The following is a 222,870-nucleotide window of genomic DNA, read 5'->3' as shown; positions in this document are numbered from 1 at the left end:
GCGGTTGAGGGGCCCGGCCCGGGAACCGCGGGCACGGCCGGCGCGGGCTCGGCCGGAGCGGGCACGGCCGGGGTGGTGGGCTGCGGAGTCCCGGGCGCCGGGGGCGCCACAGGCTGCGGAGCGATCGTCCGGGTGGGTGACGGCGTCGGGGTCCGGCTCGGCACCGGCTCGTCGGGTTCCTCGGAGCCGGTCGGCTGGGGTGAGGGGCTCGAAGGCGAAGGCGTGGGCGACTTCGACGGACCCAGCAGTCCGTCAACCAGGCCGTCGAGATCAATGGACAGCGTGCCCGTCGCGGCTGGAACGGCGGCGTTGACGCCCGCGGCCGCATGTGAGGCGGGCGCGCCCGCGGATAGAGCCAGCACAACTGCCAGCGCTGCAGCTGCCGTGCCGCGCCGAAGCCCCCCATGGTGACCGGCCGGCGTTCTTTGGACGTTGGACCTGTGAGTAAGCATGGTCACCGACCTTAGCCGCCAAAGGACGCGGGGGAAAATTTGCCGTTCCCCCGTTTTCCGGGTAACCGCTGCCCGGAACGACGCCCGCTCCGGCGGGCAGTTTCCGGCCGGATTCGGGCGCCCTCGCCGCTCAGGACAGCAGCTGCCGGACCTGCTTTGGGGTATCGGCAACGATCGCTGCGAGTCCGTTGCCGGACAGCCAGCCGCCCACGACGGCCAGCGTGCCGTCCGCCGCGCAGATGCTGCGCACTTCCGCGACGCGGCCCTTGTGGCCGAGTGAGGCGAACGGCAGGGCGCCGCCCCAGCGCACGACGTCCCAGTCCACCACGTCCCCGGCGGTGACCGGTACGGACAGCAGGGTGGAGGCATCCCTCAGGGCAGCCTCCAACAGCTCGTCGTCGGTGCGGGGCTCTGGCCGCGCCTCGGCGCCGTGCCGGGCATCACCGCGTCCATAGGAGAGCCGGACAACGTGGGTGCCGGGGCCGGTCTGGTCTGCGAGCCACCCCCATTTGGCGGTGGCGTGGGTGAGGGCCTTGGCCTGGATTCCCGGGCTCTGCGGCGCGACCAGGACCCCGGTGCCGCGAGGCCTGGCGTCGAGCGGGGGCAGGTCCACCACGAGCGTGACCAGGCTGACGTCGGGTCCGGCCTCGGGGCGGAGCCGGGCAAGGTCCGGCAGGGCGCCGGAGAGCAGCCCGACGGCGGCCGGTCCCTCCACGGCGACGACCAGCAGCCCGGCGTCGTGGGCCGAGTCCCCGGAGGAGACCCGCCAGCCGCCGGCAGTCCGCTCCACGGAGTCTGCCCGTGTGCCGCCGAGCAGCGTCACGCCCTGGCCGCGCAGCTCGGTGATCAGCGCGGAGATGAGGGTATGCATCCCGCCGCGCAGTCCCGCAACGGCGGACCCGGCCTTCTGCAGCCCCGGCGCCGGCGCCGCCGCGGCGGCTCCGGCGGGTCCGTCTGCGCTGCGCTGGCCTCCCCCGCGCCCGGCTCCCCCGCGTTGGGCGGCGACGGCGCCGGCGAGGGACCCGTGGTCCCTGATCCCGGCGCGCAGGCCGGGCGCCACCATGTCGATGTCGAGGACGTCCGGGTCCGCGGAGTGGACCCCGCCGACGACAGGTGCCACCAGCCGTTCGAGGACGCGCCGCCCCATCCGGGCGCGGACCAGTGCCGCGACGCTGGTGGCCTCGGCTGTGGTGCCCAGCGAGGCGGGCAGCAGTTTGTCCAGCGAGGCCCGGAGCGAACCGGCGAGGCCGAGCGAACGGCGGACTTCCGGATCCCAGGGATTGGCCGGGATGCCGAGGACGCCGGTGCGGGGCAGTTCGCGCGGGCCGTCGGGCAGCTGGACCCAGGCGCCGCCGGGATTCGGCGCGACGATGTCGCCGGCAATGCCCAGCTCTGCGGCGAGGTCCGCCACTGCCGAGGAACGGGTGGCGAAGGATTCTGCACCGCTGTCCAGCGTCAGGCCCGCCACTGTATGGCTCCCGACGCAGCCGCCCCACGCGCCGGAGGCCTCCAGCACCGTGGTGCGGACACCGGCCCGGGCAAGCGTCCGGGCGGCAAGCAGGCCGGAGACTCCGCCGCCCACCACCACTGCGGTCCGCCCTGTCCCCGCAGGCGTGCCGGCTGCCTCCATGCCCTTACTCCGGGGAGATGGAGTGGATAAGTTCGACGACGCGCGTCAACACGGCGGGATCGGTGTCCGGCGGTACCCCGTGGCCGAGGTTCAGCACGTGGCCGGGGGCCGAGGCGCCGGCGGCAATGACTTCACGGACGTGGGCTTCGAGCACCTCCCACGGTGCGGACAGCAGGGCCGGGTCGATGTTTCCCTGCAACGGCACCGTGCCACCCAGCCGGCGGTTGGCTTCGTCGAGCGGCAGCCGGTAGTCCACGCCGACGACGTCGACGCCGACGTCGCGCATGGCGACGAGCAGTTCCGAGGTGCCGGTGCCGAAGTGGATCAGCGGCGCCCCGAGGTGCCGGACATGGTCCAGGGCGCGGGCGGAAGCGGGAGCGACGAAGCGCTGGTAGTCGGCCAGGCCAAGGGAGCCTGCCCACGAGTCGAAGAGCTGGCCGGCGGAGGCACCGGCTTCCAGCTGGGCGCGAAGGAACATGCCGGAGGCGTCCGCGGCCCAGTTGGCCAGGGCCGTCCAGGTTTCGGGATCAGCGTGCATCATGGTGCGCGGGCCGAGGTGGTCGCGGGACGGCTTGCCCTCGACCATGTAGGCGGCCAGGGTGAACGGCGCGCCGGCGAAGCCGATCAGCGGGGTGTTGCCGAGTTCGGCCACGGTGAGCCTGACGGCTTCGCGGATCGGTTCCAGGGCTTCCCAGGTCAGCTCGGGCAAGGCGGCGACGTCCGCGGCGGTGCGGACCGGTGTGTCCAGCACGGGACCGACGCCGGGGACGATGTCCACGCCGACGCCGGCCAGCTTGAGCGGGATGACGATGTCGGAGAAGAAGATGGCGGCGTCGACGTCGTGGCGGCGGACCGGCTGCAGGGTGATTTCCGAAGCCAGCTCGGGGCGCAGGCAGGAATCCAGCATGGCGACGCCCTCGCGCACCTTGAGGTATTCGGGCAGCGAACGGCCGGCCTGGCGCATGAACCAGACCGGGCGGCGGGAGGGCTTGCCGCCGCGGTAGGCCGTGATCAGAGCGGAATCCGCGGTGCGGCCGTCCATCAGCGGGTGCCCGGCGTCAAGGCCGGAGATTTCGGGAGTTGCCGCAGTGCTAGGAGTCATGACTTCGATTGTGCCCAAAATCAGCCCCAAAAGATAACGACAGCCTGTCACCGGCCCGGGCACACAAACGGGCCACCCCTGCGCGGTGGCGGGAATCACACCCCGGCGTGTGCGGTTCCACGCCGGACAGTTGTTCTACGCGGGTACGAAAAAGCTATGATTGTCCTGCTGTGGTTCTTTTTTCTCTGGTGGCGACCCACGCCGACATCGACCTCGAGACCGTTGCTCAACTGAGCACCGGCGCTTCAGAGCTCGCCTCATCCGCCCTCGCCGGGTCGCCGGCCGTGGCGGGTGCCATTGTCCTTGCCACCTGCAACCGCTTCGAGATCTACGGCGAAGCGCCCCGCCCGGATGACGTCGACGACGCCCGGGCGGCCCTCATCGCCCAGCTCAGCGGCTCCACCGGACTGAACGAACAGCTCGTCGCGCAGTCTTTCAGCACGCGAACCGGCTCGGACGTCACCCGGCACCTCTTCTCGGTCAGCTCCGGCCTTGACTCCGCCGTCGTCGGTGAACGCGAGATCGCGGGCCAGGTGCGCCGGGCCCTGATTACCGCCCAGCACGAAGGCACGGCCAGCTCCGGCCTGGTCCGGCTGTTCCAGGCCGCATCGAAGACCGCCAAGGACGTCGGAGCCCAGACCGCCCTGGGCGCCCGCGGCCTCTCCGTCGTTTCGGTGGCCCTGGACCTCGCCACCGAGCTCTCCGAGGACCCTGACTGGTCCACCAAGAAGGTCGTCGTCTTCGGCACCGGCGCCTACGCCGGCGCCACCATGTCGCTGCTGCGTGAACGCGGCTGCACGGACGTTTCCGTCTACTCCTCGTCCGGCCGGGCGGCAGGCTTCGTCGCCACCCGCGGCGGGACCGCGCTCGACGGCGAAACCCTTCCGGCCGCCGTCGCCGCGGCCGACGTCATGATCGGCTGCAGCGGAGCGGACACCCGCGTCGAGGCCGCGGAACTGGCCACAGTGCGGGCGGCGTCGCCCCAGCCGCTGATCGCCATCGACCTCGCCCTCACGCACGACTTTGATCCCGCCGTCGGCGGTCTCGACGGCGTCGAACTCCTCACGCTGGAATCGGTCCGCCTGGCCGCCCCGCAGGAACAGTCCGAATCGCTGGCCCAGGCCAGCAGCATCGTGGCGGGTGCGGCCAGCGCCTTCGAGCAGGAGCGCGAAGCCCGCTCGGTGGACTCGGCGATCGTCGCCCTGCGCCGGCACACCATGAACGTGCTCGACACGGAAATGGAAAAGGTCCGGGCCCGCCACGGCTGCACCGCCGCGGCCGAAGAAGTTGAATTCGCGCTCCGCCGGATGGTTAAGCAGCTGCTGCACGTCCCCACGGTCCGGGCCCGTGAGCTCGCCGCCAACGGCCAGCAGGAAGACTATGTCGCCGCCCTTGAGGCGCTGTACGGGATCACGGTCGAGCCGGCCGCCCCGAAGACCGCCGGCGCCGAGTGCCCCGTCGTCCACGATGCGGTTGTCCCCGACGCGGTCATCCACGATGCCGGGGATGACGCCCACCGGCACTCGGCCTAGGCTGCGCGCCGCTCCCCCTTCGGCAATACTTTGGCCCTGCGGCCGCATGGCACGGCACGCGCGTTCAGGAAGCGACGTCGAGCTTCTCCCCCGATGTCCGTCGCAGCGTTCCCTGGATCGCGTCCAGGGAGAGGGCCAGTTCTTCGGCGAGGGAAGCCACGATCATAAAAGACGGAGTCGCGATCCGGCCCGTTTCGATTTTCCTCAGCGTCTCAGGGGAGATACCCGCACCCAGAGCTACCTGGACCAGGGTCCGTTCCCCCCGCGCATTACGGAGCATCTCTCCGAGCAGCCTCCCGGCACGGACGTCTTCTGGGCTCAGGGGGACTCTAACCATCTTCCAAGCATAGTACCGTTATAATAATACCGGTCCCATTTTTTGGAGGAACATTGTTTTGGAGGAACCTTGATAGAACTGCTCACACCCCGGGAAGTTGACGAGGCGCGGTTCTCCGGCCAATTCGTGGCGAAGACCCTGTCGGACTTGCGGGCGAGAATCGAGCCCGGAACCAATCTCCTGGAGATTAACGATTGGGCGGCCTCGATGATCCGGGCCGCAGGTGCCCGCTCGTGCTACGTCGACTACGCCCCGTCATTCGGGCGCGGCCCCTTCGGAAAAGTCATCTGCACGTCAGTCAACGATGCCGTACTCCACGGACTCCCCCATGATTACGTCCTGAGGGACGGGGATCTCCTGACGCTTGATTTCGCGGCCAGTGTCGACGGCTGGGTCACTGATTCCGCCATCAGCTTCGTTGTCGGGGACTCCTCCGCGCCCGTTGACCGGCACATGATCGAGACCACCGAGAACGCATTGCTGGCCGGTATCCAGGCAGCGCAGTCCGGGGCGCGTATCGGCGATGTCTCCCACGCCATTGGCTCGGTCCTCGAATCGGCCCGCTTCCGGGTCAACACCGAATTTGGCGGACACGGCGTTGGCAGCACCATGCATCAGGACCCGCATATTCCGAACACCGGCAAACCCGGACGCGGCTACGTACTCCGCCCGGGCCTGCTGTTGGCAATAGAACCCTGGGTCATGGACGGCACCAGCAAGCTCGTCACAGCTGCCGACGGGTGGACTTTGTGCAGTTCCAATGGCCGCCGGACTGCGCACTCCGAGCACACGATCGCCGTCACGGAATCCGGACCCGTCATCCTCACTCAGCTGGCCTAAGAACTTTGACACCGGGCCGCCGAGGCGAAGGCCTGCGTGGCCCTAATGTGTGGGGATGTCCCCGCCCTATTTCAGTCCCAGTCCGTGTTCTGAAAGCGCCTCCTCAAGCATTCGCAGAGCCTTGGGCCCGACGCCATGCATCTTGGCCAATTCGGACCGCGGGACGCCGGCGAGCCCCCTGAGAGACAGATAGCCGGCGCCGCTCAAAGCTCGCGTAGCTGGCGCTCCGATCTTGGGGAGGGCGTCCAGCGGTGTGGTCATGCATCGACCATAGGTCGACTTCGCAACGAGAACCAGGGACAGAAGGAAGATGTGATGCCGGTTCCCGCGTCAGCCGGGCCGGATGTGTCGGGCCCGGTGTGTCACCGTGGCGCCGGGTCAGTGGCCGGGTCCGGTGACGATCTTGTTTCGTTCGGATTCGTGTGCGCCGCCCTTCTTTGCCAGCGTGGAGCACGCCTCTTCGATGTCCCGGGCGAGCGTGTCGACGTGCTCCCGGCTCATCGTTTCCTTGACCAGGGCCCGCATGATCGTCACGTCCTGGGCGTTCGGCGGCAGGGTATAGGCCGGCACCATCCAGCCGCGCTCGGCCGAGAGCTGCCAGGCAATGTCGAACTCGTCGTACCCGGGGTCGCCGGCGAGCCGGAACGCGACCAGGGGAAGTTGCTCCTCGTCCGGGCCGATGATCTCGAACCGGCCCATGGCCTCCAGCTTCTCGGCGAGGACGCGGGCGTTGGTCTGCATGTTCCGCATGATGTAGGTGTAACCGGCGCGGCCATAGCGCACGAAATTGTAGTACTGGGCGAGAACCATCGACGAGCCGGTGGAGAAGTTCAGGGTGAACGTCGAGTCGGTCTTGCCGAGATAGTTCTCCTCGAAGACGAGCTCCTTGGCCAGATCGGCCTTCTCCCGGAAGATCAGCCAGCCGATGCCGGGATAGACCAGGCCGAACTTGTGCCCGGAGACATTAATCGAGTGCACCTGCTCGAGCCGGAAGTCCCACTCGGAGTCCGGGTAGAGGAACGGCCAGACGAACCCGCCGCTGGCCCCGTCCACGTGCAGCGGCACATCAAGGCCCCGCTCACGCTTGATCTGCAGCAGCAGGTCGTTGATGCCGGCGATGTCGTCCTTGTGCCCGGTGAACGTCGTCCCCAGCACGGCTGCGACGCCGATGGTGTTCTCATCGACGTGGGCCCGCACGTCGTCCGGGCCGATCGTGTACTTCCCCGGCTGCAGCGGCACGATCCGCGGTTCGACGTCGAAGTAGCGGCAGAACTTCTCCCACACGACATGCACGTCGCCGCCGAACACCAGGTTCGGGTTCGACGTCGGGGCGCCGGCGGCCTCACGACGCTTGCGCCAGTTCCATTTCAGGGACAGGCCGCCGAGCATGATCGCCTCGGATGATCCCTGGGTTCGGGCGCCGGTCGTCTCGCCTGGCGCGTGGAAGAGGTCGGCGAGCATCCGGATGCAGCGCTGCTCAATCTCTGCCGTGCGGGGATATTCGGCGTGGTCGATGAAGTTGCGGTGCAGGTTCGCGGCGATGATCTGCTGGGCCTGCGGCTCCATCCAGGTCGTGACGAAGGTCGCCAGGTTCCGGGCCGGATCACCCTCCAGCGCCAGGTCCTCCGACACCAGCCGCAAAGCGTCCTCGGCTGGAATGCCGGTCTCCGGGAACTCCCGGCTCGGAACTTCCTGGGTCACGAATCGGTTGCCGAACAGTGCCACGTCGGCATCGGCCGGCTGGAAATTTGCTGACATCACTTCTCCTCCAAGGACTATTGAAACGGGTTACGGCTGAGTTCCCCGGTCCGCGGGAACCGAGGCGTCGGTGGATTCCGGACTGAGCATCAGAATCGCGCCGGCGAGGAAGCACAGAGCTCCCACGAGGGTGCCGAGGTTGGACAGTTCGGCGTTCCAGACACTGCCGCTCGACGGTATGACAAAGGCCGCGGCCGCCGAGATGCCGAACGCAACTGAGCCGGCCACGTTGATGACGCCGATCTTCCATGCCCGGGGCCTGGGCCGGCCGGCAATGGTGCCGCGGCCGGCATACCGCAACGCCACACCGCTGGACAGGAGGAAGGCGACTGAGCCGAAGGCGTCGGGTCGCCACACCCGCTGCTCGGTCTGCGCCGCACTGAGATTGCCCAGCAGTGCGTTCGCTGTGCTCCAGTTGAACCACAGCGTGCCGGCAAGTTGAATCGCACCGGCGAGCCAGACGAGATCCCTCGGAGCCCATACCCACAACGGACGGCGTCCCCCGGCACCGACGGCCGGAAGCGCATCAACGGCTTCGCGGTACTGCAGGAACGCCGCACAGGTGAAGAACAGCGAACCGACGAAGAAGGTGACTCCGCACCAGAACAATCCCACGGCCTCGGCGTAGAACGGCACCGCCCCCACGGCGAACAGACTCGAACCAACGATGAACAACCAGGCGATCCACCGGTCCCGTACCGTCGTTCGGCCCGCGCTCACGTTGCCCTCCGGGGAGCCCGCTGTTGGACGCTGCCGACGGCGGCGGGCGCCACCTCCGCCGTCGGACCCGGGGCCGGGAGCACATTGGTGATCACGAAGGCCACCGCCACAGCCACCACTACCTGGGGTGTGACGGCCACACCATCCACCCCCAGTAGCAGCGTGGCCAGCAGGGTCGACGTCAACGGCAGCCGCAGCATGGCTGCGCACATGGCTCCGATGCCCATGCCGATGGCTGCCGCGAGATTCATTCCGGGCAACGCACTCGCAGCAATACCGAGCGCGGCACCGATGAACATCGACGGGAACACCGGCCCACCACGGAATGCGCTCAGCGAGAGCCCGTAGGCCAGGGTCTTGCAAGCGATCAGCAGGATCAGGACAGGAAGCGAGTAGTTCGTGGCGTGTTCGACCAGCTCCGGAAGTGCGTCCTGCCCCGAGAACAACACCTGCGTAAAGCTGTTCCCGGAGATCAACTGGTACGCCATCGCGGTAAGACCGATCAGCAAACCGAGCGCGGACGTCACCAACGCCCGGTTCAGATGCACAATAGGACGAAGCGACAGACCGACCCAGCGGATCAACCATCCCAGCAGTGCACCGACCGCGCCCATGACCACCGCCCAGCCCAACGTCGCCAAGGTCGGCGCCTCGGCAGGTGGCACCACAGGCAGTGCCAGCGAGAAGCTGCCCAACCCGGTCCAGCCGTCCAAGCCGACGAACACCAGCGCCCCGACTCCCGAAGCGAGCAGGCCGGGCAGCGCCATCAGGCTCAGAGTCATTCCCCCGATCCCGGCGGCCTCCATGATCAGGAATGCCCCGAGCACAGGAGACCCGAGCAGGGTGCTGATCGCTGCGAAACTGCCTGCCGACGCCATGATCGTCAGGGCCATCGGCGGGGCGTCCTTGTTCACCAGGTGCACCGCCAACGCCCCGAGGCCGCCACCGATTGCGATCAGCGGCGCCTCGGGTCCGAGCACCGCACCCAGGCTGAGCGTGGCCAGCGCCGCGAGAAAGATGCCCACGAGCTCCCGGCCGGCGGGCGGACCGCCGCCCGTCTTGAATCCGAAGGCGGGCGAGTGGCCCCCGGTTCCCGGCAAATACCGGATGGTCAACGCCGTCAACAGCCCGCACAGCACCAACCAGGGAACCGGCCACCACGCGGGAGCAGGACCCCCGAGGACTTGATTCGGCAGCCCGTCGAAGATGTAGCGCTGGACTGCAGCGACCAAAGCGAGAAAGCCGTACGCAACAGCCGAGATGGGGACGCCCAGGGCCGCTGCCAGCAGGAGCGCGGCGATGTATGGCCTGGAACGAATTACGACAGCCGGATCGAAGCTGGGCGGCGACGCGGCGGGCCCGCTCATTACCGGCAACCCGGCGCGGCTGTGACGATTCGGGCCACCCCGAATGTCCTGCTTTCAGAGCGGGTCGACATCAGCCAGCGTCCGCCCGAAAGACGGCTCCCAGCAAACGGAAGCGCCGCGGGAACGGGACCGGCGCGACCATGGTTGCAGTTGGGCATCCCTCCTCCTTCCGCTGGCCGTCCGCCGGACTGCGGGAGCTTTTAGTGAGGACTCACAGGCGACGGAGGCTGGTCAATCACATGTTCGCCAAGCTAGCGGTTCCAGTGGGGGCAGTCATCACCCACTGCGGGTGAAAGACCATCTTGAGGCACTCAAGCGGCCCGGCATCGGGGCCGTCAACTGAGCTCCGCCGCTAACACCGCGCACTGGGTCAGTAGACCGGTTTCCCGGGCTCAACGTCCCGCACCCAGGCCAGGATTCCGCCGTCGAGGTGGCTGACGCGCTCGTAGCCGGCAGTCCGGGCGGCGGCGAGGACGGCCGCGGACCGGGTCCCGCCCTTGCAGAGGAACACGATGTCCCGGTCCTGCGGAAGCTCGTGCCACGCCTCCCCGGCCAGGATCCGGCCATGCGGGATCAGCACCGCCCCGTCGATCCGGACGATCTCGAATTCCCCGGTCTCGCGCACGTCGACGAGTTGGAAATCTTTGAGCCCGGCCGTGCGGGAGGCCAGCATCGTGGCCAGCTGCGCCGCCGTCACGGTATGTTCGGTGCCCGCCTCCGCGGCGGGGGCGATGCCGCAGAACGCCTCATAGTCGGTGAGTTCCGTGATCCGTTCCGCCTCGGGATCGCGGGAGACCTTGATTTCGCGCCAGGTCCCGCCGAGTGCGTCGAAGAGCGCCACCCTGCCCAGCAGTGAGCGCCCGACGCCGGTGATCAGCTTGACGGCCTCCGTCACCATGAGCGAGCCCACGGCAGCGCACAACATCCCGAACACGCCGCCTTCCCCGCAGGACGGCACGGAACCTGCGGGCGGCGCCTCGGGGTACAGATCGCGGTAGGTGGGGCCGTGCTGTTCCCAGAAGACGCTGACCTGCCCGTCGAAGCGGAAGATCGAACCCCAGATGTAGGGCTTGCCGAGGATCGCTGCGGCGTCGTTCACGAGATACCGGGTGGCGAAGTTGTCGGCGCCGTCGAGGATGAGGTCGTAGCCGGCGAACAGTTCCAGCGCGTTTGAGGCGTCCAGACGGACATTGTGGAGGCGGACCTCCACCAGCGGGTTCAGCGCGGCGATGGCGTCCCGGGCGGACTCGATCTTGGGCCGGCCCACATCGGCGACGCCGTGGATCACCTGGCGCTGGAGGTTACTCAGGTCCACCGTGTCGTCGTCGACGATGCCCAGGGTGCCCACGCCGGCGGCGGCCAGGTAGAGCAGCGCGGGAGAGCCGAGGCCGCCGGCGCCAATCACGAGGACCTTGGCGTTCTTCAGGCGGCGCTGCCCGATCGCCCCGATCTCCGGGATGATGAGGTGGCGGGAGTAGCGTTCGACTTCTTCCGTGCTCAAGCCGTCAGCCGGCTCCACCAGTGGTCCGGGCGCCGTTTCCGGGGTTGCGGGGGCAGCATTGGGGGTGAACTTGGAAGCCATACTTCAATCTATGCCCGAAGTTGCCGCCAGGTCATATTACTGACACGTAAAGTGGAAGTAACAGCAAGCGAAAGAAGGCCGACAGTGGTTCATCAGGCACCGGTTGAGCGGGGTCACGCAGGCAAGTCGCCGGAGGCACCGGCACGAGGCGGACAGCGGTCGGCACGGCTGCCCCGCGATGAACGCCGGGCACAGCTGCTCGCGGCGGCCCAGGAAGTGTTCGTCGCCAACGGGTATCACGGCGCCGCGATGGATGAGATCGCCGAGACCGCCCACGTCAGCAAGCCCGTGCTGTACCAGCACTTCCCGTCCAAACGCGAGCTGTATATCGCGCTGCTGGACAGCCAGCTGAGCAAGCTGACCGAGCTGCTGCTGGGGGCCCTCAACTCCACCACCGACAACGATGAGCGCGTCCAGGCCGTCATGCGCGCCTACTTCCGCTTCATCGCCAGCGACGACCAGGCCCACCGCCTGGTTTTCGAGTCCGACCTCGTCAACGACCCCGACGTCAGCGCCCGGCTGGAAACATTCAACAAGACCTTCGCCGACGCCGTCGCCCGGGTCATCGCCGAGGACACGAAGCTGCCCGAACTGGAGTCCCAGCTGCTGGGACGCGGACTCGCCGGACTGGCGCATGTCAGCGCCCGGTACTGGCTGGAAACCGACGGCAATCTTGACCTCGATGTGGCCAGCGACCTGATCTACCGTTTAGCTTGGCGCGGAATCTCACGCTTCCCCAAGGAAACCTAGACTACAAATAGAGATGACGCTTTGATTTTTGTTGGACTTTGATTGGCTGGGAGGCCTTGCTGTGGAAGTAAAGATCGGCATTCAGAACATCGGCCGCGAGATTGTCCTGGAATCGGCCCAGGATGCCGACGCCGTGGCTAAATTGGTCGGCGAGGCCATCGCCAAGGGCTCGGAGCTGCGGCTGACGGACGAAAAGGGCCGCCAGATCATCATTCCCTCGAATGTCCTGGGCTATGTTGAAATCGGCGCCGAGGAAGTGCGCCGCGTCGGTTTCGGCGCGTTCTAGTCACCACCGGCCGCTGCTGAACCCAGTCCCCAGATCCGCAAGGAGTCCAAACATGCTTTCCCTGATTGTGGTTGCCCTGGTGACCGTGGCCGCGGGCTTTGTGGTCTGGGCCAATGACAAGCGGCACGCCAAGTACGGCATAGCGGTCCCGGCAGGCGTATCGCTCACCGCCGGGATGTTGAGCTGGATCATCTTCATCGCCGCCGGACTGGGCTACCAGCCCGGGCTGACCTGGATTCCGTGGATACTACCCATGGTCCTGGGCGCCGCCGCCGCCGTGGCGGCTGCGCTCTACCTCGGCAAGACCCGCACCGGCCGCGACACCGCCCGGCTCACCGCCATCCTGCGCTACTAGCCGTTCGCGGCAGCAGCCCTGCAACCGTGACCACCGCCCGGGCCCGGGTGCGTGGTCACGGTTCGTTAACGCCCCGGCCGCCGCTGTTTCCGCCGGCCCGGGACCGGCCCCGGACCTACTGCGGCGGAGGTTCCGCGACAGCGCCGAGCCGGGCGGCGGCCGCGCCGGCGGCCGTTGCGGCGGCGACGTCCCGCCGCGTGACGTTGTCCCCGGCGTCGTGGGAGCTGTATCGCAGGAAGACCCTGCGGTAGCGCCAGTCCAGGTCGGGGTGGTGGTTCTGTTCTTCGGCCAGGCGTCCGACGGCGGCGATCAGTTCCAGCGCCGCGGCCGCCGTCGGCGCTTTGTAGACGGTGACGAGACCGCCGAGCCGGTGCCTCCAGTCCGGCAGCCCCGCCAGGGCCGCGTCGACCTGGCCCTCGTTGAGGACGTCCTCTGTGGCTGCCATGGCAGGCTCCTTTGCTGCGCCGGAGGGCCTACAGGAATTCGGCCCGTCCCTCCATGGCCGAGGACGCCAACGCGTGCTCCCGGCGCGGGATCCTGCCGGCCCTTTTTGCCAGCCTACCGGCGATTACCGCGTGCTTGAAGGCCTCCCCCATCAACACCGGATTCTGTGCCCGGGTCACGGCCGTGGCCAGCAGCACGGCGTCGCAGCCAAGCTCCATGGCGAGGGCGGCGTCGGAGGCCGTGCCGATCCCGGCGTCGAGGACCACGGGCACGGAGGCCCGCGAGACGATGAGTTCGATATTGTGTGGATTCAGGATGCCCAGGCCGGTGCCGATCGGCGCGCCCAGCGGCATCACCGCGGCGGCGCCGAGGTTTTCGAGCCGCAGGGCAAGCACGGGGTCGTCGTTGGTGTAGGCGAAGACTTTGAACCCCCGGCCCACGAGCTGCTCGGTGGCCTCGACGAGTTCGACGGCGTCCGGCAGCAGGGTGTGCTCGTCCGCGATGACTTCCAGCTTCACCCAGTCCGTTTCGAGGGCTTCGCGGGCCAGTTCGGCGGTCAGCACGGCGTCCCTGGCGGTGAAGCAGCCGGCGGTGTTGGGCAGCACCCGGATGTTGTGGTCCAGCAGCAGCTGAAACAGCGAACCCGTCTCCGCAGGTGAGTAACGGCGCATGGCGACGGTGGTCAGCTCGGTGCCGGACGCCAGCAGCGCTGCGCCCAGACCGTCCAGGCTCGGCGCCCCGCCGGTGCCCATGATCAGCCGCGACCCCAGCCGCACGCCATCCACCTCAAAAAGATCCGCGCCAGCCGTTGACGCCTCCGGTGCCGCTGCCAGTGTGGTGTTTTCCACGCTGCTCATCCTCCCTGCACCGCCGTGACCAGCTCGACGTCGTCGCCGTCGGCGAGCGCGGTGCCGTGCCACTGGCTGCGGGGAACCACCTCGGCGTTGCGGGCGACGGCGACCCCGAGTTTCCCGCCGTCCACAGACTGGCCGTTCGGGGCCAGCGGCCGGCCGGTGACCGCGCTGACGAGGGCGCCCACCGAGGCGCCGTCGGGAACCGTGTGCCCGTTTCCGTTCAATGTGATGTTCATACCGATTCCTTGCTGTGCTCAGGGTTGGGATTGGTGGTCCGCGTGGTCATGTTCTGCTGTCGGGTGGAGGCCGGGCCGGCCGGCCCGGTACCGGCGGCGAACCTGTCCGGCCGGAAACGGGCCCAGCGGGGGTCCTCGACGCCGTCGAGCAGCTGCCGGCAGATCTCCGCGGCGGCCGGCGTGAGGAGGATTCCGTGCCGGAAGAAGCCGGTGGCGATAATCAGCCCCGCAATGTCCCCCTGGCCTCCCGGTTCCGCCACGCGGCCCAGCAGGGGCGCGTTGTCCGGGGTCCCGGGCCGGGCCCTGGCGGTGGCCTCGAGCAGTTCGAGTTCGGCGACGGCGGGGACCAGGTGCTGGGCGTCGCGCAGCAGCTGGTAGACGCCGCCGGCGGACACCGCGGAGCCGGGCGTGGCACCGTCCGGTGCGTGGCCGTTTTCGCCGAGGGCATCCTCCCGCTGCGTGGCACCGATCACCACTGTGCCGTCCTGCCGGGGAACGATGTAGACGGGCACCCCGCGGACCAGTCCCCGGACGGTGGACGTCAGGAGCGGCCGCAGCTTCTCCGGGACCCGGAGCCGGAGAATATCGCCGTGGACCGGCCGCAGCGGCAGCCGGAGTCCGGCGGGCAGGCACCGGAGCGCGGCGGCGCCGAGGCCGTTGGCGACGATGGTTTCCCTGGCCAGGACCGTGTCGCCGCCGACTAGGACGGCTCCGGCCACGCGCCCGTCCTGCCAGGACAGCCCGGCAGCGCGACGCCCGATCGTGTCGAAGTGGCTGTCCGCGGCCAGGAGTTCCGCGATCCGGGCGAGCAGCCGGCGGGGGTCCACCTGGTGGTCGGCGGAAATGTCGAAGGCGCAGGAGATGCCGGGGCTCAGCAGGGGTTCGCGCGTGCGCGCCTCCCGGACGGTCAGCGGCTCGACGGCAAGGCCGGACGCCTGCTGGACGGTGCGCAGGTCCGCGAGCGCCCGGCGGTCGGCGGCGTCGGCACCCACGGCGAGGGTCGGCGTCGTGAGGTACCCCGTGCTGCTGGCGGCACCGGCGGCGGCGCAGGTATCCGGCCCGTCACCCCTGTCCTCCAGCGCGGCGGCAAATGCCGGCCAGAGGCGTGAGGACTCGAGCATGAGCTCCAGGAGGGATTCTTCCTGGTAGTGCAGTTCACTGACGGGGGCGAGCATGCCGGCGGCGGCCCAGCTGGCGCCGCTGCCCGGGGCGTCGTCGATGAGGGCGACCGTTCGGCCGGAGCGCCTCGCCGCCCACGCGATTCCGTGGCCCACAACGCCGCCGCCGATCACGGCGACGTCGTAACATTTCCCGGCTTCGGTGTCATCGGCGGCGGACACGGGCGCTGCGGCGTCATTACCCACGGCCGTGCCGCGGACCGATGTGGTGCCCATGAAGGATTCCTTCCCTACGCCGGTACTAACCGGATCAGGTCAAGCGGTCGGCTCTGACGCCCTCTCAGCCTGCCGGCGCCGGACGCTGGTGGCGTCGACGGCGGCGGGCTCCCGCGGTATTGGCCCAGTTTAGAGGAACTAGGCTGGGGGCATGAGCCAGGATGCCGTCCACACCACCGCCCGCCTATACCTCTGCACCGACGCCCGGCAGGACCGCGGCGACTTTGCGGACTTCGTGGACGAGGCTTTTGCCGGCGGCGTCGATATCATCCAGCTGCGCGACAAGTCGCTGGAGGCGGCCGAGGAACTGGAACTGCTGGAGGTCCTGCACCAGGCAGCCCGTCGCCATAGCCGCCTCTGGGCTGTCAACGACCGGGCAGACCTCGCCTCGCTCTCCGGGGCTCCGGTATTCCATATCGGGCAGAAGGACATCCCCACCGGCGCCGCCAGGACGTTCTTGGGCAAGGACACCGTGATCGGGCTGTCCACCCACAGCCCGGAGCAGGTGGACGCGGCCCTTGCGTCCTCAGCCGGCCGCGACGGCCTGGACTACTTCTGCGTGGGGCCGGTGTGGGCCACTCCCACGAAGCCGGGCCGCGCCGCCGTCGGACTTGATCTGGTGCGCTACGCGGCGGAGGCCGTCCGCCGGGCCGAGCCCCCGGAGGGGAAGAGAGCGGAGGGGAAGACAACCGAGGGGAAGACTGTCGAGGGCCAGGTGGCAGATGGTGTGCCGTGGTTCGCGATCGGCGGCATCGACCTCGGAAATGTGGAACAGGTGGTGGCAGCCGGCGCCCGCAGGATCGTGGTGGTCCGGGCCATCACAGAAGCCGACGATCCCGCCGGCGCCGCCCGGGCCCTGCTGGCCGCACTCGACGCCGCCGGCAACTGAGCGCGGCGCTCAGCCGGCCAGACTCAACCGGCCAGACCGAGCGCCGTCATCCGGCGCGAGTGGTTGGCTGCCAGTTCCGCCATGAGCCCGCGGACAAGTTCCCTGGACCTGTCGTCCGTGGACCCGTCCTCATCCGCGCCGGCCAGGCCGCCGATGAACGCGTGCTCGAAGCTCACCCGCTGGGCCTGGGTCAGGGCTTCCCCGAGGAGGCGCCTGGCCCACAGTGCCAGCCGTGACGCCAGCCGCGGGTCATCGGCCAGGGCGGACTTGAGCCGTTCCCGCAGCACCGCCGTGGCCTCTTCATCGGCCTGGATCTGCTCCACCAGGTCCCGGGTCCCGGCGTCGACGTAGCGAGAAATGGCCCGGTAGAAATCGGCGGAGACGGTGTCGATCACGTACGCCTTCATGAGGGATTCGTACCAGTCCGCCGGGCGGGTTCGTTCGTGGAAGTGGTCCACGGATGGCTGGAACGGCAGCATGGCCGCCTCCGGGTCCAGGCCCATGGCATCGAGCTTGGCGCTCACGAGTTCGTAGTGCTGGAACTCGATCACGGCGATCCTGCCCAGCACCGCGCGGTCGTGCAGGGACGGTGAATACCGCGCGTCGGAGGAGAGCCGTTCGAAGGCGGAGAGCTCGCCGTAGGCCATCACACCGAGCAGATCCCTCAGAAAGCTGTGGTATCGGGCGGGATCAGCCGGGGATGTGCTCATGATCCAAGACTAATGGCGCAAATGAAGCTAATCTGATTTTCGTGTCCCATCACCGCCTGACCCCGAGCGTCCACCGGCAACAGAACCAACTGGCCGAGGCGCTCAGCGCGTTGCGGGCAACGCTTGAACTGCCCGGCCCATTCCCCGAGGACGCGCTCCGGGAGGCCAAGGAGGCAGTCGCCCGCCACGAGCTGCCGGACCTGGATTTCACGCACATCGAGTTCGTGACCATCGATCCGGCGTCGTCCACCGACCTGGACCAGGCCCTCTTCATCGACCGCTCCGGCGAGGGCTACTCCGTGTTCTACGCGATCGCCGACGTCCCCTCCTTTGTTGCCCCCGGCGGTGCCCTCGACGCCGAGACCCGCCGCCGGGGCCAGACCTTTTACACCCCGGATGGCCGGATTCCGCTGCACCCGGAGGTCATTAGCGAGGAGGCCGGAAGCCTGCTAGCCGGCCAGCTGTGCGCCGCGTTTGTGTGGGAATTCGAGCTGGACGCCGCCGCCGAAGTGTCCACGGTGCGGGTCCGCCGGGCCTCCGTCCGCAGCCGCGCCAAGCTCAGTTACCCGGGCGTGCAGGCCGAGCTCGACGCCGGCACCGCCGCGCCCGTACTGCAGCTGCTCAAGGAAGTCGGAATGAAGCGGGTGGAGCTGGAACGGCTCCGTGGAGGCGCCAGCCTCAACATGCCGGAACAGGAAATCGAGCAGCTGCCCGACGGCGGCTACCGGATTGTCGCTGCCCCGCCGCTGCCCGTGGAGGACTGGAACGCCCAGATTTCCCTGATGACGGGGATGGCGGCCGCTGGGATCATGCTGCAGGGCAAAGTCGGCATCCTGCGCACCATGCCGGCCCCGGATGCCGCATCGCTGGCGCACTTCCACCGCCAGACCCGCGCCCTGGGCAAGCCCTGGGACGGCGAAATGAGCTACGGCGAATACCTGCGCACCCTTGATCCGACGGACCCGCAGCAGCTGGCGATCGTGCACTCGGCCGGCATGCTGTTCCGCGGCGCCGGGTACACCCCGTTCGACGGAACGGTTCCCGACGCCGCCATCCAGGCCGCGATCGGGGCCGCTTACGCCCACTCCACTGCCCCGCTGCGCCGGCTGATCGACCGTTTTGTCCTGGTGATCTGCGAGGCACTCAGCAACGGCGCGGAGGTCCCGGCCTGGGCCCGCGAAGCCCTGCCGTCGCTGCCCGCGATCATGGCCGCCTCGGACCAGCTGGCCGCCCGGCTGGAGCGGCTCGCCCTCGACACCGTCGAGGCGGCACTGCTGGTCAACCACGTCGGCCAGGAGTTCGACGCCGTCGTGATCTCCGGTTCCAAACCCGCCGGGAACGGAAAGAGCAGCAACGGGAAAAGCAAGAACGGAAAGAACGGGAGCGGCAACGGAAAGAACGGCAACGGGGGCGGCAACGGAAACGGTCCCTCCGGGATCGTGCAGATCGCGGAGCCCGCGGTCACGGCCCGCTGCCCCGGCGAACTGGAACCCGGCACCCACGTCCGGGTGCGGATTGTTTCCGCCGACATTGCCGCCCGCGAGGTCCGGCTGGAGCTGGTGGGCTGAGCGATCGGTGTGGTGTCCCGCCGCCCATCTTTAATGACACAGCACGGTCCGTCAAGGATCCGGGCCGCGTACAGCTAGACTGGAAGGGTAGATATGGATGCCCGGTCGTTGATTTCCTTGATTTTCGAATTCAACAAGCCCGCCCCTACGCGATCTTGAGATTGACCCGCTGGTCCCCAGTGCCAGCATTTAGATAGCCCGCGATCGGCTTCCACTGGATTTGCTTGCGCGCCTGAGCGTGCTCCGGAACGGCCACCCGGCCGGCCCCGTTGAGCAAGCAGCGCAGCCCAAATGAATAAGGAAACTCCCCTGTGAGTGAATTGCACACGCACCAGCTTCTGACCGACGACTCCGGAACGGAAACGATCGAGCCGGAAGAGACCATCATCTCGGACGAAAAGCCGCACGAGATTGCCGAGAAGACCTTCGCTGACTACAACGTCCGCGCCGATATCGTGGAATCCCTTGCCGACGCCGGCATTACCCACCCCTTCCCGATCCAGGCCATGACCCTGCCGGTCGCCCTGAGCGGCCACGACATCATCGGCCAGGCCAAGACCGGAACCGGTAAGACCCTCGGCTTCGGCATCCCGGCGCTGCAGCGCGTCATCGGACCGGACGACGCCGGGTTCGACAAACTCCCCGCCCCCGGCGCCCCGCAGGCCCTCGTGATCGTCCCGACCCGCGAACTGGCTGTCCAGGTTGCCAGCGACCTGCAGAACGCCGCCCGCAAGCGCAACGCCCGGATCACCACGATCTACGGCGGCCGTGCCTACGAGCCGCAGGTCGAGGCGCTGCAGAAGGGCGTCGAGGTCGTCGTCGGTACTCCCGGCCGCCTCATCGACCTGTACAAGCAGAAGCACCTCGTCCTCAAGAACGTCAAGATGGTCATCCTTGACGAGGCCGACGAAATGCTGGACCTCGGCTTCCTTCCCGACGTCGAGACCCTCATCGCCGGCACGCCGCCCGTCCGCCAGACGCTGCTGTTCTCCGCCACGATGCCCGGCCCGGTCATCGCCATGGCGCGCCGCTACATGACGCAGCCGACCCACATCCGCGCCGCCGACCCGGACGACGAGGGCCTGACCAAGCGCGACATCCGCCAGCTGATCTACCGTGCCCACAGCATGGACAAGATCGAGGTAGTGGCCCGCATCCTGCAGGCCCGCGGCCGAGGCCGCACCATCATCTTCACCAAGACCAAGCGCACCGCCGCAAAGGTTGCCGAGGAACTCGTGGACCGCGGCTTCGCCGCAGCCGCCATCCACGGCGACCTCGGCCAGGGCGCCCGTGAGCAGGCCCTCCGCGCCTTCCGCAACAACAAGGTGGACGTCCTCGTCGCCACCGACGTCGCCGCCCGCGGCATCGACGTCGACGACGTCACGCATGTCATCAACTACCAGTGCGTCGAGGACGAGAAGATTTACCTGCACCGCGTGGGCCGCACCGGCCGCGCCGGCAACAAGGGCACCGCCGTGACCTTCGTCGACTGGGACGATATGCCCCGCTGGGGCCTGATCAACAAGGCCCTGGGACTCAGCGTCCCGGAGCCGGTGGAAACCTACTCCTCCTCGCCGCACCTCTTCGAGGAACTCGACATCCCCGAGGGCACCAAGGGCCGGCTGCCCCGCGACAAGCGGGTGCTGGCAGGCGTCGACGCCGAGGTTCTCGAGGACCTGGGCGAGACCGGCAAGAAGAACACCGGCGGACGCGACAGTACCCGCAGCGGCGGAAGCCGCAGTGGTGGTGCCGGCAGCAGCACGGGCGGGCGCGACGGAAGCCGCAGCGGCGGACGCTCCGGCGATGCCGACAGCACCCGTAGCGGCGGACGCTCCGGAAGCCGCGACGGACGCCGCAGCGGTGGCGCCGCTGGCGGACAGGACAGCACACGGTCAGGAGACCGCCGTCGTCGTCCCGCCGAGGCCGAAGCCAGCACCGGCCCCGCCGCCGACGCCCCGGCCAAGGCAACGGCCAGCGCGCCGACCGAGGTTGACCGCGCCACCCGCGCCCGCCGCCGCACCCGCACCCGCCGCCGCAACGGCGAAGTGGTCGCAGGCGAGGCACAGGCCGGGGCTCCGGCCAGCAGCACCGAGGCCTAAACCCCAACGTGGCTGACACCGTCTGGGCGCCGGACGGCAGCAACCTGGTGGTACACGCGGACAACGCGGAGTACCTCCCGACGCTGCCGGACGGCGCCTTCACACTGATTTACGTGGACCCGCCCTTCAACACCGGCCGGGTCCAGAAGCGCCAGGAAACAAAGATGGTGCTCAACGCCGGCGGCGAGGGCGACCGGGTCGGGTTCAAGGGCCGGTCCTACGACACCATCAAGGGCGCGCTGCACAAGTACGACGACGCGTTCAGCGACTACTGGACCTTCCTCGAGCCGCGGCTCGTCGAGGCCTGGCGGCTGCTCGCCGACGACGGCACCCTGTACCTGCACCTGGACTACCGGGAGGTGCACTACGCCAAGGTCATGCTCGACGCCATTTTCGGCCGCGAGTGCTTCCTGAACGAGATCATCTGGGCCTACGACTACGGTGCCCGCGCCAAATACCGCTGGCCCACCAAGCACGACAACATCCTCGTGTACGTCAAAAACCCCACGAAATACCACTTCGACAGCGCCGAGGTGGACCGGGAGCCGTACATGGCCCCCGGCCTCGTCACTCCGGCCAAGCGGGAACTCGGCAAGCTGCCCACGGACGTCTGGTGGCACACGATTGTCTCCCCCACCGGCAAGGAGAAGACCGGCTACCCGACGCAGAAGCCGGAAGGGCTGATCCGTCGTGTCGTGGCAGCATCCAGCCGGCCCGGCGACTGGTGCCTGGACTTCTTCGCGGGTTCCGGGACGCTGGGCGCCGTCGCGGCGAAGCTGGACCGCAGGTTCGTCTGCGTGGACCAGAACCAGCCCGCGATCGACGTCATGGAGAAGCGGCTCGCCCCGCACGCCGCGTTCACCGCTTTCCCAAATTAACCTGTTGCGCTGTCACTTGTGGTGGCTATTCGGGCCCGATAAGGACCAAAACCGATAGCTCAACAAGCGAGGCGGGCGGGTCAGCGGACCACGGGGGTTCCGGTTCCCAGTTCCTCGATCCGGGCAAACACCTCGGGCGAAGTCAGGTTCTCGCCCAGCAGGTTCGGTTTCCCGGCCCCGTGGTAGTCGGAGGAGCCCGTGACCAGCAGCCCGTGCCGGTCCGCGAGCTTGCGCAGGAACGCCCTGCCCTCCTCCGGATTGTCCCGGTGGTAGATTTCCAGCCCGGCCAGCCCGGCGTCGATCATCTCCCGGTATGTGCGCTCCCCCACGATCCGCCCGCGGGCGGACGCCACGGGATGAGCGAACACCGGCACGCCGCCGGCCGCGCGGACCAGTTCGACGGCGAACGCAGGGTCAGGCGCGTAGTGCTGCACAAAGTAGCGTGAACGCGAGGTCAGGATGGATTCGAACGCCTCCGTGCGGTCAGCGACCACACCAGCGGCGACGAGCGCGTCGGCGATGTGCGGCCGGCCAAGCGTCGCGCCGGGGGCCACGTGATGGATGACATCGTCCCAGCTCAGCGGGTAGTCCTCCGCGAGCAGGCTGACCATCCGTTCGGCCCGGGTGAACCGGGCGTCCTTGGCTTTGGTGATTTCCTCCAGCAGCCCGGGGTGCGTCGGGTCATGCAGGTAGCAGAGGAGGTGCACGCTGATGCCCTCCACCGTCCGGCAGGAGACCTCCATTCCCGGCACCAGCGCAACGCCGTGTTCCCGGGCGCCCGCGGCGGCCCCGGCCCAGCCGTCGGTGGAGTCGTGATCGGTCAGGGCGACGACGTCGAGTCCCGCCTCCGCCGCTGAAGCCATCACCGCGCCGGGCGCTTGGGTGCCGTCGGAAACATTCGAGTGGGCATGCAGGTCGATCCTCACCTCACCAGCCTAGTAGATCGGCATGGCAGACCCCTGGAGGGATACAGCGGATGAACGCCCCGGCCTGTTGGCCTAAGCCGCTCCGCTGGTGAGACTATGGGACGGTGAACGATGCAGATAACACCCAAGTCTCCGCTTCCCAGCCCCTCGACGAGCGCGTCAACAACCGCTCACAGCGGCCCAGCTCCGATGCCTTCAAGGCGTTTATGGCCAGCAACTGGGCCCCGTCCCGCGAGCAGCTGCCGGAACGCGTCGCCGTCGCCGGCCACGCAGCCACCCGCCGGCGCGCCATTTCAGAGCAGTTCAAAGGCGAACGCCTGGTCATTCCCGCCGGTCCGCTGAAGGTCCGCTCGAACGACTGCGACTACCGCTTCCGCCCGCACTCCGGCTTCGCGCACCTGACCGGCCTCGGCCTGGACCACGAACCCGACGCCGTGCTCATCCTGGAACCCGTGGAGGAAGGCAAGGGCGACGACGGCGGCCACCACCGCGCGACGCTGTACTTCCGCCCGCTGGCCGGGCGCGACACCGAACAGTTCTACGCGGACTCCCGCTCCGGCGAGTTCTGGATCGGCGCCCGTCCCACCCTGGCCGAATTCAAGGCCCGCCTCGGCCTGGACACGGCAGACATCAGCGAACTCGAACTCGGCATCACCAAGAACGTGGGTGCCCCCGAAATCGGCGGGATCTCCATCCGGCTGGTGCGGAAGGTGGACGAGAACATCGACGCCCTCGTGGACACCGCGCGCTACAACACGGCCAAGGACCCGGAGAACCTGGACCTGGGCATCCTTGACGCCCTCGACGAGAAGCTCACCGAGGCCCTCTCCGAACTGCGCCTGCTCAAGGACGAGTGGGAAGTCGAGCAGATGAAGATTGCCGTCGCCGCCACCGTCCAGGGGTTCACCGAGGTCGTCAAGTCCCTGCCGCGGGCACTCACCCACCAGCGCGGCGAACGCGTCGTCGAAGGTGCGTTCTTCGCCCGCGCCCGCGAGGAAGGCAACGAGCTCGGCTACGACACCATCGCCGCTTCCGGCAACAACGCGACGGTGCTGCACTGGACCCGGAACACCGGCAAGGTCAATGCCGGCGAGCTGTTGCTGCTCGACGCCGGAGTCGAGGCGGATTCGCTGTACACCGCGGACATCACCCGGACCCTGCCGGCCAACGGCACGTTCTCCGAGATCCAGCGCAAGGTCTACGAGGCAGTGCTCGACGCCGCCGACGCCGGGTTTGCCGCCGCACAGCCGGGCACGAGGTTCCGCGACATCCACACGGCCGCGACCACCGTACTGGCGGAGCGGCTGGCCGGCTGGGGGCTGCTGCCGGTCTCCGTCGAGGAAGCCATCAGCGCCGAAGGCCAGCAGCACCGCCGCTGGATGCCGCACGGCACCAGCCACCACCTTGGCCTCGACGTGCATGACTGCGCGCAGGCCAAGCGCGAACTGTACCTCGACGGTGTGCTCACCCCCGGCATGGTCTTCACGATCGAACCCGGTCTGTACTTCAAGGACGAGGACCTCGCCATCCCCGCGGAATACCGCGGAATCGGCGTCCGGATCGAGGACGATATCCTCATGACCGCCGACGGTCCGGTCAACCTCAGCGCCGCCCTGCCCCGCAAGGCCGACGACGTCGAGTCCTGGATGGCGGGCATCTACCAGGAAGTGGACGGCCAGACGGCGTAGTTCCGCTTGTCCCGGCGGCGCAGCCGCCGGTACGCAGAAGGCCTCCGCCCGGATCGTTCCGGGCGGAGGCCTTCAGCATTTCCGGGTAAAGGCTGCAGGCTACTGCTGCGGGCCGCCCTGTCCGGGCTCCTGCTTGGGCGCGTCGTTCACGCGGACCCCGTACTGCGGGCGACCGTCGGGCAGATCCGGGTAGGAGAACCCGGAGGGCTTGGCGACCTCTTCGGTCTCCGCCGCGGTCTCGGTAGATCCCACCGGTCGAAGGTGGGGCTCTGCCTGCTGGCCTCCGGCCGGCTGGTTGCCTGCCTGCGGTCCACCAGGCTGCTGCGTACCGGGCTGCTGAACGCCCTGTTCGGGAGCCCGCTGGCCGTAGGGGTCGTTCCAGCCGGCGGGACGCTGCGGACCCTGACCCTGCTGGCCGGGCTGGTCGGAACCCTGCCCGGGACCGGGCTGGTAGGGCTGGTGCTGGTAGTCCCGCTGGGAGTAGGCGGCCGTTCCTGCCGATGCCGAGGCGTCACGCTGGGTCATGGGCAGTTGGTGGAGCAACCGCCGTGCCTCGTTCGCGGCCTCAAAGGACACCACCACGTCGTAGTTGGTCGCCACCACCTGGCTCGTGGAGGTGAAGTCGCGCCTCCCCCGCTGCATGGCGTACGTGACGATGCCGAACAGCATAAAGAACGCCGCGCCCATAAGCACCGACGTCACAATGGAGAAATACCCGGGCGTGGTGGCGAAGAAGGACAGCATGATGCCGACGAACAAGCCGAACCACATGCCGCTCAGCGCGCCGGACAGGGCCACCCGCGGGTACGTCAGCCGGCCTGTCACCCGTTCCACCATCTTCAGGTCGTTGCCCACGATCGAGACCATCTGCACCGGGAACTGCTGGTCCGCGAGGTAGTCCACCGCCTTCTGGGCGTCCAGGTAGGAGTTGTAGGAACCGACGGTGTCGCCCTTGGGGACACTGCGGGCCTCGTCCGGGCCGTTGGGGGCGCCAGCCCTGGGAGCACCAAAAATGTTTGACATACGCCTATTCTTACCTATCCTGCTGGGCACCGGCTGTAAATTCAGCTAAAAGAGAGCGGACTCGGTAGCCTGTACAGGTGAGCACAAATGTTTCGCGGGTGTTTGTCGCGCGCCTGCTCGGCCTAGACGTCTTCGACCCACTGGGCGACCGCCTGGGCCGGCTGCGCGATGTTGTCGTGCTCTCCCGCGGCACCCGCGGCGCCCCGCACGTGGTGGGCATCGTCGTCGAGGTCCCCGGGAAGAAGCGCGTCTTCGTGCCGATGACCCGGATCACCTCGATCGACCAGACCCAGGTCATCTGCACCGGGCTGGTGAACCTGCGCCGTTTCGAACAGCGCGGCGCCGAGACCCTCGTGGTGGCCGAAATGTTCGACCGCCGCGTCACACTCGCCGACGGCAGCGGGGACGCCACGATCGAGGACATCGCGATGGACAGGCACCGCTCCGGCGACTGGTTTGTCAGCAAGCTCTTTGTCCGCCGCGGCCACTCCCTGTCCCCGCTGAGCAGGCTGCGCCGCAACGAGACGCTGATCATCGACTGGGCCGACGCGCAGCAGGGCGCCCACACGGAGCCCCAGGCCGCCACCCAGTTTGTCGCCACCCACGAGGATCTCAAGCCTGCGGACTTCGCCGAAGCCCTGCAGGAGATGAGCGACAAGCGCCGCTTCGAGGTTGCCAGTGAGCTGCAGGACGAACGGCTGGCGGACGTCCTGCAGGAGATGCGCGAAGGCGACCAGGTGGAGATCCTCTCCGCCCTCGACGTGAACCGTGCCGCGGACGTGCTTGAGGAGATGGACCCGGACGACGCCGCCGACCTCCTCGCCGAACTCCCGAGCGCCCAGGCCGAGGAGCTGCTCCAGCTGATGGAGCCCGAAGGTGCCGAGGACGTCCGGCGGCTGCTCGAATACGACGAGGACACCGCCGGCGGCCTGATGACCCCGGTTCCGGTCATCCTGCCCCCGGAAGCCACCGTCGCGGAGGCGTTGGCCCACGTGCGCCGCGAGGAGCTCTCCCCTGCCCTGGCTTCGTCGATCTTCATTGCCCGGCCCCCGCTGGAGACGCCGACGGGCCGGTTCCTCGGCGTCGTCCACATCCAGCAGCTGCTGCGCTTCCCGCCGCCCGAACCGCTGGGCAACCTGGTGGACAAGACCCTGGAGCCGGTGTCGGACCAGGCCCACATCAGCGAGGTGGCCCGCACGCTGGCCACCTACAACCTCAACTCGCTCCCCGTCGTCAACAGCGACGGTCGGCTTGTGGGGGCGGTGACTGTTGACGATGTGCTGGATCATCTGCTGCCCGATGACTGGCGCGCCCACGAGGACGACGCCCCGATAAGGAAGCTTGGAGGCCGCATTGGCTGATAACACCGCACCACGGAACCCGCACGTCCGGGCGGGCAGCAAATCGGCCAAGGGAAGCCTCGACACCCCGCTGAGCGGCCGTCAGCGGATCCTGCCGAAGTTTTCCCCGAATCCGGACGCGTTCGGCCAGACCACCGAAGGCTTCGCCCGCTTCATGGGCACCCCGCAGTTCCTGGTCTACATGACGGTGTTCGTCGTCATTTGGCTGGCCTGGAACACTTTTGCCCCGGAGGCCTGGCAGTTCGATTCCCGGGCCATCGGTTTCACCCTGCTGACCCTGATGCTCTCGCTGCAGGCCTCCTACGCCGCGCCCCTGTTGCTCCTGGCCCAGAACCGGCAGGACGACCGTGACCGCGTCTCCCTCGAGCAGGACCGCCAGCGCGCGGAACGCAACCTCTCTGATACCGAGTACCTCACGCGGGAACTCGCTTCGCTGCGCATCGCCCTGCGGGAAGTCGCCACCCGCGACTACGTCCGGGCCGAGCTGCGCAGCCTGCTCGAGGACATGCTGGAAGCGCAGGAGGAACTGCGCACCCACGATCCCTCGGCCGGAGCGCACGAGTCGCCGCGGGACAAGGTCAAGGAAAAGCTGAAGGAACGCCGCGACAAACAGCGCGGCCCCCGGACCCAGCAAATCCCCAGGGTCAAGGCCGACAGCAGGAACGACCCCAAAACCAGCAAGAGAGCCGGCACCCCGCCGGACACGCTGCGCGGCGCCGCGCCGGACACGGCCGGCGCCCCGGCGCACCCTGCATCTCCCGAGAGCTGAGCATTCACCGCATGAACCCCACCCAGGACAGCAACAGCACGGACAACAACACCCAGGGCCGCAGTTCGCAGGGCACGTCCCCGGAATCCGCCTTGGAGCAGGCCGTGCATGCCGCCCTTGCCACGGTGATCGACCCCGAGCTCCGCCGTCCCATCACCGAGCTGGGCATGGTGGACACCGTGGAGGTCTCCGACGGCGGCCAGGTGCGGATCACTGTGCTCCTGACCATCGCCGGCTGCCCGCTCCGCGGCACCATTACCGCTGATTGCGAGGCGGCGCTGGCCGCCGTACCGGGCGTCACCGGCGTCGACGTCGAGCTGAAGGTCATGACGCAGGAGCAACGTGACGCCCTCAAGGAGCAGCTCCGCGGCCCCGGCGGGCAGCGCGGGATCCCGTTCAACGAACCCGGCTCGCTGACCAGGGTGTACGCCGTCGCGAGCGGCAAGGGCGGGGTGGGCAAGTCCTCCGTGACCGTCAACCTGGCATGCGCTCTCGCCGCCCAGGGGCTCCGTGTGGGGATCGTGGACGCGGACGTCTACGGGTTCTCCGTTCCGGCGCTGATGGGCATCACGCAGGCCCCCACCCGGGTGGACGACATGATCCTGCCGCCGGTGGCCTACGGCGTCAAAGTCATCTCGATTGGCATGTTCGTCACCGGCAACCAGCCAATCGCCTGGCGGGGCCCCATGCTGCACCGCGCCCTGGAGCAGTTCCTCACCGACGTCTACTTCGGTGACCTCGACGCCCTCTTCCTGGACCTTCCGCCGGGCACGGGTGACATCGCGATCTCTGTGGCCCAGCTTCTGCCGAAGGCCCAGATCCTCGTGGTGACCACGCCGCAGGCCGCGGCCGCGGACGTGGCCGAGCGGGCGGGGGCCATCGCGACCCGGACCGGCCAGAGCGTCGCCGGCGTCGTGGAAAACATGTCGTACCTGGAAATGCCCGACGGCGGCCGGATGGAACTGTTCGGCAGCGGCGGCGGCGCTGTGCTGGCCGAGCGGCTGTCCGCGACGGTGGGCACCGACGTCCCGCTGCTGGGCCAGATCCCGCTCGACATCCTCCTCCGGGAGGGCGGGGACGCCGGGGTCCCCCTGGTGCTGGGCCGCCCCGAGACCCCGGCGGCCGTGGCGCTGCTGGACATCGCCGGGAAGCTCGCCGCGGTCCCGCGGGGGCTGAGGGGAATGTCCCTGGGCCTGCAGCCCCGCTAAGTCGCCTCGGAGTCGAAGGGCGCCGGTTCGCCGTCGGCGAGGCGCTCCATCACGCGGGCCGGACGGCGTTCCGCGGCCGCGGAGGCAGCAACCGCCGTGGCTGCCGCGGCCGGGGCGCCGGCGCTGACCGGCTTGGTGTCATCGTCCAGCAGCGCTTCCTTGATGATCCGGCGCGGGTCGTACTGCCGGGGATCGTATTTCTTCCAGTCGACGTCATCGATGTCAATGCCGACTTCTTCCTTGATCTGCTCCCGCGCCCCGGATGCCATCCGGCGGACTTCCTTGACGATGTTGGCCAGTTTCTGGGTGTATTCGGGCAGCCTGCTGGGGCCAATCACCAGAAGTCCGATGATCAGCAGAAGTAAGAACTCCGGTCCATTGATTCCAAGCACTGTAGGAAGATTACCCTCTCAATCGGAGCTGGGACGATTCGGCCGTGACACACGGCGCCGGCCCTCGGCGGAACCTCCGCTCACGGGGCCAGCAGCTCCATGATCCTGCCCAGGCCGCGCTCCAGCCGGATGGTGAAGTTGTCTTCTGCGCCGGACCCGGCCGCGTCTCCGGCGGCCGCCTTTGCCCCGGAGCCGGCCCGCACCAGGGCGGCCACGCCGTCGTCGGCCTGGTCCGAGGGCTCGTCGGACACGTAGGTGAAGGTGGCATCCGCTTTCTGGTAGATGGCAGCGAAGGGGGGACCATCATTGACCCACAGGATCCCGTTGCCGGGCCCCGCGGCTCCCCCGGCGTCCGCCGCTGCGCCCGTCGCAGCACCGCCCGGGACAACCGCGGAGGTGAAGCCGTCCGACGTCGCGGGATGGCCCGTGAGCACATTGACCGGAGGGGAGGTTCGCGGCCCGCTCGCCGGCGTGCCGGGCTGCCCGGGCAGTTCACGGTGCTGTTCGAGGATGGTGGCGAAATTCGTGCCGTCGGTGAGGCGAAGTTCCACGATGTCGACGCCGGCCAGCACCCCTCCCCGGGCCCAGACCAGATGGTAGCCGAGTTCGCGGAGCTCCGGGCAGGTCCAGCCCTCGGAGCGCAGGCTCGCGAGCTGCGCCGCGGTGAGAGTTCCGGCCGGAGTGAAATCAGGTTTGCCGGTGAGGCTCCAGCCGGCGGGCGTCCCGGCGCCCGCCTCGACGGCATCCGGCGTGGAGACGGCAAGGTCCCGCTGCAGGAAGGCTGAAGCCGGTGTGCCGGCCGCCCGCGGGGCGGTGTCCCCGCCCATCACGTAGGCCGATCCGCCGAGCAGGGCGGCGGCTGCTGCCGCGCCGCCGGCCACCAGCACGGCGGCCCGCAGTGCGGGATGGAAGCCGCGGGCACCGGGCGCGGACAGGCGGCGGGGATCCGGCTGTGCTGTGTTTGCCGTTGCCCCGGTACGGGCCAGTTCCTCGGTGCGGGCCAGCAGGCGGGCCGTCAGGTCATCGCTGGCCTGGGGGACCTCGGCGCCACGCAGCCGCTCCAGGTACTGGCGTTCCCGGCGCAGCTGTTGCCGGCACTCCTCACAGGACTCCAGGTGCCGGCGCCGCGGATCGCGGCAGCCCAACAGTCGCTCGAGCAGACGCATCGCCTGGTTCAGAGGAGACCGGCGATGCGCGGCATCTTCAGCCGCGGCTTCAGCGAGGTCTTGGCGGCCTGCTGCGGGCGCGGGTCGCGGTGCGCCAGCTTCTCCCGCAGCATGGTGCGGCCGCGGTGGATCCTGGAGCGGACGGTTCCGAGCTTGATGCCCAGGGCCACGGCCACCTCGTCGTAGGACAGCCCCTCAAGGTCGCACAGCACGACGGCGGCGCGGAAATCCGGGGGAAGCTCTTCCAGGGCAGCCTGCACATCGACGTCAAGGTTGTTGAATTCGAAGCTCTGTTCCGGGCCCGGCTCGCGTCCTGGCAGACGCGACTCGGCGTCGTCCGCCAGCGCGTCGAACCGGATCCGGCTCTTGCGCCGTGCCTGGTCCAGGAAAAGGTTGGTGGTGATCCGGTGCAGCCACCCGTCCAGGGTGCCCGGCTTGAAGTTCTCGAGTGAGCGGAAGACGCGGACGAACACCTCCTGGGTGAGGTCCTCGGCGTCGTACTTGTTGCCGGTGAGCCGGTACGCGAGGCGGTACACCTTCGCGGAGTGGTTGGTCACCACTTCCTCCCAGGTGGGCCGGACCCACTCGGTTTCCGCCGCGGGCTGGGACTCTTCAGTTGTAGGGACAGCTGCCAGTGCCGACATTGTCCGCTCCCCTCGTGGATGGTGCCTACGCCGTGGACGGTGCTTGCGGCTGCAAGCTCCTGCACCCTTGATTCGGCGCCGATCACCACGCGGATGAGCGGATCTCCATCATTTCAAAATAAGCTGGGAATTACCTGACGCCCGGGCACCTTCTGCCCACGGCAGAACCGGCATGCCGCACCGCCTCCTCCGCGCCGGCCAGCGGCCCCGCATCCGAATGCGCGCGGGGGGACCGCCATCACGTTCCGCAGCGGGGGCGCCTCCCGGCCGGGCACCACCTGACACAGTAGGCTGGTGGAAACACTCCCCTGCCGCCCAGAAAGCGAAGTTCCATGAGCGCCGATAAGTCCACGAGCTGGTCCTACGCAGAAGATCTGCCTGCTGAGGATGAGGTTCTGTTGCACGCGCGCGAACGGTCCTTCGAACTTGGCGTGACCCCGGTTGGCCCGGGCGTCGGAGCCGTCCTGACCGTGCTGGCCGCGGCGTCCAAGGCCCAGACGGCGGTCGAAATCGGCACCGGCGCGGGCGTCTCCGGCGTCTGCATCCTGCGCGGACTGGGTCCCCACGCCGTGCTGACCACCATCGACGTCGACGTCGAGCACCTGAAAGCCGCGCGCGAGGCGTTCCAGGAAGCGGGCAGCCCGGCCAACCGCACGCGGACCATTTCCGGCCGGGCCCGCGACGTCCTCCCCCGGCTGACGGACGGCGCCTATGATCTGGTCTTCATCGACGCCGACAAGCCGAACTACCCCGGCTATGTGGAACAGGCCATCCGCCTGCTCAAGTCCGGGGGCCTGCTGATCGTCAACGACGCGCTGGACAAGGACCGGGTCGCCAACCCGGCCGCCCGCGAGGCCACCACCGTGGTGCTCCGCCAGGTGGGCAAGTCGATCCGCGAAGACGACCGCCTCGCGTCGGCCATGCTGCCCACCGGCGACGGCCTGCTGGTCGCCGTCAAGAAGTAGCGGGCACCAACGAAACCTGACACGAAAAAGAGGGCGGGGTCCGCTGCCATCCGGCCGCGGACCCCGCCCTCTGTCAAACGTGCTGTGAGGCTACTCGGTAACGCCGACGAGGCATTCCTTCAAATTGGTAGCTTCGGCGGAGTTGAGTTCGACCACAAGCCGCCCGCCGCCTTCGAGCGGGACGCGCATAATCAAGCTGCGCCCTTCTTTGGTAACTTCCATCGGGCCGTCGCCGGTGCGTGGTTTCATAGCCGCCATAAGGAATATCCCCTCCATTAGTCCAGTGACATACCAGCCCGGCCGGGCTGCGTCCGCTTAGTCAATCAAGCTGCCCGGCGGGCCGTGATGGAAGCCATCAGGGCCATATACTCAGTTTGCTTCTTGTCCTTGCTTACCTTCTATTATCGCGTAACAACGCGGCTGTAGCTAATCGTTGGACTTTCCGACGCGCCGCGTGGGGCCGGGCCGGCGGCCGGAAAAGGTGCCGCGCGTCACGGCGGATAGTCCCCTCCGCCGGGCAACGCCGCCCAGGCCCACAGCCAGACGATCCAGACAATCTGCAACAGCACGAACATGATGACCACCGTGCCGCGGTATGCGCGGGACCGGGAGATGAATGCCGCGCTGAGGGCCAGCGGGAAAAGCGGGAGCAGCATCCGGAACGTGCTGGTCTGCGGGTGCAGGAAGAGCAGCAGGTAGCCCATGTAGCAGGCGCACCAGAGCCGCAGCTCCATGCCCAGCGCCCGCACCGGGCGGCACATCATCAACAGGGTGAACAGTGCCACAAAGAGGAACGGCGCCAGCACCCCCAGTACCGGGCCGAACAGCAGGATGCCGGTGTCGAACCAGGGCTTGAACGGCACCAGGTCGTGCCCGCGCCACACGGTCTCGGTCTTCGTGTAGGCCTGGATGTCGCCGGTGGCTGCCCAGGCGATGGCCGGCCACAGGAGGGCGCCGATTCCGCTGACCGCCGTCAGGCCCGCCAGCGACCAGAGCTGGCGGCCGCTGTGCGGCACGGGTCCGGGTTGCCCTTCTTCCCGCATGCCGGGGGCCTCCCCGCGTGCGGGTTCCCGGCCGGCGGAATAGGCCTGCCACAGCCGGTACAGGAACAGCAGCCCCACGGTCGCCGCGAACGGGACGCCGGTCGGCCGGGACAGGCACATCAGCACAACGACGGGCATCGCCCACAGGTAGCGGCGTTCCACCACCAGCAGCAGGGCGGCGGCCAGCAGGAGCAGGTTCAGGGACTCGGCGTACGGCACCTGGAGGACGGGCGAGACGGGAAAGGTGGCCACGAACACGGTTGCCCAGAGCGCCGTGCGGTGCGACGCCTTGAGCCGGAACAGGCGGTAGATGACCAGCGCCGCTCCCAGCCCGGCCAACATGGCGATGAGCGTCAGCGTGAATGCCGGGTGCATTCCGGTCAGCCCGGCGACCGCCCGGCCCAGGAAGGGAAAGAGCGCGTAGAACGCCCAGGCGTTCTCCTGCACGTTGCCGGCTCCGTCGGTCGGGAGGACGTCCGGGTAGCCGTTCTGGAGGGCCTCGCCGTACCAGCGGGCGTCCCAGATATTGACGAAGGACCAATAGTCCGGCTTGGCGGGAAACCAGGGGTTGACTCCCTGGTGCAGGGCGGCGGCCATAAAGATGCAGGCGCTGACGAGCCGGGCCGCCACATAGAGTCCGCCCACCTGAACCCACCAGGGCCAGCGCGCGACGCGGGTGCCGGCTGCCGCTGCCACGCTCCAGGCCGCGGCGGTAGGGCCTTGCAGCGCCGGGCTCCCTGCCCGGTCTCCCACAACGTCGCTCTGTTGCCGCGGTTCAGTCTCCGGAGCCTCCGCCCGGGGGTGTTCACCGCTCACGGAGCCTGCTCGGGTTCGTCCCGGAGGCGTCCCAGTTCGGCGGACAGATCCGCTACGTGCCGGTCCCTGGCGGCGAGCTGGTCCCGCAATTCGTCAAGGACCTGGTCCACCTGGTCCATCCGGTACCCCCGCAGGCCCACTGCAAACCGGAGACGGTCGACGTCGGACGGTTCCACCTCGGCCGGCAGCAGCACGGGCGGGAGGTTGGCGACCGGCTGGTCAAAGCCGTCATCAAGGGCACGCGGGCCCCGCTCGTCCGCCCCGCGTCGGCCGCGGAAGACTTTCGAGGCCCTGCCGGTACCGAGGAGAAACGCGGCGCCGACCAGCGCAATCGCAAGGAAGACCAGGAAGAAACTCACACCCCCATCGTGCCAGACGGCGACGGGTCCAGCGGGTGGGCCGTCAGCCCCGCGTGCCGCCCGGGTTTGCGGGCCCGGTCCCGTTGCCGGTGCTGGTGCCGTTGGGGTTCCGGTGCCGGGCCGCCCCTTCCACCACCAGCTCCACGGCGAGCGCCGGATCGTCCACCACCTGTAGCAGATCCAGGTCCTCCTCGGACACCATGCCTTCGGCAACCAGGGTGGTCTTGATCCATTCGACCATCGGGCTCCAGAACGCCGTTCCGAGCAGGACAATCGGGAAGGACGTCACCTTGCGGGTCTGTACGAGGACCATTGCTTCGAAGAGTTCGTCCAGGGTTCCGAGGCCGCCCGGGAGCACGATGAAGCCCTGGGCGTATTTGACGAACATGGTCTTGCGGGCGAAGAAGTACCGGAAGTTGATCCCCAGGTCCACCCACTGGTTCATCCCCTGCTCGAAGGGCAGTTCGATGCCGAGCCCCACGGACACCCCGTTGCCCTGCACGGCGCCCTTGTTGGCGGCCTCCATCGAGCCGGGGCCGCCGCCGGTGATGACGGCCAGCCCGGCTTCGGCCAGTTGCCGCCCGACTTCGACGGCGAGTTCGTAGTTTTGGCTGCCGGGCACGGTCCGCGCCGAGCCGAAGACGCTGACCGCCGGGCCAAGGTCGGCCAGGGCGCCAAATCCTTCAACGAACTCGCTCTGGATCCTCAGGACGCGCCACGGGTCTGTATGGACGAACTGGCCGGGCCCCTTCGTGTCCAGCAGGGTCCGGTCCGACATCGTCACCTTGGCAGCCTTGCGCCGCAGCTCCAGCGGCCCCTTGTGCCGGATCGCGGCAGGTGGCGGCGTGTCGCGGGGTTCGGAGGCGGTCCTGCTGCCAGCCGGCCCGTCGGTCTGGCCAGCTTTCCCCCCGGCCGGCTTCCCGGCGGGCTTCCCGGCGGACATTCCGGCTGGTGCTGTGGCTCCCTGGGGCTGCGGATCGGTACTCATGCCCACAGGTTAGCGCGGAAATTCGCCCGCGCCCGTCCGGCGCGGCACTGGTGCGCGGGCGGCGGCACCGGTTCCTCCGTCCGGCACCGCCCGCTGCCGGATCCCCCCTCAGGCAGTCTGACCTGCAGGTATCTCTTGAATCACGATCCGTAGGAAGTAGGAGTGATTGCGGTCATAAACCCGTAATGTTCGCTAGATTCTTCTTATGACTACTCAAGTGCCCGGCGACGCGCTCGTCTCCCTGAACGCCGTCAATAAGCATTACGGCCAGTTGCACGTCCTGAAGGACATCAACCTGAACGTCCGCAAGGGCGAAGTTGTTGTTGTCATCGGACCGTCGGGTTCCGGCAAGTCGACGCTTTGCCGGGCCATCAACCGTCTGGAGACCATCGACGACGGCGTCATCAAGATCGACGGCAAGGAACTGCCCGAAGAGGGCAAGGAACTCGCCAAGCTGCGGGCCGACGTCGGCATGGTCTTCCAGTCGTTCAACCTCTTCGCCCACAAGACGATCCTGGAGAACGTCACCCTCGGCCCCATCAAGGTCAAGGGCCTCTCGAAGACCGAAGCCGACAAGGACGCCATGGCGCTGCTGGAACGCGTCGGCGTCGGGCACCAGGCACCCAAACTGCCGGCGCAGCTCTCCGGTGGGCAGCAGCAGCGCGTGGCGATTGCCCGTGCCCTGGCCATGAAGCCGAAGGTCATGCTCTTCGATGAGCCCACCTCCGCCCTGGACCCGGAAATGATCAACGAAGTCCTCGACGTCATGATCCAGCTGGCCAAAGAAGGCATGACCATGATCGTGGTCACCCACGAGATGGGCTTCGCCCGCAAGGCCGCCGACCGCGTGATCTTTATGGACGCCGGCCAGATCGTCGAGGATGACACCCCCGAAGAGTTCTTCAACAACCCCAAGAGCAGCCGCGCCAAGGACTTCCTCTCCAAGCTGCTGACCCACTGATCCCTGACGAGTTCGCACCCTGGCCGCCGCAAGGCGGCCGTCCAATGAAAGGAATGTCATGAAGGCATTTTTCCGAAGGAAATCCCTTCTGGTTGCCGCGTCCGCGGCTCTGGCACTCAGCCTGAGCGCCTGCGGCGGCAGCAGCTCCACGTCCAACCCGCCTGTCGCCGAGAAGCCGAGCTTCGCGGCCGACACCACCATGGCCAAGCTTTCATCCGCCGGCAAGATCGTCATCGGCACCAAGTTCGACCAGCCGCTGTTCGGCCAGAAGGGCCTCGACGGCAAGCCCGTCGGTTTCGACGTGGAAATCGGCAAACTGATCGCCGCCAAGCTGGGCATCCCCGCTGACAAGATCGAGTGGGTGGAGACCGTCTCCGCCAACCGCGAGCAGTTCATCAAGCAGGGCAAGGTCGACATCATCGTCGCCACCTACACGATCAACGACAAGCGCAAGACCGAAGTCGACTTCGCCGGACCGTACTACGAGGCCGGCCAGGCGCTGATGGTGAACAAGGACAACACGACCATCACCAAGCCCGAAGACGTCAAGGGCAAGAACGTCTGCTCCGTGACCGGTTCCACCCCGGCTGCCACGATCGTCGAGAAGTACGGAGCAGTCCTCGTCCCGGCCGCCACCTACTCCGCCTGCCTCGAGCCGCTGCGCAACAAGCAGGTCGAAGCGATCACCACCGATAACGTCATCCTGGCCGGTTTCGTGTCCAAGGAACCGGACGCCTTCAAGCTGGCCTCGGATCAGACCTTCACCAAGGAGCCCTACGGCATCGGCCTGAAGAAGGACGACACCGCGTTCCGCATGTGGATCAACGATCAGCTGGAAGCCTCTGACAAGGACGGTTCCTACAAGAAGGCCTGGGAATCCACCGCCGGAACGGTCATCAAGACCACTCCCGCACTTCCCACGATTAACCGCTACTAGGCAGGTGTGGCGGTTGCCGGGGCACGCGCCCGACGCGGCCCCGGCAACCGCCTTTCCCGTCTCCTGCACCACTCCCGTCAAGGCAGCCTAAGGAACCTATGGACGTCATCATTGATAACCTTCCCGCGTATGTGGACGGTTTTCTCAGAACCCTCTTCCTGTCCGTGGTCTCGGGGATCTTCGCACTGATTTTCGGCACGCTGCTCGCGGCGGCCCGTGTCTCGCCCGTCGCGGCCCTGCGCGGCTTCAGCATGACGTACGTGGAGATCGTCAGGAACACCCCGCTGACCATCGCGTTCTTCTTCGCCGCCGTGGTCCTGCCCCGGCTTGGGGTGACGTTCCAGCAGTTCGAGGTCGCCGCCATCATCGCCCTGAGCGCCTACACCTCGGCTTTCATCGCCGAGGCCGTGCGCTCCGGCGTCAACAGCGTCCCGGTCGGCCAGGCCGAGGCCGCCCGCAGCATCGGCATGAAGTTCAGCCAGGTCCTCACCCTCATCATCCTTCCGCAGGCCCTGCGCACGGTGATCCCGCCCATGATCAACATCCTGATCGCCCTCGTCAAGAACTCCTCGGTGGCAGGTGCCTTCTACGTGATGGAGCTCTTCGGCTACGGCCGCCAGCTCGCCAACGCCAACGGCGACGCCGTGCTGTGGGTCCTCGTCGGCGTGGCCTTCTTCTACCTGCTGATAACCGTCCCGCTTGGCTACGTCGCCAACCTGGTTGAACGAAAGGTGGCGATCGCCCGATGAGCTCGGTCCTTTACGACGTCCCCGGCCCCAAGGCCCGCCGCATCTCACTGATCGGCTCCATCATCGGCGTCATCGTCATCGTTGGACTGCTTTGGTGGGCGATCTCCATCCTCGCCCAGCAGGGCATTTTCGAACCCGAACGCTGGGCCGTCTTCCAGATTCCCGACGTCTGGGTTTTGATCGGCAACGGCATCGGCGCAACCCTCACCGCCGCGGCGGTTGCCGCGGTCATCGCGTTCCCGCTGGGCCTGGTGCTGTGCCTCATGCGCATCTCCGACGTCGCCTGGATCCGCATCCCCACCCGGATCGTGCTGGAATTCCTGCGCGGCATGCCCGTGGTCCTCATGATGTTCTTCGTGCTGCTGGTGTTCGCGACCGGTTCCTTCGTCGCCGTCGTCGCCGGCCTGGTGCTGTACAACTCGGCGATCTTCGCTGAAATTATCCGCGCCGGCATCCAGTCCCTGCCAAAGGGCCAGCGTGAAGCCGGCCTCGCGATCGGCCTCACCAGCTTCGCCTCGCGGCGCAGCATTGAACTGCCCCAGGCAATCCGGCGCATGCTGCCGTCCCTCGTGGCGCAGCTCGTGGTGCTCCTGAAGGACACCTCGCTGGGCTACATCGTGTCCTACGAGGAACTGCTCCGCAAAGTACAGATCATGGCCGACTTCCTCGGCCCGGATTACCTGTTCCCGGTGTTCTTCGTGGCGGCGGCAATCTACATTGCCATCAACTTCTCCGTGTCCCGCCTCGCGATCTGGATCGAGAGGCGCGGCTCCAAGAAGGCGGCCGGCGGCATGGTGCACGTTCCCGTCGCCGGGATCCCCGCCAAATAGTCCGCACCAGCAGGGTCGGCGCAGGCTGCTCCTGACACAGAAAGGTCCGGAATCCCGAGAGGGGTTCCGGACCTTTTGTGTTGCTGTTGCCGTACCTGCGGTATCTGCTCCGGCCCTAGGCCGTAAGCCAGCTCCGCAGCGCCCGCAGGCATTCGCGGATCGCGTCGGCGTCGACGTGTTCATTGTCCTTGTGCGCCAGCAGGGGGTCTCCGGGCCCGAAGTTCACCGCCGGGATGCCCAGCTCGCTGAAACGTGCGACGTCGGTCCAGCCGTACTTCGGCTTCGGCTCGGCACCGACAGCGGCGACGAAGGACGCGGCCGCGGGGTGGTTGAGTCCGGGACGGGCGCCGGCGGCGCTGTCGGTGCGGACGACGTCGAACCCTTCCAGCAGTTCCCGAACGTGCTGCTCCGCCTCGTCAGGGGTCTTGTCCGGGGCGAACCGGTAATTAATCTCCACGACACACCGGTCCGGGATGACATTGCCGGCGGTCCCGCCGTTGACCTTCACGGCGTTGAGGCTTTCCCGGTAGTCCAGGCCGTCCACGGTGACGGTCCGGGGTTCGTATGCGGCAAGACGGGCCAGGATCGGGGCCGCGGCGTGGATCGCGTTGCTGCCCATCCAGGCCCGGGCGGAATGCGCGGCTTCGCCCACCGTCGTCGCTTCGAAGCGGATGGTGCCGTTGCACCCGCCCTCCACCGTCCCGTTCGTGGGTTCCAGCAGGATCGCGAAGTCGCCGCCCAGGAGGCCGCCGTGGTTGCGGACCAGCCGGCCAAGCCCGCTCTTGACGGCCTCGACTTCCTCGTGGTCGTAGAAGACGAACGTGACGTCCTTGTCCGGCTCCGCCCCGCCGTCGAACAAGGCCGCGGCCAGTGCCAGCTGCACCGCGACGCCGCCCTTCATGTCGGTGGCACCGCGGCCGTAGAGGATACCCTCGCCGGGCGCTCCTGACGGCCAGTACGACGGGACGGTCCCAAGGGACCCTTCCGTGGCCGGCAGGGGTACCGTGTCCAGGTGGCCGGCCAGGATGACGCGCTCGGCACGGCCCAGGTTGGAGCGGGCGATGATCGAATCGCCGTCGCGGACCAGCTCCAGCTGCGGGATCGAGCGGAGGGCATGCTCCACGGCGTCGGCCAGCTCCCCCTCCGCACCGGAAACACTGTTGATGTCGAGGAGCCTGGCGGTCAGCAGCGCCACGTCCTGGTGCAGGTCCAGGCGGGCGGCGTGGGGGCGGGAGTTCGGGTTCGCGTTCAAGTCCGGGGCAGTCACCGTCCCACTTTATCCGCTGTCCTCCCCCAGCCCCTGCCCATATGTCACAGGTTTCGGGGTGGGCGGACGCCGTCGATAGACTTGTGGCATGACTGAAACCGCTTCTTCCGCTGTGCCCGCAGACACCCGCTCCGCCTATGGCTACGGCGTCGCCACAATCGCCACCGGCAACGGTGCGGCCACCGTCCTGGACGTCTGGTACCCGGCACCGGCACTCGGAACAGCGGCGGAGAACCTCCGCGACGTGGCGAACGCGGACCAGTCGCTGCTCGAGATCGCCAGCACCGGGGCCGACGCCGACCGGGGCACCGAGCAGCAAGTCGTGTTCGTGCAGATCCACCTCGACGAGGCCCCGGCCGACACTGCCGACGCCTACCTGCGCCTCCACCTGCTCTCGCACCGCCTGGTGCAGCCCAACAGCATCAACCTGGACGGAATCTTCGGCAAACTCCCCAACGTCGTGTGGACCAACTTCGGGCCGGCCGCCGTCGAGGGCTTCGAACTGACCCGTGCCCGGCTGCGCAGGCGCGGCGCCGTCACCGTCTACGGCGTGGACAAGTTCCCCCGCATGGTGGACTACGTCATCCCCTCCGGCGTCCGGATCGCCGACGCCGACCGGGTCCGCCTCGGCGCGCACCTGGCCGAGGGCACCACAGTCATGCATGAAGGCTTCGTGAACTTCAACGCGGGCACCCTGGGCACGTCCATGGTGGAAGGACGCATCTCCGCGGGCGTCGTCACCGGTGACGGGTCCGACGTCGGCGGCGGAGCCTCGATCATGGGCACCCTGTCCGGCGGCGGCAAGGAAAAGATCTCCCTGGGCGAACGTGTGCTGCTGGGCGCCAACTCGGGTGTGGGCATCAGCATCGGCGACGACTCCGTCGTCGAGGCCGGCCTCTACGTCACCGCCGGAACCCGCGTCCGCGTCGTCGGGGCCAAGGACGCCGACGGCGAGGACACCAGCCAGATCGTCAAGGCCGTCGAGCTCTCCGGTGTCCCCAACCTGCTCTTCCGCCGCAACTCCTCCACCGGCCAGGTCGAGGTCCTCCCGCGCAAGGGGCAGACCGTCGAACTCAACGAGGCGCTGCACACCAACTAAGGTTGGTTGCGGACAGCCGGACCGTTAGAAGAATGCACCGGCCCGGAAGGGCCTGAGGGAGTCGTTTCGTGGCACGCAGACGCAGCTTGCGCCGTTGGATCGTGCTGCTGCTGACCCTGGCGATGGTCGTGGGCGGCATCTACACGGCGGTCGCCTTCGTGCAGCGGTCGGAGGTCCTCATCAGCGAACGCTGCACGGCTGCCGGCGGCGGCAGCGCCGAACTCGCGACGGACCAGGCAGCCAATGCCGGCCTCATTACCGCCGTCGCCGTCCGCCGCGGGCTCCCGGCCAGGGCAGCCAGCATCGCGCTGGCTACGGCCATGCAGGAATCCAAGATCCGGAACATCAGCCACGGCGACCAGGCCGGCCCGGACTCCCGCGGGCTCTTCCAGCAGCGCCCCTCGCAGGGCTGGGGCACCACGGAGCAGGTGATGGACCCCTACCACGCCAGCAACGCCTTCTACGATGCCCTCGTGAAGGTCCCCGGCTACCAGACGCTGGACATCACCGACGCCGCCCAGCGTGTCCAGCGCTCCGCGTACCCCGACGCCTACGCCCAGCACGAGGTCATGGCCCGCGCCTTCGCTTCCTCGCTGACCGGACAGACCGCCGCCGGCCTCGACTGCTCCCTGCGCGCCCCCGAGGAGGCCGGAGACCCGGCCGTAGTGCAGGAACGCCTGGCCGCGGCCTTCGGCGGCGATCCGGCGTCTCTGGATGGCAGCACCCTCGTGCTGAATGCCGAGGGCCCCCGGGCCTGGGCAGTGGCGCAGTGGGCGGTTGCCAACGCGAAAGCGCTGTCCATCATTGACGTCCACGCGGATGGCCGCGGCTGGACGCGGCAGGACCGCAACGGCTGGCAGCCCTCCGACGTGCCGGCGGGCCAGGTCCGGATCACTGTCGCCGACGCACCGGCGCAGTAAGCCGGCCGCAGTTAAGCCGGCTCAGACCAGCAGGTCCACCACGGGCTGCACGTAGCTGCGGAAAAGTTCGGGCTGGGACAGCAGGTCGGAGCTCATGATGATTTTGTCGGGCTCCAGATACCAGGCCCGCGGCTCAGCCAGTGGCAGCTCGATGATGGTCAAAGAGAAGTCGTTGGCGGCCCGGCCGACTTCGAGCAGCCGGTCATCCACCATGTCTTGGAGCAACTGCACGCCGCCGGCGGCCTCGCGTTCGGCTTCCAGTGCCAGGTACTCGCCGCGGCGCTCCCGGGCCCACGACAGGGCAGCCCCGAAATGCGCCTGCAGCACACGCCGGAGGGCCGGGGAATTGCTGAAGCTCCGGAAGCCGGGCGGCCCCAGTTCCGGAGACATCTCGGGATGCGCCTTCAGGAGCTGCTCCCACCAGGCTTCCCACTCGGTCTTGAGCGCGCTCTGCCCGCCGACCTCGGAAATGAGGTGGGCGTGGTCCGCAGGACGGATCTTCGGTGCCGCGTGGCAGAGTGCCGGATGCCCAGCGCTGTCCAGGCCGGCGGCGTCGCGAACGTAAAGTGCAATGAGCATCGGACCCGAAGTGTCCATGGTGATCCGCCAGCCCGGCCCGCCTGTGTGGTGCATCCAATTGCCTCCTTGGCAAGACGTACGTTCCCAGTCTATTCCTCAAGCAAACGCACGTTAATGACTGCCAGCGTAGCTGCCCAGTCCGGTGAGATGGGACTCCAGCACGTCGCCGCACATCTGCGCGGTCATCCATTCGGGCTGCAGAAGGGCGTGCATGGTGAGCCCGTCCAGGGTGGCCAGCAGCCGCTCCGCCTCGGTGACCAGCCGCTGCTGGTCCACAGTTCCGGTGTTGGCGACGGACGACACCTCCATCACAAGCCTCCCGACGATCGCAGCGACGGCACGGTGGCTCCGGTCGGCTTCCGCGGCCAGGAACGGCTTGGTCCTGGCCGCGTTTTTGAACGCCATCCAGACACACGCGTCGACCGCGCGTTCGTCATCGAGGGGAAGCAGCTCACCCAGCAGGGTTAACACACCCTGGTGGTGTTCCGGGGTCCCGGGCTGCGCCTCCGCGAGGCGGTCATCCGCAGCCGTCAGGCGGCCAACAATCCGGTCCACGACGACGCCGAAGGAGTGGGCCAGGAGTTCATCACTGCTGGCGAAGTAGTGCCGGACCGATCCGACGGCCAGTTCCGCCTCGTCCGCGACTTCGCGGAGCGAAGCCCTTTCGAGTCCGTCTGCTGCGACGATCCGGAAGACCGCTTCGACAACTTCCTGGCGCCGCAAAGCGGCGTCGACAAATTTGGGCATTAGTCTTTTTTAGCACGGATGTGTGCCCGACGGCGGCGGGCCACACCGTCCGGCAGGCTTCCCACCTGCACAAATACCGAAATTTCCCGTCCCCGGCGCTGGTTCCGGACACAACGACGCCGGCCGCGCACCCTCGAAAGGTGCGCGGCCGGCGTCGTGCTGCCGTGGTGGTGGCTGACTACACCGAAGGGTAGTTGCGCTCCGGCTCGCCGATGTAAAGCTGGCGCGGACGGCCGATTTTGGTGTTGGGGTCGCTGATCATTTCGCGCCACTGTGCGATCCAGCCCGGAAGGCGGCCGATCGCGAAGAGCACGGTGAACATCTTCTCCGGGAAGCCCATGGCCTTGTAGATCAGGCCGGTGTAGAAGTCCACGTTCGGGTAGAGCTTGCGCTGGATGAAGTAGTCATCATTCAGGGCCTTCTCTTCGAGGCGCAAGGCGATGTCGAGGAGTTCGTCGTTGCCGCCGAGCTTCGTGAGGATCTCGTGGGCGGTGGCCTTGACGATCTTGGCGCGCGGGTCATAGTTCTTGTAGACGCGGTGCCCGAAGCCCATAAGGCGGACGCCGTCTTCCTTGTTCTTGACCTTTTCCATGTAATCCTCGGGCCTGGTGCCGTCGGCCTGGATCTGGCGCAGCATCTTCAGCACGGCCTCGTTGGCGCCGCCGTGGGCGGGGCCGAAGAGGGCGTTGATGCCGGCGGACACGGAGGCGAAGAGGTTCGCGTTGGAGGAGCCGACCAGCCGGACCGTGGAGGTGGAGCAGTTCTGCTCGTGGTCGGCGTGCAGGATGAGAAGCAGGTCCAGCGCCTTGGCGACCACCGGGTCCACCTCGTACTGCTCGGCGGGCAGGCCGAAGCTCAGGCGCAGGAAGTTTTCCACGAGGTTGTGGGAGTTGTCCGGGTAGAGCATGGGCTGGCCGATGCTCTTCTTCAGGGCGTAGGCGGCGATGACCGGCATCTTGGCCAGCAGGCGGTAGGTGGAAACTTCCACCTGCTCGGCGTTGAAGGGGTCCAGCGAGTCCTGGTAGAACGTGGAGAGCGCGGACACGGCCGAGGACAGCACGGGCATCGGGTGGGCGTCGCGCGGGAAGCCGCTGAAGAAGCCCTTCAGCTCTTCGTGCAGCAGGGTGTGGTGGCGGATCCGCTGGTCGAACGCTTCCAGCTCCGTGGCGCTCGGCAGGTTGCCATAGATCAGCAGGTAGGAAACTTCGAGGAAGCTTGAGTGCTGGGCGAGCTGCTCGATCGGGTAGCCGCGGTACCGCAGGACACCGGCGTCGCCGTCGATGTAGGTGATGGCGGAGGTGGTTGCGGCGGTGTTCATGAAGCCGGGGTCAAAGGCCACGGCGCCGGTCTGCTTCAGCAGCTTGGAAACGTCGTAGCCTTCGTTTCCTTCTACAACCTGGATGCGCGGGAGTTCGAGCTCGCCGCCGGCATGGCGCAGGGTTGCGCTGGTGGTCTCAGTCATGGAGTCTCCTCTGAGGCGTCGGGGCCTCTGTAGAAAGCTGGTCCAACTTCTGGTGAAGCCGCCCACGGAACCTGTTTTAGACACGGATTCCAACGGCTGCGCTGCCTTCTTGTGGAAAGCCACCATTGATAGTCAGTTAAAAACTACCGGCAGTTTCCGGGTGGCACTAATCCAAGGCCCTCCGGAACCACCTAAAACGCTCCAGTTGTGGTACGCGTCACAGCATTGTTACGGCCCTGTGGCCAGACGGGCGGCCGCGGCGTCGATCCGCTCGTCACTGGCCGTCAGCGCGACGCGGACGAATCCGTTGCCGGCGTCGCCGTAGAACACGCCCGGGCCGACGACGATCCCGCGGTCCGCGAGCCGGCCGACCGTATCCCAGGTGGCTTCGCCCGCGGTGGCCCAGAGGTAGAGTCCGGCCCGCGATTCGTGGATGGCCAGTCCGAAGCGCTCCAGCGCAGGCACGATCCGTTCCCGGCGTCCGCGGTAGAGATCCTTCTGGGCCTGGACATGGGCGTCGTCGCCGAGGGCCACCCGCATGGCTTCCTGGACAGGGTACGGGACGATCATGCCCGCGTGTTTGCGGCTGTTGACGAGGTTCGCCATGATGGCGGGGTCCCCGGCGACAAAGGCGGCGCGGTAGCCGGCCAGGTTGGACTGCTTGCTCAGCGAGTACACCGCTAGGAGGCCCTCATGGGAGCCTTCCGCGACGCGCGGGTCCAGGATGCTGGGCACCGGCGTGCCGCCGCGCTGGACATCCCATTCGCCCCAGCCGAGTTCGGCGTAGCACTCGTCCGAGGCCACGACGGCGCCGAGTTCCCGGGCCTGCCGGACGATCCGGCGCAGCGATTCGGCGTCGCGGACGCTGCCCGTCGGGTTCGCCGGGGAATTGACCCAGACCAGGCGCACCCGCGCGCGGGTGGCGGCGTCGAGCTCATCCAGGTCGTCCGCGGCGATGTGCTCCGCACCGGCGAACGTGGCGCCGATGTCATACGTGGGGTACGCGACCGTGGGGCGGACCACGACGTCGCCCGGTTTGAGGCCGAGCAGGAACGGGAGCCAGGCCACGAGTTCCTTGGAGCCGACCGTGGGCATAATGTCCCGCGGGTTTAGGCCGGGAACGCCTCGGCGGCGCTCAAACCACGCGGCGATGGCCTCCCGCAGCCCGGCTGTGCCGTGAACCGTGGGGTAGCCGGGGGCGTTGGCTGCTGCGCGCAGGGCGTCCTGCACCACCTCGGGGGTGGCGTCCACCGGGGTTCCAATGGACAGATTGGCTGCTCCCCCGGGGTGTTCGGCGGCCCTGGCGAGGTACGGCGCCATGGCTTCCCACGGGTAGTCAGGCAGGCTGAGGCCGAAGCTGCGCAGCGCAGAGGTCACCGGCGACCCGCCCTAGCTCTCTTGGTTCTGCGGCGGGAGCGCCGCGATCATCGGGTGGTCGGTGTGGGTGTTGCCCACCTTCGCGGCCCCGCCCGGGGAACCCAGAACATCGAAGAATTCAACGTTGGCCTTGTAGTAGTCGGCCCATTCCTCGGGGGTGTCATCCTCGTAGTAGATCGCTTCGACGGGGCAGACCGGCTCGCAGGCACCGCAGTCCACGCACTCGTCGGGGTGGATGTACAGGGAACGCTCACCCTCGTAGATGCAATCGACGGGGCACTCTTCAATACATGCCTTGTCTTTGACATCTACACACGGCTGCGCGATTACGTACGTCACGTCCCTGGCCTCTCCACGTTGGTTCCGGCGACCGCCGGATCACTGCTCCCGGCCTGAGCGCCGGGCTGCTGACTTCTGAGCCTATTATCTCCCAGCCTGTTCCCGCGAACCTAGCCGGGCGTCACACGGGTCCGAACTCTTGAATCTACCGGACCTAGTATGAACAGGTGAGTTCTTTGATGCCGCCGCCCCAAGCGTTCCTGGCCGCCGCCGGCCTTGGCACCCGGGTGGTGGTCCGGTACCGGATCGAGGGCGGGACAACCGACGCGGTTGGCGAGCTGGTGGCACGCACCGACGGCGACTGCACCGTGCGGACCAGGCGGGCCGACGTCGTGATTTCCCTGCCGTTGGTGGTGGCCGCCAAGCAGGTCCCGCCAGCGCCGCCCCGGCGGGCCCCGCGGACCCCTCCCGCTGGACATGCCCTCCCCTGACCCTCCCGCTGGACATGTCCTCCCCTGACCCTCCCGCTGGACATGTCCTCCCCTGACCCTGGCCAGTGGACATAACCCTGCTATGTCCATCCCCCGTTGCCACCACTGGACATGCCCCGTGGCCCCGACCGCAATCAGGCACATCCACTCCCCTATGCACCCCCAGGCTGCCTCCGACTGGACATGCTCTCCCGTGGCCACCCCGCCACAGCCCTCCGACCGGACATGCTCTCCCCTGACCACCCCGCCACAGCCCTCCGACCGGACATGCTCTCCCCTGACCACCCCGCCACTGCCCTCCGACCGGACATGCTCTCCCCTGACCACCCCGCCACTGCCGTCCGACCGGACATGCTCTCCCCTAGCCACGGCCAATGGACACAACGCCACTATGTCCGCTCCGTGCTGTCAGCAGCGGACATGTTCAGTGGTCCTGGCCACGACTCAGGAGACATGCCCAGCGGGGGCGGCGAAGACTGGACATGCTCCTCGTGCGGGCCACGATCCGGTGGGGCATGTCCAAGGTTAGGCGGCTGCAGAGAGCCTGTTCAACGCGTCACGGACCATGGCGATGAACTCGTCTGGCCGGTTCAGGAGGAGCGAGTAGCTGACAACGAGGGTCGGAATGCCGAGCCGGGTGGTGACGTTCCACCGGCGCCGGTCCTCCTCGAAGCTTGTCCGGTCCATGTGGAAGCTTGCCCCGTCGGTCTCGATGCCGAGCCTGCCGTCGACCATGAGATCAAGATGGCCCATTCCCGGGATGTTGACCTGGGACTCCACATGGAACCCGGCCCTCCGCAGCCAATACCTGGCCACGCACTCGATGATGGACTGCGATTGGGGCACGATACTGCTCACCGTTCGGCGCTCCCGCGCGTCGTTGCGGCCCGTCAGCCGCTGCCGCAGCTCGGCGAGGGTCACGCCTTTGACGACGACAGCTGACTCGGCAATGACGAGGCCGTCGAGTTCCGGCAGACATCGAAGGCTTTGCACCACGCTGTCCAGCAGGGTCGGCGACGCAGCGGACCGGTGGCAGACAAATCCTGGGTAGTGCCGGCTGTGAGGGACTGCAACATGTGGCTGGCCGGGCGGCTCGAGGACCCAAAGTCCCCGGATTTGCGCTGCCGTGACACACGCGGGTTCCGCCGGCAGTGATCGAATGGCAATGAGCTGGGCATCGGCGTCGGGCAGTGCGTAGACGCCGCGCGCCACGCGGGAGACTGCGCCGCTTGCCAGGGCCGACTTGAGCTGGAAGTCCGAGACCCCAGCCGCAGCGAGGCGTTTTGCGCGGGCGACGCCGTCGTAGGTTGAAAGCACTTTGATGACATTAACCATGCGGAAATGGTGGCGCCGAAGCGTGGTGGTGGAACAGAGCCCGGCGCTGCTATGTGCAAAACCGCATGCCACTTGCAGGGGGGGACGGCCGGGGTCATGTCCTACGGCCAGGAAGGGGGGGGCTGGTCCACGGTCGGCACTGGGCATGTCCCGCGGCCGCCGCCAGAGATGGACATAGTGCCGCTATGTCCACCCGAGGCAGCGAAGAGTGGGCATGTCAACCGGGCGGGGAAGCTGGGCATGTCCCACGGAGGGTGCCGTCGATGGACATAGTGCCGCTATGTCCACGGGAAGCCGTGAGGAGTGGGCATGTCCCGTGGCGGGGATGAAGAACGGGCATGTCCCGTGGGAGGGCGAGGTGCAGCGGGACGACGGCGGTCCCTAGGCCTGGGGCTCCCTGTAGCGGCGGCACCAGGCCAGCATGACGAGGGTGACCACCGCGATGCCGTAGATCCAGAGATTCCCGGCCAGGTCGCCGATGATCAGGCGCTTGCCGTCCCCGAGGGTGGACCACCAGCCCGCCAGCGCGTAGCAGACGACGCCGCAGGCCGCCGTCGGAAGCGGGGAACGGAACGCGGCACCGAGCCACAGCTCGACGGCGCCTAGCAGCACCAGGGCGGCGGCGGCGCCCCACGGCACCTCGACGCCGGCGACGAGCAGGTCCTGGCCGTGCAGCACCGTGCCGGCCAGGGCAACAAAAAGAGCTGCCGGCACGGCGGCGGCAATACCGCCTGCCATGCCGGCAGCTCTCTTATTCACAAATGACCCGTTGTTTCAGCGCAGGACGCGGAGACTAGACCTTCGCGCGGGCGCGGTTGGCCTTGGCACGCTCGTTCGTGTCGAGGATGACCTTGCGGATACGGATGGAGTCCGGGGTAACTTCGACGCACTCGTCTTCGCGGGCGAATTCGAGGGACTCTTCGAGGGTCAGGTCGCGCGGGGGCGTCAGGTTCTCGAAGGTGTCGGAGGAAGCCGCACGCATGTTGGTGAGCTTCTTTTCCTTGGTGATGTTGACGTCCATGTCGTCGGCGCGGGAGTTCTCGCCGACGATCATGCCCTCGTACACCTCGGAGGTCGGCTTCACGAAGAAGGAACCGCGCTCCTGCAGGTTGATCATGGCGAACGGCGTCACAACACCGGCGCGGTCGGCGATCATCGAACCGTTGGTGCGGTATTCGATCGGGCCGGCCCACGGCTCGTAGCCTTCGGAGATCGAGGCTGCGATGCCGGCGCCGCGGGTGTCCGTGAGGAACTTGGTGCGGAAACCGATCAGGCCACGGGCCGGAACGATGAACTCCATGCGGCACCAGCCGGTGCCGTGGTTGGCCATGTTGGTCATGCGGCCCTTGCGTGCGGCCATGAGCTGCGTGACGGCGCCGAGGTACTCTTCCGGCACGTCGATGGTCATGTGCTCCATCGGCTCGTGGATCTTGCCGTCAACGGTCCGGGTGACCACCTGCGGCTTGCCGACGGTCAGCTCGAAGCCTTCGCGGCGCATCTGCTCGACGAGGATGGCCAGCGCGAGCTCGCCACGTCCCTGGACTTCCCAGGCGTCGGGGCGCGCGGTGGGGAGCACCTTGATGGAGACGTTACCGATCAGTTCCTTGTCCAGGCGGTCCTTGACCTGGCGGGCCGTGACCTTGGCGCCCTTGACCTTGCCGGCCAGCGGGGACGTGTTGATACCGATGGTCATCGAGATGGCCGGGTCGTCCACGGTGATCAGCGGCAGCGGCTGGGGGTTCTCGGCGTCGGTCAGGGTCTCACCGATGGTGATTTCCTCGATGCCGGCGACGGCGACGATCTCGCCGGGGCCGGCGGAATCGGTCGGGACGCGGTCCAGTGCCTTGGTGGCGAGGAGTTCGGTGATCTTGACGTTCTTCAGTTCACCGTTGGCGCGTGCCCAGGCAACGGTCTGACCCTTGCGCAGGGTGCCGTTGTAGATGCGCAGCAGGGCGAGGCGGCCGAGGAACGGGGAGGCGTCCAGGTTGGTGACGTGCGCCTGCAGGACACCGTTCGGGTTGTACGTCGGAGCCGGAATGTGCTCGATGATGGCCTGGAACAGCGGCTCCAGGTCCTCGTTCTCCGGAGCGGAGCCGTCTGCGGGCTGCTCGAGGGAGGCGCGGCCAACCTTGGCTGCGGCGTAGACGACGGGGACGTTGAGGATCTTGTCCAGGTCGAGGTCCGGAACTTCGTCGGCGAGGTCGGAGGCCAGGCCCAGGAGCAGGTCCATGGACTCGTGCACAACTTCTTCGATCCGCGCGTCGGGGCGGTCGGTCTTGTTGACCAACAGGATTACCGGCAGGTGGGCGGCGAGGGCCTTGCGGAGGACGAAGCGGGTCTGGGGCAGCGGGCCCTCAGAGGCGTCAACGAGGAGGACAACGCCGTCGACCATGGACAGGCCGCGCTCGACCTCGCCACCGAAGTCGGCGTGGCCGGGGGTGTCGATGACGTTGATGGTGATGGTCTCGCCCTTGGAGGACGGTCCGTTGTAGGCCACGGTGGTGTTCTTGGCCAGGATGGTGATGCCCTTTTCACGCTCGAGGTCACCGGAGTCCATGACGCGGTCTTCGAGGTGGTTGTGCTCGGCAAAGGAGTTGGTCTGCTTGAGCATGGCGTCGACCAGTGTGGTCTTGCCGTGGTCAACGTGGGCCACGATCGCGACGTTGCGCAGGTCACTGCGCGATGCAGTGGCTACCGCAGTGTTGGTGGTGGTTTCAGACATGCGTTATTGCTCGATTCAGTGGTGAAGTCAGCTGTTGTATCGCGACATTTCCAACCGGAACGCACGACGGATACGCCCCTTTGGCACAGGGCACCTTCATCCATTCTAAACGCTTGGGTATTTATTGGCCTAAAATCCGTTCCGCCCGGCAGAGCGCCGGAGTGGTCAGCGCCGGGGTTCACCGCACCAGGTGTGAGTAAAGTCACTGGATTTTCCGGCCGCGATGCCCCATCATTGCTGGGACAGCAACGCCAGCACGGAGACATTAATGCGCAACGCCTCGGCCCTGTCCCGCTTGGTCGCACCGATGATCGCCGTAGGCATCCTAGTTGGCGGCTGCGGGCAGCCCCCCTCCCCCCGCACCGGCGGAACCACCGGCAGCGCCGACGTCGGCGCCCCCGGTCTCTACGGCGCGACCGCTCCGGCGCCCGCCGGGGCTCCCGGCGAGCCGATGGCCGCCGGCTCGAACGGCAACACCAGACTTCCCCAGTCGACCGCCCCGGGCAGCATGCCGGCGGGCAGCGTCTACCGGAATCCCGCCAGCGGCCGCAATGAGGTGGTGGTGGAGGACGTCGCCCGGACGGCCGTGCTGATCGGCGACTCCCAGTCCGAGCCAGCATATTCCTGGCCCCGGGCAGCCCTGGCCAGCCTGGGCTACACGGTCCACTTCTGCGGCCGCGGCGGCACCGGCTTCGTCGCGTCCAACGGCAAGACCGGAAATTACATCGACGCCCTGCAGCGCGGCGACTGGCTGCTCCCCTACGGTTCGCCGCCCCTCGTGCTCATTGAAGGCGGCGGGAACGACGCCTCCCGCGGTGCAACCGACCAGCAGATTTCCGCCAATGCCGAGCGCCTGATTACCAGCGTCCGGCAGCGCTACCCCGGGGCGCAGCTGGCCATGGTCGGAACCCTCGCCCGCGGCACGTCCGACGGCGGCGGGCGGCGCACCGAGGTCGATGCACTGCTGGGCACTGTTGCGGCCCGGCACGCGATCCCCTTTGTGGGCGTCGGGGACTGGCTGACGCGCTACAACCTCACCCGGTCGATGGCCGACGGCGTGCACATGAACCCCGAGGGGCACGCAGCACTGGGCGTCCTGCTGGCCCGCCGGCTGGACGACTATGGTTTGCGTTACGGAAGTTCCGGGCAGGCTGAGTCCGCGGCAACCCGCTGACGCGGCCCGGGCTACCCCAACAAGAGCCCCGAAAGACAAGAGCCGGCGCCCGCCCCCGAGGGGCGGACACCGGCTCCTGTGTCAGTCAGCTCACGCTGTCCGGATCAGGCAACTTCCGGAGGCAGCATGAGGCGTGCACCAGGGATCGCGTTGAGCAGCGCCTTGGTGTAGTCCCGCTGCGGCGCCTCGAAGACGTCGTCGGTCGAACCTGTCTCGACCAGCTTGCCCTTCTCCATGACGCACACATGATCGGCGATCTGCCGCACCACCGCGAGGTCGTGGGTGATGAACAGGTAGGTCAGCCCCAGCCGGGACTGCAGTTCCGCGAGCAGGTTCAGCACCTGCGCCTGCACCAGGACGTCCAGGGCGGACACGGCCTCGTCACAGATGATCACCTCGGGATCCAGTGCCAGGGCACGGGCGATCGCGACGCGCTGGCGCTGCCCGCCCGAGAGCTCGTTCGGGTACCGCTGCATGGTGGACTGCGGCAGGGACACCTGATCCAGCAATTCGCGGACCTTCTTCTCCCGACTGGCCTTGTCCCCGATCTTGTGGACCCGCAAGGGTTCCTCGATGGTCCGGTAGATGTTGTACATCGGATCCAGGGAACCGTAGGGGTCCTGGAAGATCGGCTGGACCCGGCGGCGGAAGGCGAAGATCTCCTTGGGCTTCAGCCCGGAGGTGTCGACGCCGTCGAAGATGATCTTGCCGGACGTCGGCTCCAGGAGGTTCAGCACCATCTGCGCCACGGTGGACTTGCCGGAGCCCGACTCGCCCACGATCGCCGTCGTCGTTCCGCGCTTGACGTTGAAGGAGACATCGTCGACGGCGGTGAAGTCGGTCGACTTGCCGAACCCTGCGCGCATCTTGAAGACCTTGCTCAGGTTCTGGATCTGCAGCACGTCTTCAGTCTTGGCCGGTTCAACGGCAACGGACTCGCTGGGGGCCAGCAACTCGTCCGTCGAGACGCCGAGCTCCTTGGCCACCTGGATGCGGCGTGATGCCAGCGACGGCGCCGAGGCCACCAGCCGCTGGGTGTAGGGGTGCTGCGGGTTCTGCAGCAGCTCCAGGGACGGACCTGCCTCAACGACGTTGCCGCGGTACATGACCACGACTTTATCGGCCCGCTCGGCGGCGAGGCCGAGGTCGTGCGTGATGAGCAGGACGGACGTGCCCAGGTCCGAGGTCATCTTCTCGAGGTGGTCCAGGATCTGGCGCTGCACGGTGACGTCCAGGGCCGACGTCGGCTCATCGGCGATGAGCAGGCGGGGCTGGCAGGAGAGACCGATAGCGATCAGCGCGCGCTGGCGCATGCCGCCGGAGAACTCGTGCGGGTACTGCTTCGCCCGCCGGGCGGCGTCCGGCAGTCCTGCCTGAGCCAGGACTTTGGCGACGTCGTCCGGGCCGCTGGGGCGGCCGTTGGCCTTCAGCGTCTCCCTGACCTGGTCGCCGATCTTCCAGACCGGGTTGAGGTTGGACATCGGGTCCTGCGGGACCATGCCGATGATGTTGCCGCGCAGTTCGATCATGCGCTTCTCGGAAGCGTGCGATATGTCTTCACCGTCGAGCAGGATCTGCCCGCCGGCCACACGGCCGTTGCCGGGCAGCAGGCCGATCGCGGCCAGCGCCGTCGTCGACTTGCCGGATCCGGACTCGCCCACAATGGCCACCGTCTCGCCGGGCATGATGGTCAGGTGTGCGTTCCGCACGGCGTTGACCTCGCCGCTGCCGGTCTTGAAGGAAATCGCGAGATCGCGGATTTCCAGCAAGGGCCGGTCGGCCGGGGTTCCGGCTTCTTCAATCGTGACGTCGGAAGTTGTCATGTTTGCCTCCCTCATCGCTGACGGCTCTTGGGATCGAGGGCATCACGGAGGGCGTCGCCCAGCATGATGAAGCTCAACACGGTGATGGACAGGGCTGTTGCCGGGTAGAGCAGAACAGCCGGGTTGGTGCGGATGGACGCCTGTGCGGCGGAGATGTCATTGCCCCAGGACATCACGGAGCCGGGCATGCCGATTCCGAGGAACGAGAGCGTGGCTTCGGCGACGATGAAGACGCCGAGTTCCATGGTGGCGAGCACGATGATCGGTGCCAGTGCGTTCGGGAGCACGTGGCTGACCAGGGAGCCCAGCCGGGAGACGCCAAGTGACCGGGCGGCCGTCACGAAGTCGGCGTTGCGCACCTCGATGACGGCGCCGCGGGTGATGCGGGCCATCTGCGGCCAGCCGAGCACCACAAGCACCAGAACCACCGTCCCTACTCCGCGGTTTTCACGCATTAGCGGGAGCTGGGTGAGGACCAGGGCGCCGAGGACGATGGGCAGGGCGAAGAAGATGTCGCCGAGACGGGCGATCACCGTATCCACCCAGCCGCCGAAGAAGCCGGCCAGGGCGCCGAGGGTGACGCCGATGATCAGCACGGAGATCACGGAGAACACACCCACCATGAGGGAGGCCTGGGTGCCGTGGATGATGCGCGAGTAGATGTCGCAGCCCTGGAAGGTGAACCCGAGGGGGTGTCCTTCGGTGGGGGCCCCGTTGGAGTTCGCCAGGACACAGCCGTTGTCCGGGGCAACCTGGGTGAAGAGCCCGGGGAAGATCGCCACGATGATGATCAGCGCAATCATGACCGCGGAAATGATGAAGAGCGGACGACGGCGGAGCTTGCGCCACGCGTCTGCCCAGAGGCTCAGCGGGGCGTCGTCAACCTTGACGGCATCCGTTGCCAGCAGAGGGGTCTCCTCGACCGGGGCAACGAAGTGCTCGAATGTGCGATTAGTTTTCATAGCGGATCCTCGGGTCAAGCCAGGCGTACAGCAGATCGACCAACAGGTTGGCGAGAACGAAGACCAGCACCAGGACGCTCACAATGGCGACCACGGTGGGGCCTTCACTACGGAGAATGGCCTGGTAGAGCTTCTGGCCAACTCCGGGGACGTTGAAGATGGCTTCGGTCACGATTGCGCCGCCCATGAGGCCGCCCAGGCTTGCGCCGAGGTACGTGATCACGGGGATCAGCGAGTTGCGCAGGACGTGGGTGGTCACCACCTGGCGGCGGGCCAGGCCCTTGGCGGTGGCGGTGCGGACGTAGTCGGCGTTCATGTTCTCGATGACGGACGCACGCGTCAGGCGCAGCACGTAGGCGAACGAGACCATGCCGAGGACGACCGCGGGAAGGATCAGGCTCCCCCACGTGACATTCGAGCCGACCGTGGGTTTGGCCCACCCCAGTTGGACGCCGATCAGCAGCTGCAGCGCGAAGCCGAGCACGAACGTTGGAATGGCGATCACAACGAGCGAGAGCACGAGGACCGTGCTGTCAAAGAAGCCGCCCTTGCGCAGGCCGGCGACGAGGCCGAACGCGATGCCGAAGACGCCCTGGATGATGAGGGCCTCGATGGCGAGCATGGCCGTGACGGGGAAGACACGGGCCAGGGTGTCGGCGATCGGCTGGCCGGTGAAGTCGACGCCGAGGTTGAAGGTGAAGAGGTTCTTGAGGAACAGCCCGTACTGGACCCAGAACGGCTCGTCCAGGTTGTACTGCTGGCGCAGCTGCGCGATGACCGCCTCGCTCGGCGGGCGGTCGCCGAAGAGTGCACGGATGGGGTCGCCGGGAAGGGCGAAGACCATGAAGTAGACGAGCAGGGTGGTTCCGAGGAAGACCGGAATGACCTGCAACAGGCGCCGGAGGATGAACTGGATCACAGCAGTGCCTCTGGTGAGATTGTGGAACGAAGGGGAATCATGGGGGACAGCTTCCTGCCGGTTTCAAGCATATGGGGGTCCGGCAAGGCCGGACCCCCAAGCTTTAGTGATGTGGAAAAGAGTTCCGCAGAACTCAGGAACTACTTGGCCGTGATGGCCCAGTACTGCAGAACGCCGTTCCAGCCGGAGTCAACGTTGCTGACATTCTGGCTCCAGACAGCCTGGCGTGCGGAGTACCACAGCGGCAGGTTGGGGAGGTCCTTGAACAGGATCTCCTGTGCCTGGGTGAACTTCTTGTTGGCGTCGTCCGTGGACTTGGCGCCCAGGCCCTCGTTGAGGAGCTTGTCGAACTCAGGGTTCGTGTAGCCCTCGTAGTTGGCGCTGGCGCCGGTCTTCAGGAGCGGGCCGAGGAAGTTGTAGAGCGACGGGTAGTCGGCCTGCCAGCCGGCGCGGGTCAGGCCCGGCAGCTCCTTGGCGGTACGCAGCTTCAGGATTTCAGCGAACTTGGCGAACGGCTGGCCTTCGGCCTTGATTCCCAGGTTGTTCTTGAAGTTGTTGGCAACGGCGTCGATCCATTCCTTGTTGCCGCCGTCAGTGTTGTACGCGAGCTGCAGGGTCTTGTCTGCGGGCCACGGGCTGATGGCGTCAGCCTTGGTCCAGAGGTCCTTCGCCTTGGCGGCGTCGAACTTCAGGACCTCGGAACCGGCAACGTTTTCGTTGTAGCCGTCAACAGCCGGGGACGTGAAGTCCTTGGCCGGGATGCGGGTGCCGGAGAAGATGACCTTGGTGATCTCGTCGCGGTTGATCGCCATGGAGAGGGCCTGGCGGCGCAGCTGGCCCGCTTCGCCCTGGAACTCGGGCAGGTAGCCCGGGATGTTCAGGGTGGAGTTGCCGGCGTACGGCTTGTTCAGGTGGTTCTCCGGGAAGTCCGTGGTGTAGGTCTTCAGGGCGTTCGTGGGCAGAACGTCCGTGACGTCCAGGTTGTTGGCCTGGATGTCGGTGTAGGCCGGGGCCGGATCGGTGTAGAACTTGAAGGTCACGCCGCCGTTCTTGGCTTCGCGGGCACCCTTGTAGTCAGCGTTCTTGACCAGGGCGATCTGGCTGTCGTGCTGCCAGGCGCCTTCCTTCTCCATCTTGTACGGGCCGTTGCCGATCGGGTTCTCGCCGTACTTCTTCGGGTCCTTGAGGGCGTCGGCGGGCAGCGGCATGAAGGCCGAGTAGCCCAGGCGCAGCGGCCAGTCGGCCTCCGGCTGCGAAAGCTTGACCGTGATCGTGGAATCATCCTTCAGCGCCAGGCCGGAGAGGGTCTGGGCGGTGGGGGCGGGAACCTCGGTTTCCTTGCCGTCCGCTCCCATCTGCTTCGAGGTGGCGCTGACGGCGTCGTAGCCCTCGACGGACTCAAAGAAGCTGCTGTTGCCCTGCGCGTTGGTGCTCAGCGCGGCAAAGTTCCAGGCGTCAACGAAGCTCTTGGCGGTAACTGCCTCGCCGTTGGTGAACTTGGTGCCCGACTTGACCTTGATGGTGTAGTTCTGGCCGTCCGGGGATTCGATGGACTCGGCCAGCGCGTTTACCGACTTGCCACTGGGGTCGTAGCTGGTGAGGCCTTCGAAGAGGAGCTCGACTACGCGGCCGCCGTAGACTTCGCCGGTGTTGGCGGGCATCAGGGGGTTCTGCGGTTCGTTGCTGTACGCGGTGATGACCTTGTTGGGGTCGCCGGCTGCCTGGCTGGCACCGTTTGAGGTGCCGCCTCCGGCGCCGCATCCGGTCAGGGCGAGGGCGGCGATGGCCACCATGCCCAGTGCTTTGGAAGTGCGCGAAAAACGCATTCCGCCTCCTAAGAGTTGTGGGAGTTCGTGAGGGAAAACTTCTGCTTCCCCGCAGGCAGGCACAGGGGTATCCCCTGTGACGTGGCCTACATATACGAGTAGCCTAACCCCAGATTGTCCAGATGGTGGAACTCTGTTGCCAAACCGTGACCCGACAAAAGCATGACCGGTAGCGTCAAGCGCAATGTATTTCAAGTCACACGCTACCGGCTGGTAGTATTCGCCGCCCCGTGATCCGGGTTACGTTGAGTTAACTCGATTCGGCCCCCAGAAGCTGCGCCCGCAACTCGCGGCGTTCCCGCTGCTTTTCCGGATCCGGCAGCGGCACCGCAGCCAGGAGCCGCTGGGTGTAAGGCTCCTGCGGATTGCGCAGGATCTGGTCCCGGGTGCCCTGCTCGACGATGCGGCCGCGCTGCATCACGCAGATCCGGTCCGCCAACACATCGACGACAGCGAGGTCGTGGGTGACGAAAAGGCAGGCGAACCCGAGCTCCCTCTGCAGGTTCTGGAACAGGTCCAGCACCTTGGCCTGCACGGACACGTCCAGTGCCGACGTGGGCTCGTCGGCGACCATCAGCTTGGGCTTGAGCGAGAGCGCCCGGGCAATGCCCACCCGCTGCTTCTGCCCGCCGGACAGTTCGTGCGGGTAGCGGTTGCGGTAGTTGCGCGGGAGCTCGACCTGATCCAGCAGCGCCTCGATCCGCTGCTGCAGTTCGGCGCCTTTTGCCACTCCGGACAGGAACATCGGCTCACCGATGCTTTCGCCGATGGGAAGCCGCGGGTTCAGGGACGACGACGGGTCCTGGAACACCATGCCGACATGGCGGCGCATCTCCTGGAGCTGCCGGCCGTTCCGCTTCGCGGCCGAAATGTCCTGGCCGACGACCTTCATGGTGCCGGCCGCGACCGGTAGCAGCCCGACGGCGGCGCGGCCGATGGTGGTCTTGCCCGAACCGGACTCCCCCACCAGGCCGACAACCTGCCCCGGGTAGATCGCCAGGTTGGCGCCTTCCACGGCACGGAACGCGGGCACGCGGCCCTGCTTGGGGTACTCGATGGCCACGTCGGTCAGTTCCAGCACGGGCTGGCCCTGCGGTTTGGCGGCTTCCGCGGCGGCCAGGGCGGCGGCGTTTTCACGCTCGCGCCGGAGGAGCTGCTCCTCCGGGATGGAGGTGAGTTCGGCATGTGTGGCGGCGGCGAGGGCTGCCGTGACGTCCACTTCCGCGGCGGATTCCGCGCCGCCCTGTCCCAGGTGCGGGACGGCGGCCAGGAGGGCCTTGGTGTATTCGTGCTGCGGGTTATGGAAGATCTCTGCGGCCGTGCCGGTTTCCACGATCACGCCGCGCCGCATCACGGCGATGCGGTCAGCAAGGTCGGCCACGACGCCCATGTCGTGGGTGATCAGCACGATCGCGCTGTCCAGCTTGTTGCGCAGGTTGCGCATAAGGTCCAGGATTTCCGCCTGGACCGTCACGTCCAGGGCCGTGGTGGGCTCGTCGGCGATGAGCAGTTTGGGATCGCAGGACAGCGACTGCGCGATCATCGCACGCTGCCGCTGGCCGCCGGAAAGCTGGTGGGGATAGGAGCGGAACGCTTTCTCCGGGTCGGGCAGCTCCACAAGCTCGAGCATGCGCAGGGCCCGGAGCCGGGCTTCGTCGGGAGAGACCTCGCTGTGCAGCCGCACCGTCTCCACGATCTGGGCGCCCACGGTGTAGACCGGGTTCAGGGCCGTCATCGGCTCCTGGAAGATCACGGCCACTTCCTTGCCGCGGACAGCGCGGATATTGGCCTCGTTGGTTCCCAGCAGCTCCTGTCCGGCGAGCTTGACGCTTCCGCTCACGCGGCTGTTGCTCGGCAGCAGGCCCAGCAGGGCCATGGAGCTGGCACTCTTGCCGGAGCCGGACTCGCCCACGATCGCCAGGACCTCGCCGGCCCGCACCTCGTAGTTCAGGCCGATGGCGGCGGGCACCCATTTTTTGTCCACGCCGAAATCGACGCTTAGGCCGCGGACCTCCAGTACGGGCTCGTTCCTGCCCGGCGCGGGGGTGATGGCCGGATCGAGGGTGATGAAGTCAGTCATGATGGGGCTTTCCTTCCACCCGGGCCGCCGGTCCACCGGGGATTAGTGCTGCGGCTCGGAATACTGAATTATTGGGGGCATGAGCTCTGCGCCACATGCCGGTACCGTCGAAATCTTCAAAGCCCGAACGAACGCCTGGTTCGCCTGGCTGTCCTGGTCCGTTGCCGCCCTGGGCATCGTCGTCACGGCGGTCACCGCCGGCCCGGCGGCCCTGGCCGGAACGGCGCCGCTGCTGCTGATCGCGTTCCTCGGCTGGCAGCTGTTCTGGATGCCAGCCGTCGTGGTGCACGACGGCGGGGTGACCCTGGAGAACCCGTTCCGGTCCGTCCTGGTGCCATGGGCAGCGCTGGTGCACGTCGATACCCGCTTTGCCCTCACCCTGGTCACGGCCCATAAGAGCTACGCGGCCTGGGCTGCGCCCGCTCCCGGCATCTGGGGCGGGCGAAATGCCCAGCCCGAAGACCTCCGGGGCCTGCCGGCAACGACGTACGGTCCGGGCCAGTCCGTGCGGCCCGGAGACCTGAAGTCCACGGACTCCGGCCAGGCAGCCCGCCTCGTGCGGGCGCGCTGGCAGGAACTGGTGGAAAGCGGCGCGCTTGCCGCCGGTGATGCCGCCACCACAGCCGTGAAGGTGAAGTACCGCTGGGTGGCGGGCAGCGCCGTCGTACTGTTGCTGGCGGCCAGCTACTGGGCGATCGCCGCCCGTTAGCCCGCCCGCGCACGCACTGCGGGTGGCGGCCACCTAGTCGCCCTTGGTTCCGTCGAACGCGGTGACGGGGGTCGCCCCGAGCGGATGCCCGGTGTCCTTGGCCTTCTTCGCGTTGAATTTCTTCTGCCGCGGATCGAAGGCGTCCCGCAGGCCGTCGCCGATGAAGTTAATGCTGAGGCAGATCATTACGATGAACAGGCCCGGGAACCAGAACAGCCACGGGCGGGTGGCGAAGGCCTCCTGGTTCTGCGAAATGAGCAGCCCCAGTGACGTGTCCGGGGCCTTGACGCCGACGCCGAGGTAGCTCAGGGCCGTCTCGGTGAGGATCGCGGCGGACATCGTCAGCGTGACGTTGACGATCAGCACACCGATGGCGTTGGGCAGGATGTGCTTGAAGATGATCCGGGCATTGCTCGCCCCCGAGATCCGTGCGGCGTCCACGAACTCGCGTTCGCGCAGCGAGAGGAATTCCCCGCGCATCAGGCGGGCGAGTCCCACCCAGGTGATCAGGCCCAGGAAGATGCCCAGCGCGAGGATGCCGTTGTTGCTGGCGAAGGAGGCGAACCAGCTGCCGGAGTCCCGCCGGCCGGCCATCTGCGCCATCACGGCGGCGAGCAGGAGCGCCGGAATGATGATGATGACGTCGGTGAGGCGCATCAGCACCGCTTCGGTCCAGCCCCGGAAGTAGCCGGCCAGGGCGCCGACCACGACGCCGATAAAGCCGGCGATGAGTCCGATCACCACCATAACGGTGATCGACTGCTGGGCGCCGCGCATGGTCATGGCGAAGAGGTCGCGGCCGATCCGGTCCTGGCCGAAGGGGTGTTCGCCCCAGGCGAGCGGCCACAGCGAGGCGGTGGGCACGCCGTCGTTGACCAGGGGTGACACTTCCTCGTGGTTGTATTTCCACCAGCCGGGGATGCCCCAGTAGCCCACGGAGGTGAACGCCATAACAAAAATGATGGCGAAGGCGACCAGCCCGATGATGGCGCCGGAGTGGCCCAGGAACCGTTTCCGGACGATCTGCCCCTGGCTCAGGCCCTTGGCTTCGAGGATCGGCTCGATGCCGGCCGCCGGACGCCTCAGTGCTTCGTCTTCGGCCATGATCTCGTCCTGCTGACTTGGCTGGCTCATGCTTTTACCCTTACGCGTGGATCAAGTGCGGAGTACGCAAGGTCCGCAATGAGGTTGAAACCCATGGCCGTGATGGCCACACAGACGAAGACACCCATCACGGGGTTGGGGTCGACGTGGGTGATGCCGTCCAGGAACAGGAAGCCCATCCCCCGGACCGAGAAGACGGTTTCGGTGATGACGGCGCCGCCGATCAGCCCGCCGATGTCGAAGGCGACGATGGTGGCGATCGGGATCAGCGCGTTGCGGAAGGCATGGCGCATGACCACAGTCCGTTCCGACAGGCCCTTGGCCCGGGCGGTCCGGATGTAGTCCATGTTCATGATTTCAAGCATCGAGGCGCGGGTGAAGCGTGTGTAGCCGGCCAGCGAAATCAGGATGAGGGCCAGCGTCGGAAGGATCAGGTGCGTGAACGAATCCAGGCTCAGGGTCCAGAAGTCGCCTTCGATGTTCGGGGTGCTGGCGCCGATGGTGGCAATGGGGCGGCCACGGACCCGGCTGTTGTTGAAGTAGCCGGGCCACGCCTGCATGTAGCGGTCCAGCAGGATCATGAATCCGACCAGGAACGATGTGAGCGCCGCGGCCCGCATGGACTGTCCGCGGTCGTAGCCGCCCATCAGGTAACCGATGCCCAGTCCGGCCAGAATCGCCGCGACAGCGAGGAGCACGATCATCAGGAACGTTGCCTCGTTAAGCAGCGGCTGGATGAGGAAGTAGACAACCAGTCCGACGCCGACGGCGATCAGCGCCGATTGCAGCGCCTTGCGGTTCTTAAGCCCTGCGGAAAGCAGGGTTACGGCGAACGCAATGCCGACGCCGGCGATCGCAATGACCACCGGGCCCAGACCGGGCGTTTTGAACCACTCGGTGGCGGAGAAGTACATCAGCACAGCGGCGGCGAACAAGAAGGCGACGCCGCCGCTGAGGAGCCTGCGCTTCATCTCGCCACCGACCGTCACGGCTGTCAGCACACCAAGAACGGCGCCGATGGCGAGGGCTGCCGGTATCGGTATCTCGGGATTCCTGAGGAAGTTGTTGAACCCGATGGCGCCGAACTCCTTGAGGAGGACCGCGACCCAGAAGATGGGGAGGGAGAAGAACAAGAAGGCCATGAACGTCACGCCGTAGTCCAGCGTGCTGTACTGGCGCAGGGCAGTGATGATGCCGAGTGTGATGCCGATCAGGATCGCCAGCACGGTGGCTCCGGTGACCAGGGTCAGAGTCTGGACCAGCGCGAAGCCGAGGGCCTCCGTAACGGGCTGGCCGGCGATGTTCTTGCCCAGGTCGCAGGCGTCAGCGAACGGGATGAGGCATCCGGCCGCACCGCCGAGCCACTGGAAATAGCGGATGGGAGCGGGTGTGTCCAGCTGCAGCAGTTCGATGCGGGCGTCCATCAGCTGCTGTTTGTTGGCGGCGCTGATGGCGCGGAATTCCTCGAGGGGGTCGCCTGACGCCGCTGTCAGGAGATACACCAGAAAGGATGCGCCGAGAAGTATGAGGGCGGCAGTGATAAGCCGCCGGACTATGTAGGTCACCATTGGAATAGAACCTCAGTATTCGGGCCCAGGGGTTGCCCGGACCGGTCGCAGAGTTTGGCCGTTGTCCCGCGATGATGGGGCGGGGCCCGCCGTCGTCGTGGGGGTGTCGCTAGAAAGGCGTCGGGACCAAATTGCCCGGTCCCGACGCCTTTAGCTAGCAAGTGTTACTTGCGGTCGTCGGCTACTTCTGTGCCCACTCCCAGAAGTTCCACCAGACACCGGTCTGGTTCGGCATGTACTTCACGCCGGTGATGCGGTCGCTGTACGCGTCCACGCCGACTGCCTGGAACAGCGGCAGGCCGTAGGCGGAATCCCAGATCTTCTTGTCGATCTGCTTGATGAGCCCGTCCTGCTTGGCCTTGTCGGTGGTGACAATCAGTTCATCCATCAGCTTGTCGGCTTCCGGATCGGTGAACAGGTTGAAGTTCGAGTCGTTGCCCGTCTTGAAGATCTGCGGAACGCCGGAGACGCCAACACCCGAGTTGATCCAGCCGAAGATGGTCGCATCGTAGGAGCCGTCGCCGAGGGCCTTGCCCCAGTCAGACTTGCCGAGTCCGCCGTCGACGATCTTGAAGCCGGCCTTGGAGGCGGACTCGCTGATCAGCGCGAACATGTCGGCACGGTTGGGGTTGTCCTTGTTGTACATGATGCGGACTTCAGGCGTGGCACCGTTGAGGAGCTTCTTTGCACCTTCGATGTCCACGTCCTGGTAGGCCGAAGAACCGTTTTCCTTGACGGAATCGGCGTACAGGGCCTGGTCAGGCACGAACAGCTGCGAGTCCAGCGGTGCAGCCTTCGGGTCCAGCTTCTTGACGATCTTGTCAACGATGTCCTTGCGGGGGACGCTCTTCATGAACGCTTCGCGGACACTCTTCTCAGCAAACACGCCGCTGAAGTTGAGGTCGATGTGGTCGTAGGAAAGCTGGTTTCCGACCTCGACCGTGACGCCCTGGCTTTCGAGCGCCTTAAGCTGCTCCACCGTGTCGGCCGAGGCCTGCGGTGCGATGATGTCAGCTTCGCCGTTCTTGAGCGCCTGCACCTGAGCGGGAGCGGAACCGATGTAGCGGACCGTGATTTCGTCCAGCTTGGCTTCCGGACCCCAGTTGTAGTCCTTGTTCTTGATCATGGTCAGGGACTGGTCCTGGTTGACACCCTTGACGATGTAGGGGCCGTTGGAGAGGTAGAGGCTCGGGTCGGCCGGCAGGGTCTTGGAGTCGAAGCCGGTGTTCCACATCTCCGCCATTGCCTGGAGCTGCGCGTTGGCCGGCTTCGGCGCCTTGGCGTCGCCGCGCGGCATGCCCTTGACCAGGTCAACGAATGCCTTGGCATCCGCCAGTCCGGCCTTCTTGGCCAGGACGTGCGCCGGGATGTCGATGCCGGGGCCGCCGAGAGCGATTTCCCAATCGGAGAACGGCTTTGAGTACTTGACCGTCATGGACTTGCCGTCGTCACTGAGCTCCGGGAAGTCCGACAGGGCGATGCCCGTGGGGTCACCGGCGTAGGAGAAGTAGGACGTTCCGGTCTTCGCCTCTGCGTCGGCATCGTTGTAATATCCGGAGAACGCGGCCCACTGCAGCAGAAGATCGGCACTGGTAACGGGGGTTCCGTCCGACCACTTCACGCCGTCGTTGATGGTGTACTTCACGGTCAACGGGTTGTCCGAGGTCTTTTCCATCTTGCCGAACTTTTCGTTGCGAACAACGTTCAGCTTGTTGTCGATGTAGAAGAAGCCCGAGTGGGTGGCGTAGCTGATCTTCGAGTTGATGTCGGTGTTGCCGTCCGCCGTGTTGGGGTTGAACGTGTTGAACGCGTTCACCTCTACGACTGTTGCAGATCCGCCTGATTTGCTTGCTGCCGCAGCGGTGGTCGGGGTTGTCCCGCCACTGTTGCCCGCGCAGGCGCTGAGGGCGAGGGCAGCTGCTGCTGCCACACCCACTGCTTTGGAAATACGACCGAAGCGCATTCCGCCTCCTTGTTTCTGTGGTGTGGTTGAGACCGAGGCCGTAGGCACCGGGCAGACGTCCACACTCCCCCAGCGGCAGTGTGGCCCGTCTCACATGGGATGTAGCGTAAGCCCCAAAATCCACCCTGCGCGAGGAAAGTTGACCAGCTGTAATCTTCGTTACAGAGCTGCAACATTTGACGGCGGTCTGCGGGCCAGATTCCCCACAATCTATTGACGTGGAGGCGCACGCACGCTAATCTCCCCCGGACACAGGAAAGGCCCCGATTCAACAATCGGGGCCTTTCGAGTTAATCCTTAATTACTTGATGAATTCATCAAAACCGTCAGACGTTGAAGCGGAACTCCACGACGTCGCCGTCGGCCATCACGTATTCCTTGCCTTCAATGCGGACCTTGCCGCGGGACTTCGCCTCCGCCATGGACCCGGCTTCGATGAGGTCGTCGAAGGAGACGACCTCGGCCTTGATGAAACCGCGCTGGAAGTCGGAGTGGATCACGCCGGCCGCCTGCGGCGCGGTGTCGCCCTGGTGGATGGTCCAGGCCCGGGTTTCCTTGGGCCCTGCGGTGAGGTAGGTCTGCAGCCCCAAGGTGTGGAAGCCGACGCGGGCCAGCTGGTCCAGGCCTGATTCGTCCTGGCCGTTCATCTCCAGCATTTCGCGGGCCTCTTCCTCGTCGAGCTCAACGAGGTCGGACTCGAGCTTGGCGTCGAGGAAGATCGCGTCCGCCTGGGCAACCATGGCCCGCAGTTCGTCCTGCTTCTCCGGGCTGCCCAGGATTCCCTCGTCCGCGTTGAAGACGTAGATCACCGGCTTGGCGGTCAGGAGGCCGAGCTCCTTGAGGTGCTCCATCTCCAGCTTGTCGCTCTTGACCGAGGAAAAAATGGTGTCGCCGCGCTCCAGGACAGCCTGGGCGGCCTTGATAGCGGCCAGCTCGGCCGCTTCCCGCTTCTTGATCTTGACTTCTTTTTCGATCCGGGGAATGGCGTTTTCGATGGTCTGAAGGTCGGCCAGGATCAGCTCGGTGTTGATGATTTCCATGTCCGAGCGGGGATCCACCTTGCCGTCGACGTGAATGACGTCGGGGTCATCAAATACGCGGATAACCTGGACGATGGCCTGGGCCTCGCGGATGTTGGCCAGGAACTTGTTGCCGAGGCCTTCGCCCTCCGACGCGCCCTTCACAATCCCGGCGATGTCCACGAACGACACCGGAGCGGGCAGCAGGCGCTGGGAGCCGAAAACGGCGGCCAGCTTGGCAAGCCGCGGGTCCGGCAGGTTGACGACGCCGACATTGGGCTCGATCGTGGCGAACGGGTAGTTCGCTGCGAGCACCTGGTTCCGGGTCAGTGCGTTGAAAAGAGTTGATTTGCCGACGTTGGGCAGTCCGACGATGCCAATAGTAAGAGCCACGAGTACTAATTCTACCTGCTGTGGCCGGGGACCCCGCGTCGGCGTGGACTCCCCGGCCCGGGCGCCCGTCCGGCCGCACGACCTGCCCCCTGCGCGGACTGCCGTGCGGACTGCGTCGCCGTCCGCAGGGCGTCATCCGGAAACTGTCACAGGGGCATGCCAAAGTGAAGGCATGGACGCTTTGGGATTGATTCTTGCCTTGCTTATGCTGCTCGTCGGCGCAGTCGCCGGAGCAGCGGTGGTCTACGTGCTGCTCCGGCGCCGCACGCTCGCCGTGGAGCAGGACTTCGACGCCGTGTCGGCCCGGCTTTCGGACGTCAGCGCACAGTTCGCCGCAGCCGACGCCGAGAGGCGGCTCCTGGCTGCGCAAAACCGGGACCTCGGCGAGTCCCGCAACCAGGACGGCAGTGTCCTGCGGGCCCTGGCGCCGGTGGCGGAAAAGCTCACCGCGGTGCAGCAGCAGGTGTCACTGCTGGAACGCGACCGCCTGGAGCAGTACGGACAGCTGGCCCAGCAGCTGCAGGAGGCCCGGCTGTCCGACGAGCAGCTGCTGCGCTCAACGCACGCTCTGGAGTCCGCACTGCGGTCCAACAGCGCCCGCGGCCAGTGGGGCGAGGTCCAGTTGCGCCGCGTGGTCGAGGCTGCCGGGATGCTGCGCCATGTCGATTTCCATGAACAAGTCCACAGCGGCCAGCAGCACGGTGCCGCGGCGGAGACCAGCGTCCGTCCCGACCTCGTGGTGCAGCTTCCCGGCGCGAAGCAGCTGGTGGTCGACGCCAAGGTGCCGCTCACGGCCTATCTGGCGGCGCAGGAGCTGGGTGCCTCCGCCGGCGGGCAGCAGCACGCGCAGACCCTGTCAGGGCAGCAGGCCCATCTCTTGGCCCATGGCAAGGCCCTGAAGGCCCACGTCGACGCGCTGAGCAGCAAGAAGTACTGGGACATTCCCGGCAACTCCCCGGAGCTTGTGGTCTGCTTCCTGCCGGCCGAGTCTATTCTTGCGGCCGCACTGTCCGCGGACCCGGCCCTGCTGGACTACGCACTGTCCAGGAACGTCGTGCTGGCCTCACCCTCAACCCTGCTGGCCGTCCTGAAGTCCGTCGCCTTCACCTGGCGCCAGGACGTGCTGACGGACAGCGCCCGGGAGCTCTTCGAACTCGCCCACCAGCTCTACGAGCGGATGGGAACGCTTGGCGAGAACGTCACGAAGCTGGGCGCGTCGCTCAAGACGTCAGTGGACCGCTACAACTCCATGGTGGGCACGCTGGAGGCCCGGGTGCTGCCGACCGCACGGAAGCTCAATGCCCTGGATGCGGCGGGCCTGACGACGCCGGCGGCCGTTGAGGTGACGCCGCGTTCCGTGGCCGCCCCGGAACTCCAGCCCGGGAACGGGCCCGCCATTGGTTCCGGTAGCCGCCGGATGGACGACGCCGCGGACGACGAAGGGGACGTTTCAGGCGAGGAGGACCGGGAGTCGGCCGCCTAGGAAACGGCCTGGCTACGGATGCCTAGGAGGTCTCTGAAGCGCGCGACCCGCGGCCGCCGAGGGCACGGGTCACGTCGCCGGCCTGCTTCAGGGTGGCGCGAAGTTCCTTCGGCAACGAGAAGAGCAGATCCTCCTCCGCCGTGACCACTTCCTCGACCGAGCCGTAGCCGTAATCGGCAAGCAGGCGCAGGACGTCCTTGACCAGAACTTCCGGTACCGAAGCACCGGAGGTGACACCGACGGTGGCCACGCCCTCGAACCAGGTCTCGTCCACCTCGTTGGCGAAGTCCACGCGGTAGGAGGCCTTCGCACCGTACTCCAGCGCCACCTCCACGAGCCGGACCGAGTTCGAGGAGTTGGCCGATCCGACCACAATCACGAGCTCGGCCTGCGGGGAGATCTTCTTGATGGCCACCTGGCGGTTGGTGGTCGCGTAGCAGATGTCGTCGCTGGGCGGGTCCTGCAGGGTGGGGAACCGTTCCTTGAGGAGGCGGACGGTTTCCATTGTTTCGTCCACGCTGAGGGTGGTCTGGGACAGCCAGATGACCTTCTCCGGGTCCCGGACCGTGACCTTGTCGACCTCGTGCGGGCCGTTGATGATCTGGATGTGCTCCGGGGCCTCGCCCGCGGTTCCTTCAACTTCCTCGTGGCCGTCATGACCGATCAGCAGGATGTCGAAGTCGTCCTTGGCGAAGCGCACAGCCTCCTTGTGCACCTTGGTCACGAGGGGGCAGGTCGCGTCGATGGTCCGCAGCCCGCGGTCCTCGGCGGATTGGACCACGGCCGGTGAGACACCGTGCGCGGAGAAGATCACCAGCGCGCCCTCGGGGACCTCGTCGGTCTCGTCAACGAAGATGGCGCCTTTTTCTTCCAGTGAGCTGACCACATGCACGTTGTGGACGATCTGTTTGCGGACGTAGACCGGTGGACCGTAGTGTTCCAGCGCCTTTTCCACCGCGATGACCGCACGGTCGACGCCGGCGCAGTAGCCGCGCGGGGCTGCGAGGAGGACCCTTTTTGTGCCGGAGACCGGGGCTGCCGCCAGGACTTCTTCCGGCGTACGCCGTCGGCGCGGAACGGTTGGCATCGGAATGGAAACAGCGGTGGAAGTCATGCCCCAATGCTACCGGTGTTGAGCGGGCCGCCGTCGTGGCCGGGACTCAGGCGCGGCGGCGCCCGCCGACGACGCGCAGGACGAGTCCGGCCGCCAGCAGGACACCGCCCGCTATGGCGGCCGCCAGCACCCACTGCCCGAAACTTGAGCTGGCGGCCACGACGAACTCGCTCTTGAAGATCTCCGCGACTTCGTTGCCGCTCCTCGTGGCCGTCACCGCGCGCCCGGCGGCGTCGGCGGCCAGCGTCCAGACGCCGGCCAGCACGAGGGTCCCGAGCCCGATCCCGGCAAGGACTGCCCAGCGCCGCCGGGCCGCCACGAAAGCCAAGGCGAAGGCGATCAGCGCGCCGGCCGCCAAGGCGTAGCCCATCGGCGCGAAGGCGGCCACCCGGTCGAGGAGCTGCCGGTGTTCGGGCTGTCCGATGGTGATCAGCAACTGATCCGGGGCCTCCAGAGGGAGGGTCGTGGCATCCGCCACCTGCTTCGCCACCAGACCCACAAGTGGCGCAAGGTCCAGGGTCAGCACTGTGACGCCGTCGGCCGCGGCAGGGCCGGCAGCTGGGTCGGCGAAGTTCAGCCGGTGGCTTTTGCGGAGTGTTTCGGTCCAGGCGTCGGGGTAGCCGGGCATGCTGGTCAGGGACCGCGCGGCGCTTTCCAGAATGGGTGTGACCAGTCCGGTGAGTGCTTCGGGGATCCGGTCCGCGCCAAGGCTGCCGACGGAGGCCGAAGCCAGCCGCTCCTGGAATGCCGGGTCCTTGCCGAGCGGTGCGGTGAACGCCACAAAGCCGTCCTCCTGGACAATGTTCCGGTCCACCCACATGGCCGGAACAGCGACAGCCGCCAGGACAAGGCCGATGAGGACCGCTACGGCCGAGACAAAAGTGCGCACAAAGAATCCTAGGAGGTTGATGGGTAGTGCCATCCTACGGGGGCGGCCTGCGGAAGGATAAAGTCGGTCCCCGATGGTAGAGCTATGGATAGAGTTGAAACAGACACGTTCGAGTTGTCTGCCGGTGCCCTTCCGGACGCGCAGTCGCTGAGGGGCGTGCCTGCTGACAGCCCCGCTCCGGCAAAGGACAACCACCATATGCACAAGGCCATCTCCGCCCCGGGGTCCCGGCATGTCTGAGGACGTCGCGGCTGCCACTACGGTTCCGGCCACTGCCGCCGAGACCAGCCCGGACAACCCGTGGCCGCTGCAGCTGCTGTCCCAAAAACTCAAGATGCACATCGACCGGGCCCCGTCCGCCTGGGTCGAAGGCCAGGTCATCGAAATGAACCGCCGCGGCACCAACGCCTACCTGACGCTGCGGGACATTGACGCCGAGATCTCCCTCCCGGCGTCCGCCTGGACCAAGGTCCTGGATCGGCAGGAAATCCCGCTGGAACGGGGGTCCCGGGTAGTGGCTCTGATCAAGGCCGAATTCTGGCTTAAGACCGGCAGGCTGAACATGTCCGTGAAGGACATCCGGCCCGTGGGCCTCGGGGACCTGCTCGCCAGGATCGAACGGCTGCGCCATGCCCTGGCCGCGGAAGGGCTGTTCTCCGATGCCCGCAAGAAGCGCCTGCCTTTGCTCCCCCACCGGATCGGCCTGATCACCGGCCGCGATTCGGACGCCAAGAAGGACGTGCTCCGCAACGCGGCCCTGCGCTGGCCCGCCGTCGAATTCGAAATCCGCGAGGTGGCCGTGCAGGGCAATACGGCGGTCGCTCAGGTGATCGCGGCCTTGCGCGAGCTGGATGCGGATCCCCATGTGGACGTGATCGTCATCGCCCGTGGCGGCGGCGCCTTGGAAGATCTGCTGCCGTTCAGCAATGAGGAACTTATCCGGGCGGTGTCCGCGGCCGCCACCCCGGTGGTGAGCGCAATCGGCCATGAGGCGGACCGGCCGATCCTGGACGATGTCGCGGACCTGCGCGCCTCCACGCCGACCGACGCCGCCAAGCGGATCGTCCCGGACGTCGTGGAAGAGCTTGCGCGCGTGCGCCAGGCCCGGGACCAGCTGCGCCGTGGCGCTGTCCGGCTGGTGGACCGGGAAACCGACCGCCTGGCCTCCTTGCGCTCCCGTCCCGTACTGGCGTCCCCCGAGGTTATGGTCAGCATCCGGCACGACGACGTCGAACGGCTCAAGGGCCGCTCCCAGGCGGCGGTCACCACCGCCGTCGTCCGGGCCGCCGACCAACTGGTCCACCTCAAGGCCCAGGTCCGTGCCCTCTCGCCGCAGAAAACCCTGGACCGGGGCTACGCCGTGGTGCAGCTCGCCGGCGCCGGGTCGGATCCCGGGGTCCGCCGGGACGTCGTGCGGCACCCCGACCAGGCGCCGTCGGGCATGCCGTTGACCGTCCGCGTGGCCGGGGGCCGGTTCACCGCGGAGTCGACCGGCGGCCAGGAACCCGCCGAAGAGTGACTCCCCAGCCGGCCCGGCCCAACGGGCCAGCCGGCCACCACACCCGAACAATCCGTCCTGCGGGACACAGCAAGGAGCAACACGCCATGGCAGCAGACACAACCCCGCACACCGACATAGAGGGTCTGAGCTACGAGGAAGCCCGTGAGCAGCTCGTCGGTGTCGTCAGCCGGCTGGAAGCCGGCGGGGCGAGCCTCGAGGAGTCCCTGGCGCTCTGGGAACGCGGCGAGGCACTGGCCAAACGCTGCGAAGAGTGGCTCGAAGGTGCCCGCAGGCGCCTCGCCGCGGCACGCGAGAAGCCCGCACAGGACGGCTAGTTATAGGGTCTCAGCGAAGGCCGAACAGCTAGGAGCGCCGCACCAGCTCGGATTCCATGTCGACGTCGAGCTCCGGGGCCGGCCACTCAAGCGCCAGTCCTTCCAGCGCGTCCAGCAGCAATTGCTGGACGGCAATCCGGGCGTACCACTTCTTGTCGGCGGGGACTATGTGCCAGGGGGCGAGCTCGGAGCTCGTCTGTTCAAAAGCGGCCTGGTACGCGTCCATGTAATCTTCCCAAAAGGCCCGTTCCTTGAGGTCGTTGCCGCTGTATTTCCACCTTTTCGCGGGATCCTCCAGCCGCGCGAGCAGCCGTTCCCGCTGCTCGTCCCGGCTGATGTGCAGCATGACCTTGACGACTTTCGTTCCGGCGGCCGCCTGCCGGGCCTCGAATTCGTTGATGGCCCGGTACCGGCGCTCCAGTTCCTCGGCGTCGGCCCAACGATGCACGCGGTGGATCAGGACGTCCTCATAGTGGGAACGGTCGAAGACCCCCACCATTCCGGCCGCGGGCACTTCTTTTTCGATCCGCCAGAGGAAATCGTAAGACTGCTCTTCGGGCGTGGGCGCCTTGAAAGACTTCAGCTGCACGCCCTGCGGATTCATCTGGCCCATCACGTGATTGACGATGCCGCCCTTGCCCGCGGTGTCCATGGCCTGCAGGACCAGCAGCACCCGTTTCTTGCCACCGGTCCGGGACTCCGCAAAGAGTTGCTCCTGCAGTTGCGTGAGCTTGCCGTCGAGCTCGGCGAGCAGCTTCTCTCCGGCAGCCTTGTCACCGGTGTAGCCCGGAGTGGAGTCCGGGTCGACGTCGCGAAGGCTGAACTTCTTGCCTGCCCTCAGGATCTCGGAGGGGTGTTCGTCGAAATCCACGACATCTGCCATCAAAGCCTCTTTCCGGTTCGGGCAGCCCGTCGACCGGATGTTCCTCCAGCAGCGCTGCTGTCCCGAATCCTAGTTCCCCTTGTACCGGCTCAGGAAGTCCCCCATGCGGTTGATTGCCTCTTCAAGGTCCTTCACCAGCGGCAGGGTGACCATGCGGAAGTGGTCGGGACGGACCCAGTTGAAGGCCCGGCCGTGGGAGACCAGGATCTTCTGCTCGCGCAGGAGGTCCAGGACGAACTTCTCGTCGTCGCGGATGTGATAGACCTCGGGGTCGAGCTTCGGGAAGAGGTACATGGCGCCCCGTGCCTGCTGGGTGCTGACCCCGGGAAGGGCGTTGAGCATGTCATAGGCCTTGTTGCGCTGCTCCAGCAGGCGTCCGCCGGGCAGGATGAGGTCGTTGATGCTCTGGTACCCGCCGAGCGCCGTCTGGATGGCGTGCTGGGCAGGGACGTTGGCGCACAGGCGCATGTTCGCGAGCAGGTTGATGCCCTCGAGGTAGTCTGCGGCGTCCTTCTTCGGCCCGGAGATGGCCATCCAGCCGGCCCGGTAGCCGCACACCCGGTAGGCCTTGGACAGGCCGCTGAACGTCAGGCACAGGACATGGTCGCCGGTCAGGCTGGCCATGTTCACGTGGACGGCGTCCTCATAGAGGATCTTCTCGTAGATCTCGTCGGCGAAGAGGACGAGCCCGTGCTTTTCGGCCAGCGCGACGATCTTCTTGAGGGTGTCCTCGGGATAGACGGCGCCGGTGGGGTTGTTCGGGTTGATCACTACGATGCCTTTGGTGCGGGGCGTGATCTTCGCTTCCATGTCCGCCAGGTCCGGCTGCCACCCCGAGTCCTCATCGCAGAGGTAATGCACGGGCTTCCCGCCGGCGAGGGCCACGGAGGCGGTCCACAGCGGATAGTCGGGGGTGGGGATCAGGACCTCGTCGCCGTCGTTGAGCAGTGCCATCAGCGACATCGTGATGAGTTCGCTGACGCCGTTCCCGAGGTAGATGTCGTCGACGTGGATGTTCTGGATGCCGCGGGTCTGGTAGTACTGCGAGACGGCGGTGCGGGCGGAGAAAATTCCGCGGGAATCGCTGTAGCCCTGGGCATGCGGCAGGTGGCGGATCATATCCACCAGGATCGCGTCCGGCGCTTCAAACCCGAACGGGGCGGGGTTTCCGATGTTCAGTTTGAGGATGCGGTGACCCTCTGCCTCCATCTGCTGGGCGGCCTGAAGGATCGGTCCACGGATGTCGTAAAGGACATTATGAAGCTTGGTGGACTGCTTGAAATCTGCCATTCATCAAATATGCCATATGGAGGATGTACTTCCGCCGAGATCTGACTCACAGGGCCGTGCCGCCGTCACAGGCGGCAGAACGTGCGACGGCGGCCGCCGCGTTCCCCCGGAACTGGGGAAGCGTGGCGGCCGCCGTCGTGCGTCAGAAAGCCTGGAAGTGCCCTACTTGACCAGGCCCTTGTCCTTGAGCCAGGCCGCCGCGGCGTCCTTGGGGTTCTGCTTCTGGCTGCCGCTGACGGCGCGGTTGAGGTTGATGAGGTCCTCAGTGGTCAGGACCTTGGACACGGCGTTGAGGGTTTCCTTCGCCTTGTCCGTCATCTTGGCCGTGTTGTACAGCGGCAGGACCTGCTGGGCGATGAAGTTGTTCTTCGGGTCCTCCAGGACCACCAGGTCGTTGTCCGCGATGGACGGGGTGGTGGTGTAGATGTCGGCCACCTGGACCTGGTCGGAGAGGAGGGCCTTCAGCGTCACGGCGCCGCCGCCGTCGCTGAACGGTTCCAGCTTCTTGGGCACGCAGTTGTAGTTTTTCTCGAGGCCGGGAAGGCCGTAGGCGCGCTCGGCGAAGGTCGCCGGTGCGCCGATCACGATTTCGCTGCAGACCTTGGCGAGGTCCTCGATCGACTTCAGCTGATACTTCTCCGCGGTGGCCTTCGTGACGACCATCGCGTCCTTGTCCTCGGCCTTGGCGGCCTCCAGCACGGCCAGCCCCTGGGGCAGCTTGCCCGGCAGTGCTTTGTAGATGTCCTCGGCCGACACCTCCGTGGCGTCCTTGCTGACGTGCAGCAGCAGGTTTCCGCTGTAGTCGGGGATGATGTCCACCGATCCGTCCTGGACGGCCTTGAAGTAGACCTCGCGGGAACCGATGTTCGGCTTGGTGCTCGCGGTGACGCCGGCTCCGTTGAGCGCCCCAGCGTAGACCTCGGCGATGATCTGGCTCTCCGGGAAATCGGCGGAACCGATCACCAGCGCCGCACCGGAACCGGACGTGGCTCCGCCCGTTGCGGGCGCCGTGGAGAGCGGGTTGGATGAGCCTGCACAGGCTGACAGTGCCATGGCCAGGCCGACGCCGGCGGCCAGGCCTCCGAATGCGCGCCTGCCGAGTGCTCGTTGGCGGGTTTCCTTCATGACGTACCTCCTTGAACAACAGTCCCCGCAGGTACGGGGTCTGTGAGATCAACCGCAGCCTGCTGGCTCCGGTTTGGCTGGGAAGAGGCCCCCTGGGACAGGAACAGCCTCTGGATGAGGGCAAGGACAAGGTCGACGGCGATGGCCAGGCCGGCGATGAGCAGGGACCCGCCCAGCATCTGGGGGAAATCGGAGAGCACCAGCCCGTCGAAGAGGTACCGGCCCAGGCCGCCGAGGTTGATGTACGCCACCACCGAGACAGTGGCGATGGCCTGGAGCACGCCGGTGCGGAAGCCGCCGTACATGACTGGCAGCGCGTTGGGGAACTCGGCGCGGAAGAGCACCTGGAGTTCGGTCATGCCCATGGCACGCGCGGCGTCGACGACGTTTCGGTCCACGCTGGCGATGCCGGCGTACGTGCCGGCCAGCAGCGGCGGAACTGTCAGGATCACGAGGGCCCAGATCGGCGGCATGAGCCCGATGCCGGCCAGCAGGACGAACAGCGTGAGCAGGCCGAGGGTCGGTAGGGCGCGGAGGGCGCCGGCGACGGCCACTGCGCCGACCCGCCCGCGGCCGGTATGCCCGACGTAGAGCCCGATGGGGACGGCGATGGCCGTGGCGATCACCATCACCAGACTGGTGTAAAACAGGTGCTCGGCGAGGCGTGCCGGGATTCCGGCGCTGCCGGACCAGTTCACGGGATCGGCGAGCCACGCGAAAGTCTCAGTGACGACGTTGCTCATGCGTTTCCCCCTCCGGTCTTGGGCCGCGCGAACCGCAACGCACCGGCAGCTGTTTCTGCCGTGTCCTGGCCGGCAGCTGAATCGGTGGCGGCGCCGGTGGCGGCCGCGGCGCGGGTCCACGGGGTCAGCAGCCGTTCGAGCAGGACCAGGACTGCGTCCATCAGCAGCGCGAGGATGAGGATGGCGATGATGCCCACCACGACCTCGGTGACGAAGTCACGTTGCAGGCCCGAGGTGAAGAGCATGCCGAGGTTGCCGATGCCGAGCAGGGCCGCGACGCTGACCAGCGAGATGTTGCTGACAGAGACCACCCGCAGCCCGGCGAAAAGCACCGGCAGGGACAACGGCAGGTCGATCTGCAGGAAGCGGGCGAAGGGCTTGAACCCCATGGCCACGGCGGCCTGCCGGAGATCCTCGTCCACCGAGTCAAAAGCGTCCAGGGTGGCGCGCACCAGCAGGGCGACGGCGTAGATAGTCAGTGCCACCACGACGTTGGCCGGGTCCAGGATCCGGGTTCCGAGGACGGTCGGCAGGATGATGAAAAGTGCCAGGGACGGGATGGTGTAGAGCAGCGATGACCCTGTCAGGACCACGGACCGCAGCCCCCGGTTCTGCCGGGCGAGCTGGGCCAGCGGGACGGCGATGAGCACCCCGAAGATCATCGGCAGGATGGCCAGGACCAGGTGCTGTCCCGCGAGGCTGTAGACCTGCGCGCTGTTGGCCAGGAACCATTCCATCAGAGCGCGCCCTGGCGGAAATCGCGGTCCGACCCGATCACGGTGAGGACTTCCTCGGCGGTGATGACCCCTGCCACCCGGCCGTCCGCGTCCACTGCGACGCCGAGGCCGGAGGGCGAAGACAGTGCCGCGTCGAGGGCCCGGCGGAGGGTGTCGCCCTTCCGGAAGAGGGAACCGCCGGGAACCGTCGCGGCACCCTTGCCCGGACCGGACCAGCCGAGGGGACGCAGCGCCTCGTCGACCACCAGCTGCCATTCGCCGGAGGCGTTGCCGTCATGCCCAAGTTCTTCCGGGGTGATGGTCCGCGCCGGGTGCACGGTAACGCCGTCGGACGGGCTGAAGGCCAGGTGCCGGAAGCCGCGGTCCCGGCCCACGAAGGACGCCACGAAGTCGTTGGCGGGGGCGCGGAGGATTTCCTCCGGTGTGGAGTACTGGGCGAGTTTGCCGCCGAGTCCGAAGACCGCCACCTTGTCCCCCAGGATGGTGGCCTCGTCAATGTCGTGGGTGACGAAGACGATCGTCTTGGCCAGGTCCCGCTGGAGCCGGAGGAGTTCCTGCTGGAGTTCGTCGCGGACCACGGGGTCCACGGCGCTGAAGGGCTCATCCATGAGCAGCACGGGAGGGTCAGCGGCGAGCGCGCGCGCCACTCCGACACGCTGCTGCTGGCCGCCGGAAAGCTGTGATGGGTACCGCTTGCCCAGCCCGGACGCCAGCCCGACGACGTCGAGCAGCTCCTGCGCGCGCTTGCGCGCCTCGGTCTTGGAGACGCCGTTGAGCCGGGGCACGGTGGCGATGTTGTCCAGCACGGAACGGTGCGGCATCAGCCCGGACGACTGCATGACGTAGCCCATGGAGCGGCGCAGTTTCGCCGCCGGCACCGAGGTGACGTCCTCCCCTCCGACGGTGATGGTCCCCGACGTCGGCTCGACCATGCGGTTGATCATCCGCAAGGACGTGGTCTTGCCGCAGCCCGAGGGCCCGACGAAGACCGTGATGGCACCCTTGTCGATGGACATGGTCAGCCCATCCACCGCAGCCTGCCCGCTCTGGTACTGCTTGGTGACGCTCTGGAACTCGATCATGGCTTCAGCCATTTCCGGGCATACCTAACTGTTGGAGGCAACATCGGACAGTCCAGCAAACTGATCATAGACACGCCGAATTTTGGCTGTAAAGCACGTAGAACCCAGCCTAACCAGCGAGGCGGACAAAGTCAGGGACATCGTCAAGGGCGCTGGGGCCGACGTAGCAATTCGGTGCACCGCCGAAATCGGATGGGTGCCGCGCCGAAACAAAGCAACGCGGGGTCACATTGAGCCCATTCCAGCGGCCGGAATGGGCCGCAAGTGACCCCGCGTTGCTTCTTGGCGCCCTGCCCGGTCAGCGCGCCGGCCGGCCGCCCCCGGAAGCCCCGCCCCGGCCCTTGCCGCCACGCCTTGTCCGCTGCTGTTCCGCCGCCTCGTGGTTGTCCCTTTCCGCGGCGCGCTGGCTCTTGCCTCCGGCGGATATTTTCTGGTGCCACTCCCGTGCGTAGGCGCGGCGGGCGGCCGAATCGTGCCGCCGGGCCAGGGCCGCGATTTCGCGCTGGAGTTTCAGGTAGCTCGCCCAGCGGCGGTCCTCCAGGGTTCCGTCCGCGATCGCGGCCTGCACGGCGCAGCCTGGTTCGCGGCCGTGCGCGCAGTCGGAGAACCGGCACTGCCCGAAGAGTTCCTCTACGTCCCCGAACATGTCGGCCATACCGCCGTCGGCGTCGAACAGCCCGAAGCCGCGCACCCCCGGGGTGTCCATCAGCACGGCGCCGCCCGGCAGGGGCACCAGCTCGCGGGAGGTGGTGGTGTGTTTGCCCTTTCCGTCGCCGGCCCGCACCGCCCCGGTTTCCTGAACATCGACGCCGACGAGCGCGTTGATGAGCGTGGATTTGCCGGCCCCCGAGGGGCCCAGCAGCACGAGGGTGCCGCCGGGCGGGAGATGGCCCAGCAGTTCGTCGAGGCCGTCTCCCTGTTCCGCGGACGTGGTGACCACCGCGACGCCGGCGGCCTGGAGAATCACCTTTCCGACGACGTCGTCCGCAAGGTCCGCGAGGTCCGCTTTGGTGATGATGACGAGCGGCGTGGCACCCGAGTCCCAGGCCGCGACGAGGGTGCGTTCGAGCCGGTTGTGGGTGAGGGGCCGGTCCACGGGCACCACCACGCCCACGATGTCCATGTTGGCGCCGAGCACCTGCGACTCCGACGAGGATTCGAAGGCGCGTTTGCGGCTCAGCTCGGAGTGGCGCGGCAGAATCCCCGTGATGGCGGGCTCCCCCGCGGTATTGGTTCCCAGCCAGACCCAGTCCCCGGTGGCGGGCAGTTCCCCGGTGCTGGGATAGGGCAGGTGGAGGATCGTATGGTGCGCGGCAACCAGTACAAGGTTGCGGTCCACGCGGATGACCCGGCCCGCGCCGGTGCCGCCCGGCAGAGGGTGGTCAGCGAAGCGTTCGGCGACGGCCGCGGTGAAGCCGTAGCCTGCGGGTCCTTCGGGAAGGTTGTTGGTGCCGGTGTGGGTGGCGCCGGGACGTGCAAGAAAAGTTGTCAACGAAAACCCTTTGATGGGCCCCGGTGCACGTGCCGCGCTGCGGGTGGAACCTGGCAGCTGCTGCGGCTAGTGGGTGCTGATGGCCGGGGCAGGAATAATGACGTGGCTGATGTGGGCGCGCACAGCGCACCTGACTGTTGCAGTCATCGTCTCCACCTCCCCGCTATCCGTTTCCTGTGGTTGATCCCGCCGGGGTCCTCCCTGCGGCTTCTTCAGAGTAACCGGGCGCGGCCGGCCTGGCTAGGGAATCCGTCAGGAAAGTTTGCCGTCCAGCGGCCGCTCCCGGTAGAGCCGGAGCGCGAGGTCGACGAGCGAGACCTTGTTCAGCCCGTCGACGTCCTCCAGCGGGATCCAGGCCGCGTGCGTGGTGCTGCCATCGACCTCGTGCCGCAGTTCCCCGCCGGTGATGGTGGCCTCGTAGATGAGCCGGAGGGACTGGAAATCCCGTTCGCCGCCGTCGATCCGGATTTCCGCCGGCCAATGCCCGACGTCGATCCCCACCATGGTGCCGACCACGGCGTGGTACCCGGTTTCCTCATAGATTTCCCGGCGGCACCCGTCGACCGGGTGCTCGCCCAGATCCAGACCGCCGCCCGGCAGGGTCCAGCCTTCCTTGCCGCCCTGCTTCCAGTACGCCAGCAGGATCGCGCCGTCGCGGATGATGACCGCGTAGGCAGCGGGGCGGGTGTCAAAGTTCAGACTCATCCCTCAAGGGTAGTGGCCCGCCGTTGGCGTAGCCCTGAGGCCGGGTCAGCTCTGTTCGGCCACGAGCTGGAGCACACCAAAGACGGGATCCTGCTCAAGGATCCGAACGTCGGTGATCCCCGCGGCGGCCAGGGCGGAGCGGAACGATTCCTGCAGCCGCGGGACGTTCATGCCCAGTCCGCTGCCCAGGATCACCGGGCCTTCGATCCTGAGTTGCCGGACCGTCTGCTCCGCGAGCCCGGCCAGGTCGCGGCCGGCCTGGTCGACGAGTTCCTGGCTCGCGGTGTGGCCGGCGGCCGCAGCGTCGACCACGAGCCGGGCCTTGTCGGCCCAGTAACGGCGTCCGGTGTCCGGTGAATGGAAGAGCGCGATCAGCTTGTTGGGGTCGTCAACTCCGCAGGAGGCCAGCAGCGCCGTGGTCAGTTCGTCCGGTTCCTGCCCCTGGTTCATCCGTCGCAGGCTGTGCCGGACGGCTTCCCGGCCCAGCCAGTACCCGCTGCCCTCGTCTCCCAGGAGATAGCCCCAGCCGCCGGCGCGGGCTTCCTCGCCGAGTCCGTTCCGGCCCCACGCAGCCGATCCGGTGCCGCCGATGACGGCGACGCCGGTGCTGGCGCCTCCTGCAGCCAGCAGGAGCCGCGAATCGTGGACCACGGTGATCCGGGCGCCCGGCACGTGCGGCGCGATCAGCGCGGCGAGCGCCTCGGCGTCGGCGTCGGTATCGATGCCGCCGGCTCCTGCATAGACCTGGGCGACGGTTCCGCCGCCGATCCTGGCGAAGAGCTCCGCGAGGTGGAGTGCCGCCTCCGCGCGGGTGACGTTTTGGACGTTGGAGCTGCCTACCGATTCATCGGCCACCACGGCGCCGTCCTCGAAGCGGACGCCCCGGGTCTTGGTCCCGCCGATATCGAGGCCGATCACGGCGCCGGCCGCGGGAGCAGTGGAGGGAACGGTGTCCGCCGCCGGCGGGATGTCAGAATGGGTCACCGGAACAGCCTACTGAATCACGCACAGGAGTGAGCATGTCGCACGACATCTTCGGCACCCGCATCATTGCCGCCCCAATGGCCGGCGGGACCTCCACCCCCGCGTTCGTGAAGGCCGTGCATGACGCCGGCGGGCTGGGGTTCCTGGCCGCGGGCTACAAGAGCGTGGCAGCCATGGAGGCGGAGATCCGCAGTGCCCGTGCCGCGGGGGCACGGTTCGGCATGAACGTCTTCGTTCCCGATCCCGCGCAGCTGCCCCCGTCAGCGGCCGTGCGGGCGCAGCTGGAGGAATACCGCGCCAGGCTGCGGCCCGATGCGCTGCGGTACGGCGTGGACGTCCCGCCCTTGCGGCTTGACGACGACGACCACTGGCACGGCAAGATGGACGCCCTGCTGGCTGATCCGGTGGAACTGGTCAGTTTTGCCTTCGGGCTGCCCGGGACCGACGTTGTCAGGGCGCTGCAGCGGGCCGGCTCCCTGGTGCTCGCCACTGTGACCACTGTTGCCGAGGCGCTTGAGGCGGCCGGACAGGGCGTTGACGCGCTGGCGGTGCAGCACTCCGGCGCCGGCGGCCACAGCGCGGCCTTCCAGCCGGGCGCCAGCGGGCGCAATGACAGCCAGCCGGGTACGACGGCGGAGCTGGTCACCTTGGTGCGGTCCGCCGTCGGACTCCCGCTGGTGGCCGCCGGCGGCGTGATGGACCGGGCAGGACTGGAGGCAGTGCTGGCCGCCGGGGCACAGGCGGCCCAGCTGGGCACCGCGTTCCTCCGAACGGACGAGAGCGGCGCCCGGCAGTTGCACAAGGATGCCCTCGCCAGCCCGCGTTTCACTGAGACCCGGCTGACAAGGGCTTTCACCGGGCGGCGGGCCCGTGCGCTGGCCAACGAGTTTGTCCGGGACCACCCCGACGCCCCGGAGTCCTACCCCGCCGTGCACCACCTCACCGCTCCCCTGCGCGCGGCGGCGGCCGCGGCCGGAGACGCGGAACGGCTGAACCTCTGGGCCGGGACGGGCTGGCAGCAGGCCCGTGCCGGTTCCGTGGCGGAGGTCATGGCGGGTCTCCTGGGCTGACGGCACGCCGCACCCAACGCCGCCCCACCCAACGCCGCCCGTCGGGGTCGGAGGGGTCGCCGGGGCGCCTTTGAGTTCGTCGAGATCGCTGGACACGTGCGGGGTCGCCGGAAGCTTCCGACGACCCCGCACGTATCCGGCGAACTCGGCGAAGTTCGCGCTATGGGCCGGCTCAGGCACACCCACCACGGGCTCGTTCAGTCGCCGGAGCGTCCGCGGACGAAGCCGGTGAGCAGTGCCGGGCCCTCGCTGAGCACCAGCTCGCGGAACAGCCTCACCGGGTCCGGCTCGGCGTCCGCTCCCCCGCGCCGTTCCCGCCAGGCCAGGCCGATCTCGCGGAAGGCCAGTCCGGAATCCAGGGCGAGCTCCACCCAGCCCAGGTCGCCGGCCTGCGCCGCTGGGGTGCGGCCGGGGGCCAGCTCTCCCGGCGGGAGGATGCTCACGCCGAGTCCTGCCGAGACGAGTCCCCGGGCCGTGTGGGAGTCCTGGCTCTCGAAGGCGATGCGTGGCCGGAAGCCTGCCTCCCGGAACAGGGCGTCGGTCAGAGAGCGCATGCCGTAGCCGGGGCCCATCGCCACGAACGGGTCCTGCCGGATCTCCTCGAGGCGGGCGCGGCGGYGTCTGGCGAGGGGATGCCGGTGGTGGACCACCAGCCGCAGCGGTTCCCGGTACAAGGCTGCCGAGGAAATCAGCCGGCTCGGCGCGGCGATCGGTGCCGTCAGGGCCAGGTCCGCATCCCCGGCTGCGAGTTCGGCCAGGCAGCCATCCCGCGGGCCCTGGCTGAGCTCGAAGGCCGGCTGGGGATGGCGGCTGCGGAAAGCACTGATCAGCAGCGGCAGCATGGCCTCGCCAAACGTGTGCTGGAAGGACACCGCGATCCGGCCCCGCACCACTTCCGATTCGTGCCGGACCAGGTCCAGCCCGGCCTGGAACTCGCCCAGCGCGGCCTCAATGTGCGGCAGGAGCGCTTTGGCGGCGGGTGTCAGCCGCACACCGCGGCCGTCGCGGATCAGCAGTTCGGTCCCGATGATGCTGCTGGCCCGGGCGATGCTCCGGCTGACCGTCGACTGGGGCAGCCCCAGCACGTCGGCGGTCGCGGTGACGTGCTGGGTGCGCCCGAGCTCAGCCAGCAGGGGCAGCAGCGGCAGCAGCTGGACCAGGTGTTTGTGTTCCACATCCATGTTCTGCTCTCCAATCAGTTCCGTATTTGCTATGAATTCTATGTGAATCATGCATTGGAAGCATGTTCTCCGGAGGCCTAGTCTGAGGACATGCCACGACTCCTGCCGTTCCCCCGCACGGCTTCCACCGGCCCCGTCCGGGAGGGCACCGCAGCAGGGGGCGAACCGGCAGCGGCCGGCGTCGCAGAAACCGCCGCCGGGGTTCCCGACTGGCCTGGGCACGCCAAGGGGTCCGCGGCCTACCGGAAGATCCTCGCGGGACTGGCGTTCGCCGGCGTCGCCACGTTCGCCCAGCTCTATTCCACCCAGGCCGTCCTGCCCATGATGGCGGCGGACTTGCAGGTCACGGCCGCCGAGGCCGCACTGACCATCTCGCTGGCCACCGTGGGCCTGGCCGTGACGGTGCTGCCCTGGTCCTTCCTGGCCGACCGGATCGGCCGGGTCCGGGCCATGATGTGGGGCATCTCGGCCGCCACGGTGTTGGGCCTGCTGGTTCCGCTGGCCACCAGTTTCCCGATGCTGCTGGGCCTCCGGATGCTCGAAGGCATGGCGCTGGGCGGCATACCCGCGATCGCCATCGCCTACCTCAACGAGGAGGTCAACAGGGCCCACGCCGCACTGGCCGCCGGGACCTACGTCGCCGGCACCACCCTGGGCGGACTCGCCGGGCGGCTGCTGGCCGGCGTGGCCGGGGAACTGTGGGGATGGCGGGCCGCCGCCCTGGCCGTCTCGGTCCTCGCCGCCGCCGCGGCGGCCCTGTTCCTGGTCCTGGTGCCACAGGCGCGCGGCTTCACGGCAGCGGCAGCCAGCGGCTTCCGCGGAGCCCTCCGGACACTGGGGGGCCACGGCAGAAATCCGCGGCTGCTGGCCCTCTACGTCCAGGCATTCCTGTTGATGGGCGGCTTCGTGGCCGTCTACAACTATCTTGGTTTCCGGCTCTCCGGGGAACCCTTCAGCCTGCCGGCCACCATCATCAGCCTCATCTTCCTGGCCTACCTCTCCGGAACGGTCTCCTCCCGCTGGGCCGGCGGGCTGGCGGCGCGGTTCGGCCGGCGCACGGTGCTGATCGCGGGCACGGTGCTGATGGTGGCGGGCCTGGCCCTGACGCTCACCCAGGCTCTGGCGCTCATCATGGCGGGCCTGCTCCTGTTTACGGGCGGCTTCTTCGCGGCGCACAGCATCGGCGCAGGCTGGACCGGCGTGATCGCCTCGACCGGCCGTGCCCAGGCGGCGTCGCTCTACAACCTCGCCTACTACCTCGGATCCAGCGTCATCGGCTGGGCCGGCGGGCTGGTGTTCCAGTCGCTCGGCTGGACGGCCCTGGCCCTGACCGTCATCGGGCTGGCTTGCACGACGGCGGTGATCACCGCCGTCGTGCATCCCGCCCGGCCGGCGCCGGCGGCCGTGTCGCCAGCGGCACCGGCGGAGGGCGTCAGCGCGTAGCTTCGATGGCCCGCACGAGGTCGGCCACGACGTCGGCGGGGTCCTCCAGGCCCACCGACACGCGCAGCAGGCTGGCGTGCGGCTTGGCATCGGCGGCAACCGGCCGGTGGGTCAGCCCGGCCGGATGCTGGATCAGCGTGTCGATGCCGCCGAGCGAAACCGCATGGGTGATCATTCCGACCGCACCCGGAATCCGTTCGGCGTGCTCGGCGCTGTCCACCTCGAAGGCCATCAGCGAGCCCGGACCGGCCATTTGCGTCCCGATCAGGCCCTGCGGATCGCACTCGGGCAGCCCCGGATAGAAGACGCGCCGGACCAGACCGTGTCCGGCCAGGGCGACGGCGACCTTCTGGGCGCTGGCCTGCTGGGCGCGCACGCGGACCGGCAGCGTGGCCAGGCCGCGGTGGAGCAGGTAGGCGGGCCACGGGGTAAGGATGCCGCCGGTGACGGCGCGGATCTGGCGCAGCCTCGTGGTCCACTCGGGCGCCGCGGCCACTACGCCGCCCATGGCGTCACCGTGTCCGCCGAGGAACTTGGTGGCGCTGTGCAGCACCATGGCGGCACCGTGCCGGAACGGCTGCTGGAGGACCGGGCTCGCGAAGGTATTGTCGACCAGCAGCGGGACTCCGTCCGCGGCGGCGGCCACGCGGGCGATATCGACGAGCTCCAGGCTCGGGTTGGCCGGCGTTTCGAGGATCACCAGGCCGGTGTCGGGCCGGAGCGCGGCGTGGACGCCCTCCGGGGTGGTGAAGGTGACAGCGTTGCCGAGCACGCCGGAGGCAAGGAGGTAGTCGCTTCCGCCGTACAGCGGCCGCACCGCCACCACATGCTTCTTCCCGGTGGCGACGACGGCGAGCAGCACCGCGGTGAGTGCCGCCATCCCCGTGGCGAACGCGACGGCCTCCGGCGCGTCTTCGAGGACGGCGACGCCTTCCTCGAACCGTGCCACGGTGGGATTCCAGAGCCGCTGGTAGACGGTGCTCTGGCCATCCTGGTGCGTGCCGCCCGTGGCCATGTGCTCATAGGCGAGTCCGCCGTCGTGCACCGAGGGAAGCGGCGCGGTGGTGGAAAGATCGATCGGCACCGCGTGCACGCCCAGTTCAGTGAGGCCGTTCCGGCCGGCGTGGACCGCCAGCGAGTCTTGAGAAAGCACGTTGCTCCTTATGAATATTCGCCATTGAATTCCGCAAGTATCTGGCAATAATTCGGAGTTTTGTAGAGGCCGTGAATGGAAGTGTTGGAATGTGCCCTTTATGATGAACGGACAACACTTCAAGGAGGATCCGTGAGTAGCAGTGCGAAGAATCTTCGGCCGGGAGCGGGTGCCGGCGAGCCGCTGGACGCTATCGACGAGCGCCTGCTCGCGGCACTCGTCGCCGACGCCCGCATCTCCAACAAGCAACTGGCCGAGCTGGTCGGCATCGCGCCGTCCACCGCCCTAATGCGCACCCGCGCCCTCTCAGACCGCGGGATTATCCAGGGCTTCGAGGCGAAGCTGAGCCTGTCCGCGATCGGCCGCTCCGTGCAGGCCCTCATTGCCGTCAGGCTCCGCGCCCACGACCGCGAGCAGATCGACCGCTTCACGTCCCGGGTGCCCAAACTTCCGGCCGTGCTCTCCACCTTCCACACGTCCGGTTCGGTGGACTACCTGCTGCACATCGCGGTCGCCACCACCGAGGACCTCCGCGACTGGGTGCTGGATAATCTGGCCACCGATCCCGTGGTGGGCCACACGGAAACCACGCTCGTGTTCGACCACATCCAGGGCAACCAGGGCCCGCTGCCCGACTAGGACGTTCGGGCGGCCGGGCGCAGCGCCGCCCGCAGCGTGATGACCGCGAGGATCACGGCCGCGATCGCACAGACAACAACGAAGCCGGCTACCGCTGCCTGCAGGCCGACAACGCCGGCGGCGAGGCCCAGCCCGATGACGGGGAGAGCGCTGCCGAGGTACGTGATGACGTAGACGGTGCTGATGATCTGGGCGTGACGCGCGGCCTCCACTTTCCCGGCCACATCGTTGAAGACCGTCCGGAATGCCACTCCCTGCCCGAAGCCGGCGGTGATGCTCGCGAGGATCAGCAGCCAGGGGCTGCTCCAGGCGGCAGCCGCCGCGATCAGCAGCACCGACCCGGCCAGCATGCCGAGTCCGGTCGGCACCACAAACCGCCCCCGCACGGCGAGCAGCTGGCTGAGCGCGGAGGACCCGAGGGTCAGTCCCGCCAGCAGGCCGATCAGCGGCCGCGAATCGGCGTGGACGATCTGGGCGAAATAGCCCGGTGCCAGGGAGAGGCAGAAGCCGAACACGGTGAAGCTGAGGAACCCCACGGAGGACGCCAGCCAGAAGGCGCCGCGCGCCTCACTGGACACCGACGGCCGGCGGGGCGCCAGCACCCGCAGCGGCTGCGGACCCGTATGCGAGGTGATGGCCGGCCGGGCCTTGAGCAGGGACAGCGGAACCAGCAGCGCAGCGAGGACCATGGAATGCACGAAATACGGTGTGGAGGTGGGACCGGGCAGCAGCGAGAGCACTCCCCCGATGGCGGGCCCGGCCGCCACGCCGCCGGCGGACGCCAGCAGGGTGAATCTCGAGGCCCATTCGGGGCGGCTGGGCAGCAGCTCCCGCAGGGCCGCCGAACTGGCACCGGTTGCGAGCGCCACCGCAATACCCTGAAGGGCCCGGCCGGCGCACAGCGCGAGCAGGTTGTCGGCCGTGGCGAAGACGGAGCCGCCGGCGAGGCCGACGAGCACCGCGAGCACCAGGGCGGCACGGCGGCCGATGTGGTCGGACCAGTGGCCGGCCAGGATCAGGGTGGCCACGAGTGCCAGGACGTAGGCGGAGAAGGCCACGGTGACATCGAGTGCGGTGATCCCGAGCTTGGCCTGCAGCAGCGGGTACAGCGGGGTGGCGAGATTCGCCCCGACCAGCAGCGTGAAGATCACGACGCCGGCCATCACCAGCCGCGCCGTCGTGGAAGCGTCCCAGGCCCAGCGGTCTGCCGTGGCCGGGCGCATGCGAAGTTCGCTGAAGACCGTCATGTCCGTGCCCTTGCGTGAAAGCGGGCCGCGTGTTCCCTGTGATGGGGAACCGCCAGCCCGTGAAGATTTTGATACCTAAAGAATGCAACATTGCTGACCCTTCGGGCTAATTTACGTGCCAAGATTGATCAAAACAGTCAATCCAGCCCCGCCAGAATGAACCGGAGTGATGATTTGAACAGCCTGGACCCCACCGACCTGAAGATTCTGCTGGAATTGATCCGTGATCCGCGGATCCAGATCGGGGAACTCAGCGACACCCTGGGCATCGCCCGCAACACGGCGCAGTCCCGCGTGCGGCGCATGCAGCGCTCCGGTTTGCTGCACGACGGCGGCCGCGAAATCGATCTTGAGGCGGTGGGCTACGACGTCGTCGCCTTCGTCACGATCGAGGTCAACCACCGGGAACTCGACGGCGTGGTGGGCGCCCTGCGCCTGATCGCGCAGGTCCTGGAAGTCCACGAGATCTCCGGGCGCGGCGACGTTTGGTGCCGCGTGGTGGCCACCGACACGCACAACCTGCAGGCCGCCCTGCGCTCCATCCTCCGGATCAAGGGGGTCATCAGGACCGAAACAGTCCTTGCCCTGCACACGCACATCCAGTACCGCACCGAACCGCTGATCAGCCGGCTCGCCCAAGGCAGCTCCCCGGCACCCGCCCGGTCGAAGTGACGTGCCGGGCACACCCTACGCCGTGGCCCGCCGTGCCCGCGCGGCCACGTGCGCAGAAGCCGGGATAATGGCCCGGTGACTATCATCGATAACGCCGTCTACGTTGACGGCGTCCGCAGCGCCGAGCCCCAGAGCCTCGAGCAGACCTTTGAGACCCTGAACGAGCACGGCGGGATGGCGTGGATCGGCCTCTACCGGCCAACGGAAGTCGAAATGGCGGCCGTCGCGGCGGAGTTMGGGCTGCACAGGCTCGCCGTGGAGGATGCGATCTCGGCCCACCAGCGCCCCAAACTCGAGCGCTATGACGACAACCTCTTTACCGTGCTGCGGCCCGCGCGGTACCTGGACGAGACCGAAACCGTGGAATTCGGCGAACTCCACGTGTTCACCGGCAAGAACTTCGTGGTCACCGTCCGGCACGCCGAGACCGGCGGGGTGGCTCAGGTGCGGCGGAAGCTGGAGCGGCGCCCCGACCTCCTGTGCCACGGCCCGGAAGCTGTCCTCTACGCACTGATGGACCAGGTGGTGGATGACTACGTGCCCGTCGTGGCGGGGCTGGAGAACGACATCGACGAGATCGAGGACCAGCTGTTCAGCGGCGACTCCACCGTCTCCCGGCGGATCTACGAACTGGCCCGCGAAGTCATCCAGTTCCAGCGCGCCATCCACCCGCTCCCGGCCATGATGGAGGCCCTGCGGCGCGGCTTCGAAAAGTACCAGGTCAATTCCGAGCTCCAGCACAACCTCCGCGACGTCGAGGACCATGTGGAGCGGCTGGTCTCCCGCGCCGATTCTTTCCGGGACCTCCTGCAGAACGCCCTCACACTCGACGGCACGCTGACAGCCAACCGCCAGAACGAGGCCAGCGCGGAGCAGAACGAGCAGGTGAAGAAAATCTCGTCCTGGGCTGCGATCTTCTTCGCACCCTCCTTCGTCGCGGGCGTCTATGGCATGAACTTTGAGCGGATGCCCGAACTGCAGTGGAGCTTCGGCTACCCGATGGCGATCGGGCTGATGGCCGGCACAGCCGCCCTGATGTACGGCATTTTCAAGAGGAAGGGCTGGCTCTAGCTGCATTACCAACGGACGTTCCGGCGCCGGGGACTGTCAGCGGCGCCGCCGTGCCTGCTCGACCAGCCGCTTGAAGGCCAGGACAAAGGCCGCCTCGATCAGCACCATGAGCCCCAGCAGCGGCCACTGGCTTTGGCCGATGAAGACGGCTGCCCCGATCACCACCAGGACCGTCCCCAGGGTCAGGGCGTAGACGGCGAAGCCGATGGCCACCTTCGCGCTGCGCACTCCCGTGCGGAAGCCGAAGCCCAGGGGTTCGCCCCCGGGGTAGCCCTCCACGCGGTCCGGTGCCCCGGGCGTGAGCCTGTCGAACTCATCCCACGGGTCGCGGTCCTGGTCCTGTTCGGTCATGCTCCTATTATCCCGCGGGGACGCCGGTGTGAGATGTTCCGGCAAGAGCGCCGTCACATTCTCCGCACCCGGCGCGTCAGGTAAGTAGCGGCCCGGCACATCCGGGCGCCGCCGCTACCGCCCCGCACCGCCCAACAAGGAGGAGATCCCGATGAAATTCGGAAAAGTCATTCTGTACGTCGCCGACGTCGAAGCGTCCCTGGCCTTCTACCAGCAGGCCTTTGGCCTCAAGACCCGCTTCATCCCGGAGGCCGGCTACGGCGAAGTCCACGCCGGCGACACCACCATCTCGGTGGCGTCCTTCAGCGCCGGCCAGGGGCACTTACCCGAGGGATACCGCTGCACCCCGCCGCCGCCGTCGGACGTCAGTGTGGAGATCGCCCTGGTCAGCGACGCGGTCGACGACGACTTTGCCCGGGCCGTCGACGCCGGCGCCACGCCGCTTCAGCAGCCGGCGGCGCAGCCCTGGGGCCAGACGGTGTCCTACCTGCGCACCCCCGACGGGACCGTCATCGACTTAAGTTCACCGCCAGCCTGGGGCTGAACCCCTACGCGGCGCGGACGTCGATTTCGCCGGCGGCCGCGCCGTCGGCTCCGAACACGAGGTGGCGGTTGGCGATTTTTTCGCTGAAGAACCGGTCGTGGCTGACCACCACGACGGCCCCGGGGAAATGCACCAGGGCGCGCTCCATGACCTGGGTGCTGGACATGTCCAGGTGGTTGGTCGGCTCGTCGAGCAGCAGCACCGAGGCGCCGGACAGCAGGCACTGCGCCATGGCGACGCGCGCCTTTTGCCCGCCGGAGAGGTTCCCGATCTTCTGCTTGAGGTCCGCCTCGGAGAACTGGAACATCGCGAGGAACCGGTTGACTGACTTCTTCGTGGCGCTGAACGCCAGGCTGTCCGGCAGCGCGTTGACCGCGTGGGACACGGTGTCGGCGTCGTCGAGGTCCTCGAGCATCTGGTTGTAGGAGACGAACCCTGGCCCCTTGGCCCAGGCCACCTCGCCGGAGTCTGCCTGCTCTTCGCCGGTCAGCACCTTCAGGAGCGTGGATTTGCCGCTGCCGTTGGAACCGAGGACCACGATCCGGTTGCCGCGGCGGATCTCGAAGCTCAGATCCTCGAACAGCAGCTTTTCGCCGTAGGACTTGCCGAGTCCCTCCACGCGGCAGAGGACGTCCTTGACGTGCAGGCCGCCGTAGATCTCCGTGACGATCTGGTCCACGGGGCGGGGCGTGCGGGACTTCTTGATCTTGGCCAGCTGGTTCCCCAGCCCGCGGCTGGCCGCTTTGGCTGCCTCGCGGCGGTCGGCGATCCCTTCGGCTTCAAAGGCCAGCAGCTCGGATTCGTGCACAAACTGCTGCTCCAGGGTCTTGAGCCGGAACTGTTTCTGCACGACGTATTCACCGAAGTTGCCCGGGTATTCGTGCAGGTGGAAGTTCTCCACCTCGATGATCCGGGTGACGACGGCGTCGAGGAACTTCCGGTCGTGGGAGACGATAATCGCGGCGCCCTTGAAGTCCCGGAACCAGCTTTCGAGCCATTCGACGCCGGCAACGTCCAGGAAGTTGGTGGGCTCGTCCAGCAGGAGCACGTCGGGGCCTTCGAGGAGGATCTTGGCCAGGGCTGCCCGGTTGCGCCAGCCGCCGGACAGCTCGTCGATCGCACAGGTGCGGTGCGCCTCATCGAAGCCCAGGGTCGTCAGGACGGTGTCGATGCGCCGCGGGTAGTCCCAGCCGTCGAGTCGTTCCATGTCCTCGAACAGTTCTGCCTGACGGCTGATGTGCCGGTCGAGTTCCGCGTCCGAGGGACCGGCCGCGATGGCAGCGTCGATGGCGGCCAACTCGGTTTCGACTGCCTTGATGTCCGAAAACAGGGCGTCGAGCACCTCCAGAATCGTGGCTTCGCCGTCGAGTTCGGAGAACTGGGAGAAGTACCCCACCTTGGTGCCCGGTTCCAGCGTGACGGTGCCGGTGTCCGGTGTGACCTGGTCCAGGACCAGCTTGAGGATGGTGGTCTTGCCGGAGCCGTTCTTGCCGATCAGGCCCACCCGGTCACCGGGCTCCAGCCGGAAGAAGGCCTCCCGGAGAATCTGGGTGTTATCGAAGCGCACGCTGACGTCTTGCAGCCGGATCAGGCTCATGGGTATTTCTCTCTCGATTTAGGGTCGGGAAGGCAGTGGCGCGCGGCGGAGGCCGGCACTAACGGGATACGAGCCGCCACAGGGACGTGACTTCGGCCGCCCGGGCGGCGTACAGCGGATCGTTGCGATCGGAGGCTTTGGGGTGGGTTGGCTTGGTGTCGAACCGTTCCACCACTTTCAGTCCGGCCGCCTCAATGGCGCCCAGCAGATCGGTCCGGGACCGCAGGCCCAGGTGCTCGGCCAGGTCCGACAGGACGAGCCAGCCCTCGCCGCCGGGTTCGAGGTGGTCGGAGAGCTCGTTCAGGAACCGGAAAAGCATCCTGCTGCCGGGGTCATAGACGGCATTGTCCAGGGAGGAATGCGGCGTGGCAGGAATCCAGGGCGGGTTGCACACGATGAGCGGCGCACGGCCGGGCGGGAACATGTCGGTCAGGACGGCCTCCGCACGGTCCTGGACCCCCAGGTTCTGGAAGTTCTCGCTGGCGCAGGCAATCGCGCGGGGCTCGTTGTCCGTCGCCACCACGCGTTGGACGCCGCGGCGGGCGAGAACGGCGGCCAGCACCCCGGTGCCGGTCCCTACGTCGAACGCCAGCTCTTCAGACGGCAGCGGAGCTGCGGCCACCAGGTCCACATATTCGCTGCGGGTCGGGAAGAACGTGCCGTAGTGCGGATGGATGCGGCCCTGCAGGGCTTCGACCCAGACGCCGTTCCTGCGCCACTCGTGGGCACCGATTGCCCCGACAAGCTCATGGAGCGACACCACGGAGGGTTCGGCGATGTCCCCGTACGCCTCCGCGGCGGCCGCCCGGATGTCCGGAGCGCGCCGCAGGGGCACCACCGGGCCCGGGTCCAGCGGAATCAGCAGCAGGCCGAGGACGCGTGCGCGGTGCGAGCGGGACTGGCGGTGCCGGTAGAACTCATCGGCCGGGGAGTCCGCCACCTTTTTCTTCCCGGCACCCAGACGCCGGTCGAGGGCGTTGAGAATCTGCCGGGCGTTGTGGAAGTCACCCTGCCAGAGCATCGCGATGCCTTGGGACGCCATCCGGTTCGCATCATCGGCTGTCAGGGAGTCGGTGACCACTTCGATGCGCGAGGGCGCGGGCCGTCCGTTCGCCGACCGCCAGCGGGCCGTCCTGCTGTCGCCAGCCTCGGTCCACGTCACGACGACGGGCCCGTCGACGGCGGGTGCCTGCGGTGGCTTGCCGGTCGGCGTCGGGGTTTGACGGGGGCTGCCCGGCACGGCGGTGACGATAAGAGGTCCAATCCCAGAATCCGGGGGCGGAAGCTGAAGGTTGCGGGGGGGATTCGGCGATGCACTGGTGATCGGGTCGAGAGTTTCGCGGACAATCATCCGGCCCCGAAGCGCGCGTTAGGTTGGCGGGTGGTGACACCCGGCGTGCCTTCTCAGGATACAGGCGGGCGCCGGCAGCCATCCGCCCAGGCTGGGAGGTATGGTGCCGGGCCGACTGTCACTGCGCGATGCGGCTGCGCACGATCTCGCTGACGGCTTTGCCGTCAAAGCGTCCGGCGATCTTGGCGGTCACCGGTTTCATCACCGCGCCCAGCTGGCGCATGGTCAGTTCGGTGCCGTCGGCCGTGAGGTCACCGATGACGTCGTCGACGATGGCCTCCACCTCGGCCGCGGTCAGCGCCTTCGGCAGGTAGGCCTCAATGATTTCGGCTTCGGCAATCTCGGCCGCGGCCCGCTCGGACTCCCCCGCCTCGGTGTAGATGCGGGCGGTGTCGCGGCGCTTGGCGGCTTCTTTTTGCAGCAGCGACGTCACTTGGGCGTCGTCCAGCACGATCGGGGTTTTGCCGGACTTCTCGCGGGTTTCGATTTCGCCCAGGACGTTGCGCACGGTGGTGAGCGCGATCTTGTTGCGGTCCTTCATGTGGCTGACGACGTCAGCGTGCAGGCGTTCTTTCAGGGTGGTCATGATTCTCCTCGTCTCACTGGACAGGATATCGGGCCGCGCGGCCGGCGAGACCCGCCGGCGGCCGCACGCCCCGGGGCCGGCCACGAGGGCCCGGAGGCACCGGGCCCTCGCAATACCTTGCTACTTGAGCGTAAGGACCGGGTTGACCGGTGCCTTCAGCGAATCGAGCTGCACACCCGCGGTCCGCTTTTGGACTGGAAGGATGGATGCCGCCCAGTCGGAGCCGGTGCAGGTCACCGAGACCTTCGGGACGATTGTGCACTTCACACCCCAGGAGTTGACCACCTTGGTGACGTTGGGGTCCTTCCAGGAGATCGACCAGCTGGACGCCGCACGGACGCCGGTGGCTTCCATGCTGGCCACGTAGCCGCCGTTCCACGCACTGGTGGCATTCCAGGTCGCGCTGATTGCCGGGCCACCAGAGGGTGTCGTCGGCGTTGCGGAGGGAGATGCCGTGGGTGCCGGGCTCGCCGTCGGCGTCGCGGTGGATGACGGGCTCGCCGTCGGCGTCGCTGTGGGTGACCGGCTCGCCGTCGGCGTCGCGGTGGGTGACGGTGTTGGTGTCGGAACGGGCGCGGTGACGAGCGGGGCGCCGGTCAGGATCGGGGCAAGGGCGGCGAGTTTCGCGGATTCCGGGGTACGCCAGTCGGTCTTGACGAGCCCGCCGGTGATGCCGGAGTTGGGATTGAAGGACCAGTACGCATAGGACATCTTGTTGCTGGCCAGGTAGGAGACGATCGACGTCATCCACTGCTTGTCCGACTCGGTGGCCAGGGCCGACCCGAATTCCCCGAGCAGGATCGGAGCGATTCCCTGCTTCTGGAGGTAGCCCCAGTTCTTGTCCCAGACGGCCGGCAGGTTGGCCGGGTAGGCCGGGTCGCTGAACCACTTCTGCGGAAAGAGCGACGCCGGGTAGTCGTGCGGCGAGTACACAACCCGGTTCGGCGTACTGAGGACGACCGGCTTCGCGCCGACATCGGAGAGTCCGCCGCCCCACCAGGTCGAGGTCCCGTCACCCTGGGTTTCGATGCCTTCGACGATGATCAACAGGTTCGGGTTGGAAGCGAGGACGGCGTTGCCGCCGCGGGTTGCCGCTGCCTGCCAGTCCGTGGCGGCCGTGCCTCGGCCCCAGGTCGCCGCGCCGTAGGGCTCGTTGTGCAGGTCGGCGCCGATGACGGTCGGGTCGTTCTTGTACCGGCCAGCGAGCATCTTCCAGTCCGAAATCCACTTCGATTCCGGGACGGCGGAGGTGTACCACAGCGGTGACTGGTCGGCGCTCATCGGGCGGTGGCGGTCCAGGATGATCTGCAGTCCATTGGCCTTGGCGCGGGCAATGACCGTGTCCATGACGTCAAGCGGGCGTTTCCCTTCGAGGTTGTAGGCCCGGTTCGCCCAGTAGTTCACGCTGCCCTTGATGGCGGTCGCGGCCAGGCACTCGTTGGAGTACGGCAGGCGTACGGTGTTGAACCCCATCGACTTGATGGTGGCCAGGGCCTCGTCGATCGTGAGAGTCCCCCACAGTCCGTGCGGGACGCAGTCCGGCGTCTCAAGTCCGAACCAAGACGTGGCTTTGATGATGTACGCGTTGTTGTTCGAGTCCCTGATGGTGCCGCCGTCGGTGTGTAGCCAGCCGGTTGCGGCCGGTACGGTCTCCGCAACACGTTCGGCGGCGAACGGGGCCGGTCCGGCGCAGCCGCCGACGGCGAGCAATCCGGCGAGGACGGCGGATGCCACGGCAGCCAGCTTCGTGCCGCGTCGCCAGCGGGCGGGCGCTGCGTCGATGCGTGCAGGGTCGATGGGCGCAGTGTTGATGAGGGGGCTGGTCTTCAAATTTCCTCCGTATCCGGGACATGCCGCCCATGCCTCGTCATACGGAGGGGGCGCGGATCTCACCATGGCACAGGATCAGAAGGGCGGGAGGGAGGCCACCGCACTTCGCGTCGGAGTGGCCAGATTGTTACGGTGTGAGGTGGCGCCCGAAGCAGTTGGCGGAAGGTAACGCAAGCCGATGCTGGGAGACCCGTCAGGAATTGTGGAGCTAAGGAGATTCGAACTCCTGACCTCTTCGATGCGAACGAAGCGCTCTACCAACTGAGCTATAGCCCCGAAGCAACGCCGTTCCCGCAGGTACGGCGTTGCCGGTGTCCCTAGGCTACAAACTATCCGCGTTCTTTGCCAACCAGCCGCTGAATGTCTCACCGGCGTGGCGTTGCTCCGGGACCAGATTCAGCCCCGCGCGCAGGTAGCTGCCCATGGCACCGGGCAACGGGAACTGCACCAGGCGTCCGCGGGAGCCGTTGACGGCCTTCCACTGCCGGGCAAATTCGTCCATGCCCTGGATCTCGGGGCCGCCGATGGTGCGGACGCTGTGCCGCACGCCCGCCGACGGTTCCAGCGCGGCCCCAAGCAGGGCGGCGGCGACGTCGGAAGGGGCGATTGGCTGGAACCGGGCACCTTTGACCACGGGAATGATCAGCAGTTTCGAGCCGGCACCGAACATCGTCGCCAGCAGGGAATGGAACTGCGTCGCCCGGAGCACGACGGTCTCCATGCCGGACCGCTCGAAAACCTGTTCCTTGGCCGCCTTCGAGGCGTAGTAGCCGAAGCTGCTCCGGTCACAGTTGATGATCGATAGCATCACGGCCCTGCCCGCCCCTGCGTCCTGGGCCGCGGCGAGAAGGCGCGCTCCGCCGTCGGCGAAGCCTTTCAGGGCCTTCCCGGAGCGCCCTTCCAGGCAATCGATCACGACGTCGGCCCCGGCCAGCGCCGCCGCCAGGCCCACGCCAGTAGTGACGTCGGCAGAAAAGTATTCCGCGCCGGCCAGCCGGGCAGGGGAACCGGCGGGAGGTGGATTCCGGCAGATGGCCGCCACGTCGTGCCCGCCGGCGATAGCCCGCCGCACCACTTCGCTGCCCACCTGGCCGGTTCCGCCGGCAACGCAAATTCGAGTCATGCCCTGAGGCTACCGGGCCGCACGTGATACCGGCCTTATTGGACCTCGGCCGGATCCCGAGACCCCGGGGCGCAACAAAGCCCCGGGCAGCCATTGCTGGCTGCCCGGGGCTCGAAGTAGCGGTTCAGGCCCGGCGTCGCTGCAGGACATCGTCCAGGTTGCTCAGGGCGCTCTGCGCCTTGCCCAGGGGTTTCGATTCGGCTTCCGTACCGGGGCTGCCAGCCGGGGACTGCGGAAGGCCCTGCTTCAGCGACGGTTTTCCAACGGCCTTCGGGGCCTCCGGCAGATCTAGCGGCTCGGGGGCGGCCCGTTCGGCTTTCGGCGCCTCCACATATGTGGGCTTCGGGACTTCCACCGGCTCCCAGCTAGACCCTTCGCCGGCCGGCGACTCCGCCGTACGGCGAACCGACGTGTCACCCGAGGCCACGGCTTCCGCCAGAGCCGCCTGGCGGAGTTCCTGTGCGGTCAGCGGCTTCGGTGCAGGTTTGCGTTCTGCGGCGTCGGCCTGGGCGTCGAAGAGCGGGCTCTCAGCCCGTTCACTGGGCTCCCCTGCCCGTTCCCCGAGCGGCGCCCGCTCCGGGGCCGACCGGGACGGGCGTGCCGGCGCGGACATGGCCGACCGAAACGCGGCGTTCATCTTACGACGGCGGTCCCGGACCGCGAGCCAGCGGAGCATAAAGACGGAGGCCACGGCACCGAGCAGCGCCGCGACGGGAAGCCACAGCGGACCGAGCCCGAAAATTCGCAGGACAGCGGAGACCAGCCCGGTGAGCAGCGCGAGCAGGCCTGCCAGCGCGAGGGTCAACCGGCCGTAGCGGATCTTGAATGCCGGACCGGGGGCAGCAGGCTCGCGGCCGCCGTCGAACCCTGCGGTTCCCGGGCCGGACACGGTGTGCTGGGTACTGGTCATGGGATTCTCCTGCTGGGCCGCCATCTTCATGACGTGCCCGGCTTGCGGGGCTGTTTCTAGATCGATGACGTCCGCTCCGAACTCGCCCGCGGGCTGCAGCTGGTGGCGTCCGTTCCGGAGCATGTAGGGAGCAACCCACACAATCCAGAGCGCAACAGCAATGACAAGGATCACAGAGCTGCTAAGAGGGAAGTCCACATCAAAACCGTATGAGCAATGGGCGGTACTGGGCGGCATTGTCCCCGGTGTGTCGCAGGACAACTGCCAATTGAGTGGATTTAAGGCGTAAGGGCTGGTCAGGCGGGCTCTGGCCGCTCACGCGGGACGGCTCTGCAGCCAGCGTGCCAGCAGCCCCCCGGGGACTTCTTCGGAGGTCAGCGCGAAGCTGCGGTGGTCCGCCCATTCACCGTTGATATGCAGGTACCGCGGCCGGTAACCCTCGTCGCGAAAGCCGAGTTTCTCGACCACGCGCAGGCTGGGTCCGTTTTCGGGACGGATGTTGATCTCCATCCGGTGCAGCCCGAGCGTCCGGAAGCAGTAGTCCGTTGCCAATGCCACAGCGGTCGGGGCAATGCCCTGGCCCGCCCGGTCCTTGTCGACCCAATATCCGAGCGTGGCCATCATTGCCGAGCCCCACACGATGGAGGACACCGTCAGCTGGCCAACGATCACGGGTTCGCGGAAGCCCGGGGTCCACGCCGTGATCAGGAACGGCAGAGCCGTTGCCTGGGCGGCCTGGGCCTTGAGGGAACGAACCATCTGGCGGTAGTCGGGCAGACCACCCCCGGGAACGGGGTTGGACGCTTCCCAGGGGGCCAGCCACTCGCTGTTGCGGGAGCGGACCTCGGTCCATTCCTTGCGGTCCCGGTACCGGATGGGGCGCAACACGAGGTCGCCGCACTCAAGGGTCGCCGGCCAGGCGAAGCTGCCCCCCACGGGAGTTATTTGGTCAGGCTGGGCGCGAGGCTGGCGGCGAACTCGGGCAGCCATTCCCGCAGGCCGGGGCCGAGGTCGTCGCTGTCGCAGGCGAGCTGCACGCAGGCCTTGAGGTAGCTGAGCTTGTCGCCGGTGTCGTAGCGGCGGCCGCGGAAGACGACGCCGTACACGCCGTAGCCTTCGCCGTCGCCAGCCGCGAGCTCCTGGAGTGCGTCCGTCAGCTGGATTTCGCCGCCACGGCCGGGCTCGGTGCGTTCCAGAACCTCGAACACTGCCGGGTGGAGGACGTAGCGGCCGATCACCGCGAGGTTGGACGGGGCGTCGTCGACGTCGGGCTTCTCCACGAGCTGGTTGATGCGGACATACTCTTCACCCGCTATCGCCTGGATGTCGGCGCAGCCATAGGCGCTGATCTGGGACGGATCCACCTCGATCAGGGCAACAACCGAGCCGCCGGTCTTGGCCTGAACTTCGATCATGGTGCTGAGCAGTTCGTCGCGGGCGTCGATCAGGTCATCGCCCAGAAGGACGGCGAAGGGTTCGTAACCTACGTGCTGCTTGGCGCGGAGGACGGCGTGGCCCAGGCCCATCGGATCGCCCTGGCGCACGTAGTGGATGTCACCCAGGTTGCTGGCGGCCTGGATGGACGCGAGCTTGGCGGTGTCGCCTTTGTCCTCGAGGGTGGCTTCCAGCGCGGGGACACGGTCGAAGTGGTCCTCCAGCGCGCGCTTGTTGCGTCCGGTGATCATCAGGATGTCGTTCAGGCCGACGTTGACGGCTTCCTCGACGACGTACTGGATGGCCGGTTTGTCCACGACGGGCAGCATTTCCTTCGGCATGGCCTTCGTGGCCGGGAGGAACCTGGTGCCGAGGCCGGCTGCGGGAATGACGGCCTTGCGGACCGGAGCGTTGAGTGTAGTCACTCGACTAATCTAACGGAGGGACCAAACATTGCGTAATCATTCGAGCCGCCGGAGAACCTCCTCTCCCGGCTGCATCACGCGGAGGGACGGGGCGTCATGGCGTCAAAAGAAGAGATCCGGGCCGGCCACCGGGCCAGGCGCGCCGCGCTGACGAACGCCGGCCTGTCGAATGCCGGGACGGACATCGCCCGGCACGGCCTTGCATGGGCTTCCGGCCTGACCGGCGGCCGCCCGGGCACCTTTGCCGCCTATCTGGGCGTGGGTTCCGAGCCGCCGACGCTTCCCCTGCTGACGGCGTTGCATGAGGCAGGGCACAGGCTCCTGCTCCCGGTCTGCGAACCCGGCCTGGAGCTGAGCTGGGTGTACTGGACGCCGGCCTCCGAATCGGTCCGAAGCCGCTATGCGCCGATCCAGGAGCCCGCGGGAGAACGCCACGGCACAACGGTCATGCTGCACGCGCACGGCATCGTCCTGCCTGCCACCGCCGTCGATTTTTCCGGGAACCGGATCGGTCAAGGCGGCGGGTACTACGACAAGTTCCTGGCGGCGCTGACGGCCCTCCTGCCGTCCCGGGCCGGGGCGTCCGACGGCGGGTTGTTGCCGCCCCTGCCGACAGCCGCGGTCGTCTTCGACAGCGAGGTGCTTCCGGCCGGCAGCATCCCGGCAGAGTCCTTCGACCGGAAGGTGGCCGCCGCCCTGACCCCGGGCGGCCTGCTCCCGCTGCAGCCATAGCGCATGAGGGGCCGCGCGGCCGGGGTGATAGAATTAGCACTCAGGCCCTGCGACTGCTAAGTCACGGATTCCGCCGGAGACATCCCGGCAGCAATCCGGACCGGACAGCACGGGACCTGCTCGTTTGTCCCAGAGTGAGGATTTCCAGTGCCCACGTATGCATACGCCTGCAAGGACTGCAGCCACGCCTTCGAGATCGTGCAGTCGTTCACCGACAGCTCCCTCACGTCCTGCCCCGAGTGCCAGGGCACGCTCCGCAAGAAGTTCAACAGCGTGGGCGTCGTCTTCAAGGGCTCCGGTTTCTACCGGACCGACTCACGCGACACCAAGGGCAGCACGGTTTCCCCGGCTCCTGCCCCGGCTGCAACTCCGGCGCCCGCCGCGGCTTCCGCAAGCTAGGTACTGCCCGCACGGTTGCGGGTCCGCAGCGGATTGCCGCCTGACCGCGGAATGTCTTGGCCGTTTCTCCACATAGCCCAAACTGCGCCCGCCCGGCGTTCCCGCCGATGCGTAGGGTCGCACCATGGCCACCGTTGCGCGTTCCGTCCCGGCCGCCGGCAACTTCCCGGCGGAAATCCTTCGTGCCCTGCTTCGCGGTGCCTTGCGCCCCTCGCTTCCCGCGTTCGGCGCCCGTTCCGTTGGGCGCAGTTCCGGCGGCCGGAACTCGGGGAGTCCGCCGCGGGCACGGAAACCCGCCGGCCGGCCCTTCCGCCGTCTGGTCCGCTGGCTGGAGCGCAACCGGCGGCTGACTGTGGCACTGCTGCTGTGCATCGCGGCGGGCATCACCGTGCAGCAGCTCACGCCGGCCCCGGCCTTCACGGTCTCCGCCTTCGCCGCTGCCAGGGACCTGCCGTCCGGGGAGGTACTCGGCCCGGAAGACCTGACCCTGCTGAGCGTCCCGCGGGACCTCGTGCCGGCGGGCAGCTTTGGCGGCAACGATTCACCGCACGGCAAGCAGCTTGCCGTGGCGCTCCGGAAGGGCCAGCTGCTGTCCGATTCGCAACTTCTTGGGCCCGGCCTGCTGGCGGGAAGCCCTCCGGGAACGGCCGCCGTACCGCTCCGGATGGCCGATCCCGCATCAATCCAGCTGCTCTCCCCCGGACAACTCGTTAATGTGGTCATGACAACCGGCGGCACCTTTGACCAGACGGCTGCGTCCCAGGTGCTGGCTGCGGCAGTGCCGGTGCTGTGGACCTCCGGGCACGGCAACGAGGCGGGCCAGTGGCTGGCCGCCGGGGAAACGGAGGGCCTCATGGTCGTCGCTGCCGATGCCGATGAGGCACGCCGTCTCGCCGGCGCTTCCACGCAGGGGAAGCTGTTCTTTGTCCTGGTGGGGGCCGTACCGGGCTAGCCGGGCAGAGCGGCCGCAGCCCGTCCGCAACTCCGCCGGGGCCGCTGCCCGAGGTTCGTCCCGGGTCGGTCCCTTAGCCCCAGTGCGGAGGCTTTTGCTCCTGCAGCCAGGAGTCGTGGTCGTAACCGCCCGGCTCGTCGCCCCAGCGCCGCGGATCGTCTTCGGCGGCTCTGTTCGGCAGCACGCCGGCAGGGACGGTTGCCGGCGCGGCCGGCTGCGAAAGGTTGTCCCGGCCGCGGTCCCGGGTTTCCTCGCTGGTCTGGATCTCGCCGTCGTTCCGGGATTCGCCGCTGTTTCGGGTATCGCCGTCTGCAGTCATGCCGCCGGCCTCCTTACTGCCCTGATCTGTTCTGTAATATTGCGCGCCGTCCGGCCACCCGGACGGCGGCCGCTCCTCCGCGGCCTGCGCTTCGTTCACGGCCAGGTTCTCGACGTCGTCGTCAAAGAATCCCGGCGAGGCCTGCTTCCGGTGCGTTACGGCCGGTTTCTCCAGGCCAAGGTACCCGCCGATGCGGTCGGCGCAGGCCGAAGGATCGGTGAAGACCTCTATGGTCCATAGTGGCATGTAACGCCAGCCAAGTCGCTCCAGGAGCTGCGGGCGCAGCCTGCTGCGTTCGCGGACGGTCAGCCTGCGGTACTGCTCGGTGCCGTCGGACTCAATGGCCACGGGCCAGGGAATTTCGGCGTCGTCCTGTCCGAGGGTGCTCAGCGGGTCGGCTGCGGCCACCATGTTCAGGGCGCCGTCGTACTGGTGCCAGACCCGGGCGCCCCGGGCGCGGAGCCGGTCGCCGAGGTCAGCCACAAGGGGATCTGCCCCCAGGGCCTGTTCGCTGGCGGCGGCGCGCGACGCCGGGCTGCCAAGATCGGAGTTGCCGGCGATTTCCCGGTCCAGGAGTTCGTAGAAGTCCACTGCTCCGTGGCTCAGCCGGGTCACGTCCAGGTCCTCGGGACGGAAGCAGCTCAGCACGTGCAGGGACCGGCGCGCCCGTGTCATGGCGAGGGCGAACCTGGCCCGTCCGCCGTCCGCGGACAGCGGACCGAGGCTGTGCAATGCGCGCCCGTGCGGGGTGCGGCCATAGCCCGGTGAAAAGATCACGTGATCGCGGACCAGGCCCTGGGCGCGTTCCAGGTCCACCACCCGGAAGGATTCCTCCCCGGCCGTGAAGAAGCCGGCCAGCAGCGGATGGTTGGGCAGCTGAAGCCGGATGGACTCGCCGATCCGGGCAGCGTGCCGGAGGCTGCCGGTGACAACGGCCAGCGAAGTCCGAGGCCGCAGGCGGGCGTGTTCGAAAACAAGTTCCACCGCACGGTTCACCTCGGCCACGACGGATTCGACGCCGTCGTGGTCCGCGCTGGGCAGTCCGGTGCCGTCCGGCAGGTACTCGACGGTCAGGGCGCGGTCCAGGCCGGTGGCGGACTGGCCCTCCGGCAACCGGCGCAGCCCGCTGTCGTAGAAGCCCTTGCTCAGTTGCCGCACGAGGTCTTCGTCAACGGCACGGTAGACGTTCCGCAGGTTCCAGACGGGCAAGACGGCGGCCAGCGCCTTGTAGGCGCTCTCGACACCCTGGTGGGAGCTTTCGCCGGCGGCGAGCCGCTCCACACTGACGGTGAAGGTGCGCGGGCTGGCGATCCGGTCGTCACCAAAGGCAATGACCTGTTGGGCGCGGGCGAGGGCCGGCAGGACAGCCTGCAGCGACGTCGCCTCGGCATCAAGGATGACGACGGCGTCGAACCGCTGTGTCGCCGGCAGTACCGCGGTCAGGAGGTAGGGGCTGACCGACCACACGGGGACCAGCATGGGCAGCAGTTCCGGGGCCTGCCCGGTCAAGGCCGACAGTGTGACCCTGCCGTCCTTGAGCAGGCTGCGGAGCAGCTCCGCCTGGCGCGGGTGCTCAGCGATGGCGGCCCGCCAGCGTTCTGCAAGCTTCCAGCGCAGTCGGGCCGCGCCGCTGGCGATGTGGGCGTTGTCCGCGAGACGGTACTCGGCTTCCAGCTGGCGGAGGGCGTCGCCGTCGGACATAGCCAGGTAGTCATCCCCGCTGATCATGGCTTCCAGCGCGGACTGCCACCAGGCGAGCTCGAGCTCCGCGGCCACGGATCCGGCCGGAACTTCGCGTTCGGCAAGGTCGGCGAGAAGTTCGCCGAGGCCATGCTCGCGCATGTTCTCCACCAGGAGCGTCCGCTCCGGCAGGGTCTCCAGCGTCCCGGTGTCGGCCACCAGCCGCTCCAGGCGCTCTATGAGTTGCTCATAGGGCGTGTTGTGCAGCTCGCCGCCCGCCGCTGTGTGCCTCACGGCCTGGCCCATTTCGGCCAGTTCTGCTTCGAGTTCGCGGTACAGGCCGATGATCTCCGCCAGGCCGGAGGGGACCGCCGGATGGCGCTGCGTCGTGGCGTAGCCGGACCACGCGGCCCGCTGTTCCTGGACGAGGACGAGGGAGCTGTGCAGGTCGGCGATGTGGACGCCCGGGCGGACATACTCCTTAGCGACCCGCCGCAGGCGGGAGCGCTGCATGGATGGCATCTCGATGTTCCGTTCGCGGCGCCAGGAGGAGGCTGCGGTGGCGGAGATGAGGTCGTGGACCGGACGGTCGAAGATATCCGGGGTGAACTTGTCGAGGCTTTCGCGCACCGCAACGAGGAGCTCAACCTGGTCGCCCCATTCGGCGAACGTGCTGCCAAGTCGGATCTCGGCATGGTCGGCGACGCCGTTCATGAGTTCCCGCAGCTCAGGAAGCTTCCGCGCCACGGAGCGGGCCACCTGCTGGGCTTCCTGGGTTTCCTTGCGGGTCAGGAGGCGGGCGCCGTGCCAGGGGCTCGTCGTCGATGCCCGGCTGAAGCTTCCCAGCTCGGCCGCCCGGTGCAGCCGCCCGGCCAGTTCCTCCCGGTCCCGGATGCTGTCCAGCACGCTGCGCTTGAGCCGGACGGTGGTGGCCGGTGCGGGCTGGATCGAGGTCAGCGCGGCCAGCGACTGCATGGCCTCGTACGGTGAGCAGCCCCATCGCTGGCGGACGTTGTGCAGTGAAGCGACGTGGTCACGCAGGGCGTGGCGGTGCTCGATCAGGGTGGTGTGCAGATTGCGAAGCTGGGGCTCGAGGGACTTCTCGTTGCGCACGATCGCCCGGACGAGCTGGCCCTTGAGCTGCAGCGGCGTTGCGTTGCCGGCGAGCTGGAACAGGGCGGAATCCAGCCCCAGGGTGTCCAGCTCGGCGGAGATCTCGCCCAGGCTGGCACGCCGGTCCCCCACCACCAGGACGGTCTTGCCCTGGTCGACGAGGGCCCCGATGGTATTGATGGCCGTCTGGGTCTGGCCGGTGCCGGGCGGGCTGCTGACCACGAGCGAGTCCCCGGCGCGGACGGCGTCGACGACGTACTGCTGGTCCGTGTCGGCGTCGAGCAGGAGCAGTTCATCGGCCGGGTCGCGCTCGTCGGTGGTGGGGAAGCGCCCGGTCTTGAGCTCAGGAACTTCCACCGCTCCGCCGGCGGCAGCGCGGCCCAGCGCCGACACGAGGGGATGGTTCCCGTTGATCCACGGGTCGTCGAGGCTTCCGGACAGGTCGGCGAAGGTGGAGACCAGAAGGTTGTGTTCGACGTCGGCGCCGTGGATCGGCTGGATGAGGGTGCCAAGGCGGTCGAGGACAGGCTGCGGATCAAACCGGGCGGTGCTGTAGGCCATGCGGGTGACGGCGTTGACGTCGAAGACGATCCCGTGGATGGTTTTCAGGTGCCGGATCAGCGCAGGGTTGATCTTGGCCTGTTCGGTCAGCTGCAGTTCGTAGTCATCCTCGCCCGGCCGGACCGTCAGGGAGATGGCGGCCAGCATAACGGGGGCTGAAACGCGCTGGGGTTTGCCTCCGACGGCGGAGGTCCAGACGACAGTGCCCGCGGAGAAGTACCCCGCGTCGATGCCGCGGTCGTTGGCGAGTTCGAAAATCTTGGAGCGCAGGTTGCGGGAGGCCCGCGCGGCGACGACGTACTGCTGGTGGTCACGGATCAGGGTGGAGAGCCGGGTGCGCCGGCCGGCCATCAGCTGCGCCAGGCCGGAGGGATGGGCGTGGGTCAGGTCGATGGAGCCTTCAGGCGTCTTGGTGAAGCGCAGCATGGTGTCCGCTCCGGTGACGGGTTTGAGCCCCGACAGCCATTTCCTGAGCTCCTCGGAGCCCTCGGGGTGGCCTTGACCAACTGACACTGCTGCCTTCTTTTCTGTGCTCGCGTTTACTCTGCTCACGTTTTCCGTGCTCGCGCGGGACGTCCTGGACCATACCGGCATGCTTTCGAGGGTAGCCCGAATCCGGCGCTGGCGAGGCTCCGCAACACTGGTGGGACGCAAATTCGGGCCGAATTTGCCGGAACGCCATCCTCCGCCCGCAGCGGCCGCACGAATCCGTGCCGGGAGGCGCCCGGACGGGAAATGCCAGGACGTGAAGTGCCCAAACGTGAAATGGCCGGCCTCCCACGGAGACCGGCCATTTTCACTCACCCTTTACCGGGCTATTCCCATTCGATGGTTCCCGGCGGTTTGCTCGTCACATCGAGCACCACGCGGTTCACGCCGTCCACCTCGTTGGTAATGCGGTTCGAGATCCTGGCCAGCAGGTCATAGGGCAGCCGCGACCAGTCCGCCGTCATGGCGTCTTCGGAGGAGACCGGGCGCAGCACGATCGGGTGGCCATAAGTCCGGCCGTCGCCCTGGACACCGACGCTGCGGACATCGGCCAGCAGCACAACCGGCATCTGCCAGACCTCGTTGTCGAGTCCGGCGGCGGTCAGTTCCGCCCGCGCGATGGCGTCGGCCTTGCGCAACAGGTCCAGCCGCTCCTTGGTGACTTCGCCGACGATCCGGATGCCGAGTCCCGGGCCGGGGAACGGCTGGCGTCCCACGATTTCCTGCGGCAGGCCCAACTGGGCGCCGACGGCGCGGACCTCGTCCTTGAACAGGGCGCGCAGCGGCTCGACGAGTTCGAACTGCAGGTCTTCCGGCAGGCCGCCCACGTTGTGGTGGCTCTTGATGTTCGCGGCACCTTCGCCGCCGCCGGATTCGACGACGTCGGGGTACAGGGTGCCCTGGACGAGGAACTTGATCTTCTCGCCGTGCGCGGCAGCCTCGGCGATGATCGCCAGTTCGGCTTCCTCGAAGGCGCGGATGAATTCGCGGCCGATGATCTTGCGCTTGGTCTCCGGGTCGCTGACACCGGCGAGGGCGGCTTGGAAGCGCTCCTGCTCGTTGGCGACGTAGAGCTTGACGCCGGTCGCGGCCACGAAGTCGCGTTCGACCTGTTCGGCCTCGCCTTCGCGCAGCAGCCCGTGGTCCACGAACACACAGGTCAGCTGGTCGCCCACAGCGCGCTGAACCAGGGCGGCGGCGACGGCGGAGTCCACGCCGCCGGACAGGCCGCAGATGACCCGGGCGTCGCCGATCTGTTCGCGGATCCGGTCGACCTGCTCCTCGAGGATGTTGCCGGCGGTCCAGTTCGGCTCCAGCTTGGCGCCCTTGAACAGGAAGTTCTCGAGGACCTGCTGGCCATACGCCGAGTGCTTCACTTCGGGGTGCCACTGCACTCCGTAGAGGCTCTTCTCTTCGTTGGCGAAGGCGGCGACTTCGGCGCCCGCCGTCGTCGCGAGGACCTCAAAGCCTTCCGGGGCTTCGTGCACGGAGTCGCCGTGGCTCATCCAGGTGCTCTGGTGCTGGGGCATGCCCGCCAGGATGGAGCGGCCTTCTCCGATGGTGGTGGTCTCGGTGGCACCGTACTCGCGGAGCCCGGTCTGGGCCACCTTGCCGCCGAGGGCGTTGGCCATGGCTTGGAAGCCGTAGCAGATGCCGAAGACCGGGATTCCGGCCTCGAAGAGGTCCGCGCCGACGCTGGGCGCGCCTTCGGCGTAGACGCTGGCGGGGCCGCCGGAGAGGATGATGGCGGCGGGATTCTTGGCCAGGAGCTGCTCGGTGCTGTAGGTATGCGGAACCACTTCCGAATACACGTTGGCTTCCCGGACGCGGCGGGCGATCAGCTGCGCGTACTGGGCACCGTAGTCAACAACCAGCACGGGCTTGTGGGACGTCTGGGATGCAGTGGGAGTAGTCACCGTACAAGCCTACTTTGCGGCGCCGCCGGCCCGCACATTGAGAAGCCGGTCCGGGCCCGGAAACGGCCGCCGGGTAAGCGAACTCACACGGAAGCCCGACGGCGGGCGGCCGGCCGCACGTGACGCAGGGTCAGTAGCGCTGCGGGGCCTGCGGGTTGGCGGCCAGCTCGGCCTCCACCTCGGCGTGGAATTTCGTCTCCACGAAGAAGGACAGGAACGGCACTACGCCTCCGAGCGCCAGGATGATCATCTTCATGAACGGCCAGCGCATCAGCGACCACAGGCGGAAGTTGGACATGAGGTACACGACGTACATCCAGCCGTGCACGATCAGCACGGCCACGGAGAGGTTCACGCCGCCGATGACTCCGGGCGGTTCGGCGTCGGCGAATCCGAAGCCGAACGGCTCGCCCGTGACGGCGTTGGTGCCGCCCGCGAAAAGGTACTGCCCGAACGCGTACCGGGCGATCAGCTCGGCGCAGAGCAGGAGCAGCATGGAGCCGGTCATGTACGCGAGGACCTTGTAGAACTTCAGCGCAGAACGGATCTGGGCCTCGGTTCCGCCGAAGCGGCGCTTCTTGCCGCCCGTGGTTCCCGTTGCGTTGGACTGCTGCGGCTGTACGGCCGGCTGGGGCTCGATCATGGTTGCACTTTCGTTTCGGTGGTGCGCGTTTCGGTGGTGCGCGTTTCGGTGGTGCGCGGTTCGGTGGGGTCGGGGTCGGGGACGGGTTGCGCCGCGGCGTCCTGCTCCTCGTCGAGGGCGTCCTCGAGTCCGCGGCGGTAGTCGTCCTTCACCAGGCGCCACCAGATGAACAGCGCGAACCCGGCGAACACCACCCACTCGGCGGCGTAGAAGAGGTTGAGCCAGTTGATCTTTCCGGCAGGTGGCTGCGGCCCGATGTTCAGTGGCTTCACCTCTCCGCCGGACGAGGCGGCACCGGCTTCGCTGCCGGCGGAGACTTCGGAAGTCGCCGCGACAAAGCCGGGATAGCTGCTGATGTCCCAGATGTTGATGAGTTCAGCGACGGACACGGCGCTGGCCCGCCCGGGGCCGGCGTCGGTCCCCGGCAGCGGGGCTTCGGACGGCAGCAGGCGTCCGGTCAGTTCAATGACGCCCGACGGCGGCGCGGCGGCGTCCGCGGGGTCGGCAACCCAGCCGCGGGCGACCGGGATCCAGGTCTGGGGCGAGGCGCCGGCTCCGGTCAGCACGGGGGCGTCCTTCACGGCCAGGGCCGAGACGATCCAGTAGCCCGAGGCACCGCCGTTCAGCCGGCCCGGGACCAGGACCTGCTTCTGCGGGTCGTAGCTTCCGGTCGCGGTGACGACCTGGTCTGCGATTGAACCGGGGAAGAAGTCCCCGGGCTGGAGCGCCGTGGTGAGCGGTTTGGGGTCCTCCGTCGTGGTGGAGACGGTCACCTCCGGCTGGGTCGAGCGGCCGAACTGCCACTGGCTGAGCAGCACAAACACCCCTGATACGACGATCGCGAACACCAGTCCGGCGATCCAGCGGGGTTTGAGGGCAGTTTTCAGCACCCCTTAACCGTACTTCGTCGGCGTGTAGAACAACGAAACGGGGCGAAAGAGTGGGGCAGCCGTCAGCTTTTTAGTGGTCGAAGAAGACCAGGCTGGAGTTGATGAGTTCCGCGATCACTTCGGCGTCGTAGGCCCGGCGGAGGGACTCGCGGAATGATTCCTTCGACAATGACCGGGCGAGGGTGGCCAGCACCTCGAGGTGCTCGGAAAACGAGCTGGCAGGCGTCGCGATCAGGAGGACCACCGTTGCGGGCCCGTCGGCAGCGCCGAAATCGAGCGCCTTGCCGTATTTGGTGATGCCGACGGCGATGGACGTTCTGGAGACGAATTCGCTGCGGGCGTGGGGCAGGCCAATGCCGCCGGGCAGGCCCGTGGCCAGCTGGTGCTCACGGGCGTTGACGTGCTTGAGGAAGCCGGCGAGATCCGAAATGCGGCCGGCGGCATGCATCCGTTCCGCCAATTGGGAGGCGGCATCGAGCTTGTCGGTGGCGTCCATTTCGAGGATCACCATGTCGGGGGTGGTGAGCTCGGCGTCGTACCGGTCAAGTGGTTCCGCCAAGTGGTGTCCCTTCGAAGTGGCGTCAGTGCGCCGGCAGTCTCGGGGTCGAGGCTGCCGGCGGACGCTGCCGGTCAACGCAGCGGAACGATGTCCTCGACGCCCAGGCGTGCTGCGTCCGCAGATTCGTCGTCCGGCTGCTCCTGGCTGAGCCGTTCGGCGTCGACCCTGGCCAGGTAGTGCTTGATCTCGCCCTCGCGCTGGGCATCGCTCCAGCCGAGGACTTCTCCCATCAGTTTAGCGACTACCGGTGCGGCGGACACACCGCGGTCCCAGGCCTCGATCGAAATCCTGGTCCGGCGGGTCAGGACATCCTGCACGTGGCGGGCGCCCTCATGGGTGGCGGCGTACACGGCCTCGGCGGCAAGGTAATCGTCCGCACCCGGCAGGGGCTCGCCCAGTTCCGGGTTCTCCGTTATGAGGGCCAGCACTTCCGGGGCCATTGAACCGTAGCGGTTCAGCAGGTGCTCGATCCGCGCCACGTGGACGCCGGTCTCCTCGGCCATCCGGTTGCGTTTGTTCCACGCGGCCTTGAATCCGCCGGCACCGAGCAGCGGAATGGATTCCGTGCAGCTGGGCGGGACCCGTTCGTCCATGCTGCGGGTCGCCTCGTCGACGGCGTCCTTGGCCATGACCCGGTAGGTGGTCCATTTGCCGCCGGCCACCACGACGAGCCCGGGCACCGGGTGGGCCACGACATGTTCGCGGGAAAGCTTGGCCGTGGAGTCGTTTTCGCCGGCGAGCAGCGGCCGGAGCCCGGCGTAGACCCCCTCGACATCCTCGCGGGTCAGCGGCCGCTTCAGGACTTTGTTCACATGTTCGAGGATGTAGTCGATGTCCTTGCTGGACGCGGCCGGGTGGGCCTTGTCCAGGTGCCAGTCGGTGTCGGTGGTGCCGATGATCCAGTGCCGGCCCCAGGGGATGACGAAGAGGACGGACTTTTCGGTCCGCAGGATCAGCCCCACCGTGGACTGGATCCGGTCGCGCGGCACCACGAGGTGGATGCCCTTGGAGGCGCGCACCTTGAGCTGGCCGCGGTCGGTGACCATGGCCTGGGTTTCGTCGGTCCAGACGCCGGTGGCGTTGATGACCTGCTTGGCCCGGATATTGAAGCTGGAGCCGTCCTCGTGGTTGACCACTTTGGCGCCGACCACGCGCTCGCCTTCGCGCACGAAGTCCACAACCGACATTTGGTTGACCGCGTGGGCGCCGTAGTGCGCCGCGGTCCGGATCAGGTTGGCGACGTACTTGGCGTCGTCGACCTGGCCGTCGTAGTAGCGGATGGATCCGACGAAGGCGTCGTCTTTGAGGCTCGGCGCAGCGCGCAGGGTCCCCCGGCGGCTCAGGTGTTTATGGAAGGGGACGCCGCGGCTGTGCCCGCCGGTGATGGACATGGCGTCGTAAAGGGCGATGCCGGCGCCGATGTAGGGCCGTTCCAGGAACGGTTTGTGGAGAGGGTAGAGGAACGGGACCGGCCGGGCCAGGTGCGGTGCCAGCACCGAGAGGATCAGCCCACGCTCGTGCAGCGCCTCTTTGACGAGGGCGAAGTCGAGCATCTCCAGGTAGCGGAGGCCGCCGTGGATGAGCTTCGAGGAGCGGGAGGACGTGCCTGCGGCCCAGTCGTTGGCCTCGACGATGCCAACGCTCAGGCCGCGCGTGACGGCGTCCAGGGCGGCGCCGGTCCCGACGATTCCGCCGCCGACGATCAGGATGTCGAGTTCCTTGCCGGGGTCCGTGGTGCCCCTGAGTACCGCGAGGGACGCGTCGCGTTCCGCAGGCCCAAGGGCACCGCCGGCCTTGGGAGAACCGCCGGGAAAACTGTTCATTTCACGCCTCCATCCGGATCAAAGCTCGTAGTGCACCACACTACTTCCAACTTCCCCGGATGGGCAGGGGGCGTCAGTTTCCGGCGTAAGGCGACACGACGACGTCGACGCGCTGGAATTCCTTCAGGTCCGAGTACCCGGTGGTTGCCATGGAACGGCGCAGCGCACCGATCAGGTTGGCGGTTCCGTTGGTGTGGTGGCCGGGTCCGAAGAGGACCTCCTCGAGCGGTCCGACGGTGCCGACGTTGACCCTGTCACCGCGGGGAAGTTCAAGGTGGTGCGCCTCCTGGCCCCAGTGCCAGCCCTTGCCCGGGGCTTCTTCGGCGCGGGCGAGGGCGCTGCCCAGCATCACGGCGTCGGCGCCCATGGCGATGGCCTTGACGATGTCACCGGAGGAGCCCATGCCGCCGTCGGCGATCACGTGGACGTAGCGGCCGCCGGACTCATCCATGTAGTCGCGCCGGGCGGCGGCGACGTCGGAGATGGCGGAGGCCATGGGCGAGTGGATGCCCAGGGCGCGTCGGGTGGTGCTCGTGGCGCCGCCGCCGAAGCCGACCAGCACGCCGGCGGCACCGGTGCGCATGAGGTGCAGCGCCGGGGTGTATCCCGCGGCCCCGCCGACGATCACGGGGACGTCGAGTTCGTAGATGAACTGCTTGAGGTTGAGCGGCTCGTGGTCTTTCGAGACGTGCTCGGCCGAGACGGTGGTGCCGCGGATCACGAAGATGTCGACGCCGGCGGCCACGACGGTCTTGTAGTGTTCCTGGGTCCGCTGCGGGGTGAGGGAGCCCGCCACGGTGACGCCGGCGGCGCGGATCTCGGCGAGCCTGGAGGTGATCAGTTCCGGCTGGATCGGGGCCTGGTAGAGCTCCTGCATCCGGCGGGTGACGGCCGGGCTGTTGGTTTCGTCCTGGAGCGCAGCGATCTGGTCCAGCACGGTCTGCGGGTCCTCGTAGCGGGTCCAGAGGCCCTCCAAGTCCAGGACACCGAGCCCGCCGAGGCGGCCCAGGGCGATGACGGTCTCCGGCGACATGGCCGAATCCATGGGAGCAGCGATGACCGGCATGTCGAACTTGTAGGCATCGATCTGCCACGCGACGGACACATCCTTGGGATCACGCGTCCGTCGGTTGGGGACGATCGCAATGTCATCCAGGGAGTAGGCACGGCGCCCACGCTTGCCTCGGCCAATCTCAATCTCGTAAGTCACTGCTCTAGGTTATCCCAGCGAGCGCCCGTCACCGCCGGAGGCGGTCCGGCGTGACGGCGGTGCCGCTGCGGCCAGTAGTCTGGCGGGATGAGGAAACGGTGGGTCTTCGACGGCCACATTGCCGGGATCGGGACGGCGTCCGGTTTGCGGGCGGTGGTGGGTCTCTGGCAGCAGTCCCCCTTCGGGCCGTTCGCCGACGCCATGGTGGAACTGCCTTCCGGCCACCGGATCCTGCTCGCCCCGACCGCCGAGGTGGCCGACTTCATCGCCGCGGTCTACAACTTTGACGAGACCCGCGTGCTCGACGTCGCCGCGTCCCGCGCCGCGCACCAGCTCAGGGTTGACGCCGGTCCACTCCGGATCCGCGCCGCCATGGGCGCGCGGACCCGGCTGGGCAGTATCGCACGGCTGGTCCCCCCGCCGGTCGCTGTGCATCCTGATTGGCTGCGGGCCGTCAACCCGCTCGCGTCCCGGCTCAGCCCGGGCGTTCGCACCGCGGGTGCCGCTAAAGGCGGACGGCAGGAGTACTACGGCGTGACCGATCTTCACAGCATCGAGTCGGCGAGTGTCGGCTGGGACGGCGGAGACGCCGGGTCCCTGACTGCCATCCGGCCGGGAGTCACTTTTGGTTTCAGCAGCGTTCCCCCGGAACCCAGCCTGGCGCGGGTCCGGACCACCGTGGTGGAGGCGACCGCCGATGCGAAGAAGTTCCCCTCCCGGAGCTGAAGCCGTGGACGCCTCAAATGCCTTCGGCGTCGTCCACGGCGAGCTGGGACTCGAACATCCGGAAGTAGCGGCCGCGCAGGGCCACCAGCTCCTTGTGGGTGCCCTGTTCCACGATCCGTCCGTCCTCGAGCATGTAGACGATGTCCGCCTTCTCGATGGTGGCGAGGCGGTGGCTGATCGCGATGATGGTGCTGCTGCGTTCGGCGAAGAGCCGGGTGAAGATCCGGTGTTCCGCTAGGGCGTCGATGGCCGACGTCGGTTCGTCCATGACCATGAAGGAGGCGCTGCGGTAGAAGTTCCGTGCCATCGCCAGCCGCTGCCACTGCCCGCCGGACAGCCCGCTCCCCTTCCGTCCGCGCGGGTCCTCCATCCAGTTGCTGACGTGGTTGTCCAAGCCGTTGGGCAGTTTGTTGATGAACTCCAGGGCCTCCGCGTCGGCGGCGGAGCGGCGGATCCGCTCGTCGTCGCGCGGTGATTCGACGTCGCCGAAGAGAATGTTCTCCGCGGCGGTGGCGAACTCGTATTTCAGGAACTCCTGGCTGAGCACCGCCAGATGGCGGTGCCAGGACTTCACGTCGACGGCGGCGAGGTCGACGCCGTCGAGCATCACCTGCCCGGAGTCCGGGCGGTAGAGCCCGGCGAGGATCCGGATGAGGGTGGACTTGCCGGCGCCGTTCTCCCCCACGACCGCGACGTGCTGGCCCTCGCGGATGGTCAGCGAAATGCCCTTGATGACCTCAAGCTCGCTGCCCGTGTAGGTGAAGCGGATGTCCCGCAGCTCCACCGTCCTGGGCGCCTGCAGCAGGGGCGGGGCGTGGTCGGAGTGGACCGGCAGCGCCATGAACAGCTCGTAGTCCTTGAGGTTGGCGAGGTCCTCGTCGATCGAGCTGAGCGAGGAGACCAGGCTGTTGGCCGTGGACAAGGCCCGGCTGACGATCTGCTGGACGTAGAGGAACTGCCCCACAGGCTGCGCGTGGACGATAATCTGGCCGACCACCCAGATCAGCGACACAACCTCGGCCCCGTACTGCAGGGCATCCGCGGCGAGCTGCTTGGGGATGTATCGCTTCTGGAAGTCCAGCCGCCTCCGTTCATCCGCGTCCCGGAGCCGTGACCGCAGCCCCATCAGGTAGCCGACGATTCCGTAGAGGCGCATTTCGGCGATGTGCTGGGGCCGCAGGAGGTTGGTTTCGATCATCCGCCGCTGCCGGCGCGAGTCCACCTGCGTGTTCCAGTGCGCGATCTGTTCGCGGGAGAGCTTGAACTGCAGGTAGACGCTGGGCACGATCGCCACGAGGACGATCACGGCGATCCACCAGCTGACCAGCATCAGCGCGCCGATCGCGAGGATCACCGAGATCAGCTGGGTGAAAATGGCGGCGATCCGGTCCAGGACGCGGGCGTAGGAATCGGAGAAGCGCTTGGCCCGGTCGTACAGGTCCACCGTTTCCTTGTCGTCGTAGCGCCAGAAATCGAGGGCCAGGAACCGCTCGTACATCAGGTCGCCCACGATCGCGCCGACCTTGAAACTCATGAGTTGCTGGATGTACCGGTCGACGCTGCTGAAGGCGCCCCAGAACAGTCCCAGCGCCGCCGTGATGACGACGTAGACAATGGCCTGCTGCCCTGCCTCGGCATTGCCCGCATATGCGGCTGCGAGGGCCGTGGTGGTGAGCGCGGCGAAGTAGGTGGTGACGAGCGGCAGCAGCGCCGAGATCAGCGAGCCCACGACCTTCATCACGACGGCGGCGGGCGAGGCCCGGAAGCTGACGCGCAGCACCTGGGCCACCGCCCGGGCGTAGGGCCTCAGCGCCAGTTTCCGCTTCGGCTCACGCGCGGGTAGGAGTTCGGACATGCCTCCAGCCTAGTTGGGGCCGCCGACGCGGGGCAGGCAGGGTTTCGCTGCCGCCCCGACCGCCTAGTACTTCTCGCCGTATTGGTATTCCGGGAACTCGAAGCACGCGCTGAAGCTGCCGACCTGAAGGCTCTCCGGGCCGTCCCAGAAGGACACCAGCAACTGCGTGCCGTCTTCATGGAGGAGCTCCACCCGGCGATTACCGTCGTTGTCCGTGCCGTCCGTCGCGGACCAGCCCGACCGGCCGGAGAGGGAATCCCGGACTTCGTCCAGGAACTTCGTCCGGTCCAGGCCCGGCAGCAGCTCGACCTGCCCGGTCCCCACCCACTTCTTCTGCTCGCCCCGGCAGGGCATCAGGCTGGAGGTGTCGTTTTCGAACACGGAGACGACAACGTCGGTCGGCACCATCCCGATGATCTCGTGCTGCACGGCCAGGAGCTTGGACTTGGCGGTTTCCAACGTTATGGGTGTCATCGATTCGCTCTCTTGTGTTCCGGATCCTGCTCCGCAGGCTGACAGGACAAGGCACAGGCTGACGGCAAGGGCCCCGCACCAAAGACGGGCCCCGGCGGTCACCTCGCCCCTACCGCGCACGGATCTCATTTCGGACGTCTTCCAGGGCCGGTGCATTGAACGGATCCGTCGTGGCGATGAGGCTGTGGTTGTCAATGCTGTAGGCCTCCTGCCAGTTGCTGCCTCCCGGCGGGGCGTACACATGCTTCTCAAAGGCGGGCTCCTTCATGGGGTAGTTGTCTCCCACAACTCCGCTGCGCTCCGCAGTTAACAGGATGTCAGGGTACGTGTAGCTGGAGTACCGGGTGCTTGGGTCTGCTGTCCAGCCCGGCGGCATCGCGGCTCCGGACAGGGCGATGACCTTGTCGTAGCGGGCGCCGGCGACCTCGGATCCGGTGACGTTCCGCAATCCCCAGCTGTGGCCGACGGCAACTGCCTGCGCTCCGGCCGGTTTCTCCAGCTCGACGGCTGCCTGGAAATCCCGCAGCACGGGGGCCGACGCGGCCACGAAATCGTCGCTCTTGGCTTCGTCGAAGAAGGCTTCGGCAAAGCCGCCGTCGGGAAATTCGGATCCTTTGTAGACGAAAGCGACTGTGCCCTCCGTTGGGTCCGAACCAACCAGCCATTGGGCTACGGATTGCGGGCCGCCGCCATAGAACGACTGCTCGTTGGTCCGGGTTCCTGGCACATAGGTGACGACGGTCGTGGTGTCGGCGTCGTAGTCGCCGACCATTTCCACAATCGCGCTGTGCGCCGGGTCGTAGGCGGCGAGCTTGACCTTTCCGTCAACTACGCTCTGCAAGTAATCCTTCCCCGCTTGCCGCGCCTCCCACGCCTCGTGTTCCTTTACGTACATGGCCGGATACCCTGCCGCCATGATCAGCGGATTGAATTCGGGCTCCGGGTCGGATCTGCGGAGCCAGTCGATCCGGTGCTGGGCATTGATGGCGTTGGCGCGGACGCGGTCCTCGAACGGGATGCCATTGGTGTTTCCGGCCAGGACAGGATGCTCGGCAATAAACGCCGTGCGCTGCTCCGCGGCGAGCCCGTCCCACCAGGACCGGATCTGCGCAGGCGTCTTTCCGTCGAGGTCGGCAGGTTGCGGAGTGGCAGGCGCCGTCGAGTGTGCGCCCGCTGCCGTTCCGGCACCGCCGGACCGGCTGGCCTGTTCCTGCTCCGCGGCGTTGCGGACCAGCTCCTCGCCCGCTGCGGCCAGGAAAGCGGCGGCCTGGCGCAACGCTCTGCTGTGGCTGGACTGCCAGTCGTGCCGGAACCGTTCGGCGTCGGGGCCTGGCCACGGTGCCTGGGCAACGCCGGCCCCCAGCGTGCCCAGCTGTGCCAGCAGCGTCCGGCCGGACGCACCCATTTGGGCGCCGAGCCGCCGGAGCTGGGCAGGGTCCGCCCCCTGAAATCCACTAGCCACGTGCTGTCCCCCTGCAGTCTGCGCCGCCGTGCCGCTGTCCGCGCCACTTTTCCGCGGTCCGGGAGTCCCGGAACCAACGGCCAGCCTCGAGGCTACCTTGCACAGACGCCGACAGGCCATGGGGAGAGATCCCCATGGCCTGTGTGTCGCGTGTCAGCGCTGGGGCCACGCCCGCAGGGTTCCTGGCCGTGGAGCCGCTCCGGCGAGGGCCCCGAACCGAGCTTGCGAGGGTTGGGAGCCGGTGCGGACTTGCGAGGTTAGGGAGCGGCTGGGGCCCCCGGCGCCCGGGTTCCCTGACCGCAGCGAAGCAAGGTCAGGGAGGCCTCGGGGATTAGCGCGAACCGTAGTTCGGTGCCTCCACGGTCATCTGGATGTCATGCGGGTGGGATTCCTTCAGGCCGGCCGCCGTGATCCGAACGAACTTGCCGCGGGCCTTGAGCTCGGGCACGGTCGGGGCGCCGGTGTAGAACATGGTCTGGCGGAGGCCGCCCACCAGCTGGTAGGCCACCGAGGCCAGGGGTCCGCGGTAGGCCACCCGGCCCTCGATGCCTTCGGGGATGAGCTTGTCATCGCCGGAGACGTCGGCCTGGAAGTACCGGTCTTTGGAGTAGGAGGTGTTTTTGCCGCGGGTCTGCATGGCGCCGAGGGACCCCATGCCGCGGTAGAGCTTGAACTGCTTGCCGTTGACGAAGATCAGATCGCCCGGGGACTCGTCGCAGCCGGCGAGGAGGGAGCCAAGCATCACGGTGTCTGCGCCGGCAACCAGGGCCTTGCCGATGTCGCCCGAGTACTGCAGTCCGCCGTCGGCGATCAGCGGCACGCCGGCGGGAATGGCTGCCTTGGCGGACTCGTAGATGGCGGTGATCTGCGGGACACCGACGCCGGCGACCACGCGGGTGGTGCAGATGGAGCCCGGCCCCACACCGACCTTGATGCCGTCGGCACCGGCATCGATGAGCGCCTGGGCGCCTTCGCGGGTGGCGGCCTGGCCGCCGATGATGTCCACGTGCGCCGCCACGGGATCGGACTTCAGCCGGCGGATCATGTCGAGCACACCCTGGGAGTGGCCGTTGGCGGTGTCCACGAAGAGCGCGTCCACGCCGGCGTCGATCAGGGCCATGGCCCGCTCCCAGCCGTCGCCGAAGAATCCGATGGCAGCACCGACGCGCAGGCGGCCTTCTTCGTCCTTGGTGGCCAGCGGGTACTGCTCGGCTTTGGTGAAGTCCTTGGTGGTGATGAGGCCCTTGAGCCGGCCCTGCTCGTCCACGAGCGGGAGCTTTTCGATCTTGTTGGTGGCCAGCTTGTGCGAGGCTTCCTCGCGGCTGATGCCGACGTGCCCGGTGACGAGGGGCATCTTGGTCATGACGTCGCTGACAAGCCGGATCGGGAAGTCGGTTTCCGGCACGAAGCGCGTGTCGCGGTTGGTGACGATGCCCAGGAGCCGCATGCCCTCGTCCACGACCGGCAGGCCGGAGACGCGGTAGTGCGAGCAGATCTCGTCCAGCTCGGCGAGCGTGGCCTCGGGGCCGATGGTGAGCGGGTTGGTGATCATGCCGGATTCGCTGCGCTTGACCCGGTCCACCTGGTCCGCCTGGTCGGCGATGGAAAGGTTGCGGTGCACGACGCCGAGGCCGCCCTGGCGCGCCATGGCGATCGCCATCCGCGACTCGGTGACCGTGTCCATCGCGGCGGAGAGCAGCGGGGTCTGGACCGAGATGCGCTTGGAGATCCGGGAGGAAGTGTCGGCCTCGGAGGGGATCACGTCGGTGTGGCCGGGCAGCAGCAGGACGTCGTCGTACGTCAGTCCGATGAAGCCGAAGGGATTGTGTTCGGGCTGGGTCATGAGTGCGCCTCTTACCTTGGGTACGGGTTACGGGTAGGGATTGCAACAGATGACCAGCCCGTCATTACGGGCATGGCCTGTGCAGAAGTGTTGAATAAATAGTAGAACCTTGGCGCCGATCCCCATATTCCGGGGCGCTAATGTGAGCAACGGCACCGGCCCGGTGACGCCGCCCCGTCACGTCCAGCCGGTGGCCTTCAGCAGCCGCCGTTCGAACATGGGGATCATGGTCTGGACATAGGTCTTGGTCAGATGGTTGTCGTCCTTGTAGACGTACACATTTCCGACCACGGCCGGGCAGATCCCATCGGCGCAGATGAAGTCGCTGAGGTCCATCAGGTGCAGACGCGGAACCTTCCCGCGGTACGCGTCCAGAGGTGAAGACTCGGCAAGGGACTCCTGCAGCGGAACGTTGCACTTGACGGCGTCGGGTCCGTTCTTCTGGACACATTCGGGCATGTTCATGTTGAAGCGGGGGTTGTCGCGGATGCCGACCACGTCCATGCCGGCGGCGGTGAAGGGCTCGATGCCTTCGAGGTATTGCGGCACCTCGGTCTCAAAGGGCGCGTCTTTGTGCGTCAGTGAGGCGACGGTGAACACCGCGTCGGGCCGGTGGTCCAGGACGTACTGGGCGCTGGCCTTGTTGAAGGCGTTGCATTCGGCGTCCCTTTCCGGGGACTCCCCGCCGAAGCGGCAGTTGCCCTTCAGGAGGGCGACGACTTCCCAGCCGTGGCTGCGGGCGATCGGGCCGAGCGCGGCCATGTACTGCTGGGCGTGGGAGTCACCGAGCACCACGATGCGTTTGGTGACCTTGTCCGGCCGGCTGTTCTGCAGGCAGCCCGCGAGCAGCGGGTCGCCGGGGACGTTTCCGTCGGTGCACAGCCCGTCGATGTCGGCCCACTCGTTCTTCATGGCCACGGGAGCCGGGATGATCTTGGCCTCCGGCGTCGGCTTGCCGGCATTTTCGGGGGCCAGGGCGGCCGCGCCGGGGGTCAGTTCCCTCGGCTGCGCGGCGGCAACGGCCTCATCCGCCATCATCTTGCTCTGCCATACGGACACCGGCCCGGCCAGCAGGGCGCCGCATGCTGCGATCACGACGGCGGTGCGCCAGACGCGGCGCTGGGGCCAGTGCCAGTCGCGCAGCGGCTTCTCCACAAACCGGGTGGTCAGCACGGCGAGCACGATCGACGCGGAAACAATTGCGAGGCCCTGGACCAGGTTCGGGTTGGTGATGCCCGTCCCGGCGAGGGCCAGCACCAGGAGCGGCCAGTGCCAGAGGTACAGGGCGTAGGAGTTGTCGCCGAGCTTCACCAGCGGCTTCCAGGTCAGGAAACGGTCCACGCCGAAGCGGCTGCCGCTCTGTCCGGCCACGATGATGGCGGCGGCGGCCAGCGTCGGCCACAGCGCAATGAAGCCGGGGAAGGAGCGGTCCACGGTCAGCAGCAGACCGCAGGAGAGCATCGCGGCGAGACCCGCCCAGCCGAGGGCCACCCGCAGCGCTTTGCCGGGCCGAAGGTGCGGCAGCGCAAGCGCCAGCAGCGAGCCGAGGGCGAATTCCCAGAGCCGGGTCCGGGTATCGAAGTAGGCGTAGGACTGGTTCGTGACGGTCTGGTCGATGGAAAACGCGAGAGATACAACGAAAATCGCACCGAAAGCCGCGGCCAGGAGGGCGGCGTAGCTCACCCTGCGGCCGACCGGGGTCCGGCGGAGGAGGCGCAGGAGCACGGCTGCGCCGGCGAACACGAGCGGCCAGAGCAGGAAAACCTGGCCCTGGATGGACAGCGACCAAAAGTGCTGCAGCGGGCTGGCCCCTGCGTGGTCCTGCGCGTAGTAGTCGACGGCGGTGTCCGCGAGAAGCCAGTTCTGCCGGTAGAACAGTGAGGCCCACGCCTGGTCCAGCACGTCCGGCCAGCGGCTCTGGGGCAGGACCAGCCGGGTCCCGACCAGGACGCCAAGGATCACGACGACGACGGCCGGCAACAGCCGCTTGAGCAGGTGAAGCCAGTGGCCCGCCAGACGCAGGGGCTTGCCGCTTTCGACCTTGCGGGCGAAGCTGAGGGTCATCAGGAAGGCCGAGATCAGCAGGAAGATGTCGACGCCGCCGGAGACCCGGCCGAGCCACACGTGGTAAGTGACCACCATGAGGACTGCGAGGGCTCGGAGGCCCTGGACCTCGGGCCGGTAGCCTGCTTTTGCGCGTACCTCGGAACCCGGGTCCGCTGCCTGCGGGCCGGCCGTTGTTCGCTCGTTCGACACAAGAAGCCCCTTCAGGCAGGTTTCCAAAACGTCAATGTTACCGAACCGTAATTTGTCTGGCCAATCACGGCGGCGAGGGGGCCTCCTCTCCGCCCGTGTTCAGCGGTTCCGGCGGCTACCCTGTAACGAGCCAGAGGAGGCCGCATCGTGATCGCACAACTGCGCATTTGTGTCCCGGAAGAGTTGTCCGACGCCGTAGTGAACTGCTCCACCGACGTGGTTGGCGTCGCCGAGGTGTCCCGCCAGCCGGGCGCGTCCGTTCTCCCTCCGGGGGATGTCATCCATGTCCTGCTGGCGCGGGAGTCCGTGGAGCGGCTGGTGGAGAAGCTCCATCTCCTGAATGTCCAGGAGCAGGGGTCGATCTCGGTCACCATGCCGGAGCTGGTGCTCTCCGACCGGGCGGACAAGGCCAGCGCCGACGCGCCCGGCGAAGGCGCGGACGCCGTGATCTGGGACGAGGTGTCCCGGCAGACGGGCGAAGACTCGAGGCTGACGTGGAGCTTCCTTGCCTTCCTCATCCTGGCGACCCAGCTGGTGGCCATCGGCATCGTCACGGACTCGACAATTCTGATCGTCGGAGCGATGGCTGTGGGTCCTGAGTTCGGCCCGCTGGCGGCGCTGGCCGTGGCGCTCGTGCGGCGGCAATGGAGCCTGGGCCGGCGCGCCGCGCTCGCCCTCGGCGTCGGATTCCCCGTCGCCATGCTGGCAGCGGCTTTCACGGCCTGGCTCTCCGTCCCGCTGGGCCTCTTCCCCGCCGATGTCCTGGACCGGGGCTCGGCAGCAGACTTTATCTACCACCCGGGTCCGTACTCGCTGATCGTCGCCGTGCTGGCCGGCATCGCCGGAATGCTGTCCGTGATCACCGGGCGCTCCGCCGCCCTGACCGGCGTCTTCATTTCCGTGACGACGGTCCCCGCCGCCGGATTCGTGGCCGTCGCGCTGGTGCTGGGCGAGTATGAGAAAGCGGCGGGTTCCGCCCTTCAACTGGCCCTGAACCTGGTGGGCATCGTGGCGGCGGCCGTTGCCGTGCTGGTCTTCTACCGCCTCGTCACCAAACGGCTGCCCGACGCCGCGGCGGTGCGCCTGAGGCGCAAGACACCGCGGGCGCAGCGCTAGGCACCCGGCCCTCCTGGGGCAGGACGGGGCAGGCCGGCGCACACCCGGGCGGGCACAGCAAAGGCCGGCCCGGCTGACGCCGGACCGGCCTGGACTGCAGCGGCTTGGAGCTAGTGGCTGTGGCCCGCGTGCGCGTCTTCGTCAGCCGGCTTCTCGACCACGAGGGTTTCCGTGGTGAGCACCAGTGCCGCGATGGAAGCCGCGTTGCGGAGGGCCGCACGCGTTACCTTCACGGGGTCGATGACGCCGGCCGCGATCAGGTCTTCGTAGACGCCACTCTTGGCGTTGAAGCCCTGGTTGACAGCCGATTCGGCCACCTTGGCGACGACGACATAGCCGTCGAAGCCGGCGTTCTGGGCGATCCAGCGCAGCGGCTGGGTCAGCGCCCGGCGGACGATGCCAACAGCAGCGGCAGCGTCGCCTTCGAGTGCCTGGACAGCCGGGTCCTCGTCGAGCGCCTTGAGGGCGTGGATGAGGGCGGAGCCGCCGCCGGCAACGATGCCTTCTTCAAGGGCAGCGCGGGTCGAGGACACGGCGTCCTCGATGCGGTGCTTCTTTTCCTTCAGCTCGACCTCGGTGGCAGCGCCAACCTTGATCACGCCGATGCCGCCGGCCAGCTTGGCCAGGCGTTCCTGCAGCTTTTCCTTGTCCCAGTCGGAATCGGTGCGGGTCAGCTCGGCGCGCAGCTGGGAAACCCGGGCTGCGACGTCCTCGGCCGATCCGGCGCCGTCAACGATGGTGGTGTTGTCCTTGGTCACCGTGATGCGCCGGGCAGTACCCAGCACCTCGAGGCCGACCGTGTCCAGGCTGAGGCCCAGTTCCGGCGAGACAACCTGCGCACCGGTAAGGGTGGCGATGTCCTGCAGCATGGCCTTGCGGCGGTCGCCGAAGCCCGGCGCCTTGACGGCAACAACGTTCAGGGTGCCGCGGATGCGGTTGACGATCAGCGTGGACAGAGCCTCGCCGTCAACGTCTTCGGCAATGATGAACAGCGGCTTGGAGCTCTGCAGCGCCTTCTCCAGCAGCGGCAGGAAGTCCTGGACGGAAGAAATCTTGCCCTGGTTGATCAGGATCAGCGCGTCTTCGAGGACTGCTTCCTGGCGTTCCGCGTCGGTGACGAAGTACGGGGACAGGTAGCCCTTGTCGAACTGCATGCCCTCGGTGAGGACCAGTTCGGTCTGCGTGGTGGAGGATTCCTCGATGGTGATCACACCATCCTTGCCGACCTTGCCGAATGCCTCGGCCAGGAGCTCGCCGACCTCGTCGCTCTGGGCGGAGATGGAGGCGACGTTGGCGACCTGGGTGCCTTCGACCGGGCGGGCGTTTTCGAGCAGGCGGGCGGCGACGGCCTCGACAGAGACCTCGATGCCGCGCTTAATCTGGCCCGGGGCGGCGCCGGCCGCAACGTTGCGGAGGCCTTCCTTGACGAGGGCCTGGGCCAGCACCGTAGCGGTGGTGGTGCCGTCGCCGGCAACGTCGTTGGTCTTGGTGGCGACCTCCTTGGCAAGCTGCGCGCCAAGGTTCTCGTACGGGTCGTCCAGCTCGACTTCACGGGCGATGGTGACGCCGTCGTTGGTGATCGTGGGGGCGCCCCACTTCTTGTCCAGCACGACGTTGCGGCCGCGCGGGCCGAGCGTCACCTTGACCGTGTTGGCGAGCTTATCGATGCCGGCTTCAAGCGACCGGCGGGCAGCGTCGTTAAACGCAAGCTGCTTTGCCATGGTTTTGTCCTTTCAAGACAGAACCCCGCGCAACTGATCCATTCAATGCGAAAGGGTCTGCTGCACGGGGTCCAAGAGAGTTACTTTACGACGATCGCGAGAACGTCGCGGGCGGAGAGCACGAGGTACTCGGTGCCGCCGGTCTTGACTTCGGTTCCACCGTACTTGGAGTAGATGACGACGTCGCCAACGGCAACATCGATGGGAACGCGGTTGCCGTTGTCGTCAAAGCGGCCGGGGCCTACTGCAACAACTTCGCCTTCCTGCGGCTTTTCCTGCGCGGAGTCCGGGATAACCAGGCCGGAAGCCGTGGTCTGCTCGGCTTCGAGCGGGCGGACAACAATACGATCCTCAAGAGGCTTAATAGAGACCGACAAGGACCTCTCCTATTCGTCAGCAAATTCGTGGACTTTAAAGCTGTGGTGCCCAGGCGTACAGACCGTCGTCGCGGTGCCGGCAGCAGCCTGGCTGTCAAGCTTCAGGTGTTAGCACCCTCCTAGGGAGAGTGCTAATGACGACTCTATGTAAGTAGTTAGCACTCGGTCAAGGTGAGTGCCAGAAGTTCGTTCCCGGTGAACGCTTTTACCCGGTGGACATGCCGGTTTGTTCGGGACCGTCAGAGGGACATGCCCATTTTTCGCGGGCTGCGCAGAGGGACATGTCCATACCTTGTTGCGGCCGATGGACACATTGGCATCATGCCCCCTGCCCGCGCCAAGCAATTGACATGCCCCGCGGTTCAAGGGCTTCGCGGAGGGACATGTTCACCCGGAATGACGGGAGCGGGGCATGTCCAGCAGGCGTTGGTGACTACCGGCCGCCGAGGTCCTCGAAGTCCACGTCCTCGCCGTTGTCCTCGTCGTCCGGGCCCGGCTCGTTGCGGTGCCGGTACAGCACCAGGCCTCCCGCCGCAGCCAGGACAATTCCGGTGATCAGGAAAACGATGCCGCCGATGCGGGCCGCGGCGTAGCTCTCGCGGATGGACTTCGCCTCGTCGGTGGCGTCCGTAACGTCCTTGCCGCCGACCGAATAGACGGTGGCGTTGAAGGAGTCCAGGAAGAAGATGATGACCAGCAGCGCCGCGCAGACGACCGCGATGACGGCTCCGGCGATCAGTGCCGGCCGGGCGTAGCGGGCGAGCCCCTGGCGGGCGGGACGGCCGCCGTCGGCGTCCTGCTGTGCGGCGTCGACCTCCCGGTAGTTTTCGTCCGTGCCGTCGTTTGCTGCGCCGCTGTCATCCATGCCGTCAAGCCTATCGGGCGCACGGCCCCACCGGCGCCCTGAACTAGGCTTGTGACCATGGCTGACGCACCGCAGGACCAGATAGCCCCGCTCCTTAACCCCGAAGGCTGGGAGCTGCTGGCGTCGCTGGGCCCGTACCGGGAGGACGAGGCGTTCCGCCTCAACGCCTCCCTCCGGAAGGCCGGCCACTCCCCCGAACTCGTCTCCGCCGTACTCACCCAGTCCCGGCTCCGAACCAAGGCGGAAGCCAAGTTCGGCGAGTTCGCCCGGCAGATGATCTTCACCCAGGCGGGCCTGGAGCAGGCCACCCGGCTTACCGTGGCGGCCCGGCACGCGCAGCGCTTCGCGGAGGCCGGCGTGCAGCACGTGGCTGATCTCGGCTGCGGCCTCGGCGCCGACGCCATGGCGCTCGCCTCGCTGGACCTGACCGTTACGGCGGTGGAAATGGATGAGACGACGGCGGCCTGCGCCACGATGAACCTGATCCCCTTCCGGAACGCCACAGTGGTCCATGCCGATGCGACGACGGTGCCCCTCGACGCAATGGACGGAGTCTGGCTGGATCCGGCGCGCCGCACCACCTCCACCTCGGGCACCAAGCGGATCTGGGATCCGGAGGACTTCTCCCCGCCGCTGTCCTTCGTTGAGTCGCTGGCCGGCGCCGGCCTGGCCGTGGGCGTGAAGATGGGCCCGGGCATGCCGCACGACTCTGTCCCCAAGGGCTGCGAAGCCCAGTGGGTGTCCGTTGGCGGGGACGTCACCGAAGTGGCGTTGTGGTTCAACGCGGTCCGGCGTCCGGGGATCCGGCGGGCGGCGCTCCTGCTCGGCCCCGCCGGGGCGGCGGAGCTCACCAGTTCTGAGGACTTCGACGGCGGCCCGGCCGCCCCGGTGGGGCCCGTCGAGGGATACCTGTATGAGCCCGACGGCGCCGTCATCCGCGCCGGGCTGGTGGCGGACGTCGCGCTCCAGCTGGGCGGGCACCTCGTGGACGAGCACATCGCCTACATCTGCGCCCCGGAACTGCGCGACACGCCCTTCGCCCGGGCCTACAAGGTGCTGGACGTGATGCCCTACAACGTCAAGGCACTCAAGGCCTGGGTCAAGGACCAGGGCATCGGAGTCCTGGATATCAAGAAGCGCGGCACGTCGGTCACCCCGGAAGAGCTCCGCAAACAGCTCCTCCCGGGCGGCGGAAAGAACAAGGGCAGGAAAACGGCCACCCTGGTCCTCACCAGGATCGGCGAGGAGCGGGTGGCCGTTTCGGTGGAACCGGTCTAGGGCTGGTTCTCCGGATTCCGGCGGGCTACTGGGCCCGCATGAAGTCCTCGGCTGCCCGGACCCGTTCGTCGCTGGGCCGGATCCCGGTATACAGCACAAACTGCTCCAGCGCCTGGATGGTGGCGACTTCGGCGCCGGTGATCACGGTTTTGCCGGCCGCCCGGGCGGCCTTGATCAGCGGGGTCTCGGCCGGGAGCGCGACGACGTCGAAGACCACCTTCGCGGCGTCCACTGCCTCCGGGGGGAAGGACAGGGAGTCGGCCTCGGGGCCTCCCGCCATACCGACAGGGGTCACGTTGATGATCAGGTCGGCGGCCGCGGACGAATCGACGTCGGCGCGCCAGGCAAAGCCGTAGAGCCCGGCGAGCGCCCGACCCGTTTCCTCGTTGCGCGCGATCACGGTGACGTTCCGGAAGCCGGCGTCGCGCAGCGCGGCCGCGGTGGCCTTGGCCATGCCGCCGGCACCCTTCAGCAGGACCGAGTACGAGGAGGGCACACTGTTGCGGGCCAGCAGCTGCTCGATCGCCGTGTAGTCGGTGTTGTAGGCGGTGAGTGTGCCGCCGTCGTTGACGATCGTGTTGACCGAGTCGATGGCCTTCGCGGAGGGGTCCATCACATCCACGAGGGCGATGACGTCCTCCTTGTACGGCATCGACACGGCGCAGCCGCGGATTCCGAGCCCGCGCACGCCGGCGATCGCCTGGGCGAGGTCTGTCGGGGCGAAGGCCTTGTAGATCCAGTTCRGGCCGAGCTGTTCATACAGGTGGTTGTGGAAGCGCGTCCCGTTGTTGCTCGGCCGGGCCGAGAGTGAGATGCACAGGGTCATGTCTTTATTCAGGATGGGCACCCCTCCATTAAACGCCAGGCGGGGAGGGAAGGGCTGGTGCGCGGGCGCTGCGCCCCCATCCGACGGCTTTGTGAACACTTTCACGTTTTCGGTGCACTCTGCCCGCCGGCTCGATGCGCCCCCTGCACTAGACTTGGACCACTCTTGCCTCCCCAACTGTCCGGCGAATCCGCCCGTGACGTTGCCGGCCCCGGCGGGGAAAAACGACAGCTAAACAATGAAGGGACCACATGAAGATTGATTTCGCTTCATCCAGGCAATCAACTCTTGGTGTGGAATGGGAACTCGCCCTTGTTGACGCGGAAACCGGCGAGCTTGCCTCCGTGGCCAAGGAGGTCCTCCGCGGTGTCGCCGCGAAGCATCCCGAACTGAACGAAGACGACGAGCACCCGCACATCAAGCAGGAGCTGCTGCTGAACACGGTGGAGCTCGTCACCGGCATCTGCAACACCGTGGCCGAGGCAAAGGCGGACCTGAGCAGTTCCCTCGCCGCCGTCCGTGATGTCACCGATCCCATGGGCGTCGAGGTCTTTTGCGCGGGCAGCCACCCGTTCAGCCCCCCGCAGCTCCAGCCGGTGACGGACAAGGAGCGCTACGCCAAGCTCATTGACCGGACGCAGTGGTGGGGCCGCCAGATGGTGATCTACGGCGTGCACGTGCACGTGGGCCTGGACAGCCGGGACAAGGTGCTTCCCGTTCTGGACGGCCTGGTGAACTACTTCCCGCAGTTCCAGGCGCTGTCCGCGTCCAGCCCGTTCTGGGGTGGCGAGGACACCGGATACGCCTCGCAGCGGGCCCTGATGTTCCAGCAGCTCCCCACGGCCGGTCTGCCGTTCCAGTTCGCCACCTGGGAGGACTTCGAGGCCTACGCCCAGGACATGTTCACCACCGGAGTGATCGACTCGCTCTCGGAGATCCGCTGGGACATCCGGCCGGTCCCGCATTTCGGCACCATCGAGATGCGCATCTGCGACGGTCTGGCCTCGCTGGAGGAAATCGGCGCCATCGCCGCGCTGACCCAATGCCTCGTCGACGAGTTCTCCACCACGCTGGACAACGGCGGCACGATTCCCACCATGCCGCCCTGGCATGTGCAGGAGAACAAATGGCGTGCGGCCCGCTACGGTCTCGACGCCATCATCATCCTCGACGCCGCGGGCAATGAGCAGCTCGTCACGGACCACATCCGCGAGACCGTCGCGCGGCTGGAACCCGTCGCCGTGAAACTGGGCTGCGCCGCCGAGCTGGCAGACGTCCTGAAGATCATCGAGCGCGGCGCCGGGTACCAGCGGCAGCGGCGCGTGGCGGCGGAGCACGGCGGCGACCTGCGCGCCGTCGTCCTGGACCTGGTCCAGCAGATGCGCAAGGGCCCCGAAGCCTAGACCGGGCCGCCCCTTCGCCGGCCCGCGTCAGGCCGAGACGGTGGTGACCGGCATCGAAGAATCCGGCGCGAAGCCGATGCCGCTCGGCGCGATCCCTGCCATCACCAGCTGGGCGCCGAGGGCCGCGACCATGGCGCCGTTGTCAGTGCACAGCGCCAGCGGCGGAACGGTCAGCCGGATCCCTGCCGCGCTGCAGCGCTGTTCCGTGAGCTGGCGCAGCCGTGAGTTCGCCGCCACCCCGCCGCCCAGCAGCAGTTCGGTGATGCCGTTCTCCCGGCAGGCCAGCACCGCCTTGGACGTAATGACGTCCACCACGGCTTCCTGGAAGGCCGCGGCGATGTCCGCCACGGGCACAGTCTCGCCGCGGGCCTCGAACTGCTCCACGCACCGCGCGACGGCGGTCTTGAGTCCGCTGAAGGACCAGTCGTAGCGGTGCGGGCCGGGTTCGTCAGCGGTCCCCATGTATTTGGGCTGGCTGAGTCCGCGCGGGAACCGGATCGCCTTCGCGTTGCCGGTCCGTGCCAGCTTGTCGATCGCCGGGCCGCCCGGGTAGCCCAGGCCCAGGAGCCGGGCCACCTTGTCGTAGGCCTCGCCGGCGGCGTCGTCGATCGTGGAGCCGAGCAGCTCGACGTCGTCGGTGATGCTGCGGATCCGCAGGATTTCGGTGTGTCCGCCGGAGACCAGCAGGGCGCCCAGGTTATCCGGCAATGCGTTCCCCTGCAGTGCAGCTCCCGGCGGGAAGCCGGTGAGGGCCTGCGGGCCGCCGTCGTCCGTCCGGAGCAGCCCGACGCCGACGTGCGCGACGAGGTGGTTGATGGCGTACAGCGGTTTGCCGGTGGCGACGGCGAGCGCCTTGGCCGCGCAGACACCAACCATCAGGGCTCCGGCGAGCCCTGGACCGGACGTCACGGCGATCGCGTCGACGTCCTCCAGTGTCACCCCTGCCTCGGCCAGGGCTTCGCGGAGCGTGGGAACGAAGGCGTCCAGGTGTGCGCGCGACGCGATCTCGGGGATCACGCCGCCGAACCTGACATGTTCCTCCATCGACGAGGACACCGTGTTGGTCAGCAGCTGCGTCCCGCGGACAATTCCGACGCCGGTCTCGTCACACGAGGATTCGATGCCGAGGACCAGCGGCCCGTCGTGCTGGGTGTCGTTCATGGGCGGTCTGCTTCCCTGGGCGTCGGGGCGGGTTCGGCTGTGTCTGGTTCGGGGGCGCTGAGCCGGAGGCGCATGATCAGCGCGTCGACGCCGTCGCGGTAGTAGCGGCGGCGGACGTGGATCTGTTCGAACCCGTAGCGGCGGTAGAGCTGCTGGGCGCGGGGGTTGTCGGCCCGGACTTCCAGGAGCACGTCCTCGGCGCGGCGCAGCAGGCTTTCCCGGATGAGTTCGGTGAGCAGCGCGGAGCCGATTCCCTTGCCTTCCTGCTCCGGCACGACGGCGATGGTCTGGACGTCCGCGATCGGCCGGATGCACATCAGCCCGGCGTAGCCCACAATCTGCCCGGTCAGTTCGGCCACGACGTAGCGCCGGGTTTCTGAATGCGCCAGCTCGGTGACGAACATTTGCAGCGGCCACGCGTCCACCGGGAACAGCCTGCGCTCCAGCTCATGGACGGCGGGAATGTCCGCTGCGGTCATCTCCCGCAGCGTCACCCCGCCGGGCAGCCGGGCCCGCCCGGTGTCCTGTCCTGTGTTATTTCCTGTGTTATTTCCTGCGGGCCCGGTGTTCACAGTGCCCTCTTCCGCGGGCCGGGCACCTGGGCATCTGACTCGCGCAGGTAAAGCGGTGTGGATCCGAGCAACTGCTCCCCCGCCGCGAGCCGCGCCAGGGCGAACTGGCCCAGCGAGAGCGCCTCCGGCTGGCGGGAGCTGAACCCGGGGACTGCCTTGACGACGTCGGCATAGAGGCCGGCGCCCGCGCCGTAGACCGGAAGCTCGGGGAGGTCCGCTGCGAAGCCGACGTGCGGGCCGTCCAGCAGCTGCGGCAACTGGCCGCCGCTGAGGACGTACCGGGCCCAGTAGACCTCTTTGCGCCGCGCATCCGTGGCGACGATGAACTCCGGAGCCGCGTCCGTGGACTCAGCCACCTCCAGGGCGATGGCATCCAGGCTCATAAGGCCGTGGAGCGGTTTGCCCCAGACGAAGGAGAGAGTGCGGGCCGTGACGATGCCCGAGCGCAGGCCCGTGAACGGGCCAGGACCCACGCCGGTGACCACCGCGTCGACGTCGGCGCCGCGCACGCCTGCCTCCGCGAGGAGCGCCTCAATCCCCGGGGCCAGCACTTCGGCGTGGCTCCGGGTGTCCTGGGTAGAGAAACTGCCCACGAGGGATTCCGGGGTGTCATCGGAGACCAGCGCGGCGCTGGCCACGGCCGAGGTGTCGATGGCGAGGATCAGCATCAGTTCTCTTCCAGTGGGTAAGGCAGGGGGTCGTTCCCCGCGGGCGCAGGGAACACGGGCGGGTCCACCCAGCGCGGACCGAAGCCGCGGACCACAATCGTGCGCGGCTCGTCGTCGTCGTCGGTGTCGAAATCGAGCACGTCGGGGTCCTGTGCCGCTCCCGTGTCGTGGGTGTTTTCCGGGCTGTGGGCTTCCGGGGCGTGGGTGCCGCCGCCCAGACTGCGGAGCAGCTCCACCTCGAGCCGGCTGTCGCTCAGGTGCTCCACCCGGCCGCGGCCCCACTCCACCACGGTCACGGCACTGTCCATGGTGTTTTCCAGATCGATATCGTCGATTTCCGAGGCCGACCCCAGCCGGTACGCGTCCACATGCACCAGGTCCGGGCCGCCCGGCCGGGGACCGTCGGGCAGGTTGGGGTGGATGCGGACCAGCACGAACGTCGGCGAGATGATGCCGGCCCGGACGCCCAGGCCTTCCCCGAGGCCCTGGGTGAAGGTGGTTTTCCCTGCTCCCAGTTCGCCGGTCAGGACCAGCAGGTCCCCGGCCCGGAGCTGGGCGCCGAGTCCCGCCGCGAGGGCGTGGGTTTCATCCGCGTTCCGGACGCCCAGGGTCCGTTCCCAGGCCGCAGCGCTCACGGCCGGGACTCGTCGCTCGGCAGTTCTTCATTGATGTAGCGGCGCGGCACCCTCGGGCTGATCCGCGTGACGATCTCGTAGTTGTTGGTGCCGGCTGCCCGGGCCCAGTCCTCTGCGGTGGGCCCGCCGTCGTCGCCGTTGCCAAACAGCACGGCTTCGGCGCCGAGGACGCTGTGCCCGCCGGCGGAAACGTTGAGCGGGCCGAGGTCGATCACCATCTGGTCCATCGCGATGCGGCCCACCACGGGGTAGTTCACGCCGTCCACGCGGACGGGCCCTCCGGTGGCGATCCGCGGGACGCCGTCGGCGTAGCCCAGCGGGATCAGCCCCAGCGTGCTGGTGCTGCCCGTGCGGTAGTTCAGCCCGTAGGAGACGCCCTGGCCGGCAGGGACATCCTTGCAGTGCGAAACAACCGTGCGGACCGTCATGGCGGGACGCAGGCCCAGCTCTTCCGAACTCTGCCCTTCGAACGGCGACAACCCGTAGAGGCCCAGCCCCACGCGGACCAGGTCAAAGTGGGTGTCCGGCCGGGACAGGGTGGCCGGGGTGTTGGCGAGGTGCCGCACCTCGGGGTCCACACCGGCGTCCTGGGCGATGGCGAGGGCTTCGCGGAAGGCCTCCAGCTGGTCGTCGGTTTCCGGGCGTTCGGGTTCGTCCGCGACGGCCAGGTGGGAGAAGATCCCGACCACGCGCAGCAGGCCCTGGTCCTGGTATTCCATGGCTTCGCCGACGAGCCCGTCCCAGGCGTCCAGGGTGGCGCCGTTGCGGCCCAGCCCGGTGTCCACCTTGAGGTGCACGCGGGCCGGCCGTTCCTGCTCGCGGGCGGCCGCAACGATGCGTTCCAGTTCCCAGCCCGAGCAGCCGATGTCGATTCCGGCGGCCACGGCGGCGGCGAAATTGCTCTCCGGGGTGTGCAGCCAGGCCAGCAGGGGCGCCTCGATGCCGGCGGCGCGCAGGGCCAGGGCCTCGGAAATGTGGGCGGTGCCCAGCCAGTTGGCGCCGGCGCCGAGAGCCGCACGGGCCACGGGAACGGCGCCGTGGCCGTAGGCGTCGGCTTTGACCACTGCCATCACTTGGGCCGGCGACGCCACGGCCGCCAGGCGGCGGACATTGTGCCGGATGGCTTCGAGGTCGATAACTGCCGAGCGTTCCTCGGCGTAGGCTGGCGGAGCCTCCGGGACGGGCCGGAAGTCACCTGTTGCTGCTGGGTAAGTCACTTAACGATTCTAGGGGTGGCAGCGCATGGGGCTGAATTCGGGCTCCATTCGCAGCCTCCCTTCCGCTCTCCGGGGGACATGCCCAGTCTTCACACCCACGAGTGAGCAAAATGGCACCATGCCCACTCCTTGGCCCGAACGGAGGGCATGTCCCCCGGGGGACAGGGAGCCGTACCAACGCGCCGGCTACGCGTCCGAAAGGTGCGCGATGGTCGCCGTCGCCCGCCGCTGCGCTTCCGGCGGAACGTCACGGACGATGTCCTCGAGGAAGCTGTAGCGCCGAAGCCACTGGCTGCTCTGGCGTTCCTTCCGGGCGTTGGCCCGCTGCCACCAGTCGGCGATGTCCCCCCAGCCGGGTGCGGCCAGTGATCCGCCGACCTCCTGCACGGCCAGGGCGGCACAGAGATTGGCGAACCGCAGCCGGTCGCCGAGCGGCCAGCCGGCCAGGCAGCCGACGATGAAGGCCGCGCCGAAACAGTCGCCCGCCCCGGTCGGATCATAGGCGGACACCGGCAGCGACGGCACCCACTCCTCCTCGCCCGTTTCGGAGTCCACGGCCATCGCCCCCTGCGCCCCCAGGGTCACGACGGCGACCGGCACTTTGTCCGCCAGGGCGTAGAGCGCCGCCCACGGATTGTCATTCCCGGTGAAGGACATCGCCTCGTGCTGGTTCGGCATAAAGGCGTGGAAGTACTGCAGGTTGTCGAGCCGGGCGGAGGACCAGACGCCGGTGGGATCCCAGCCGACGTCGCCGAACAGCCGGACCCCGGCCTTGTACGCGTCGATCGCCCACGGTTCCAGCGCCTCACCGAGCTCGGCGACGGCGGCGAGCGCCGGCGGAGGGCAGCCGACCAGGTCGCTGGAACTCACCGGAGCCGGATGGCCGTGCGTCACCATGGACCGGTCTTGCTCCACGCTGAGGGACACCGTGACCGGCGAGTGCCAGCCTGGCACGCGCCGGGACAGCGACAGGTCCACGTGTTCCTGTCCGGCCAGGATCTTCCAGTTGTAGTCGCCGTAGCCGTCGTCGCCGAACGCGGCCGCCAGCCCGGTCCGCAGCCCCAGCCGGGCCGCGGCAATGGCCTGGTTGGCCACGCCGCCGGGGCAGCTGCCCATCCCGTCGCTCCAGATCTCCGTCCCGGCGACCGGGGCGTGCGGCAGGCCGGTGAAGATGATGTCCTGGAAGACGGTCCCGGTCAGCAGCAGGTCGAAACCATCCGCCGTCGGGGTCCGGACGGCGGAAAGCGGGTCAAAACGCCGCGTCGGCATCGCGTCCATGTATGGCACATTACGCCGTCCCGGTACCGCTGGAAAGGCATCCGCGCGGGCCAGGAACGGCCACTGTGCATAAACTGTGCGCATGCGGCTGATGATTGCCGGAGGCGGCGGATTCCGGGTACCGCTGGTCTACCGGGCGCTCTGCACGGGACCCTTCGCCGGGCTGGTCCGGGAACTGGTGCTGTACGACGTCGATCCCGGCCGGCTCGCCGCCATCAACGCCGTCCTCGCCTCCTTCGCGGCGCAGCAACCGCCCGGCGCCGCCCCTCCCGCGGTCCGGGCCACCACCTCCCTGGCCGAGGCGCTCACCGGCACGGACCTGGTGTTTGCCGCGATCCGCCCCGGCGGGACAGCCGGCCGAACCGCCGATGAGCGGCTGGCCCTGGACCTGGGGCTCCTGGGCCAGGAGACCACGGGAGCAGGCGGCATCTCCTATGCGCTGCGGTCCATCCCGCGCATGATCGAACTCGCAAAGCAGATGCGGCGCCACTGCCCAGATGCGTGGCTGCTGAACTTCACGAACCCGGCCGGCATGGTCACCGAGGCGCTGGTTCCGGTGCTCGGCCGCAAGGTGGTCGGCATCTGCGATTCGGCCAGCGGGCTGGTGTACCGGGCGGCGCACGCCGCCGGCGTCGAGCTTCCCGAGGGCACCCTCGACGGCGTGGGCTACTACGGGCTGAACCATCTGGGCTGGCTGTACCGGCTGGAGTCCGGCGGCCGGGACGTGCTGCCCGGGCTGCTCGCCGACGCCGGCGCGTTGGCCAGCTTCGAGGAGGGCCGGCTGTTTCCGCAGCCCTTCCTGGCGGATCTGGGGTGCCTGCCCAACGAATATCTCTATTACTTCTACGAGACCGGGCGTGCCCTGGCCGGCATGCGCTCTTCCCCCACAACCCGCGGCGAGTCCATCGACCGGCAGCAGAGCGAGCTGTATCCGCGGCTCGCGGCGGCCGGGCCCGGGGCCTACCGGCTGTGGGACGCCGCCCGCCGCTCCCGCGAAGAGGGCTACCTCGCGGAGGCCCGTCCGGCCGGCGAGCGCCGGGATGAGACGGACCTGGCCGGGGGCGGCTACGAACGGGTCGCGCTCGCGGTCATGCGCGCGCTCTCCGGCGGCGGGCCGGCGGAGCTGATCCTGAACACCCCCAACACCACCGACGCCGGGAACGGCGCCGCGGCGGCGGCGATTCCGGGGCTGCCCGCGGACGCCGTCGTCGAGGTTCCCTGCCGGGTGACTCTCGACGGCATTGTGCCCGTGCGGCAGGACCGTCCGGCGCCGGCGCAGCTGGCACTGCTCCGGCAGGTGAAGGACGTCGAACGCCTCGTCGTCACGGCCACCAGCCGGGAAGCCGGGACCTCCGGGTCGGGCCGCCGGGAAGCGGCGCTGGCCGCCTTCGCCGGGCACCCCTTGGTCGGCTCCGGGGACCTCGCGGGAAAACTGCTGACCGGGTACCAGTCCGCGTTCCCGGAACTGCGGGCGCTCTTCCGGGACTGAGGAAAACGGGCTCGGTGAGGCTACAGCCTGCGGTACATCAGGTGCAGGCCCACGTAACCCAGCTGCGGGTGCAGGAACGCTTCCGGGATGGTGGCCAGCACCTCGAAGCCCATGGACTGCCAGGCAGAAACGGCCCGGGCATTGCTTTCCACGACGGCGTTGAACTGCATAGCGCGGAACCCGGCGGCCCGTGCCGCGTCGAGGGAGTAGGCGCACAGGGCGCGGGCCAGCCCCTTGCCCCCGTGCGCGGGGTGGACCATGTACCCGGCATTGGCGACGTGGCTTCCGCCGCCGCCCTGGTTCGCGTGCAGCTCGCCGGTGCCCAGGACAACGCCGTCGAGCTCCCCCCGCCCTACCGCGACGAAGGTCTGGCCCGGGGGCTGCTTGAACCAGCGTTCGCGGGCCTGGTGCTCGGTGGTGTCCCGGTCCCAGGTGAAGGTCTCCCCGGCCGTGATGACGGGCTCAAGGATCGCCCAGATCGCCGGCCAGTCCGCGCCGGTGGCCGGACGGATTTCCCAGCCGGGGCCGGTGGATGCTGTCTCGTCGCGTGTGCTCACAGCCGTCACGTTAGCAGCACGCCCTGCCCTGTGACCGGCGCCGCCCTCCGGCCGGTGAACCCGCGGGGACTTCAGGAGTAATGTTTTATCGAAATGCAATTCCGGCAGTGTTCACCAGGACGTGACCGGGAGCATCCGTACCGGCTGGGGAAAGGAGAGGAATGTCGCTGATCCGCCGCGTCGCCTTCCTCTCCCTGCACACCTCGCCGATGGAACAGCCCGGTTCCGGGGACGCCGGGGGCATGAACGTGTACATCCGCGCCCTCGCGGCGGCCTTGGCCGAGACCGGCGTCGAAGTGGAGATCTTCACCCGGTCCACGTCCGCCGCGCAGGCCGCCGTCGAACACCCCTCCCCCGGGGTCTGCGTCCACAACGTCCTGGCCGGACCGCCCCGGAAACTGCCCAAGGAAGAACTGCCCGAACTGCTGCACAGCATGGTGGCCGAGATCGACCGGATCCGGCAGCTCCAGCCGCACGGCCGGTACGACGTGATCCATTCGCACTACTGGGTTTCCGGGGTGGCCGGGCTTGAGCTCGCCGGCCTGTGGGGCCTTCCGCTCGTGCACACCATGCACACCATGGCCAAGGTGAAGAACCTCCTGCTGGTCTCCGGTGAGCAGCCGGAACCGCGGCGGCGCGAGGACGGCGAGCAACGGATTGTCGACGGCGCCACCCGGCTGATCGCCAACACGGGCACCGAGGCGGCGGAACTGGTCTCGCACTACACCGCCGACAACGACCACATCGATGTCGCCCCGCCGGGCGTGGACCTGGACATCTTCACGCCCGCCTTCCGCGGCCGGGCCCGGGCCGCCCACGGGGTGCCGCCGGGCCGCTTCCACCTGCTGTTCGCCGGGCGGATCCAGCGCCTCAAGGGACCGCAGATCCTGATCAAGGCCGCCGCCCTGCTGCGGGCACGTCGTCCGGACATCGACCTCCAGCTGACCATCGTCGGCGCGGTCAGCGGCTCCAAGGACTTCGACCTGAAATCGCTGATCAGCGCTTCCGGAATGGACGACGTCGTCACGCACCATCCGCCCGTCAGCGCACCGAAACTCGCCGGCTGGTACCGTTCCGCCGACGTCGTGGTGATGCCCTCCTACAGCGAATCCTTTGGTCTCGTGGCGCTCGAAGCCCAGGCCTGCGGCACGCCGGTGGTGGCCACCAAGGTCGGCGGGCTGTCCCGCGCCATCTTCGACGGCCGCACCGGGATGCTTGTGGAGGGCCACAAAGCCGCCGACTGGGCCGACGCCCTGGAAGCCCTCTACGACGACCCCGCGACCCGTGAGGACATGGGTCGCGCGGCGGCCCTGCACGCGCAGGAATTCGGCTGGCAGCGCACCGCCGCCATCACGCTGGAGAGCTACCACACCGCACTGAGCCAGTATTTTGGAAACCTGACCATTCCGGTGGGCCACGCGCCCTCAGCCGGAACCATGGGCCGGTAACAGCGGCCTAAAATCACTGGCCGTCACACCCAGCGACGCCACGAGCCAAAGGACAACGATGTCTGAAACCACGATTCCCGGAACCGCCGCCACCGCTGGTGGCGTGCCCGACACCGCTGCCGCGGGGGCAGCCGCCCTGAGTGACCTGGAGATCGCGCAGCGGGCCACCATGCGGCCGATCGAGGAGATTGCCGCCGCTGCCGGGATCAACGCCGAGGCCCTGGACTTCCACGGCCGGTATAAGGCGAAGATCGATCCGGCCAAGCTCACGGGTTCGACGGCGGGCGGCCCGCCGCGTGCCCCCGGCAAGGTGGTGCTGGTCTCCGCGATGTCGCCCACGCCCGCCGGCGAGGGCAAGTCCACCACCACGGTGGGGCTGGCGGACTCCCTGGCCCGGGCCGGCCACAAGGTGATGATTGCCCTGCGCGAACCCTCGCTCGGCCCGATCCTGGGCATGAAGGGCGGCGCCACGGGCGGCGGCTACTCCCAGGTGTTGCCGATGGACGAGATCAACCTGCACTTCACCGGCGACTTCCATGCCGTCACCTCGGCGAACAACGCCCTGATGGCGCTCGTCGACAACCACATCTACCAGGGCAACGAGCTGAACATCGACCCGCGCCGGATGACCTTCAAGCGGGTGCTGGACATGAACGACCGTTCGCTGCGCGAGGTGGTGATCGGCCTGGGCGGCCCGACGCAGGGCATCCCCCGGCAGGACGGCTTCGACATTACCGTGGCCTCGGAGATCATGGCGGTGTTCTGCCTCGCCACGGACCTTTCCGACCTTCGGGAACGGCTGGGCCGGATCACGTTCGGCTACACCTACGACCGGCGGCCGGTCACGGTGGCCGAGCTGGGTGTCCAGGGTGCCCTGACCATGCTTCTCAAGGACGCCATCAAACCGAACCTGGTGCAGACCATCGCAGGGACCCCGGCCCTGGTCCACGGCGGGCCCTTCGCCAACATCGCCCACGGGTGCAATTCCCTGATCGCCACCCAGACGGCCCGCAGCCTCGCTGACATCGTCATCACCGAGGCCGGCTTCGGCGCCGACCTCGGCGCGGAGAAGTACATGGACATCAAGTCCCGCGTCGCCGACGTCGCGCCGTCCGCCGTCGTTGTGGTGGCGACCGTCCGCGCCCTGAAGATGCACGGCGGCATCCCCAAAGACAGGCTGAAGGAACCCAACCTGGACGCGCTGGCTGCCGGCGTCGTCAATCTTCAGCGCCATGTGCGTAACGTGGAGAAGTTCGGGATCACGCCGGTGGTGGCGATCAACAAGTTCGCCACGGACACCGCGGAGGAGCTGGACTGGCTGCTGGAGTGGTGCGCCGCCGAGGGCGTCCAGGCGGCCGTGGCCGATGTCTGGGGCCGCGGCGGGGGCGGCGACGGCGGCGACGAACTCGCTGCCAAGGTGGCCGCGGCGATCGACGCGCCGCACACCTTCCGGCATCTGTACCCGCTGGAGATGTCGGTGGAGGACAAGATCCGGACGATTGTGCAGGAGATCTACGGCGCCGACGGCGTGGATTTCTCCGTCCCGGCGCTCAAGCGGCTCGCGGAAATAGAGAAGAACGGCTGGTCCGGCTTCCCGGTCTGCATGGCGAAGACGCAGTACTCCTTCAGCGACGACGCGAGCAAGCTCGGCGCGCCGAAGGGTTTCACCGTGCACGTCCGCGACCTCATTCCCAAGACCGGAGCCGGCTTCATCGTGGCGCTCACCGGCGCGGTCATGACGATGCCGGGACTGCCCAAGGTCCCGGCCGCGATGCGCATGGACGTCGACGCCGAAGGCAACCCCGTCGGCCTCTTCTAACCCCGTTGCGCTATCACTTTTGGCTGCCATTCCCGGCGGATGGGGACCAAAAGTGATAGCGCAACGGGCCCCTGTGGATAACCGGAGCGGGGATCGGGCGTTCGGATAAGAATGGTCCGCATGCGACCACCTGCTGCCCTGCCGGCCCACCTCGCCTCGGCCCCGTTCACCGTCTATGAGGCGCGGGCCGCGACGCTGGGAACGTCACGGCTCCGCGCTTCCGACCTCGCGACGGCCGGCCGGTTGCTCTACCTGCCCGCCGGCTGGGAGTTCGAGCTCCGCGGCCTGGCCCGTGCCCTTTCGGCCGCGACGCCGGGCGCGTGGATATCGCACGTTACCGCCGCTGTGTTGCTGGGGCTGTGGCTCCCGTCGTGGTTTCGGGGCTGCCGGGAGCTCCATCTCAGCAAGCCGAAGGCCCTGCCGCCCGTCCGGCGCGAGGGCGTTGTGGGGCATACCGTTCTCGCATTCGACGACGAGCTCATGTTCTGGGACGGCATCCGGATTTCAACGCCTGCCCGGACGTGGCTGGACCTTGCCCGTCTCCTGACGTTGGAGGATCTTGTGGCCGTGGGCGACCAGCTGGTGCGGCAGCCCCGCCTGGAGCTGGAGGGCCGTTCGGAGCCAAGGGCGACGCTGCCCCAGCTCGCGGCCATGCTCACCCGGCACCCCAAGTTCAAAGGAATCGTGAAAGCGCGTCAGGCGCTGGAGCTCATCCGGCCCGGCTCCGACTCCGCGCCGGAAACCTTCCTGCGCCTGGCATTGACCGCTGCCGGGCTGCCGGAGCCCGAGCTGCAGCTCAGGGTGGCGCCGGACGACCCTCTCTCCCCCGCTGCCGACCTCGGATACCGGAGGCAAAGGGTTGCAATCCAGTACGACGGCGGCCACCACCTCACGCGCGAACAACAGTCCCGCGACAACCGCCGCGACGAAAAGTTCAACGCGGCAGGCTGGCGCTATTTCAAATTCAACGCGGACGACCTGGCGGATGACTTCCGCGGTGCCGTCCGGCGGGTCCGGCTCGCGCTCCACGGCCGTTAAACGCCGGTTGCCCTATCACTTGTGGCGGCTAAACCGGCTGTTTAGGCGCCGTAAGTGATAGGGCAACTCGAGGGAGGCGGAGGGGGTTAGCGCTCCAGGTCGCCGCGGATGAAGGCCTCGACCTTTTCGCGGGCGAGGTCGTCGTTGAACTGCTCGGGCGGGGACTTCATGAAGTAGCTCGAGGCGGAGAGCAGCGGACCGCCGACCCCGCGATCCAGGCCGATCTTGGCGGCGCGGACGGCGTCGATGATCACGCCGGCGGAGTTGGGCGAGTCCCAGACTTCGAGCTTGTATTCCAGCGACACCGGGGCGTCGCCGAAGTTGCGGCCCTCGAGGCGGACGAAGGCCCACTTGCGGTCATCGAGCCACTGGACGTAGTCCGACGGGCCGATGTGCACGTCCTTGGCCGCGAGCTCGGCTTCCACGTTGGACGTGACGGCCTGTGTCTTGGAGATCTTCTTGGACTCGAGGCGGTCGCGTTCCAGCATGTTCTTGAAGTCCATGTTGCCGCCGACGTTCAGCTGGTACGTGCGGTCCAGGGTGACGCCGCGGTCCTCGAACAGCTTGGCCATGACGCGGTGCGTGATGGTGGCGCCGATCTGGCTCTTGATGTCATCGCCAACGATCGGGACACCCGCGGCGGTGAACTTGTCCGCCCACGCCTTGGTGCCGGCGATAAACACAGGCAGTGCGTTAACGAAGGCCACGCCGGCGTCGATCGCGCACTGGGCGTAGAACTCCGCGGCTTCCTGCGACCCGACCGGCAGGTAGCAGACCATAACGTCAACCTTGGCGTCCTTGAGGGCCTGGACGACGTCGACCGGCTCCTCCGGGGACTGCTCGATGGTCTCGAGGTAGTACTTGCCGAGCCCGTCGAGGGTCGGGCCGCGCTGGACCGTAACGCCGGCCGGCGGGACGTCGGCGATCTTGATGGTGTTGTTTTCGCTGGCCAGGATGGCGGCGGACAGATCCTGGCCAACCTTCTTGGCATCGACGTCGAACGCGGCAACGAACTGGACGTCGTTGACGTGGTACTTGCCGAACTCCACGTGCATCAGACCCGGAATCGTGGCCTGGGGATCGGCATCCCGGTAGTACTCAACGCCCTGGACCAGGGAAGTGGCACAGTTACCTACGCCGACGATTGCAACACGAATCGGATGTGAAGACACGGAACTCCTTTGGGGACAACTTCATATGCCCGGCGCGGAAGTACTCTGATGCACGACGGCGGCAGCGGGCACGGCGCCGTACGGCGCCCTTAGCATTCTAGTCAACAGCGCGGCGGCCCGGGTTGTTCCCGGCCGCCGCGCCGTCGGTGTTACGGGGAGGCGGTGCCGCCTACTTCTGGGCCCACAGGTTGATATCGGACTCGACGGCGAACTCGTCGATCGCCGTCAGCTCCTCCGCGGTGAAGTCGAGGTTGTTGATCGCGGAGAGGGTGTCCTCGAGTTGGCGGACGCTGGACGCGCCGACCAGCGCGGACGTCACTGAAGAACCCTTGCCCTGCTCGCGCAGGATCCAGGCGACGGCCATCTGCGCGAGGGACTGCCCCCGGCTTTCGGCGATCCGGTGCAAACCCCGCACGCGGTCCAGCTTGTCCTCGGTGATGCTGTCCTCGGCCAGGGACTTTTCCTGCGCGGCGCGGGAATCGGCCGGGATCCCGTCCAGGTAGCGGCCGGTCAGCATGCCCTGCGCCAGCGGCGAGAACGCGATCGAGCCCGCCCCCACCTGTTCCAGTGCCTCATAGAGGTTCGGGCTGCCGTTTTCGGTCCAGCGGTTCAGCATGGAGTAGCTCGGCTGGTGGATCAGCAGCGGGGTGCCGAGCTCCTTGAGGATCCGGGCGGCCTCGAGGGTCTGCTCCGGGGTGTAGGAGGAGATGCCGGCGTAGAGGGCCTTCCCGGAGCGGACGGCCTGGTCCAGGGCGCCCATAGTCTCTTCCATCGGCGTTTCCGGGTCCGGGCGGTGGCTGTAGAAGATGTCCACGTAATCCAAGCCCATCCGGTTCAGCGACTGGTCCAGGCTGGCGAGCAGGTATTTGCGGGAGCCCCATTCGCCGAACGGTCCGGGCCACATGTTGTAGCCGGCCTTGGTGGAGATGATCAGTTCGTCACGGTAGGGGGCGAAATCATCCCGGAGGTGCCGGCCGAAGTTGGTCTCCGCGGAACCGGCCGGCGGTCCGTAGTTGTTGGCCAGGTCGAAGTGGTTGACGCCGAGGTCGAAGGCCCGGCGCAGGATGGCGCGCTGGGTTTCGAAGGGCTTGTCGTCGCCAAAGTTGTGCCAGAGGCCGAGCGAGATGGCGGGGAGCTTCAGCCCGCTCCGTCCCACCCGGCGGTAGGGCATGGAGTCGTACCGGGTTCCTGCTGCAACATAAGTCATACGTATTTTCCTGTCTTACTTCGAGATGATGGCGGCACAGTGGCCCGGCAGGTCCAGCTGGCCGCTGTCGAGGCGCACGCCGTCGTCGGTGGCCAGCGTCACTGAGGCTCCGGCAACGGCGAGCCGGTTCGGCCCGGCGGAGAAGTTCATCGCCACCTCCACGCCGCCGCGGCGCAGTCGGAGCCAGCGGTCGGCCTCGCTGAAGGCCACCGCGGTGTCCTCGAAGCCCAGGCCGGCGAGCTCCGGCGTCGAACGGCGCAGCGCGATCAGCCGCCGGTACAGCTCCAGCAGGCGTGCATGGTCACCTTCGCCGGGTTCGGCCCAATTGAGCCGGGAGCGGGTAAAGGTTTCCGGATCCTGCGGGTCCGGCACGACGGCGGGGTCCCAGCCCATCCGCTCGAACTCCCTGATCCGGCCCTCCGCGGTGGCCTTCCCGAGCTCCGGCTCCGGATGCGAGGTGAAGAACTGCCACGGCGTGGTGGCACCGTACTCTTCGCCCATAAACAGCATCGGCGTGAACGGCGAGGTGAGGGTCGCGACGGCGGCGAGCGCCAGCTGCCCGTAGCCCAGCGTCTGGGACAGCCGGTCGCCCGTGGCGCGGTTGCCGATCTGGTCATGGTTCTGGCTGCAGACCACCAGTGCTGCCGGGTGCACCGCCGCCGTGTTGATGGGCCGGCCGTGGTGCCGTCCGCGGAAGCTGGAGTAGCTGCCGTCATGGAAGAAGCCGTCGACCAGGACCTTGGCCAGGGCTTCGAGGGATTCGAAGTCGGCGTAGTAGCCCGTGGCCTCGCCGCTGACGTTGACGTGCACGGCATGGTGGAAGTCATCGCTCCACTGCCCTGCCAGGCCGTAGCCGTTGGCGTCGCGCGGGTAGAGCAGGCGCGGATCGTTGAGGTCCGACTCGGCGATCATCGTGGCGGGGCGTCCGGTCTCGGCGGAGACTTCGTCCGCGAGCGCACCGAACTCCTCCAGCAGGTGGACGGCCCGCTCGTCCTTGAACGCGTGCACGGCATCGAGCCGGAGCCCGTCCACGTGGTAGTCGCGCAGCCACATGGCGGCGTTCTCAAGGATGTAGCGGCGCACGACGTCGGACCCTGGCCCGTCGAGGTTGACCGAGTCTCCCCAGGTGTTGCCCTCCCCCGATTTCAGGTACGGCCCGAAGCGCGGAAGATAGTTTCCGCTGGGTCCGAGGTGGTTGTAGACCACGTCCTGGATGACGCCCAGCCCGGCGGCATGGGCGGCGTCCACGAAGCGCTGGTACGCGGCGGGTCCGCCGTAGCCTTCGTGCACGGCGTACCAGAGGACGCCGTCGTAGCCCCAGTTGTGGGTGCCGTTGAAGCCGTTCACCGGCAGGAGCTCCACGAAATCGACGCCGAGCTCCGTCAGGTAGTCCAGTTTCCCGGCGGCCGCGTCCAGCGTGCCCTCGGGGGTGAACGTCCCCAGGTGCAGCTCGTAGATCACGGCGCCCTGCAGCCCGCGGCCCTGCCACTGCCCGTCCGCCCACTGGTGGCTGCCGGCGTCGAACGTCCGCGACAGGGAGTGGACGCCGTCGGGCTGCCGGCGGGACCGGGGGTCGGGCAGCGGTGTGGTGTCCCCGTCGAGCAGGTACCCGTAGTCCACGTCTCCGGCGGCGGGGGCACCCGGCGCGGTCCACCAGCCGTCCCCGCCGGCACCCCCGTCCCCGTCGCGGCCGGGCCGCCGTGTCATCGGGTACTGCCGGCCGTCGGCAAGCAGCGTCACGGTGCCTGCTTCCGGTGCCCAAAGGTCAAAGCGTTTCTGTCCGTCAGCAGGCAAAGTGATCACAGCTTTCCGTATTTCGGTGGTTCGTTCAGTGCTTGGCAGGTGCCAGCAGGGCAACCGGGTAGCTGGCCAGGATGGCGGCCACGTCCACGGCGCCCGGGCCGAAGGTGGCACCCGTCAGTTCGTCCGTCATTTCCACGGCAAGTTCGACGGCGGTGTCCCGCCAGCCGCCCTGCTGCTCCAGCCCGCGGGGCAGCCGGGTCGCGAGGGTGATGGCCCCCGCGCCCGCATCACCGCCGCGGTCGAAGCCGACCAGGTGCGCGGCGGCCGCCCCGGTGGCGGCCACGGGCCGGTAGCCCGCGAACAGCTCCGGGCGGTCGCGGCGCAGGCGCAGCGCCCGCGACGTGACCAGGAGCTTCGCCGCGTCGTCGGTGTGCGACGCCGGGCGGTCGCCGGCGTCGAGCGCGGCCAGGGCCGCGCGGCGCGCTCCGTAGTCGAACGGCCGCCGGTTGTCCGGGTCGGTCAGCGAACGGTCCCAGAACTCCGTGCCCTGGTAAACGTCGGGGACTCCCGGCATGGTCAGCTGCACCAGCTTGGCGCCCAGCGAATTGACGGCACCATACGGCGCCAGGAGTTCGACCAGGGATTCCAGTTCCGCCCTGACGCCGGGGTTGTCGAAGGCCGCATCGACGACGGCGGCCAGTTTCTCCTCGAATGCGGCGTCGGGGTCGAGCCAGTCGGTCGAGTTCCCGGCTTCCCGGGCAGCCTTCTGGGCATACGACTGCAGGCGCTCACGGTTCGCGGGCCAGGCTCCGGCGATGGCCTGCCACAGCAGGTTGGCGAGCGGCCCGTCAGGCAGCGGTGCCAGTTCCTGGAGCCGGGCCAGGACGGCCTGCCATTCCGGCGCCAGCTCAGCGAGCACGGAGATCCGGGCACGGGTGTCCTCGCTGCGCTTGGTGTCGTGGGTGCTGAGCGTCGTCATGGAGAGCGGTTGCTCGGCTTGGCGGCGGGCCATCCGGTGGTGGAACTCCTCCGGCGCCACCGAGAACTCGGTGGGATCGGCCCCGACCTCGGTCAGGGTGCCCAGCCGGGTGTAGCGGAAGAACGCGGTGTCCTCCACGCCCTTGGCCATGACCATCCCGGAGGTCTGCTGGAAGCGGCGTCCCAGTTCGGCGCCCGGCTTCCGTCCGGCGTCGAGGAGCAGCGGCAGCAGCAGCCCGACGGCGTCGGCAAGCTCAGGACGGCGGCGGACGGCAAGTTCGCACGCCTCCTTCAGGACATCCGCGCCCTCAGGCAGGTAACTGCGGTAGACCGGGAAGGCAGCGATGATCTCGGAAAGCGCGTCGGCGGCCGCGTCTATGCTGAGCCCGGCACCGGACGGCACCAGCCGTGCCAGCCGGAGCATTTCGGAGTGGAGGATCCCGTCCGTGATCCGGCGCTTGGTACCCCGGATCATGTCCTCGTAGTCCGCGGCCTGGCCGCCGCGGAGCCCGGCGTCCAGGGCGTCGAGGTTGTCCTGCCCTGCGGGGTCGACGAAGAGCCGGTCCACGTCCGCGAGGGCGTCGTAGCCGGTGGTGCCCTCGCAGTCGAAACCGGCCGGCAGCACCTCGCCGGGCTCGAGGATCTTCTCGATCAGCAGGTAGCTGCCGCCCGTGACCTCGCGGAGCCGGCGCAGGTAGCCTTCCGGATCGGCCAGCCCGTCCGGGTGGTCGATCCGGAGTCCGTCGACCAGCCCCTCGCGGAACCAGCGCACGATCTCGGCGTGGGCCTCATCGAACACCTCAGGGAGCTCGACCCGGATGCCGGCCAGGCTGTTGACGGCGAAGAACCGGCGGTAGTTCAGTTCATCGTCGGCCCGGCGCCAGCCGACCAGCTCGTAGTGCTGCCGGCTGTGGACCTCGCGGGGGTCATCCGCAGCGGAGTCACCTGCGGTGTAGGTGCCCTCGGCCAGCGGGAAGCGGTGGTCGTAATACCGCAGCTCCCCGTCCTTGATTTCAAGTGCGTCAACGTCGGAGTCCGATCCCAGCACGGGGATCCGGATCCGGCCGCCGCCGAAGTCCCAGTCGACGTCGAACGCCGGGGCGTACCGGGACTGCTGGCCCTCCTTGAGCAGGGACCACCACCACGGGTTCTGCACGGGGGTTGCGACGCCGACATGGTTGGGCACGATGTCGACAAGCACGCCCATCCCGGCGTCCCGCGCTGCCTGCGACACGGCGGCCAGGCCCTCCGGGCCGCCGCGGTCCGGGTCGATCGCGGAGGGGTCGGTGACGTCGTAGCCGTGGTCCGATCCCTTCTCCGCGGTCAGGATCGGCGAGAGGTAGATCCAGTCCACGCCGAGCGACTTCAGGTAGGGCACGGTCCCGGCAGCATCCTGGAGGGTGAAGCCGGGCCTGATCTGAAGCCGGTAGGTGGAAACCGGGGTCCTCATTTGGCGGTGGCCTTCGCAACGGCTTCGGCGGCCTCGTCCTGGGCCTCCACCATCTCCTCGAGTGCCTCCTCGTGCTCTGCCATGGAGGCCAGCGACGCGGCCGCGGAGTAGTCCACCTCCACCTCGGGGCCGGAGTGCGCCCGGAGCACGACCATCGACTTGGCTGCCAGCTTCAGGACGGAACCGGCCTTGAGCGGTTTCTCGGTGTCTGCCTGGTCCGCGGTGTCCACCAGGACGTCCCAGAACTTTGAGTACTCCTCGGCAGGCAGGGCAAAGTCCACGTCGTCGTCGTGGGCATTGAAGGCGAGCACGAAGCTGTCGTCGGTGATGCGGCGGCCGCGGGAGTCCTGTTCCTGGATGCCGTGCCCGTTGTAGAACACGCCGATGGTCCGGCCGAAGCCGCTGCCCCAGTCCTCCGGCAACATTTCGGTGCCGTCCGTTTTCAGCCAGACAATGTCCGGCAGCTTCTCGCCCTCGCCGCGGCGCACGGGGCGTCCGTCGAAGAAGCGGCTGCGCCGGAAGATCGGGTGGTCGCGGCGGATCTTGTTGACGACGGCGGTGAACTCCACCAGCGGCTGGTCCATTGCGTCCCAGTGGATCCAGCTCAGTTCGGAGTCCTGGCAGTACGTGTTGTTGTTGCCCTGCTGGGTGCGGCCCAGTTCGTCACCGTGCAGCAGCATGGGGACACCTTGCGAGAGCAGCAGGGTGGCGATAAAGTTGCGCTGCTGGCGGGCGCGGAGCGTCAGGACGTGGTCGTTGTCCGTGTCCCCCTCTTCGCCGCAGTTCCAGGACCTGTTGTGCGATTCGCCGTCGTTGTTGCCCTCGCCGTTGGCGTCGTTGTGCTTCTCGTTGTAGGAGACGAGATCGCGCATGGTGAAGCCGTCGTGGGCCGTGACGAAGTTGATCGAGGCCACCGGGCGGCGCGCGGAGCTTTCGTACAGGTCTGCGGAGCCGGTCAGGCGGGAGGCGAATTCTCCCAGGGTGGAGGGCTCGCCGCGCCAGAAATCGCGGACGGTGTCGCGGTACTTGCCGTTCCATTCGGTCCATTGCGGCGGGAAGTTGCCCACCTGGTAGCCGCCCGGGCCGATGTCCCACGGCTCGGCGATGAGCTTGACCTGGGAGACGATCGGGTCCTGCTGGATGAGTTCGAAGAAGGTGGACAGCTTGTCCACGTCGTAGAACTCGCGGGCCAGCGTGGAGGCAAGGTCGAAGCGGAAGCCGTCGACGTGCATTTCCGTGACCCAGTAGCGCAGGGAGTCCATGAGCAGCTGGAGCGAGTGCGGGTGCCGGACGTTGAGGGAGTTTCCGGTGCCGGTGTAGTCCATGTAGTGCTTCATGTCATCGTCGACCAGCCGGTAGTAGGCCTGGTTGTCGATGCCCTTGAAGGACAGCGTGGGGCCGAGGTGGTTGCCTTCCGCGGTGTGGTTGTAGACCACATCCAGGATCACTTCCATGCCGGCCTTGTGCAGATCGCGGACCATGGCCTTGAACTCCTGGACCTGGTGCCCCACATCGCCGGAAGAGCTGTAGGTGTTCTGCGGGGCGAAGAAGCCGATGGTGTTGTAGCCCCAGTAGTTGTTGAGGCCCTTTTCCTCGAGCGTGCCGTCGTTGACGAACTGGTGCACGGGCATGAGTTCGATCGCGGTGACGCCGAGCTTCTTGAGGTGCTCAATCACCGCCGGGTGTGCGACGCCGGCATAGGTGCCGCGCTGCTCTTCGGGAACCTCCGGGTGCAGCTCGGTCAAGCCTTTGACGTGGGCCTCGTAAATGACCGACTGGTGGTAAGGGATCCGCAGCTGGCGGTCGCCGTCCCACTCGAAGAACGGGTTGATGACCACGCCGTGCATCGTGTGCGGCGCCGAGTCGGCGTCGTTGCGGGAGTCGGGATCGCCGAATTCGTACGTGAAGAGTGCCGGATCCCAGTCGATCTGGCCCTGGACGGCCTTGGCATACGGGTCCATCAGGAGCTTGTTCGGGTTGAACCGGTTGCCGTGCTCCGGCTCATACGGGCCGTAGACCCGGTAGCCGTACTTCTGTCCGGGCTGGACCTGCGGCAGGTAGCAGTGCCACACGTAGCCGTCCACCTCGGTCAGCTCAATCCGCGTCTCGGTCAGGTCATCAGCCAGGAGGCAGAGCTCCACCCGCTCGGCACGTTCGCTGAACAGGGCAAAGTTAGTGCCAGTGCCGTCAAAGGTGGCTCCCAGCGGGTAAGCCGTTCCGGGCCAGACTTCCATGTGTTCTCCTCGTGCATATGCGGACAATCTCTAGACAGACTACTTGTAAGTAGGGTTATCATCCCTGTCGGGACGCTATGTGCAGCCTTGGTTACATCGCCCTCAGCACCTCAGGGAGTGCCTCCGCGATGCCGCTGGCGCTGACCGGCCCGCCGGCGGAGGCGAGGCTGCCCGCGCGGCCGTGGACGCTGGCGGCCATCGCCGCGATCCCGGCCCAGCGCTCGGCCGCGGAGACGCCAACGGAGTCGAAGGCCCCGGAGTCTTCGGCCAGCTGCGCCAGCAGGGACCCGAGCACACCCGCCAGGACGTCGCCGCTTCCGGCCGTTGCCAGCCAGGGGGTGGCCTCGGCCTGGCTGAAGACGGAACCCGAGGGCGCCGCCACCAGCGTGGTCGCGCCTTTGAGGAGGACTGTGGCCCCGGTCAGCCCACTGGCCCGCCTGGCTGCAGCGAGGGTGGAGTCCTCCACTCCGGTGCGGCCGGGGTCTGCGCCGTATCGGGCCAGCAGCGCGGCAAGTTCGCCGGCATGCGGCGTCAGCACGAACCGGGGATCGAGGTCGCGGGGCAGGGCAGGCAGCGCCCCGGCGTCAGCCACGACCGGCAGCCCGGTGGCTGCGGCTTCCCGGACGCGGTCGAGCTGCTCGGGGGCCTCTTCATCGAGGCCCGGGCCGAGGAGCCAGGCCTGGACATGGGTCTCCGCGGCGCTGCCGGTTCCGCACACGACCTCGGGGCAGGACCGGCGGACCAGGTCGGCGACGTCCGGCGGCCCAAGGTAGCGGACCATGCCCACCCCGGACGCCAGCGCGCCGCGGCAGGCGAGCACCGCCGCGCCGGGGTACCGCTGCGAGCCGGCGACGACGCCCAGGACACCGCGGGAGTACTTGTGGGAGCGCCGCCCGGGATGGGGAAGCAGCACCGAGAGGTCCTCCGCTTCGAGGCGGCGCAGGACCGGCTCAGGCAGGGCAGCCTCGATTCCGATCGGAATGACGTGCACGCGGCCGGCGGTGTCCGCCCCGGGATCGGCCAGCAGTCCGGCTTTGGCCGCCCCGAAGGTGACCGTCAGATCTGCCCGGAGCACCGGGCTGTGGGCTTCGCCGCTATCGGCATCCACGCCGCTGGGAATGTCGCAGGCAACCACGAGTCCCGGACGCGAGCGTCCCAGAGCGTCGATCAGCACGGCGGCCGGCCCCCGGAGCCCGCCCCGCGCGCCGGTGCCCAGGATCGCGTCAATGACGACGTCGGCCCGTGCGGCGGCCGCGGCTGCGGCGTTCGTGTTCTCCGAGGCCAGGCGGAGGACCCGGCCGCCGGCTTTTTCCAGCGCCGCGAGCCCTTCGGCGTGGGCCTCCCCCGCGGTGAGCACCGCCGTCGTCCGCATGCCGCGGCCGGCCAGCATGGCGGCGGCGAACAGCCCGTCCCCGCCGTTGTTTCCCTTGCCGGCGAGCACCGTGACGCTGGCGCCGTATAGGCGCTTCCCGCGGCCCCGGAGTTCCCGAACCACCTCGTTGGCCAGCCCGTAGGCGGCCCGCTGCATAAGAACAGCGCCCATACCGTTGTCCAGGAACGGCTGTTCAGCCGTTCGTATCTGGGTTCCGGTATAGGCGCTGATCATGGTTCAGTCCATTCGCCGTGCAGTCAATGTGGGGAGTGCAGTCGCTGCGGAAAGTCCGGTTCGGTGCGGGCTGGTGACGCTTAGCCCTCGGCGATGACCGTCGCCGTGGCGATGCCGCCGTCGTGGCTCATGGACAAGTGCCAGCGCTTGACGCCCTTCGACTCCGCCACAGCCAGCACAGTGCCTTTGACCTGGACGGTGGGCCCGTTCTGGTCCAGCCCGATCCAGCAGTCCTGCCAGTTCATGCCGGCAGGAGCGCCCAGGACCTTGGCCACAGCCTCCTTGGCCGCGAACCGGGCAGCCAGGGAACGGGTGTTCAGTTCGCGTTCCGCGGGGACGAACAGCCGGTCGCGCAACCCGGGGGTCCGCTCCAACTGCCGGCCGAACCGTTCAATGTCTACGACGTCTACGCCAATGCCAACGATCATGGCGTTATTCTACGGTCACGCTCTTGGCCAGGTTGCGAGGCTGGTCCACGTCGTAACCCTTGGCCGAGGCCAGGGCAAGGGCAAAGATCTGCAGCGGAACCGTGCTGAGCAGCGGAGCCAGCAGTGTGGGGGTCTCCGGGATGTAGAAGACATGCTCGGCGTAGGCCTTGACGGCTTCGTCCCCCTCTTCCGCGATCACGATCGTCTTGGCGCCGCGCGCCCGGACTTCCTGGATGTTGGAGACAACCTTGGAGTGCAGCGAGTCGCGGCCGCGGGGCGAGGGAACCACCACGAAGACGGGCTGGCCCTCCTCGATCAGCGCAATCGGGCCGTGCTTGAGTTCACCGGCGGCAAAGCCCTCGGCGTGGATGTAGGCGAGCTCCTTGAGCTTGAGCGCACCCTCCATCGCCACCGGGAAGCCGACGTGGCGGCCCAGGAACAGCACGGACTTGGCGTCCGCCATGGACTCGCCGAGCTCCTTGATCTGGGCTTCGTTGTCGAGGATCTGCTGGATCTTGGCGGGGATCTTGTTGAGGTCCGCGAGGATGTCCTTGATCTCGCCCTGGAACTTGTTGCCCCGCAGCTGGGCCAGGTAGAGGCCCAGGAGGTAAGCGGCAGTGATCTGTGCCAGGAAGGCCTTGGTGGAGGCGACGGCGATTTCCGGGCCGGCGTGGGTGTACAGCACGGCGTCGGATTCGCGCGGGATGGTCGACCCGTTGGTGTTGCAGATCGAGACGGTCTTGGCGCCCTGTTCCTTGGCGTAGCGGACGGCCATCAGGGTGTCCATGGTCTCGCCCGACTGGGAGATGGAGACAATCAGGGTGTTCTCGTCCACGATCGGGTCGCGGTAGCGGAATTCGTGGGAGAGCTCCACCTCGGTGGGAATCCGGCACCAGTGCTCGATCGCGTACTTGGCGACCTGGCCGGCGTAGGCGGAGGTTCCGCAGGCAAGGACGATGATCTTGTCGACGCTCTTGAGGAGTTCCGGATCGACCCGGAGCTCGTCGAGGGTCAGCTTGCCGTTGATGTCCGAGCGGCCCAGCAGAGTCTGCAGGACGGCGTCCGGCTGGTCGTGGATTTCCTTTTCCATGAAGGACGGGAAGCCGCCCTTTTCCGCCGAGGCAGGGTCCCAGTTGACGTGGTATTCCTTGCCTTCGGCCGGGGCGCCGTAGAAGTCGGTGATCTCAACGGTGTCGGCGGTGATCGTGACAATTTGGTCCTGGCCGAGTTCGACGGCGCGGCGCGTGTAGTCGATGAAGCCGGAGACGTCGGAGCCGAGGAAGTTCTCGCCCTCACCGAGGCCAACGACCAGCGGGGAGTTGCGGCGGGCCGCCACGACGACGTCGGGCTGGTCCGCGTGCACGGCGAGGAGGGTGAAGGCTCCTTCGAGGCGCTGGCAGGCGAGCTGCATGGCCTTCGTGAGGCCGCCGTTGGCGGGGTCGCCCTTGAGCTGGTTCCGGTAGATGTCGCCCAGGAGGGCGGCCGCGACCTCGGTATCGGTTTCGGAGAGGAACGACACGCCCTTGCGCTTGAGTTCCAGCTTCAGCTCGGCGAAGTTTTCGATGATGCCGTTGTGGATCACGGCCAGCTTGCCCCCATCGGCGAGATGCGGGTGCGCGTTCTGGTCCGTCGGGCCGCCGTGGGTCGCCCAGCGTGTGTGACCGATGCCGGTCAGCGATTCCGGCAGCGGGCTGGCCTCGAGCTCGGCAATGAGGTTGCTCAGTTTGCCTGACTTCTTGCGGGAAGAAATCGTTCCGTCGGCTACTACGGCAATGCCCGCAGAGTCGTAGCCCCGGTACTCCAGGCGCCGCAATCCCTCAAGGACAACGTCCAGGGCATTGTGTCCAGTATTTACACGGCCAGCGGAGTGGCCCACATATCCAACGATTCCACACATGGGCTCAAGCCTAGCGGGTTTCCACGAGGGGGGACGTAGGATAAGCGCTCACAACACGCCGCCCGCCGCCTGTGCGGGGTTGTCCGCCGCCCGGCGGGGCCACCCATTTCGCTCTCGGCCCGGCGGAGGGCAGAATCTCTAGGGTGACTTTGCAACGCAATGAAGCGAACGGCGACGGCGGCTCCCCGTTCGTGGAGCTGGACCGGCAGACGTGGTCCCGGCTCGCTGCCCAGATGGAGCAGCCCCTCAACCAGGAGGACGTGCTCCGTCTCCGCGGCCTCGGCGATCCGCTTGACATGAAGGAAATCCGCGAGGTCTACCTCCCGTTGTCCCGGCTGCTTCACCTGTATGTCGAGGCGGCCGGCCAGCTCCATGCGGCAACCACCACCTTCCTGGGCGAGCAGACCCAGCGCACCCCGTTTGTGATAGGCGTCGCCGGTTCGGTGGCTGTGGGCAAGTCGACCATCGCCCGGGTGCTGCGCGAGATGCTCCGCCGCTGGCCCGGGACCCCCAACGTTGAACTCATCACCACGGACGGCTTCCTGTACCCGCTGGCGGAACTCAAGCGGCGCCAGCTCCTTGAACGCAAGGGATTCCCGGAGTCCTATGACCGCCGCGCGCTGCTCCGCTTTGTGAGCGAAATCAAGGGCGGAGCCGAGGAAGTCCGCGCACCCTGGTACTCCCACGTGACCTATGACATCGTCCCCGGGAAGGAAGTAGTGGTGCGCCGCCCCGACGTGCTGATCGTCGAGGGTCTGAACGTCCTGGCGCCGGCCCGTCCGCGGCATGACGGCCGGCAGGGGCTGGCCCTGAGTGACTTCTTCGATTTTTCCATCTATGTTGATGCCAAAACGTCCTACATCGAGGAGTGGTACGTGGACCGCTTCCGCAAACTTCGAACCACGGCGTTCGCCCAGCCGGAGTCCTACTTCCACCGTTACGCGACGCTCTCGGACGCCGAGGCGGAACAGACGGCCCGCGAGATCTGGAAGCGCATCAACGAACCGAACCTTGAGGAGAACGTCCTCCCCACCCGCGGCCGGGCGCAGCTGGTGCTGACCAAGGATGCCGACCACTCCATCCGCCGCATGCTGCTGCGCAAGGTCTAGCACAGGTGTGCTACGACGGGTCCTCGGAACGTCAGGAGGCGCCGGAATCCACCCGACCCGCTCCCAGCAGGCGGGTCTTCGCCCGCCTGCTGCTGGCAGGATCGGGCTTCGCCGCCCTGAGCGCCTGCTCCCCTGAAGCGGCCAGGCCGGCGTCGTCCGCGGCGACGACAACTTTCACCGCGACGCCGTCTGCCACGGCAAGCGCCACGCCGTCGGCGGAGCTTCTGCCGGCCAGTCCCGCACCTGCGGTGCCAAGTACTACATCTCCCGCGGCGCCTTCCGCCGCAGCCGCGCCCCGGCACTCGCTCACCGACCCCGCCAGCCCGTGGGTGGTCGTGAACAAGCACCGGCCTCTCTCCCCCGCCGCGTACGTGCCGGCGGACCTGGTCCAGCCACGCGTGCGACTGGCCACCTCCGGCGAGGCGGCGCTGCTCAACAGCACAACGGCGGCAGCGGCGGAGAGGATGTTCGCGGCCGCCGCAGCCAGCGGAGTCGTCATCACGCTCGCGAGCGGATACCGCTCGTTCAACACCCAGATCGCCACCTACAACAAGTGGGTGCAGGCGGACGGGCAGGCCGCGGCGGACACCGCCTCCGCGCGGCCCGGCTATTCAGAACACCAGACCGGCTGGTCCTTCGACATCGGCGACGGCAGCGGGAGGGCCAGTTTCACGCCAGCGTTCGCCAGCCAGCCGGCAGCCGTCTGGGCGAAGGCCAACGCCCACTTGTTCGGCTTCGTGGTGCGCTACCCCTGGATGTTCCACGAGATCACCGGCTATTACTACGAGCCCTGGCATCTGCGCTACGTGGGCGTGGAAGCGGCCGGCGAGATGAACACCCGGGGGATTGCGACGCTCGAGGAATACTTCGGGCTGGAAGCGGCACCGGCGTACCGTTAGTGGGGCCCCGCGTGCGCCGGCCGCACACGCAGCGCCGCACACCGACACGGAGCCCGGAACTTACCTCCCCGACACAGGGAGTTCACGCGGCCGGGTTAGCTTGGGGACATGCTGACAGGATTCAAGAACTTCATACTCAAGGGCAACGTCGTAGACCTTGCCGTCGCAGTCGTCATCGGCGCCGCATTTGGCGCCGTGGTAACGGCACTCGTCCAAAGCGTCCTGATGCCGTTCATCTCAGGCCTGGTGGGCGCGCCCAACTTCGACAGCTTCGCCGTCGTCACGTTGAACGGCAACGACATCATGTTCGGCGTGCTGCTAACGGCCATCGTCAACTTCCTGCTGGTCGCTGCCGCGATCTACTTCGTAGTGGTCGTGCCCATGAACCACATGATCGAACGGCGCAACCGCCGGCTCGGCATCGACCCGGACGTCAAGGAGGAAGCGGCCGAGGATCCCCAGATCGCGCTGCTGACCGAAATCCGCGACGCCCTCCGCGCGGAGCGAACCCTCTAGCAGCACAACAATGGCGCGTCCCCTTGGCGGGGGACGCGCCATTGTTTTCGTTAATTCGGCCGAATCAGTCGGCGACAAGCTCCAGGGCCAGCTCGGTGCGGACCACCAGCGACAGGCGTTCAGCCACGGCCTGGGCGGTCTCCTGGGATGCCGCCTCGACCATAACGCGCACCACCGGTTCCGTGCCGGAGGGGCGAAGGAGCACGCGGCCGGTATCGCCGAGTTCGGCCTCGGCGAGGGCTACAGCCTCAGCCACGGCTTCATCACCCTTAACCCGGGCGCGGTCCACACCCCGGACGTTGATCAGGACCTGCGGAAGTTTGGTCATCACGGCAGCCAGTTCCTTCAGCGGACGGCCCGTGAGTGCTACCTGCGCCGCAATCTGCAGGCCGGTGAGAACCCCGTCGCCCGTTGTGGCGTGGTCGGCGAAGATCACGTGGCCGGACTGCTCGCCGCCGAGGTTGAAGCCGCCTTCGCGCATCCCTTCCAGGACGTAGCGGTCGCCAACGCCGGTTTCGCGCAGGCTGATGCCGGCTTCGCGCAGGGCGATCTTGAGTCCGAGGTTGCTCATCACGGTGGCGACGAGGACGTCGTCCTTGAGCTTGCCGGAAGCTTTCAGGGCCACCGCGAGGATGGCCATGATCTCATCGCCGTCGACTTCGTTTCCTTCGTGGTCCACAGCAAGGCAGCGGTCGGCATCGCCGTCGTGCGCAATGCCCAGATCGGCACCGTGCTGCAGGACTGCCTGCTTCAGCGGACCCAGGTGGGTGGACCCGACGCCTTCGTTGATGTTCAGGCCGTCCGGTTCGGCTCCGATGACAATGACATCGGCGCCGGCGTCCTTGAAGACCTGGGGGGAACAGCCGCTCGCCGCGCCGTGCGCGCAATCAAGGACAACCTTGAGTCCGTCCAGGCGGTGCGGGAGGGTGCCGAGCAGATGGACGATATAGCGGTCCTCGGCGTCGGAGAAGCGCTGGATCCGGCCAACGTCTCCCCCGACGGGGCGGAAAGGCTCCTTGCCGAGCTGCTCCTCGATGGCGTTCTCCACATCGTCCGGAAGCTTCTGGCCGCCGCGGGCAAAGAACTTGATGCCGTTATCCGGAGCGGGGTTGTGCGAGGCGGAGATCATCACGCCGAAGTCCGCGTCCAGGTCGGCCACCAGATAAGCCGCGGCGGGGGTCGGGAGCACGCCGGCGTCATAGACGTCGATCCCGGAGCTCGAGAGCCCCGCTTCCACCGCGGCCGCAATGAACTCACCGCTGGCGCGGGGGTCCCGGGCCACCACGGCGCGCGGCCGCGTTGCGCTGGTATTGCGGTCATGGCCAAGCACGACGGCGGCGGCCTGGGCCAGCTGCAACGCCAGCTCGGCCGTCAGCAGGCCGTTCGCCAAGCCCCGGACACCATCTGTTCCAAATAATCTAGACATCGGGTCAAGTTTAGACGATGGCAGGAGCAGGTCCGACTTAACGGCGAAAGCCCGCCCCGCAAAGTGCGGGACGGGCTTCCGTGCAAGCGCGATTCGCACTTGGAAGCGGAATTAACGCTTCGGGATCCGAGCGCTGAAAAGCGCCGCGGGTCCCAGCGGGCGGTCGCGTCAGCGGCCGCCTGCTGGGCAGGCGCTTTTTAGCGCTTGGAGTACTGCTGAGCCTTACGGGCCTTCTTGAGACCAGCCTTCTTGCGCTCGATGACGCGGGCGTCACGACGCAGGTAACCGGCCTTCTTCAGGGTGGCGCGGTTGTTCTCGGTGTCGATCTCGTTCAGCGAACGGGCGATGCCGAGGCGCAGGGCACCGGCCTGGCCGGAGATGCCGCCACCGTGGATGCGGGCAATGACGTCGTAGGCGCCATCAAGATCGAGGATCTTGAAGGGCTCGTTGACGTCCTGCTGGTGCAGCTTGTTCGGGAAGTAGTTGGCCAGCTCGCGGCCGTTGATGGTCCACTTGCCGGAGCCCGGTACAACGCGCACGCGGGCAACAGCTTCCTTGCGACGGCCAACTGCAGCGCCGGCAACGGTCAGGGCCGGGCGTTCCTTCTTGGGCGCTTCTGCTTCCGCAGGACCGCTTTCCGAGGTGTAGCTGGTCAGGTTTTCCTCAGCCACAACGGCCTCGGTGGTCTCTTCGTTCTGAGCCACGATTCTCCTTGTATAGATAAGTTGTTTGGTGGCCAGGACTACTGGGCGACCTGGGTGATTTCGAAAGTCTTGGGCTGCTGGGCGGCGTGGGGGTGCTCGGCACCCTTGTAGACCTTCAGCTTGCCCAGCTGCTGCGCAGCGAGGGAGTTCTTCGGGAGCATGCCCTTGATGGCCTTCTCCACGGCGCGGACCGGGTTGGATTCCAGGAGCTCCGCGTAGTTGACGGAGGTCAGGCCGCCCGGGTAACCGGAGTGGCGGTATGCGCGCTTCTGCTCCAGCTTGGCGCCGGTGAGGGCAACCTTTTCAGCGTTAATGATGATGACGAAGTCGCCCATGTCCATGTGGGACGCAAAGGTGGCCTTGTGCTTGCCGCGCAGCAGGATTGCGGTCTGGCTGGCAAGACGACCAAGGACAACGTCGGTGGCGTCAATGACGTGCCACTGGCGGTTGATATCGCCGGGCTTCGGGGTGTACGTACGCACGGTGTTTGCCTCGTTCTTGTTCTGGCGTTCTTGTTTTAGGCGTCACTCGAAGGTGCACCTACTATCTATGCGCTACCGGAACAGAGGTGAGGGCTCTATGTAACCAGTCATCCTGAGGTCTCGAATGTGCACGTTGAGTAGTCATCCTGCAACCGGATTCCCAAGCGGGCACGCATCATCGAGAAGGACACGCACAACGACTACCAAGAATAGCCGATGACGTGTCACTGGGTCAAAATGGGGTGTCCGGATGCATCTCGCCCGCCCCGGCCCGCCGCATCCCAGGAGGAACCGTGTTCGACACCGCCGCCGCTGACTCCGCAACGCCGCTGTTTATTGCCGGGATCGGGCTGGCCGGCGCGGGCCTGGGGTTACTGGCCGGACTGTTCACCGGCCGCGCCCTCCCCCAGCTGGCCGGCGACGCCTCCAGCCGGGCGAGAATTACGACGGCGGCGGTCACCTTTGTTCTCTCGGCGCTGCTGGCGTGGCGTTTCGGCGCGGCCGCCGAACTGCCGGCCTATCTGGTCCTGGCCGTCGTCGGAGTGCAACTCGCCCGCATCGACCTGCTGCACCACCTGCTTCCGAATCGGCTGGTGTTCCCCCTACTGGGTGCCGGGCTGCTCCTGCTTTCAATATCAGCTGTGGGCGCCGGCGAGGGGGGAAACCTGCTCCGCGGCGCAACCGGCGCCGTCACAATGTTCGTTTTGTACCTCATTCTGGCTCTGACCAGCGGAAACGGCCTCGGAATGGGCGATGTAAAGCTCGCGGCACCACTTGGACTGTACTTGGGCTACCTAGGCTGGCCGCAATTGTTCTACGGCGGAGCCCTGGGCTTCGTGGCGGGCGGCCTGGCCTCCGTGATCCTGATAGCGAAAAACCGCGGAAACAAGCCACGGGAAGTCCCCTACGGCCCCTCCATGCTGGCGGCCGGGCTCGGCGTTATCCTGCTTCTTCGCTAACTCCTGTCACTCCTGCACCTCCCGCACTCACTAGTAAGCAGGCGTATCAAAACAAGTAGTTGCCGATCGACCGTCGGCACCAACTGAGTACTCCGTCAAATGACCACAGGTGTTGGCCTCATTTTGCTCCCAAGAAGTCGAGTATCTGCCGGCATTGCATGCCCGATAATTGCCGTGCAAATGTTGTCCCAACGGACCTCCAGCAAATAAGCACAGGGGGATTTGCCGGCATCCGTTTCATATTCAAATCTCTGGAAAAGGAAAATGAAATGACTGGTCTCATGGTCTCAATGCTCACTTTTATCTCCGGCGTCAAAAACAAACTCGAATCCGAAAAGGGTGCCACCGCCGTTGAATACGGCCTGCTGGTTGYTCTGGTCGCAGCCATCATCATCGGCGTCGTGACAATCCTGGGAACACAGATCCAGGCCGCGTTCCAGACGGTCGTCAACGGCCTGCCGCCGGTCGCCCCCAAAGCGGGCTAGCAGGACTCCTTTCATAAGCCCAGCGGCAGGACGCGGCGCCTCGGACACCACCTCCGCAGCCACCGCTTCTGCCGCTGGGCTTTCGCTGGTTCGGCTACAAGGGATCCCAGCTAACGTCACAAGGTTCAAAACCAGGGTCGGTGCCGGCGGAATAGCGGCCGGCAATTACCCCCTCTCCTTAGTTTCTTGACCCGGACTTTTCGTATCAGGGAAAAAGGGAATACGGCCAGCGGTCCGCTACGTTCAGATGGTTCGTCTCAGCGGACCTTCTGACGCTTCTAGGGCAACCAATAACCGGACCAGCGCCCAAAGAGCACCGCCAAAAGAGGCTCGGCACATACTGAGTCATTATTGAAAGGCCTGGAAGTGAAAACTCGCCTGYTGGGAGGCATTGTCGCACTTGTGCTGGCATTAGTTGGCACAGTGCTATTGGTCTCATACGTTCAAGCATCGGAAGCCCGGGCCCAGCAGGGCCTGAAACCCGTTGAAGTACTCGTGGTCCAGAACCAGATCCCCCAAGGATCCGATCTTGGCCAGATCACATCCGCAGTCAAACTCACCTCACTGCCCTCCGGGTCAGTACCGGACGGTGCCCTGAAGAGCCTGGACGGGCTGACGGGACAGGTGGCGGCGGTTGATCTGCTTCCCGGGGAGACACTGCTGGGTGCCAGGCTCGTGGCTCCGGACAGCCTGTCCGCGCCGGGTTCCGCCGCTGTTCCCTCCGGGATGCAGGAGATCTCGGTCCAGCTTGAGGCGCAGCAGGTTGTCGGTGGCCGAGTCGCCGCCGGAGACACCGTGGGCATAGTCGTCCTCTTTGACAAGGGCGCACTCAAGGACTCCCCGGATCTCGAATCCGGCCAGCAGGTCTTTCACAAGGTCCTGGTAACGAGCGTGCAGCGGTCGATGCCCAGGGAGTCCGCCGGCAGCGACCCTGCCACCCAAGCCAATACGGAGTTGCCCACCGGACAGCTGATCGTGACCTTTGCACGAGACGAGGCCGATTCCGTGAAGATCGCCTTCGCCGCCAAATTCGGAAGCTTGTGGCTCACCAAGGAGCCGTCCACGGCCACCGAAGGCACCCCGGTCATTGTGAAGAAGCCGGAGCTGTACCGATGAGCCGCTTCGTACTGATCACGTCAGATCCAGCCTTCGAACGGCGCGTAAGGCAGGCGGCCGCCGGATTGCACGGCACGTTTCACGCAATAGCGGCCGACTACCTTCCGCCTGGTCCCGACGACCTGCTCAAGGTCCTCAACGGCGACCCTGTCGAAGTCATCATGCTTGGGCCGGGGCTCCCGCTGGAAGATTCCCTCCGTCTGGCCAGCCTTTTTGACCTCCAGTACCCGGAAGTCAGCATGGTCCTGGTCGTCGAAGATGGAGAAGGAATCGCCCTTCCCGCCATGCGGGCCGGCATCAGGGACCTGCTCCAGCCGGGTTCCGATATCCAGACCATCCGCTCGCTGCTGGAACGGGCCAGTCTGGCAGCCGCGGGACGGCGTCGCGGGCTGGGGAACTCCGTCGAGGGACAGCCCCAGAGTGGCCGGATCATCGCGGTCATGTCCCCCAAGGGCGGGGTGGGCAAAACAACCATCACCACCAACCTTGCGGTGGGCTTGGGCAAAAGTGCTCCCATGAAAGTCGTGGTGGTTGATCTTGACCTCCAGTTCGGCGATGTTGCTTCAGGGCTGATGTTGGAACCGGAGAAGACGTTGGCAGATGCGGTGGTCGGGGCAGCGGTCCTGGACAGCGTGGTGCTGAAGTCCTATCTAACGTTGCATCCTTCTGGCATCTACGCCCTTTGTGCCCCTCTCCGGCCTGCCGACGCCGACCAGATATCGGGCGAACAGGTAGGCCGGCTCCTGAGCCAGTTGTCCAACGAATTCCAGTACGTGGTGGTCGACACCGCACCGGGCCTGGGCGAGCACGTTCTTGCAACTCTGGAACTGGCCACCGATGCTGTCTGGGTTTGTGGCATGGACATTCCGAGCATCCGGGGACTGCGCGCCGGGTTCGGCGTCCTCGCCGACCTCGATCTTGTGCCGGCGAACCGCCACGTCGTGCTCAACTTCGCAGATCGACGGACCGGGCTGACGCTGAAAGACGTTGAGGCCACCATTGGATGTTCCGTGGACGTCGTTCTGCCTCGATCGCGGGCCGTGCCCTACTCCACGAACAAGGGCGTTCCACTTCTGGAGGACGGCAGCAGGGACCCGGTGACCAAAGGACTGCGGCAGTTCGCGGAAAGGTTCAGCGGGGGCGGGAATCCCCGACCCAACAAGAAACTTCACGGAAGGGCCGGAGTCGTATGAACCTCACCGAGCGTTTCGAATCCCTCCGGGGCGGCAACCCCGAGGCTTCGTCGACTCCACGACCGTCCGGCGGACCCTGGGCCGTCGGATCTGCGGACGCTGCCCCGTTGACTTCCAGCGCTGCCGAGCCGAGAATCCCAGGCGCGGACGCCAACGACGCCCTGAACGCAGTCAAGGACCGCGCAAGCGCCGCTCTGTACGAGCGTATGGGTGGACGCATCACCGACCCGACGCTCGACGAGTCGGAGCTGCAAAGCTACGTCAAAGAAGAGCTGCGGGCCATCGTGGAAGAAGACGACATTCCCTTGACTGCCGCCGAACGGCACAGGCTGGTCCAGGAGATCATCGACGATGTTTTGGGACTCGGGCCCCTTCAGAAGTTCCTGAATGAGTCGGCAGTTTCCGAAATAATGGTCAACGGACCGGAACGGGTGTACGTAGAGCGCGAGGGCAAATTGACCCTGACAAATGCTCGGTTCAGCTCGGAAGACCACCTGCGCCGGATCATCGAACGAATCGTCACCAAGGTCGGACGGCGGATCGACGAGTCTTCCCCGATGGTGGACGCCCGCCTCGCCGACGGATCACGCGTCAACGCGATCATCCCCCCGCTGGCAGTGAACGGTGCATCGCTGACGATTCGGAAATTCGGGCAGGTGCCCTTGACCGTCGACAACTTGATCTCCTTCGGAACCTTGACTCCGGAAATGGCGGAGCTGCTGCAGGCCTGTGTTCAGGCCCGGCTGAATATCCTGGTCTCCGGCGGCACGGGCACAGGAAAAACGACCCTCCTCAACGTCCTCTCCTCCTTCCTGCCGGACGACGAACGCATTGTCACCATCGAAGACGCCGTCGAACTCCAATTGCAGCAGGGCCATGTGGTGCGGCTGGAAAGCCGGCCCCGGAACATCGAGGGCAAGGGCGAGATTTCCATTCGCGATCTGGTCAAGAATTCCCTCCGCATGAGGCCGGACCGGATTGTCATCGGCGAGGTCCGCGGCGGCGAATCACTCGACATGTTGCAGGCAATGAACACCGGACACGATGGATCGATTTCCACCGTGCACGCCAACTCTCCCCGTGATGCCATTGCACGCCTTGAAACCTTGGTGCTCATGGCCGGCATGGACCTGCCTCTGCGCGCAATTCGCGAACAGATCGCATCGGCCATCAACCTCATCGTCCACATCTCCCGGCTCAGGGACGGTACGCGGCGCATCACGCACGTCACCGAGGTCCAGGGCATGGAAGGCGACATCGTCACTCTCCAGGATGCCTTCACCTTCGACTACAGCGCAGGCCTCGACGCGCAGGGGCGGTTCCTCGGCCGCCCCACGCCCACCGGCGTCAGGCCGCGCTTTGCGGAACACTTCGCAGAGCTGGGAATCACACTGTCGCCGGCCGTCTTCGGAACCTCACACGGGGGCGGTGGCTACCGGTGAATCCATCGAGTCCTATCTTCTTCGCACTAGGTGTTGGGCTTTGCCTTGTAGCTCTGTCCATCCTGCTGTTCTCCACCCTCGGGATAGGAAAGAAGGGGATCGCTTTGTCGCGACGGCGGCCAGGGGGCGGGGAAGACGACTCACTGCTTGCCCGGGTGGCGGAGTCAGCAGTCACCTTCGTGGATGGAAAGGTCAGCCGGAATGCCCGCTTCGGTGCAAAGGAGTCACTGGAGCAGGCCGGCCTACGCATCCGGCCCGCGGACTTCATCCTGCTTGTCTGCTGCATCGGCGTTACAGCGGGCCTGGTCGGATTCGTCGCAGGCGGAGTTCTCACGGGGCTCTTGCTGCTTGGGACCACTCCCGTGGGTGCCGTGGTCTTCCTGAGAATTCTTGCCAACCGTCGGCGCGCGAAATTCGAGGATCAGCTTGGAGACACCCTGCAAATGCTCGCGGGAGGGCTGCGGGCCGGCCACAGCCTTTTGCGGTCGGTCGACGCCGTAGCCAAAGAGGCTGAGTCCCCCACAGCGGAGGAGTTCGCCCGTCTAGTCAATGAAACGCGGTTAGGTCGTGACCTGAAGGACTCGATGCTGGATGCTGCCAGGCGCCTTCAGAGCGAGGATTTCGACTGGACCGGGCAAGCCATCGAGATCCACCGCGAAGTCGGCGGCGACCTGGCGGAAGTCCTCGACCACGTGGGTGAAACCATCCGCGAACGCTCGGAAATCAAGGGACAGGTCCAGTCCTTGAGCGCCGAGGGCAAACTTTCTGCATACATCCTGATTGCCCTGCCCGTCGGCATGTTCCTGTATCTCAGCGCCGCCAATCCCGCGTATATGGGGACCCTGTACACAGATGTCCTGGGCTGGGCAATGCTCGGCGGTTCAGTGGTGCTGCTGGCCCTGGGTTCCTGGTGGCTCAGCCGCATCRTGAAGATCAAGTTCTAGGAGGATCGCCGTGAGTGCAATGGCGTGGCTAATGGTCGGGTTAATTGTCGTTCCAATCTCCGGGATGGTGTGGGCCATGATCTCGGTCGACCGGGGAGGCCTGGCAGCCGTCCGGAGCAACCTCGGCCGGGGACGCTTGGTCGAGGAACGTGCCCCCGCTGCAGGACAGCGGGGGCCGGAGGGCCTCGGTGCCCGGCTGACGCCGAAAGGCTACGCCGGGTGGTTGAACAGACTCCTGGCCAAGGCCGGCAGGCCGGCGGGCATGCCCCTCGAACGCCTCCTGATTGCCAAGCCTGCCCTGGCACTCGTAGCGGCATTCTTCAGCATTCTTGTAGTTTCCAAACAGCAACCCGGCAGCATCGTGCTCTTCGCAATCTTCCTGCCGATGCTCGCGTACTTCGTTCCGGACATCCTGATCCACGGCCGCGGTGCGGAACGCCAGAAGGCCATCGAAATGGAGCTGCCGAATACCCTCGACCAGATGCTGATCTCGGTCGAGGCGGGTCTGGGTTTCGAATTGGCGATGGCACGGGCGGGTGACAACGGTAAGGGACCACTGGCAGAAGAGCTTGTCCGCACGCTCCAGGACATGCAGGTCGGTCGAAGCCGCAAGGATGCCTACCTTGCCATGGCCGCAAGAACCGATGTACCGGATCTGCGGAGCTTCGTGCGCTCCGTGGTGCAGGCGGACACCTATGGCATCGCGCTGGCTGGCGTGCTTCGTGCCCAAGCGAAACAGATGAGGGTCAAGCGGCGCCAACGTGCCGAAGAGAAGGCAATGAAACTGCCTGTCAAGGTCTTGTTCCCCCTCATGTTTTGCATCCTTCCCGTGCTGTTCGTCGTCATTCTTGGACCCGCAGTCATAGGTGTCATGCAGAACTTGTTGGGCGCCTTCTGAGGCAATCCGCCTGACGCCGTGAGCGGGCCGGCACCCAGTTATTGACCATATGGATCAAAGGAGCAGCAGATGTTTAGGTTCCCACCAGGAAGCCGGCCGAACCGGGACGGCCGGCAACGCGGTGCCGCGGCTGTGGAATTCGCCCTGATCGTTCCGCTGATGCTTTCCCTTGTCCTGGGCGTGATCGACTTCGGCATGGCCTTTGCGCAGACCATTAATCTCCAAGGCGCGGCGCGGGAAGCCGCGCGGCAGGGTGTCACGCAGGGTGACGTGATCGCGTCAGCGAGCCGGGCACGGGGCCTGCTGGACGACAACAAGCTCGAATCAAGATTCACCGTCGACACGTCGGCGGGGACGCCCGGCGTCATGGTCGTCTGCCTTCGCTATCCCCAGTCCTCCCTCTCCGGATTCTTCGCGTGGGCCCTGGCCGGTGACTTCGAAGCTAAAGCAGTCATGCGTATGGAAAGCGCCGCTCCCGCAGCATCCGGATCGAAGCATTGGAATGGAGGATCATGTTCCGCCTGACACCAGCACAATCCGGCCTGGTCCGGGCCCGCCGGGCAGCACGCGACCGCCACCCTGACCGGTCCGGTGGCAAGTCCGGTAGAGGGGAACGTGGGGCCTCGATGGTGATCTTTGCCCTGCTGATTCCCGTAGTCTTCGGGTCCGTGGCCATGGCCGTCGACTACGGCCGGCTGCTCCACGAGCGGCAGCAGTTGAGCAACGCCCTTGACGCCGCCGCACTGGCCGGTGCGGCCTCGCTCCCGAACGATCCGGCGGGCGCCAGCGCCGCAGCGCTGGCCTACGCCCGCGCCAACGATCCCGAAGCGGACCCCGCTGCCTCCTTCTGGTGCGTTGTCGCGTCCACCGGGTCCGCCAAGACTGTGGCGACCAGCCAGATCCCCAGCGTCTGCGACCCCGGGGCGGTCGCTGGCGCCAAATGCAACGAAGTGATCTGCGCGGTCCCGTGTATACCCGGAAGCGGCCGCACCTGCAACACCATCACTGTGACCGACGACAAGAATGTTCCCTTCGCCTTCGCGCCCGTCATTGGCATCAACACAGGCAACACCGGATCCCTGGCCTCAGACGCGTGCCGGGGGTCCTGCGGTGCACAAAGCCCTAATCCGATGGATGTCGCCATAGTCGCTGACCGCACCAGCAGTATGAGCGACCAAAACATCACCGACATGAAGACCGGGATCAAGAACACTCTCCTAACCATGTCCAAGGATCAGCAGTATGTGGCATTTGGAACCATCCACAGGAGTGCCCCCATCGCCGGCGGTTGCCAGACCAATCCGTCCGGATCCGCGACCACCGGCCCTTGGATTCCGGTTCCGTTCTCGAACGACTACAACAATCCGGGCTCCACGCCGACCGCCAATGGCAGCAGCACGCTCGTCAAAGCAATAACTTGCTTGAACAAGTCGTCGGGCTTTGGCACCTACCTTGCGTCGCCCTTGAAAGCCGCCGCACGCTACGTGCTTGGCAAGGACGCGAACAATCTGGCGAGCCTGACCGCGCGCGCTGGCACTGCGCGCAAGGCAATAATCCTGGAGACTGATGGCCAGCCCAACGAGAGCAACATCGCGGGGTCCACGTCTGTAGACTCTGCCGGTGACATCGGCAGTTCAATCGTTTCAACTGCCTGCAACAACCTGAAGGCAGTCGCAGCCGATGCCAAGGACAAAGACATCCTCATCATCACGGTCGGCTTCGGAAGCGCCAACACCGACTCCTGCGGCGGCGGCGTACTTGTCCGGGACGTGCTCGCCGCTGCCGCCTCAGAGAAATCCCCGAGGGTCCCCAGTACTGCCAGCAACGACTGCCAGAGTGCTGCGAAGCGGGATGCTGAGAACGCGGATGGAGATTACTTCTTCTGCGCCGCAAGCGGAACGGAACTCGGCCCGATCTTTGTCTCGGCGATCAACGCCATCAGTGGGAACTCGCGCCTGATCAGAATCCCCGGCTGACGGAACGCCCCGTGCGCAGGGTTTTCCCAGCCTGCCCACCCACAGACCAGACCCCCTTGGACCCCAGAGCCAAGGGGGTCCTCTGGCGTGCCGGTCCAGTCCACACTGGGCGAGCGCAGAATACGCGCAGGGAATGTACAGGGAACGTGCAGTTTGGGAAGCCTTGGCACAGGATACGTCCACGTCGAATGGTCGGCGTGTCGCTCGTTGCTAAGTTCCTCTCAGTGCTGGTGCAGGGCCAGCCCCAACTCGCTCAGGAGTCACCCATGCGTTCCTTTTTCTCCAACCTCGCAACCCGCCTTCGCCGTGACCAGCGCGGCGCCACCGCCGTCGAATACGGCATTATGGTCTCCCTCATTGCTGTCGTGATCATCGTCGCTGTCACACTGCTCGGTGGGACTTTGAAGGACACCTTCAACACCGTGGGATGTTCTGTTCAGGGTGGCAAGGTCTTCTCGGCCACCGGCGGCGCCGACGGCAAGGGTGGCTGCGTCGCCGCCCCGTAGCGTGCGATTTGATCCGAAAGTCAGGGTTGGGGAAGGCTCCGGCCTTCCCCAACCCTGACTGTCTTACAGGCGCCGACAAACCAGCAACTCAAGGAAGGCGGTCCCCCATGTCCCAGACAAAGGAACGGGGTGCCGTCGCGGTGGAGTTCGCACTCCTCGCTCCCATCCTGGTGATGCTGTTGCTGGGCATCACCGAATTCGGCCGGGCCTACAACGTTCAGAGCTCCCTTTCCAGCGCGGCCCGCGAAGGCGTCCGGGTGATGGCTATCGGGAACAACCCGACCGCCGCCCGGACTGCGGCTAAGAATGCAGCGGTTTCAGTCCAGCCCGGGCTGAGGGACGCCAACATCACGTTCACCCCCGCAACATGCGCCCCCGGTGCCCAGATGACGCTAAAGATCACCTACAACCTGCCCACCATGACAGGAATCGCGGGTCCGTTTGCCATGGAGGGCAAGGGGGTGATGCTGTGCAGCGGTTGAAGCCCAGGCAAGGGGACGGCGAGCGCGGGGCCGTCAGTGTCCTCGTCGCGATTCTTATGGTGACCCTGCTCGGTTTCACCGCGGTCGCCGTCGACGTCGGCATGCTGTACGCCGAGCGGACTCAGCTCCGCAATGGAGCCGATGCAGCGGCCTTTGCCATCGCCCAGAAGTGCGCCCGCGACGTCAACGACCCCGACTGCTCCGCAACGTCGGATTTGGCCCGCAGCCTCGCCAACAGCAACGCCGGCGACGGGGCGAGCAACGTCAAGGCCGTCAACCTCGACAAGGTAGCCGGCACCGTCACCGTGACGGCAGGCGCCCAGGAGCCTGGCAAGGAGCCCAACAGCGTGTCGCTCTTCTTCGCCCGCGCCATGGGCATTAACGGCGCCGAAGTGAACGCGGGGGCCACGGTTCAATGGGGCAGCCCCGTGGCAGGACCGACTGCGTTTCCGCTCACCTTCTCTATCTGCCAGGTCAAGGACCACGTCGACGGCGGCCTGCAATTGCTGGTCAGCCACGGCAAGAAAGCCGACGCTGACTGCAACTATGGCCCGTCCGGAGCCCCGGTCCCGGGCGGCTTCGGCTGGATCAAGCGCACATCGGGCACCTGCGACGGGATCATCAGTCTGGCCGCCGGCGCCGCCAGCGATCCTGGCAACAGTTATCCGGGCGCCTGCGACGATCTCATGCGGAAATGGGCGGACACCATCACGGCAGGCAATGACGTGACCGTGCTCCTTCCTGTGTTCAACGCGGTGACGGGAACCGGAGCCGGAGCCGGCTACAAACTGATTTCCTTCGCATCATTCAAAGTCACAGGCTGGAATTTTAGTGGCGGCAACAAGCTGCCCACGTCCTTTCACAACAAGTCCCCTTTCGTTCCCACGTCCCTGAACTGCGAAAACAGCTGCACGGGCATCATCGGCAGCTTCATCCGGTACGTCTCATTGGCCGACGGCTACACCCTTGGAGTGACACCGGAGGACTTTGGCACCGACATAGTTCGCCTCACTCAATAGTTTTCCGCACACCCGCAAACCCCTACGTTCAGGAGCAGTCTTGAAGTCACGCTTGTTGGCCGGCGTCGCCGCCCTCGTCCTGGCGATCCTTGGGGCGTTACTGGTGGTCAGCTACGCGCAGGGCGCCGATACCAGGGCGGTCCAGGGACTGGATCCGGTCACCGTCCTCGTGGTGCAGAAAGCCGTGCCCGCCGGCACCTCAGTTGCAGCTTTAGCAGCCTTCGTGGCGAGCGAAGAACTTCCCGGAAAGGCTGTCACCAATTCAGCGCTGAAGAACCTCGACGGCCTGGCCGAAAAGGTCACCGCCGTCGAACTGCTCCCCGGCGAGCAGCTGGTCGCGGAACGGTTGATCGCGCCGGAGGAGCTCAAGGCCAGCGGGTCCGTGGACGTCCCGGAGGGCCTGCAGGAAATCTCCTTCCAGCTTGAGCCGCAGYGCGTCGTCGGCGGCCGGATTGTTCCCGGTGACCGCGTCGGCATCTTCATCAACCTGAAGGGCGGGGGCCTCGAGGCTAAGCCTGAACAGCCGACAACCCAGCTCTCCATCCACAAGGTCCTCGTGACCGCCGTGCAGCGGGCGCCTGTTGCCACGCCCTCGCCGCAGCCTTCGGCTGACGGCTCGGCGCCTCCGGCGGAGGACATGTCCCTCCCTACCGGGTCCTTGATGCTCACCGTGGCAGTGAACGACGTGGATGCCACCAAAATTGTCTACGCCTCCGAGTTCTCCGCTACCGCCAGCCTCTGGCTGAGCAAGGAGCCGCTCACCGCAACTGACAGCGGCAAGCCTGGAATCATGACAAAACCGGAGGTCTACAAGTGAGCCGCTTTGTCCTCATCACCCCTAACACCGACTTCGACTCCCGCGTCCGGCAGGCCCTGGCCGGCGGGCTCCCGGGCGGGCTGCAGACCTTCGCATTCGTCAACCCCTCCGATCCCGGCGAGCTGTTCGCCAATCTCAACCAGGAACGCCCCGAGGTGCTCATCTTGGGACCGGACATCCCGGTCGAGGATGCCCTGCGGCTCGCCACGGTCTTCGATGTGCAACTGCCGGAGCTGAGCGTGGTCCTGGTCGGCGAGCCTGACCCTGCCTTCGTCCTGCTCGCCATGCGTGCCGGCATCCGGGACATCCTCGGTCCGGAGTCGGATCCGGCCCAGATCCGCATGCTGTTGGAACGCGCCTGCCAGTCCTACGCGAGCCGGAGCCGGACGTCAGCCGTCCAGCAGTCCGAGGGCCCTAAAGGGCTGGTCATCGGCGTCTTCTCCCCCAAGGGCGGCGTCGGCAAGACCACCATCGCCACCAACATCGCGATCGGCCTGGGCAAGGTCGCCCCGATGGGCGTCGTCATCGTCGACCTGGATCTGCAGTTCGGGGACGTGGCGTCCGGCCTCTACCTGAACCCGGAGCACACCGTCACGGACGCGGTCTCCACCGCCGCCAGCCACGATTCCCTGGTGCTCAAGGCGTTCCTGACCGTCCATGCCGGCAACATCTATGCCCTCTGCGCCCCGCGAAGCCCGGAGGAAGCGGACGACATCACCCCGCAACAGGTCTCCCGGCTCCTCGAACAACTCGCGGAACAGTTCCAGTACGTCGTCGTGGACACCGCTCCCGGCCTGCCCGAAGTCGGCCTGGCCGCCATGGAGCAGTGCACCGACGTCGTCTGGGTCACTGCCATGGACGTCCCGAGCATCCGCGGCCTCCGCTCCGGCCTCGGAATCCTCCGCCGCCTGGACCTGTTGCCGGAAACCCGCCACGTGGTCCTGAACATGGCCGATGCCAAGTCCGGCCTCAGCGTCCAGGACGTGGAGGCCACCATCGGCGCCCCCGTGGATGTCAGCATCCCCCGCTCCAAAGCCGTGGCCTTCTCCACCAACCGCGGCATCCCGGTGCTGCAGGACGGCCGCAAGGACCCTGCCATCAAGGGACTCAAGCAACTTGTGGCCAGGTTCGATCCCGCGTGGCGCGCCACTGCGCAGAAGAAACTGCACCGCCGGGTGGTGGTCTAAGTGAAGCTCTCCGAACGGCTGCGCACCGCCGAAGGCACACAGGCTCCGGCCGGTACGCGGGCCCCGAATCCGGCGCCCGCCCCGCCGTCCCGTGCGGAGACGACGGCGGCCGCTGCCCCCGCCGTCGAACTCCGCAAGCCCGTCACCAAGGCTCCACCGGCTTTCACCGACCCCCCGGACACCTACCGGTCCAAGACGCAGCAGCCCGTCGACGTTTTCGCGGCCCTCAAGCAACGCGCCGCGACCGCCCTCTTCGAACGGATGGGGACCCGGTTCAACGACTCTGCCGTCAAGGAGGACGAGCTGCGCACCTCCGCGAGGGAGGAGCTGATTCGGATCATCGACGCCGAACAGGTCCCGCTGTCGTCCGAAGAACGCTCCCGCCTCGTCCAGGACGTCGCCGATGATGTGCTCGGCTACGGTCCCCTGCAGCGCCTTTTGGACGATCCCGCCGTCACGGAAATCATGGTCAACTGCATGGACCAGATCTACGTCGAGCGGCACGGCAAGCTCACCCTGACCGAGTCGCGTTTCAGCTCCGAAGACCACCTGCGGAAAGTGATTGAGCGGATCGTCTCCAAGGTGGGCCGCCGCATCGACGAGTCCTCCCCTCTGGTGGACGCCCGCCTCGAGGACGGTTCCCGCGTCAACGCCGTCATCCCCCCGCTCGCAGTGGGCGGTTCCTCACTGACCATCCGAAAATTCAGCAAAGTGCCGCTGACCGTCCGGAACCTCATCGAGTTCGGCACGCTGACGCCGGAAATGGCCGAACTCTTGAACGCCTGCGTGAAAGCGAAACTGAACATCATCGTCTCCGGCGGCACCGGCACGGGCAAAACGACGCTGCTCAACGTGCTTTCCTCCTTCCTGCCCGACGACGAGCGGATCGTGACCATCGAGGACGCCGTGGAACTGCAGATCCAGCAGCGCCACGTGGTCCGGCTCGAAAGCCGCCCACCCAACACAGAAGGCAAGGGCGAAGTGACCATCCGGGAACTGCTGCGCAACTCGTTGCGTATGCGGCCGGACCGGATTGTGGTGGGCGAGGTCCGCGGCGGTGAATCGCTGGACATGCTCCAGGCCATGAACACCGGCCACGACGGGTCCCTTTCCACGGTCCACTCAAACTCGCCCCGCGACGCCGTCGCACGTCTGGAAACCCTCGTGCTGATGGCCGGCATGGACCTGCCACTGCGGGCGATCCGGGAACAGATCGCCTCGGCCGTCAACCTGATTGTCCAGATCTCACGCCTCCGCGACGGCACCCGCCGGATCACCCACGTCACTGAAGTCCAGGGTATGGAAGGTGACATTGTCACGCTGCAGGACGCGTTCGTCTTCGACTATTCGGCCGGCGTCGACGCCCACGGCCGTTTCTTGGGCAAACCGGTGCCCACCGGAATCCGTCCCCGCTTCATTGACCGGTTCGAGGATCTGGGCATCTATGTCTCCCCCGGAGTCTTTGCGGCCCCGCTGACCGCCGCCGGAAGGGTGTGACCGGCCATGACTTTATTGCCTGTCGGCGTCGGGCTGCTGTTCACGGCGGCGCTGCTGCTCGGCTACGTGCTGCTCGCCACGGGCGGGGACAGCGTGCCGCTGGACCGCCGGCGGCCCGTCCAGGACCGGCCCGACTCCCAGCTCACCCGGTTCGCCGGCTCGGCCGTGCACCTGGTCGACGGATTCTTCTCGCAACGCAAGGTCCGGTTGTTCAACCGGGAAGCGCTGGAAAACGCCGGCCTGCGGCTGAGCCAGGGCGACTTCTTCGTCCTGGTGCTGGCCGGGGCCCTGGTGGGAGCGGTGGCAGGCCTGGTTGTGGCCGGCCCGCTGCTGGCTATTCTCTTCGTCCTGTTGTCCCCGCTGGCGGGGCACCTCGTGCTCGGTTTCCTGGCCGGCAAACGCCGGACCACGTTCGACCAGCAGCTCGGCGACACGCTTCAGCTGCTGGCCGGCGGCCTGCGCGCCGGGCACAGCATCCTGCGCGCCATTGATGCCGCCGCCACCGAATCCCAGGTTCCGACGTCGGAGGAGATGCGCCGGGTGGTCACGGAAACCAGCCTGGGACGTGACCTCCAGTCTTCCCTCAACGACACGGCCGAACGGATGCGGAACGAGGACTTCGTCTGGATCGCCCAGGCCATCCAGATCAACCGCGAAGTCGGCGGAAACCTCGCCGAGGTCCTGGACCAGGTGAACGAAACCATCCGCGAGCGCAGCGAAATCAAGGGCCACATCAAGGCCCTCGCCGCCGAGGGCAAGTTCTCTGCGTACATCCTGATGGCCATGCCCATCGGCATCGTTGTCATGCTGATGCTGGTCAACCCTGGCTACATGAACGTGATGTTCACCCACCCCTTGGGCTGGGGCATGATCGTCGCGTCCGTCATCCTGATGACCATCGGCGGCTTGTGGATGCGCAAGATCATCGACCTGAAGTTCTGAGGCGGGCGTGAACTCACTGGTGCTGCTTTCCGTGCTGCTGGTCTCCGCCCCGGTGGGGTATCTGGTGTGGTCGCTGCTGTCCGTAGACCGTTCGTCCCGGCGGGCTGTCCGCACGATGCTCGCGGCCGGCACGGACCCTGCCGGGCCTGCGGAGCAGAACCAGAGCAAACTGCTGGAACGGATCGGTTACCGGCTGACGCCCGCAGGCTACGTGCGAAAACTCGACAAGCTCCTGTCTCTTGCCGGCCGTCCGGCATCCCTGCCGCTGGGCCGGGTCCTTGCGGCCAAGCCGCTGCTGGGGCTGTTGGGTGCCCTGCTCGGGTTTTACATCAGTTCCAGCGGCCCGACGCCGATCATCAAGCTGGTGGGGGTTTTTGTAGTACTGCTGGGCTACTTCATCCCCGACCTCCTGCTCTACAGCAAGGGCCAGGAGCGCCAAAAGATCATGCGACTGGAGCTGGCCAACACCCTGGACCAGATGCTCATCTCCGTGGAGGCCGGACTGGGTTTCGAGGGAGCCATGGCCCGGGCCGGCGAGAACGGCAACGGTCCCCTCGCCGAGGAGCTCGTCCGGACCCTCCAGGACATGCAGGTGGGCAGGAGCCGCCGCGAGTCGTACCTCGCGTTGTCCGAACGGACCAACATCCCGGAGCTGCGCAGCTTCGTCCAGGCGGTGGTCCAGGCGGACACGTACGGCATTGCCATCAGCCGCGTGCTCCGGATCCAGGCGAAAGTCATGCGGGTCAAGCGCCGGCAGCGGGCCGAGGAACAGGCCATGAAGCTGCCGGTCACCATCCTGTTCCCCTTGCTTTTCTTCATCTTCCCGGTGCTCTTCATCGCCATTCTCGGACCGGCCGTCATCAACGCGATCGAGACCTTCAGCGGCCAGTAGCTGCCTGCATCGCCGGAATGCCACAAGGTTTCCGCAGGATCACCCGGAGTGCGGGGTCAGGGTTCTGGCAGGCAGTAGCGTGGTCGCATGTCCTTTCTCAGTGCCCCCGACGACGGCGACGCCAGTGCAGCATTCTCCCCCGGACTCTTCCCCGGCGGAGCAGGCCCGGCTGCCCCTGAAGTGGCGCCGCTGGTAGATCCCGCGGCGCTCCAGGACCTGGGTGCCCAGCTGGAAAGCCCGTCGGTCGCCAAGGGGTTCGCCAGGGACTATGCCAAGATGTGGGACCAGCGCTACAGCTGCCTGGCGTCGGCGCTGGACCGCCGTGACGAGGCAGGCTCGCTGGAGGCTGCACTGAGCCTGAAGACGTCCTCGGCCATGGTGGGCGGACTCCAGCTCGCCGGGCTCGCTGGAGACCTGGAGGAAGCGGTGCGCGGCGGCGACATGGCCCGCGCCGGCTCACTCCTGGCGGAGATCGCTGAGAGCGGCAGCGAAACCGTAGATGAACTGCAGTACAGCTACATTCTCTGGGAGAGCTAGTTCCGCTCTGGAACGAGCCGATACCCCACACCGCGGACCGTCTGAAGCCAGCGGGGATGCAGCGGATCCTCGCGCAGCTTCCGCCGCAGGTTCCCGATATGCACCTCGACGGCCCGTTCGTCGGATTCACCGATGTACGCATCCGCGCGGTAATACTCGCCCCGCACCACACGGACCAGGTCAGTCTTGGACCGGACGGCACCAGCGCCCTTTAGCAGGGCATGCAAGAGATCGAACTCGCTGCGGGTCAGGCTGACGGCTGCGCCGTCGACGGTGACCGTACGGCTGTCCGGATTGAGATCCAGCCCGTTATGGCGGAAGACGGAATCCTGCGGTGCCGGGGCAGCAGCAACTTCCGGCTGGGGCGCTTCACTGATGGAGTCCTGCCGGGGCCGCCGCATCATGGCGGCCACCCTGGCCCGGAGTTCGCGCGGCCGGAACGGCTTGATCATAAAGTCGTCGGCGCCGGTGTGCAGTGCCGTCAGCGTGTCCAGTTCGTCCGTGCGGGCCGTCAGCATGACCACATAGGCATCGCTGAACTGCCGGACCCGGCGAAGGACTTCGTAGCCGTCGATGTCCGGAAGCCCCACGTCCAGAGTGACCACGTCGGCTTCCAGGCGCCGGATGACGTCCACCCCCTCTCGGCCGTCTGCGGCCGAATGGACTTCGAAACCCGCCTGGCTCAGCACGGCTTCGACAAGGTTGCGTACGTCGGCGTCGTCCTCAACGACGACCGCGACTCCAAGGTCAGTCATGGCCCCCCTCACATCTGGTCCTGCTCCACTTCCAAACGCGGACGCGCCGGCAGTGCTGATCGCGTCGGCCCCCACCGGCATTGTCAGAATACCTACGCTGGGGGAAAAAACCGGTTCCGGCGCAGTAACAGAACCCAGATTACCCAGCTTTGTGTCAAGTTTGTATGACAACTGGTGTAAAACTGGAGCAGTGAGGAAGGAGCGCGGCTTCAGTGAGTGAACAGCGCCTGGTCCGGAGTGCGGGCAGGTACGACAAACCCGTGGGCCGACGTGCGCGGGTAGTGGCCTGCCACCTCTCACTGACGCTCGTCCTGGCGGCTGCCGTGCCGGCAGCCGCCGTATGGTGGCCGGCTCTCCTCGACACTCCGGGTATGACCGCTGCCGTGGTGTTCGCTGCCCTTGTGGCCCTTGCCGCGTCCTTCGCTCTGAGCCTGGCACGGATACGGCTGCGCCTGGAACTTCGCCGGACCCGTGCCAAAGAGGCGGAGCTGCAGTCACTGCTCGCGGACAGCCGGGAACGCGAGCGCCTCCTCAACACCATCCTGGACACCGTCGACGTCGGCATCGTTGCGCTCGACGCCGCGGGCCGCCGGCTGCTGACCAACAGCTGGCAGTCGGCCCTGGAAAAGTCCGCGGCCCCCGCAGGCGTTGCCGGGGCCACGGAGGAGGCGCAGTTGCTGCTGACCGGGCAGGACCAGGAAACCCCGCTCCCCCTCGAACGGCGTCCTCTTCGGCGGGCCGCATCGGGAGAGTCCTTTGCGGACTACCTTGTGCGATTCGGCGAGACCCCGGGCAGCCGCGTCGTGTCCACCGGCGCCCGTCCCCTGCAGGACGACGACGGCGGCTTCCGGGGCGCCGTCGTCGTTTTTAACGAGGTCACCGGGCTCGTCGATGCCCTGGCCGCGAAGGACGATGTCGTCTCCACGGTCTCGCACGAGTTCCGCACCCCGTTGACCTCGATCATCGGCAACCTCGACCTGGTTCTGGGTGATTCTGCCGGGCTCTCCCCCACCATCGTGCGCCGGATCGAGGTTGCGCAACGCAACGCCGAACGGCTGCTTGCCCTCGTCTCGGACCTGCTGATGTCCGCCAACTCCACGGTGCACGTCCATCCGCGCCGGACCGATCTGGCCAGTCTCGTCGAAGCCAGCCTCGGCTCGGCCCAGGCCCACGCCCACGCATCCCGGGTCTCACTTTCCATGGAGCTGCCGGCCCCGCTCTGGGCCCATGTTGATCCGCTGCGGATCAGCCAGGCCCTCGACAACCTTGTCTCCAACGCCATCAAGTACTCCCCCGACGGCGGCAACGTCCACGTTTCCGCCAGCAACGAACGGGACCGGGTGCTGCTGCACGTGGAGGATGACGGAATGGGGATGACAGCTGCCGACGCCGACCGGGTCTTCACCCGGTTCTTCCGCAGCCCCGCCGTGCGCGGGGGATCGATTCCGGGCGCCGGGCTTGGCCTGGCCATCACCAAGGCGATCGTGGAACGGCACGGCGGCAGTATCTCCTGCAGATCGCGTCCCGGTTGCGGGAGCACGTTCACCGTGGAACTTCCCGCCCAAGCGGCTGCCCCGGCTGATTAGCCGGACTCCGGCCCACCGGGTTACTGGCGGCGTGCGCGCGTCAGCTCGGCCCTGGCGAGCAGCCCGCCGGCCGTTGGGTAGGACACTTCCTCCAGCACCAGCGGATGCGGGGCGGCCAGCACGGACTTCGCGTCCCGCTGCCGGGCGAGCAGCCGTTCGTGCAGCCATGCCGGCTTCTCGACGCCGGCACCGACATACAGCGCCGAGCCGACCAGCGAGCGGACCATGTTGTGGCAGAACGCATCGGCCTGGACGGTGGCCACGAGAACGCCGTCGGCGCCGCGGGCAAACTCGAAGCGCTGCAGCTCCCGGATGGTCGTGGCGCCTTCCCTCGGCTTGCAATAGGAGCGGAAATCCTGGAGTCCCAGAAGTTGCGACGCGCCCTCGTTGAGGAGCCCCACGTCCAGCTGTTCCTTGTGCCACAGCGTCGACGTGCGGCCCAGCGGGTCCCAGCGGGCCTGGCCGTCCGCAATCCGGTAGCTGTAGCGGCGCCACAGCGCGGAGAACCGGGCGTCGAAGCCTTCAGACGCGATCGAGACGCGGTGGACCTCGATGGCCCCGGTGAGGTCGCCGAGCCCCCGGCTGAGGGCGCCGCGGAGGCGCCGCAGCAGCGCGACCGCGGGATCCAGCTCCACGCCGCGGTTCAGTCCCAGCCACTCCGCCTCGCTGAGGTCGACGTGGACCACCTGCCCGCGGGCGTGCACACCGGCGTCGGTTCTTCCGGCCACGGTGACCCGGATGGGCCGGCGGATGAGCAGCGCCAGGGCCTCTTCCAACGCACCCTGCACCGTGCGCCGGCCGGGCTGGACGGCCCATCCGTTGAAGGGTCCGCCGTCGTACGCAAGATCAAGCCGGATACGCAAAAACCCGCCGCCCCCTCTAACGGGGGCCGCGGGTTTCTGGTCGTTCATAGACTTAAGTCTATGCGAAGAAATCAGCGAATTACTTCGCGTCCTTCTCGGACTTAGCGTCTGCTTCCTCGGCGGCCGGAGCCTCTTCGGTAGCTGCTGCCTCGTTCTCAGCTGCTTCAGCTTCGGGAGCCTCTTCGGTCTCGGCAGCTTCGGTCTCGGCGACCGGGGCGGCTTCTTCCTTCTGGGCGTCCTTCTTGTCGGCGTCACGCTTGGCGGCGGACGTAGCCTCGGCTACGACGGCCTGCTTGGCGGAAACCGGCTCGAGAACCAGTTCGATGACAGCCATGGGAGCGTTGTCGCCCTTGCGGTTGCCGATCTTGGTGATGCGGGTGTAGCCGCCGTTGCGGTTCTCCACTGCCTGTGCAATGTCGGTGAACAGCTCGTGGACGATGCCCTTGTCGCTGATCAAGCCGAGTACACGGCGGCGGGAAGCCAGGTCGCCACGCTTGGCGAAAGTCACCAGGCGCTCGGCGTACGGCTTCAGTCGCTTGGCCTTGGTCACCGTGGTGGTGATCCGCTTGTGCTCGAACAGTGCGGCAGACAGGTTCGCGAGCATAAGACGCTCGTGAGCCGCTCCGCCTCCGAGGCGCGGACCCTTAGCGGGGGTAGGCATAATAGTTTCTCCTCATATGGAAGCCGTTGGGCTGCGCACACCGTGGTGCATCAGCCCGCGGGCCAAGATCTGTTTTTTAGAGCTCGTCGTCGCTGAAAGCGGCGTCGTCCTCTTCAATTGCTGCGGCGCGTGCTGCGAGGTCAAAACCGGGAGGCGAGTCCTTGAGGGACAGGCCCAGTTCAACCAGCTTTGCCTTGACCTCATCGATGGACTTCGCACCGAAGTTACGGATGTCCATGAGGTCGGCCTCGGAGCGGGCCACGAGTTCACCCACGGTGTGGATGCCCTCACGCTTGAGGCAGTTGTAGGAACGGACGGTGAGGTCCAGATCCTCGATCGGCAGGGCCATGTCAGCTGCCAGGGCAGCATCCGTCGGCGACGGGCCAATCTCGATACCTTCAGCTGCGGTGTTCAGCTCGCGGGCCAGACCGAACAGTTCCACCAGGGTGGTACCTGCCGAAGCAACGGCATCGCGCGGGGCGATGGCCTGCTTGGTCTCGACGTCGACAATGAGCTTGTCGAAGTCAGTGCGCTGCTCAACACGGGTAGCTTCCACGCGGAAAGTAACCTTCAGGACCGGCGAGTAGATCGAGTCGACCGGAATGCGGCCGATCTCGGAGTCGCCGGACTTGTTCTGAGCTGCCGAAACGTAGCCGCGGCCGCGCTCGATGGTCAGTTCGAGTTCGAACTTGCCCTTCGAGTTCAGCGTGGCAATGTGCAGATCCGGGTTGTGGAATTCGACGCCGGCCGGCGGAGCGATGTCCGCGGCGGTGACGACTCCCGGGCCCTGCTTGCGCAGGTAAGCAACAACCGGCTCGTCGTGCTCGGAGGAGACCGACAGGTTCTTGATGTTCAGGATGATCTCAGTGACATCTTCCTTGACACCCGGAACCGTGGTGAACTCGTGCAGCACACCATCGATCCGGATGCTCGTGACAGAAGCACCGGGGATGGAGGAGAGCAGGGTACGGCGGAGGGAGTTTCCGAGGGTGTAACCGAAACCGGGCTCCAGCGGTTCAATGATGAAACGGGAGCGGTTGTCGGAGACGACCTCTTCGGAGAGGGTGGGGCGCTGTGCAATGAGCACTTAGGTTTCCTTTCGGCGAGCATCCGCTATATGACGCAACACAGGTGGTGGAAAGATCGGTCTGAGACTTAACGCGGCCGGGCTTGCCCGGACCCGCGAAGGTCCGGGCAAGCACCGGTGCGTTGGAAAGCCTTAGACGCGGCGGCGCTTCGGCGGACGGCAGCCGTTGTGGGCGCTGGGGGTTACATCCTGGATGGATCCAACCTCAAGGCCAGCGGCCTGCAGTGAACGGATAGCCGTTTCGCGACCCGAACCCGGGCCCTTGACGAATACGTCAACCTTGCGCATACCGTGCTCCTGCGCACGCTTTGCGGCGGCTTCGGCGGCCATCTGGGCTGCGAACGGGGTGGACTTACGTGAGCCCTTGAAGCCAACCTCACCGGACGAAGCCCAGGAGATGACAGCACCGTTCGGGTCCGTGATGGACACGATGGTGTTGTTAAAGGTGCTCTTGATGTGCGCCTGGCCCAGCGCGATATTCTTTTTGTCCTTCTTACGCGGCTTGCGAACCGCGCCACGAGTCTTCGGGGGCATTATTTCTCCTACAGAAAGTTATTGGGGGAAGACGAGCTAGTCCCGAGGGGTTTAGCGGGTCTTCTTCTTGCCTGCGACGGTGCGCTTCGGACCCTTGCGGGTACGTGCGTTCGTCTTCGTACGCTGTCCGCGCACTGGCAGGCCCTTGCGGTGGCGAATACCTTCGTAGCTGCCGATTTCAACCTTGCGGCGGATATCTGCTGCTACTTCGCGGCGAAGGTCACCCTCAACCTTGTAGTTGCCTTCAATGTAATCACGCAGCTGGACGAGCTCGGCGTCGGACAGGTCCTTGACCCGAACGTCCGCGCTGATGCCGGTGGCAGCCAGGGTTTCGTGTGCACGGGTCTTGCCCACGCCGTAGATGTAAGTAAGCGCAATTTCCAACCGCTTTTCGCGGGGAATGTCTACGCCAGCGAGACGAGCCATAGAGGCAGTGCTCCTTGTATAAACCGGAGGTCGTAGGCAGTACACCCGCACGTTCCGTGCGGCCCCAGCCTCCGACCGGGGGTTAGCTGTACGGGCCCATATGTCCCAGATCAGCTTGTGCTGCCTTTTATTTACTTGCGTGGGTTAGCAACCCAGGATTTCCCGAAAAGGGAAATTAGCCCTGGCGCTGCTTGTGGCGCGGGTTCTCGCAGATCACCATGACCCGGCCATTACGGCGGATCACTTTGCACTTTTCGCAGATCTGCTTGACGCTCGGCTTGACCTTCATGGCGTTCCTTTGCGTGTTGCAGTGGTCAGCTGGACCGGCCTTCGGCTGTTGCTCTGGCCGCCCAGTGTTTACTTGTAGCGGTAGACGATACGACCACGTGTCAGGTCGTACGGGCTCAGCTCCACCACTACCCGGTCCTCAGGGAGGATCCTGATGTAGTGCTGGCGCATCTTTCCAGAGATGTGCGCCAGAACGATGTGCTTGTTGGTGAGCTCAACGCGAAACATCGCGTTGGGCAGCGCCTCAGTCACAACGCCCTCGATCTCAATGACCCCGTCCTTCTTGGCCATACCCTCCGCTAACTGTTGTTTGCCGCCGCCCTCCGGCTTGCACCGGAAATGACCGCGGACGTTTTTGATTGATTGGCTGATGCCTCCCGGCCACAAAAGGGCACAACAGGGCAGACAACCAACAGACAACACTACGCCATTACGGCCCGAATGTTAAATCCAGTAATCGTAGCGTATTCAGCGCCCGTATGCACCAAATTCGCCCGCCGGCGTGCTCACAGGCTCCGCGCGGGCGATCCCATCGAGGATCGCGAGGCGCACGACGTCGGCTGCCGCACTCTGCAGGGTAATGAGGCTCACCTGCCGGGCGGACTCGCTGCCGCGTTCCAGAGCGAGCGCGCCGGTGGCGAGGCAAAAGACCGTGTCGCCGTCCGCCAGGGTGTGGCTGGGGTCCAGCGCCCGGGCCAGTCCTGCGTGGGCGGCCGAGGCGGTGCGTTTGCACTCGGCCTTGTCCAGGATGGCATTGGTGGCGACGACGACGAGGGTCGTATTGAGGGGCGGCGAGCCAGCCTCGTAGTCTGCGACTGCAGCCTCACCTTCCGAGCCAGCAGCCGAAACCCTCTGCGTGCTCGCTCGTTCCTCCCCACCGGCCCCTCCGCCTCGCAAGCTCGGCGAGGGAACCCCGCCGTCGTGGCCCCCACTTAGACGCACGCTGCCGGGTTCCGTCCGCTGGCTCGATGTGCCGAACGGTAGTCCCAGCGCGTTGACTACCGCGATGGCGCCTACAACAACAGCGCCCTCGCCGGAGATGTTGTTTAAGGTAATTGAGGCTGTTCCTAGTCCGCCCTTGAACTGTCCCCGGCCTATGAGGGCTCCTGTGCCGGCTCCTATGTTGCCGCGATCGACGTCGTGGCCGTCTTTACGGGCGGCGGCGTCCCTCGTGGCCGCGTAGCCCATGGCGGCGTCCGGGCGGGCGGCGAAGTCTCCTCCGCGGCCGAGGTCGAAGATCGCCGCGGCCGGCACGATCGGGACCACGCCGCCGGCGACCGGGAAGCCGCGTCCGTTCTCCTCGCACCAGCGCTGGGCGCCGTGGGCCGCGGCGAGGCCGAAGGCGCTTCCCCCGGTGAGCACGACGGAGTCCACGGTCCGGGTCAGCGTCGTCGGGTCCAGGGCATCGGTCTCATGCGTCCCGGGCCCGCCGCCCCGGACATCGACGGAACCAACGGTGCCCGGCGGAGGCAGCACAACCGTCACTCCGCTGAGCCAGCCTTCGCCTGTCCTGCCGGCATGGCCCACTCGCAGGCCCGGCACGTCCGTAATCGCAGTCATGGCTCTATTGTGCGCTCCGGCGCAAGGCCCCTGCCTCCCGCCGCGCCTCCATCGACTTGACGAATCGCGCGCTGATGTCCGGACTCCAAACAAGCGTTATGTAATACTGCATGCAACACAGCGTGAACGGGCAACGAAGCCTTGGACAACAAAGCTCTAATGGGGTCTTGTGCGGGATTCTGCCCACCAGCCATGTGGTGAAGTGATAGCTAGGTATCCCCGCCCATCTGCCTGCCACCGGCAGGCACGGAACCGTTAGAGACCTGAATGACGCGACAATTGACCGACCGGCCGCGCGCCGTCGTCGAGGCCACACCGGCCCCGGCGCCACGTGCCCGCTGGTCCGCCCGAACCCGCCGGGACTTCTTCGTTTTCCTGGCGTTAGCGCTCCCCAACCTGCTCCTGATTGCGGTGTTCACCTACCTCCCGCTCTTCAACAACATCTATTACTCCACCCTGGACTGGACCCTGGGCTCGGCCAATGCCACGGTGGTGGGCTTCGAAAACTACGTCACCTTCTTCACCAGTTCGGACGCCACCAAGGTCCTCGGAACCACTGCCGTTTTCACACTCGTCACCGTCGGCGGCTCCATGGTCCTGGGCCTGCTGGTGGCCCTGGCCCTGAACTCCAGGATCCGCGGCACAACGTTCGCGCGCTCAGCCGTCTTCGCCCCGTACGTGCTCAGCGGCGTCGGCGTCGGGCTCGTCTGGCTCTTCATTTTCGATCCCGGCTACGGGGTGCTCGCCTGGCTGCTGCGGGGCATCGGCCAGCAGAGTCCGCAGTGGATCAATGACCCGCAGCTGTCCCTGGTCATGGTCATCATCGTCTACGTGTGGAAGAACCTCGGCTACTGCGCCGTCGTCTACCTGGCGGGGCTGCAGTCGCTCCCGCAGGATGTCATGGAGGCCGCGTCGCTGGACGGAGCCAACGGCTTCCGGCGCTTCATGAGCATGGCCCTGCCGCTGCTCTCCCCCACCACGTTCTTCCTGCTCATCACCACCATGCTGAGCTCGTTGCAGGCCTTCGACCTGATCCGCATCATGACCCCGCTGGGCAACGGCACCAGCACGCTGATCTACGAGGCCTACCTCCAGGCCTTCGGGGCGTTCAACCGGGCCGGCTACTCGGCCGCGATCTCCGTGATTCTGTTCGCCATCCTGCTCATCATCACCGTGCTGCAGTTGCGGTTCGTCGAACGGAAGGTGCACTACTCGTGAGCCTGCTCTCCCCCGTCAGCCCTGACCCCGCCGCCAACGCCGGCCCCGCCTCACCGGCCGACGCCGATCCCGGGATCCCGGTTCAGCGCCACCGGCCGTTCTCCCGCGCCAACCTGGTCCAGACGATTGCCGGCGGCTACCTTCCCTTGGTCCTCGCCACACTGGTGGTGTTCCTGCCGCTGCTGTGGATGGTGCTGAGTTCGTTCAAGCAGCCCGGCGAGATCATCACCATGGACCTGAAGATCCTGCCGGAGAGCCTGAACTTCGAAAACTACAACGTCGCCATGACCACTGTGCCGTTCGCCCAGTTCTTCGTGAACAGCCTGATCGTCACCAGCGTGGGGGCCACCATCAAGGTCCTCCTGGCGATCCTGACCGCCTACGCGCTGGTGTTTGTCCGGTTCCCATACAAGAACGTCATCTTCGTGCTGATCCTCGTGGCCCTGATGGTCCCGCCGCAGGTGTCCATCCTGCCTAACTACATCCTGATCGCAGGGATGGGCGGCAAGAACACCTTGTGGGGCATCATCCTCCCGGGCCTTGGCACGGCGTTCGGGACGTTCCTGCTACGCCAGCATTTCCTGACGCTGCCCTCCTCCATCCTGGAATCGGCCGAGATCGACGGCGCCGGCCACTGGCGCCGCCTCTGGCGGATCGTGGTCCCGGTCTCCGGGCCCTCGATCGCAACGGTGGCGCTCGTCGTCGTCGTGAGCGAATGGAACGACTACATCTGGCCGCTCATCATCACGGACCGTCCCGAGACCATGACCCTGCCCGTGGGCCTGACGCTCCTGCAGAACTCCGAAGGCAACGGCTCCGGCTGGGGCATCCTGATGGCCGGAGCCGTGCTCGTGATCGTGCCCATCCTGCTGGTCTTCGCGGCGCTGCAGCGCTACATCGTGGCCGGCCTTACCCAGGGCAGCGTCACCGGGTGATGCAGCCCCCAAGTCCCACCGCAATCCAGTCTTCACAGCTAACCAGTCGCACCACCGAGAGGATCCACCATGGCATTAAATCTTGACCGCAGAAATTTCCTGGGACTGGCCGGCGCCGGGGCAGGTGCCGCGGCGCTGGCTGCCTGCGGCGGGCCGTCCACCGGCGGCACTGCGGCGGCAACAGGTGCCGCCGATATCGACTTCAGCGGCGTCAAGCCGGCCGCGTCGATCGACTTCTGGACCAGCCACCCCGGCAAGTCCCAGGACGTGGAAAAAGCCATCATCGAGAAGTTCCACGCGAAGTTCCCGGACATCAAGGTCAACCTCGTGACCGCCGGAGCCAACTACGAGGAGATCGCGCAGAAGTTCCAGACGTCACAAGCGGCAAAGTCCGGCCTGCCGGGTCTCGTAGTCCTCTCCGACGTGTGGTGGTTCCGCTACTACACGAACGGCAACATCATCCCGCTGAACAGCCTGATCAAGCAGTTGGACATCAAGGTGGACGATTTCCAGAAGTCCCTGGTCGCCGACTACCAGTACGCGGACAAGCAGTGGGCACTGCCCTACGGCCGTTCCACCCCGCTTTTCTACTACAACAAGGACCACTTCAAGGCCGCCGGGCTGCCGGACCGTGCCCCGAAGACCTGGCAGGAGTTCGGCGAGTGGGCGCCCAAGCTCAAGGCCAGCTCCGGCGCGCAGTACGCCTACATCTACCCGGCCCTGGCCGGCTACGCCGGCTGGACCCTGCAGAACAATCTGTGGGGCTGGGGCGGCAGCTGGTCCAACGAGTGGGCATTCAACTGCGATTCCGCCGAGTCCGTCGCCGCCCTGCAGTGGGCGCAGGACTCCATCTTCAAGGACAAGTGGGCGGGGGTCTCGTCCAAGGAAGCCGCCGACGACTTCGCCGCGGGCATCACCTCGTCCACGATTTCCTCCACGGGTTCCCTCCTGGGGGTCCTGAAGTCCGCGAAGTTCAACGTGGGCGTCGGGTACCTGCCGGGCGGACCGAAGAGCGAAAGCCCGGTGTGTCCCACGGGCGGCGCCGGCCTGGGCATCCCCAGCGGGGTCAGCAAAGAGGTCCAGCTCGCCGCCGCCACCTTCCTGAAGTTCATGACGGAGCCGGAAAACACGGCGCAGTTCTCCGCGGCCACGGGCTACATGCCGACCCGCACTTCCGCCGACATGACTGCCGTGCTGGCCAAGACGCCGCAGATCAAGACCGCCATGGACCAGCTCGCCGTCACCCGCGTCCAGGACAACGCCCGCGTGTTCCTGCCGGGCGCGGACCAGGAGATGGCCAAGGCTGCCGCGGCAATCCTCACCCAGCAGGGCGACGTCAAGGCCACCATGACCGCACTGAAGGCCACTCTGGAAGGCATCTACACCAAGGACGTGAAGCCGAAGCTCAAGAGCTGACGACGCGGGTAAGTTCTCCCGCTACGACGAATCCCTGGCGCTGCCGTATTACGGCGTCGCCAGGGATTTGTTGTGTCACGGGCGATGGCACGCGATGGCCCGTGACGCCGGCGCCGCGTGCCGGGGTCCAGCGCCTAGGGAATCGGGACGGGAACGACGCCGAGCGGGGCCAGTTTCGCGGCTCCCCCGTCCGGCGCGGAGAGCACCCAGATGCCCTTCTCGTGGACCGCCACGGAATGCTCCCACTGGCAGGACCGTTTGCCGTCGGTGGTCACCACGGTCCAGTCGTCCTCCAGCACGGCGGTGTCGATGCTTCCGCGGACCAGCATCGGTTCGATGGCCAGGCACAGTCCCGGGCGGATTTTGGGCCCGCGGTGGTTGGTGCGGTAGTTCGGTACATCCGGGGCCATGTGCATCTCCGAGCCGATGCCGTGGCCCACGTAGTCCTCGAGGATGCCCAGCGCCTTGCCGGGCACGGAGGAGACGTAGTCGTCCACCGCGTTGCCGACGTCGCCGACGAACTTTCCAGTGGCCAGCGCCGCAATCCCGTGCCACATCGCGGCTTCGGTGACATCGGAGAGCCGCTGGTCCTCGGGGTCCGAGGTGCCGACGATCACGGTGCGGGCCGAGTCGGAGTGCCAGCCGTCGAGGATCGCGCCGCCGTCGATCGAGAGGATGTCCCCGTCCTGCAGGACGCGGCCGCCGGGGATACCGTGCACGACTTCCTCGTTGACCGAGGTGCAGATCGTGGCGGGGAACCCGTGGTAGCCAAGGAAATTTGATGTCGCGCCGGCATCCTTGAGCACCGCCGCGAACACGGCGTCGAGGTCTTGGGTGGTTTTCCCCGGAGCGGCGGCCGCAACAGCGGCGTCCAGGGCGCGGCTCAGGACGAGCCCGGCCCCGTGCATGGCGCGCATCTGGGCGTTGGTCTTGTACTCGATGCGTGGCTGGCCGAATGCCATCCGCAATTTCCTTTCGATGGGGCCGTGCCGCTCTGGAGCGGTCGGCCAAATGGCTGAGGCCCCTCCCGGTGTTCCGGGAGGGGCCTCAAGGTCCGTGGCCGATCAGGCCGACTGGGCCTCTTTGATGGCCTGCATAACGCGGTCAGTGACCTCGTCGATGCCGCCGATGCCGTCTACACGGGTCAGGATGCCGCGGTCGGCATACTTGGCGACAACGGCCTCCGTCTGGCCGTGGTACAGGTCAAGGCGGTGCCGGATGACGGCTTCGTTGTCGTCGGTGCGTCCGGTTTCCTTGGCCCGGCCCAGCAGGCGGGTGACAAGTTCCTCGTCGTCGGCCGTGAGCTGCAGGACGACGTCGAGCTTCTGTTCGCCGTCTGCAAGGATCCCGTCGAGGTAGTCCACCTGCGCGGTGGTGCGCGGGTAGCCGTCCAGCAGGAAGCCGTTCTCGACGTCGTCCTCGCTGAGGCGGTCGCGGACCATCTTGTTGGTCACGCTGTCCGGGACGAAGTCGCCGGCATCCATGTATTTCTTGGCTTCGATGCCAAGCGGAGTCTCACCTTTGACGTTGGCGCGGAAGATGTCGCCGGTGGAAATCGCGACGACGCCGAGGCGCTCCGAAATACGTTCCGCCTGTGTTCCCTTGCCGGAGCCGGGAGGTCCGATAATCAACATTCTCGTCATCGCAAAAGCCCTTCGTAGTGACGCTGCTGTAGCTGCGCATCAATCTGCTTGACGGTCTCCAAACCGACGCCGACCATGATCAGGATCGAGGTGCCGCCGAACGGGAAGTTCTGGTTGGCGTTGATCAGGACCAGGGCAACGAGCGGAATCAGTGCCACGAATCCCAGGTAAATGGCACCGGGGAGGGTGATCCTGGAAAGCACATACTGCAGGTAGTCCGCCGTCGGCTTGCCGGCACGGATACCCGGAATGAAGCCGCCGTACTTCTTCATGTTGTCAGAAACTTCTTCAGGGTTGAAAGTGATCGCAACATAGAAGTACGTGAAGAACACAATCATGGCGAAGTAGAGGGCCATGTAGATCGGGTGGTCACCGCGGGTGAGGTTGTTGTTAATCCACTCAACCCACGGCGCTACGGGCTCGCCGGGCTTGGGCTGGTTGAACTGGGAAATCAGGCCCGGCAGGTACAGCATCGAGGAGGCGAAGATGACGGGCACGACGCCGGCCATGTTCACCTTGATCGGGATGTAGGTGCTGGTGCCGCCCACAGTGCGGCGGCCAATCATCCGCTTTGCGTACTGCACCGGGATGCGGCGCTGCGACTGCTCCACGAAGACCACCGCGGCCACGGTCAGCAGGCCGATGACCAGGACCATAAAGAACGTTCCCGGGCCCTGCGAGGTCCAGATGGCACCAAGCGAGCCGGGGAAGCTGGAAACGATGGACGTGAAGATGAGCAGCGACATGCCGTTGCCGACACCCTTTTCGGTCACGAGCTCGCCCATCCACATGATGAGGCCGGTGCCGGCCGTCAGCGTGATGATGATGAGGATCGTGGTGACGATGCTGTCGTCCGGGATGATCGGCAGCTGGCAATTAGGCAGCAGCTGGCCGGAGCGCGCCAGCGACACCAGCGTCGTGGCGTTCAGCAGACCCAGAGCGATGGTGAGGTAACGCGTGTACTGCGTCAGCTTCGACTGGCCCGAGGCGCCCTCCTCGTAGAGCTCCTGGAACCGGGGAATGACCACCCGGAGCAGCTGGACGATGATGCTGGCCGTGATGTACGGCATGATGCCGAGGGCGAAGACGGACACCTGCAGCAACGCACCGCCGCTGAACAGGTTGACGAGCTGGTAGATACCGCCCGAGGTCTGACCGGTCTGCAAGCATTGCTGGACATTCTGGTAGTTCACACCAGGCGAGGGGATGAAGGCACCCAAGCGGAAGATTGTGATGATTCCCAGCGTGAACAACAACTTGCGTCGCAGATCAGGCGTGCGAAAGGCCCGGCCAAATGCGCTAAGCAAGCGTCCTCCTGATGAATAAGTAAAGTCATGTGAGATAGGTCAAATAAACCCAACAACCGAGTCTAACGGGTGTTCGCGCCCTGCGAACAATCGCAGGGCCGGGAAAAACAGAAAAACTCCCGGCACCAAGGGCCTGAGCCCCTGGTACCGGGAGTTTTCCACAACGGGCAACTGCCCCGCCGCCTCGTTAGAGGGCGGTGGTGCTGCCGCCTGCTGCTTCAATCTTTTCTGCGGCGCTGGCCGAGAATGCGTGCGCGGTGACATTCACCTTGACGGTGATGTCGCCGGTGCCCAGCACCTTGACGGGCTGGTTCTTGCGAACGGCACCCTTTTCGACCAGGTTCTCCACGGTGACGTCGCCACCTTCCGGGAACAGCTCGTTGAGCTTGTCCAGGTTTACAACCTGGAACTCAACCCGGAACGGGTTCTTGAAGCCGCGCAGCTTCGGGAGGCGCATGTGCAGCGGCAGCTGGCCGCCGGCAAAGCCAGCCTTGATCTGGTAGCGGGCCTTCGTACCCTTGGTACCGCGACCGGCGGTCTTACCCTTGGAACCTTCACCACGACCAACACGGGTCTTGGCGGTCTTGGCACCCGGGGCGGGACGCAGGTGGTGAACCTTCAGTGCGTTCTGCTTCTCAGCAGTGGCGCCCTGTGCCTTTTCGGCGGTGTTCTTCTCTGCCATTTACTTCGCCTCCTCTACCTTTATCAGGTGCGGAACCGTGTTGACCATGCCGACAGTCACGGCGTCGGCGGTGCGGACAACGGTGTGTCCGATCCGCTTCAGGCCGAGGGACCGCAGGGTGTCGCGCTGGTTCTGCTTGCCGCCAATGGCGGACTTAATCTGAGTGATCTCCAACTTTGCGTCGGAGACAAGCACGTTCTTAGCCATGACTCAGACACCTGCCTTCTGGTTCAGGAGCGCCTTCACCATTGCCGGCGGGGCGATCTCGTCGAGCGGGAGGCCGCGGCGTGCTGCCACTGCTGCCGGCTCTTCGAGGCGCTTCAGCGCGTCAACGGTCGCGTGCACGATGTTGATGGCGTTGGAGGAACCGAGCGACTTGGAGAGGATGTCGTGGATGCCCACGCACTCCAGTACTGCACGGACCGGACCGCCGGCGATAACACCGGTACCGGCGGAAGCCGGACGCAGCATAACGACGCCTGCGGCGGCTTCACCCTGAACACGGTGCGGGATGGTGCTGCCGATGCGGGGAACGCGGAAGAAGGACTTCTTGGCCTCTTCAACGCCCTTCGCGATGGCGGCAGGAACTTCCTTAGCCTTGCCGTAGCCGACGCCGACCATACCGTTGCCGTCACCGACGACGACGAGGGCGGTGAAGCTGAAGCGACGACCACCCTTGACGACCTTGGAAACACGGTTGATGGTTACGACGCGCTCTACGAACTGGCTCTTTTCGGCTTCGCGGCCACCATCGCGGCCACCACGGCCACCACGGTCGCCACGGCCCTGGCCGCGGTCGCCACGCTCGCCACGACGAGCGCCACCACGGCGGTCATCAGTGGTAGCAGGCGCAGCGGTCTCAGTTGCCGGAGCAGCTACAGCTTCAGTCACCTGAATGTCCTTTTCGTTATTTTCGGTCACAGTGCCAGCCCACCTTCACGTGCGCCGTCAGCGACGGCGGCGATCCGGCCGTGGTACTTGTTACCACCGCGGTCGAAGACAACTGCTTCGATACCGGCAGCCTTGGCACGCTCGGCGACGAGCTCGCCAACGCGCTTGGCCTTGGCAGTCTTGTCACCGTCGAATGCACGAAGGTCGGCTTCCAAAGTGGAGCCGCTCGCTACGGTCAGGCCCTTGGTGTCATCGACAACCTGGACGAATACGTGGCGTGCGGAACGGTTGACGACCATACGCGGACGTACAGCCGTGCCGGAGATGCGCTTGCGGATACGAAGCTGGCGGCGGCTGCGCTGGGCAGACTTGCTCTTGTTCGTACGCTTCTTGTTAATTGCGATCGCCATGGTTACTTACCAGCCTTTCCGACCTTGCGGCGGATGACTTCGCCTGCGTAACGGATGCCCTTGCCCTTGTAGGGGTCCGGCTTCCGCAGCTTGCGAATGTTGGCAGCAACCTCGCCGACCTGCTGCTTGGAGATACCTGAAACAGAGAGCTTGGTCGGGGTCTCTACTGCAAAGGTGATGCCGTTCGGTGCCGTGATGTTAACCGGGTGGCTGTAGCCCAGAGCGAACTCCAGGTCAGCACCCTTTGCCTGAACGCGGTAACCGGTACCGACGATTTCAAGCTTCTTCTCGTAGCCTGCGGTGACACCCTGGATCATGTTGGCGATCAGGGTGCGGGTCAGGCCGTGCAGCGAACGTGAGGCGCGCTCGTCGTTCGGGCGGGCGACAGTCAGGGTGCCATCTTCCAGGGAAACCTCGATCGGGCTGGGCACAGTGTGGCTCAGCTCGCCTTTGGAACCCTTGACGTTGACGACAGAGCCGTCAACCTTGACCTCAACGCCGGCAGGAACGGTGATGGGGAGACGTCCAATACGTGACATTATTCTCTTCCTTTCCCGTTACCAGACGTAAGCGAGGACTTCGCCGCCCACGCCCTTCTTGCCGGCCTGCTTGTCAGTCAAGAGGCCGGAAGAGGTGGACAGGATTGCGACACCCAGGCCACCGAGCACGTGCGGCAGGTTGGTGGACTTTGCGTAAACGCGCAGTCCCGGCTTGGAAATACGACGAACGCCAGCGATGGAACGCTCGCGGTTCGGACCGAACTTGAGCTCGAGGGTCAGCTTCTTGCCAACCTCAGCGTCTTCTTCTTTCCAGGAGGCGATGTAACCTTCGGCCTTCAGGATGTCGGCAACGCGTGCCTTGAGCTTGCTGTACGGCATAGACACGGAATCGTGGTATGCCGAGTTTGCGTTGCGCAGACGCGTAAGCATGTCTGCGACGGGATCTGTCATTGTCATGGTGGGCTCATGCCCTTCCTCATAACGGTTTCCGCCGTGCAGTCTTTCCGAACGAAGTTCGGAACCGGCACGGACGGACCTTTTACGTAGCTAGATTAATCTTCGGTCTTGAACGGGAAGCCAAGCGCCTTGAGCAGCGCGCGGCCTTCGTCATCGGTCTTGGCAGTGGTCACGACGGTGATGTCCATGCCGCGAACGCGGTCAATGGAATCCTGGTCGATCTCGTGGAACATAACCTGCTCGGTCAGACCGAAGGTGTAGTTGCCGTTGCCGTCGAACTGCTTGCCGCTGAGGCCCCGGAAGTCGCGGATACGCGGCAGAGCCAGCGTGACCAGACGGTCCAGGAATTCCCACATGCGGTCCCCACGCAGAGTTGCGTGTGCACCGATCGGCATGCCTTCGCGCAGCTTGAACTGTGCGATCGACTTGCGGGCCTTGGTTACCTGCGGCTTCTGGCCGGTGATCAGGGTCAGATCGCGGACAGCGCCGTCGATCAACTTGGAGTCCTTGGCGGCATCTCCAACACCCATGTTCACAACGACCTTGACCAGACGGGGAACCTGGTTGACGTTCTCGTACTTGAATTCCTCAACGAGCGTGCTCTTGATGGAATCCGCGTACTTGGTCTTCAGACGAGGAACGATCTTGCTTGCCGGAGTCTCGAGAGTCTCAGTCATTAGATGTCCTTCCCTGAGCTCTTGGCCACGCGGACACGCACTTCGCGCTTCACGCCATCGCGCTCAACGGTCTCGGTGCGGAAACCGACGCGGGTGGGCTTCTTGGTGGACGGGTCAACCRGAGCCACGTTGGAGATGTGGATCGTAGCCTCGACGACTTCAATGCCACCGGTCTTGGTGCCGCGCTGCGACTGACCGACCTTGGTGTGCTTGGTTACGCGGTTAATTCCTTCGACCAGCACGCGGTTGGTCTCGGGGAAAACACGCAGGACCTTGCCCTGCTTGCCCTTGTCGCCGCCGCGCTCAGCCTTGGCGCCAGTGATGACCTGAACCAGGTCACCCTTTTTGATCTTAGCCATGGACTAAAGCACCTCCGGAGCCAGAGAAACGATCTTCATGAACTTCTTATCGCGAAGTTCACGACCAACCGGTCCGAAGATACGGGTACCGCGGGGGTCACCGTCAGCCTTCAGGATCACAGCTGCGTTCTCGTCAAACTTGATGTAGGAACCATCCGCACGGCGGCGTTCCTTCTTGGTACGGACGATGACAGCCTTGACGACGTCGCCCTTCTTTACGTTGCCGCCCGGAATTGCGTCCTTGACGGTAGCGACGATGACGTCGCCAATGCCTGCGTAGCGACGGCCAGATCCACCGAGAACGCGAATGGTAAGGATTTCCTTAGCACCCGTGTTGTCGGCGACCTTGAGTCGCGACTCCTGCTGAATCACTATTTACTCCTTGCGTCGCGCTGGTTCTCAGACCGAAAATCTTCCTACGGAATGAGCCTTGCGGAACGGTTGATCGGGGTGTCTCTTGACCTGCCTGGATTTTGCCAGACCAGGCCTAAACTCCCGTGCCAAAAACATTTGCTTCCCAGACGAATTTCCCGACGGGTCGGGGCGCGAGGGGGCACTATGCCGTGGCACGATTGTTTACGAGGTTTACTGACGGCGCAAAGATAGCGCCATACAAACTCAAAATCTTAGCACGCTTTGGGCCTCAGCCAGAATCGGCCAATACCACAGACGACGGCGTCGCGCACGGCACACTCTTGGCCCGCCGGCCCCCGCGCTCCCCCGGAAACCCGGCCCGCCGGCGTCGTACGGCGGCTGAAAACCTGCAGCACGTGACGCGCTGGCCCCCCTGGCACCACCCGGAGAATGGAGAAACCCCCGCTCCCAAAGGGGAACGGGGGTTTCTCAACAGATCCCCTGTACAGGGAAGCTGCGGGTGTTACTTAGCCTTCTCGAGGATCTCCACCAGACGCCACCGCTTGGTAGCGGAGAGCGGGCGGGTCTCGGCGAGGAGAACGAGGTCGCCGATGCCGGCGCTGTTCTCTTCGTCGTGAGCCTTGATCTTCGTGTTGCGGCGAAGGACCTTGCCATAGAGGGCGTGCTTCACACGGTCCTCGACCTGGACAACAATGGTCTTTTCCATCTTGTCCGAGACCACATAGCCGCGCTTCGTCTTACGGTAACCGCGCTCGTCAGCCGTAGCTGCGCCGGAAACAGTTTCCGTCACGTTCTCGTCCTTTTCACTCACTTGGCGTCCTCCTCGGTCTCAACCGTTTCAGCCTTGTCAGCCTTCTTGGTTGCAGCCTTCTTGGACTTCTTTTCTTCCTTGGCTTCCACAACCGGTGCGGCAACCTCGGCACGAATGCCCAGCTCGCGCTCACGGAGAACGGTGTAGATGCGTGCGATGTCTTTCTTTACCGCGCGCAGCCGACCGTGGTTCTCCAGCTGGCCGGTGGCGGACTGGAAACGCAGGTTGAACAGCTCTTCCTTGGCCTTACGGAGTTCTTCAACGAGTCGCTCGTTGTCGAAACCGTCCAGCTGTGCGGATGCAAGTTCCTTGGATCCTACTGACATTTCTATTCACCACCTTCGCGACGCAGAATGCGTGCCTTCAACGGGAGCTTGTGGATCGCCAGGCGCAGTGCCTCGCGGGCAACCGATTCCTCGACGCCGGAGATCTCAAAGAGAACCCGGCCCGGCTTGACGTTTGAGACCCACCATTCCGGAGAACCCTTACCGGAACCCATGCGGGTTTCGGCAGGCTTCTTCGTCAGCGGACGGTCCGGGTAGATGTTGATCCAGACCTTGCCGCCACGCTTGATGTGGCGGGTCATCGCGATACGGGCAGATTCGATCTGACGGTTGGTGACGTATGCCGGGCTCAGAGCCTGGATACCCCATTCACCGAAGGAGACCTTGGTGCCGCCCGTAGCAGCGCCGGAACGACCCGGGTGGTGCTGCTTACGGTGCTTGACTCGACGTGGGATAAGCATTTAAGCCTGTCCTCCTTCTGCTGCCTGTGCCGGTGCGGCAGAAGCTGCATCAGCCGCCGGAGCTTCGGCAGCAGGAGCTGCTTCGGCCGGGCGGTCGTTACGACGACGACGGTCACCACGGTCAGCGCCACCCGGGCGGCCCGGGCGGTCGCTGGCACCACGGCCACGGGACGGAGCAGCAGCTGCCTGCTGAGCCAGTTCCTTGGCGGTGACGTCACCCTTGTAGATCCAGACCTTCACGCCGATGCGGCCGAAGGTGGTCTTGGCCTCGTAGAAGCCGTAGTCGATGTTCGCGCGGAGGGTGTGCAGGGGCACACGGCCTTCACGGTAGAACTCCGAGCGGGACATTTCTGCGCCGCCCAGTCGACCCGAGCAAGCAATACGGATGCCCTTGGCACCTGCACGCTGCGCGGACTGCATGGCCTTCTTCATCGCACGGCGGAACGCCACGCGGGAAGTCAGCTGCTCAGCAACGCCCTGGGCAACAAGCTGTGCTTCCATCTCGGGGTTCTTGACCTCGAGGATGTTCAGCTGAACCTGCTTGCCGGTGAGCTTCTCGAGCTCGCCGCGGATGCGGTCTGCTTCTGCGCCGCGGCGGCCGATAACGATGCCCGGACGTGCCGTGTGGATATCCACACGGACGCGGTCGCGGGTGCGCTCGATTTCAACCTTGGCGATGCCGGCGCGCTCCATGCCCGTGGACATGAGCTGGCGGATGCGGATGTCTTCGCGGACGAAGTCCTTGTACCGCTGGCCGGCCTTGGTGCTGTCAGCAAACCAGTGCGATACGTGATCGGTGGTGATGCCGAGTCGGAACCCGTGCGGGTTAACTTTCTGTCCCACTTAGCGAGCCTCCTCTTTCTCCGGGGTAGCAACTACCACGGTGATGTGGCTCGTGCGCTTCTTGATCTGAAATGCACGACCCTGGGCTCGCGGCTGGAACCGCTTCATGGTCGGGCCTTCATCAACATACATTTCGCTGATGATGAGGTCACCTTCGTCAAACGCCACGCCGTCGCGGTCCGCGAGGACCCGGGCGTTGGAGATTGCCGACTGAACTACCTTGAATACCGGCTCCGAAGCTGCCTGCGGGGCAAACTTCAGAATTGCCAGAGCCTCATTCGCTTGCTTACCACGAACAAGGTTGACGACGCGCCGGGCCTTCATAGGCGTTACGCGGATGTGACGCGCAATTGCCTTGGCTTCCATTGCTTTCCTTCTCTCGTCTTTGACGTAAGTGCAGGCGCCTAGCGGCGCTTGCCCTTACGGTCGTCCTTGACATGGCCGCGGAATGTCCGCGTGGGAGCGAATTCGCCGAGCTTGTGCCCGACCATCGACTCAGTGACAAACACGGGGATGTGCTTGCGTCCGTCGTGTACGGCAATCGTGTGGCCGAGCATGTCGGGGACGATCATCGAACGGCGGGACCAGGTCTTGATGACGTTCTTGGTGCCCTTTTCGTTTTCCCTGGCTACCTTTACAAAGAGGTGCTGGTCAACGAAAGGACCTTTTTTCAGGCTGCGTGGCATGTGTCCAGGCTCCTATCGCTTGTTCTTGCCAGTACGACGGCGACGAACAATAAGCTTGTCGCTCTCTTTGTTGGGACGGCGGGTGCGGCCTTCGCGCTTACCGTTCGGGTTGACGGGGTGACGTCCACCCGACGTCTTACCCTCGCCACCACCGTGGGGGTGGTCGACCGGGTTCATGGCGACACCACGGACGGTCGGGCGAACGCCCTTCCACCGCATACGGCCGGCCTTACCCCAGTTGATGTTCGACTGCTCGGCGTTGCCGACCTCGCCGATCGTTGCGCGGCAGCGCACGTCAACGTTGCGGATTTCGCCGGAAGGCAGACGCAGCTGGGCGAAACGGCCTTCCTTTGCAACGAGCTGGATCGATGCGCCGGCGGAGCGGCCCATCTTGGCGCCGCCACCCGGGCGCAGTTCAACTGCGTGGATTACGGTACCGACCGGGATGTTGCGCAGCGGCAGGTTGTTACCGGGCTTGATGTCAGCGTCGGCACCTGCTTCCACGATGTCACCCTGGCCCAGCTTGTTCGGGGCGATGATGTAACGCTTGGTGCCATCAACGTAGTGCAGAAGGGCGATGCGAGCCGTGCGGTTCGGATCGTACTCGATTTCGGCAACGCGGGCGTTGACGCCGTCCTTGTCGTGGCGACGGAAGTCGATCAGACGGTACTGGCGCTTGTGGCCACCACCCTTGTGACGGGTCGTGATCTTACCGGTGTTGTTACGCCCACCCTTTTTCGGGAGGGGACGAACCAACGACTTTTCCGGCGTCGACCGCGTGATTTCAGTGAAGTCCGCTACGCTCGAGCCGCGACGGCCCGGGGTAGTCGGCTTATATTTACGGATTCCCATAATTTATTTCCTCGTTAAAGTGGTCTCCGCTACGAGAGCGGACCGCCGAAGATGTCGATAGTGCCTTCTTTGAGGCTCACAATTGCACGCTTGGTGTTCTTGCGGGTACCCCATCCGAATTTGGTGCGCTTGCGCTTACCGGCACGGTTGATGGTGTTGATCGAGTCGACCTTGACGGAGAAGATTTTCTCCACGGCCAGCTTGATCTCGGTCTTGTTCGAGCGGGGGTCCACCAGGAAGGTGTACTTGCCCTCATCGATCAGGCCGTAGCTCTTTTCCGAGACGACGGGTGCAAGCACGACGTCGCGCGGGTCCTTGAGGGTTGCTGCACTCACTTGGCATCCTCCTGGTTCTTTGCCACTGCCCGGTCAGCAACGAATGCTTCGTAGGCAGCCTTGGTGAAGACAACGTCATCGGAAACGAGAACGTCGTAGGTGTTCAGCTGGTCTGCGTACAGAACGTGAACATCCGTGAGGTTGCGCACGGAGAGTGCGGCAACATCGTTGGCGCGCTCGATGACGACGAGCAGGTTCTTGCGCTCGGAGACACCTCGCAGAGTTGCCAGTGCAGCGCTGGAGGACGGCTTGGTGCCGGCAACCAGTTCAGAGACAACGTGGATGCGGCCGTTACGGGCGCGGTCAGAGAGAGCGCCGCGCAGTGCAGCAGCAATCATCTTCTTGGGGGTGCGCTGGCTGTAGTCACGCGGCGTGGGGCCGTGGACAACGCCACCACCGGTCATGTGAGGAGCACGGATTGAACCCTGACGGGCGCGGCCGGTGCCCTTCTGCTTGAACGGCTTGCGACCTGCACCGGAAACCTCGGCGCGGGTCTTGGTCTTGTGGGTACCCTGGCGAGCAGCAGCGAGCTGTGCAACGACGACCTGGTGCAGCAGCGGCACGTTGGTCTGTACGTCGAAGATCTCTGCAGGCAGGTCAACCTTGACAGTGCTAGTCATTGAACTAGGCTCCCTTCACGGCGGTGCGTACGAGTACGACCTGGCCGCGGGCGCCGGGGACGGCGCCCTTGATCAGGAGCAGCGACTTCTCGACGTCAACCGCGTGGACCGTGAGGTTCAGCGTGGTGTGACGAACGGCGCCCATGCGGCCGGCCATTTTCATGCCCTTGAAGACGCGGCTCGGGGTGGATGCGCCACCGATTGAACCGGGCTTACGGTGGTTCTTGTGGGCACCGTGGGAAGCTCCAACGCCGTGGAAGCCGTGACGCTTCATAACACCGGCGAAGCCCTTACCCTTGGTGGTGCCAACGACGTCGATCTTCTGGCCGGCTTCGAAGAGCTCGACAGAAAGCTCCTGGCCCAGCTCGTAAGAGTCAGCATCTGCAGTGCGCAGTTCTACGACGTGGCGGCGAGGCGTGACGCCTGCCTTTTCAAAGTGACCAGCCAGCGGCTTGGTAACCTTGCGGGGATCGATCTGGCCGTAGCCGATCTGAACGGCGACATAGCCATCAGTGTCTGCATTGCGCAGCTGCGTGATGACGTTCGAGTCAGCCTGGACCACAGTGACGGGGATGAGCTTGTTGTTCTCGTCCCAGACCTGGGTCATGCCGAGCTTCGTGCCCAGCAGGCCCTTTACGTTACGGGTTGCGGTCATAGTCTCTCAGCACCTCCCTACAGCTTGATTTCGATGTTCACGTCGGCCGGCAGGTCGAGACGCATGAGCGAATCAACAGCCTTGGGCGTGGGATCAATGATGTCGATAAGACGCTTGTGCGTGCGCATTTCAAAGTGCTCGCGGCTGTCTTTGTACTTGTGCGGAGAGCGGATTACGCAGTAAACGTTCTTCTCCGTCGGCAGCGGCACGGGGCCAACTACCGTGGCGCCTGCGCGCGTGACCGTCTCAACGATCTTCCGTGCTGAAACGTCAATGACCTCGTGGTCGTATGACTTCAGCCGGATGCGGATTTTTTGTCCCGCCATGTCGCCTGACTCTCTTTCAGTAAATGCTGCTCTGTTTACTTACCTGTTGTGCGGCTGCCGAAGCATTTGAAGTCGTAACTACCACCCGCCGCACAAGCTGAATCCGGATGAATCCGGGTTCCTCAACCTGCCGGCGCAACCGACCCCCGCGGTCGGGCGTGTCGCGGTTTCCACGCGTACTCGTCCGCAATTCCTTGGGGAGTGGGTTATGTTTGGGCTCTTACCTGGACCCTGGCACCCGGCATTATCCGGATCGGGACGCGAAAGAGCGCTTGAACAACTCATCTAGTATGCCGGAATTAACGGGCAGAAGCGAATCAGCGGCTGTACGGAGCAGTGCGGACGCCGCCCGGACGTCGGCCCGGTGTCACGGCCCGGGCGCTGGCGACGCCGGGGCAGGGCTTGCGCTCATTGCCTTCGGCGGGCGCCGTGGGGATGATTGGGGGCATGACTGTGCAGGATTCCGTAGCAGTCCAGGCCTTGGCCGCGCGCCTGAGCCCGGAGTTCCAGCTGGGGGTTGCCTCGGCCGCTTTCCAGATTGAAGGCTCCCTTGCGGCCGGCGGCCGGGGGCCCTCCGGCTGGGATGCCTTCGTCGAGAAGCCGGGCAGCATCCAGGACGGCCACTCCCCCGCCGTCGCCTGCGACCACTACAACCGGGCGCCCGAGGACGTCGAGCTGATGCGCGCCCTCGGCATCGACTCCTACCGCTTCTCCATCTCCTGGCCACGGATCCAGCCGGACGGCACCGGACCGTTCAATAACCAGGGGCTCGACTTCTACGACCGGCTCATCGACCGGCTGCTCGAGGCCGGCATCTCCCCGATGGCCACCCTGTACCACTGGGACACGCCGCTGCCCCTGGAGCACCGCGGCGGCTGGTTGAACCGATCCACTGCGGAGCGCTTCGCCGAGTACAGCGCGGCGGCCGGCCGGCGCTTCGGCGACCGCGTGGCCCAGTGGGTCACGCTCAACGAACCGGTATCAGTGACCCTCAACGGCTATGCCCTGGGGGTCCATGCCCCGGGCCATGACCTGCTCTTCGATGCCTTGCCCGCGGTCCACCACCAGCTCCTCGCCCACGGGCTCGCCGTGCAGGCGCTGCGTGCGGAGTCCGTCTCGGGCACCGTGGGCGTCACCAACCTGCATTCCCCGGTACGGCCCGCGTCCCGTTTGGTGACGGACCGGTTCCTGGCCAACATCTTCGACCTGGTCCTGAACCGGGTGTACGCGGACCCGATCCTGTTGGGCCGGTACCCGAAGATTCCGCTCATCGCCAGGCCCTGGTTCCGTTCGCTGGGGAAGATTTCCGACGCCGATCTGCGGACCATCCAGCAGCCCCTGGACTTCTATGGGCTGAACTATTACTACCCGGTGAAGGTCGCCACCGGACGGGGCGCGGGTGAGAGCCCCGCAGGGCACACGGACGCGATGACGAAGATGCCGTTCCATATGGCGGCGTTCCCGGAATACACGACGACGGGTTTCGGCTGGCCGGTGGCACCGGACCATCTGGGCCCGCTGCTCCGTGAGATGAAGGACAGGTATGGCGGAGCGCTCCCGCCGCTGTACATCACCGAAAGCGGCGCCAGCTTCCCCGAGCCCGACCATGTGTCCGGCCCCATCGCCGACGCGGAGCGGATCAGCTACATCGCGTCCCACCTGGGCCACGCCCTGGACGCTACGTCCCCCGGGGGCATCGCCGAGGACGTCGAACTGCTGGGCTACTACGTCTGGACCCTGATGGACAACTTCGAGTGGGCCGCCGGCTACTCCCAACGCTTCGGCCTGGTCCACGTGGATTTCGACACGCAGGAACGTACGCCCAAGGATTCGTACTACTGGTACCAGGCGCTCAGCAGGGCCCGGAAAGGCTGAGCCGGCGGGCTATTTGTTCTTGTTGGCCCGTGTAATGCGCTTGGCGCGTTCAATCTCTTGGCGGAAGTGCTTTTTAGCCCAGACGACAGCGACAACGACGGCAACGGCCACCAACAGGAAAATCAACCAGCCCATTGTGAGCTCCCTTCATTGGAAGCAACGATATCAGCGCCCGGCTCCGGTCAACCATGGTCCACCGGCTCACGGTAGGGTGCCGGCTGGCCGGCGGCCGGCTTGCTGCGGTTCAGCCGCCAGACCGCCAGCGCTATCAGGGCCGCTGCGATCAGGGCGAGCAGGGCGAAGGTGTACTGGCGCATGGCCCACATGATGCACAGACCCACCCCCGCCGCGCCCCACCAGACAAACAGCCGTTCACCGAACGCCAGCCCCGCCATCAGCAGCACCGCCATGAGCGCCAGGACCCAGAGTTGCTTTCCGGGATCGCCGCCGAAGATGATCCCCAGCCAGGACAGTGTCAGCAGCCCGGCGGCCCCGGACCACAGCACCCGGACCGCCGGACGGTTCCCGGACGCCAGGCGCAGCGCGCCCAGCAGCGCGGCGAGAACCACGTACCACTGCAGCGTCCAGAACCAATCGGGCCAGGCGGAGCCGGAGCCGGGTCCGGTGAACAGCACAGCGCGCTGGACGGCCGCCGTCGTGGCAAGCAGTCCCAGTTCCGCCGCCACCCTGCGGGCTGCCGCCGGAACTTCGGCGCGGCACACCGCGGCGGTGATGGCCACGAACGCGGCGCCGGCCCAGGATGTTGCGTCCCAGCGCAGCCCGAAAAGCGCAGCGAGGCCCAGACCCAGGACCGCGGCAGCCGCCAGCGACCAGCGCCGGAGCGGATCGGCGCCGAGGGGGCCGCGGCGCCGCCACCTGACGGCATAGAGTGCCGCCGCAGCCGGAGCGCAACCGGCCAGCCACGGCAGGTAACTGCCCCAGGCGCCCGGCACGGTTTCCAGCAGTTCGGCGGCTTCCAGGGTGGCCCCGGCCAGAACCGCCGCGACAGCCGGCACATAGAGCACTGGCCAGCGTTCTAGGTGTGATGCCGCCAAAAGAACCACTGCGAGCACCAGGACCGCTGCCCCGCCCAGCCAGTCAGCCGCTGGCGGTGCCAGCAGGAGGGCGGTTCCGACAAAGGCGCCGCACGCGGCCAGCCAGAGCCAGCGCTCGACGTCGGCCCGCGCCTTCCGCCGGAACAGCACGCCCGCGGCGGTGGCCGCCAGCGACAGCACGAGCAGTACCACGACCACGCCGTCCCGGCTCAGCAGGGGCCGGTCAAGGAAACCGCCGGCGGAGAAACCGACGTTGAACTGCGCCAGCGGCCCCAAAACAAGCGTGGCGAAGACGGCGGCATAGACCGTCAGGTAGGCCGCCCCGCGGGCCGCGAAGACCCTGCTGGCCAGCGCGGCGGAGACCAGCAGCAGCGCCACGTGCAGCAGGATGACCCAGCGGCCGCCGTCGTCCGGGTCCGCCGCCAGGTAGCCGAGCGGAAGCACCGCCTGGGCAGCGAGCGTAATCCACACCGCTGCCTGCTGGAACGGGACCTCCACCAGGCGGTGCCGCATCAGCCAGCGGATCACGTGCTGTCCCGCGAGAACCAGCCCGAAGGTCACCGAGACCGCGGTGACGGAGACGGTCGCGTCATAGCTGAGCACGAGGGCCAGGGCCAAGGTCAGCACCCGGGCCGCAGCGAAATAGCCGCCCTTGGCGGTGCCAGACGCTGCGGCCACGACCATCACGGCGCTGTACCCGGCAAAGATGCCCAGCACCAGCTCGACATCGAGCGCGGTGCCCGCCCGGGCCAGCAGGAGCGCCGCCAGCACCACCGGGGCGAACACCGCCGCCCGCGGACGGGCCCGCAGCACGAACCCCGCCGTCGCTGCGCTCAGGGCCATCACGACCACGACGGCGGTCAGCTGCCGGCCCACGGTTGTCTGGTGGTCCAGGGCGGACGCCGTGAGGACAGCCAGGGCGGCACCCTGCAGCACCAGCACCCCGGCGGCGTCGGTGATGACACCGCGGGGTGCCCGGCCCCTGGCCTCGGCCAGCAGGGGGAAAGCCAGTTGCAGCCCCAGTACCAGCACGGCCAGCGACGCGCCCGCGATGTCCTCGCCGCCGAGCAGCACCGGACCGCTCTCCTGCCGGAGCTGGTGGAAGCCGGTCAGGACCAGAAGAGTGCCGGCCCCCCGGGCCATCCACCAGTAGCTCCAGCGCTGCTGGCGCCGGCCGCGGCGCAGCGCCGTTGCGACGAGGTAGAGCACCGTCAGGTAAAGCACCGTCAGGTAAAGCACCGTCAGGTAAAGCACCGCCAGGGCGAGAATGGTGTTGCCGCCGGGGAGCGAGACCGCGGTAAACGCCAGGCCGGCCAGCGCCGCCGCCATGCCCAGTGGCAGCAGTTCACGGACACCGGGCCGCCACGGAGATCCTGCCGCCGCTCCCCCGCCTGTGGCCCAGCCGATGCCAAGGGATGTGAGGAGCTGGAGCACGACCGCGGCACCGGCGAGCGTTCCCCCGCGCGTGTCGGCCTGGACCACCAGTGCGGCGAGGACGGGGAGCGCCGCGAGGGAGAATGCTACCAGGCTCTCGTCCGGGGCCAGCGACGGCACACCCGTCCGGACAAGGCCCGCCGTGGCGAGTTGCTGCAGCACCAGAGCCAGCAGGAAGGCGGAGAGCACCGGCGCGGACCCGGCACCGCTGCCGGTCACGGCCGCCACCACCGCAGGCACGGCCACCGTGACCGCGATGCGGGCGGCGAGAACGAAATGCAGCCGCAGGGGCTCCCTCCGGGGCAGGGAACGCACAGCCCAGAACAGTGCGACCAGCAGCAGCAACCCGGCCGGGGTCCAGTTACCGGCGCGGTCGCCGAACGCGGCAACCAGCATCAGGGCGGGCACCGGCGCCCATTCCGCCACCCCCACTGCCAGGGCCATGCCGGTGAGCAACGCCAGCACCAGCGGCACCCATACGGGCACGTCGACGGTTGGATCCACGGTGGCAGGGAACAGGGTCGCCGCCCCCCACAAAAGGGTCAGGAGCAACTGCAGCCCGAACGTGCAGAGGGCGTCCGACCGCTGTCGTACAGCTGACCCCAGCAGCGCAGCCGGAACCACGTTGAGCCCCGACGCCAGAAGCACGGACTGGAGCGCTGCCAGCGCGACGCCGGTCAGTAGCGCCCACGGCACGCTTTCACTGGCAGCCCAGGTTCCGGCAGCGGCCGCCACAGTGAGGCTCACCCGCGCTCCGTAGTACTGCGCGACGCGGAACCGGCTTTGTGGAACGGCGGCCATCAACGCGAAGTAGGCGCCACAGAGGGCCATGATGAGCGCGTACTCGCCCTTGCCGAGCAGCAGGGGCACGATGGTGACGGCCAGCGCGACGGACGGGACCACAAAGGGGTGCAGGTCCATCAGCGGCTTGAGGAACGCAGCAGGCATCCAGCGCGGACGCGTCAGTGCCAGCAGCGACAGGAGGACCGCGAAGCCGATCAGGGCGGCAAAGTACCAGGCCAGTGCTCCGCCGAGGACCGAAATCCCGGACCACGCCGTCGACACGACGAACGTCAGCGACAGGTAGGCGAGGATCTTGCTGTCCATCCTGACGGCGGCAGCAACATAGGCCACGGTCCCGATGAACGATGTGACCAGCCAGGCGCCCGCGGCGTCATGCAGGAGGAAGCTGTACAGGGCCAGGCCGGCCACCGGGATCAGGGCCAGCCCGGTTCCGGCGAACGCAACAGCCGCGGGCCTGAGCCGCGGGGCCCTCGTGTGCAGGATCAGTCCCCCGGCATAGAACAGCGCCGTGATGGCGAGGACGCCGGCGAAGCGGAGGACCTCCGGCAGGGATGTGCCGACGAACAGGGCCCCGGCAGCCACCAGCAGGAGGCTGGCGACATAGAGGGTGATGTTGATGTTCTGCCGGTCCCGCTTCTCCTTGCGGGCGGCATGGTCGGCGGCGGACTCCTGCGGAACGACGGGGTGTGCGGGCTGCGGGGCCGCGGACTGGGGCCGGAGCCGTTCGTGCGGTGCGTTCGCGACCGGCGGTACCGGGTGATAGCCACGGGAACCGCCGGGCCGCGGCTGGACTGAAGACTTGCCTGCAGGCTGGACGTCCGGCTGGACCTCCTCCTGGATTGGGGGTGCCGGCGGGGCCGGCAGGCTTGGTCCGGGCGGCGGCTGGGGGGTTCCGGGAGCGGGAAGGACGGGCTTCGCCACTAGCTCACGGGCGGACTCGCAGTCCCTCCACCCCTCGAGGTGACCGGCACGGAATCCGGCTGCGAATGCCCCGCTGCTCACCGCGTCACTACGACGGCGTTCCCGGGCACTCCCCTTGCGGATGCCCACCAGGAATGCGCCTGCCAACAGCAAAAGGACCAGGAGGGTGGGGACGGTCGTCGGCATAGCGGGATCCTTCATGTCGCCGGCTGTCCGGACCCGCCCAGCCTGAATAACTCCAATGACTAGATGAAATATAGCACCAGCGGAGGCTCAGCGAAGGGTTTTCCACAGGGCCCGCTCCCACGACCGGGGATCCTCCACAACCCGGGAGTCGGCGTCGAATCGCATCGTGGCCCTCCGGCCGGGGTCATACCTCGGCCAGCCGGGGTCTCCTGTGGCAGCGAAGGCGAGCCACGCGGCGTGCATCGTGTGCGCAAGCTGCTGCGGCGGGTCGCTTCCCAGCAGCGGACCGAAGAGCGGCGCGTCCGCGGCGGCAGTATCGAAGACGAACGGAACCTCAAGCGCGTGCACCGCGCCGAGGCCAGGCGAGGCCCAGGCGAACTCGTACATGTACGTGCCCGAGGTGGTGGAGCTCGCGTGCGCGTCGGCCAGGCGTATAGCCGGGATCCGCATCCACCAGTCCGTCTGCACCGCTGCCAGCAGATCGCCGGGAACCGCCTCCGGGTACCTCGCCCGGTAGGCGGACAGTGCAGGACCGGCCGTCAGCCCGTAGGCCGCCAGGGACTGATAGCCGTAAGTGCGCACCGGACCGGTCAGCATCTCGTCCGTAATGCCTGCCAGCGCGCCGCTGACGAACAGAAACAGCCGCCAGTCGTCGGTATTCGTGCCGACGATGACGTCCACCTGCCGGCCGGATCCGGCAGCGATCCGCTCGATCGGAGGGCCGGGCAGGATGTCGCCGTCGACCACGGGCTGCCACGGCATAACGCTCGCCACCACGGCCTTGCCCCATCGTTCCGGGTCCGGGTCGGCGAGCAGCTCGCCCTTCAGCTCCGCCTGCGCCGCCAGCAGACGCTGGACCCCGACGCCGGCGATCGCCTCACGCGTCGCTGTCACCCCCAGTTTTCCGGCCAGGTACCCGGCGATGCGCAGCGCGTCCGCGGCAGGCGTTACCTGATGGGCTGCGCCGCTCTGCAGGATCGCCCGCCGGAACAGGCCTTCGGCGCGGGGCATCGAGAGCAGCATGCCGATGCTCATCGCCCCTGCGGACTCGCCGAAGACGGTCACGTTGCCGGGGTCCCCGCCGAAGGCCGAGATGTTCTCCCGCACCCATTGCAGCGCGGCCACTTGGTCGAGCAGGCCGAGGTTCGCGATTCCGTCGCCGAGATACAGGAACCCCTCCGCGCCCGGACGCCAATTGACGACGACGCAGACCACCCCGTCCCGGGCGAAGCGGCTCCCGTCGTAGGCCGCCGTCGAGCTGATCTCGAACATTCCGCCCTGAAGCCACACCATCACCGGCAGGTCAGCCCCGCCGGGCCCCGGCGTCCAGATGTTGAGGTTCAGGCACTCGCCGGACGGCGCGGCGCGCTCCACATCCGCAAAGGCATTGACTACTTCCGACCAGTCCACCGAAGCCCCCGCGGCCGGACCGCCCATGGATGGCGGCGCCACCTGCGGGGGCTCCGGCCCAAGCCTCGTGGCGCTCCGGACACCGGACCAACCCAACGCAGGCTGTGGCGGCCGGAGACGGTTCGCGCCGGTCGGCGGCGCCGCATACGGGACTCCGAGGAAGGTGTACACCCCATCGGCGAAGCTGCCCCGCAGTTCCCCCTGGGCCGTCGCGACCAACACGTTCATCACACCATCGTGGAAGCAGCAGCCGGGGCAGGTAAGGGGCGTTGGTCCCGAGCCCCGCGGATGTGCAGGACAGACAAAAAAGAACAGCCCCGCTGCGAGTGCAGCGGGGCTGTTCTTACGTCACGGGGACCGTCAGACGGCCACCCCGATCAGAGATCTAACAAAGATCAGCAAGTACTACTTGAGGATCTTGGTAACGCGTCCCGAACCAACGGTGCGGCCGCCTTCGCGGATAGCGAAGCCGAGGCCATCTTCCATGGCGATGGGCTGGATGAGCGCAACGGTCATCTCAGTGTTGTCGCCAGGCATAACCATTTCCGTGCCTTCCGGCAGGGTGATAACGCCGGTTACGTCCGTGGTGCGGAAGTAGAACTGCGGGCGGTAGTTGGAGTAGAACGGGTTGTGACGTCCGCCTTCGTCCTTGGAGAGGATGTAGACGTTAGCCTCGAAGTCGGTGTGCGGGGTGATGGAACCCGGCTTGACGACAACCTGGCCACGCTCGACATCGTCGCGCTTCAGACCGCGGAGCAGGAGGCCACAGTTCTCGCCGGCCCATGCTTCGTCGAGCTGCTTGTGGAACATCTCGATACCGGTAACCGTGGTCTTCTGGACCGGGCGGATGCCGACGATCTCGACCTCGGAGTTGATGGCGAGGGTTCCACGCTCGGCGCGGCCCGTAACAACGGTGCCACGGCCGGTGATCGTGAAGACATCTTCGATCGGCATCAGGAACGGCTTGTCACGGTCACGTACGGGGTCCGGAACGGACTCGTCGACAGCTTCCATGAGGTCCTCGACGGACTTGACCCAAACCGGGTCGCCTTCGAGAGCCTTCAGACCGGAGACGCGGACAACCGGAGCTTCATCGCCATCGAAGCCCTGAGCCGAAAGCAGCTCGCGAACTTCCATTTCGACGAGGTCGAGGAGCTCTTCGTCATCGACCATGTCCGACTTGTTCAGTGCGACCAGCAGGTAGGGGACACCAACCTGGCGGGCGAGCAGGACGTGCTCGCGGGTCTGAGCCATCGGGCCGTCAGTGGCGGCAACCACGAGGATTGCACCGTCCATCTGTGCAGCACCGGTGATCATGTTCTTGATGTAGTCAGCGTGACCCGGGGCGTCTACGTGTGCGTAGTGGCGCTTCTCGGTCTGGTACTCAACGTGCGAGATGTTGATGGTAATGCCGCGCTGACGCTCTTCGGGAGCAGAGTCAATGGACGCGAAGTCACGCTGCTCGTTGAGAGACGGGTACTTGTCGTACAGCACCTTGGAAATCGCGGCCGTCAACGTCGTCTTACCGTGGTCAACGTGACCAATGGTGCCGATGTTAACGTGCGGCTTAGTCCGCTCGAACTTTGCCTTTGCCACAGGTTCCTCCTAGAACGTTTTCAAATGACTTACCCTTCGACCGCGCTTGTCGCGGCGAAACTTCAGTAAGTCTACTTGGGGGGCTTTGGATTGATGAAATTGCAGATTCAGGAACTAATACTAGTCCCTCGAGCCTGTCGGTGCAGATGGCCGCTCCCGGCTTGACCGGAAGGCGCTGGCCGGAAGCGGCCACCTGCACCAGGTGAATCTCCGATGTCGGAGAAGCACCCGAGTTTGTTGCTGCGACAGTCGTGGAGACTACTCGCCGCGGTTCTTCTGGATGATCTCGTCGGCGTAAGCCTTCGGGACCTCGGCGTAGCTGTGGAAAGTCATGGAGTACACAGCGCGGCCCTGGGTCTTCGAACGCAGGTCACCGATGTAGCCGAACATGCCGGACAGCGGGACGTGCGCACGGATAACCTTGACGCCCTGGGCATCTTCCATGGACTGCATCTGGCCACGGCGGGAGTTGAGGTCACCGATAACTTCACCCATGTATTCCTCAGGGGTGCGGACCTCGACATCCATCAGCGGTTCGAGCAGGACAGGGTTCGCCTTGCGTGCGGCTTCCTTGAAAGCCATACGGCCGGCAATCTTGAACGCCATTTCCGAGGAGTCAACATCGTGGTACGCGCCGTCAATCAGCGTGGCCTTGATGCCGACAACCGGGTAGCCAGCCAGGACGCCGTCGTTCAGCGCATCCTGGATACCGGCGTCAACCGACGGGATGTATTCGCGCGGAATACGTCCACCGGTGACCTTGTTCGAGAACTCGTACATCTCGCCATCGGACGTGTCCAGCGGCTCGATCGCAATCTGGATCTTTGCGAACTGGCCGGAACCACCGGTCTGCTTCTTGTGCGTGTAGTCGTGACGCTCTACAGCACGCTTGATGGTTTCGCGGTACGCAACCTGGGGCTTGCCCACGTTTGCCTCGACCTTGAATTCGCGGCGCATGCGGTCCACCAGGATGTCCAGGTGGAGCTCGCCCATGCCGGCGATGATCGTCTGGCCGGTGTCTTCGTTGAGGGAGACCTGGAAGGTCGGGTCCTCAGCGGAGAGCTTCTGGATGGCCGTAGAGAGCTTCTCCTGGTCACCCTTGGTGTTCGGCTCGATCGCAACCGAGATCACGGGCTCCGGGAAGCTCATGGACTCGAGGACGATCTGGTTGCTGGAATCGCACAGAGTGTCGCCCGTGGTCGTATCCTTCAAACCGATCGCTGCGTAGATGTGGCCAGCAGTAGCGCCGTCAACCGGCATTTCCTTGTTGGCGTGCATCTGGAACAGTTTGCCGATGCGCTCCTTCTTGCCCTTCGTGGAGTTGACCACCTGGGAGCCTGCTTCGACGTGACCGGAGTACACGCGGATGAAGGTGAGCTGACCGAAGAACGGGTGCGTGGCAATCTTGAACGCCAGAGCCGAGAACGGCTCTTCGGAAGACGGCTTGCGCGTCAGTTCCTTCTCTTCGTCGCGGGGATCGTGACCGATCATCGGCGGGACGTCGAGCGGGTTCGGCAGGTAGTCCACAACGGCGTCAAGCATCGGCTGAACGCCGCGGTTCTTGAACGCGGAGCCACAGAAGACCGGGTACAGCTCGGAGTTGATCGTCATCTTGCGGATGCCGGCCTTGAGCTCGTCCTCGGAGATTTCTTCGCCTTCGAGGTACTTCTCCATGAGCTCTTCGGAGGACTCTGCAACGGTCTCAATGAGCGTTGCGCGGTACTCTTCAGCCTTTTCCTTGAGGTCAGCCGGGATCTCCTGGATCTCGTACTTGGCACCCATGGTGACGTCACCCTTGGAGTCGCCGGGCCAGACCAGTGCGCGCATGTAAAGCAGGTCGACGACGCCGATGAAGTCGTTCTCGGCGCCGATCGGCAGCTGCATGACGAGCGGCTTGGCACCGAGGCGGCTGATGATGGTGTCGACGGTGAAGTAGAAGTCAGCGCCGAGCTTGTCCATCTTGTTGACGAAGCAGATGCGCGGGACGTTGTACTTGTCGGCCTGGCGCCAAACAGTTTCAGACTGCGGCTCCACGCCTTCCTTGCCATCGAACACGGCAACTGCACCGTCGAGGACGCGCAGGGAGCGCTCAACCTCAACCGTGAAGTCCACGTGGCCGGGGGTGTCAATGATGTTGATCTGGTTGTTTTCCCAGAAGCAGGTCACGGCGGCAGACGTGATGGTGATGCCGCGTTCCTTTTCCTGTTCCATCCAGTCAGTCGTCGAAGCGCCGTCGTGCGTTTCGCCGATCTTGTGGTTCACACCCGTGTAGAACAGGATGCGCTCGGTAGTAGTGGTCTTGCCGGCATCAATGTGGGCCATGATGCCGATATTGCGGACCTTGCTAAGGTCGGTAAGCACGTCCTGTGCCACGGTGTCTCCCTTTCGGATGGACTGCACGTTCGCCGCCGGCTCTGTTGAGCCGGCGGCGTCCGGGAAGTATTACCAGCGGTAGTGTGCGAAGGCCTTGTTGGACTCGGCCATCTTGTGGGTGTCTTCGCGACGCTTCACAGCGGCACCGAGACCGTTGGAGGCATCCAGGATTTCGTTCTGGAGGCGCTCGGTCATGGTCTTCTCGCGGCGGGCCTTGGAGTAGCCAACCAGCCAGCGCAGAGCGAGGGCGGTGGAGCGACCCGGCTTGACCTCAACCGGAACCTGGTAGGTGGCGCCACCGACGCGGCGGGAGCGGACCTCGAGGGAAGGCTTGACGTTCTCCATGGCCTTCTTGAGGGCTGCAACCGGGTCGCCGCCGGACTTGGCACGAGCACCTTCGAGTGCACCGTAGACGATGCGCTCGGCGGTGGACTTCTTGCCGTCAACGAGCACCTTGTTGATCAGCTGGGTGACCAGCGGGGAGCCGTAAACGGGATCTAGAACTAGCGGCCGCTTGGGGGCCGGACCCTTGCGAGGCATATTACTTCTTCTCCATCTTTGCGCCGTAGCGGCTACGAGCCTGCTTACGGTTCTTGACACCCTGGGTATCGAGGGCGCCACGGACGATCTTGTAGCGGACACCCGGAAGGTCCTTAACGCGGCCGCCACGGACGAGCACAATGGAGTGCTCCTGCAGGTTGTGGCCTACACCGGGGATGTAAGCAGTGACTTCAACGCCACCGTTGAGGCGCACACGTGCAACCTTACGCAGAGCCGAGTTCGGCTTCTTCGGGGTCGTCGTGTACACGCGGGTGCAAACACCGCGGCGCATCGGGCTGCCGTTAAGCGCGGGAGCCTTGGTCTTCTTGACCTTAGGCGTGCGGCCCTTGCGGACCAGCTGGTTAATCGTAGGCACTCTCGTGTTCTCCGTTTTATCCGGAGCGGCCGTTGGCAGCCGCTCTCTTGTCGCTGCGCCCCGCCGCTCGAGCTTTGAAGTTCTCTCCAGAGCAGCTGAGGCGAAGCCTTAATAGTCGGACCACACGCCGGGATCCGCGGACTTCCATCCCGAATTGCCCCTAGGCATGCGAAAATGTGGCATACGTTGCACAGAAACCCTGCAAACCGGAAACGTCGTCCTGGTTGAACCTATCGGCTGCAACCGGCGCACTCATCCACTGCCACAATAACAATTAGTCTCAAGTCTAACACGGACGGGTCCCAGCCCTTAATCGGCGCGGAACCAAGCCCCTCCGGGGCCTCCCTTAAACAGCAACGCGGGGTCACTTTGAGCCCAATCCGAGGTGCGGATTGGGCCGTAAGTGACCCCGCGTTGCCGTTTAGCCGTTAGCGGAAGTCGCTGCCCAGGTCGTAGTCATCCAGCGGGATGGCGTGGAACTCAGGAGCTCCGTCGCCGCCCAGGGAATCGTAGGAGAAGTCACTGAACGCGCTGGGGCCGGTGAACAGGTTGGCCTTTGCTTCTTCAGTGGGCTCCACGGTGACCTCGGTGTAGCGCGGGAGACCCGTGCCGGCCGGGATGAGCTTACCGATGATGACGTTTTCCTTGAGGCCGAGCAGCGGATCGCTCTTGCCTTCCATGGCCGCCTGCGTCAGGACGCGGGTGGTCTCCTGGAAGGAAGCTGCGGACAGCCAGGACTCGGTCGCCAGGGACGCCTTCGTGATGCCCATGAGCTCGGGACGGCCGGAAGCCGGCGTCTTGCCCTCGGACACAACACGGCGGTTGGCATCTTCGAAGCGGCTGCGCTCGGCGAGCTCGCCGGGCAGCAGGTCCGATTCGCCGGACTCGATGACCGTGACGCGGCGCAGCATCTGGCGGACGATAACCTCGACGTGCTTGTCGTGGATACCGATGCCCTGGCTGCGGTACACGCCCTGGACCTCGTCCACCAGGAACTTCTGCGCGGCACGGGGGCCCATGATGCGCAGAACCTGCTTGGGGTCGACCGGGCCGTTGATGAGCTTCTGGCCGACGCTGACGTGCTCGCCGTCTTCGATGAGAAGACGTGAACGGCGCAGGACCGGGTAAGCGATCTCTTCGGATCCGTCATCCGGGGTGATGACCAGGCGCATCTGGCGCTCGGACTCTTCGATGGTGATGCGGCCGGCTGCTTCAGCAATCGGTGCGACACCCTTCGGAGTACGGGCTTCGAAAAGCTCCTGGATACGGGGCAGACCCTGGGTGATGTCGTCGCCACCGCTGGAGGAAACAGCACCACCGGTGTGGAACGTACGCATGGTCAGCTGGGTACCCGGCTCACCGATGGACTGCGCGGCGATGATGCCGACTGCCTCACCGATGTCGACGGTCTTGCCCGTGGCCAGCGAACGGCCGTAGCACAGGGCGCAGGTGCCGACGCTGGACTCACAGGTGAGTACGGAGCGGACCTTGACCTCGGTGATGCCGGCTGCGAACAGTTCGGCAATGACGACGTCGCCGCAGTCGGTGCCGCCTGCTGCCAGGACCTTGCCCTTGGCGTCAACGACGTCCACGGCCAGGGTGCGGGCGTACGCGCTGTTCTCGACGTTCTCGTCCAGGACCAGCTCGCCGTTGGAGTCTGCGACGGCGATGGCGGTCATGAGACCACGCTCGGTGCCGCAGTCCTCTTCACGGACGATGACGTCCTGCGACACGTCCACCAGGCGACGGGTCAGGTAACCCGAGTTGGCGGTACGCAGCGCGGTGTCAGCCAGACCCTTACGGGCACCGTGCGTGGCGATGAAGTATTCCAGCACCGACAGGCCCTCGCGGTAGGAGGACTTGATCGGACGCGGGATGATCTCGCCCTTAGGGTTGGCCACCAGGCCACGGATACCCGCAATCTGGCGGACCTGCATCCAGTTACCACGTGCACCGGAGGACACCATGCGGTTGATGGTGTTCATCGGGGAGAGGCTGTCACGCATCGCCTGGGCGATCTCGTTCGTGGCCTTGTTCCAGATTTCGATCAGTTCCTGGCGACGCTCGTCGTCGTCGATCAGGCCCTTGTCGTACTGGCCCTGGATCTTGGCAGCCATGGTCTCGTAGCCGGCGAGGATCCGCGGCTTGTCCTGGGGCACCTCGATGTCGGAGATGGCGACGGTGACGCCGGACCGGGTGGCCCAGTAGAAACCGGCATCCTTCAGGTTGTCCAGCGTCGCCGCCGTGACCACCTTCGGGTAGCGCTCGGCCAGGTCGTTGACGATCCGGGACAGTTCGCCCTTGTCGGCAACATCCTCAACCCAGGGGTAATCCTCGGGCAGCGTCTCGTTGAACAGGACCTGGCCCAGGGAGGTCTGGACGAGCACGGTCTGACCCGGCTCCCAGCCTTCCGGAGCTTCCCAGCCGGCGTAGGGGACAAAGCCCTCAAGCCGGATCTTGACCTGGGAGTTCAGGTGCAGCTCGTGCAGGTCGTACGCCATGATGGCTTCCGAGACGGAGGAGAAGATCCGGCCCTCGCCAGCTGAACCAACACGCTTGGTGGTCAGGTGGTAGAGGCCGATGATCATATCCTGCGAAGGCAGCGTCACCGGGCGGCCGTCAGACGGCTTCAGGATGTTGTTCGAGGACAGCATCAGGATGCGGGCTTCAGCCTGGGCCTCGGGGCTCAGCGGCAGGTGAACTGCCATCTGGTCGCCGTCGAAGTCGGCGTTGAAGGCGCCACAAACCAGCGGGTGAAGCTGGATTGCCTTACCTTCAACAAGCTGCGGTTCGAACGCCTGGATGCCGAGACGGTGCAGGGTAGGTGCACGGTTCAGCAGAACGGGGTGCTCGGTGATGATCTCTTCGAGAACATCCCAGACCTGCGGGCGGTAGCGCTCGACCATACGCTTGGCCGACTTGATGTTCTGCGCGTGGTTGAGGTCAACCAGGCGCTTCATCACGAACGGCTTGAAGAGCTCCAGCGCCATCTGCTTCGGCAGACCACACTGGTGCAGCTTCAGCTGCGGGCCGACGACGATAACCGAACGGCCCGAGTAGTCAACGCGCTTACCCAGGAGGTTCTGGCGGAAACGACCCTGCTTGCCCTTGAGCATGTCGCTCAGGGACTTCAGCGGACGGTTGCCAGGTCCGGTGACCGGACGGCCGCGGCGGCCGTTGTCGAAGAGGCTGTCAACAGCTTCCTGAAGCATGCGCTTCTCGTTGTTGACGATGATCTCCGGAGCACCGAGATCAAGCAGTCGCTTGAGACGGTTGTTGCGGTTGATCACGCGGCGGTAGAGGTCGTTGAGGTCGGAGGTCGCGAAGCGGCCACCGTCCAGCTGGACCATCGGGCGCAGTTCCGGCGGGATCACCGGGACGGCGTCCAGCACCATGCCGAGCGGGCTGTTGTTGGTGGTCAGGAACGCGTTGACCACCTTGAGCCGCTTCAGGGCGCGGGTCTTGCGCTGGCCCTTGCCGTTGGCGATGATGTCGCGGAGCATGTCCGACTCGGCCTGCATGTCGAAGTTCTCAAGACGCTTCTTGATGGCCTCGGCACCCATGGAGCCTTCGAAGTACATGCCGTAGCGGTCACGCAGTTCGCGGTACAGGCCTTCGTCACCTTCGAGGTCAGCGACCTTGAGGTTCTTGAAGCGGTCCCAGACCTGCTCGAGGCGCTCGATCTCAGCATCCGCGCGCTTGCGGACGTTGGCCATCTGGCGGTCAGCGGAGTCGCGGGCCTTCTTCTTGTCGGCAGCCTTGGCGCCTTCGCCTTCGAGACGGGCAAGCTCGTTCTCGAGGTCGCGGGCGATCGTGGCGATGTCCGAGTCGCGGTTGTCGATCAGCTGCTTCTTCTCGATGTCGTGCTCAACCTGGAGGTTGGGCAGTTCTTCGTGGCGGCTGTCGGCGTCGACGCTCGTGATCATGTAGGCGGCGAAGTAGATGACCTTTTCGAGGTCCTTCGGTGCCAGGTCAAGGAGGTAGCCCAGGCGGGACGGAACACCCTTGAAGTACCAGATGTGCGTGACCGGGGCGGCCAGCTCGATGTGGCCCATGCGCTCACGGCGGACCTTTGCGCGGGTGACCTCAACGCCACACCGCTCACAGATGATGCCCTTGAAGCGCACGCGCTTGTACTTGCCGCAGTAGCATTCCCAGTCGCGGGACGGGCCGAAGATCTTCTCGCAGAAGAGGCCGTCCTTCTCGGGCTTGAGCGTGCGGTAGTTGATGGTTTCCGGCTTCTTAACCTCGCCGTAAGACCAGCCACGGATGTCTTCCGCGGTGGCGAGGCCGATCTGCATGAGGCCGAAGGAGGATTCGCTGGACATATGGTCCCTGTTCTCTCTTGTTCTCTAAATTCTGAAGTCTTGGGTTACGGGAAGAGGGAGGTTGCTTACGACGGCGGGGGCGAACCCGCCGTCGTAAGCCCCCTTGCTAAACCTCTTCTACGGAACTGGGCTCTGCACGAGACAGATCGATGCCCAGTTCTTCCGCAGCCGTGAAGACTGCGTCATCAGAGTCACGCATTTCAATTGTGGTTCCGTCCGTGGAAAGAACTTCCACGTTCAGGCACAGCGACTGCATTTCCTTGATCAAGACCTTGAAGGACTCAGGAACGCCCGGCTCCGGGATGTTCTCGCCCTTGACGATGGCTTCGTAGACCTTCACACGACCATGGATGTCATCCGACTTGATCGTGAGGAGCTCCTGGAGCGTGTAGGCGGCGCCGTAAGCTTCGAGCGCCCACACTTCCATTTCACCGAAGCGCTGGCCACCGAACTGTGCCTTACCACCCAGCGGCTGCTGCGTGATCATGGAGTACGGGCCGGTGGAGCGCGCGTGGATCTTGTCGTCCACCAGGTGGTGGAGCTTCAGGATGTACATGTAGCCGACCGAGATCGGATCCGGGAACGGCTCGCCGGAGCGGCCGTCGAACAGGCGGGTCTTGCCTGAGGAGTTGATCAGGCGGACGCCGTCGCGGGTGACGTTGGTGGAGTCGAGGAGACCAGTGATTTCCTCTTCGCGTGCACCGTCGAAGACCGGCGTTGCAACAGTGGTCGAGCCACTCTCGCGCGGCAGGTTCGGCAGCTGCTTGACCCACTCGGGCTCGCCTTCGATCTTCCAGCCGGTCTTGGCAACCCAGCCGAGGTGCGTTTCCAGCACCTGGCCGACGTTCATACGGCCCGGGACACCCAGCGGGTTCAGGACGATATCAACGGGGGTACCGTCGGCAAGGAAGGGCATGTCCTCGATCGGGAGGATCTTGGAGATAACACCCTTGTTGCCGTGACGGCCGGCGAGCTTGTCGCCGTCGGTGATCTTGCGCTTGGCAGCGACGTAGACGCGGACCAGCTGGTTGACGCCCGGGGGCAGCTCGTCGTCGTTGTCGCGGTCGAAGACGCGGACGCCGATGACGGTGCCGGACTCGCCGTGCGGAACCTTCAGGGACGTGTCGCGCACTTCGCGGGACTTCTCACCGAAGATGGCGCGCAGCAGGCGCTCTTCCGGGGTCAGCTCGGTCTCGCCCTTGGGCGTGACCTTTCCGACCAGGATGTCGCCGGCTTCGACCTCGGCACCGATGTGGATGATGCCGCGCTCGTCGAGGCCTGCCAGGACTTCCTCGGACACGTTGGGGATGTCACGGGTGATTTCCTCGGCACCAAGCTTGGTGTCGCGGGCATCGATCTCGTGCTCCTCGATGTGGATGGAGGAAAGAACGTCCTCGGCAACAATGCGCTGCGAGAGGATGATGGCGTCCTCGAAGTTGTGGCCTTCCCATGACATGAATGCCACGAGGAGGTTCTTACCGAGGGCGAGCTCGCCCTGGTCCGTCGCCGGGCCGTCAGCGATGATGCCGCCGACCTCCAGGCGCTGGCCTTCGTTCACCAGGACACGGTTGTTGTAGCAGTTGCCCTGGTTGGAGCGGGCGAACTTGTTGATGCGGTAGTTGGTTTCCGTACCGTCGTCGTTGAGCACGATGACGAGTTCAGCGGAGACCTCCGTGACCACACCGGCCTTCTTCGCGATGGTGACGTCACCGGCGTCGACAGCTGCGGCGCGTTCCATGCCGGTACCGACGAACGGCGCCTCGGAACGGACCAGCGGCACGGCCTGGCGCTGCATGTTGGCACCCATGAGTGCGCGGTTTGCATCGTCATGCTCGAGGAACGGGATCAGGGCCGTAGCCACGGACACCATCTGGCGCGGGGAAACGTCCATGAACTCGACGTCGGCGGCGGGAACCAGCACGGGCTCGCCTCCACCACCGCGGGCACGGACGAGGACGGTCTCTTCGGCGAACTTCTTGTTCGCATCGAGCGGAGCGTTGGCCTGTGCAATCAGGACCTCTGCTTCGTCGTCGGCGGTGAGGTACTGGACCTCATCGGAGACAACACCCTCGGCCACGAGGCGGTACGGGGTCTCGATGAAGCCGAACGGGTTGATGCGTCCGTAGGAAGCCAGCGAACCGATCAGACCAATGTTCGGGCCTTCAGGAGTTTCGATGGGGCACATACGTCCGTAGTGGGACGGGTGGACGTCTCGGACTTCCATGCCTGCACGGTCACGGGACAGACCACCCGGGCCAAGCGCCGACAGACGGCGCTTGTGGGTCAGACCCGACAGCGGGTTGTTCTGGTCCATGAACTGGGACAGCTGGGAGGTTCCGAAGAACTCCTTGATGGCTGCCACGACGGGGCGGATGTTGATCAGCGTCTGCGGCGTGATGGCCTCGACGTCCTGGGTCGTCATACGCTCGCGGACGACGCGCTCCATACGGGACAGGCCGGTGCGGACCTGGTTCTCGATGAGCTCGCCGACGGCGCGGATGCGGCGGTTGCCGAAGTGGTCGATGTCATCGATCTCAACGCGGAGCTCGTGGTCCTCGCCGTCGCGCTTGCCCGTGAGGGTCTTCTCACCGGCGTGCAGGGCAACCAGGAACTTGATCATGGCGACGATGTCTTCAACGTGCAGGACAGACGCTTCCTTGTCGCCAAGGGAGCGGTCGATGCCAAGCTTGCGGTTGATCTTGTAGCGGCCAACCTTGGCCAGATCGTAGCGCTTGGAGTTGAAGTACAGGTTGTCCAGCAGGGACTGGGCAGCCTCGACCGTGGGCGGCTCGCCCGGTCGCAGCTTCCGGTAGATGTCCAGCAAGGCGTCTTCGCGGGTTTCGGTGGCGTCCTTCTCCAGCGTTGCGCGCATGGAGTCGTACTGGCCGAACTCTTCGAGGATCTGGCCTTCGGTCCAGCCGAGGGCCTTCAGCAGCACCGTGACGGACTGCTTGCGCTTGCGGTCGAGGCGAACGCCGACCTGGTCGCGCTTGTCGATTTCGAGTTCGAACCAGGCGCCGCGGGACGGGATGATCTTCGCGGTGAAGATGTCCTTGTCGCTGGTCTTGTCGGCGGTGCGCTCAAAGTAGGCGCCCGGGGAGCGGACCAGCTGGGAGACAACGACACGCTCGGTGCCGTTGACGACGAAGGTGCCCTTCTCGGTCATCAGCGGGAAGTCACCCATGAACACGGTCTGCTGCTTGATTTCGCCCGTGTTGTTGTTCATGAATTCGGCCTTGACGTACAGCGGAGCCGAGTATGTCGCGTCCCGGTCCTTGCACTCAGCCATGGTGTACTTCGGATCAGCGAACTCCGGCTCGGAGAAGCTCAGGGACATGGTGCCCTGGAAATCCTCGATCGGGGAGATCTCTTCAAAGATGTCGGACAGACCCGAGGAGGTGGCGACGCTGAGGTCGCCTTCTTCGACGGCCTTGGCTACGCGTGCCTGCCAGCGTTCGTTACCGACCAGCCAGTCAAAGCTGTCGGTTTGCAGGGCAAGCAGATTCGGAACGTCAAGCGGTTCGTGAATCTTTGCGAATGAGAGCCGGCGGGTTGCACCGTCGGTGCTGTCGGCATTGATAGCGGTAGCGTTGTTTACATTAGAGGTGCTCGAGGCGACCAAGAGGGATCCTTCCACAGACCTTCAGGCGTTGTCAGATCTCCCCCGCTATGCACCCTGCGAAAGTGACTCCGCAGTGCTACCAGTCCGGTTCCGCTATATGACCCGGGACCCGCGCTGACCATGATGGTGCCGTTGTTGACGGCACATTGATGGCGCAGCAGCCAGGCTAAGCCCACCGCTATATGAAGGCTGAAGGTAAACAGGGAAGACGCAAATATCTACGATACGGCAAAGCAACCTACTTGTCTACCCCACTTCGCCCGGGATTGCAAGCACTGGGTCCGGCGCCCGGATGGGGTATATGGGGAGCGGACATCGCGGCCGCGATGCAGCGGGTGCCGCAGGCAGGTCAGCAGGCGCTACCGGCGCCAAATGGCTCCGTGACAGKGGTCACGATAACCTTGAAGTACATCGTCCAAGATCGGAAGAGATAACCATGAGCAACTCTGCAGACAACAATGATGTTGTCATCCTCGCCGCTGCCCGCACTCCGCAGGGCCGCCTCAACGGCCAGCTCGCCAGCTTCACGGCGGTGGAGCTCGGCGCCCACGCCATCCGGGCGGCCCTGGCGGCCAGCGGAGTGAAGGCCGAGCAGGTGGACTCGGTGATCATGGGCCAGGTGCTGCAGGCCGGGGCTGGCCAGAACCCCGCCCGGCAGAGTGCCATCGGCGCCGGCATCGGCTGGAACGTCCCCACCGTCACCATCAACAAGGTCTGCCTGTCCGGGCTGACCGCGGTGATTGACGCCGCCCGGATGATCCGCAGCGGCGACGCCACGGTGGTGGTCGCCGGCGGCCAGGAGTCCATGACCCGCGCACCGCATATCCTCCCCGGCTCCCGGCAGGGCTGGACCTACGGCTCCATCCAGGCGCTCGATGTCGCAGCCCATGACGGGCTGACCGACGCCTTCGACGGGCAGTCCATGGGACTGTCCACCGAGACCAAGAACCTCACGCTGGGCATTGACCGCGCATCCCAGGACGAGGTGGCGGCAGCGTCCCACCAGCGCGCTGCCCGCGCCGCCAAGGACGGGGTGTTCGACGGCGAAATCGCCCCGATCAGCGTCAAGCAGCGCAAGGGCGACCCGATCACCCTGGCCGCCGACGAAGGAATCCGTCCGGACACCACGGTGGGCTCACTGGCCGGCCTGCGGGCGGCGTTCGTTACGGACGGCACCATCACCGCCGGCAACTCCTCTCCCCTGTCCGACGGCGCCTCCGCGCTCGTGCTCAGCTCGCGGCAGTTCGCCGAGGACAACGGTCTCGAGTACCTCGCCGTCGTTGGTAAGCCCGGGCAGGTGGCCGGGCCGGACAACTCCCTGCACTCTCAGCCCTCCAACGCGATCCAGAACGCATTACACAAGGCCGGCTGGTCCGCCACGGATCTGGACTTCATCGAGATCAACGAGGCCTTCGGCTCCGTTGCCGTCCAGTCGCTCAAGGACCTCGACTACCCGCTGGAGAAGTGCAACATCCACGGCGGCGCGATCGCCCTGGGCCATCCGATCGGGGCTTCCGGCGCCCGGCTGGCCCTGCATGCGGCGCACGAGCTGAAGCGGCGCGGCACCGGCAAGGCTGCCGTCTCCCTGTGCGGCGGCGGCGGCCAGGGCGAAGCGCTCCTGCTGTTCCGCGACTGAGCACCGTGAAGGAGCCTGCAGTTCCTGACAGCGGCGCAGCCAGCGCTGGCTGCGTCGGTGAAGGCGGCCGCAACGGCGCCGGCCGGGAGCGGTTCCTGGCCGATGCCGCCGCTAGGGGCCTGCGCGTCCGGCTCGTCGAGCGGCTGGCCGCCAACAGCCTCGAGGAGGCGGCGCACATCCTGGGGATCCAGCCCGGGGATATCGTGAAGTCGCTGGTGGTCAAGCACAAGGACGGGAGTTTCCTGTTCGCCCTCATCCCTGGCGACCGGCAGATCTCCTGGCCCAAGCTGCGGGCATTGCTCGGCGTCAACAAGCTCTCGCTCCCGGCGGCGGATGTCGCACTGGACGCCACGGGCTATGAGCGCGGCACCATCACCCCGCTCGGCAGTACCGTGGCCTGGCCCGTTTACGCGGACCGGAGCATCACGGGCCGGCGGATTTCCATGGGCGCCGGCGAACACGGCTACAGCGCGTTCGTGGACGCCGACGAATTGACAGCCGCCCTCGGTGCCGTGGTCGCCGACATCTCCGAACCGAACTGACCCCGGCCGGTAAGGCGCCAGGCCATGGGACCGGAGGTTTTGTGACCCGGCCGGGTTAACCGTGYCGGGTTAACAAACAACGCGGGGTCACTTCCGGCCCATCCCACCCACTGGGACGGACCGGAAGTGACCCCGCGTTGC

At 66.6% G+C, this 222,870-nt stretch carries 209 protein-coding genes, 1 tRNA gene, 1 pseudogene and 1 riboswitch; of the genes and pseudogenes, 71 read left to right on the top strand and 140 right to left on the bottom strand.

All coding sequences use genetic code 11. The features are described 5' to 3' along the window. From AB4Y67_RS04050 to hemE, 3 genes and pseudogenes are all read right to left on the bottom strand, one after another. Positions 1–452 (bottom strand): annotated as a pseudogene (locus tag AB4Y67_RS04050) (hypothetical protein); the annotation flags it as partial. Positions 453–582: 130 nt separating this feature from the next. Then, the gene (hemG, locus tag AB4Y67_RS04045) at positions 583–2,082 is read right to left on the bottom strand and encodes a protoporphyrinogen oxidase (RefSeq protein ID WP_441404507.1); all 1,500 of its coding nucleotides are present in this window, start codon (positions 2,080–2,082) and stop codon (positions 583–585) included. Between the two features lie 4 nt (positions 2,083–2,086). Then, entirely contained in the window at positions 2,087–3,184 is a 1,098-nt protein-coding gene (hemE, locus tag AB4Y67_RS04040; RefSeq protein ID WP_441404506.1) for a uroporphyrinogen decarboxylase, read from the bottom strand. A 170-nt stretch (positions 3,185–3,354) separates the two neighbouring features. Between hemE and AB4Y67_RS04035 the strand changes: the two genes are divergently transcribed. Beyond that, a complete protein-coding gene (locus tag AB4Y67_RS04035) occupies positions 3,355–4,716 on the top strand; it encodes a glutamyl-tRNA reductase (RefSeq protein WP_441404505.1) in 1,362 nt (453 codons plus the stop codon). 64 nt (positions 4,717–4,780) lie between these two features. Here AB4Y67_RS04035 and AB4Y67_RS04030 read toward each other — a convergent pair whose 3' ends face one another. Next, a complete protein-coding gene (locus AB4Y67_RS04030) occupies positions 4,781–5,053 on the bottom strand; it encodes a helix-turn-helix domain-containing protein (protein ID WP_441404504.1) in 273 nt (90 codons plus the stop codon). A 69-nt stretch (positions 5,054–5,122) separates the two neighbouring features. On the opposite strand from AB4Y67_RS04030, the gene map (AB4Y67_RS04025) reads away from it, so the two are divergent. Next, positions 5,123–5,893 carry a type I methionyl aminopeptidase gene (map, locus tag AB4Y67_RS04025; protein ID WP_441404503.1) on the top strand — a complete coding sequence of 257 codons (771 nt, stop codon included), beginning with the start codon at positions 5,123–5,125 and terminating at the stop codon, positions 5,891–5,893. Positions 5,894–6,271: 378 nt separating this feature from the next. Here map (AB4Y67_RS04025) and AB4Y67_RS04020 read toward each other — a convergent pair whose 3' ends face one another. From AB4Y67_RS04020 to moeB, 4 genes are all read right to left on the bottom strand, one after another. Then, on the bottom strand, positions 6,272–7,651 hold the full coding sequence (locus AB4Y67_RS04020; protein WP_441404502.1) for a glutamate decarboxylase: 1,380 nt from the start codon (positions 7,649–7,651) through the stop codon (positions 6,272–6,274). A 30-nt stretch (positions 7,652–7,681) separates the two neighbouring features. Further along, complete coding sequence (locus tag AB4Y67_RS04015) at positions 7,682–8,371, bottom strand: hypothetical protein (RefSeq protein ID WP_441404501.1); 690 nt, start codon at positions 8,369–8,371, stop codon at positions 7,682–7,684. Then, on the bottom strand, positions 8,368–9,738 hold the full coding sequence (locus AB4Y67_RS04010) for a chloride channel protein (protein ID WP_441404500.1): 1,371 nt from the start codon (positions 9,736–9,738) through the stop codon (positions 8,368–8,370). Before AB4Y67_RS04010 ends, AB4Y67_RS04015 begins: the two co-directional genes overlap by 4 nt. Positions 9,739–10,108: 370 nt before the next feature. After that, the gene (gene moeB, locus AB4Y67_RS04005) at positions 10,109–11,320 is read right to left on the bottom strand and encodes a molybdopterin-synthase adenylyltransferase MoeB (RefSeq protein WP_441404499.1); all 1,212 of its coding nucleotides are present in this window, start codon (positions 11,318–11,320) and stop codon (positions 10,109–10,111) included. An 84-nt stretch (positions 11,321–11,404) separates the two neighbouring features. On the opposite strand from moeB, the gene AB4Y67_RS04000 reads away from it, so the two are divergent. The 3 genes from AB4Y67_RS04000 (at position 11,405) to AB4Y67_RS03990 (ending at position 12,711) form a co-directional block, all read left to right on the top strand. Continuing rightward, entirely contained in the window at positions 11,405–12,070 is a 666-nt protein-coding gene (locus AB4Y67_RS04000) for a TetR/AcrR family transcriptional regulator (RefSeq protein ID WP_441404498.1), read from the top strand. 61 nt (positions 12,071–12,131) lie between these two features. Continuing rightward, on the top strand, positions 12,132–12,356 hold the full coding sequence (locus AB4Y67_RS03995) for a DUF3107 domain-containing protein (protein ID WP_441404497.1): 225 nt from the start codon (positions 12,132–12,134) through the stop codon (positions 12,354–12,356). A 52-nt stretch (positions 12,357–12,408) separates the two neighbouring features. Next, entirely contained in the window at positions 12,409–12,711 is a 303-nt protein-coding gene (locus tag AB4Y67_RS03990; protein ID WP_441404496.1) for a hypothetical protein, read from the top strand. Between the two features lie 115 nt (positions 12,712–12,826). Here AB4Y67_RS03990 and AB4Y67_RS03985 read toward each other — a convergent pair whose 3' ends face one another. The 4 genes from AB4Y67_RS03985 to thiO all read right to left on the bottom strand — a co-directional run bounded on the left by AB4Y67_RS03985 (position 12,827) and on the right by thiO (position 15,639). Continuing rightward, complete coding sequence (locus AB4Y67_RS03985) at positions 12,827–13,156, bottom strand: 4a-hydroxytetrahydrobiopterin dehydratase (protein WP_441404495.1); 330 nt, start codon at positions 13,154–13,156, stop codon at positions 12,827–12,829. 28 nt (positions 13,157–13,184) lie between these two features. Beyond that, positions 13,185–14,012: a thiazole synthase gene (locus AB4Y67_RS03980; protein ID WP_441404494.1), complete on the bottom strand. Its 828-nt coding sequence runs from the start codon at positions 14,010–14,012 to the stop codon at positions 13,185–13,187. Next, positions 14,009–14,245: a sulfur carrier protein ThiS gene (gene thiS / locus AB4Y67_RS03975; protein ID WP_441404493.1), complete on the bottom strand. Its 237-nt coding sequence runs from the start codon at positions 14,243–14,245 to the stop codon at positions 14,009–14,011. The genes AB4Y67_RS03980 and thiS overlap by 4 nt, the downstream gene beginning before the upstream one ends. After that, complete coding sequence (thiO, locus tag AB4Y67_RS03970) at positions 14,242–15,639, bottom strand: glycine oxidase ThiO (RefSeq protein ID WP_441404492.1); 1,398 nt, start codon at positions 15,637–15,639, stop codon at positions 14,242–14,244. Before thiO ends, thiS begins: the two co-directional genes overlap by 4 nt. Beyond that, a riboswitch (TPP riboswitch) is annotated at positions 15,633–15,764 on the bottom strand. (Overlaps the previous gene by 7 nt.) Before the next feature lie 26 nt (positions 15,765–15,790). On the opposite strand from thiO, the gene AB4Y67_RS03965 reads away from it, so the two are divergent. Beyond that, on the top strand, positions 15,791–16,528 hold the full coding sequence (locus AB4Y67_RS03965; protein WP_441404491.1) for a thiamine phosphate synthase: 738 nt from the start codon (positions 15,791–15,793) through the stop codon (positions 16,526–16,528). A 23-nt stretch (positions 16,529–16,551) separates the two neighbouring features. Here AB4Y67_RS03965 and AB4Y67_RS03960 read toward each other — a convergent pair whose 3' ends face one another. Then, complete coding sequence (locus AB4Y67_RS03960) at positions 16,552–17,238, bottom strand: ferritin-like fold-containing protein (protein ID WP_441404490.1); 687 nt, start codon at positions 17,236–17,238, stop codon at positions 16,552–16,554. A gap of 41 nt (positions 17,239–17,279) precedes the next feature. On the opposite strand from AB4Y67_RS03960, the gene AB4Y67_RS03955 reads away from it, so the two are divergent. The 3 genes from AB4Y67_RS03955 (at position 17,280) to AB4Y67_RS03945 (ending at position 21,783) form a co-directional block, all read left to right on the top strand. After that, entirely contained in the window at positions 17,280–18,806 is a 1,527-nt protein-coding gene (locus tag AB4Y67_RS03955) for an RNB domain-containing ribonuclease (protein ID WP_441404489.1), read from the top strand. 311 nt (positions 18,807–19,117) lie between these two features. Next, complete coding sequence (locus tag AB4Y67_RS03950; protein WP_441404488.1) at positions 19,118–20,905, top strand: DEAD/DEAH box helicase; 1,788 nt, start codon at positions 19,118–19,120, stop codon at positions 20,903–20,905. Between the two features lie 8 nt (positions 20,906–20,913). Continuing rightward, positions 20,914–21,783 (top strand): DNA-methyltransferase, encoded by an 870-nt coding sequence (locus tag AB4Y67_RS03945; RefSeq protein ID WP_441404487.1) that lies wholly within the window; start codon positions 20,914–20,916, stop codon positions 21,781–21,783. A gap of 80 nt (positions 21,784–21,863) precedes the next feature. Here the strand turns inward: AB4Y67_RS03945 and AB4Y67_RS03940 are convergent, their stop codons facing one another. Continuing rightward, positions 21,864–22,709: a PHP domain-containing protein gene (locus AB4Y67_RS03940; RefSeq protein ID WP_441404486.1), complete on the bottom strand. Its 846-nt coding sequence runs from the start codon at positions 22,707–22,709 to the stop codon at positions 21,864–21,866. 104 nt (positions 22,710–22,813) lie between these two features. On the opposite strand from AB4Y67_RS03940, the gene AB4Y67_RS03935 reads away from it, so the two are divergent. Continuing rightward, on the top strand, positions 22,814–24,397 hold the full coding sequence (locus tag AB4Y67_RS03935; RefSeq protein ID WP_441404485.1) for an aminopeptidase P family protein: 1,584 nt from the start codon (positions 22,814–22,816) through the stop codon (positions 24,395–24,397). 99 nt (positions 24,398–24,496) lie between these two features. On the opposite strand, the gene AB4Y67_RS03930 is transcribed toward AB4Y67_RS03935, so the two are convergent. Beyond that, on the bottom strand, positions 24,497–25,420 hold the full coding sequence (locus AB4Y67_RS03930; protein WP_441404484.1) for a general stress protein: 924 nt from the start codon (positions 25,418–25,420) through the stop codon (positions 24,497–24,499). A gap of 77 nt (positions 25,421–25,497) precedes the next feature. On the opposite strand from AB4Y67_RS03930, the gene AB4Y67_RS03925 reads away from it, so the two are divergent. The 3 genes from AB4Y67_RS03925 to AB4Y67_RS03915 are packed head-to-tail and all read left to right on the top strand — an operon-like array spanning position 25,498 to position 28,758. Next, on the top strand, positions 25,498–26,781 hold the full coding sequence (locus AB4Y67_RS03925; RefSeq protein ID WP_441404483.1) for a magnesium transporter MgtE N-terminal domain-containing protein: 1,284 nt from the start codon (positions 25,498–25,500) through the stop codon (positions 26,779–26,781). Continuing rightward, on the top strand, positions 26,762–27,550 hold the full coding sequence (locus tag AB4Y67_RS03920; protein WP_441404482.1) for a DUF1003 domain-containing protein: 789 nt from the start codon (positions 26,762–26,764) through the stop codon (positions 27,548–27,550). Before AB4Y67_RS03925 ends, AB4Y67_RS03920 begins: the two co-directional genes overlap by 20 nt. Positions 27,551–27,561: 11 nt before the next feature. Next, entirely contained in the window at positions 27,562–28,758 is a 1,197-nt protein-coding gene (locus tag AB4Y67_RS03915) for an Mrp/NBP35 family ATP-binding protein (protein ID WP_441404481.1), read from the top strand. Here AB4Y67_RS03915 and AB4Y67_RS03910 read toward each other — a convergent pair. From AB4Y67_RS03910 to sigE, 3 genes are all read right to left on the bottom strand, one after another. Next, positions 28,755–29,150 carry a twin-arginine translocase TatA/TatE family subunit gene (locus AB4Y67_RS03910; RefSeq protein ID WP_441404480.1) on the bottom strand — a complete coding sequence of 132 codons (396 nt, stop codon included), beginning with the start codon at positions 29,148–29,150 and terminating at the stop codon, positions 28,755–28,757. The two genes, AB4Y67_RS03915 and AB4Y67_RS03910, sit on opposite strands and share 4 nt — an antisense overlap. Before the next feature lie 80 nt (positions 29,151–29,230). Then, positions 29,231–30,316, bottom strand: a complete 1,086-nt coding sequence (locus tag AB4Y67_RS03905; RefSeq protein ID WP_441404479.1) for an anti-sigma factor family protein — start codon at positions 30,314–30,316, stop codon at positions 29,231–29,233. 8 nt (positions 30,317–30,324) lie between these two features. Further along, positions 30,325–30,960, bottom strand: coding sequence for an RNA polymerase sigma factor SigE (gene sigE / locus AB4Y67_RS03900; protein WP_441404478.1), 636 nt, complete (start codon positions 30,958–30,960; stop codon positions 30,325–30,327). A gap of 332 nt (positions 30,961–31,292) precedes the next feature. Between sigE and AB4Y67_RS03895 the strand changes: the two genes are divergently transcribed. After that, the gene (locus tag AB4Y67_RS03895) at positions 31,293–31,925 is read left to right on the top strand and encodes an O-methyltransferase (RefSeq protein WP_441404477.1); all 633 of its coding nucleotides are present in this window, start codon (positions 31,293–31,295) and stop codon (positions 31,923–31,925) included. A gap of 90 nt (positions 31,926–32,015) precedes the next feature. Here the strand turns inward: AB4Y67_RS03895 and AB4Y67_RS03890 are convergent, their stop codons facing one another. The 4 genes from AB4Y67_RS03890 to AB4Y67_RS03875 form a co-directional block, all read right to left on the bottom strand. Next, a complete protein-coding gene (locus AB4Y67_RS03890; protein ID WP_069949162.1) occupies positions 32,016–32,183 on the bottom strand; it encodes a DUF3117 domain-containing protein in 168 nt (55 codons plus the stop codon). 233 nt (positions 32,184–32,416) lie between these two features. Then, complete coding sequence (locus tag AB4Y67_RS03885) at positions 32,417–33,664, bottom strand: hypothetical protein (RefSeq protein WP_441404512.1); 1,248 nt, start codon at positions 33,662–33,664, stop codon at positions 32,417–32,419. Positions 33,665–33,780: 116 nt separating this feature from the next. Further along, a complete protein-coding gene (locus tag AB4Y67_RS03880; protein WP_441404476.1) occupies positions 33,781–34,143 on the bottom strand; it encodes a DivIVA domain-containing protein in 363 nt (120 codons plus the stop codon). Between the two features lie 43 nt (positions 34,144–34,186). Next, positions 34,187–35,137 (bottom strand): TIGR00730 family Rossman fold protein, encoded by a 951-nt coding sequence (locus AB4Y67_RS03875; protein WP_441404475.1) that lies wholly within the window; start codon positions 35,135–35,137, stop codon positions 34,187–34,189. 199 nt (positions 35,138–35,336) lie between these two features. Here AB4Y67_RS03875 and AB4Y67_RS03870 point away from each other — a divergent pair, with 199 nt between their 5' ends. From AB4Y67_RS03870 to AB4Y67_RS03855, 4 genes are all read left to right on the top strand, one after another. After that, entirely contained in the window at positions 35,337–36,092 is a 756-nt protein-coding gene (locus AB4Y67_RS03870; RefSeq protein WP_056425621.1) for an amino acid ABC transporter ATP-binding protein, read from the top strand. A gap of 58 nt (positions 36,093–36,150) precedes the next feature. Continuing rightward, on the top strand, positions 36,151–37,029 hold the full coding sequence (locus AB4Y67_RS03865) for a glutamate ABC transporter substrate-binding protein (protein ID WP_441404474.1): 879 nt from the start codon (positions 36,151–36,153) through the stop codon (positions 37,027–37,029). Between the two features lie 98 nt (positions 37,030–37,127). Beyond that, entirely contained in the window at positions 37,128–37,778 is a 651-nt protein-coding gene (locus tag AB4Y67_RS03860; protein ID WP_224047137.1) for an amino acid ABC transporter permease, read from the top strand. Continuing rightward, positions 37,775–38,608: an amino acid ABC transporter permease gene (locus AB4Y67_RS03855; protein ID WP_441404473.1), complete on the top strand. Its 834-nt coding sequence runs from the start codon at positions 37,775–37,777 to the stop codon at positions 38,606–38,608. The genes AB4Y67_RS03860 and AB4Y67_RS03855 overlap by 4 nt, the downstream gene beginning before the upstream one ends. 115 nt (positions 38,609–38,723) lie before the next feature. Here the strand turns inward: AB4Y67_RS03855 and dapE are convergent, their stop codons facing one another. Beyond that, positions 38,724–39,875, bottom strand: a complete 1,152-nt coding sequence (gene dapE / locus AB4Y67_RS03850) for a succinyl-diaminopimelate desuccinylase (RefSeq protein WP_441404472.1) — start codon at positions 39,873–39,875, stop codon at positions 38,724–38,726. An 88-nt stretch (positions 39,876–39,963) separates the two neighbouring features. Here dapE and dapD point away from each other — a divergent pair, with 88 nt between their 5' ends. After that, positions 39,964–40,974, top strand: coding sequence for a 2,3,4,5-tetrahydropyridine-2,6-dicarboxylate N-succinyltransferase (dapD, locus tag AB4Y67_RS03845; RefSeq protein ID WP_441404471.1), 1,011 nt, complete (start codon positions 39,964–39,966; stop codon positions 40,972–40,974). A gap of 68 nt (positions 40,975–41,042) precedes the next feature. Next, positions 41,043–41,894, top strand: a complete 852-nt coding sequence (locus AB4Y67_RS03840) for a hypothetical protein (RefSeq protein ID WP_441404470.1) — start codon at positions 41,043–41,045, stop codon at positions 41,892–41,894. A gap of 21 nt (positions 41,895–41,915) precedes the next feature. On the opposite strand, the gene AB4Y67_RS03835 is transcribed toward AB4Y67_RS03840, so the two are convergent. The 5 genes from AB4Y67_RS03835 to fdxA all read right to left on the bottom strand — a co-directional run bounded on the left by AB4Y67_RS03835 (position 41,916) and on the right by fdxA (position 46,398). Beyond that, positions 41,916–42,527, bottom strand: a complete 612-nt coding sequence (locus tag AB4Y67_RS03835; protein ID WP_441404469.1) for a hypothetical protein — start codon at positions 42,525–42,527, stop codon at positions 41,916–41,918. Between the two features lie 57 nt (positions 42,528–42,584). Further along, a complete protein-coding gene (locus tag AB4Y67_RS03830; RefSeq protein ID WP_441404468.1) occupies positions 42,585–43,220 on the bottom strand; it encodes a TetR/AcrR family transcriptional regulator in 636 nt (211 codons plus the stop codon). Positions 43,221–43,398: 178 nt separating this feature from the next. Beyond that, a complete protein-coding gene (locus tag AB4Y67_RS03825; RefSeq protein WP_441404467.1) occupies positions 43,399–44,682 on the bottom strand; it encodes a citrate synthase in 1,284 nt (427 codons plus the stop codon). Between the two features lie 228 nt (positions 44,683–44,910). Further along, positions 44,911–46,059, bottom strand: a complete 1,149-nt coding sequence (gene dapC / locus AB4Y67_RS03820) for a succinyldiaminopimelate transaminase (protein WP_441404466.1) — start codon at positions 46,057–46,059, stop codon at positions 44,911–44,913. Positions 46,060–46,071: 12 nt separating this feature from the next. Continuing rightward, the gene (gene fdxA, locus AB4Y67_RS03815; protein ID WP_056425597.1) at positions 46,072–46,398 is read right to left on the bottom strand and encodes a ferredoxin; all 327 of its coding nucleotides are present in this window, start codon (positions 46,396–46,398) and stop codon (positions 46,072–46,074) included. 167 nt (positions 46,399–46,565) lie between these two features. On the opposite strand from fdxA, the gene AB4Y67_RS03810 reads away from it, so the two are divergent. Next, positions 46,566–46,829 (top strand): putative acetyltransferase, encoded by a 264-nt coding sequence (locus AB4Y67_RS03810; protein ID WP_441404465.1) that lies wholly within the window; start codon positions 46,566–46,568, stop codon positions 46,827–46,829. A 525-nt stretch (positions 46,830–47,354) separates the two neighbouring features. On the opposite strand, the gene AB4Y67_RS03805 is transcribed toward AB4Y67_RS03810, so the two are convergent. From AB4Y67_RS03805 to typA, 3 genes are all read right to left on the bottom strand, one after another. Next, a complete protein-coding gene (locus AB4Y67_RS03805; protein ID WP_441404464.1) occupies positions 47,355–48,164 on the bottom strand; it encodes a type IV toxin-antitoxin system AbiEi family antitoxin domain-containing protein in 810 nt (269 codons plus the stop codon). 381 nt (positions 48,165–48,545) lie between these two features. Then, positions 48,546–48,902 carry a hypothetical protein gene (locus AB4Y67_RS03800; protein ID WP_441404463.1) on the bottom strand — a complete coding sequence of 119 codons (357 nt, stop codon included), beginning with the start codon at positions 48,900–48,902 and terminating at the stop codon, positions 48,546–48,548. 55 nt (positions 48,903–48,957) lie between these two features. Next, entirely contained in the window at positions 48,958–50,886 is a 1,929-nt protein-coding gene (typA, locus tag AB4Y67_RS03795; RefSeq protein ID WP_441404462.1) for a translational GTPase TypA, read from the bottom strand. 268 nt (positions 50,887–51,154) lie between these two features. Between typA and AB4Y67_RS03790 the strand changes: the two genes are divergently transcribed. Next, positions 51,155–52,060: an SGNH/GDSL hydrolase family protein gene (locus AB4Y67_RS03790; protein ID WP_441404461.1), complete on the top strand. Its 906-nt coding sequence runs from the start codon at positions 51,155–51,157 to the stop codon at positions 52,058–52,060. Between the two features lie 104 nt (positions 52,061–52,164). Here AB4Y67_RS03790 and AB4Y67_RS03785 read toward each other — a convergent pair whose 3' ends face one another. The 5 genes from AB4Y67_RS03785 to AB4Y67_RS03765 form a co-directional block, all read right to left on the bottom strand. Continuing rightward, entirely contained in the window at positions 52,165–53,883 is a 1,719-nt protein-coding gene (locus AB4Y67_RS03785; protein ID WP_441404460.1) for a dipeptide ABC transporter ATP-binding protein, read from the bottom strand. Positions 53,884–53,894: 11 nt separating this feature from the next. Then, positions 53,895–54,845 carry an ABC transporter permease gene (locus AB4Y67_RS03780; protein WP_441404459.1) on the bottom strand — a complete coding sequence of 317 codons (951 nt, stop codon included), beginning with the start codon at positions 54,843–54,845 and terminating at the stop codon, positions 53,895–53,897. Then, the gene (locus AB4Y67_RS03775) at positions 54,835–55,764 is read right to left on the bottom strand and encodes an ABC transporter permease (protein WP_441404458.1); all 930 of its coding nucleotides are present in this window, start codon (positions 55,762–55,764) and stop codon (positions 54,835–54,837) included. The genes AB4Y67_RS03780 and AB4Y67_RS03775 overlap by 11 nt, the downstream gene beginning before the upstream one ends. A 140-nt stretch (positions 55,765–55,904) precedes the next feature. Next, positions 55,905–57,590 carry a peptide ABC transporter substrate-binding protein gene (locus AB4Y67_RS03770; protein WP_441404457.1) on the bottom strand — a complete coding sequence of 562 codons (1,686 nt, stop codon included), beginning with the start codon at positions 57,588–57,590 and terminating at the stop codon, positions 55,905–55,907. Between the two features lie 250 nt (positions 57,591–57,840). Continuing rightward, complete coding sequence (locus tag AB4Y67_RS03765; RefSeq protein WP_441404456.1) at positions 57,841–59,670, bottom strand: ABC transporter ATP-binding protein; 1,830 nt, start codon at positions 59,668–59,670, stop codon at positions 57,841–57,843. Between the two features lie 79 nt (positions 59,671–59,749). Between AB4Y67_RS03765 and AB4Y67_RS03760 the strand changes: the two genes are divergently transcribed. Continuing rightward, positions 59,750–60,379, top strand: a complete 630-nt coding sequence (locus tag AB4Y67_RS03760) for a PH domain-containing protein (RefSeq protein ID WP_441404455.1) — start codon at positions 59,750–59,752, stop codon at positions 60,377–60,379. 33 nt (positions 60,380–60,412) lie between these two features. Here AB4Y67_RS03760 and AB4Y67_RS03755 read toward each other — a convergent pair whose 3' ends face one another. From AB4Y67_RS03755 to ychF, 4 genes are all read right to left on the bottom strand, one after another. Then, positions 60,413–61,513 carry an ABC transporter permease gene (locus AB4Y67_RS03755; protein WP_441404454.1) on the bottom strand — a complete coding sequence of 367 codons (1,101 nt, stop codon included), beginning with the start codon at positions 61,511–61,513 and terminating at the stop codon, positions 60,413–60,415. Next, complete coding sequence (locus tag AB4Y67_RS03750) at positions 61,510–63,051, bottom strand: ABC transporter permease (RefSeq protein ID WP_441404453.1); 1,542 nt, start codon at positions 63,049–63,051, stop codon at positions 61,510–61,512. The genes AB4Y67_RS03755 and AB4Y67_RS03750 overlap by 4 nt, the downstream gene beginning before the upstream one ends. 181 nt (positions 63,052–63,232) lie before the next feature. Further along, positions 63,233–65,014 (bottom strand): ABC transporter family substrate-binding protein, encoded by a 1,782-nt coding sequence (locus AB4Y67_RS03745; protein ID WP_441404452.1) that lies wholly within the window; start codon positions 65,012–65,014, stop codon positions 63,233–63,235. Positions 65,015–65,340: 326 nt separating this feature from the next. After that, the gene (gene ychF / locus AB4Y67_RS03740; RefSeq protein WP_441404451.1) at positions 65,341–66,426 is read right to left on the bottom strand and encodes a redox-regulated ATPase YchF; all 1,086 of its coding nucleotides are present in this window, start codon (positions 66,424–66,426) and stop codon (positions 65,341–65,343) included. A 172-nt stretch (positions 66,427–66,598) separates the two neighbouring features. On the opposite strand from ychF, the gene AB4Y67_RS03735 reads away from it, so the two are divergent. Further along, positions 66,599–67,909: a DNA recombination protein RmuC gene (locus tag AB4Y67_RS03735; protein ID WP_441404450.1), complete on the top strand. Its 1,311-nt coding sequence runs from the start codon at positions 66,599–66,601 to the stop codon at positions 67,907–67,909. Positions 67,910–67,931: 22 nt separating this feature from the next. Here AB4Y67_RS03735 and AB4Y67_RS03730 read toward each other — a convergent pair whose 3' ends face one another. Then, positions 67,932–69,023, bottom strand: coding sequence for a 4-hydroxy-3-methylbut-2-enyl diphosphate reductase (locus tag AB4Y67_RS03730; protein WP_441404449.1), 1,092 nt, complete (start codon positions 69,021–69,023; stop codon positions 67,932–67,934). A gap of 46 nt (positions 69,024–69,069) precedes the next feature. Further along, positions 69,070–69,912, bottom strand: coding sequence for a hypothetical protein (locus AB4Y67_RS03725; RefSeq protein ID WP_441404448.1), 843 nt, complete (start codon positions 69,910–69,912; stop codon positions 69,070–69,072). Between the two features lie 232 nt (positions 69,913–70,144). Between AB4Y67_RS03725 and xseA the strand changes: the two genes are divergently transcribed. Both xseA and AB4Y67_RS03715 read left to right on the top strand, forming a co-directional pair. Then, a complete protein-coding gene (gene xseA / locus AB4Y67_RS03720) occupies positions 70,145–71,431 on the top strand; it encodes an exodeoxyribonuclease VII large subunit (RefSeq protein WP_441404447.1) in 1,287 nt (428 codons plus the stop codon). Between the two features lie 86 nt (positions 71,432–71,517). Further along, entirely contained in the window at positions 71,518–71,748 is a 231-nt protein-coding gene (locus AB4Y67_RS03715) for an exodeoxyribonuclease VII small subunit (protein ID WP_441404446.1), read from the top strand. A gap of 28 nt (positions 71,749–71,776) precedes the next feature. Here AB4Y67_RS03715 and AB4Y67_RS03710 read toward each other — a convergent pair whose 3' ends face one another. From AB4Y67_RS03710 to AB4Y67_RS03670, 9 genes are all read right to left on the bottom strand, one after another. After that, positions 71,777–72,631: a polyphosphate kinase 2 family protein gene (locus tag AB4Y67_RS03710; protein WP_441404445.1), complete on the bottom strand. Its 855-nt coding sequence runs from the start codon at positions 72,629–72,631 to the stop codon at positions 71,777–71,779. A 69-nt stretch (positions 72,632–72,700) separates the two neighbouring features. Then, positions 72,701–73,921, bottom strand: a complete 1,221-nt coding sequence (locus tag AB4Y67_RS03705; protein ID WP_441404444.1) for a pyridoxal phosphate-dependent aminotransferase — start codon at positions 73,919–73,921, stop codon at positions 72,701–72,703. A gap of 162 nt (positions 73,922–74,083) precedes the next feature. Next, positions 74,084–75,046, bottom strand: a complete 963-nt coding sequence (locus AB4Y67_RS03700) for a glycine betaine ABC transporter substrate-binding protein (protein ID WP_441404443.1) — start codon at positions 75,044–75,046, stop codon at positions 74,084–74,086. Then, entirely contained in the window at positions 75,043–75,789 is a 747-nt protein-coding gene (locus tag AB4Y67_RS03695; protein ID WP_441404442.1) for an ABC transporter permease, read from the bottom strand. Before AB4Y67_RS03695 ends, AB4Y67_RS03700 begins: the two co-directional genes overlap by 4 nt. Continuing rightward, positions 75,786–76,526, bottom strand: coding sequence for an ABC transporter permease (locus AB4Y67_RS03690; RefSeq protein WP_441404441.1), 741 nt, complete (start codon positions 76,524–76,526; stop codon positions 75,786–75,788). The genes AB4Y67_RS03695 and AB4Y67_RS03690 overlap by 4 nt, the downstream gene beginning before the upstream one ends. Further along, positions 76,526–77,620 carry an ABC transporter ATP-binding protein gene (locus AB4Y67_RS03685; protein ID WP_441404440.1) on the bottom strand — a complete coding sequence of 365 codons (1,095 nt, stop codon included), beginning with the start codon at positions 77,618–77,620 and terminating at the stop codon, positions 76,526–76,528. The genes AB4Y67_RS03690 and AB4Y67_RS03685 overlap by 1 nt, the downstream gene beginning before the upstream one ends. 286 nt (positions 77,621–77,906) lie before the next feature. Further along, a complete protein-coding gene (rsgA, locus tag AB4Y67_RS03680; RefSeq protein WP_441404439.1) occupies positions 77,907–79,100 on the bottom strand; it encodes a ribosome small subunit-dependent GTPase A in 1,194 nt (397 codons plus the stop codon). A gap of 252 nt (positions 79,101–79,352) precedes the next feature. Beyond that, complete coding sequence (locus tag AB4Y67_RS03675; RefSeq protein ID WP_441404438.1) at positions 79,353–79,805, bottom strand: NUDIX hydrolase; 453 nt, start codon at positions 79,803–79,805, stop codon at positions 79,353–79,355. A 45-nt stretch (positions 79,806–79,850) separates the two neighbouring features. Continuing rightward, positions 79,851–80,789: an N-acetylglucosamine kinase gene (locus AB4Y67_RS03670; protein ID WP_441404437.1), complete on the bottom strand. Its 939-nt coding sequence runs from the start codon at positions 80,787–80,789 to the stop codon at positions 79,851–79,853. A gap of 35 nt (positions 80,790–80,824) precedes the next feature. On the opposite strand from AB4Y67_RS03670, the gene AB4Y67_RS03665 reads away from it, so the two are divergent. Further along, positions 80,825–81,859, top strand: a complete 1,035-nt coding sequence (locus AB4Y67_RS03665; RefSeq protein ID WP_441404436.1) for a nitronate monooxygenase — start codon at positions 80,825–80,827, stop codon at positions 81,857–81,859. A gap of 197 nt (positions 81,860–82,056) precedes the next feature. Here AB4Y67_RS03665 and AB4Y67_RS03660 read toward each other — a convergent pair whose 3' ends face one another. Continuing rightward, positions 82,057–83,040, bottom strand: coding sequence for a LysR family transcriptional regulator (locus AB4Y67_RS03660; RefSeq protein ID WP_441404435.1), 984 nt, complete (start codon positions 83,038–83,040; stop codon positions 82,057–82,059). A gap of 90 nt (positions 83,041–83,130) precedes the next feature. Between AB4Y67_RS03660 and AB4Y67_RS03655 the strand changes: the two genes are divergently transcribed. Continuing rightward, a complete protein-coding gene (locus tag AB4Y67_RS03655; RefSeq protein ID WP_441404434.1) occupies positions 83,131–84,483 on the top strand; it encodes an MFS transporter in 1,353 nt (450 codons plus the stop codon). On the opposite strand, the gene AB4Y67_RS03650 is transcribed toward AB4Y67_RS03655, so the two are convergent. Next, entirely contained in the window at positions 84,473–85,636 is a 1,164-nt protein-coding gene (locus AB4Y67_RS03650; protein ID WP_441404433.1) for a trans-sulfuration enzyme family protein, read from the bottom strand. The two genes, AB4Y67_RS03655 and AB4Y67_RS03650, sit on opposite strands and share 11 nt — an antisense overlap. Positions 85,637–85,768: 132 nt before the next feature. On the opposite strand from AB4Y67_RS03650, the gene AB4Y67_RS03645 reads away from it, so the two are divergent. Next, on the top strand, positions 85,769–86,275 hold the full coding sequence (locus AB4Y67_RS03645; protein WP_056425512.1) for an Lrp/AsnC family transcriptional regulator: 507 nt from the start codon (positions 85,769–85,771) through the stop codon (positions 86,273–86,275). Here the strand turns inward: AB4Y67_RS03645 and AB4Y67_RS03640 are convergent. After that, the gene (locus AB4Y67_RS03640) at positions 86,272–87,522 is read right to left on the bottom strand and encodes an MFS transporter (protein WP_441404432.1); all 1,251 of its coding nucleotides are present in this window, start codon (positions 87,520–87,522) and stop codon (positions 86,272–86,274) included. The genes AB4Y67_RS03645 and AB4Y67_RS03640 overlap by 4 nt on opposite strands. A gap of 174 nt (positions 87,523–87,696) precedes the next feature. Between AB4Y67_RS03640 and AB4Y67_RS03635 the strand changes: the two genes are divergently transcribed. Both AB4Y67_RS03635 and corA read left to right on the top strand, forming a co-directional pair. After that, entirely contained in the window at positions 87,697–88,194 is a 498-nt protein-coding gene (locus AB4Y67_RS03635) for an Lrp/AsnC family transcriptional regulator (protein WP_441404431.1), read from the top strand. 75 nt (positions 88,195–88,269) lie between these two features. After that, a complete protein-coding gene (gene corA / locus AB4Y67_RS03630) occupies positions 88,270–89,265 on the top strand; it encodes a magnesium/cobalt transporter CorA (RefSeq protein WP_441404430.1) in 996 nt (331 codons plus the stop codon). 36 nt (positions 89,266–89,301) lie between these two features. Here the strand turns inward: corA and AB4Y67_RS03625 are convergent, their stop codons facing one another. Then, complete coding sequence (locus AB4Y67_RS03625; RefSeq protein WP_441404429.1) at positions 89,302–89,616, bottom strand: hypothetical protein; 315 nt, start codon at positions 89,614–89,616, stop codon at positions 89,302–89,304. Positions 89,617–89,767: 151 nt separating this feature from the next. Between AB4Y67_RS03625 and AB4Y67_RS03620 the strand changes: the two genes are divergently transcribed. After that, positions 89,768–90,160, top strand: coding sequence for a VOC family protein (locus AB4Y67_RS03620; protein WP_441404428.1), 393 nt, complete (start codon positions 89,768–89,770; stop codon positions 90,158–90,160). A 4-nt stretch (positions 90,161–90,164) separates the two neighbouring features. Here AB4Y67_RS03620 and AB4Y67_RS03615 read toward each other — a convergent pair whose 3' ends face one another. The 9 genes from AB4Y67_RS03615 to galU form a co-directional block, all read right to left on the bottom strand. Further along, positions 90,165–91,757: an ABC-F family ATP-binding cassette domain-containing protein gene (locus tag AB4Y67_RS03615; protein ID WP_441404427.1), complete on the bottom strand. Its 1,593-nt coding sequence runs from the start codon at positions 91,755–91,757 to the stop codon at positions 90,165–90,167. 58 nt (positions 91,758–91,815) lie between these two features. Beyond that, positions 91,816–92,919: a methyltransferase gene (locus AB4Y67_RS03610; RefSeq protein WP_441404511.1), complete on the bottom strand. Its 1,104-nt coding sequence runs from the start codon at positions 92,917–92,919 to the stop codon at positions 91,816–91,818. Positions 92,920–93,226: 307 nt separating this feature from the next. Further along, positions 93,227–93,694: a GatB/YqeY domain-containing protein gene (locus tag AB4Y67_RS03605; protein ID WP_441404426.1), complete on the bottom strand. Its 468-nt coding sequence runs from the start codon at positions 93,692–93,694 to the stop codon at positions 93,227–93,229. Between the two features lie 120 nt (positions 93,695–93,814). Continuing rightward, the gene (locus AB4Y67_RS03600; protein ID WP_441404425.1) at positions 93,815–95,524 is read right to left on the bottom strand and encodes a cellulase family glycosylhydrolase; all 1,710 of its coding nucleotides are present in this window, start codon (positions 95,522–95,524) and stop codon (positions 93,815–93,817) included. Between the two features lie 203 nt (positions 95,525–95,727). After that, positions 95,728–95,800 (bottom strand) — tRNA-Ala (locus AB4Y67_RS03595). Positions 95,801–95,846: 46 nt separating this feature from the next. Continuing rightward, positions 95,847–96,647, bottom strand: coding sequence for an SDR family oxidoreductase (locus AB4Y67_RS03590; protein WP_441404424.1), 801 nt, complete (start codon positions 96,645–96,647; stop codon positions 95,847–95,849). A 124-nt stretch (positions 96,648–96,771) separates the two neighbouring features. After that, positions 96,772–97,755, bottom strand: coding sequence for a hypothetical protein (locus AB4Y67_RS03585; RefSeq protein ID WP_441404423.1), 984 nt, complete (start codon positions 97,753–97,755; stop codon positions 96,772–96,774). 117 nt (positions 97,756–97,872) lie between these two features. Continuing rightward, positions 97,873–98,493: a GNAT family N-acetyltransferase gene (locus tag AB4Y67_RS03580; protein ID WP_441404422.1), complete on the bottom strand. Its 621-nt coding sequence runs from the start codon at positions 98,491–98,493 to the stop codon at positions 97,873–97,875. Between the two features lie 5 nt (positions 98,494–98,498). After that, positions 98,499–99,416, bottom strand: coding sequence for a UTP--glucose-1-phosphate uridylyltransferase GalU (galU, locus tag AB4Y67_RS03575; protein ID WP_441404421.1), 918 nt, complete (start codon positions 99,414–99,416; stop codon positions 98,499–98,501). Positions 99,417–99,512: 96 nt separating this feature from the next. Between galU and AB4Y67_RS03570 the strand changes: the two genes are divergently transcribed. The 3 genes from AB4Y67_RS03570 (at position 99,513) to AB4Y67_RS03560 (ending at position 101,499) form a co-directional block, all read left to right on the top strand. Beyond that, complete coding sequence (locus AB4Y67_RS03570) at positions 99,513–100,148, top strand: 5-formyltetrahydrofolate cyclo-ligase (protein WP_441404420.1); 636 nt, start codon at positions 99,513–99,515, stop codon at positions 100,146–100,148. A 147-nt stretch (positions 100,149–100,295) separates the two neighbouring features. Further along, the gene (locus AB4Y67_RS03565) at positions 100,296–100,547 is read left to right on the top strand and encodes an FmdB family zinc ribbon protein (protein WP_441404419.1); all 252 of its coding nucleotides are present in this window, start codon (positions 100,296–100,298) and stop codon (positions 100,545–100,547) included. Between the two features lie 124 nt (positions 100,548–100,671). Beyond that, positions 100,672–101,499 (top strand): RcpC/CpaB family pilus assembly protein, encoded by an 828-nt coding sequence (locus tag AB4Y67_RS03560; RefSeq protein WP_441404418.1) that lies wholly within the window; start codon positions 100,672–100,674, stop codon positions 101,497–101,499. A 73-nt stretch (positions 101,500–101,572) separates the two neighbouring features. Here AB4Y67_RS03560 and AB4Y67_RS03555 read toward each other — a convergent pair whose 3' ends face one another. The 7 genes from AB4Y67_RS03555 to AB4Y67_RS03525 all read right to left on the bottom strand — a co-directional run bounded on the left by AB4Y67_RS03555 (position 101,573) and on the right by AB4Y67_RS03525 (position 112,702). Next, positions 101,573–105,685, bottom strand: coding sequence for an AAA family ATPase (locus AB4Y67_RS03555; protein ID WP_441404417.1), 4,113 nt, complete (start codon positions 105,683–105,685; stop codon positions 101,573–101,575). Positions 105,686–105,987: 302 nt separating this feature from the next. After that, positions 105,988–107,577 (bottom strand): glutamine-hydrolyzing GMP synthase, encoded by a 1,590-nt coding sequence (gene guaA, locus AB4Y67_RS03550; protein WP_441404416.1) that lies wholly within the window; start codon positions 107,575–107,577, stop codon positions 105,988–105,990. Between the two features lie 130 nt (positions 107,578–107,707). After that, positions 107,708–108,220, bottom strand: a complete 513-nt coding sequence (locus tag AB4Y67_RS03545; protein ID WP_441404415.1) for a DUF3817 domain-containing protein — start codon at positions 108,218–108,220, stop codon at positions 107,708–107,710. Continuing rightward, the gene (locus tag AB4Y67_RS03540; RefSeq protein WP_441404414.1) at positions 108,217–109,110 is read right to left on the bottom strand and encodes an SURF1 family protein; all 894 of its coding nucleotides are present in this window, start codon (positions 109,108–109,110) and stop codon (positions 108,217–108,219) included. The genes AB4Y67_RS03545 and AB4Y67_RS03540 overlap by 4 nt, the downstream gene beginning before the upstream one ends. A 70-nt stretch (positions 109,111–109,180) precedes the next feature. Further along, positions 109,181–109,669: a PTS sugar transporter subunit IIA gene (locus AB4Y67_RS03535; RefSeq protein ID WP_441404413.1), complete on the bottom strand. Its 489-nt coding sequence runs from the start codon at positions 109,667–109,669 to the stop codon at positions 109,181–109,183. Between the two features lie 71 nt (positions 109,670–109,740). Further along, positions 109,741–111,492 (bottom strand): glycerol-3-phosphate dehydrogenase/oxidase, encoded by a 1,752-nt coding sequence (locus tag AB4Y67_RS03530; RefSeq protein WP_441404412.1) that lies wholly within the window; start codon positions 111,490–111,492, stop codon positions 109,741–109,743. A gap of 73 nt (positions 111,493–111,565) precedes the next feature. Continuing rightward, positions 111,566–112,702, bottom strand: coding sequence for a GuaB3 family IMP dehydrogenase-related protein (locus AB4Y67_RS03525; RefSeq protein ID WP_441404411.1), 1,137 nt, complete (start codon positions 112,700–112,702; stop codon positions 111,566–111,568). An 87-nt stretch (positions 112,703–112,789) separates the two neighbouring features. Here AB4Y67_RS03525 and AB4Y67_RS03520 point away from each other — a divergent pair, with 87 nt between their 5' ends. Then, positions 112,790–113,428, top strand: a complete 639-nt coding sequence (locus AB4Y67_RS03520; RefSeq protein ID WP_441404410.1) for a hypothetical protein — start codon at positions 112,790–112,792, stop codon at positions 113,426–113,428. A gap of 13 nt (positions 113,429–113,441) precedes the next feature. Here the strand turns inward: AB4Y67_RS03520 and AB4Y67_RS03515 are convergent, their stop codons facing one another. The 5 genes from AB4Y67_RS03515 to AB4Y67_RS03495 all read right to left on the bottom strand — a co-directional run bounded on the left by AB4Y67_RS03515 (position 113,442) and on the right by AB4Y67_RS03495 (position 121,318). Further along, a complete protein-coding gene (locus tag AB4Y67_RS03515) occupies positions 113,442–115,283 on the bottom strand; it encodes an ABC transporter ATP-binding protein (RefSeq protein WP_441404409.1) in 1,842 nt (613 codons plus the stop codon). 63 nt (positions 115,284–115,346) lie between these two features. Next, the gene (locus tag AB4Y67_RS03510) at positions 115,347–115,757 is read right to left on the bottom strand and encodes a hypothetical protein (protein WP_441404408.1); all 411 of its coding nucleotides are present in this window, start codon (positions 115,755–115,757) and stop codon (positions 115,347–115,349) included. A 109-nt stretch (positions 115,758–115,866) separates the two neighbouring features. Further along, the gene (locus AB4Y67_RS03505; RefSeq protein ID WP_441404407.1) at positions 115,867–117,219 is read right to left on the bottom strand and encodes a hypothetical protein; all 1,353 of its coding nucleotides are present in this window, start codon (positions 117,217–117,219) and stop codon (positions 115,867–115,869) included. Positions 117,220–117,550: 331 nt separating this feature from the next. Continuing rightward, on the bottom strand, positions 117,551–119,062 hold the full coding sequence (gene guaB / locus AB4Y67_RS03500) for an IMP dehydrogenase (protein WP_441404406.1): 1,512 nt from the start codon (positions 119,060–119,062) through the stop codon (positions 117,551–117,553). A 177-nt stretch (positions 119,063–119,239) separates the two neighbouring features. After that, a complete protein-coding gene (locus AB4Y67_RS03495; protein WP_441404405.1) occupies positions 119,240–121,318 on the bottom strand; it encodes an acyltransferase family protein in 2,079 nt (692 codons plus the stop codon). Between the two features lie 147 nt (positions 121,319–121,465). Between AB4Y67_RS03495 and AB4Y67_RS03490 the strand changes: the two genes are divergently transcribed. Beyond that, on the top strand, positions 121,466–122,434 hold the full coding sequence (locus AB4Y67_RS03490) for a DUF389 domain-containing protein (protein WP_441404404.1): 969 nt from the start codon (positions 121,466–121,468) through the stop codon (positions 122,432–122,434). 110 nt (positions 122,435–122,544) lie between these two features. Here the strand turns inward: AB4Y67_RS03490 and groL are convergent, their stop codons facing one another. From groL to AB4Y67_RS03475, 3 genes are all read right to left on the bottom strand, one after another. Beyond that, positions 122,545–124,155: a chaperonin GroEL gene (gene groL / locus AB4Y67_RS03485; RefSeq protein WP_441404403.1), complete on the bottom strand. Its 1,611-nt coding sequence runs from the start codon at positions 124,153–124,155 to the stop codon at positions 122,545–122,547. 80 nt (positions 124,156–124,235) lie between these two features. Then, a complete protein-coding gene (gene groES / locus AB4Y67_RS03480; protein ID WP_018773735.1) occupies positions 124,236–124,532 on the bottom strand; it encodes a co-chaperone GroES in 297 nt (98 codons plus the stop codon). A gap of 433 nt (positions 124,533–124,965) precedes the next feature. Beyond that, entirely contained in the window at positions 124,966–125,397 is a 432-nt protein-coding gene (locus AB4Y67_RS03475) for a hypothetical protein (RefSeq protein WP_441404402.1), read from the bottom strand. Positions 125,398–125,454: 57 nt separating this feature from the next. Here AB4Y67_RS03475 and AB4Y67_RS03470 point away from each other — a divergent pair, with 57 nt between their 5' ends. Beyond that, positions 125,455–126,675, top strand: a complete 1,221-nt coding sequence (locus AB4Y67_RS03470; protein WP_441404401.1) for a THUMP-like domain-containing protein — start codon at positions 125,455–125,457, stop codon at positions 126,673–126,675. A 25-nt stretch (positions 126,676–126,700) separates the two neighbouring features. Here AB4Y67_RS03470 and AB4Y67_RS03465 read toward each other — a convergent pair whose 3' ends face one another. Next, positions 126,701–127,522 (bottom strand): shikimate 5-dehydrogenase, encoded by an 822-nt coding sequence (locus AB4Y67_RS03465; protein WP_441404400.1) that lies wholly within the window; start codon positions 127,520–127,522, stop codon positions 126,701–126,703. Positions 127,523–127,752: 230 nt separating this feature from the next. Here AB4Y67_RS03465 and AB4Y67_RS03460 point away from each other — a divergent pair, with 230 nt between their 5' ends. Next, positions 127,753–128,904 (top strand): glutamate--cysteine ligase, encoded by a 1,152-nt coding sequence (locus AB4Y67_RS03460; RefSeq protein WP_441404399.1) that lies wholly within the window; start codon positions 127,753–127,755, stop codon positions 128,902–128,904. 27 nt (positions 128,905–128,931) lie between these two features. Here the strand turns inward: AB4Y67_RS03460 and tsaD are convergent, their stop codons facing one another. The 6 genes from tsaD to AB4Y67_RS03430 form a co-directional block, all read right to left on the bottom strand. Continuing rightward, positions 128,932–130,065, bottom strand: coding sequence for a tRNA (adenosine(37)-N6)-threonylcarbamoyltransferase complex transferase subunit TsaD (tsaD, locus tag AB4Y67_RS03455; RefSeq protein WP_441404398.1), 1,134 nt, complete (start codon positions 130,063–130,065; stop codon positions 128,932–128,934). After that, a complete protein-coding gene (rimI, locus tag AB4Y67_RS03450; protein ID WP_441404397.1) occupies positions 130,062–130,544 on the bottom strand; it encodes a ribosomal protein S18-alanine N-acetyltransferase in 483 nt (160 codons plus the stop codon). Before rimI ends, tsaD begins: the two co-directional genes overlap by 4 nt. 89 nt (positions 130,545–130,633) lie before the next feature. Beyond that, complete coding sequence (gene tsaB, locus AB4Y67_RS03445) at positions 130,634–131,305, bottom strand: tRNA (adenosine(37)-N6)-threonylcarbamoyltransferase complex dimerization subunit type 1 TsaB (protein ID WP_441404396.1); 672 nt, start codon at positions 131,303–131,305, stop codon at positions 130,634–130,636. Beyond that, positions 131,305–131,940: a tRNA (adenosine(37)-N6)-threonylcarbamoyltransferase complex ATPase subunit type 1 TsaE gene (gene tsaE / locus AB4Y67_RS03440; protein ID WP_441404395.1), complete on the bottom strand. Its 636-nt coding sequence runs from the start codon at positions 131,938–131,940 to the stop codon at positions 131,305–131,307. The genes tsaB and tsaE overlap by 1 nt, the downstream gene beginning before the upstream one ends. Further along, positions 131,937–133,157, bottom strand: a complete 1,221-nt coding sequence (gene alr / locus AB4Y67_RS03435) for an alanine racemase (protein WP_441404394.1) — start codon at positions 133,155–133,157, stop codon at positions 131,937–131,939. The genes tsaE and alr overlap by 4 nt, the downstream gene beginning before the upstream one ends. Positions 133,158–133,343: 186 nt before the next feature. Continuing rightward, a complete protein-coding gene (locus AB4Y67_RS03430) occupies positions 133,344–134,435 on the bottom strand; it encodes a PfkB family carbohydrate kinase (RefSeq protein ID WP_441404393.1) in 1,092 nt (363 codons plus the stop codon). An 82-nt stretch (positions 134,436–134,517) separates the two neighbouring features. On the opposite strand from AB4Y67_RS03430, the gene AB4Y67_RS03425 reads away from it, so the two are divergent. Next, the gene (locus AB4Y67_RS03425) at positions 134,518–135,924 is read left to right on the top strand and encodes a family 4 glycosyl hydrolase (RefSeq protein ID WP_441404392.1); all 1,407 of its coding nucleotides are present in this window, start codon (positions 134,518–134,520) and stop codon (positions 135,922–135,924) included. A 20-nt stretch (positions 135,925–135,944) separates the two neighbouring features. Here AB4Y67_RS03425 and AB4Y67_RS03420 read toward each other — a convergent pair whose 3' ends face one another. Continuing rightward, on the bottom strand, positions 135,945–136,481 hold the full coding sequence (locus AB4Y67_RS03420) for a GNAT family N-acetyltransferase (protein WP_441404391.1): 537 nt from the start codon (positions 136,479–136,481) through the stop codon (positions 135,945–135,947). A gap of 161 nt (positions 136,482–136,642) precedes the next feature. On the opposite strand from AB4Y67_RS03420, the gene mshA reads away from it, so the two are divergent. The 3 genes from mshA to AB4Y67_RS03405 all read left to right on the top strand — a co-directional run bounded on the left by mshA (position 136,643) and on the right by AB4Y67_RS03405 (position 140,786). Then, the gene (gene mshA, locus AB4Y67_RS03415; RefSeq protein ID WP_441404390.1) at positions 136,643–137,929 is read left to right on the top strand and encodes a D-inositol-3-phosphate glycosyltransferase; all 1,287 of its coding nucleotides are present in this window, start codon (positions 136,643–136,645) and stop codon (positions 137,927–137,929) included. Positions 137,930–137,987: 58 nt separating this feature from the next. Further along, positions 137,988–139,748, top strand: coding sequence for a formate--tetrahydrofolate ligase (locus AB4Y67_RS03410; RefSeq protein ID WP_441404389.1), 1,761 nt, complete (start codon positions 137,988–137,990; stop codon positions 139,746–139,748). Between the two features lie 120 nt (positions 139,749–139,868). Next, complete coding sequence (locus AB4Y67_RS03405; protein WP_441404388.1) at positions 139,869–140,786, top strand: DUF559 domain-containing protein; 918 nt, start codon at positions 139,869–139,871, stop codon at positions 140,784–140,786. 86 nt (positions 140,787–140,872) lie between these two features. Here AB4Y67_RS03405 and AB4Y67_RS03400 read toward each other — a convergent pair whose 3' ends face one another. From AB4Y67_RS03400 to glmS, 8 genes are all read right to left on the bottom strand, one after another. After that, on the bottom strand, positions 140,873–141,958 hold the full coding sequence (locus tag AB4Y67_RS03400) for an inositol-3-phosphate synthase (RefSeq protein ID WP_441404387.1): 1,086 nt from the start codon (positions 141,956–141,958) through the stop codon (positions 140,873–140,875). 169 nt (positions 141,959–142,127) lie between these two features. Beyond that, complete coding sequence (gene mgrA / locus AB4Y67_RS03395) at positions 142,128–143,165, bottom strand: L-glyceraldehyde 3-phosphate reductase (protein ID WP_441404386.1); 1,038 nt, start codon at positions 143,163–143,165, stop codon at positions 142,128–142,130. A 15-nt stretch (positions 143,166–143,180) separates the two neighbouring features. Continuing rightward, a complete protein-coding gene (treZ, locus tag AB4Y67_RS03390) occupies positions 143,181–144,965 on the bottom strand; it encodes a malto-oligosyltrehalose trehalohydrolase (protein WP_441404510.1) in 1,785 nt (594 codons plus the stop codon). A 28-nt stretch (positions 144,966–144,993) separates the two neighbouring features. Further along, the gene (gene treY, locus AB4Y67_RS03385) at positions 144,994–147,336 is read right to left on the bottom strand and encodes a malto-oligosyltrehalose synthase (protein ID WP_441404385.1); all 2,343 of its coding nucleotides are present in this window, start codon (positions 147,334–147,336) and stop codon (positions 144,994–144,996) included. Then, complete coding sequence (glgX, locus tag AB4Y67_RS03380; protein ID WP_441404384.1) at positions 147,333–149,570, bottom strand: glycogen debranching protein GlgX; 2,238 nt, start codon at positions 149,568–149,570, stop codon at positions 147,333–147,335. The genes treY and glgX overlap by 4 nt, the downstream gene beginning before the upstream one ends. Positions 149,571–149,661: 91 nt before the next feature. Further along, positions 149,662–151,176 (bottom strand): NAD(P)H-hydrate epimerase, encoded by a 1,515-nt coding sequence (locus AB4Y67_RS03375; protein ID WP_441404383.1) that lies wholly within the window; start codon positions 151,174–151,176, stop codon positions 149,662–149,664. Positions 151,177–151,256: 80 nt separating this feature from the next. Beyond that, on the bottom strand, positions 151,257–151,604 hold the full coding sequence (locus AB4Y67_RS03370; RefSeq protein WP_024366340.1) for a holo-ACP synthase: 348 nt from the start codon (positions 151,602–151,604) through the stop codon (positions 151,257–151,259). A gap of 4 nt (positions 151,605–151,608) precedes the next feature. Continuing rightward, positions 151,609–153,501 carry a glutamine--fructose-6-phosphate transaminase (isomerizing) gene (gene glmS / locus AB4Y67_RS03365; protein WP_441404382.1) on the bottom strand — a complete coding sequence of 631 codons (1,893 nt, stop codon included), beginning with the start codon at positions 153,499–153,501 and terminating at the stop codon, positions 151,609–151,611. A gap of 143 nt (positions 153,502–153,644) precedes the next feature. Between glmS and coaA the strand changes: the two genes are divergently transcribed. Beyond that, positions 153,645–154,610, top strand: coding sequence for a type I pantothenate kinase (coaA, locus tag AB4Y67_RS03360; RefSeq protein ID WP_346925930.1), 966 nt, complete (start codon positions 153,645–153,647; stop codon positions 154,608–154,610). Positions 154,611–154,641: 31 nt separating this feature from the next. On the opposite strand, the gene AB4Y67_RS03355 is transcribed toward coaA, so the two are convergent. Beyond that, positions 154,642–154,953: a hypothetical protein gene (locus AB4Y67_RS03355; RefSeq protein WP_441404381.1), complete on the bottom strand. Its 312-nt coding sequence runs from the start codon at positions 154,951–154,953 to the stop codon at positions 154,642–154,644. On the opposite strand from AB4Y67_RS03355, the gene AB4Y67_RS03350 reads away from it, so the two are divergent. Further along, positions 154,946–155,509 carry a M15 family metallopeptidase gene (locus AB4Y67_RS03350; protein ID WP_441404380.1) on the top strand — a complete coding sequence of 188 codons (564 nt, stop codon included), beginning with the start codon at positions 154,946–154,948 and terminating at the stop codon, positions 155,507–155,509. The two genes, AB4Y67_RS03355 and AB4Y67_RS03350, sit on opposite strands and share 8 nt — an antisense overlap. Before the next feature lie 108 nt (positions 155,510–155,617). Beyond that, complete coding sequence (gene mscL / locus AB4Y67_RS03345) at positions 155,618–156,025, top strand: large conductance mechanosensitive channel protein MscL (protein ID WP_441404379.1); 408 nt, start codon at positions 155,618–155,620, stop codon at positions 156,023–156,025. Between the two features lie 64 nt (positions 156,026–156,089). Here the strand turns inward: mscL and glmM are convergent, their stop codons facing one another. The 3 genes from glmM to rplM all read right to left on the bottom strand — a co-directional run bounded on the left by glmM (position 156,090) and on the right by rplM (position 158,637). After that, positions 156,090–157,451 (bottom strand): phosphoglucosamine mutase, encoded by a 1,362-nt coding sequence (gene glmM / locus AB4Y67_RS03340; RefSeq protein WP_441404378.1) that lies wholly within the window; start codon positions 157,449–157,451, stop codon positions 156,090–156,092. A 197-nt stretch (positions 157,452–157,648) separates the two neighbouring features. Further along, positions 157,649–158,155, bottom strand: a complete 507-nt coding sequence (gene rpsI, locus AB4Y67_RS03335) for a 30S ribosomal protein S9 (RefSeq protein ID WP_120951090.1) — start codon at positions 158,153–158,155, stop codon at positions 157,649–157,651. A 38-nt stretch (positions 158,156–158,193) separates the two neighbouring features. Beyond that, positions 158,194–158,637 carry a 50S ribosomal protein L13 gene (rplM, locus tag AB4Y67_RS03330; protein ID WP_056425332.1) on the bottom strand — a complete coding sequence of 148 codons (444 nt, stop codon included), beginning with the start codon at positions 158,635–158,637 and terminating at the stop codon, positions 158,194–158,196. Positions 158,638–158,930: 293 nt separating this feature from the next. On the opposite strand from rplM, the gene AB4Y67_RS03325 reads away from it, so the two are divergent. The 18 genes from AB4Y67_RS03325 to AB4Y67_RS03240 all read left to right on the top strand — a co-directional run bounded on the left by AB4Y67_RS03325 (position 158,931) and on the right by AB4Y67_RS03240 (position 175,529). Continuing rightward, positions 158,931–159,596: a prepilin peptidase gene (locus AB4Y67_RS03325; RefSeq protein ID WP_441404377.1), complete on the top strand. Its 666-nt coding sequence runs from the start codon at positions 158,931–158,933 to the stop codon at positions 159,594–159,596. 269 nt (positions 159,597–159,865) lie between these two features. Continuing rightward, the gene (locus AB4Y67_RS03320) at positions 159,866–160,081 is read left to right on the top strand and encodes a Flp family type IVb pilin (RefSeq protein WP_441404376.1); all 216 of its coding nucleotides are present in this window, start codon (positions 159,866–159,868) and stop codon (positions 160,079–160,081) included. Between the two features lie 366 nt (positions 160,082–160,447). Beyond that, complete coding sequence (gene cpaB / locus AB4Y67_RS03315) at positions 160,448–161,197, top strand: Flp pilus assembly protein CpaB (protein WP_441404375.1); 750 nt, start codon at positions 160,448–160,450, stop codon at positions 161,195–161,197. Next, positions 161,194–162,390, top strand: a complete 1,197-nt coding sequence (locus AB4Y67_RS03310; protein WP_441404374.1) for an AAA family ATPase — start codon at positions 161,194–161,196, stop codon at positions 162,388–162,390. The genes cpaB (AB4Y67_RS03315) and AB4Y67_RS03310 overlap by 4 nt, the downstream gene beginning before the upstream one ends. Beyond that, entirely contained in the window at positions 162,387–163,832 is a 1,446-nt protein-coding gene (locus AB4Y67_RS03305; RefSeq protein ID WP_441404373.1) for a CpaF family protein, read from the top strand. The genes AB4Y67_RS03310 and AB4Y67_RS03305 overlap by 4 nt, the downstream gene beginning before the upstream one ends. 155 nt (positions 163,833–163,987) lie before the next feature. After that, entirely contained in the window at positions 163,988–164,776 is a 789-nt protein-coding gene (locus AB4Y67_RS03300) for a type II secretion system F family protein (RefSeq protein WP_441404372.1), read from the top strand. Positions 164,777–164,786: 10 nt separating this feature from the next. After that, positions 164,787–165,674 (top strand): type II secretion system F family protein, encoded by an 888-nt coding sequence (locus AB4Y67_RS03295; RefSeq protein WP_441404371.1) that lies wholly within the window; start codon positions 164,787–164,789, stop codon positions 165,672–165,674. Positions 165,675–165,743: 69 nt separating this feature from the next. Continuing rightward, on the top strand, positions 165,744–166,199 hold the full coding sequence (locus tag AB4Y67_RS03290; protein WP_441404370.1) for a TadE/TadG family type IV pilus assembly protein: 456 nt from the start codon (positions 165,744–165,746) through the stop codon (positions 166,197–166,199). Positions 166,200–166,300: 101 nt separating this feature from the next. Then, entirely contained in the window at positions 166,301–167,650 is a 1,350-nt protein-coding gene (locus tag AB4Y67_RS03285) for a pilus assembly protein TadG-related protein (RefSeq protein ID WP_441404369.1), read from the top strand. 266 nt (positions 167,651–167,916) lie between these two features. Continuing rightward, complete coding sequence (locus AB4Y67_RS03280) at positions 167,917–168,156, top strand: Flp family type IVb pilin (protein WP_441404368.1); 240 nt, start codon at positions 167,917–167,919, stop codon at positions 168,154–168,156. 107 nt (positions 168,157–168,263) lie between these two features. Beyond that, positions 168,264–168,638, top strand: a complete 375-nt coding sequence (locus AB4Y67_RS03275; RefSeq protein WP_441404367.1) for a TadE/TadG family type IV pilus assembly protein — start codon at positions 168,264–168,266, stop codon at positions 168,636–168,638. Next, positions 168,626–169,657, top strand: coding sequence for a pilus assembly protein TadG-related protein (locus AB4Y67_RS03270; protein ID WP_441404366.1), 1,032 nt, complete (start codon positions 168,626–168,628; stop codon positions 169,655–169,657). Before AB4Y67_RS03275 ends, AB4Y67_RS03270 begins: the two co-directional genes overlap by 13 nt. A 40-nt stretch (positions 169,658–169,697) precedes the next feature. Next, positions 169,698–170,474, top strand: a complete 777-nt coding sequence (cpaB, locus tag AB4Y67_RS03265; RefSeq protein ID WP_441404365.1) for a Flp pilus assembly protein CpaB — start codon at positions 169,698–169,700, stop codon at positions 170,472–170,474. Beyond that, entirely contained in the window at positions 170,471–171,661 is a 1,191-nt protein-coding gene (locus tag AB4Y67_RS03260; RefSeq protein ID WP_441404364.1) for an AAA family ATPase, read from the top strand. The genes cpaB (AB4Y67_RS03265) and AB4Y67_RS03260 overlap by 4 nt, the downstream gene beginning before the upstream one ends. After that, positions 171,662–173,158, top strand: coding sequence for a CpaF family protein (locus AB4Y67_RS03255; protein WP_441404363.1), 1,497 nt, complete (start codon positions 171,662–171,664; stop codon positions 173,156–173,158). It abuts the gene before it with no gap. A gap of 6 nt (positions 173,159–173,164) precedes the next feature. Then, on the top strand, positions 173,165–174,100 hold the full coding sequence (locus tag AB4Y67_RS03250; RefSeq protein WP_441404362.1) for a type II secretion system F family protein: 936 nt from the start codon (positions 173,165–173,167) through the stop codon (positions 174,098–174,100). A gap of 7 nt (positions 174,101–174,107) precedes the next feature. After that, on the top strand, positions 174,108–174,992 hold the full coding sequence (locus tag AB4Y67_RS03245; RefSeq protein ID WP_441404361.1) for a type II secretion system F family protein: 885 nt from the start codon (positions 174,108–174,110) through the stop codon (positions 174,990–174,992). 87 nt (positions 174,993–175,079) lie between these two features. Further along, positions 175,080–175,529 carry an Hpt domain-containing protein gene (locus AB4Y67_RS03240; RefSeq protein WP_441404360.1) on the top strand — a complete coding sequence of 150 codons (450 nt, stop codon included), beginning with the start codon at positions 175,080–175,082 and terminating at the stop codon, positions 175,527–175,529. On the opposite strand, the gene AB4Y67_RS03235 is transcribed toward AB4Y67_RS03240, so the two are convergent. Continuing rightward, a complete protein-coding gene (locus AB4Y67_RS03235) occupies positions 175,526–176,284 on the bottom strand; it encodes a response regulator transcription factor (RefSeq protein WP_441404359.1) in 759 nt (252 codons plus the stop codon). The two genes, AB4Y67_RS03240 and AB4Y67_RS03235, sit on opposite strands and share 4 nt — an antisense overlap. Before the next feature lie 212 nt (positions 176,285–176,496). Between AB4Y67_RS03235 and AB4Y67_RS03230 the strand changes: the two genes are divergently transcribed. Beyond that, positions 176,497–177,870, top strand: coding sequence for a sensor histidine kinase (locus AB4Y67_RS03230; RefSeq protein WP_441404358.1), 1,374 nt, complete (start codon positions 176,497–176,499; stop codon positions 177,868–177,870). A gap of 20 nt (positions 177,871–177,890) precedes the next feature. On the opposite strand, the gene AB4Y67_RS03225 is transcribed toward AB4Y67_RS03230, so the two are convergent. The 8 genes from AB4Y67_RS03225 to AB4Y67_RS03190 form a co-directional block, all read right to left on the bottom strand. Next, entirely contained in the window at positions 177,891–178,781 is an 891-nt protein-coding gene (locus tag AB4Y67_RS03225) for a tRNA pseudouridine synthase A (RefSeq protein WP_441404357.1), read from the bottom strand. A 31-nt stretch (positions 178,782–178,812) separates the two neighbouring features. Then, positions 178,813–179,394, bottom strand: coding sequence for a 50S ribosomal protein L17 (gene rplQ, locus AB4Y67_RS03220; protein ID WP_441404356.1), 582 nt, complete (start codon positions 179,392–179,394; stop codon positions 178,813–178,815). Between the two features lie 76 nt (positions 179,395–179,470). Next, on the bottom strand, positions 179,471–180,481 hold the full coding sequence (locus AB4Y67_RS03215; RefSeq protein ID WP_024366109.1) for a DNA-directed RNA polymerase subunit alpha: 1,011 nt from the start codon (positions 180,479–180,481) through the stop codon (positions 179,471–179,473). A gap of 132 nt (positions 180,482–180,613) precedes the next feature. After that, entirely contained in the window at positions 180,614–181,015 is a 402-nt protein-coding gene (rpsK, locus tag AB4Y67_RS03210; protein WP_018773682.1) for a 30S ribosomal protein S11, read from the bottom strand. Positions 181,016–181,066: 51 nt separating this feature from the next. Further along, complete coding sequence (gene rpsM / locus AB4Y67_RS03205) at positions 181,067–181,441, bottom strand: 30S ribosomal protein S13 (RefSeq protein WP_024366110.1); 375 nt, start codon at positions 181,439–181,441, stop codon at positions 181,067–181,069. 175 nt (positions 181,442–181,616) lie between these two features. Continuing rightward, entirely contained in the window at positions 181,617–181,730 is a 114-nt protein-coding gene (gene rpmJ, locus AB4Y67_RS03200; protein ID WP_009358722.1) for a 50S ribosomal protein L36, read from the bottom strand. Positions 181,731–181,798: 68 nt separating this feature from the next. Then, positions 181,799–182,020: a translation initiation factor IF-1 gene (infA, locus tag AB4Y67_RS03195; RefSeq protein WP_009358723.1), complete on the bottom strand. Its 222-nt coding sequence runs from the start codon at positions 182,018–182,020 to the stop codon at positions 181,799–181,801. A gap of 177 nt (positions 182,021–182,197) precedes the next feature. After that, positions 182,198–183,289, bottom strand: a complete 1,092-nt coding sequence (locus AB4Y67_RS03190; protein WP_441404355.1) for a P1 family peptidase — start codon at positions 183,287–183,289, stop codon at positions 182,198–182,200. Positions 183,290–183,556: 267 nt separating this feature from the next. Between AB4Y67_RS03190 and AB4Y67_RS03185 the strand changes: the two genes are divergently transcribed. The 3 genes from AB4Y67_RS03185 (at position 183,557) to AB4Y67_RS03175 (ending at position 186,858) form a co-directional block, all read left to right on the top strand. After that, the gene (locus tag AB4Y67_RS03185) at positions 183,557–184,507 is read left to right on the top strand and encodes a carbohydrate ABC transporter permease (RefSeq protein ID WP_441404354.1); all 951 of its coding nucleotides are present in this window, start codon (positions 183,557–183,559) and stop codon (positions 184,505–184,507) included. Next, complete coding sequence (locus AB4Y67_RS03180; protein WP_441404353.1) at positions 184,504–185,442, top strand: carbohydrate ABC transporter permease; 939 nt, start codon at positions 184,504–184,506, stop codon at positions 185,440–185,442. Before AB4Y67_RS03185 ends, AB4Y67_RS03180 begins: the two co-directional genes overlap by 4 nt. A gap of 69 nt (positions 185,443–185,511) precedes the next feature. Next, on the top strand, positions 185,512–186,858 hold the full coding sequence (locus AB4Y67_RS03175) for an ABC transporter substrate-binding protein (RefSeq protein ID WP_441404352.1): 1,347 nt from the start codon (positions 185,512–185,514) through the stop codon (positions 186,856–186,858). A gap of 134 nt (positions 186,859–186,992) precedes the next feature. On the opposite strand, the gene map (AB4Y67_RS03170) is transcribed toward AB4Y67_RS03175, so the two are convergent. From map (AB4Y67_RS03170) to rpsJ, 23 genes are all read right to left on the bottom strand, one after another. Beyond that, positions 186,993–187,820 carry a type I methionyl aminopeptidase gene (map, locus tag AB4Y67_RS03170; RefSeq protein WP_441404351.1) on the bottom strand — a complete coding sequence of 276 codons (828 nt, stop codon included), beginning with the start codon at positions 187,818–187,820 and terminating at the stop codon, positions 186,993–186,995. 102 nt (positions 187,821–187,922) lie between these two features. Then, positions 187,923–188,492, bottom strand: coding sequence for an adenylate kinase (locus AB4Y67_RS03165; protein ID WP_441404509.1), 570 nt, complete (start codon positions 188,490–188,492; stop codon positions 187,923–187,925). 5 nt (positions 188,493–188,497) lie between these two features. After that, positions 188,498–189,808, bottom strand: coding sequence for a preprotein translocase subunit SecY (secY, locus tag AB4Y67_RS03160; RefSeq protein WP_441404350.1), 1,311 nt, complete (start codon positions 189,806–189,808; stop codon positions 188,498–188,500). Positions 189,809–189,995: 187 nt separating this feature from the next. Beyond that, positions 189,996–190,490: a 50S ribosomal protein L15 gene (gene rplO, locus AB4Y67_RS03155; protein ID WP_441404349.1), complete on the bottom strand. Its 495-nt coding sequence runs from the start codon at positions 190,488–190,490 to the stop codon at positions 189,996–189,998. Further along, on the bottom strand, positions 190,491–190,697 hold the full coding sequence (gene rpmD, locus AB4Y67_RS03150; RefSeq protein ID WP_346925355.1) for a 50S ribosomal protein L30: 207 nt from the start codon (positions 190,695–190,697) through the stop codon (positions 190,491–190,493). Positions 190,698–190,700: 3 nt separating this feature from the next. Further along, complete coding sequence (rpsE, locus tag AB4Y67_RS03145; protein WP_173403037.1) at positions 190,701–191,381, bottom strand: 30S ribosomal protein S5; 681 nt, start codon at positions 191,379–191,381, stop codon at positions 190,701–190,703. Positions 191,382–191,407: 26 nt separating this feature from the next. Then, a complete protein-coding gene (gene rplR, locus AB4Y67_RS03140) occupies positions 191,408–191,791 on the bottom strand; it encodes a 50S ribosomal protein L18 (protein WP_441404348.1) in 384 nt (127 codons plus the stop codon). A gap of 2 nt (positions 191,792–191,793) precedes the next feature. Beyond that, a complete protein-coding gene (gene rplF / locus AB4Y67_RS03135; protein ID WP_056425247.1) occupies positions 191,794–192,330 on the bottom strand; it encodes a 50S ribosomal protein L6 in 537 nt (178 codons plus the stop codon). Positions 192,331–192,348: 18 nt separating this feature from the next. Further along, positions 192,349–192,747 (bottom strand): 30S ribosomal protein S8, encoded by a 399-nt coding sequence (rpsH, locus tag AB4Y67_RS03130; protein ID WP_056425243.1) that lies wholly within the window; start codon positions 192,745–192,747, stop codon positions 192,349–192,351. A 95-nt stretch (positions 192,748–192,842) separates the two neighbouring features. Beyond that, positions 192,843–193,424 carry a 50S ribosomal protein L5 gene (gene rplE / locus AB4Y67_RS03125; RefSeq protein WP_024366124.1) on the bottom strand — a complete coding sequence of 194 codons (582 nt, stop codon included), beginning with the start codon at positions 193,422–193,424 and terminating at the stop codon, positions 192,843–192,845. Further along, positions 193,424–193,783, bottom strand: a complete 360-nt coding sequence (gene rplX / locus AB4Y67_RS03120; protein ID WP_441404347.1) for a 50S ribosomal protein L24 — start codon at positions 193,781–193,783, stop codon at positions 193,424–193,426. The genes rplE and rplX overlap by 1 nt, the downstream gene beginning before the upstream one ends. A gap of 3 nt (positions 193,784–193,786) precedes the next feature. Further along, positions 193,787–194,155, bottom strand: a complete 369-nt coding sequence (rplN, locus tag AB4Y67_RS03115) for a 50S ribosomal protein L14 (RefSeq protein ID WP_024366126.1) — start codon at positions 194,153–194,155, stop codon at positions 193,787–193,789. Positions 194,156–194,660: 505 nt separating this feature from the next. Beyond that, entirely contained in the window at positions 194,661–194,969 is a 309-nt protein-coding gene (gene rpsQ / locus AB4Y67_RS03110; RefSeq protein WP_035739337.1) for a 30S ribosomal protein S17, read from the bottom strand. After that, positions 194,966–195,295 (bottom strand): 50S ribosomal protein L29, encoded by a 330-nt coding sequence (gene rpmC / locus AB4Y67_RS03105; RefSeq protein WP_069949295.1) that lies wholly within the window; start codon positions 195,293–195,295, stop codon positions 194,966–194,968. Before rpmC ends, rpsQ begins: the two co-directional genes overlap by 4 nt. A gap of 2 nt (positions 195,296–195,297) precedes the next feature. Further along, positions 195,298–195,714 carry a 50S ribosomal protein L16 gene (gene rplP, locus AB4Y67_RS03100; RefSeq protein WP_123257072.1) on the bottom strand — a complete coding sequence of 139 codons (417 nt, stop codon included), beginning with the start codon at positions 195,712–195,714 and terminating at the stop codon, positions 195,298–195,300. Further along, positions 195,715–196,557, bottom strand: a complete 843-nt coding sequence (gene rpsC, locus AB4Y67_RS03095) for a 30S ribosomal protein S3 (RefSeq protein ID WP_441404346.1) — start codon at positions 196,555–196,557, stop codon at positions 195,715–195,717. Continuing rightward, the gene (gene rplV, locus AB4Y67_RS03090; protein ID WP_069949298.1) at positions 196,558–196,923 is read right to left on the bottom strand and encodes a 50S ribosomal protein L22; all 366 of its coding nucleotides are present in this window, start codon (positions 196,921–196,923) and stop codon (positions 196,558–196,560) included. Positions 196,924–196,961: 38 nt separating this feature from the next. Continuing rightward, positions 196,962–197,243 (bottom strand): 30S ribosomal protein S19, encoded by a 282-nt coding sequence (rpsS, locus tag AB4Y67_RS03085; RefSeq protein ID WP_018773666.1) that lies wholly within the window; start codon positions 197,241–197,243, stop codon positions 196,962–196,964. A gap of 12 nt (positions 197,244–197,255) precedes the next feature. Next, positions 197,256–198,095: a 50S ribosomal protein L2 gene (gene rplB, locus AB4Y67_RS03080; protein ID WP_441404345.1), complete on the bottom strand. Its 840-nt coding sequence runs from the start codon at positions 198,093–198,095 to the stop codon at positions 197,256–197,258. A gap of 29 nt (positions 198,096–198,124) precedes the next feature. Next, complete coding sequence (rplW, locus tag AB4Y67_RS03075) at positions 198,125–198,430, bottom strand: 50S ribosomal protein L23 (RefSeq protein ID WP_056425233.1); 306 nt, start codon at positions 198,428–198,430, stop codon at positions 198,125–198,127. Continuing rightward, positions 198,427–199,050, bottom strand: a complete 624-nt coding sequence (gene rplD / locus AB4Y67_RS03070; RefSeq protein ID WP_346925353.1) for a 50S ribosomal protein L4 — start codon at positions 199,048–199,050, stop codon at positions 198,427–198,429. The genes rplW and rplD overlap by 4 nt, the downstream gene beginning before the upstream one ends. A 4-nt stretch (positions 199,051–199,054) precedes the next feature. Beyond that, positions 199,055–199,705 (bottom strand): 50S ribosomal protein L3, encoded by a 651-nt coding sequence (gene rplC, locus AB4Y67_RS03065; protein WP_024366134.1) that lies wholly within the window; start codon positions 199,703–199,705, stop codon positions 199,055–199,057. A 17-nt stretch (positions 199,706–199,722) separates the two neighbouring features. Next, a complete protein-coding gene (gene rpsJ / locus AB4Y67_RS03060) occupies positions 199,723–200,031 on the bottom strand; it encodes a 30S ribosomal protein S10 (RefSeq protein ID WP_003803825.1) in 309 nt (102 codons plus the stop codon). 447 nt (positions 200,032–200,478) lie between these two features. On the opposite strand from rpsJ, the gene AB4Y67_RS03055 reads away from it, so the two are divergent. Next, a complete protein-coding gene (locus tag AB4Y67_RS03055; protein ID WP_441404344.1) occupies positions 200,479–201,906 on the top strand; it encodes a GH1 family beta-glucosidase in 1,428 nt (475 codons plus the stop codon). Positions 201,907–201,915: 9 nt separating this feature from the next. Here AB4Y67_RS03055 and AB4Y67_RS03050 read toward each other — a convergent pair whose 3' ends face one another. The 9 genes from AB4Y67_RS03050 to rpoB form a co-directional block, all read right to left on the bottom strand. Then, positions 201,916–202,041 (bottom strand): hypothetical protein, encoded by a 126-nt coding sequence (locus AB4Y67_RS03050; protein WP_441404343.1) that lies wholly within the window; start codon positions 202,039–202,041, stop codon positions 201,916–201,918. A 47-nt stretch (positions 202,042–202,088) separates the two neighbouring features. Then, entirely contained in the window at positions 202,089–206,306 is a 4,218-nt protein-coding gene (locus AB4Y67_RS03045) for a hypothetical protein (RefSeq protein WP_441404342.1), read from the bottom strand. Positions 206,307–206,393: 87 nt separating this feature from the next. Next, on the bottom strand, positions 206,394–207,944 hold the full coding sequence (locus tag AB4Y67_RS03040) for a carboxylesterase/lipase family protein (protein WP_441404341.1): 1,551 nt from the start codon (positions 207,942–207,944) through the stop codon (positions 206,394–206,396). Positions 207,945–208,121: 177 nt separating this feature from the next. Then, positions 208,122–209,312 carry an elongation factor Tu gene (gene tuf, locus AB4Y67_RS03035; protein WP_441404340.1) on the bottom strand — a complete coding sequence of 397 codons (1,191 nt, stop codon included), beginning with the start codon at positions 209,310–209,312 and terminating at the stop codon, positions 208,122–208,124. Positions 209,313–209,570: 258 nt separating this feature from the next. After that, complete coding sequence (fusA, locus tag AB4Y67_RS03030) at positions 209,571–211,685, bottom strand: elongation factor G (protein WP_441404339.1); 2,115 nt, start codon at positions 211,683–211,685, stop codon at positions 209,571–209,573. 69 nt (positions 211,686–211,754) lie between these two features. Then, the gene (rpsG, locus tag AB4Y67_RS03025) at positions 211,755–212,225 is read right to left on the bottom strand and encodes a 30S ribosomal protein S7 (RefSeq protein ID WP_011692813.1); all 471 of its coding nucleotides are present in this window, start codon (positions 212,223–212,225) and stop codon (positions 211,755–211,757) included. Between the two features lies 1 nt (position 212,226). Beyond that, complete coding sequence (gene rpsL, locus AB4Y67_RS03020; protein WP_011692814.1) at positions 212,227–212,601, bottom strand: 30S ribosomal protein S12; 375 nt, start codon at positions 212,599–212,601, stop codon at positions 212,227–212,229. A 428-nt stretch (positions 212,602–213,029) separates the two neighbouring features. Further along, positions 213,030–216,929, bottom strand: coding sequence for a DNA-directed RNA polymerase subunit beta' (locus AB4Y67_RS03015; protein WP_441404338.1), 3,900 nt, complete (start codon positions 216,927–216,929; stop codon positions 213,030–213,032). A gap of 106 nt (positions 216,930–217,035) precedes the next feature. Continuing rightward, positions 217,036–220,551: a DNA-directed RNA polymerase subunit beta gene (gene rpoB, locus AB4Y67_RS03010; RefSeq protein WP_441404337.1), complete on the bottom strand. Its 3,516-nt coding sequence runs from the start codon at positions 220,549–220,551 to the stop codon at positions 217,036–217,038. Between the two features lie 436 nt (positions 220,552–220,987). On the opposite strand from rpoB, the gene AB4Y67_RS03005 reads away from it, so the two are divergent. Further along, positions 220,988–222,187, top strand: coding sequence for an acetyl-CoA C-acetyltransferase (locus AB4Y67_RS03005; protein WP_441404336.1), 1,200 nt, complete (start codon positions 220,988–220,990; stop codon positions 222,185–222,187). Positions 222,188–222,282: 95 nt separating this feature from the next. Further along, positions 222,283–222,729, top strand: coding sequence for an aminoacyl-tRNA deacylase (locus tag AB4Y67_RS03000; RefSeq protein WP_441404508.1), 447 nt, complete (start codon positions 222,283–222,285; stop codon positions 222,727–222,729). The last annotated feature ends 141 nt before the right edge of the window (positions 222,730–222,870 follow it).

The sequence above is a fragment of the Arthrobacter sp. YAF17 genome, assembly GCF_052113365.1.
In the GTDB taxonomy this organism is placed as follows: domain Bacteria; phylum Actinomycetota; class Actinomycetes; order Actinomycetales; family Micrococcaceae; genus Arthrobacter.
This window is presented reverse-complemented; position numbering and strand designations above follow the sequence as displayed.

What these genes read in the sequence shown, in the direction of transcription:
- xseA (WP_441404447.1), top strand. Translation starts at nt 70,145, where the DNA reads ATGTCTGAGGACGTCGCGGCTGCCACTACGGTTCCGGCCACTGCCGCC.
- AB4Y67_RS03375 (WP_441404383.1), bottom strand. Translation starts at nt 151,176, where the DNA reads ATGATCAGCGCCTATACCGGAACCCAGATACGAACGGCTGAACAGCCG.
- moeB (WP_441404499.1), bottom strand. Translation starts at nt 11,320, where the DNA reads ATGGCTTCCAAGTTCACCCCCAATGCTGCCCCCGCAACCCCGGAAACG.
- AB4Y67_RS03620 (WP_441404428.1), top strand. Translation starts at nt 89,768, where the DNA reads ATGAAATTCGGAAAAGTCATTCTGTACGTCGCCGACGTCGAAGCGTCC.
- AB4Y67_RS03895 (WP_441404477.1), top strand. Translation starts at nt 31,293, where the DNA reads ATGAGCGCCGATAAGTCCACGAGCTGGTCCTACGCAGAAGATCTGCCT.
- AB4Y67_RS03050 (WP_441404343.1), bottom strand. Translation starts at nt 202,041, where the DNA reads ATGGGCTGGTTGATTTTCCTGTTGGTGGCCGTTGCCGTCGTTGTCGCT.
- AB4Y67_RS03750 (WP_441404453.1), bottom strand. Translation starts at nt 63,051, where the DNA reads ATGGTGACCTACATAGTCCGGCGGCTTATCACTGCCGCCCTCATACTT.
- mgrA (WP_441404386.1), bottom strand. Translation starts at nt 143,165, where the DNA reads ATGACTTATGTTGCAGCAGGAACCCGGTACGACTCCATGCCCTACCGC.
- AB4Y67_RS03990 (WP_441404496.1), top strand. Translation starts at nt 12,409, where the DNA reads ATGCTTTCCCTGATTGTGGTTGCCCTGGTGACCGTGGCCGCGGGCTTT.
- AB4Y67_RS03655 (WP_441404434.1), top strand. Translation starts at nt 83,131, where the DNA reads ATGCCACGACTCCTGCCGTTCCCCCGCACGGCTTCCACCGGCCCCGTC.
- rpsG (WP_011692813.1), bottom strand. Translation starts at nt 212,225, where the DNA reads ATGCCTCGCAAGGGTCCGGCCCCCAAGCGGCCGCTAGTTCTAGATCCC.
- mscL (WP_441404379.1), top strand. Translation starts at nt 155,618, where the DNA reads ATGCTGACAGGATTCAAGAACTTCATACTCAAGGGCAACGTCGTAGAC.
- AB4Y67_RS03310 (WP_441404374.1), top strand. Translation starts at nt 161,194, where the DNA reads ATGAGCCGCTTCGTACTGATCACGTCAGATCCAGCCTTCGAACGGCGC.
- AB4Y67_RS03905 (WP_441404479.1), bottom strand. Translation starts at nt 30,316, where the DNA reads ATGCGTCTGCTCGAGCGACTGTTGGGCTGCCGCGATCCGCGGCGCCGG.
- infA (WP_009358723.1), bottom strand. Translation starts at nt 182,020, where the DNA reads ATGGCCAAGAAGGACGGGGTCATTGAGATCGAGGGCGTTGTGACTGAG.
- AB4Y67_RS03745 (WP_441404452.1), bottom strand. Translation starts at nt 65,014, where the DNA reads ATGCGCTTCGGTCGTATTTCCAAAGCAGTGGGTGTGGCAGCAGCAGCT.
- AB4Y67_RS03865 (WP_441404474.1), top strand. Translation starts at nt 36,151, where the DNA reads ATGAAGGCATTTTTCCGAAGGAAATCCCTTCTGGTTGCCGCGTCCGCG.
- groL (WP_441404403.1), bottom strand. Translation starts at nt 124,155, where the DNA reads ATGGCAAAGCAGCTTGCGTTTAACGACGCTGCCCGCCGGTCGCTTGAA.
- AB4Y67_RS03785 (WP_441404460.1), bottom strand. Translation starts at nt 53,883, where the DNA reads ATGACAACTTCCGACGTCACGATTGAAGAAGCCGGAACCCCGGCCGAC.
- AB4Y67_RS03470 (WP_441404401.1), top strand. Translation starts at nt 125,455, where the DNA reads ATGGCTGACGCACCGCAGGACCAGATAGCCCCGCTCCTTAACCCCGAA.
- AB4Y67_RS03690 (WP_441404441.1), bottom strand. Translation starts at nt 76,526, where the DNA reads ATGGAATGGTTCCTGGCCAACAGCGCGCAGGTCTACAGCCTCGCGGGA.
- AB4Y67_RS03185 (WP_441404354.1), top strand. Translation starts at nt 183,557, where the DNA reads ATGACGCGACAATTGACCGACCGGCCGCGCGCCGTCGTCGAGGCCACA.
- AB4Y67_RS03800 (WP_441404463.1), bottom strand. Translation starts at nt 48,902, where the DNA reads ATGGCAGGCGGTATTGCCGCCGCCGTGCCGGCAGCTCTTTTTGTTGCC.
- AB4Y67_RS03870 (WP_056425621.1), top strand. Translation starts at nt 35,337, where the DNA reads ATGACTACTCAAGTGCCCGGCGACGCGCTCGTCTCCCTGAACGCCGTC.
- AB4Y67_RS03665 (WP_441404436.1), top strand. Translation starts at nt 80,825, where the DNA reads ATGTCGCACGACATCTTCGGCACCCGCATCATTGCCGCCCCAATGGCC.
- hemG (WP_441404507.1), bottom strand. Translation starts at nt 2,082, where the DNA reads ATGGAGGCAGCCGGCACGCCTGCGGGGACAGGGCGGACCGCAGTGGTG.
- AB4Y67_RS03855 (WP_441404473.1), top strand. Translation starts at nt 37,775, where the DNA reads ATGAGCTCGGTCCTTTACGACGTCCCCGGCCCCAAGGCCCGCCGCATC.
- AB4Y67_RS03830 (WP_441404468.1), bottom strand. Translation starts at nt 43,220, where the DNA reads ATGCCCAAATTTGTCGACGCCGCTTTGCGGCGCCAGGAAGTTGTCGAA.
- AB4Y67_RS03685 (WP_441404440.1), bottom strand. Translation starts at nt 77,620, where the DNA reads ATGGCTGAAGCCATGATCGAGTTCCAGAGCGTCACCAAGCAGTACCAG.
- AB4Y67_RS03605 (WP_441404426.1), bottom strand. Translation starts at nt 93,694, where the DNA reads ATGACCACCCTGAAAGAACGCCTGCACGCTGACGTCGTCAGCCACATG.
- AB4Y67_RS03055 (WP_441404344.1), top strand. Translation starts at nt 200,479, where the DNA reads ATGACTGTGCAGGATTCCGTAGCAGTCCAGGCCTTGGCCGCGCGCCTG.
- AB4Y67_RS03235 (WP_441404359.1), bottom strand. Translation starts at nt 176,284, where the DNA reads ATGACTGACCTTGGAGTCGCGGTCGTCGTTGAGGACGACGCCGACGTA.
- AB4Y67_RS03625 (WP_441404429.1), bottom strand. Translation starts at nt 89,616, where the DNA reads ATGACCGAACAGGACCAGGACCGCGACCCGTGGGATGAGTTCGACAGG.
- AB4Y67_RS03825 (WP_441404467.1), bottom strand. Translation starts at nt 44,682, where the DNA reads ATGACTGAGACCACCAGCGCAACCCTGCGCCATGCCGGCGGCGAGCTC.
- AB4Y67_RS03765 (WP_441404456.1), bottom strand. Translation starts at nt 59,670, where the DNA reads ATGACTGACTTCATCACCCTCGATCCGGCCATCACCCCCGCGCCGGGC.
- AB4Y67_RS03615 (WP_441404427.1), bottom strand. Translation starts at nt 91,757, where the DNA reads ATGAGCCTGATCCGGCTGCAAGACGTCAGCGTGCGCTTCGATAACACC.
- rplV (WP_069949298.1), bottom strand. Translation starts at nt 196,923, where the DNA reads ATGGAAGCCAAGGCAATTGCGCGTCACATCCGCGTAACGCCTATGAAG.
- AB4Y67_RS03985 (WP_441404495.1), bottom strand. Translation starts at nt 13,156, where the DNA reads ATGGCAGCCACAGAGGACGTCCTCAACGAGGGCCAGGTCGACGCGGCC.
- AB4Y67_RS03475 (WP_441404402.1), bottom strand. Translation starts at nt 125,397, where the DNA reads ATGGATGACAGCGGCGCAGCAAACGACGGCACGGACGAAAACTACCGG.
- thiO (WP_441404492.1), bottom strand. Translation starts at nt 15,639, where the DNA reads ATGGGCACCACATCGGTCCGCGGCACGGCCGTGGGTAATGACGCCGCA.
- AB4Y67_RS03165 (WP_441404509.1), bottom strand. Translation starts at nt 188,492, where the DNA reads ATGTTGATTATCGGACCTCCCGGCTCCGGCAAGGGAACACAGGCGGAA.
- AB4Y67_RS03860 (WP_224047137.1), top strand. Translation starts at nt 37,128, where the DNA reads ATGGACGTCATCATTGATAACCTTCCCGCGTATGTGGACGGTTTTCTC.
- AB4Y67_RS03045 (WP_441404342.1), bottom strand. Translation starts at nt 206,306, where the DNA reads ATGCCGACGACCGTCCCCACCCTCCTGGTCCTTTTGCTGTTGGCAGGC.
- AB4Y67_RS03915 (WP_441404481.1), top strand. Translation starts at nt 27,562, where the DNA reads ATGAACCCCACCCAGGACAGCAACAGCACGGACAACAACACCCAGGGC.
- AB4Y67_RS03590 (WP_441404424.1), bottom strand. Translation starts at nt 96,647, where the DNA reads ATGACTCGAATTTGCGTTGCCGGCGGAACCGGCCAGGTGGGCAGCGAA.
- AB4Y67_RS03805 (WP_441404464.1), bottom strand. Translation starts at nt 48,164, where the DNA reads ATGGTTAATGTCATCAAAGTGCTTTCAACCTACGACGGCGTCGCCCGC.
- AB4Y67_RS03515 (WP_441404409.1), bottom strand. Translation starts at nt 115,283, where the DNA reads ATGTCCGAACTCCTACCCGCGCGTGAGCCGAAGCGGAAACTGGCGCTG.
- rpsM (WP_024366110.1), bottom strand. Translation starts at nt 181,441, where the DNA reads ATGGCTCGTCTCGCTGGCGTAGACATTCCCCGCGAAAAGCGGTTGGAA.
- AB4Y67_RS03570 (WP_441404420.1), top strand. Translation starts at nt 99,513, where the DNA reads ATGGCGTCAAAAGAAGAGATCCGGGCCGGCCACCGGGCCAGGCGCGCC.
- thiS (WP_441404493.1), bottom strand. Translation starts at nt 14,245, where the DNA reads ATGAACATCACATTGAACGGAAACGGGCACACGGTTCCCGACGGCGCC.
- rplE (WP_024366124.1), bottom strand. Translation starts at nt 193,424, where the DNA reads ATGACTGAGACTCTCGAGACTCCGGCAAGCAAGATCGTTCCTCGTCTG.
- rplC (WP_024366134.1), bottom strand. Translation starts at nt 199,705, where the DNA reads ATGACCGCAACCCGTAACGTAAAGGGCCTGCTGGGCACGAAGCTCGGC.
- mshA (WP_441404390.1), top strand. Translation starts at nt 136,643, where the DNA reads ATGTCGCTGATCCGCCGCGTCGCCTTCCTCTCCCTGCACACCTCGCCG.
- rplF (WP_056425247.1), bottom strand. Translation starts at nt 192,330, where the DNA reads ATGTCACGTATTGGACGTCTCCCCATCACCGTTCCTGCCGGCGTTGAG.
- AB4Y67_RS03835 (WP_441404469.1), bottom strand. Translation starts at nt 42,527, where the DNA reads ATGCACCACACAGGCGGGCCGGGCTGGCGGATCACCATGGACACTTCG.
- AB4Y67_RS04030 (WP_441404504.1), bottom strand. Translation starts at nt 5,053, where the DNA reads ATGGTTAGAGTCCCCCTGAGCCCAGAAGACGTCCGTGCCGGGAGGCTG.
- AB4Y67_RS03560 (WP_441404418.1), top strand. Translation starts at nt 100,672, where the DNA reads ATGGCCACCGTTGCGCGTTCCGTCCCGGCCGCCGGCAACTTCCCGGCG.
- glmM (WP_441404378.1), bottom strand. Translation starts at nt 157,451, where the DNA reads ATGTCTAGATTATTTGGAACAGATGGTGTCCGGGGCTTGGCGAACGGC.
- AB4Y67_RS03250 (WP_441404362.1), top strand. Translation starts at nt 173,165, where the DNA reads ATGACTTTATTGCCTGTCGGCGTCGGGCTGCTGTTCACGGCGGCGCTG.
- AB4Y67_RS03510 (WP_441404408.1), bottom strand. Translation starts at nt 115,757, where the DNA reads ATGACACCCATAACGTTGGAAACCGCCAAGTCCAAGCTCCTGGCCGTG.
- AB4Y67_RS03545 (WP_441404415.1), bottom strand. Translation starts at nt 108,220, where the DNA reads ATGATCGAGCCCCAGCCGGCCGTACAGCCGCAGCAGTCCAACGCAACG.
- rplP (WP_123257072.1), bottom strand. Translation starts at nt 195,714, where the DNA reads ATGCTTATCCCACGTCGAGTCAAGCACCGTAAGCAGCACCACCCGGGT.
- AB4Y67_RS03755 (WP_441404454.1), bottom strand. Translation starts at nt 61,513, where the DNA reads ATGAGCCAGCCAAGTCAGCAGGACGAGATCATGGCCGAAGACGAAGCA.
- AB4Y67_RS03520 (WP_441404410.1), top strand. Translation starts at nt 112,790, where the DNA reads ATGAGGAAACGGTGGGTCTTCGACGGCCACATTGCCGGGATCGGGACG.
- dapD (WP_441404471.1), top strand. Translation starts at nt 39,964, where the DNA reads ATGACTGAAACCGCTTCTTCCGCTGTGCCCGCAGACACCCGCTCCGCC.
- AB4Y67_RS03715 (WP_441404446.1), top strand. Translation starts at nt 71,518, where the DNA reads ATGGCAGCAGACACAACCCCGCACACCGACATAGAGGGTCTGAGCTAC.
- AB4Y67_RS04010 (WP_441404500.1), bottom strand. Translation starts at nt 9,738, where the DNA reads ATGAGCGGGCCCGCCGCGTCGCCGCCCAGCTTCGATCCGGCTGTCGTA.
- AB4Y67_RS03965 (WP_441404491.1), top strand. Translation starts at nt 15,791, where the DNA reads ATGAGCCAGGATGCCGTCCACACCACCGCCCGCCTATACCTCTGCACC.
- AB4Y67_RS03890 (WP_069949162.1), bottom strand. Translation starts at nt 32,183, where the DNA reads ATGGCGGCTATGAAACCACGCACCGGCGACGGCCCGATGGAAGTTACC.
- rpsJ (WP_003803825.1), bottom strand. Translation starts at nt 200,031, where the DNA reads ATGGCGGGACAAAAAATCCGCATCCGGCTGAAGTCATACGACCACGAG.
- AB4Y67_RS03695 (WP_441404442.1), bottom strand. Translation starts at nt 75,789, where the DNA reads ATGAGCAACGTCGTCACTGAGACTTTCGCGTGGCTCGCCGATCCCGTG.
- AB4Y67_RS03425 (WP_441404392.1), top strand. Translation starts at nt 134,518, where the DNA reads ATGCGGCTGATGATTGCCGGAGGCGGCGGATTCCGGGTACCGCTGGTC.
- AB4Y67_RS03015 (WP_441404338.1), bottom strand. Translation starts at nt 216,929, where the DNA reads ATGTCCAGCGAATCCTCCTTCGGCCTCATGCAGATCGGCCTCGCCACC.
- AB4Y67_RS03770 (WP_441404457.1), bottom strand. Translation starts at nt 57,590, where the DNA reads ATGCGTTTTTCGCGCACTTCCAAAGCACTGGGCATGGTGGCCATCGCC.
- AB4Y67_RS03190 (WP_441404355.1), bottom strand. Translation starts at nt 183,289, where the DNA reads ATGACTGCGATTACGGACGTGCCGGGCCTGCGAGTGGGCCATGCCGGC.
- AB4Y67_RS03305 (WP_441404373.1), top strand. Translation starts at nt 162,387, where the DNA reads ATGAACCTCACCGAGCGTTTCGAATCCCTCCGGGGCGGCAACCCCGAG.
- AB4Y67_RS03410 (WP_441404389.1), top strand. Translation starts at nt 137,988, where the DNA reads ATGTCTGAAACCACGATTCCCGGAACCGCCGCCACCGCTGGTGGCGTG.
- AB4Y67_RS03790 (WP_441404461.1), top strand. Translation starts at nt 51,155, where the DNA reads ATGCGCAACGCCTCGGCCCTGTCCCGCTTGGTCGCACCGATGATCGCC.
- AB4Y67_RS03675 (WP_441404438.1), bottom strand. Translation starts at nt 79,805, where the DNA reads ATGAGTCTGAACTTTGACACCCGCCCCGCTGCCTACGCGGTCATCATC.
- AB4Y67_RS03370 (WP_024366340.1), bottom strand. Translation starts at nt 151,604, where the DNA reads ATGATCGTTGGCATTGGCGTAGACGTCGTAGACATTGAACGGTTCGGC.
- AB4Y67_RS03460 (WP_441404399.1), top strand. Translation starts at nt 127,753, where the DNA reads ATGAAGATTGATTTCGCTTCATCCAGGCAATCAACTCTTGGTGTGGAA.
- AB4Y67_RS03640 (WP_441404432.1), bottom strand. Translation starts at nt 87,522, where the DNA reads ATGACGGTCTTCAGCGAACTTCGCATGCGCCCGGCCACGGCAGACCGC.
- map (WP_441404351.1), bottom strand. Translation starts at nt 187,820, where the DNA reads ATGGCATTCGGCCAGCCACGCATCGAGTACAAGACCAACGCCCAGATG.
- rpmD (WP_346925355.1), bottom strand. Translation starts at nt 190,697, where the DNA reads ATGGCTAAGAACGTGCTTGTCTCCGACGCAAAGTTGGAGATCACTCAG.
- AB4Y67_RS03040 (WP_441404341.1), bottom strand. Translation starts at nt 207,944, where the DNA reads ATGAACGTGTTGGTCGCGACGGCCCAGGGGGAACTGCGGGGCAGCTTC.
- glmS (WP_441404382.1), bottom strand. Translation starts at nt 153,501, where the DNA reads ATGTGTGGAATCGTTGGATATGTGGGCCACTCCGCTGGCCGTGTAAAT.
- rplB (WP_441404345.1), bottom strand. Translation starts at nt 198,095, where the DNA reads ATGGGAATCCGTAAATATAAGCCGACTACCCCGGGCCGTCGCGGCTCG.
- AB4Y67_RS03405 (WP_441404388.1), top strand. Translation starts at nt 139,869, where the DNA reads ATGCGACCACCTGCTGCCCTGCCGGCCCACCTCGCCTCGGCCCCGTTC.
- AB4Y67_RS03700 (WP_441404443.1), bottom strand. Translation starts at nt 75,046, where the DNA reads ATGAAGGAAACCCGCCAACGAGCACTCGGCAGGCGCGCATTCGGAGGC.
- sigE (WP_441404478.1), bottom strand. Translation starts at nt 30,960, where the DNA reads ATGTCGGCACTGGCAGCTGTCCCTACAACTGAAGAGTCCCAGCCCGCG.
- AB4Y67_RS03225 (WP_441404357.1), bottom strand. Translation starts at nt 178,781, where the DNA reads ATGAACGACCAGAAACCCGCGGCCCCCGTTAGAGGGGGCGGCGGGTTT.
- rpmJ (WP_009358722.1), bottom strand. Translation starts at nt 181,730, where the DNA reads ATGAAGGTCAAGCCGAGCGTCAAGCAGATCTGCGAAAAGTGCAAAGTG.
- rpmC (WP_069949295.1), bottom strand. Translation starts at nt 195,295, where the DNA reads ATGTCAGTAGGATCCAAGGAACTTGCATCCGCACAGCTGGACGGTTTC.
- rpsH (WP_056425243.1), bottom strand. Translation starts at nt 192,747, where the DNA reads ATGACAATGACAGATCCCGTCGCAGACATGCTTACGCGTCTGCGCAAC.
- rplQ (WP_441404356.1), bottom strand. Translation starts at nt 179,394, where the DNA reads ATGCCTACCCCCGCTAAGGGTCCGCGCCTCGGAGGCGGAGCGGCTCAC.
- AB4Y67_RS03780 (WP_441404459.1), bottom strand. Translation starts at nt 54,845, where the DNA reads ATGAAAACTAATCGCACATTCGAGCACTTCGTTGCCCCGGTCGAGGAG.
- AB4Y67_RS03760 (WP_441404455.1), top strand. Translation starts at nt 59,750, where the DNA reads ATGAGCTCTGCGCCACATGCCGGTACCGTCGAAATCTTCAAAGCCCGA.
- tsaD (WP_441404398.1), bottom strand. Translation starts at nt 130,065, where the DNA reads ATGAACGACACCCAGCACGACGGGCCGCTGGTCCTCGGCATCGAATCC.
- treY (WP_441404385.1), bottom strand. Translation starts at nt 147,336, where the DNA reads ATGAGGACCCCGGTTTCCACCTACCGGCTTCAGATCAGGCCCGGCTTC.
- AB4Y67_RS03240 (WP_441404360.1), top strand. Translation starts at nt 175,080, where the DNA reads ATGTCCTTTCTCAGTGCCCCCGACGACGGCGACGCCAGTGCAGCATTC.
- rpsS (WP_018773666.1), bottom strand. Translation starts at nt 197,243, where the DNA reads ATGCCACGCAGCCTGAAAAAAGGTCCTTTCGTTGACCAGCACCTCTTT.
- AB4Y67_RS03730 (WP_441404449.1), bottom strand. Translation starts at nt 69,023, where the DNA reads ATGACTTCCACCGCTGTTTCCATTCCGATGCCAACCGTTCCGCGCCGA.
- AB4Y67_RS03960 (WP_441404490.1), bottom strand. Translation starts at nt 17,238, where the DNA reads ATGAGCACATCCCCGGCTGATCCCGCCCGATACCACAGCTTTCTGAGG.
- AB4Y67_RS03005 (WP_441404336.1), top strand. Translation starts at nt 220,988, where the DNA reads ATGAGCAACTCTGCAGACAACAATGATGTTGTCATCCTCGCCGCTGCC.
- AB4Y67_RS03930 (WP_441404484.1), bottom strand. Translation starts at nt 25,420, where the DNA reads ATGTCAAACATTTTTGGTGCTCCCAGGGCTGGCGCCCCCAACGGCCCG.
- rplO (WP_441404349.1), bottom strand. Translation starts at nt 190,490, where the DNA reads ATGGCAGAGAAGAACACCGCCGAAAAGGCACAGGGCGCCACTGCTGAG.
- AB4Y67_RS03530 (WP_441404412.1), bottom strand. Translation starts at nt 111,492, where the DNA reads ATGAACAGTTTTCCCGGCGGTTCTCCCAAGGCCGGCGGTGCCCTTGGG.
- rimI (WP_441404397.1), bottom strand. Translation starts at nt 130,544, where the DNA reads ATGACCGCAGCGGACATTCCCGCCGTCCATGAGCTGGAGCGCAGGCTG.
- guaB (WP_441404406.1), bottom strand. Translation starts at nt 119,062, where the DNA reads ATGACCCAGCCCGAACACAATCCCTTCGGCTTCATCGGACTGACGTAC.
- AB4Y67_RS03275 (WP_441404367.1), top strand. Translation starts at nt 168,264, where the DNA reads ATGTCCCAGACAAAGGAACGGGGTGCCGTCGCGGTGGAGTTCGCACTC.
- AB4Y67_RS03280 (WP_441404368.1), top strand. Translation starts at nt 167,917, where the DNA reads ATGCGTTCCTTTTTCTCCAACCTCGCAACCCGCCTTCGCCGTGACCAG.
- rplR (WP_441404348.1), bottom strand. Translation starts at nt 191,791, where the DNA reads ATGGCGATCGCAATTAACAAGAAGCGTACGAACAAGAGCAAGTCTGCC.
- AB4Y67_RS03290 (WP_441404370.1), top strand. Translation starts at nt 165,744, where the DNA reads ATGTTTAGGTTCCCACCAGGAAGCCGGCCGAACCGGGACGGCCGGCAA.
- AB4Y67_RS03710 (WP_441404445.1), bottom strand. Translation starts at nt 72,631, where the DNA reads ATGGCAGATGTCGTGGATTTCGACGAACACCCCTCCGAGATCCTGAGG.
- AB4Y67_RS04020 (WP_441404502.1), bottom strand. Translation starts at nt 7,651, where the DNA reads ATGTCAGCAAATTTCCAGCCGGCCGATGCCGACGTGGCACTGTTCGGC.
- AB4Y67_RS03980 (WP_441404494.1), bottom strand. Translation starts at nt 14,012, where the DNA reads ATGAGCAGCGTGGAAAACACCACACTGGCAGCGGCACCGGAGGCGTCA.
- rpsK (WP_018773682.1), bottom strand. Translation starts at nt 181,015, where the DNA reads ATGCCCCCGAAGACTCGTGGCGCGGTTCGCAAGCCGCGTAAGAAGGAC.
- AB4Y67_RS03430 (WP_441404393.1), bottom strand. Translation starts at nt 134,435, where the DNA reads ATGGACGCGATGCCGACGCGGCGTTTTGACCCGCTTTCCGCCGTCCGG.
- hemE (WP_441404506.1), bottom strand. Translation starts at nt 3,184, where the DNA reads ATGACTCCTAGCACTGCGGCAACTCCCGAAATCTCCGGCCTTGACGCC.
- typA (WP_441404462.1), bottom strand. Translation starts at nt 50,886, where the DNA reads ATGTCTGAAACCACCACCAACACTGCGGTAGCCACTGCATCGCGCAGT.
- rplD (WP_346925353.1), bottom strand. Translation starts at nt 199,050, where the DNA reads ATGACTAGCACTGTCAAGGTTGACCTGCCTGCAGAGATCTTCGACGTA.
- tsaB (WP_441404396.1), bottom strand. Translation starts at nt 131,305, where the DNA reads ATGCTGATCCTCGCCATCGACACCTCGGCCGTGGCCAGCGCCGCGCTG.
- AB4Y67_RS03735 (WP_441404450.1), top strand. Translation starts at nt 66,599, where the DNA reads ATGGACGCTTTGGGATTGATTCTTGCCTTGCTTATGCTGCTCGTCGGC.
- glgX (WP_441404384.1), bottom strand. Translation starts at nt 149,570, where the DNA reads ATGGAAGTCTGGCCCGGAACGGCTTACCCGCTGGGAGCCACCTTTGAC.
- AB4Y67_RS03175 (WP_441404352.1), top strand. Translation starts at nt 185,512, where the DNA reads ATGGCATTAAATCTTGACCGCAGAAATTTCCTGGGACTGGCCGGCGCC.
- AB4Y67_RS03705 (WP_441404444.1), bottom strand. Translation starts at nt 73,921, where the DNA reads ATGGCAGATTTCAAGCAGTCCACCAAGCTTCATAATGTCCTTTACGAC.
- AB4Y67_RS03285 (WP_441404369.1), top strand. Translation starts at nt 166,301, where the DNA reads ATGGTGATCTTTGCCCTGCTGATTCCCGTAGTCTTCGGGTCCGTGGCC.